A 230,686-nucleotide genomic window follows, 5' to 3' on the forward strand; every position below is an offset into this window, starting at 1 on the left:
TTACGCAACAGTGAAGGTGAATTTGTTCGACGCGCTTATTCAATGGTGAATGCGCCAGAACATGCAAAAGGTCATCAACATCTGGAGTTTTTGATTGTTAAGGATCAAAACGGCCAGCTCTCTCCTCAACTCCATCAACTGAAGGTGGGTGATGATGTCTTTGTCGGCAAAGACCCTAGTGGATTTATGACATTGGATGAGATCCCAGAGATCGCAGACGATCTATGGATGCTATCGACAGGAACCGCGGTTGGTCCGTTTATCTCGATGCTCGAAAGCATGCAGATACAACAGCAGAAAGACGCAGGGTTAGGGCCAGAAAAGGGTAAATCGTTCAAAAACCTTGTGCTGATTCACGCAGTACGAACAGAGCAAGACCTGACTTATCGAGATCGTATCACTCAGCTTGTTCAACATTTTCAGGGGAAACTACAGTATGTGCCAATTATTTCTAGAGAATCAGTCACCGGAACATTGCGCGGACGAATCCCAAGCTTGTTACGTGGAGGCGACCTTGAGCGAGCCTCGTCTATCACTATCAACCAAAGACATAGTTTCTTCTATCTTTGCGGTAATCCCCAAATGGTTCGAGACACGAGCGAAGCACTGATCTCATTGGGATTACAAAAACACTTACGTAAAAAACCAGGTCAATTTAGTAGCGAAAACTACTGGTAATAAAGTTAACAAATATTGAGGGGCGATCGTGCACTTGATACGTCCATTACATAAAGTATGAAAGTCTGAGAGGTTTTATATGAGTCATTTACGCATTCCTTCACATTGGAAGATTCAACGTTCAACACCATTCTTCACTAAAGACAACGTGCCTGCCGCGTTAATCAGCCACCACAACACCGCAGAGGGTGTATTCGGTCAATTATGTGTTATGGAAGGTACGGTTACCTACCACGGTTTTGCAAACGCAGATGCGACAGAACCAGAAGTCACCGTGATCATCAATGCCGGACAATTTGCGACAAGCCCTCCGCAATATTGGCACCGTATTGAACTTAGTGACGATGCTCAGTTTAATATCAACTTCTGGTCAGAAAAAGAGACCAAGAAAATGTTTAATACCCGAAAATAAGATCAATTCAATCTGAATGAACTTATGAGCTAGCTACTTCGTAATATGGTTTTCAATGTTAAAAAAGCGAAGGTGAAATCTAATTAACCATAATAATTACAATGGCTAATGGTGATAGACAAGACAAAAAAACTCTAGCACACTGAATAAAGTTATTAATTTGAACCCGGTTTTAGATAATAAAATTTTGGGTCTTCACATTTTAGGTAAGAGAGGAAGCTATGCTCAACATTGCTTTTTTTAGCTCAAAGTCATACGACGAAAAATCATTCGAACTTGCGAAAGGTAAACTCGATGCTGAGTTTCATTTTCACGATTTTCGACTCACTACAACAACCGCAAAAATGGCGCACGACAACGAAGTTGTTTGTGCTTTTGTAAACGATGACCTGTCACGAGACGTGCTTAAAATTCTAGCGCAAGGTGGCACCAAACTGATTGCGATGCGTTGTGCAGGTTTTGATAAAGTCGATCTAGACGCAGCCAAAGAATTTGGTCTACAAGTGGTTCGCGTTCCTGCTTATTCACCAGAATCAGTAGCAGAACATACGGTCGGCATGATGATGTGTTTAAACCGCAAGCTGCACAAAGCGTATCAGCGTACTCGTGATGCAAACTTCTCTCTTGAGGGCTTGGTAGGCTTCAACTTCCACGGTAAAACTGTAGGTGTGATAGGCTCTGGAAAAATTGGCCTAGCGACCATGCGTATTCTGAAAGGTTTAGGCATGAACATCCTATGCTACGACCCATATCCGAATCCGTTGGCTGTCGAACTTGGGGCTAAATATGTTGAACTAGACGAGCTTTACCAAGAGTCTGATGTTATTTCTCTGCACTGCCCAATGAGCAAAGAAAACTACCATTTATTGGATGCGACTGCATTTGATAAAATGAAAGATGGCGTGATGATAGTCAACACAAGTCGTGGTGAATTGTTAGATTCAACAGCTGCAATCGAAGCGCTTAAACAGAGCAAGATTGGCGCGCTTGGCCTCGATGTTTACGACAACGAAAAAGAGTTGTTCTTCCAAGACAAATCGAACGATGTCATTGTGGATGATGTATTCCGCCGCCTGTCCGCTTGCCACAACGTACTGTTCACAGGTCACCAAGCTTTCTTGACTAAAGATGCGTTGTTCAACATTGCCAACACAACGCTCACCAGTGTTGATGCCTTCTTTACTGGTAACACCAGCGGTAATGAATTGGTCGAGTAATAGACTGGTTTAGTAACAGGCTGCTTTAATAAAATATTGTTTTAAAAATAGATTGTTTTCTAAAATATAAAGCCACGCTAGGTCTTAATGAATAGCGTGGCTTTTTAGCTTAGTCCATTATCGAAAACAGAACTAGACACAAAAGTGACAATCTTCAATATCCAAACCATACACGCCTTTTCGGATCGCGATATGCTCTTCCCCAGCTTGGATGCCCATCTCGTAACCTGCATCAAGTGTCACTTGATCCATGGTCAAACGCTTCACCGCGAAGGCTTCTGGCGGCGCAATCACTTTAATGGTCGCATCTTTGGGAGGGTTACGAATGAACTCCAAAGACTGGTTGTAGTTTTCGGCGCGCACAGCCATCGACTCAGCAATATTTGGGAATTTCTTTAACAGCTTTTTCAGCATCCACTGATACCTCTGCGGTTTCATTCGGTAGCTAAGAGGATGAGAAAGAATCACCGTAATGTCTCGTGCGCCGCGACGGTATGCTTCGCGAACCGGAATCGAATCCGCTACACCACCATCGGTATAACAACCACCCGAGAAACACGGTGTTTCGCGGTAAGCTATAGGTAAAGCTGTTGTTGCTTCAACCACATTAGAAAGGTTTTCTGGCTTGATATGATAGTAGTCTGCACTACCCGTATCGACATTTGTGACAGCTGCTATGAGTGGGAGGCTTGAAAACAGCTCACCACAATCGAGTGGATAACGTTGATTGGATTCGTTCCATAACCACTTCACGTCTACTAAGTTGCCACCTTTGGCAAAGCGCGCGGGGTTAAAAAACGTCTTATCGGTTGCCATCGTTGTAATAACATCATAACTACGCTTCGGTGCTTGAGATAAGTAACCCACCAAATTAGACACACCCGCAGATACGCCAATGGCAAAATCATAAGGACGGAAGTCGTCTTGCATAAAAGCATCCAACACTCCGGCAGCGAAAATACCTCTCATTGCTCCACCTTCAACGATTAATGCGCTTTTACTCATCTCAAACCCAACTACTTTATAAATTGATAGGGACAGAATAATCCGCTCAGGCTTAGAAATATAATGGGATAAATTGATAACTTCGATAGGCAAAAGCTATCAATTAAAATAGAAAAAAGCTGCTAGGTGTTCACCCAACAGCTTTTAAAGTTTAAGCATCTAAATCGAATTAGATTAAACCGTTACGAATTAAACTCGCTTACGTCGATTTCAAGCAGTTTACCAATACCTTCACCATATGCAGGGTCAGCTTTGTAACAGTGTCTTAAGTGACGTAGTTGAATCTCTTTTGGTACACCGCCTAAGTTACGAGCGGTATTATCAAACAGTATCGCTTGCTTCTCTGGTGTCATCAGACGGAATAGGTCACCGGGTTGCGAGAAGTAATCTTCATCTTCACGGTGATCCCAATGCGCTGCTGCGCCATCAAGATTCAATGCTGGTTCTGCAAAATCGGGTTGCTCTGCCCATTGGCCTTCATTGTTTGGTTCATAACCTAATGTGCTACCAAAGTTACCATCAACACGCATCGCACCATCACGGTGATAACTGTGTACAGGACAGCGAGGTGCGTTTACTGGGATATGCTGATGATTAACACCTAGACGGTACCGCTGTGCATCACCGTAAGCAAATAGGCGACCTTGAAGCATCTTATCTGGTGAGAAACTGATACCCGGAACTACGTTTGCTGGGTTGAACGCCGACTGCTCAACTTCTGCGAAGAAGTTTTGTGGATTACGGTTTAGCTCAAATTCGCCCACTTCAATTAATGGGTAATCAGCGTGAGGCCAAATCTTAGTTAAGTCGAATGGGTTGTAAGGAACCGTTGCCGCATCAGCTTCTGGCATAATTTGAACTTTCAACGTCCATTTCGGGAAATCTTGATTATCGATGCTGTCTAGCAAATCGCGTTGGTGGCTTTCACGATCATCACCGATCACTTGTGCCGCTTCTGCGTCAGACAAGTTCTTAATACCTTGCTGAGATTTGAAGTGGAATTTAACCCAGAAACGTTCGTTGTCAGCATTGATGAAGCTGAACGTGTGACTGCCGAAACCATGCATGTGGCGGTAAGTCGCAGGGATACCGCGATCACTCATCACGATAGTAATTTGGTGAAGTGCTTCAGGTAAAGAAGTCCAGAAATCCCAGTTGTTCTTCGCGCTGCGCATGTTAGTGCGAGGGTCACGTTTAACGGCGTGGTTTAAGTCTGGGAACTTAAGAGGATCACGAAGGAAGAATACTGGCGTGTTGTTACCCACCATATCCCAGTTACCTTCTTCAGTATAAAACTTCAACGCGAAACCGCGAATATCACGCTCCGCGTCCGCTGCGCCACGTTCGCCCGCTACCGTTGTAAATCGTGCAAACAGATCCGTCTTTTTACCAATTTCAGAGAATAGTTTAGCTTTGGTGTATTGAGTAATATCGTGAGTCACAGTGAAAGTGCCGTAAGCCCCTGAACCTTTCGCGTGCATACGACGCTCTGGAATCACCTCACGATCAAAATGCGCCATTTTTTCTAAAAACCAAACATCTTGAAGAAGTTGAGGACCGCGTTTACCCGCAGTTTGAACATTCTGGTTATGAGCAACAGGGCAACCCGCAGCTGTAGTTAATTTTTTACTCATCATCTATTCCTTATTACCTTTTAGATGCACCATCTTTGTTGCATCTTTACTTCTGAATGGTGGCTATTCATCACACAAAACCACGCAGTAATTAAGGATATAGAATACGCCTGGGCTAAAGTAAAATATAATCGTTTGTATTTATCGTTATCATGGATAAAACCTATCAAATTAATGATCTAAATCATAATCATTCAATATTGACAATAATATTTACAATATAATAATCATGAACTTACAAAACACAGCAAACCAAAGCTAGGCGCAGCCTACCTCGTAGAAGCCCACTATTTTTGAGATATTTTGTGACCTAACCGTAAAGTCGCTGCGATATTTCTTGCCGTTCTTGTTAAGTTAAGCTCCGCCTCTTGTAATACTTTTTCTAAAGTTTGTGGCGATCTTACAGTTCCAAACAAGCTGCTCATTTCGCCGTAAAGCGCTTCTACTTCGGTGCCTAAAGATCCGGCAATTCCTATGGTTGGAATGCCCTGTAAGCTCGCACGTTTGGCAATGCCATAAGGTGTTTTTCCTTGCAGAGTTTGATTGTCCATCTGCCCTTCACCGGTAATCACAAGGTCGGCACCTTTCAACACATCATCGGCTTGCAAAACGTCCAGTACCATCTCGATACCGGGTTTAATTTGCATGTTGAATAGCAAACCAAGTCCCATCGGCGAGCCACCAGCCGCACCATAACCCATACGCTTTTGAACGGATTCACCGCCGTCTACACAACCTTGCGTTTCTGCGACTTGAGCAAAATTCGCAAGCGCCTTATCAAGCATTAAGACTTGTTCAGGTGTCGCTCCTTTTTGCGGACCAAATACATGGCTGGCACCTTTATCGCCACACAATGGATTATCAACATCGCATGCCACAATCAACTCGACATCTGCATAGCGCGAATCCAAACCTGTAAGATCTATTGATGCTAATTCTGCAAGTGCAGCACCACCTCGGCCAAGCTCTTGCTCTGCACTATCGAGCAATTTAACCCCCAACGCTTGAACAATACCTGCCCCGCCATCGTTGGTCGCACTGCCGCCTAATCCAAGAATAATGGTTTGAGCGCCCTGCTCTATTGCTTCTACTATCAGTTGCCCAGTACCAAAAGACGAAGCAATCAACGGATCACGTTGCTCTGGTGTCAATAAATCCAAACCAGATGCGGCAGCAATTTCAATCAATGCCGTTTTGTTGGGGTTGCGATCGGATGGTTCAAGCATCGCCCATTCAGCATTAACCAATGCGCCCAATGGCCCTTCCACTTGATGTGTTCGCTTTTGCCCTGCTAAACCTTGTAGCAATACATCTACTGTACCTTCACCACCATCAGCCAAAGGCAAGGTCACGTAGTCAGCGTCAGGGAAGATTTCACGAAAACCCTTTTCAATACACGCCGCCACCGATACCGCAGATAGAGATTCTTTAAACGAGTCTGGTGCAATAACAATTTTCATACTGAGAGATCCAAAAGATTAGTAATTTTGATGAGTGCCCGATCCAAAAATGCCCCTATTGAAGATCAGCAAGCTAATCACTTAATAGGGGCAGTATATAAAGCTATGCAATATTAGTTAGTAACGGCTGTCTTTACTTGTGATTTCTCTTTACTTTTTAGCCACACAAACAGAGCACCTAACACAGCAATTGGTATCAGTGGATCAATCCACGTACCGCCTTTACCAAATACCAGGTTGAGAACCATGATGATGCTTGCACCAATCGCCCATGCGATAGTTGAAGACACAGACCAGATCTTGATTTGGTCTGCAAGTTCAGTAATACCTAACGTACGGTTAATGATATGAAAGTATGAATCGTTCAAGTGAGAGAAGCCTACAGGACCTACTGCACAAGCAAGGGCCACGAACACAGGATCCAAACCTAACGTTTCAACAAGAGGTAATGTCATTGTCGCCGCAACCATCATGGACGCCGTTGCTGAACCTTGGATTAAGCGAAGCATAGATGCAATTGCTAATGGTACTAATAATGGTGGAATGCCACTGCTCGCGATCGCTTCTGCAACTTGAGGCCCAGCACCTGATGCTTTAAGTACAGCCCCCATTGCACCACCACAACCAGTCACTACTAATATTAGACCTGTAGTCGATAGCGCATCATCCATAGAGCTAACCATGTCTTTACGTTCGATGTGGCGAGTAAGACCGTATAGCGCCATAAGAACACCGATACCTACAGCCACCACTGGGTTACCAATCAACGAAATAACGTTGTGCATTGCAGTATCACCTTGACCAACAAGCGTATTGATTAGAATGAATGCGATTGGCAACAAAATTGGACCGAATGATAAAAAGTTACTTGGTAGCTCTCTGTCATCTGTTTCTTTTACTTTTTCAAGGTTTGCCCAATCAGCTTGGTTCGTAATCCATGTTTCACCGTTTGGTACGCGGTAGTACTCGTTACCTACTCGGCGAATATAAATCATAGAAAGAAGCATCATAGGGATAGAAACCATCAAACCCCACAACATGTACTCACCTAGATCTACACCTAGAATTCCAGCCACAGCAACTGGGCCCGGTGTTGGTGGCACAAGTGCGTGAGTGATAAGCAAGCCAAGTGCTAGAGTCACACCAAGGCCAACCGCTGACTTACCCGTATCTCGTGAGATTGCGCGAACAAGGGAATGCAAAATGATGTACGCAGAGTCACAAAAAACCGGGATAGCCACTAATACGCCAGTGAAACCTAGTGCTAAATCTTCACGGCCTTTACCACAAAGCTTAACAAAGGTTTTTGCCATACGAACCGCAGCCCCAGAACGCTCGAAACACGCGCCCATGATCACGCCAAACGCGATAATCAGGCCAATGCCGCCTAAAACACCACCGAAGCCTGCTTTAATTGCGTTGATCAATTCGGTTGGTGCCATTCCTGCAAACAGACCCATGATGATACTTGCAATAATCATAGCAAGTGCGACTGGGATTCTCGTTTTAATAATCATACCCATCATGGCTAAAATGCCAATTACGATGCCTATCAGTGCTCCATCCATTTTATATTCCTTTTGTCTCTTTCTTCATTTTTATGAAAATTGTAGGGTGGTGCATATAGGTGATATCGGGATCACCTATTGCACTTTATCGTTATGTGTTGGCTTACCTGTAAGCCGTGTTATCTAAATCAGTTTTTACTTTTATGGTTCGTTACATATAAACGCCATTCACACCACGCTATAAATAACTTTTTACCCAGCCAAGCCCCTCTTCTGTCGTGCCTCTTGGGTTATATTCACAACCAATCCAACCTTGGTAACCTGAATCATCCAAAACACTAAATAAGTGTGGGTAGCTCAATTCGCCTTCCGATGGTTCATGCCTTTCTGGTACAGAAGCAATTTGGATATGGCCGGTATAAGCAGCAACTTCACGAATCAAAGTACTTAAATCACCATCCATAATTTGCGCGTGATAAAGGTCGAGTTGCAACTTCACATTTGGCCTATCGACCAACTTAATCAGTTCGACAGCATCACGTTGGTGAGCAACGAAGTAATTAGGAACATCACGGCTATTCAGCGGTTCAATCATCAATTCAATGTTTTGCTCAGCAAACTGGTCTGCCGCAAAACGAATGTTCGATATGAACGTCTCTACGTGTTGCTCTTTAGTAAAACGTTCATCCAGTAGACCAGACATAGCGTGTACTTTTTTACAGCCTAAAGCTTTGGCATACATAAGCGCGTTGTCGACACTGGCTTTGAATTCATCTTCACGACCAGGAATAGCGGCAAAGCCACGCTCGCCTGCATCCCAATCACCTGGAGGCATATTAAAGAGCGCTTGTTCAAAACCAAATTTCTGCATTTTTTCTGAAAGCTCTTCGGCCTCAAATGCATAAGGGAATAGGTATTCAACTGCTTTGAAGCCCGCTTGGTGTGCCTTCTCAAAACGCTCTAGAAATGGCACTTCTGTGAACAGCATTGTTAAGTTTGCAGCGAACTTAGCCATTATTTTCCTCTCCCTTTTAAATCCATCACTTCTTCGTCTGTTAGGTAACGGATGTCTTTATCTTTCAATAAGAACGCCAATTTAGCGGTCTCTTCCAGTTCTTCGGCGTTATCCACCGCATCTACAAAATCGGTACCAGTGACTACTGGGCCGTGGTTTGCTAACAAAAATGCTCGATAATCACCTGCTCGTTTTGCCAACTCTTCAGCAATTTTGGGGTCGCCGGGCCGTAGGTAAGAAATCACTGGTAACTCACCAATTCGCATCACGAAATACGGTGTGAAAGCCTTAATCGCGTTGTTACCATCCAACCCTTCAAGGCAAGACAGTGCAGTTAGATATGTAGAGTGCAGGTGCACAATCGCATTGCACTCTTCATTATTTCTATAAATCGCTAAGTGGAACGCGGCTTCTTTCGAAGGCTTCTTACCTGAAATGTGGTTACCATCAATATCAACAACCGACAATTCCTCAGCGATAAGGCGACCAAATGAAGAGCCTGTTGGTGTTGCTAGAAAATGTCCATTTGGCAATTTGATAGATAGGTTACCTGCGCCACCTGTAGCATAACCTCGCTCGAACATTGAACGAGCGAGCGTGACCATTTGCTCTCTTAACTGCTGCTCGTTCATCAAAACTTTACTCATTTGAATCTCGCTTATGAAAAGAATGATTGAGCTTTAGCGAAGAAGTTTTCATCACCAAAGTTGCCAGATTTAAGTGCCAATGAAAGATCACCTTCAACCGACCTCACCCAAGGCACACCTGGTGCGATTTGAGGGCCAATATGAAAACCTTTCACAGCCAAGCTTTGGGTCACTACACCAGAGGTTTCACCACCAGCGACAATGAAGTTCTTCACTCCGTTCTGCTGCAACTTAATCGCTAGCTGGCTAAAGAACTGTTCAACCGCATAACTAGAGGCATGCGCGCCATACTCTTCTTGAATAGCTTTTAGTGCCGTTGCTTCAGCCGTCGCGTATACCAACGGTGCAAATTCACTTTGAATATGAGTCATCACCCAATCGAATACTTCATTGGCGTATTGATCATTGGTTAAGCAAGCCTTGACATCGATAGCAAAGTGAGGAGCAAGCTGTTTGTATAGCGCAACTTGTTGGTTAGTCATCACTGAACAAGAACCAGAGAATACAACCGTTGGTGCTTTGACTGGGCTACCTGCATGTTTTGCATCACTTTGGTCAGCAAGATGTTTCGTCCAATTTTTAGCAATACCAGCAGCTAGGCCTGAGCCACCTGTGATTAGTTTCAGAGATTTAGCCGCTTGACCTAACGTCACCAAGTGCTCTGCATTAAATGCGTCTACCACGGCGTAGCGACTACCTTGAGCTTTGAGTTCGTTAAGACGAGCGGTAACAGCATCAGAGCCCTGTTCAATCGTTTGAAAGTTAACTAAACCGGAAACACCTGCTGACTGTGCGTCCATCATTCGAACCACACTTGAATCCGTCATTGGTGTAACAGGGTGATAACGCATACCTGAATCACAGAGCAACTCACCAAAAACAAACAAGTGACCGTTGTAAACCGTACGACCATTTACTGGCAATGCAGGGCAAACCATCGTAAATGATTCCCCAAGTTCCGCTAAAAGCGCATCAGTGACAGGCCCAATATTGCCCTCAGCCGTGCTGTCGAAAGTGGAGCAATATTTGAAGTAAAACTGTTGGCAGCCTTGTGCTTGTAGCCATTTAAGCCCGGCAACGGAGTCGGTAATAGCTTCATCAACGGGGCAAGAACGTGATTTAAGGCTGATCACGACCGCATCCGCTGCAACCTCAAAATCACCAGTAGGAATGCCATTTAATTGGATAGTGCGCATACCGTTTTCAACAAGGAAACCCGCGATATCTGTCGCACCAGTAAAGTCGTCTGCAATAACGCCTAATAACATGATTACTTCTCCACTTTTGGTGTATTCACACCCGGTAGATCAATACCTTGGAATACCTTAATAACGGCGCTGTCATCTTCTTGTCCAAAGCCAGCATTGCTTGCGCTCACAAACATATTCAGTGCTGCACTGGATAGCGGAAGTGGGAATTTAAGATCCTGAGCCGTATCGGATACTAGATTGAGGTCTTTAACAAAGATATCGACCATAGATTTTGGAGAGTAGTCGCCATCCACTACGTGCTTCATACGGTTCTCAAACATCCAAGAATTGCCCGCAGCATTGGTCACTACGTCGTACATAAGATCTAGAGGGATGTTTGCGCGTGCCGCTAATGCCATCGCTTCCGCGCCTGCAGCAATGTGAACACCTGCAAGTAACTGGTGAATAATCTTCACAGTCGCGCCAAGTCCAACCGCTTCGCCAATGTTGTAGACTTTTGCTGCAGTTGCATCGAGTACAGGAGCCAGAGCTTCAAATGTACTTACTGCGCCTGAAGCCATAATGGTCATTTCACCGGCTTCTGCTTTTACTGCACCACCTGAAACGGGAGCATCAAGCATCACAAGACCGTACTCAGATAACTGAGCTTCGATTTGTTTTGCGTCTTCCGCGGAAATCGTCGCCGATACCATAATCGGTGTATTAGGTCTTAGTGCCGCCGCAAGACCAGTCTTAAACAGTACCGTGTTAACTTGAGCAGCATTCACAACTAATATCAAAACAGAATCAAGTTTGTCTGCAAACTCAACCGCACTTGTCGAGACCACTTTTGCACCATATTCACCCAAGGTTTCAAGCGCTTGCGGATTCAAATCGAAACCATATACATCAAGCCCTGCTCGCACACATGACTTCGCTGCGCCCATGCCCATAGAACCTAAACCGATAACACCAACAGATTGAACTTCATTCATAGCAAGATGCCTTTCACGTAATTGTTAAACTCTAAATTTGTTAATTATTGTTTATGTTTGTGATTATATGTGAAGCAATCGAATGCGACTTAGTGATAAGTCACACTTTTAACAAAAGTTAACACTTATGAGTAATTTAACCCTTTCGAGGCATTTGATAATGGTAATTTCGGCGACTATCACAGTTCTAATTACTATTTAACAACAGATATTCACAGATATTCACAAAACAGAGAAAGATTGATAGGATGATGAAAAATAAGAACATAGAAGAAGAATCATGATTCCAGCGGAACGTCAGAGAACCATTTTGTCACTATTATCACACCAAGAAGTGATCAGTATTTCTGAGCTTGTAGAGCACCTAGAGGTCTCTCATATGACCATTCGTCGGGATATCGTAAAGCTAGAGACATCAGGGAAAGTGATTTCAGTTTCGGGCGGTGTTCAGCTGACTAAAGCACTTCACAGCGAATTGTCACACGACATAAAGGTAGAACAGCAAGCAAGCGAAAAAGCTCAAATAGGTCAACTAGCGGCTCAATTGGTTCCTAAGTATTCGACTATCTACTTAGACGCTGGAACAACCTCTTTGGAGATCGCCCACCAACTTGCAGGGCGAGGTGATCTGCTTATCATCACCAATGACTTCGCAATTGCCGCGTACCTAATGAACAACACACAATCTGAGATTTACCATACTGGTGGCAAGATTGACCGTGAAAATCAATCGAGTATTGGGGGTAAAGTGGCTGAGTTTTTGGCAGGGATGAATATTGATATTGCGTTTATCTCTTCTTCATCTTGGAATCTAAAAGGGCTCTCGACACCTTGTGAAAATAAGGTGTTAGTCAAACAAGCCATTGTTCAAGCAGCTAATTCAAACTATCTGATTTCAGACTCAACCAAATACGGGCGCATCGCTACCTTCCACGCCTTAGATTTAAGCGCGCTTGATGGCGTGATCACCGATATTGATCTTTCGAGTAGTGTGATTGATGAACTTCAAGACAAAGGTATTAAGGTCATTAATTCGTAACGGATCCTCATCAATTTTCAGGCTCACCAACCAAACATTCAGAGCCTGAATAACCCAATTCCAAGAACATTTATTTATCCACTCGATAAAAATAATTTTTACAGTTAAGCGTGTTTATTCATTAATAATATTGTCGTTGGTCGGCATAATAGTCATGAGTCCATTCAACGAGTTAGGTTATGTTTTTCAAGCGCCTTTTGGCATTGGTTTTACCCGTTACTTTTGTATTTTCCGCGCACACCGAAACGTTTAGTGAGCGAATGGAACGCATCGAACAAGAAAATGCACTTGCGAAAACCATGACCGAAGCCCAGGTCAAATTGATACAAAAAGTTGTTCAAAGCGAAACCCTTACTGATTTCATCAATCGCTTGAGGCTCGAAGCACTTTCCTAACGCGTACAATAAAAAACATCACCACACACGCGATATAAAGCTTGCCTACCCATAGGCCGATATTGATCAGCTGAGTTTCTTACTTAATTAGACGCTGATACTCAGTATCAGAGAGGTAAGGATCGTCAAAGGGGACAACGTTAATCCCCCACACAAACCAAACAAACCAAACGACACTTCCTGCGAGTAGCCATAAGGCTGGTATTAAAAGTTGCTCGAACACACTTAGCAGTGTGTTCTTGTTAAGCGATATTTAAGCTTTTTTCATTTCACGACCTTTTGATCACAACACAGGGGGGCTCTAAAGCAGAAAAAGTATTAAAGCCTTTTATTCCACTTCCCTTGATGGTCTCGGTCGCAATTTTCTTGTGTATCGTAACTGATGTGCTTATCGATATTCTTCAGTTGAATCCCAACTTGATTGAACGCTTGTTGGATTGCCGCAGAGACACTCTGTTGACCTTCGCCATTTAAGAAGTTCGTTCTATCCTGGTTGGTATCGAATACACAGACAATTTTTAAACTTTGTGGGAATGAAGAGAAGTTGACCGAGTGAGTCACCCACAAAAAACCATCGAAGCCTTTCAGTGTATCTTCACAAACATCATTTAACACATCTCTGATTTGATTCTCGATCTTCTTGTCTGATTTACGCATGCGGCAAAGGTCCTATTTAACACCTTAAAAAATAAGGTTTTTCTGTCAATGTTGTCTTAACCGACATTGGACACTGTGGCCGTTTCAAATGCAAAGTATTTATTAGGAGAGTCGGCTAGAAGATATAGAGGAAACGCCTCCTGCTTGATCACTGACAAGGCTATCAAGCATGAGGCGAACATAGAATTGACTAAAACACTAACTCGCCGCGAGATCCCAATCGGTTAATAGCTTCATGATTACGCGCGAGTCTTGATGGGTCGCCATTGGCGCAGCAAGTTGTGTGTCACCTCGCTCAACTGCTTGGCGAATATTACGAACTTGATAGTGGAAACCGTCGCCTTGGGCTGCAACTTTCACTTCACGTGTCGACGTTTCATAGATCTCTACCGTAAACGAGTTTTCTTCGGTCGGTAACCATGGGTTAGTATCAAGAGTGATGCAGCCTTTGCTGCCTAGAATCGTGAAGCCATGCTTTAAGCCGTGGTCTTCTGCGGTATGGATTTGTGCGGTAAAGCGGTCATTAAAATGCATCATCGCCGACGATTCACAAATATTGCCATCTTGGCCTCGTCGACCGATTGCTGAGATCTGTACATCATCGAACACGCTCTCGCCAAATTGCTGCTGCGCAACAGAGTGAATCAGCGACATTGGGTAACAACCCAAGTTGTACAGTGCACCCTTGCTCGCAGGGTTAACGAACTGATCAATCGCCGCAACGTAGGAACCTTGAATAGAGCGCACTTCGCCAATCTCACCTGTCGCTAGCTCTTGATGAAGCTTGGCGATCAGTGGATGGTTTAGGTACATCAGACCTTCAGCGAAGAATACGCCCGCTTCTTTCACTGCTTGCAAAGCTTGCTCGGTTTTTTCCATATCAACCGACAGAGACTTTTCACACAAGATAGCTTTGCCTTTTTGAGCCGCTTTAATCACGTATTCGTGATGAACGTGGTTTGGAAGAGCAATGTAGATAATGCCGACCGACTCGTCTTCAATCAAGGCTTCGTAGCTGTTGAAGGTTCGTGTTGGCTGGTACTGTGCAGCAAACTCATTGAGTGTTTTCTCTGTGCGTCCAGCGACGGCATACAATTCACTTTGAGCATCACCTTTAATCGCATCGGCCATTACACCTGAGATAAAACTGGTTCCTAGGATTCCCCATTTCATGTCTTAGATCTCCTGCTCTTGTGTTTTGATAGGTCCACGTTGTGTTTCAAATGCTTGCACCAATTCCGTAATATCACGCTCAATAAACGCTTGGGTATGAGGCATCACAAAGTGCTGATTAATAGCCTCGCGGTTTGCGTATTGCTCAAGCAAAATCACACGATCGCTTTGGCTTTGATCATAGGTCGCAATTGCTTGTAGGCAGCCAGGTTCGCTTTGCATGTCTAGGCAAAACTGCTCGATAGCTTCAACCGCAGCCTCACGTTCAATGTTGGTTTTGATCTTAAGTTCGGCAGTCACAAAGATGGTTTCGTTTGTTTGAGGCATTTCACGCTCTTATTTAAGTTAATTATCGGTTTGCCATTAATATAATTAACCCCTAATAATTGATAAACTCACCTTTTGTTTATTATTTATCAACTGAGAGTGTTTAATGGATAAGTTAACTAGCATGAAGGTCTTCGTTTACGTAGTGGAGCAAGGCAGCTTTCGCAGCGCCGCCAACCACTTCAACCTGTCGGCAACCATGATCAGTAAACATGTCCACCACCTTGAAACGAGCCTTAACTCTCAGCTGATTCATCGCACCACGCGTAAGCAATCTTTAACCGATTCAGGTCAGCTTTATTATCGAGAATGTAAACGAATTCTTGAAGACCTCAGCAATGCTGAAAACCTGATTCAAACCTTGGAAAACCAGCCTCAAGGCACGGTAAAAATAAACTGCCCGGTCACCTATGGAAACAAGGTACTTGCCCCGATAGTGGCTAAGTTCCTCGCAAATCACCCAACGATCAACGTCGAACTCGTGTTGAACAATGACCTTGTCGACCCTTATTCATCCGATATTGATTTGATTGTGCGAATCGGCGATCTATCTGACTCTAGTTTAGTCGCTAGATACTTAGGGGATTATGAGATGTGTTACTGCGCGGCTCCTGAGTACCTTAACCAACATGCAGAAATCCGTGTGTTGGAAGACCTTGCACAACACCCATCGCTTGGATTCAGCTATAGCAGTCGTCGTGATGTGAGTGGTCGAGATACACAAGCGCGGGGTGCGCAAAGCAGTGAATCGCAACTCCTAGCTCCTCAGAACCACCAAGCAACGCATAGCGCGGTGAATAAAGGGCAAGTACGTTTGATGTCGAACAATGGGGATGTGTTGCGATATGCTGCCCTTCAAGGCGTAGGCGTATTGTTACAGCCGACTATCTTAGTTGCCGAAGAAATTGAGCGTGGAATGCTATTGGAGATCTTGCCCGGCATGGCACCGTTACCCAAACCTATTCACTTACTCTACAAGACCAAGCAACTGTCGTTGAAGAACAGAACCTTTGTCGAGTTCTTGTTAGCCGAGCTTTCTAAATAACTAGAGTGATCTGAGTAACTAAGGTGGGCTGCGTTACTAATGGCTTTAAAGCAACGATGAACGCTAAACCATTTGCCAATGACTCATCAAGTGCTTACCAAGCTCAGAAGGAGTAGTGTTATGGACGACCATCTCATCACATTGGTTGAACACCATGAAGTGTTTAAGCTCATCGCATAAGGCGTGAATTAATAATTCATGGTTTTTGATTCGATCTTCAACAACCAAGTTACGAATATTGAGTAAGCCACTCTTCCTATCAACTTTGCAATCCATTCGTGCCACCAGCTCACCCTGCCACAGAATAGGCAAACTAAAGTAACCAAACTGACGCTTGGCCTCTGGCACATAGCACTCAAGGAGGTAGTCAAAGTTGAACAATGATTGCATTCGTTTACGTTGAATCAACAAATTATCAAATGGCGACAGTATCTTTAGTTTGGTTCTAGAAAGGGGTTGATTCAACAGGTCAAAGGCATCCGGCAGAGCATAGTAATCAGAACCTTGAACATCCACTTTCAGCACCTGATTATTTTCAAACATCTGTTGGAGTGTTTTCTGAATAAGAGGCTTTGTGTTCTTGAGTAGGTAGCTCATTTCCGACGCTATTCCAACTCCGTTAGCCTCTAAATAACGAGTTATCAGATGCTCGATGTACTCTTGTTCAGTCGGTTCAGAGGTATCAATTCCGCTCGGTAAAACTCGCTCGGTTAAGTCATACACTTTATGAAAGTTCACTCGGCTTGGCACCATTAAATCGCCTTGCATGAACAAGGTTTCCAATGCTTGCTTGGCCGGTTTACCGCCCCACCCACCGGGGTTTGGCCTATCCCCTTCAAAGTCTTTCGCCATCAACGGCCCTTCGCTCTCAATACGTTTGAGAACATGCGCCATCAGGGCATCGTCTTTTTTATACCAATGCTTAAGCTTACCGCTTGCGAATCCACTCTTGCGATGTAGGCTGAATCGGAAGTCACGCATGGGTAAATACGCGGCGGCGTGCGACCAATACTCAAACACCTCTCGACGCTCTAACAGCTTGTCGAGATGATCAAGCTGATAGTCTTGATTACGATTCCACAGCGTATGATGGTGAGCTCGCTGAATCACAGAGATGGTATCAATTTGCACATACCCAAGGTTTTCAATCGCAGACAGCGTATTCGCCAAGGAGCCGCCATTACGTTGCTTTTTAGGCGGCAGCTTCTTAGGTGGCAATTTCTGCGAAAGCAGTACCATTTTTTGCGCCTGAGCGAGTGACAGTGATTCCATGAGATTCAGACTCTAATTGATATCAATGATCGGCTTATGATTCAGCAATAAGTTCTTGAAGAATTTGCTTGTACGTTTCTACCGTCTGAGCACCTGTTACCGCACTTTTACGATTGAATACCACTGTTGGCACCGCTGAAATACCCATGCGTTGCCATTCAAACTCTTGAGCTTGGATTTTCTTCAAGTTATCGGTATTCTTTAGACGCTTCAATGCCTTATTAGAATCCAAGCCAACCGCTTCAAGTTCTTGAGCAATAACCTCAAGATCAGACAGATCTTTTTCTTCTGTAAAATGTGCATGAAAGAAACGTAGCTTTAACTCAGTCTGCTTGCCATACGCTAGCGCAAAGTCGAGAAGTACATGCAGATGACGTGAATTCACCATTCTCATACTTTCATAGAAGTTAAAGTCGAACCCAACCGCTTTACCACGATCCACGATCTGCTCACGTGAACGCTGACTCTCTTCTGCGCTAGAACCGTATTTTCTCATGATATGGTCTCGCATGTTTTCACCCTCTTGCGGCATATCAGGGTTCAGCTCAAACGGCTGCCATTCAAGTTCAATTTGACCTGCCAAGCTAAGCTCAGCAATGGCTTGTTCTAAGTTTTTGTAACCGACCACGCACCATGGGCACATTACGTCAGAAATAATATCGAGTTGAAGTTTATTGCTCATCGTCATTCCAAATGTCGTTAGTAAAGTGTATCCAATTCAAAGTGAATACCCATCTTTCTGATTAGACTACAACAAGATGAACAATCGTTCAAATATCAATATCTTCCCTCCAAAATAACTTCAACTTCTGCCAATTAACCTTTGACTTAAAGTTAACTTTAAGTTGTAGAGTTATGCAAAACAGAGACTATGAGACAACGATATGAAGAGAAAAACACCACCCTACCTTACCGGACGTTTCTTTGATGGCATCAGCTCAGGGCTGTTTATGTTAGCGCTGCCTTGGTTAATGCTAGCGACACCTAACATGGGGACTTTTGTCGCACTGACCGCCCTGCTTTGTACCGTCACAACTTTTCTAGTAACCCCGTATTTTTCTGCGTTGATCGACCGCCATTCTCGTAAACACATTCTGATCATCGCGCAGATAATTCAAGCTTCAACCGCATTTATTGTCGCAGCTATATACTGGCTCGGATTTGGCTCGATTATGGTGTTAGGTGCGGCTCAGCTGATCTTTTGGGTCTCAAGTAGCCTTGCATGGCACACCAACAACGCCTTTACACAAGAAAATTACGATCACCACGAATACGCCAAAATCTCTAGCCACCAAGAAATTATTCTGCAGTCGACAACATTAGGTGCTGGGGCTTTGGGCGTTGTGCTACTAGAACAATGGAGCATCAATGAGTTTGCGATTTTTGCAGGTATTGCTTCGACCATTTCAGCTATCAGCTACCTAATGACACCGTACAGAAGACGAATCAAGGACAGCGTCAACGCACCTTTCAAGCAGCAGCTAACCGAGATTAAAGAAGTATTTTCTCAGTCGCCACAATTCTACGGATTCCTGATTGTTTCTTGTCTCTCATATCCGATGATGACTTTTTTAAGTCGATTGGTTCCTATCTGGTTTTCAGAGCTCAATGTGACCGGAGATTGGCTCGCGCTTTACAACATCTCACTCGGCATGGGTGCATTGATCATTGGCGTGTCTTTACCATTAATTCTAAAGTCCGCTTCCCACAAAACAATCATCCAATTAGCCATGGTGATTATCGCCGTCTCTTTACTGCTCATGAGCCAAGTAGAAAACCCAGCGTATATCATTGTGCTGACATTCATCTTCGGGGCATTCAACGCGCTCAATAGAATCGCACGTACCAATTGGATGCACCACGCGGTGGCAATGAAACAGCGAGGAAGAGTGGATGGAGGGCTAGCCCTATTTGCCACACTCACACAAAGCCTAAGCTATGTGTTGATTGCGGTATTGGCGCAAGCAGATGCCATTGTGTACGGTTTTATCATTGCAGGGATTGTGGTTCTAGCTGCTACATTTTGGATGAGTAAACTTGGTAAACAAATCAAACCTGAATGTACGTTGGCGAATCAATGTTAAGACGAATTATAAAGCTCAGGCTCACCAACAAAAAAGCCAACTCATCTTCACGAGTTGGCTTTGATAAAAATCGGATTGAGCTTAACCGCGTTACGCTAGCAACTTCTCAAGTACTTGGAATACACCGGCATCGACGTTACTTGGCGCGCTAAAACGTGCGATCTCTTTTAACTTGGGATGCGCGTTTTCCATCGCGTAAGAGTGGTAGCTCTCTTTAAGCATTTCCAAGTCATTCAGGTAATCACCAAAACTCATGGTCTGCTCGTAAGTGAAACCTAATGTGTTTTGTAGATGCTTAATCGCCGCACCTTTTGACGCTTCAGCGTTCATCACATCCAACCAAATTTTTGCACTCACAACCACTTGGTAGTTCTCACCGAATTTGGCATCAATAGTTGGGTTCACTTTCTCTTGTGAACCGTCGAAGTGACAGATAGCCACCTTGATGAAATCGTCTTCTACCGCCAGTAAGTCTTCTACTTGCTCTCGGCGATGGTAGTACTTAGAGATCTCCGCCAGAGCACGCTCATCTTTGGTTTCGATGTACGCTGATTTCTTACCACATAGCACTACATGCGCGCCTTCAATCGCACGCGCTTCTTTAATGATTTCTTTGATGGCATCAGTATCAAGTAAGCAGCTGTAAAGCTCTTGGCCCTTGTGCATCACTAATGTGCCGTTTTCAGCAACGAACATCATGCGATCTTTTAGCGGGGAAAAAGTTTCCATCAAGCTGTAGTACTGGCGGCCCGATGCCGCAGCAAAAATGATGTCTTGAGCTTCTAGTCGCTCATAAAGATTGAAGAATTCTGGGTCTAACTTTCCGTGTTCATTAAGCAGAGTGCCGTCCATATCAGCAGCGATAAATTTGATGTTCTGTTGTGGCATTTCAGGGCTTACCTATAAGTAAAGATTAAAGTGTAAATTATGATTTTTCGTTATCTTGTGTAACGGTTCTGCGTTCGATTATATCGCTAGAATAGCCAGTGAATGCAATGCTTTTCGGTAGGCTTGTCTGTTTGAGTCTGACTTTGAATCAAGCTGACCAAATTCACCTCTTACAATAAGTCCTTCGATAAAAGTCATAACCGATTCACTGCGTAATTCGAGTATTGCAGTGTCGACTTCTTTATTACCTCTTAACACATCACGAATGCTATTTTTGAGCCAAACCTTGTGCTGTCGCGAGAGCATCGCAATGTCATCTTCAGACTCTTTAAATTCAGCCAGCGCGTGCATGAACATACAGCCTTTAAAGTCAGGTTGTTCAAACCATGCAAGGTGCCAATCTAACAGCGCATCGAGTTGGTTTTGTAATCCAGAAGTTGATGATAGTGCCGCTTCTAAACTCGACTCGAAACGCTGATGACGCCTTTCTAACACGGCTTCAATCAGCTTGGTTTTCGATCCAAAGTGGCGGTACATGGATGTTTTGGAAACCGCTGCCTCATCTCTAATCATATCCACCCCAACAGCGGTATAACCAAACTGATTAAACAACGATTCTGCTACATCCAGAATCAGATCTTTTTTACTCATCGTTCATCAACCTCGACTCGCTCTGAAATCGTAGAGCTCAATTTCTCGTTGCAAGAAGTGTACAGATCTGTATCATCCAAATCAAACAGTACAGATCTGTACACTTTCAATAAAAAACAGAAAACGAAGAGGAAACGATTATGATCAACAAACTATCTGGTGGTGGAGCCCTTCCTCCGAAAGCAAGCATAAGCCAGCTTGTTAAAGGTTTTATTGGCGGTACGCTCGGTATCTTAATCTTGTGCTTATTAGCAGAAAGCTCTGGGTTCCCGTGGTTAATGGCTCCATTTGGTGCGACGTGCGTACTGCTGTTTGCGGTGCCAACATCGCCGTTAGCTCAACCTAGAAACGTCATTGCGGGTCACTTTATTTCGGCTGCTGTGGGCTTAATCGCGTTATATGGCTTTGGGGATTCTTATTTGACCATGGCAATCGCTGTCGGCTCATCCATCATGCTAATGCAATACTTTCGTGCGGTTCACCCACCCGCTGGCGCTAATCCGATTGTGATAGCTTTAGCGGGTACCACGCATGTGGATTGGACGTTCTTATTCACTCCCGTATTAGTAGGCAGCATCGCTTTGATTGGTATCAGTGCGCTATTGAATAACAGCGATTCACAACAAAAGTGGCCGTTATACTGGTTTGGTTCATCCAAGTCTTAGTCCATTGAATTTCAATGATAAATATGGATTTTGACATCCAATTTAAAAGCAAATTGAAAGATCACATTGACCCTTATATAAAATGGGCTTACTATTAATCGTCTTTTAACGATTATAGAAAGCGAAACATCAATATGAACGAAACTTGCCCTACAACTGGTGGCTGTGCTCTACCAATCGGACATGGTGATGCCGAAGCTGAAACGCAAATGGCGGCTCTGGCCAAAGCGCTTGCTCACCCGGCAAGAGTTCGTATATTGAGTATCCTTTCAACGCTAGAAAAATCGGGGGGCTGCTTGAACAGCGACTTGGTTAGCGAATTAGGTTTGGCGCAATCAACAGTATCAGAGCACCTAAGAATCTTGAAAAGCTCTGGTTTCATCACTGCTGAATCGATACCACCGAAAATGTGCTACCGCATTAATCGAGATAAGATTCAGCAATTTGAGACGCTAATCGATACCATATTAAAATAGATTCATCGCGCTTAGTTTGTCGAATACAGAACAAACTAAGCGTATTTTTTTGTTTTTTAATATCGCTTTTCGACGATTAACGATATCAACTAAAGAGAAAATATCATGAAACCAAAGTTAGGTTTTCTAGATCGCTACTTAACACTGTGGATCTTTATTGCGATGGGGCTTGGTGTTCTGCTTGGCACCTTGTTCCCACAGATCGAACAGTGGAATGAATCGATGTCGGTTGGTACTACCAACATTCCACTTGCGATTGGCCTTATCTTAATGATGTACCCACCTTTGGCTAAGGTTAACTACAGCCTATTGGGCACTGTGGTAAAAGATAAGAAAGCCATTAAACTGTCTCTGATCATGAACTGGTTGGTTGGCCCTATCCTAATGTTTGTATTGGCGCTGACGTTCTTGGGTGATCACCCAGGTTACATGGTCGGTGTGATCCTGATTGGTCTTGCTCGTTGTGTGGCAATGGTTCTGGTTTGGAACGACATCGGCGGCGGTAACAAAGAGTACGGTGCGGCATTGGTTGCTCTAAACAGTGCATTCCAAGTGGTGAGCTACAGCTTTATGGCATGGCTATTCATCAGCATTCTTCCACCAGTATTTGGTTACGAAGGCATGATGGTTGATATCTCGATGATCGATATTGCACACAGTGTTCTTATCTACCTAGGTATCCCATTCCTAGCGGGCTTCCTAAGCCGTAAGATCCTTGTGTCGATGAAAGGCGAGCAGTGGTACAACGATGTGTTCATTCCACGCATCTCACCAATCACACTGATTGCGCTACTGGCGACGATCGTTCTGATGTTCAGCCTAAAAGGCGAGATGATTGTTGAACTGCCAATGGACGTATTGTTGATTGCTGTTCCACTGACTATCTACTTCACAGCGATGTTCTTCATCAGCTTCTTCATTGGTAAGAAGATGGGCATTGAGTACGACAAGAACGCATCAATTGCCTTCACAGCGACAGGCAACAACTTTGAGTTAGCCATTGCCGTAGCAATCTCTGTATTCGGTATCAACTCAGACCAAGCGTTTGCAGGCGTTATCGGTCCACTGATTGAAGTACCAGTACTGATTTACCTAGTGAACGTTGCGCTTAAGATGAAAGACAAGTACTACAACGGTCAAACCGTTAAAGCTAGCATCTAGCATCTAGCATCTAGCACTAACAAAAAACTGCATCACATAAAACAGAAAGGCTCACACGTTAAACGGTGAGCCTTTTCTTTATTCAGTTTCGTCCAGTTTACGTTTCGTCCAATAAGCCTTTCAGGGCCTGTTCAAGCCAAAGTAATGCAGGACCTTTCGAGCGTGTTTTAGACAAAACAAGATCAACGGGTGGCGACCATGTTTTGTGATCGAATGAGACATTAATCTCTACTAAACGTTGCTTATCCAACTCCTCTTCGACAAGGTGTTTGGGTAAATAAGCCCAACCAATATCACTGCCGAGCACCACCTCTTTGATAACAATAAAGCTGTTTGACCACCATACCTTTCCGGCAATCAGCGGAAACTGATCCATCACCTTACCTTTGTCTCCCCTCAACATTAACTGACGATGCGGAAGTAAGTCAGAGAGTTTCGCAACACCTGTTTTTGCGAGCGCATGACTTGGGTGACACACAGCAATAAACGGTAAGTGACCGATAAAACATGGCTCAGATCCGACGTCAAAAGCCAAGTTGGTAAACATTAATCCAATGTCAGCCCTCTCTTCGATAATCAACGGATTAACCTCTGTTGTGGTACACGCCACCAGTTCAACTTCAGTCGCAGGGAACTGTTTACTAAACTCACTTAGGATTTTAGATAGGTTCGGGACCAATAATGAATCATCTAATGCAATTTTAATGAGTCCTTCTTCACCGCTCCCCATCGCATTAACCGTCACATTCAGGTCTTCAACCTGAAGCACGATTGCTTTGACCTGTTTAAATAACTGCTCGCCCGCTTTGGTTAGTGAGGGCTTTCGAGTCGAACGATCAAAAAGCTTAACATTAAAATCTATTTCAAGATTACTGATGCCTTGGCTCACCGCCGATTGCACTTTTCCAAGTTGGCGAGCACTTGCAGAAAATGACCCTAATTCAACGGCATACACAAACATTTTTAGCTGTTCAATGTTGTACATTCGGTATCTCCCAACACTTACTATCACCATATTTGATGATAACTATCTTTATATTATCACTTAAATAGATATTATCTAAACAAGTCATTAGCTCATAGAGGCTAGAAAATATAAAGAGAGTAAAAGATGTCACATAAAGAACGCATGTTACACATGGTGCTATTTGAATTAGCAGCTTTGATTTTGATGGCAGGGCTTGCAACTTACATAACTGGGGATGGCGCGGGGAAAATGGCAGGATTGGCACTCGCTATGTCTTTAATCGCAATGGCTTGGAACTATGTTTACAACTACGGCTACGACAAGGTATTCGGAGCAGACCGCAGTAAACGAACCAAGAAAACACGCGTACTACATGGACTAGGTTTCGAACTTGGCTTGATGACAGTAACTCTACCTGTCTTGATGTGGGTCCTGCAGCTCAATTTCTTAACTGTACTGATCATGGACATTGGCCTAGTGGTTTTCTTCGTGTTGTATGCAATTGGCTTTAACTGGGTGTATGACTCGGTTCGGGATTACTTTGTCGCTCAAGGAAAAGTCCGTGCACTAAGTTAATCAACCATTCGATCGCTCATGCTTAGTTCTTGAATGCTCAAGTGATTAACTGCTTAATGCTTAATGCTTAATGCTTAATGCTTAATGCTTAATGCTTAGAAAAGAAAACCAAAAAAACGAACTACCAAACCACATCGGGTTTGGTAGTTTATTCATTTAGACAATATCACCTTGTTTGTTAACGCTTTTCTAACATATTGAGAACGCTACAAAGTCCACAAAATTTCAGTTTAATAATCCACCATCCACGAAGTACCGTCACAAATCCCAACAGAAGGCTCCTCGTACCAGTTGTGCATTCACTTACATACAGGTAGTTTTAGCGACCACGGAACATATCAATTCAAGCAATGACGTTCATGCGAGCTTCTTTTTCGAACAAAAGTGTTCGGATTAACATTTCAAGTGACTTTAATTAACAAATTTATGCTCAAACGCTCACTTTTAATGTTCGTTTGTTTTCGAGTTCGCAAATATATGCACAATGCACGTGCTAGATAAGCAAAAACTAACAAGGACTCGAACATGACAACAAACAAACACCCTTCTTTATTCGGGCAATGCCTAGCCGAATTTATCGGTACAGGCTTGCTCATATTCTTTGGCGTTGGCTGTGTGGCGGCACTGGTATTAACTGGTGCAACATTCGGACAATGGGAAGTCAGCATTATTTGGGGCTTCGGCGTAGCAATCGCCATTTACTGTACAGCTGGCGTTTCTGGCGCTCATATCAACCCTGCAGTGACTATTGCCTTAGCAATGTTCCACGGTTTTGATAAAGCGAAAGTTGTGCCTTACATCATTTCTCAGCTACTTGGTGCATTCTGCTCTGCGGCATTGGTTTACAGCCTGTACAGTAACCTATTCACCGACTACGAAATTGCACATAACTTCGTACGTAGCAGCCAAGATGCACTATCAACAGCCGGTATTTTCTCAACATACCCACATGCTTCACTTTCTTTCTTTGGCGCTTTTGCTGTGGAATTTGTGATTACTGCTGTTTTGATGTTCGCTATTTTAGCGTTAGGCGATGAGAACAACGGCGCATCACGCGGCGCAATGAACCCTCTACTAATTGGTGTACTGATCGCGGTTATCGGTGGTTCTTTAGGTCCACTAACTGGTTTTGCAATGAACCCTGCTCGTGACTTTGGACCAAAACTGTTCGCTTACTTTGCAGGCTGGGATTTCGCACTAACAGGTGCTCGTGATATCCCTTACTTCATCGTACCAATCCTTGCTCCAATTGCTGGTGCCTGTTTTGGTGGTTGGTTATACCCACGAGTTATCGGTGCTTACCTGCCAATTGAAGGCCAAGGCTGCACCATTCCAAACCAATGTGATACAGAAGAAGCTGAACAAGCTCAAGCTTAATCCCTAAGCGCCCCTACATTTACTAAAATATAAATAACAAGACAAAAAGGATTTTTACCATGACCGAGCAAAAATACATTGTTGCCCTAGACCAAGGCACCACAAGTTCTCGCGCTGTAATCCTCGATCACGATGCAAACATCGTTAGCTCTTCTCAAAGAGAATTCACTCAGATTTACCCGAAAGCGGGTTGGGTTGAACACGATCCAATGGAAATCTGGGCAACTCAAAGCTCTACATTGGTTGAAGCACTTGCTAAAGCCGGCATCCGCAGCGATGAGCTAGCGGGTATTGGTATCACTAACCAACGTGAAACCACCATTGTTTGGAACAAAGAAACAGGCAAACCGGTTTATAACGCAATCGTATGGCAGTGTCGCCGTACAGCAGACATCTGTGAAGACCTAAAAGCGCGTGGCTTAGAAGACTACGTACGTGACAATACTGGCTTAGTCCTTGACCCGTATTTCTCAGGTACAAAAGTAAAATGGATTCTAGACAACGTTGAAGGCGCTCGCGAAGACGCTGAAGCTGGCAAACTACTGTTTGGTACGGTTGATACTTGGTTGGTTTGGAAGATGACTCAAGGACGTGTTCACGTTACGGATTACACCAATGCGTCACGTACTATGTTATTTAACATCAACGACCTATGCTGGGATAACAAACTGCTAGACGAAATGGGTATTCCAGCGTCAATGATGCCTGAAGTAAAACGTTCTTCAGAAGTTTACGGCCAAACGAACCTTGGTGGTAAAGGTGGTACTCGTATTCCAATCGCAGGTATTGCAGGCGACCAACAAGCCGCTCTTTACGGTCAAATGTGTGTAGAAGCAGGCCAAGCTAAGAACACTTACGGCACAGGTTGTTTCCTTCTAATGAACACCGGCCAAGAGAAAGTCACATCTAAGAACGGCCTGTTAACAACACTAGCATGTGGCCCTAACGGCGAACCAGCTTACGCACTTGAAGGTGCGGTATTTATGGGCGGCGCATCAATCCAATGGCTACGTGATGAAATGAAGCTACTGGCTGGCGCAGAAGATTCTGAGTACTTTGCAACGAAAGTAGACTCGTCAAATGGTGTGTATGTTGTTCCTGCCTTTACTGGTCTTGGCGCGCCATACTGGGACGCTTATGCTCGTGGTACGATTGTTGGCCTGACTCGTGGTGTGAACTCGAACCACATCATTCGTGCAACGCTGGAAGGCATTGCTTACCAAACTCGCGACGTATTAGACGCAATGCAAGCTGACTCTGGTATTAAGCTAGCCAACCTACGTGTTGATGGGGGCGCAGTAGCAAACAACTTCCTAATGCAATTCCAATCAGACGTATTGGATACTGAAGTTCACCGTCCTGAAGTAACAGAAGTAACGGCATTGGGTGCTGCTTACCTTGCGGGCCTAGCGGTTGGTTTCTGGGGCAGTATTGATGAGCTTCAAGATAAAGCCGTACTAAACCGTACGTTTATGCCACATCACGATGAAGAAAAACGCAACCGCCGTTACAAAGGTTGGAAACGCGCAATCAAGTGTGCGCAAGTTTGGTCTGAGCTTCACAATGAAGACGAAGGTCAAGACTAGTCCAAATGCCCAGACTAAAACTAAGATACGAATAAACGTACCCAACTAAACCGGTTATTCGATTCTCAGTAAACGAAACCAAAAAGAGCACAATCTTGTGCTCTTTTTTGCGTTTCAGTGGTTATTTCTACATTTTGAGCTTCGTTTTTGCGGTTTAGACATGATTCCTTACCATCATTACTTCTCTCTGAGTATCAATTCGAGCACAATAGCGCGAGGTGATATTTAGAATTAAGTGCGCTAAAACACAGCAGCGTGCAGGGAGTGGTAAGTAAAGTGAAGCAAATACCAAGACACCAGCAGATAGTCGACCTGGTTAAAACACAAGGGTATGTGAGTACCGAAGAGTTGGTAGAGAAGTTTGATGTAAGTCCTCAAACCATCAGACGTGACCTAAATGAGCTCGCTGACAGCAACAAAATTCGTCGCTATCATGGCGGTGCAACCATTCCTTTAAGCTCAGAAAACACCTCTTACAACACGCGTAAAGCACTTAACTTTAACGAAAAAGACGTAATTGCGGATGAATTGGTTAAGCACATTCCAGATGGCGCAACTCTATTCGTCGATATCGGAACTACACCAGAATCCGTTGCCCGAGCACTTAACAAAAACCACAAACAGTTACGAGTCGTGACCAACAACATCAATGTAGCAAGTATCCTTCTGCCGAACCCTGAGATTAAGGTTATCTTGGCGGGCGGCGAAGTACGAAACCGCGATGGTGGTATTGTCGGTGAAGCGACACTCGATTTTGTAAAGCAGTTCCGTCTCGACTTCGGTATCTTGGGCATCAGCGGCATCGACTTTGATGGTTCACTGCTTGACTTTGATTATCATGAAGTTCGCGTAAAACAAGCGATTATCGATAATAGCCGCAGTATTTTCTTAGCGGTCGATCACAGTAAATTTGGCCGTAACGCGATGGTTAAGCTTGGTAACATATCTCAAGCGCACATGGTATTTACCAACAAGCAACCACCAGAAGAGATTCTCAACATCCTTAAAGATTCTGCAATACCATTAGAAGTGATCGATACCGCTCGTCCTATGAGCGTATAAATCAAAAAATAACTCAGTGACGCCACTTTCTTAAATGAATCACGATTCTTTATAGAAAAGTTAATAAAGTAAAACTTGCTCGTTGTCACTGTCGCTTCTATGCTCGAATTAGACTTATTTGAACCTCTGCTTTCATAAGCAGAGGTTTTTTTATGCACAAATCACATAAAACGCTCATAAACGAAAATAATAAATGACCGCAAACGAAAGTTAATATAGGATTCAATTATGTTCTAAAATGCTCGTTCGCTCAGAAAGAGGTCAAAATCATGAGTGCTCAACAAAATAATTCAAAAAATAGTACATCTTCCACTTTAGACTTGATCGTGATCGGCGGCGGCATCAATGGTGCGGGCATCGCGGCAGATGCGGCAGGTCGAGGTCTTAACGTTGGTTTATACGAGGCGAATGATTTTGCTTCTGCTACGTCATCGGCGAGCTCAAAGCTAATTCACGGTGGCTTGCGTTACCTTGAACATTACGAGTTTCGTTTGGTTTCGGAAGCACTTGCTGAGCGTGAAGTTCTGCTAAGAAAAGCACCTCACGTTGCACAACCAATGCGCTTCCGTTTACCTCATCGACCATTTTTGCGCCCAGCTTGGATGATTCGCTGTGGCCTATTCCTTTACGATAACTTGGGTAAACGCACCACGCTTCCAGGAAGTAAGACAGTCAACTTAGCAAAATCAGGTCTATTGAAACCAGAAATGAAGACGGGCTTCGAATACTCAGATTGTTGGGTTGATGATGCGCGTATGGTATTGCTCAACGTTCTAGCGGCTAAAGAGAATAACGCAGAAGTGCGTAACTATTGCCGAGTTGAAAAAGCGCATCGTGAAGGTGGAATCTGGCATGTAACGATCCACGACGTAATGACGGATCAACGTTTCGAGCGCAAAGCGAAAGCGCTAGTGAACGCTGCCGGCCCTTGGGTTAAGCAATTCTTTGATGACGGGCTAAAACAGGCTTCTCCTCGAAATATTCGTTTGATTAAAGGCTCGCACATTGTCGTGCCACGCATTCATGACGAACCACAAGCCTACATTCTGCAGAACAAAGATAATCGCATTGTGTTTATGATCCCTTACCTAGATAAGTTCTCGATCATTGGCACTACCGATCTTGAGTACAAAGGCGACCCACGTAAAGTAGAGATTAACGATGAAGAAGTGGATTACCTAATTGATATTGTTAACCAGCACTTCGTACAACAGTTAGCGCGTGAAGATGTAGTTTGGACTTACAGTGGCGTAAGACCGCTTTGTGATGATGAATCGGATTCACCACAAGCGATCACTCGTGACTACACACTGGAATTAGATGCCGAGCTAGACCAAGCGCCACTACTTTCGATCTTCGGCGGCAAACTAACCACCTACCGTAAGCTAGGTGAAGCGGCGCTTAAGAAACTCAACCCTTACCTAACCAACATGGGCGCTCCGTGGACGGCTAACGATACCCTGCCAGGTGGTAACTTCAGCTGCAGCAGAGAACAGCTCGCTAAGATGATCCACACCAAGTACCCTTGGATATCAGAAGCACTGTTACTACGTTATGTGACTCAATTTGGTACTTACACTTGGAAGCTGCTGGAAGGTGCAACGAGCGAAGCTGATCTTGGTATCCAATTCTCAAGCGAAGCACACGGCGTTTATCAAGCTGAGATAGATTACTTGATCAATGAAGAGATGGCACTAACAGACGAAGACATTTTATGGCGCAGAACCAAGCTTGGTCTGTACTTAAGTGAAACAGAGCAGCATGCAGTTTCTAGCTACTTAAAAGAGAATCTTGAAAGCACTGTGGTGAACTTTTCTCAAGTCGGTTAGTTCTTCTAGCAAAACCATCTGCTCCTGAATATAAATAATGACAAAGCTTAGCGCTCCCCACGCTAAGCTTTTTTATTGTCTACTATTCCGATCTAAGAGCTCGATCAGATAAACCTCTCGATTGATCGTCTCCTTCACACTGACTGAGGCTTTGTTCATTCCCCTATTTTCAATAAAAACTAAATAGTGTTTTATTAATCTGCTGGATTATCAACTTTACAAAAGGTTGTTATTCTTTATCTCAACGAAACAACACATTCAAAAACGCTCGCGATGTCAGCGCTTTAATAAGGAATCTATTCCATGCAAAAAGTTATCCTGATCACTGGCTCTACTGATGGTATCGGCTTCGAAACTGCAAAAGTACTCGTTCAACAAGGCCACCACGTTTTATTGCATGGACGTAACCCAAGCAAACTCAAAAACGTTGAGCAACAGCTTGTGACGCTCTCGACTGAAGCGAAAATTCAAAGCTACGTAGCAGACTTATCGGTTCTGGCGGAGGTCGATACGTTGGCCGACGAAGTGATTGCTGAGCACGATAAGATTGATGTACTGATTAACAACGCTGGCGTGTTCAACACTCCGAACCCAATAACTAAAGACGGGTTAGATGTTCGTTTTGCAGTGAATACGGTTTCGCCTTATCACCTAACCAAACGTCTATTGCCATTGCTCGGTTCATCTAGCCGAGTGGTGAACCTATCTTCAGCGGCACAAGCGGCAGTAAGTATTGAAGCTCTCGAAGGGAAAAAAACGCTTTCTGATGGTGATGCTTACGCACAAAGCAAACTGGCGATCACCATGTGGACTCGTAAAATGGCAAAAGAATTAGGTTCAACAGGGCCGATGGTTGTTGCAGTAAACCCGGCTTCCTTACTAGGCAGCAAGATGGTGAAAGATGCGTACGGCATTGCAGGCGGCGACCTAAGCATTGGCTCTGATATTCTAGTTCGCGCCTCATTGTCTGACGAGTTCGCACAAGCTGGCGGTCAATACTTCGATAACGACAACAATACCTTTGCTAACCCACACCCAGATGCAATTTATGGTGATAAATCACAGCAAGTTGTCGCTAAAATTGATGAGATCATCGCGGCTACGCTTTCTTAATGACAGCTACGCTCAATTGATTTTCTGATTCTAAGCAAAAAGCCCTGTTTTTCTAATGCATTAGTTTAGAAACACAGGGCTTTTTCTCTAAATCTATCTGACTCTACTTTTGTTCCCAATATGGCGGGTTACCATAATACTCAGAGAAATAATCAATGAAGGCTCTCACCTTTGGTGCAATCAACCTTGAACTTGGGTACACCGCCCAAATCGCAGGTTCTGACGTTAAAGAGTAGTCTTCCAATATTTTAATCAATTGACCGTTTTTCAGTTGCTCATACGCACACCAATTTGATGTCACCGTGATACCCAACCCACCAATAGCAGCATCACGCAGCGCTTCTCCATTATCAGCCCTGAGCGATCCAGATGCCTTAATCGTTTTAGGCCCGTTTTCGGTATTGAAGGTCCAGTTTTCTAAGCCAATCAAACTAATACACTGGTGGTCATTAAGATCTTGAGGCTTGGCAGGATTGCCGTATTTGATTAGATAATCTGGCGATGCGCACACAACACGTTTGTCTCTTGCGAGCTTTCGAGCAATGAGTGTCGAATCTTTCAGTTCAGAGATGCGAATCGCGATATCGAAACCACCTTCCACAAGATCGACCATGGAGTCTGACAGTCTCAAATCGACTTTTAGACCAGGGTAACGATCGAGAAATCCAGGCAATGCAGGAACAAGATGCAAACGCCCAAAAGACGCAGAGGCCGTAACGCGCAATGTTCCGATTGGTGAATCACAGCCCACACCGACTGCCGACTTGGCAGCATCAACACTCGATAACACCTCTTCAGCGTGAGGTAAAAACGCTTCACCTTCTTCTGTTAAAGACACCTTACGAGTCGTTCGGTGTACCAGGCGAACACCTAAATTATCTTCAAGTTTACTGATGTGCGAACTAGCAACCGCAGGAGACAAACCAAGCTCCTGGCCAGCCATACTGATGTTATGTGTGGAAGCTAAACGAACAAATAACTTAAGGTGTTCAATATTCATACGATTACCAATAAAATCTTAAAAATCCTTTGTTAATAGACCACATTACTTGCCAAAAACATAGCAATGTAATACTTATGAACGTTTCATTTTGGCCATATTATTGAACTAAAAAAACTCCCGAAGGAGTTTAACAATTTTAAAACGATGTTATCTCGATCAACTAAGCTACTAAGCTACTAAGCTACTAAGCTACTAAGCGAGCATGCAGCGCGTCTTTAAGTACAGAACGATCATGTTTTAGCTGGTGCATCGAACCGTCATCAATGGGTGAATCTTTCAGCTCAAGCTTACGAATCTCTTTATCAAGGTTGTCGTATGTCTTCATATCTTCAGCAAATCCATCGTCAGTTTTAACAAGCTCAGCAATTTTATCTTTCATTTCAGGAAATTCGTGAACAAGAGAATGATTTTCACCTAGCATAGAAACCTCTTAAGTTGAGTAAAGTGATTGGTATTAAAAACATTTCATTATTAACCTTAGCAAGTGGTTTAAATAACAAATGAGATCCAGTACACAGCATAGAATATAGACAATTCTGATTCAAAAATGTACAGCACCCATCCACAAAACAGATGGATTAGTTTTGAATAAAAGAAAACCTCACGTAATCGTAAGGCTTTAAAGAGGTCTTTCTAATAAGTGGATAGCTAAAGAGGTGTTTCCAAAAAGGAGCTAGCTACTACACCCTCTCGTATCTATTTTATTCATGTGATCATGTGATGATGTGTCAGAGCCCGTCGATTGGCATCCTGCCACGAATAACAGCGTCACAGATAAGATAAGCCATTTCATAATAAATCCTCTTTTGTTCATGACTGAAGCATAGTGCTTATTAGCTTAGATACCTCAGCCATTAACTAAAGTCTTACGCATAAATAAAGCCTTGGTTAATGAACAAAGTATCTTCTCATTAATTAACGACCTGCTTTTGTACAAAAAACTTTCACTCATCCGAATAAAAATCACACAAAAACGACAATAAAGGCTGCATTGAGGTCGAAACGAGGGTCTAAAAACTAGTTTCCAAGCGCTAAACGGACCGCTGCGTCTGCATGGACTGACGTGGTATCGAGCAAAGGAACATCAGTGTGTTGTTGCTGAATCAGCAGGGCGATTTCAGTACACCCTAGAATAACGGCCTCAGCACCTTGCTGGCTTAGCTTCTCTATAATTTGACGGTATACATCACGAGACTCTTCTTTTACTTCGCCTCGACACAACTCTTGGTAAATGATGTTGTGCACTTGTTCTCGGTCGCTTTCATCAGGAATCACAACACCGATACCGAATTTATTGACTAGGCGAGCTTTATAGAAATCTTGCTCCATTGTGAAAGCCGTACCTAATAACCCTACTTTTTTAACACCTTGTTCAAGCAGTATTTGCGCGGTGGTATCAGCGATATGAAGGATAGGAATAGTAATCTTTTTTTCTATCTCAGGTACGACCTTATGCATGGTATTGGTACAAATAAGGATAAAGTCCGCTCCGCCTTTCTCAACCGATAAAGCCGCGTCCGACAAGATGTTAGCCGTCTCTGACCAACGTCCTTGGTGTTGTAGCCTTTCGATTTCATCAAAGTTCACGCTGTACATGCAAATTTTTGCAGAGTTAAGGCCACCAAGATTGGCTTTAACACCTTCATTAATGGATTTATAGTAACTCATTGTCGACTCCCAACTCATTCCGCCGAGCAAACCGATCGTTTTCATATTCCTGTCCCTTTAGATTCCGACTAACCCGATTAAATCGTTATGCGTTGCAAATTTATAGTACGTTCTTGCTTAAAGCGAGCCCATAACACCTTACTCCTTTCAAACCATTCTTTCCAAACCATTGCTTTCAAACCGTTTATTCCAAAAACCTCCGTTCATAAAAAAGGCTCGAATTAAGAACCCGAGCCTTTGTTGCTTTTGACCAACCAAAGTTTTGGCGTTAGTACACCTCACACCAATCTGACTTCATATCGATCAGTGTCCAGTCATCTCTTGAGCTCGCTTCGTCTAATGCTTTGTCGAGTTGCCCAACATGAGACTCTCGGTCGTACTTCCACTCACGTTCGCCATCAGTGTGATGAACAATCATAGCCATTGAGTTTGGTTGGCTGGTTGCCCATTGCATCATCGCTTGATCTCCGTCTGAGTTCCCGACAGCTAGAATAGGCTTTTTACCTATAATATGCTGAATATTCGATACTTTTCCAGCTTTGTCATCGATGGTCAAAATGGAAGAGTCTTTAGTGACCGTCGGTTTACCATCGTTATAGTTGTAATTGTATTTAAGCGCGCTGCCGATAATCTGTTCAGAAGGAATGTTGTAAGCCTGAGGAGCCCATGCTCTCATAAAATCAACGCCTCCTCCCGATACAATGTAAGTTTTAAAGTCATGCTCTTGTAGGTAAATCAGCATCTCTTTCATTGGCTGGTAAGTCAGGTCTGTGTAAGCTTTATTGAAACGTGCATCTTTTGCTACCGCTAACCACTGCTCAACATCTTCTTGGTATTGCTCAACTGTCATGCCAGAATGTGTCGCTAAAATGATTTTGAGTAACCCTTCTTCACCACTGCCAAGAACGCTCTCAATATCCCCTTCTAGTACAAACTTAAACGGTACTTCCGTTTTCCATTCAGGATGCTCAGAAGCCAACTCTTTTACACGATCTAGTGCAAAGGCTAATTGGAAGTAGTAAGGCTGTTCTGACCAAAGCGTACCATCGTTATCGAACACAGCGATTCGATCTTCAATCGCCACAAACGCCTCGGACTCTGTTTGGGTGGCTTGCCCAACAAAATCTACGATAGCGGATTTGCTTTCACCATCCTTCCAAGAAGGCAGCAACAAAGGATCACAATCTTTAGCAAAAGATGAAAAGGAAAAGCTCGATAAAATCACAACTGACAAAAGGGATATTTTCTTCATAGCAACTACCATGTTGTTGAATTGATTATAGGGTTCACTTTCATTCATCCTAGTTTGTCTATCGCGATTTTCCACTTATGGATACTATAACCGATGTTTATGTTGCGATTTGAACAGCAGAAGTAATGCTTCAGCATTAAAATTTTCAGCTCACACAAGATTGCTTTGTGGTTTACCCCAACGACAAATCTCGTTATGGTGATTTGTCATATCATCATAAAACAAGGACTGCCTGAAAATTATGAACAGCACGATTGAGACCATTTTGGGGCACCGCTCCATTCGCCAGTACACGGGCCAACCAATAGAAAAGCAACAACTCGACATGATTGTTCAAGCAGGCCTTGCTGCATCGTCGTCGAGCTTACTACAGGCTGTTTCCATCATTAGAGTCACAGACAACGAGAAGCGCAAGCTGCTAGCGGAATACGCAGGTAACCAAGCTTACGTAGAAAATGCAGCCGAGTTTTTGGTGTTCTGTATCGACTATCAACGTCACGCTAAAATTAACCCTGAAGTGAAAACCGACTTTACTGAGCTGACTCTGATTGGTGCGGTCGACTCTGGCATCATGGCGCAAAACTGCATGTTGGCTGCAGAGTCTCTAGGTTTGGGTGGTGTATATATCGGTGGACTGCGTAACAGCGCACAACAAGTCGATGAACTGTTAGAACTACCACAACACACCGCCGTGTTGTTCGGGATGTGTTTAGGTCACCCGGCACAGCAACCAGAGATTAAGCCTCGCCTTCCTGCTCACGTAGTAATGCACGAAAACCAATACCAACCGCTAAGCCTAGACGAAATTGCCAGCTACGATGATTCGATGCAGAGCTACTACGCAAGCCGTTCAAGTAACCAAAAGCAGAGCAGTTGGTCACAACAGATCACACAAAAGTTATCTGGTGAGTCTCGACCACACATCCTTCCTTACTTGAACAGTAAAGGACTGACCAAGCGATAAACTGCTCACACTCGATATTCAGAAAGCACAATAAAAAATGTCAGCGCAATATACGCTGACATTTTTTTGTTTATACGGTACTGGTTTTGCTACAGATATTTCTCAATCGGTAGCAATTGTAGAAAACCGGATTGCATTCTTTCCCACTTACCTGTCTCAGGTTCGCTGTCCCAACTTTGCTCACCGGAATACCAATACACATCACCGTCTTCCAGTTCTAGGCGCCAGCTATTATCTTCATTCATTGCTTGTTCAATGGTTTCTGCTAGTTTTTCGGCAATGACTTTATTTTCGATGATTAAAACCGATTCCGTGTTGAGATACGTAGAGCGCAAATTGAAGTTAAATGATCCAATGCTCGCAATACTACGGTCAAATACTACCGATTTAGCATGTAAGCCATAGGCCGTCTCCGGAGCACATTTAGACACATCTTGGGTAGATGCTTCACAAAGATTAGATTCTGGTTTTAGCTCAAACAGGTCGATACCATGATCTAACATGTCGTAGCGGCGACCCGCATAAGCAGAATGATTAGTCACCAGATCATTAGACGCCATAGAATTGGTAAGCGCCTTTATTTCAACGTTGTTGCTACTCAGAGATTGCCACTCATCAAGTTGTCCATCATCAAACACTAGGTAGGCAGACTCTAGCAAGATTTCGTGTTCAGACTTACGTGCTAGATCCGCAAGTAACACAGCCGTTGCTTTAGGTAAATTAGTATCATCTGAGTCGATAGGGACTGGGGGATCGTAAACAAAACGGGCATTGACCCAAGTCATTTGACTCAAGACACTTTTTAACAATTCAGTGCTCGATTTACCGTCTTCTGGCAATTTAGGGTAGTTCAGATAATGCGGAGCAGCGATGTCGTTCATCAATGAAATATCAGGCTGTTCTTCACCACCTAACATATCAACAGGGTAAGACCAACGGCTATTCCAATACTCAATAAAACTCGCTTGGATAGTGGTTACCACAGAGCCCATGACCATCACGTCGCGATCTCGAAAATTGATTTCGTCAGAGAGGTCAAAATATTCATCGCCGATATTACGCCCACCAACGACAGACAAAGTGCTATCTACAGTAAACGACTTGTTATGCATGCGACGGTTTAACCGAGAAAAGTCCCCCAAAAAACTCAACCATTTGCTGAAGCCACGACGTGTTGGCGTTGGATTAAAGATGCGAATCTCAATGTTAGGATGCGCATCCAATGCCGATAACAAACCTTCACGTTCATTGAGGTTAATATCATCAAGCATCACTCGAACTTTAACACCACGGTCAGCAGCGGTTAACAAACGACTGGCTAGGTAGCTACCCGATTCATCAGAATTCCAAATGTAGTATTGAATATCGATGGTATGTTCAGCCGATTCAACCAGTGCCAATCGCTGAGCTAGCGCATCCCAGCCAGATTCTTGTAAGCTAACGGCCGTCGTTCCTTGCTCAACAGACTCAGGTTGATAATCCGCAGCTAAGACCGACAAGACACTGGATGAGGGGAAGGTTTGCGGTTCTGTTGGATGATCAATGCCTTCAGGGAGAGAAGAGCACCCACCTAGAATAGCAATTAAAATTAGGGTTAAACTAATGCGTTGGAGCACGGGCATGTATTGAACTTCCTTTCAACGATGGCTTTCAGGGTGCGCAGCCATTCCTATTTACCTATTGATTATTGCTGCTATTACCTGAAATTTATAGGTAATTATCAAGGATAAATTGAAAGCCCAGCAATTAAAGCAACAAATCACTTCAAATGAGTCAGCCCTAAACAGTATAAGCCTAGTGGTTTTTCGACCATTTCGACGGTAATTTCAGTTCTGTCTTGATTACAGTTCAGTGCTAAAGCGTAGCCATGCAAATAGTCCACTAGCAAATGAAGCGCATTTTCAGTTTGCTCTGAGGTCAGATTTAAAGGGTGTACTACTGCTTCAAAACGTTCGCTAAACACTTCTACAGGACCAAGAGATTTCATTGTCAATAAGGTTTCTAACAACCCTCGATACTCATTCAACACCGGAAACATTGTTCACGCTACATAACGTTTATCGTCCCTACACAAGCCTCCCCTAAAGTAGTACCCTTTATCATATTTCATCCTTAATGGTATCTGGATCTCATGAAGCTTTTAGTCGATCGAACAGGCGAACAATTTTTAGAAATTCTAAATGAATCTGGAGATACACTAACGGTTCAATTCATTAGCAACGAAGGTAATCGAAAGGGTAAGCCGTTCCAAGATAACTTAAGTGGATTATTCCTCACGGGGTGGAAGCCGCGCACCACTTCAACCGCCATCGGATTAGAACGCTTTAAGCAAGGCAAGCTTGAAGATCCCAAAGTGAGTTTCGCATTGCACCAACTCTATCCACTGGGTCGAGACGTAAAATTACCTTCCGGTGATATCGCTACAGTCGCAAGTTACGCCAATACTCATAGCGATGGTTACTATATGTTTGTGCGCCTCAACGATGAGTTAACACGACTCAAGATTACGCCCGATTGGGAACTGCAACCTTCCGCTCAAAGATTGGCTCTGCCATATTACCCAGCCCCAAGAACCAAGGAAGAGCTCGACAACATTGATGACTTTGATGCGTGGGCGGGCGGTTTTTAAACACTCTTTACCTACGCCTGGTAGCACATAACCCCCAGGTTATTATCAATTTATTTTTGAAAATAATTCAAATGTGACGCTGTTTATCGTTTCAAATATTCCTACTATTATTTATCCATCGATACAGACTGTAGCTCAATGAACAAAGAGTGGCGCTGTAAACACAGACAACTCACCATTTCGGTGAAAAGTAATATAGGTACGAACATGACTCAACTAACTATCGTCGCAAACATCGTCGCTAACGAAGACAAAATCGAATTGGTTAAAGCCGAGCTATTAAAACTGATTGATATAACTCGTACGGAAGAAGGTTGCATCAACTACGACCTTCACCAAGACAATGAAAACCCAGCGCATTTCACTTTCTATGAAAACTGGACGTCTCGTGAACTGTGGCAACAGCACATGGGTAATGCCCATCTTGCTGAGTACATGGCAGCAACGGAAGGTTGTGTTGCGTCATTCACGCTCAATGAAATGACTAAAATCGCTTAAATACTGATTCCAAGTTATCTGCTACTGGATAACACGCTTACAATCAATTGATTTTGATTTAAAAGCCCCGCTGCACGTCAGCGGGGCTTTTTCATTTAAGCGTATATCGTCGTCAATCAGCCTTAGTTAGAGCTTTAACCTTGGCTGTATAAAATCAATAAACGCCGAGATACGCTTAGAGACGGATGACGACTTATAGTAAACCGCATTCACTCGCTCTCGATCTGTGTTGGCAAGTTTGTCTTGCTCCAAAATAGGGACTAGGCGCCCTGCTGCTATATCGTCCTGCACCATAAAACCCGATAAACAAGCAATCCCATTTCCAGCTAATGCCAGTTGACGCACGATTTCACCATTACTGGCTGTTACAGTAGGCGGGATATAACTTTGGTTTGGCAAAGGCCAGTGATTAAGCACTTTGTTTCCTGCAAATCCCACAACTTGATGCGAACTCAAATCTTCAGGTTTGGTGGGCAACCCACGCTTAGCGAGATAATCAGGCGACGCTACAATATGAAGCAAACTTTTCCCTAACGGGCGGGCGTGCAGTGTTGAATCGGACAACTTACCGATTCGAATCGCAACATCAGTTCTCTTTTCCAGAAGATCAACGAAGCCCTCGTTGGAAGTGAGTTCCAATTCAATATCTGGGTAAGCCTCTTTAAATGACTGCACCAAAGGCACTAGCTGATGGAATACGAATGGACTGGCGGCATCAACTCTTAAACGACCTTTTGGCAACTCACCGCGCGACACAATTTCTTCTTCTGCGCTCTGGATCACCTGTAACCCCAACCTTACTGAATCAACAAACTGCCGCCCTTCCTCTGTCAATTCCACTCGTCTCGTTGTTCGGTTGAATATTGAGACGCCGAGTTGCGACTCAACCTTACTCACCGAACGAGACACCTTGGCAACCTGTACATCCAACGCCTCTGCCGCCGCAGAAAAGCCACCAGCATCGACGACGGTGAGTACCATTTCTAAATCATCTGAACGGGTTAGCATGATGCTTCTTCACTACTTTCATGTTGTTTAATGTCCTCTCGTTTGTGCTCATCACAGCTCAAATCATCTGTGTCTTTTCGATCTTATTAACTTAATCCAATGATCGGCTAACTCTCTAATTATTGCAAATAACACAAAGGTTATTTGTTAATGATGACATTTTTAACAAATATATTTTACTAGATAATCCCCGCCATCAGACGAAGCGCTCTTATCGCAGTAGCAAGCTGCCCCATGTTATCGCGCTCAATAATCAACACAGAACAGTAAGAGAGATGATTATGCCACTAGCACTATTTGCATTGACGCTCAGCGCCTTTGCCATCGGAACCACAGAATTTGTCATCGTGGGTTTGATCCCCACGATGGCGAGCGACTTGAATGTATCTCTGCCATCAGCAGGCCTATTAGTCAGTTTATACGCACTTGGTGTTGCCATTGGCGCGCCAGTATTAACGGCGTTGACCGGAAAATGGAACCGTAAGCTGGTACTGCTAGGCGTGATGGCCTTGTTTGTCGTCGGCAACTTACTGGCATGGCAAGCACCAGGCTACAACACATTGATCGCTGCTCGTATTTTGACAGGCCTTGCCCATGGTGTGTTCTTCTCGATTGGATCAACCATCGCGACCGGTTTAGTTTCAAAAGATAAAGCAGCCAGTGCCATTGCGATCATGTTTACGGGTTTAACTGTTGCATTGGTAACCGGTGTACCACTGGGCACCTACATCGGCCAAACTTTTGGTTGGCAAGCGACCTTCTTGATCGTTGCTATTCTTGGCCTGGTAGCCCTTATTGGAAGCGCCTTCTTAGTTCCAAACAACCTTAAACAACCGCCAACCGCTAAGATTTCAACGCAATTAAAGGTTCTAACTCAGCCTAGATTACTGTTGGTTTACGCCATCACAGCACTCGGTTACGGCGGTACATTCACAGCCTTTACCTTTCTCGCTCCAATACTAGAAAACGTATCAGGGTTTGATTCAAGTTCTATCAGTTTAATCATGCTCGTTTACGGTGTATCAGTCGCGGTTGGTAACATCTGGGGCGGTAAGATGGCCGACAAAATGGGCCCAATAAAAGCACTGACCGTTATATTCTCTGGCTTAGCGTCAGTACTGGTAATCTTCAACTTTACCGCGGTAAACCCTTATGCATCGGTCGCAACCATACTTGTGTGGGGTGCATTTGCTTTCGGTAACGTTCCGGGACTGCAGGTTTATGTAGTGAAACTGGCTGAGAAATACACACCTGACGCAGTCGATGTGGCATCAGGGCTCAACATTGCAGCTTTCAACGTAGGTATTGCATTAGGCTCATGGGGAGGTGGTTTGATTGTCGCAAAATCTGGATTAATGAACACACCTTGGATTGGGGCTATGATTGTCTTAATCGCGCTAGTGTTGACCCGAATTAGTGGTGCTCTAGACAATAAAAAACCAGCATTCCAAGCGACGAACCAATAACTCTAACCAAATAGCAACGATGAAATCTTACATCGTTGCTATTTTCTATCTTGTCTTATCGCAAATAAGAATCGAACAACATAAATAACACATCCTCGATTTAATTAAATTAAGAGATTATTAATTATAATTTGAGTAATAATTTATTATGAATCTTTTTTTGAATTTAAATACCCTTCCATATCGCCCTTCTAATATTGATTCAAATCAATTAATTGCTCAATAAGCATCCATTATTATAAAAAGTGGATTGTTTGTGGATTACTTCACCCAATTGGGTGATGATAAACCTATCATTTAATGACTAATATCAACCTTAGATAAACTCAAATGAAGCACCAAAATATATTCGAGTTATCGCTTGCAATAGGTTAAATGGATTGAGTTATGCAGATATCAGAATTGAAGATTCCACTAGAAAATGGACTTAATAAATCCCCGTCTGAATTCGAAGAAGCGATAAGAAATGGATTAACTACACTTGGAATTGAGCATGTCACATTAGTTATCTCATCAAAACCAGACTTCCCAGCCTTCAAATATATTGATGGTTTGTCAGATGGAGTCTCGCTGACAGAGGTAATCACAGACAATCTAGATGATTATCTCATGTTGATTTCAAAGAGCCGTAAAGGAAAAATTCATCACAAGATAGATGACATAATGGACAATAGAATATTGGGTCATGACAAGCTCCCTGTCGCCCAAGATTATCTGAATTTCTATAGTATTTCTGAAAATCTACTTTACGAACATGGAATATCAATAATGTTTCATAGTGTCGATGAACTCCGGATTGATGAATTACGCCAGTTAAAATCAATATGTGACATTGCCATCGCTTGGGCAAATTCATGGGTCGCCCACCGTACTATGGTCTCACATTGGCGTAAATATTCTGAGCCAAAAACGGCCAACACGAGCCCGTCTTTGACTAAGTCAGAACTTGATGTGCTTGATCTACTGACTAAAGGATTGAACGGTACTGAGATCGCACAAACCCGTGATGTATCAAAAGAAACGGTTCGCAGTCAGATCAAGAGTATCCTGCACAAAACACAATGTAAAAACCAAAACCAACTGATCTCTCGATTTGGACAAGGGCAGTGGCTCATCAGCCCACCAATACGCTCTGCTTACACCTAATTCGCTTCTGCCGCCAAGGAAGGCTCAAAGTATGCAAAATAATCGACCAGCACCTTACACATGCTTGATCACTCGCAGCAACACCTTGTCGCGAGTGATCAGAGATTTATTGAAACTTTCTTTCCCACTCAATCAATTTCAAGTTATCGAATCTTATTCTGAACTTGACCCTGAGTATAAAGGCGTTGTGCTTTTAGACAGAAGTACGATACCGATGCCAGACAAGTGTGGTGTTTCAATTATCAATAGAAAAGATAAGTGGATCGCCATCAATATTAAATGCAGCGCTTGTTACGATTACCTAAAATTTGGCTTTTTTGGCCAAATAGAAGTGAATCATTTTGAATTTATTCCAAAAGCCATTAAATCTGTTCAAGAGGGAGAGCTTTGGTTCCCTAGACATATTATGGAAAGCTTTATTATTGACCTTTGTATCAGTAGCGTTTCTAAGAAATCCTATTCCATCACAGAAAAAGTAACATCAAAGTTTTTTTTAACAAAGAAAGAGCAAAGAGTCTTTGAATTAATGATTCAAGGTTTTTCAAACATACAAATAGCAAACGACACAAATGTCAGTATAAACACAGTAAAAACACACGCTTACAATGTGATGTCCAAGTTGAATGTACATTCTCGACATGAACTATTTGCTAAAGCTCATGAATTAACCGTTTAAAATTAGCACTCTTTTCATACTTATTTATTCAATATATCACCCCTCGTTGCGAGGTGTATTTTTTAAATCCTAATTACTATGTATTTGTTGTCGGGAATAACAAGAGTAATGAGGGAATAATTATGAAAAAATTAATATTAGCGGTAGCAGTAGCCGGTGTGATGTTCAGTGTAAATAGTTTCGCTGTTGGTGGTGGTCCAGGTGGAACCAAGTTAGAAGCTAATGTGGTTCAATTTGGAGAAGCAACCAATGCTCTTCTGACCAATGCAACGAACACTGATGGCGCACACATTCGCATGGAAGGCACGATTCCACAACGTTGTGTGCTCAACTTGAAATCAGCACAAGCCGGAGAGTTTGTTAATGGTGATATCCACCTAACGAACATGCTGGCAGATAGCAAAAATTTGGTCTCAGGGCTAACAGCCAGTAAACCAATTGCAAGTCTTCGTGCCTGGTGTAACTACGGGAAATCAATGGAAGTCGATATGACTGCCACACCTTTCAAAATGACTCGTTTCGGCATGGCCATTGGTAAAGAACGTATCGATTACACATTACAAGCAAATCAAACCGACATTTTCGATACAAGCAATGCAAGTGATGGTTTGTTTGGTCATACGACAGGTAACTTCCAAGTTAAATGGAGTGGTGAACACCAAAAAGCAAGAATTGCAGAAGTTCCTCTTAGTATCACAACAGAGGGTGCAGCTTTAGCAAGAGCCGGTAATTATCGCTCTACAGTGTATGTGAAACTCCAAGCGAAAACTTGTCACCACATGTGTGGATTTTAGCTCATAAATTAGAGCCCACAAACGTGGGCTCATTTTACCAAGGAAGGGTTTTATGAAAAACATTACTTTATTTATCAGTCTGCTACTCTTCCACGCCGTCGCTTTCAGCTACGAAATTACCCCTATGTATCAAGAAATGAACGAATTTGGAGGAAAGGCTCTCTCAAGCTATACGATCAATAACCCTCAAGACCGTTCACTCCCAATTGAAGTTGTAGTGTATGACGTAAGTTACGATGAAACCGGAGAGGTACTAACACTTAATGAAGACAGTTTTCTCATTTTGCCTCCTCAAATAATGGTAGACCCACAAAGTTCTCAAAAGATTCGGGTGCGCTATATCCCTAGCGATACTCTCACAATGACCAAACTGTACCGCATTGAATTCAACGAACTAGAAGTCGAAGGGCCTGAAGATAGTGACAGTAAAATAAGAACACTGCTTAGTTTTTCGACCTTAGCTTTTGTATCTCCGAACTCAATAAAGCCCACTATGAAGTCCTCGATTAAAGATAGAAACATAGTGGTAGAAAACACAAGCCAAGTTCTAGTGAACTTGCTTCATTCCGTATTCGAACTTCAAACTAACGGCGAGAAAAAAGACCTACCGTGGAGCCAGATTGACACTAAGACAAGTGGTTACTTAATGCCTGGTGCCACCGCTTATTATCCTATTCCAAACCAATTCAAAAAAGTCACTGGTATTGCCATAAAACAAAATAATTAACACTGAACCACCTGCTTCTACACGAGCTTTATTGGGAGGTAACATGAGCCGATATTACACAGTTCTTCTGTGCGTCTCTCTATGCTTGCTAGCCCAACCTCACGCCTATTCCGCGGATTGGTTATTTCCATTCCCAATCAACTATTTAGGCTCAACAGTGGGCGATATTGATGCGTTCTCTGATGGTAAAACGATCTCCAAGGTTCATACCATTCAACTGAATACACTGATTGGTTCAGCGCTTACAAGTGAAGTATCAGGTAAATTATCTTCGTACAAAGATACCTTTATTTCAGTGGAAACATTGAAAGAGTGGGGTGTGTTGCTCTCCTTTTCATCCTCTGACATGTCTATCTCATTATCTTTCGTTCAAGATGCACGAAAAGAGCAAGCGCTAAGTTTCAGCGCACCTTACTCTCCTCCTATTTATTCCACATCAGCCTTTTTCACCAACATCAATAACTTTAACTTTGGCCTATCTGATACACGAGGAGTTGAGACTCAAAATGAAGAACAAAAGTGGAATATAGAGTGGATCTCCACAGGAAACTTTGCTGGTGCGCGGGGAGTTAACTATAAACTGTCAGGCTATTTTGATGATGGCACCAGTGAGGAACAAACTTTTTATCGTGGCGATATATCGGCCTTTATCGACCGTGCAGAAGCCCCTTATCGAGTCACTTTTGGCGACCAAGTTAACAGTACTTCAGGCCACCTACCTAGCCAACAATTTGGCGGAATCGGGTTTGAACGTAATTACTCAGCATTACAACCGAATCGCAGTATTCAGGTAGGAGGGACTCAAGCCTTAGTGCTTGAAGAGTCTGCCGACATCGAACTGTACATTAATGGTTCCTACGTGACAGAGTTTCGACTTCCACCTGGACGTTATATGCTCGATAACTTGCCACTGTCTTCAGGTAGTAATGACGTTCGTTTAGATATTGAATATCAATCGGGAAGACGAGACTCCATTCTCTACAGCGTATTCTACAACTCTAAACTGCTCAAAGAGGGAATATCCGACTTTGGCGTGTATTTGGGTGCTCCTTCAGAAATAAAAGACAGTCACTATAGGTACGATACCGAAAGCTTAATCACCAGTGCCTATTATGACTATGGCTTAACCGAATACTTAACGCTTGGGTTGAATGGCTTTTATCATAAAGATGGATTCATACTAGGGGGGATCTCCACTTTTGGCACCCCCATCGGTAATATTGGCTTTCGACTATCAGGCAGCCAGTCGAGTGAATATGATGAAACCGGTTATATCGCAAGCATCGATTATGCCGCCTCGCTCTGGGATCAAAACAATTACAGCGCCCCCAACTTACGTATCGCGCTTGAATCTTACGATACCTATTCCTATCAACCTTGGACGGAAGAAGGAACGACAGGCCATTCAGCAGCAGTCAGCTATACCTTAGGCATTACCGATGATGTTTACTTATCGCTCTCATATAACCTTGATAAGCAGAGTGGTTACGATACGGAATGGAGTGCAGAAGCCTCAACGTCTTGGTCTTACTCCAATGTAGTGGTCGGTTTAGGTGTTACTCATGAAGAAGACCCAAATGAGGGCATTTCGAACACAGAGGGTATTGTATCTGTTGATTGGACATGGAGTTCTGATGACGGGCAATACACCGCAGATGCCGGATACGCCAGCGATACTGAGATCTTACGAGCAAGCTTTAGTAAGCCAAGTAAAAATCAAGTTGGCCAATATGGCTATTCTCTATCTGCTGATGTCGAATCGAATCAAGGACAGTATCAATTACGTGGTGACTACATAGGCAACCGGGTTCGATATGATGGAGACATCAATTATTACAACTCGAACAGTACCGAAGACACCGTGGTCACCTCGTTTAGACCCAGTACAGCATTCACAATTAGTGACAGCAATCTCTCTTGGTCACGCCCAATATATGGTGCGGCGGCTGTGGTGCAAGTTCATGAAAGTTTAGAGTCGGACGCCCTAATAAACAGCGATGAAGACGCGTACGCAGAAGCGATTTCTCAGCAAGGTTACCCCAATGCTATCAGCCTCTCTACAGCCCACATCACTCAGAGCTTTACTGTAGATGCGCCAAACGCACCTGTTGGTTATGACATCGGCAATTATCTGTACAACATCACCCCAGGCGCTTATACCAGTCATCTCATCACCGTTGGGTCCAATAAATCTAAAACCATAATAGGCAAATTACTATTAGCTAACGGTCAACCGCTTGCGTTAACTCAAGGCTATTTAACCGATCTCGATGACACATCTTATCCATTCTTCACCAACAAAGGCGGAAGATTCGTTATTGAAGGAATAGGCAGCGGTGATTATCGAATCGAAACGATCAACTCCAACGCAACGGGGATCATCAGCATCCCTGAATCAGACGATAACCTGTTGAGACTTTCTGATATTCAACTAGAACAAGGAGCAAACAATGTTCAAAGTAACTCCAATGAAAAAAACTAATTGGCTGCTCACATTATGCATTCTCTGGCTGCCTTCACCATTACTAGCACAGAGTTGCAACGGAGTATGGAGCTTAACCCAACTTAACAATGGTCCGATTGAGTTTGATAAATCGGGATTTGCGAAAATTCAATACGAGCTCAAAAAGCTACGCTCTCAAAGAGGCGAATGTTCATTAAGGTCGGTTCGACTAAAAATTCTCAATACGTTGGACAAAAATGGACCTTATTTCGTCAACCAAAGCCAAACAATGCTTACTTATGATCCCAAAGAGCGAGAGTACTTGCTATACGCAAAATACAATTCTCCGGTCCGTTTTTACTTGGTCGATCCGAGAGCAAAAATTAACTACGCTGCAAAATACACTGTTCCTTTTATTGCCAAGCTCAAGTATGAAGACAACCCTGTATCAACACTAACAAGTACCGCAACTTACAAGATAAAGTCTTTCGTTACTTTTGATTGGTCTGGCCATGGAAGCAACATTCACCGCTCAGCAACAGGATACAGTTGGCAACTCGGTGAACTTCATAGTGGTAAGCGTTATCAAGCAGATTTTATGATCCGTTCTAATTCTCTAACAGAGCTTTGGGTTAAATCTCGACACGGCAAACTGATCAATACCCAGAACCCGGATTGGACGATTACCTATCAACTGACCGTGAATGGGATAGAAGTGTCCAGATTGCACCGCATGACTCCCATAAAAAACTATAGTCGCGGCCAGCACACCATTCCTTTTTTACTCTCGATCACTGACAACACCAACCTGTCACGAGCGGGAAGTTACCGCGATGAATTATATATCCAAGTAAAAGCAATAGATCCTATTTTCTGAAGTAGCGCTGTGACATTTTAACAAAGGTACACCAATATGAATGCTATCAATTTAGCAATGAAACAAAGACATTGGGTCATGGCCTGCTTCGCTTTGGTCATCCTTTGTATTCATATTGGTGAAATCCGTAGAACCATCCATTTTGTTGAGAAAGATCAAACTCACCGAAGCGATCTCATTCAAACGCTGGTTCAAAGTAATGTCGTGCGAACACTGAATATTTTAGGTACTTCTTTAAACTCAGAAGCAACAAATGCCAACAGACCCAATGTGGGTGGCGTTTATTATCAGCCTACGCGACCTTTCTCAAATTCTGACATTCAAGGCATCGCAGAACGATTCAATATCAGTACATCGTCACCTCAATTTCTTGCCATGAAAAACGGAAAAACGACACTTTGGGGGTTTAATTTCAATCATCCAAAACCTCATATCAATTTAATAGCAGGGCTCGTGTCGCAGCGGACATCCCTATACCACGAGGCTAATGTCGATCTGCAACATTACTTCCCAGAAATCAATGGCACGGCCAACACGCTTCTTTTTATAAGAGACAATCAACATCAATACTTTATGCCTTCTGGAGAAAAGATAAATCTAGACTTATCGAACACGCACGCCTTACAACCTCCAGAAGACACCGCTGTCTATGTAAACAAAGTGGAACTACTGGACGTCATATTTTTCCAATTAAACAATGACAATTCTCGATACTTTCATCTTGTTGAAGTTCCGTTACCACAACTTCGTGCGACCCTTTTTATCTTTGATAATATGACCAGTTCTGTGGCTGAAATAAAGGGAGTGATTCAAAGCTTTGTTGAGGTAATCGCATTGTTAGGGATAGGCTATGTGTTACTGATCGCTTTTTCTCATTATCAATATCGAACCTCAATTGCTTTGGAATCAGATGCATTAACAGGGTTGAAGAACCGCTCTTACTTAGAAAGTGCAAACTCACGCATTCGCGATGCTGGAACGAGCAAAAACAACCGATGTATCGGAGTTATTGCCATTGATCTCGACCATTTTAAACTGATCAACGACAACTACGGACACCATACCGGCGACAACGTGTTAGTTCGGATAAGCGAGATATTATTAGAAAATGTAAGAAACAACGATGAGTGCTATCGTATCGGTGGAGACGAATTCATCGTCATTCTCAAAACAGAAAGTCAGTCCGATATCATCAAGTTAGCAGATAGAATTCGAGATAAAATCGCCTACGACCCACAGCTCAGAAGTATGATTAAAGGAGGAGTATCAGCTTCGCTTGGACTTGTGGATTTATCGACTGGGCAATCGATTGAAGAGGCCATTATTTCCGCTGACGAGATGTTGTATCAAGCGAAAAACCAAGGGCGCAATTTGGTTCAAAGCTCCCTTATCTGAAAGAAAACGAATTTTCCTGTTCGCTGCAACCGCAACCGCAATTGTGAACAGGAAAAGAATAGCCAATCAACCAACGAAGAAAGCTGGGCTTACAAAAAGAACATTAGTTTACTACAACTCAGAGATCGAAAGCCGCTCAAAAATGCAGTGGCGTCAATTAATCATTATCAATCGATTTTAGTACTTTACATGGGTTACCTACGGCAACCACATTCGCTGGGATGTTTTTAGTTACCACACTGCCCGCACCAATCACGCTGCTCTTGCCAATGGTTACTCCTGGGCAAACAATCACACCACCGCCAAGCCAAACATTATCACCAACGTTAATCGGAGTGCCGAACTCCACGCCCTCTTCAACGCGGCCTTTCACATCGAGTGGGTGACCTGCGGTAAGAATTTGAACGTTCGGACCAAGCAGCACATTGTCACCAATGGTCACTTCAGCCACATCCAAAATCACGCAGTTAAAGTTAGCGTAGAAGTTCTTGCCCAACTTGATGTTCGAGCCGTAATCACAACGGAACGGCGGCTCTAAGTGCGCGTTCTCACAGCCCGGAATGAGCTCTTGAGTTGCCTCTTCCCATTCGAGTGTGTCTGGAATACTGTTATTGAGTTTTTGAAGCACCTTACGACATTCGATACGAGCAGCATAAAGCTCTTTATCCCAAGCCTGATAAGGTTCGCCTGCTAGCATTTTTTGTTTTTCTGTTTTCACGTTACTTACCTGTTCTCGTATCACTTAGCTATTTTCATATTACTCAACTCGTTTTACATTACTTAACTAATGGTGGTCAATTCATCGACCAAAAAACGCAATATCGCACATCTAAATAACAGTGAATAAGGAGTGTTTTTGCCTGATTTAAGAGATGCGCAGCTCGTCACTTTTTGTAGGTGAAATATGAAATTCGAACCGTGCTAATTTAGCTTCGCTATAGAATCACGCAACACCAAACTACCGGTGGTATTGATGGTGGTCGCTTGCTCTGTTTCACCGACAATTTGCAGGATCGCCTTTAGGGTCATTTGCTCTAATGGCACGCTGACAGAGGTTAAGCTTGGCGTTAGAAACGCACCGACTTTACTGTTATCAAATCCTACAATAGAGATGTCTTGAGGTAATGAATAACCTAGCTCCGTTAATGCCTTAATCGCACCAATCGCCATGTCATCGTTTTCCGACAAGATAGCAGTGGATATGGTTTTACTTTTTACCAGAGCCTGAGCCGCGTGATAACCGCTCTCCATCGTCCAATCACCTTGAACCACTTTGGACTTATCCAATGTAATACCATGTTTAGTTAACACATCTTGATAGGCTTGGTAGCGTAGCTCATCGGTCGAAGAACCGGCTTTACCACGAATCACGGCAATATCGGTATGCCCCTGTTCGATGATGTGTTCAACCATCAAACGAGCGCTCTGATAATGGTCTGTGGTAATGGCATTATTGGGCTTCGACGGCATTTCTCGGTTGAGCACCAAAATCGGCGTGTCAGTGCTTTCGATGATCTGAGCAATCTCGCTTTCCGTTAAACATTGCGGATAAATGATGATGCCCGCGCACTTCATGTCGAGCAGGAAATTGATCGCCTTTCTTTCGTCTTCAGCGCAGTGTTTACCATCGGTGATCACCAGTTGGTGGTTCGACTTTTCACTATAAGAAGCCGCGTGATACATCAAGGAAGAGAAGTAAGGACCGTTGAACAGCTCATTAGTGATCACAAAACCGATGAAGTTGGTCTTCTTAGTCGCCAATTGTTGAGCTAATAGGTTTGGTCGATAACCCGTTTCTTGAATCGCATCAAATACCTTTTTCACCACATCTGGACGCACGATGTTCTTGCCATTTAAGACACGAGAAACGGTCGACTTAGATACGCCTGCGCGGTTCGCGACATCAAGCATGGTTACCATTCGCTTCTTTTCCTTTATAAAAAATTAGCCGACATAAGCCGACTAATTCATTGCAAAATGACAGCTCACAGTTCTCATAACTGCGCTGGGAAATGCATTCTAAATAGTGGCACCGTTAGATGCAATCACGCCTTTATACCACTCAAATGACTTTTTGCGCTTGCGTTCTAGTGAGCCAGATTGATCATTATGCTTATCTACGTAAATGAATCCGTAGCGTTTTTTCATCTCACCGGTGGTGAACGACACCAAATCGATACAGCCCCAAGGGGTATACCCCATCAAGTCAACACCATCAATCGCAACGGCTTTTTTCATCTCTTTGATGTGATCGCCAAGGTAAGCAATGCGATAGTCGTCATTAATGCTGCCATCTTCTTCAATGGTATCAACAGCGCCAAAACCGTTTTCAACGATGAACAGTGGCACTTCATAGCGCTCATAAAGAGATGCTAAGCAGTAACGCAGGCCTGTTGGGTCAATCGGCCAGCCCCAATCGCTCGACTTAATAAACGGGTTCTCTACTGAGTTTTCATGTCCACCGTCCATCGCTTCTTCTGTTGATTGGTGAGACGACGAATCCAAGGTATTCGACATGTAGTAACTAAAGCCTAAGTAATCGGCTTTACCCTCTTTTAGGATCTGCTCATCTTCAGGCTGCATTTCGATATTTAAGCCTTTGATAGCCCAATCACGTTTTGCGTAGCTTGGGTAGTGACCACGAACCATGACATCAGAGAAGAAGTAACGATCACGCATCGCTTGCTGCGCCACCATGATGTCTTCAGGCTTTGAAGAACGAGGGTAGAAAGGCACCATCGCACACATTGCACCGATCTGAAGATCTGGATTTATCTCGTGGCCTTTCTTAACTACCAATGCGCTTGCAACAAACTGGTGGTGAACCGCTTGGTACATCGCTTCTTGCGGCTTTTCGCATTGTGGGAACTTCACGCCAGAGCACAACCAACCGAAGATGTCTGCTGAGGTGTTCATCTGGTTATTGATCTCGTTAAAGGTCATCCAGTACTTCACTTTGTGCTGATAACGCTCCATCACCGTGGTGGAGTACTTAACAAAGAAATCGATCACTTTACGATTCATCCAACCGCCATATTCTTTGGCTAGGTGGTAAGGCATTTCAAAGTGACTCAGCGTCACAACTGGCTGAATATCGTATTTAAGAAGCTCATCAAACAAATCATCGTAGAACGCTAAACCCGCTTCACACGGCTCGGCTTCATCACCATTCGGGAAAATGCGCGTCCACGCGATACTAGTGCGGAAACACTTAAAGCCCATCTCAGCAAATAACTTAATGTCTTCTTTGTAACGATGGTAGAAATCAACCGCCACTTGGTTTGGGTAGTTTTCACCGTCGATCACACCATCGGTGATTCGACGTTGAACACCATGAGCGCCTGTCGTTAACACATCAACCACACTCACACCTTTACCATTCGCATCCCAGCCGCCTTCTAACTGATGCGCTGCTACTGCACCGCCCCATAAAAAATCGTTCGGAAATTCGTTGTTCATACCATCACTCACTACAAGTTATTCGTCAGAAAATAGATAGGTTTAAGGTAACAAACTTAAAAGCTGCAACTCTGAAACCGATTTCAAGATTCAATAAAGATACACACTGAAACCGGTTTCAACAATAATTAATGGATCTTTTTTTGATCGAACTAAAGACTAATCAAAAGTCAGCGTTACAATCAATGCTGCTCAAAATACTGGTCATGCTGTGATTTGCCAAATTGGTCTTGAGTTCCTGGGTAGAACTGAACGAGCGTCTGATCCGCTAGTGTGAGGTGAATCCAACCCTCCTTAACTCTCAGCCAATTGGTGCCGCTGGTCTCATAGACGACAGGAAAATTGCCCCAGCCTGACTCTGATACCTGCAGCTCTTTAAAGCGGTTAATCGGGGTTAGCTTATTGCTGTCGAAATTTGCGTCGGCATAGACTGATAATGGCTCGATGGCATCGATTAGCTTAAACGTATAACAGCTCACAGAGGCTGAAGTGCGATCAAACCACTGGTAAGGTTGCGCACCGATTAAATCGTAGACCGTACAATCATTGAATTGAATCGCCCACTCTTGGTGAGCTTTAAAGCCAAGGTAACCAATGGGTTGTGACGAGTCAGGCTTCGCACCTGGCTTCTTCTCATACACCAGAGCTGAGGTAACACATCCCATAAGCCCAAGACTAAAAAGGAAAGTCAAAGTACGCTTCATCATTGTAATACCTCAGTTCCGTTAGTGAATTAAACGCTATTCAAGCGCCTTCTATTAAACGGTAAGCTCCAAGCGATTACCATCCGGATCGAGTACACAGCTCTCATAATAGCCATCACCTGTTCTTCTTGGGCCATCTAAGCGCTCATAGCCATCTTCGACCAAACTTTGAGTCAGTGCATCGACCGCTTGTTCAGACCCTAGTGAAATCGCCATATGAATGAAGCCTGTGAACTGATCATAGATGTCGTCTTTCGATTCAGGGACAGAATCCATTTCCATAATCTCTAAACGACTTCCAGTTTCAAATGAGAGGAAGTAGGAAGAAAACCCTTTAGTTGGGTTGTGATATTTTGAGTTCGATGTCGCGCCGAAATAATCTTCATAAAATAGCTTCAGAACTTCAAGTTGTTTGGTCCAAATTGCGATGTGTTCAATCTTCATTTTGTTTGCCTAAGTTTGATGTCTAACGCTAGATTACTCATCAAATAAGGAACTATAAACAGAACGAAATTCATCGAAATTGTTCCTGATTAACGGACTCGATTTTATGTCCATAACCGCACAGTATTGGTATCTATGTTTGTGTAATAGTTATCTTTCCTCCATAGTCGGGTTTTACACATTCTGAGATATAAGCCGTGAACTTTCTAAAATTAATAACTCTCGCTGCGATATGGGGCGGTTCGTTTCTGTTCATGAGAATTGCCGCTAACCCATTGGGCCCAGCAGTGTTAATTGAAGCAAGAGTACTGTTTGCAGCAATCACGCTAATGTTGGTGTCTTTGTATTTAAGAAAAAAGCTGACGTTCAACACTCATGCTAAACACTTCTTTATTCTTGGGCTGTTTAATACCGCAGTTCCCTTTTTACTGTTCGCTTATGCCGCGCAAACACTTAACGCTTCGACCCTAGCCATCTTGAATTCTACCGCGCCAATATGGGCGGCAATCATTGGTGCGATATGGACTAAAACAGCACTCGAGGCGAGAGTTCTAGTAGGACTTGGGATTGGGGTAGCGGGAGTAGGAGTACTCGTTGGTTGGGATGCGATAAACATTGGCCATGAGGCTGTACTTCCGATTTTTGCTGCGGTGATGGCCGCGTTTAGCTACGGAATAGCTTCAAACTATACCAAACAAGCACCTAAAGTTGAGGCATTCAATAATGCTCATGGCAGCATGTGGGCTGCGGTATTGATCGTGTTGCCGTTCATCTTTTTCATTCCGATGAGAGAGGCTCCGGATCTAACTATTACCACATCGGTTATCTTACTGGGCGCGGTGTGTACTGGACTTGCTTACCTGCTTTACTTCAATCTAGTTTCTGAACTCGGCGCACCTTCAGCCCTGTCCGTTACCTTCATCATTCCGGTATTTGGTATTCTCTGGGGTAACTTATTCTTAGGTGAAGCAATTGGTATCAATACGATTACTGGTTCAATTCTGGTAATCACTGGCACCATGTTAGTGACAGGTATGACACCTTCTAAGATGATAGAGAGCGCAAAACAAAAACGTGCTGCGAGAGCTGCTCGCTAATTAGTGACCAATGAACCCATAACACCTCAACAATGCATGCTTGAACCGCTATAAAAGCTAATCGACAACAGATAATTTATCCACGGCTAATCAGCCATGTATTGTTGAATCTTGTTCCTCAACCACTGATGAGCAAGGTTCGACTCCGTTCTTTTATGCCAAATCATATATTGCTGCATCGGCAACACCTCAAACGGTTGCTCAAGTACTTGAAGTTGGAATCGCTCTGCAAATTGGTTAGCGAAGTCACGAGAAGTACTACCAACACAATCAGAGCCAGAAACTAACACACACATCATCATCAATGAATCACACTCAGAACTCACTTTTCTCGGTTTGATAGCCTGCTTAGTAAAGTAATCTGCAGTGTACAGACGAGAGCGACGCATCCTAAAAGTCACATGCTTTTCATCGTAATATTGAGCTTCAGTGACTGAACCATCAATTCTTGGATGCCCCTGGCGAGCGATCAACACCAACCTATCCTCAATGACTTGCTGATTCATGTACCCATTAACTTGTGGGTAGTGGATATCGATCGCTAAATCTGCTTGCTGCATACTTAAACTCTGAAGCAAATCTTCTTCGTTATTCGGTACCATATTGAACTCAATAGAGATATTTCCAAGAGTATTATCTTTTTCTACAAGAGGTTGAAGCTTGGTTAAACCTATCTCATTAACCAGAATTCGAAACACATGATGTTGTTGATTATCGAACTGTTGCAATGAACTTACAGCGCTTGAGATTCCGTCTAACGCAGGTTCGATTCTAAGTGCTAATTGCGTTGCAGCATTCGTGGGACTGATCCCTCGCCCCTCTCTGATGAAAAGATCGGTGCCTAACTGAGACTGCAATCGCTTGAGTGCGCCACTCACACCCGGCTGTGTCATACCCAGAGACTCAGATGCCAAAGTTATCGACTTCAACCGATACACTTCTAAAAACACATTCAGCAAGTTTAAATCTAACTTTTCAACGTCACTCACAAACGAACTCCTTATTAACAAACCTTTCTATCTGGCTACTGGCTACTGGCTACTGGCTAGAAAATCACACTCTAAATTCTGTTTATCACTAAAGCTTAGCTTATACATAACAGTTCGTGATGTATTAACTAAAGTTTACTTTATTTTTTGCTATGTTTGACGGCCATATAATCCTCTCAACGAAACAATTCCCCGAATTGAAGAGGCTCTAATGACAACTTCACGCACTTTCAAAAATGCTTCACTGTTCCTTGCAATCTCTCTAGCGTTTCCTGCTATTGCTGCAAATCATGACCATGCACACTTTAGTGACATTGGCGACCAAGGTGGCAAAGACGCGACTAAAATGACAACACAAGCCAACCAAGAATTTGCGAAAACGCTCAACTTCTCAGACACCCGAGCGTTCGACAATAACAACAGAGGTCTAATCGCAAGCTTCGACCAAGAAACAGGCGACATCATCCGTAACAGTTTCAACTTTATCGAACCAAGTGTCACAAACGCAGACAAAGCACCTGATTCAGTTAATCCATCATTATGGCGCCAAGCAGTACTAAACCAAGCAGCTGAAGGTTTGTATGAAGTTGTTCCAGGTAAGGTTTACCAAGTACGAGGTGCAGACTTAGCGTCTATTTCTTTCATCCGCAGTGACAATGGTTGGATCGCCTATGACGTTCTTCTCACCAAAGAAGCAGCCGCTAAATCACTCAAATTCTTCAAGAGCAATGTGCCTGATGGCGGTGAACTGCCTGTTGTCGCAATGATCTACTCACACTCACACGCTGATCACTTTGGTGGCGCAAGAGCGATTAAAGACGCTTACCCAGATGTGAAAGTGTACGGTTCGAAAAATATTACCAAAGAAATCGTAGACGAGAACGTATTGGCAGGTAATGCGATGTCTCGACGTACTGCTTATCAATACGGTGCTACGTTGAACCGACATGAACACGGTATTGTTGATGCGGCATTATCGAAAGGCCTATCAACAGGTAGCATTACTTACGTACTGCCAGACTACGAGCTGAACCATAACGAAGAAATTGAAACGCTAGTTATTGACGGCTTAGAAATGCAATTCATGGATGCATCAGGCACCGAAGCGGCATCAGAAATGGTCACTTACATCCCAAGCATGAAAGCTCTTTGGACAGGCGAACTGACCTACCAAGGCATGCATAACCTGTACACGCTGCGCGGTGCAAAAGTACGTGATGGTTTGAAGTGGTCTAAGAAAATCAACGAGATGCTAGTGACATGGGGCGAAGAAACAGAGGTGCTGTTTGCTTCTCATTCAGCGCCAGTTTGGGGAGAGCAAGAGATCTCTGATTACCTAAAAATGCAGCGTGACGCGTACGGCTTTACTCATAACCAAACACTGCGCCTAGCGAATAATGGGGTGGTTTTACAAGACATCGGTGACGAGATCTACAAAGTGATGCCAGACAGTATTCAACAATCTTGGCACACCAATGGTTACCATGGCACTTACTCACACAACGCTCGCGCTGTGTATAACATGTATCTTGGCTACTTTGATATGAACCCAGCCAACCTAAACCCGCTGCCGATAGAACCAGAATCGGTGAAGTTTGTTGAGTACATGGGCGGTAGCGACGCTGTGATTGAAAAAGCACAGCAAGATTTCCAAGAAGGTGAATACCGCTTCGTTGCAACAGCACTGAATAAGGTGATTCAAGCTGAACCGGAGAACAAAGTTGCACGTGGCTTATTGGCCGATACTTACGAGCAATTGGGTTATCAATCAGAAGGTGCAGGTTGGAGAAACATCTACCTAACGGGCGCTCAAGAGCTTCGTATTGGCACACAGCCGGGCGCACCAAAAACAGCATCACCGGATGTATTGGCTAACATGACCATTGAGAACTTGTTGGATTACTTAGCGGTAAAAGTGGATTCATTGAAGGCTCAAAACACGCCATTTACGATGAACATTCAGTTACCTGATGTGAAAGAGTTCTACTACGTTGAAATGTCTAACGGTAACCTGAACAACATTCAAGTATCAGACCTACAAGATGCAGATACTACACTGATCATCAACAAATCAGATGTGTCTGACATCGTACTGAAGAGAACGACACTCAATAAGCTGATGGAAGCAAGGCAAGCAGGTGTGAAAGGCGACAAGTCGTCTCTTAACAAACTATTGTCTTCTCTCACTGAAGCTGATACCTCTTTTGAGATTGTGCCTCGCCCGAACAAAGGTGAAGAAGTCGATGCTGAGCTATACCAAGATTCAGCTGTACACGCTCATTAAGGTCTAAATAACAGCATTATAATAACGTCAACGAAGCCAATATAGGCTATCACAAGGCTAATACCGACCAAGCCTCAGCTAATTCATTTAGTTGAGGCTTTCTTATCAAAGAATAAAGCAGTGCTTCATTTCCTATACTTTCCAATCAACTATCATAAAGTAGCAGCACCCAGGCGGTCTCTTTATGGACCTCTGTATTGTCATATTTCTCACTTACAACACAATTCATACCCTTTCTTAGTCCCAGCATGTGAACCAATAGAAATTTTGTGCGGTCAAACTTTGTTATAAAAGTTGCACGGACAACGTTTCAAAGGAAGAAAGATGCAAAAAAAAATCATGATCACAGGCGCGACAGATGGTATAGGTTTAGAGACAGCAAGAATGTTGGCTCAGCAAGGACACCATATCCTGATTCATGGACGCAACCCTGCGAAACTGAATAAGGTAAAAACCAGTTTATCCAGGCTCTCTAAAAACGCAGTCATCGAAAGTTATATTGCTGATCTATCTTCCCTGGCAGATGTAAAGGAACTCGCACAGCAGATCAACTCAGCGCACAAACAACTTGATGTACTGATTAACAACGCTGGCGTTTATAAGGTAGATAAGATCACAACTCAGGATAATCTAGACGTTCGATTCGTCGTTAACACGATTGCCCCCTACCTACTCACACAATTACTACTTCCACTTTTTGATTCCTCTGGTCGCATCGTCAACTTATCTTCAGCAGCACAGGCCCCTGTAGATCTTGATCTGATGACCAGCTCAAACGCAGGAGAGTTAGATGGCCCTATTTATGCGCAAAGCAAGTTAGCCCTCACAATGTGGTCTATCAGCCTCGCTCACAAAATCGGAGCTAACGGACCATCGATTATTCCTGTCAATCCAGCTTCATTCCTTGGCAGTAAATTAGTCAAAGATGCCTACGGGTTGGAAGGAAATGACCTAGGTATTGGTGCTGACATTTTATCTAGAGCGGCATTGTCTGATGAGTTTTCCAACGCTTCTGGGAAGTATTTTGATAATGACTCAGGGCTATTTAAAGACCCTCACTCTGATGCTTTAGACACAGACAAAAACCACAAACTGGTGACCACCATAGACCAGTTGATTGCAGAACACCTCTACTCTCGCTAGCCAGATACAAGGAGTGTTCCATATTTAGGAGCGCTCCAAAACCCCAAACTCACCGATATCTTGACGAGAGAACTTCATCTATTGTTTAGGTAAAATTGAAATGGTTCCTCTCCCAACAAATTGGCATAGCGTTAACGAAATAACGGCATTACGCATGCTTGATGAAAGCTTGGCTTAATTGCTGAAAGAGTGAGTCTACGTTGGGGAGGGTCGTCAAATGCGCGGACAACGGAGTATGAACCTGCGCATCCACCACAGTTGGATTCCCGCAAATTTGATTATAAAAATTCACGGGCTCAACGATGTTCTCTAGGTCTACATCTAACAAGATACAAGCTTGAGAAAGTACGATTTGGCCACCCCCTTGTTTAAGCAATACACGTTGCGCAGTACCCACTATTTTTTGTTTATTGATATTGAGGTTGTAGTCACCATCACAATAAGAGCCAGGGGTTGCGTGTACATCCACACCAATGCCCAGCTCTTTAAAAAACTGGGTTAAGACATCGCATAAATGTCGATACGCTGTTTGGATGTTGTAGGCTTCATCACGAGGCCAATGGTAAATGTGCGACAGATTAATGATCCCCGGCAGTTGGGGAACGGGAGCTCCACCCGTTTTTCGAGAAGTGAGTTGCCAGCCTTGTTCCGCGAGTTGCTTTCTAGACTCTATCGTCACTGGCCACTTTTTACCTGCGGGTAAAACGAGCGTTGGCGTTTTTGCTTGCCACAGCATTAAGGCTTGTCCAATCTCACCCGCCTGTATTTGCTGCAATAATTCAGCTTCTTTTTCAAACGCACGATCAACATCAATGTGCGGGTAACGTACGAGTTTATTCGTTAACTTCAATGCACTTTTCCTCTACAGATTGTGGTGACTTAGTATTTAGCGTTCTGGGATGGTTGATGAGATAAACATACCTTTGAAACCCAATGCAGCATAGCACCAATTACCCCTCCAGCCCTTTTTCCTTTAATTATTGAGATGCATTGATTTAGCTAAACTACTTCCACTTTGATGGCTTCTGTCTGACAAGGTTGTCTGATATGGTGGCGGCAGAACTTCAGCAACTGTTTTAGATAGTATTAAATATGAAAACACTAACCATACTTGATGGCGGCATGGGCCGAGAACTCAAAGAAATTGGCGCGCCATTCTCTCAACCGCTTTGGAGCGCTCAAGCTCTGATTGAAGCCCCTGATCTTGTTAGCCAAGCGCATCAAAATTTTGTCGATGCTGGCGCTGAAATCCTGATCACCAATAGTTACGCGTGTGTACCTTTTCATTTGGGTGAATCACTCTTCGAGCAACGAGGTTTTGAACTAGCAGCGCTATCTGGCGAACTGGCGAAGGCGGTTGCTGATAATGCTCCTCACACAGTGAAAGTTGCGGGCGCGATTCCACCGCCGTTTGGCAGCTACCGACCAGATTTGTTCAAGGTAGAAGAAGCAGCACCAATCATTCAAACGCTTTACGATGCTCAAGATCCAAACATCGACCTTTGGATAGTGGAAACGATTTGTAGCCTGCAAGAATTCGACTCAATTCACGCGGTACTCAAGCACTCACATAAGCCGTGTTACTACGCATTCAGTTTGGAAGATACCAAGGGCGATTTTGCGAACATTCGCTCTGGAGAGAGCGTAGCGGATGCCATTAAACTTGCCTGCCAATCAAACGCGAAAGGCATTATGTTTAACTGTTCAGTGCCTGAAGTGATGGATCAAGCGATCATTGATGCAAAGAAAGTGATTGATGAGCTAGGTAGTGGTTTAGAAATTGGTGTCTACGCCAATAACTTTGCACCTATCAGCAGCGAACATAAAGCAAACGACATGCTTCAAGAAATGCGTGAACTGGATGGTCAAGGTTATCTAACTTACGCCAAACGTTGGCACGCACTGGGCGCGAATATCGTCGGTGGCTGTTGTGGCATCGGTCCAAAACACATTCAAGTTTTGGCGGATTGGAAACGTTCCATACAGAGCTAATAATAACATCACGACAACAATCTAGATAAATAGAGAACAGGTTGAGAAATCTGTTCTCTATTTGTATGTGGCGTCTCTGAGTACACTGATACAAAACAACGATTTGGAGCAACTGATGAACGACACGCAACGAAAAATTAAATGGGGCATCGCAGGGCTAGGCAACATCGCCAATCGATTCGCAACCTCTGTAACAGAGCACTGTCTGCGTGGTGAACTTTATGCGGTTGCCGCGAGAGACCATAAACGCGCAGCCACGTTCGCGAATAAATTTGGTTGCGCTAAGGCTTATGACTCTTATGAGGAGATGGCGAATGATCCAGCAGTAGAAGCGGTTTACATCACCACCGTTCACCCATACCACCAGCCACTTGCCGAGTTATTTCTAAAGAACAATAAGCACGTATTGGTCGAGAAGCCAGCTTTCACTAACCTTGCTGATTGGCTTGAGATGAAAGCTCTCGCGAAACAAAATGGCGTGATGCTGCTAGAAGCGATGAAGACCGTGGTGTTTCCCGCGTATCGTGAGCTCCAATCATTCTTGGTCGACAACAACATTCAGATAGACTCAATCGAAGCCAGCTTTGGTAACCATCACGACTATGACCCAGAGTTATTTATCTTCAACCCAGAGTTATCAGGTGGAGCAACGCTCGATGTTGGGGTCTACGGGCTTTGGTTCTTCTACGACCTGTGTCGAACTCTGAGTGTTAACCCTTCAAAACCTCAAGTAGAGGTGTCATGCCTGTATGAGGGGGCGAATGTTGATACCGATGCGTGCTTTACCTTCTCTGGTGGTATGAACGGTAAGATATCGGCATCAACGGTGCAAAACCTTCCCCGATCAGCACACTTGACTGGGCCCGACACTAAGATCACCATTCACGAAAAATGGTGGAATCCGGCCTTTATTGAGATTGAACATCAAGGGCAGAAGTCGACCATCAACAAACGAGTGACGGGCAATGGATTCGAGTTTGAAATTGACCATTTTTCAGAGTTAGTCCTTCAAGGCAAAACTGAGTCCGATATCCTAAACCCAGAGATAACCTTTCAAGTGCTCGATACGATGGAAAAAGCACTCATTGACTCTGGCTATAAACATTTAACTCAACCTCGTCGTTAGGAAAAGCAAATTGGGCAACCTTAAGCGCAAGCTTGAACTGTATGAAAAGATATTTCAGGCTTTTGGGCCAGGAGTATCACACTGTCAGATCAACCAACTGGCCACGCTGCTGCATGTAAGTGAACGTCACGTTCAAACCTTACTCAAAGTAATGACAGCACAAGGTTGGATTGAGTGGCAAGCAAGCTCAGGCCGAAGCAAGAAAGCACAACTGATGTGTCTGGTTGAGCCCATTGAGGCGTGTTACCAATACGCACAAACCCAAGCCGATACGGGCAACATAGAACAAGTGTTTAGCACCTTAAGCTTCAACGGCCGCAATGCAGGCGCAGAACTGCAAGCCTTTCTAAACAGCGCTAATCAATCTGCGCAGAACGTCGCGTACATTCCCTTTCACCGAGAACTCGAAGCACTTCATCCTCAACGAGTGCTTAGACGCACCGAACGTTTCTTAGTGATGCAAGTTTGCCAGCGCCTAACCACCGTTCAACACGGCAAACTCAGCGGCGATTTGGCGTATCATTGGCAACCTAATCAAGACGCTACGCAATGGCACTTTCAAATTCGCAATGGCGTTCAGTTCCATAACGGCAGAACACTCGAACCTCAAGACATAGCACGCAATCTTAACTCGCTAATTCAAAGCAAAATATGGCGTCGCTGCTATCAGCATATTGATGAGGTTTCTGCTTCGGCTGGTAATGTGGTTGTCGTGAAGTTGAATCAACCGGATTGGCATTTACCGCGCTTACTTGCCAGAGTTGAAGCCTCCGTATTTGATCACTCATCACCGACTGATAGGCTGATTGGATCTGGCGCGTTCTCACTAGACATATTCTCAAGCAAGATGTTGAGATTAAGCCGTAATAGCACGTATTCACACAGCACTCCGATTCTCAATCGAGTCGAGTTGTGGGTCTATCCGGAATGGGCACAGAGCAAAGCTTGCGCTCAAAATCAGGTGTGCGTAAAACTGCCCGAAAAGACGGTCACTGTGTGTGGCGATGACCATTCTTCCCAACCGGATTTCGGCTCAACCTTCTTCAAGATTCAAAGCCCGATGTTGTCGAAAACCGTTCGTGAATTCACTGTTGAAGACACCTCTGAATGCCAAACCCTTTTCGAGCAATTGTCAGTATCCGGCGACAGCAAAACCAACGTGAAATATGGACACTACCTAACTAACTACCTAACTACCAAAGATGTCGCGCTATGCAGCATTATTGATGAGAACGACACCTTCACTTCGTGGTTAAGCTTTTTCACTCGCTTTCCCTTTGAGGACTTAGCACTGCCTACTGAGATGATAGACAGAATCGAACAAGGCTTAACCTCAATAACAAACCAGCCCAACTTTGAGTTAGCGATGAATGCACTGTTGGAACTCAAGCATTGGTTGAATGACTCTGGGGTTGTGGTTGAGCTCAAGCAAGAGGCGTTCAACTTAGAGGTTTCTGAAAAGATACAAGGCGCGCAAGTAAATGGATTCGGTTGGTGCGAACTCGACCAATTGTGGATTAGCCACTTCTGAGTAAGACCTGAAAGAAATCATTGGGCACAAAGACTTATCTTTAACATTCAGCTGCCAATAGCGTCATTATCAGGTGCTAAAGTAATATAGACATGAGGCTAGGCTAAATTAGTCTCAACCAAGGTAAGCTTGAGAACAGTAAAAACAAAATAAGCTCAAGCTAAATAAACCAGTGAGAAGGTAAACCATGACTCGACACTTAAAAGGCCCATTATTGTTTCTTTGCGCGCTCTCTTTTAACAGCATGGCGAGTACCCAATGCGATGCGCTTATAGGCTGTGAAAAGAAATTCTGTGAGATCGAATATCAAATAAAGAAGGCTGAGCAGTACGACAATCAGTACAAAGTGGAGCGATTAACCACAGCGTTGAAAGCGGCGAAAGAGAACTGCACCAATGAAGGTTTGAAGGATGATCTGCGTGAGAAGATTGAATCCAATGAACAAGATTTAGCTGAATACCAAGCCGACTTAGAAGAAGCAAAACAAGACGATAGAGCGGATAAGATTCGAAAATATGAGGGTAAGATCGAAAAAGAACTGCGTAAAACCGATAAATTGAAGCAAGAACTGACTGAGATCCCTTAATCGAAGCTAGATACAGAAATGGTCTCACTGCTTTACTGCTTAGTTAGACCATTTAGAAAATACCGCTTTATGGCAACCTCAAGAACCAATCTAGCCAACGCCAGTCGTTATTATCCCACCAGCGCCAATTCAGACTCTTTATAGATACGGTTGGCCACGTTGTATGCCGCAGGCAAAGTTAGGGTCTCTTTGCATCTGCGCTTAAACTGCTCGACTTCAATCGTTTGTTCTTCTAGTAAATAAAACAACTCACTCAAGTAGTTAGCTTCAAACACAGCTTGACCAAGTGGCGTGCATTCATATCGGCTCGACTCTTGGTAACCAATCACCGTCAGCACAGATTCTGGCAACTCCCAGAACTTAGCTATGGTGTAAGTCAGGCGAATAGAGTAGCTGTTCATCAGGCGCTTCAACGCTAACGAGTTAGGCGGAACAGAAGGATCTACATGCTTGAAGGCTTCAACCATCATTTGGAAAATGATCATCTTGCCTAAGTTGCGAATCAACCCAACAAAGTACGCCGCCGCTTGATCTTCTTGGGATGAAGAATCTTTCATCAACTCCTTAGAAAAAGACGCGGTTTGAACGCTGTGATTCCAAATTTTCTCACCGAAATGACGCCAGTAAATATTGTTGCCCGGCGTGAAGTTCTTCATGTAGCTATTCACAACCCCTTCAACAAGTCCTTGAGAACCCATATTTAGGAATGCTGTTTTTAGGTCGGTTACCTGTTTTTCACTGCGTTTGTAGAAAGCACTGTTAGCCAGTTTAATTACATCGGCAGCCATACTCGGCTCTCGCTCAATTACTTTCAACAGAGCATCTACATCAAATTCGTCACTCTGTAATTCTGCCATTAATGTGGTCACAGAGGCTGGCATCACTGGCAATTCATTAAGCAAGGCTTTTGGAGAGCGAATCAAACGTTCGATCTGACAAGCAACAAAGTCACTAAACGGATCTGACTCCGTTCGCAGGCGAGACTCTCCAAATAAATAGTCAAGAAACTCAGCATCGTGCAAGCTTATTGCTTTATCAACAATGAGTGATGATTCATGAGCCGATGAGGACGGAACAAAAATAGAAGAATGAGATGGTGCAGTGCTTTGCTCAAGAACGGAATCAGAAGAAACGCTTTGTTGAGAGACACTCTTTGATGAATCATTTTGCTTACTTTGATTAGAAACAAAAGGGGAAAATAGTGCCTGCAATACCCTTTTAAACATCAATACGGCTCCTAGATGGATATAAAACAGATCGGGATATATAACAGCAGTGATTATTGCACAGATAACTCATAAACCACACAGTGATAAATCAATCACTTATTTTTTAGCTGTATAAGATCAGATACTCACAAGCCTTAAAACCAGACCCACCTCTATTTCACCTTCTCCCAAACGAAAAGAACGAGCAGGTAACATGTACTCGTTCTTGCCTATATTTGAACCGTGAATCTCTATAACGTTAGCGTTGAGCCACTTCCAGAACAATCTTGCCGACGTGCTTTTTTTTCAAGAATTCCTCTTGTGCTGTATGAATATCAACAAGGGAATACGACTCCGCAACTATCGCGCTAATCTGTTGTTGTTCAATTCGATTAACTAAGTTTTGAAACACTTCAGGCTCCAGCACAGTACAACCGAAGAAGCTTAAATCTTTCAAATACAAAGTTCGTACATCGAGCTCGACCATAGCGCCACCAATTGCGCCAGATACGGCATAACGGCCACGGGGTTTCAGTACTTCAAGGAACTGAGGCCACTTGTCACCGGCAACCAAGTCGATAACCACATTGACGCTGTTTGCGCCTAACGCTTTAACCAGATCAGCATCACGAGCAACCACTTCATCAGCACCCAATTCAAGTAACTGTTGGTTTTTACTTGGGCTAGTAATGGCAATAACATAAGCGCCACGAGCTTTGGCTAGTTGAATAGCAGCCGAGCCCACACCACCCGATGCGCCAGAAATAAGCACGCGATCACCTTCGGTTACGTTGGCACGGGTTAGCATATTTTCTGCGGTCGAGTAAGAGCACGGGAAAGACGCTAGCTCAACATCCGACATGGTGCTGTTCACCGCATAAGCGTGTTTCGCCGCCACTTTGGTGTATTCAGCAAAACCACCATCGCATTCCGAACCGAAATACCATGGTTGTGGTAAATCTCGTCCGTACACTTCAGTCAGACAAGGTTCAATCAGAACACGTTCACCAATACGATCAGCAGAGACTTCATTGCCGACCGCCACGATGAAACCACATACATCAGCACCTTGGATGCGAGGGAACTGCAACGCTTCACCCGACCAACTTGCGTCGTCTGAGTCATCACTTTTAGAGTACCAGCCGATTCGTGTGTTGATATCCGTGTTGTTTACGCCCGCGGCCATCACTTTGATCAGCACTTCATTAGGTTCAATTTCAGGAACAGCGATATCTTCACGGTAACCAAGCATTTCTGCTCCGCCGTGTCCTAACATCTCTACGCCTTTCATTGTTTTTGGTAATTCGAATTTCATCGTGTTTCCTTGAGTAATTTTGTCACCATATTCTGTGCTGATGTAACGGCTTTTTCGCCTAATACTGGCCACGCGCTTGATACACCTTCATGAAGTAGAAAAAGCTCTGAAGCCAGATCATCTCGTTGACTCTGCTTACCCAGAAGTGCTTTTACTTCTCGTTTATGTTCAGTAACAGCTTGGTTAATTATCTCGTTGTCAGGAAAAGCCGCCATCGCATTCATCGACATACAACCGCGCGGCGCATACTCTTCCATCCACTGTTGTAACTTGTTGAAGATATCAAGCATCGACTCAAGGCCACCAGCAGGTACATTTTCTAATAGCAAATTTAGGTAACGGTGATGACGGTGCTCTAAGGCGCCCACTATCATCGCTTCTTTCGATGGAAAATGTTTATAGAGCGTACGCAGGCTGACATTACACGCCGTTTTCAGCTGAGCCACACTCGGCTCAGCAAACCCTTGTTGGCTAAACGCCACTTCAAGACTTGCTGCAATCTGTTCTCTTAACAAGCTAACCTCTTATACCTAACCAAAGGTAGAATGATTGTTCTACACACATAGTAGAGCGATCATTCTACCCATGTCAATGAGATCTTTTTGTCGTCCTATAAAACGAAAAACCCCGGATCCAATTAGTAGATGCGGGATTTCAATTATCAAAACCATTAGATTAATGCTTAGTGAAATTAGGATTCAATCAGTGTTAAAGAATCCAAAATCCCTTTTCCACTGTGGATCCCGCCTTCGTTTTCACTGGCTGGTTTGCTGCGAATCAAATAACCTGCGTAACCATCTAGCTCTGTTACTGGTTCACCTTGGTAGTAAACGGTAAATAGACCGACTTCGCTGACTAAATCTGTTACGAGTGTTTGTTGAGTATCACGCACTGCAATGGTAGGTACCTCTCGCTCATGTGGGTACAAGCGCTGCATGAGTGTCCACGCGTCGTACTCTTCTGGCTTAAGTCGACTAAGTTGCTCGCTGATATCGTCACCGAACACACAATGGCCGCCACCCTCACCTTGGTTTTTCAGCACCCATTCTTGCTTATCAGCTTGTGTGTAAAACCATTCAATCGACTCGCTGGTGATTGGTTTCATATCTGCTAAAACACTTTTCACCAATTTAGCTTCTTCTAGCGTTAACCCCCAACGAGCGTATTCTGATACAGGCATCATGGTTAGGAGCATCTGCATGGTTTTACTGGTTGCTAGCTGTTGGCTGAAGGTAGCATTCACAGCGACATGGTGTTGTTCGATGAACAAACGCGTCTGACTTAGCGTGTCGCAACAAACGGATTCATTAAGCTCAGGCGCCCAGTAGTCTGAATACTGATAACCCGCTCTTAGGTACACAACATCGACTGCACCAACATCTTGCAAAAGCAGACGTTGGTTATCGCCCGTTGAAAGCTGAGAGCTCAATTGATCGAAGGTACGGCGAACCGTGCGAACACCCTGTTTTTGTAACTCAACTTCAAGTAGGTGTTGGTCATAAACATTGTCTTCGTTCTTCTGTACCACCATCAAGAAAATCGGTTTGCCTTGTTCATTGAAGTCCGCTTTAACTTGCTTTGCAGCACTAGCGATACCATAAGCCAACTGGGTTAAGCCTTGGTTTTCAGCCGGTGTTGCTGACGGTTCTTCCAACCAATGGTTATAAACGTTTGGCCATTGGTTTTGCATGAATGAGTGAAATTCTGTTGCACGTTGACCAAACGGAGCCATCCCTGCAGCAATACCATTAAACTCAATCACTTTTGCACCGTGTTGGCGATCGTCCATAAAATCAGTACGCATCAACAACAGTGGCTGACGGGCAGGATTCAAGCGCTCATCCACACTGCCATGGGCTTGTTGATGCAACTCCATCAAGTGACCAAAGAACGGATCGGCTTGAGCCATATCGCTCAATGATGACTGTAAAAAATCATGATCTTCCGACACGTTACTGATCAACTTAGTGATAAGCGGAGTGACTCGGCGCAAGTGATCATAAACCTCACGCTCCATTGTCATTGGCGCAATACTGAAAGGACAATGCCTCGCGGTATTGTCAGACTGACGAAAAGCGACACCGTGCATGATTGCCCACTCACACGCGTCTTCAATAATTTGTTGCGGAATCAATGACGTTAGCATTGGATTCATTTTGGTTTCTCACTATTAACTCAGATTAAGCACTCTACTAAGACGATGCCCATTCTAGAAAGACGAATAAAAACGAAAAATATTTCATTTCTTTGAGTGTTCGAGTTAATGATTCACATCTGGGTATCTTGGGTCTTATTGACTATCAGGTCTCGAAGCCATTTGTGACTTGGTTCAGAGTCAAAGTAACGGTGCCAAAGCAGAAACAAGCCACCGGGAACTAACTCAATAGGAATCGGCTTCATCACCAACTCACCACTCTCAATATAGTCACGAACCGAGTTGTACGGATAACACATCAGTAAATCGCTTTGTTTACACAGTTTTACTGCGCTGGTGATGTCCGACACGTTGGCGGCTTTATTGATTTGGAGCTGTTTGGCTTGCAAAATTTCAAGTAGCAGCCAGTCGCCAACACCACCGGTCACTAACTGAATATGACGATATTTAAGGAAGGCTTGCAGGTTCCACTCTTCTTGAAGCACTGGATGATCATTTCGCATCAAACATACAGAGTAATCTTGCAGCAATTCGACATGGTTTAGCTCGGCAGGGATATTTTGAATATGGGTACTCGCCCTTTCATCGAGCTCAAAAATCCCAATCCCAAAATCGACCTCACGCTTTAATAAGCGCTTAAAGGTTTCGCTACTCCAAGTCGTGCTGTTTACCGTAATATTCGGCGCATCTGACAGCGCGTTAGGCATGAATTTAGGGTAAATTGCGGTATAAGCAGTTTCGACAAGATCGATATTAAAAGTCCGTTCACTGTCTTTTGGCTCGAAAATATCCGGTACAGTTAGCTGCTCAACTTGCAAAAGAATTTGATGAATCTTAGGCGCAAGAGAAGTCGCTTTCGGGGTTGGAAACAGACCTTTTGACTCGCGTTCAAAAAGAGGATCATCAAACAAAGCTCTGAGCTTGGTGAGCTGTTTACTTACCGCAGACTGACTTAAAAAGAGTCGCTCTGCCGTTTTACTCACACTGCGCTCTTCAATCAGAACATGTAAGCAAAGCAGCAAATTCATATCGCATTTAAGTAAGCTTTTAACATCTACCATGATATTCCCTAAATTCAGGTTAATGATGATTATTTGTCACTTTAAATCATATCATTGTCTTGGTAAATTTAGTGTATGTGAGTTAACACGCTCAAATAATAATAGAATTAAGGATTACTCATGGATTTTCTAGCACTACCAAAGATTGATTTGCACTGCCACCTAGACGGAAGTGTTCGCCCAGATACGATTATTGACCTAGCAAAACAGTACAATATCGAACTACCTGAAGATCGCGACGCGGTTGTTCAATCTCTAACGGTGCCAGAAGATTGCAAAAACCTAGATGAGTATCTAGCTTGTTTCAGCCTACCATTGCAAGTAATGCAGACTGAAGAAGCAATTGAACGTATCTCTTTTGAGCTTTACGAAGACGCTGCACTAGAAAACGTTAAGTACCTAGAAGTTCGTTTTGCACCGATTCTGCACGTAAACAAAGGTCTATCTCTCGATGCAATCATCGCTAGTGCAGTTAAAGGCATGAAGCGTGCTGAAGAGAAATACGACATCAAGGGCAACTACATCATGTCTGTACTTCGTATGTTCCCTAAAGACTCTATCAAAGACGTAATCGACGCAGGCCACCCTTACCTAGGTAAAGGTGTAGTGGCGTTTGATATCGCTGGCGGTGAAAAGCCAGGCTTCTGTGCTGAATTCCCAGAATACACGCAATACGCTCTTGATAAAGGGTACCGTATTACCGTGCACGCTGGTGAGCAATGGCATGGTCAAAACGTTTACGATGCAGTGACAATGCTTGATGCTGAGCGTATCGGCCACGGTGTTCACATCCAAGGAAACGAAGACGCATACAACATCGTTAAAGAGAAGCAGGTTGCGCTTGAAACTTGCCCAACAAGTAACGTTCAAACCAAATGTATTCACAAATTTAGCGACCACCCAATTGCTGAATTCAAGAAAGACGGCATCGTTGTCACTATCAACACAGATAACCGCACTGTGTCGAACACCACTATGACCAACGAAGTGAAGCGTGTGTGTGAAACTTTCGGTCTAACAAAAGAAGACTACGCAGAGATCTACAAATACTCTGTGGAGAGCGCTTTTGCTTCAGACGAAGTGAAACAACACCTAATGGGTTTCGTTAAGCAAATCTAATTTAACAAAGCGCGCCTTTTGCTGAATAGCTGGGCTCACTTAGCATTAGTGCTTAAAGGCACAAAACAGGAAGAGAAAGGCTTAGGCTTTTCTCTTTTTTTATGTCTGTATCTCCGTATTCTAATACCCATGTTGACTAGTGAGATGCAAACAATGAAAACAGAACTCCAAAAAATGCTATCCGGTGAAATTTTTGATGGCGCAGACCATGAGATAGACCACATGCGCACTCACGCGAGCAAGGCTCTGTCAGACTTCAATCAATGTTCAGACGATACTCAGCAGCCAAGCCTTCAAGCTAATCTATTTGGGAAAGTAGGCAGCAGCGTTGTCCGACCTCCTTTTCATTGCGAGTTTGGTAAAACCATTGAGATCGGTGACAACACCTTTATCAACATGAATGTTGTCATGCTTGACGGCGCCAATATCAGAATTGGTAACAATGTATTGGTGGGGCCAAGTGCTCAATTTTACACAGCCTCTCACTCATTGGATCACCTCAGTCGCCGTAAGTGGGAAACGTTTTGTCTACCTATTACAGTCGAAGATGATGTCTGGATTGGCGGAAACTCGGTGATTAACCAAGGCGTGACGATTGGTGCTCGCTCTGTTATCGCAGCGAACTCTGTGGTCAATAGTGATGTGCCACCAGACTGCTTATACGGAGGCACGCCAGCCAAGTTGATTCGACATTTGAATACTGAGCAAAGACGATAGCTAACTGCTCTCGGAGCAAACAAAGCCACAGCGAACGCTGTGGCTTTTCTTCTATATGATTGTTTAATGATGATAATGCCCTTCCCCCCTATCAAAATTCGTAATTTAGCTACACTTAGATAGAAATAAACTCATGATAATTTTTTCGAACAGATGTAGCTCCAACGTCACCATGATTGGGAAAGCCAATGACAAAACACCAAGCTTTGTTGCTCTCCACAGCGACCTTCTGCTCTATTTTCATATGTAACTCTAGCTACGCTGGCTATGCGATCGTATTACCAGGCCAGCATGAACAAGGGATTAACCTGCAAGGCTCTGCTGTATCAGCAGACAACGTGGTTGATTGGGAGATCGATAATAGTGACTTAGTGTTTGGCGCTTTCGGCAATAAACGTGATAACGAAAAAGTTAAAACTATCGGCTATATGTACAACCAAAAGTTAGAGCTGAATTCAGGAGAGTTGGAAAACGAAATTAGAAACACGGCAGAGAAAAACGGGATAGATTACGAAGATTTTTTTCTACACTTTGCAGAAGACACCATTCTAGCTGAACTCGATACTACACACGGTGACAATACGCTATTAAACCGTAAGCCTATGATCATTGGCTATACCGAAAACGAAAAGCATGCGGGTTATGCACTTTATCAGCAGCCGCCTTGGAATGCAGATGTATTTGAACATTTCGACAAAGGGGGCGCACTCTACATTTACCATTCGGAGAAATTCGATAGCTTAACATTCGAATTTTCGCGCTTTGCGCAAGGCGGAGAATTCCATATTGAATACCCCATATCGATGAATGATCTAGGCCAATCTACGGCATGGGCTCACTTAGAAATAACTAATGATCACACACACAATATGACTCAAAGCCAAGCGGTAAGCTGGCGAGTGCCCTCTGATTGGGTCAGAGCAACAACTCATGATAGCAGCGGCCAGAGTTACGGTGGTGGGCAATATTTTGGTTCTACATTGGTGAGAGATGGCGGCCGTTTATACGTTGTCAGAATCCGTTGGCAAGGCAACTCAAGTGATATCCGACCTCGCTTGAATCGAGTTCAATTGAAAGACAGCTTCCAAAAAATCGCTGCCAAAGACCTTCTATCTCAGATCACAAATACGAATTCAAGATCTCACAACGAAACAAAGCAATGGCGAAAGGTTCGTGGTTTTGACCAATCGGCGGATCTCAATCAAGACAACTATTTATCCCCTTATGAATATGAAAACAGGAACAACAAATCAGCCACGGCTCGCTTTCGTTGGGAATCTCGCGTGATCCCATTCGGGCGAATGTGGAACCAAAACTCATCATGGGCGCTGACCAATTTGGCCAATCCAAACCTGTTAATGATTCTACAAAATTACTATTCCAAAACCTGGGAGGAACAAGGGCTGGCTGGGGCCTACAACGACGATACCAATAAACTCATTGGCCGCAATCAATTTGAGGTTTATTCCGGAGGAACCGTCTGTGAGCTTGGGTTTATCGTAGGATCTGTCGAGGCTGACAATGTCTACAAAGAGCAATTCTCTGCTTTTCTGAATGGTCTGCAGATTAACCAAGATAGACCCTCAATAGGTCTCAACATTGGAACAGCAAACCTTTATGGTCGAAATGGACAGGCACACTTGATTAAAGCTGGAGACCTATACTTTCGGGAGCAATACTTATTCCCCTCTACCGGTTTTAGCGGCTTTAACGGGTTGTCTAAGTTTTGGGATAACTCAGCACTTGCCTATGCTGGCTCTAACGTTATATTTCAGGCCACCACTCGCTTTGGACGAGTTCAGTTCCTAGGTAACAATCAGGACAATTGGCAACAAGATCAATATTCTAACCTCGTAATCTATTACCTCAACGCTCAACCGACACATAGCTATTTTAATCAATGGAGTGGCAGTTATGTGTATGGAAGTGGTAACACAACTAAAGATAATTATTGGAAAAGTGGTGTACCAAAAAATATCGCCTACCAACCAACGGAGTTACTTAAGATAGAACTCGGCAATCCAACTAACCAGATTCCTACTCATTTGAAACCGATTCCTTTGATGATATCGACCTTAAACCCTACCCCCAACGACTACACCATAATTGGCGATTCAACTAACAACCACATCATGCACCCAGCGCTGCCAAACGGTATGGTTCGACTGTTACCAACCTATACCTATTTCGCTTATCGAACAGATGAAAACGCAGTGGAAGGCGGCCCACAAGAAATGGTGGTCGCACGTGAGTTTGAGCATGGTCGCGTACTCTTCCGCACCGATTTCTACGGCAAAAATCCAGACTTCTATTCAGCGCCTAAACTCAATATTCCATTAAAAAAACCCATGAGGCCGGTCGATACAAATGGCAACATTGGAGACTATGTGAAAGAAGTGACGCTGAGTGGTTATCAAGGCTTACTTCTGCTCTACTGACCTTTATGAGCATTCAACCTTGGATGTCTTAACTGTTCAAAAAATACATTCACACAGACAAGTAATGGGACCCCTACTAACATTCCCATAGAGCCCCATAGCCAACCCCAAAATACAAGCCATACAAATAAAATCAGCGGATTGAGACTAAACCTTTTCCCCAGTAATGTAGGAGTAACCAATTGGCTTTCTATCAAATTAATCGCCAGGAAGATCGCAGCGACCGTCAATGCGTAGCTAAACGACTCAAACTGTATAAAAGAGACTAAAGCAAAGCACGTAACTGAAACCATCGGGCCAAGATAGGGGATAAAATTCATTAAGCCTGCAAAAGCGCCCCAAAGGAAAGGGTCTTGCAATCCCATCATATAAAAAGCAAAGCCAACAGTGAGTCCTAAGCAAACATTAATGATGGTGATGGCGCCTATGTAACGAGACAAATCCTTTTGAACAACTTTAACCAATTCAACAGCCCTACGCTTATCTGAAAAGCATTCAAAAAGAGATAAGCTTTGAGAATAAATTTTTCGACCGTAATTCATCATGAAATACGCCATAAGAAACGCAACCAACAACTGAGTAACAATGGTTGGTGTTGTCGTAAGCACTGATTCTATAATGGAAAAAGCCGTGTTATTGGTAAGCCCATCATTGGTAACAGTACTACTCATGGAGAACCCGGTGGCGTCAGTTAAGCGACTGTTTTGAGTAACCTCACTCACTTCATTAGATACATTCTCAACCAACATTGGTAATTTTGACCACCATTGCTGAGCGGGCTCACTCAACATATTCAAACTAATCACAACAAAGCCAATAAAACCAATAAGTACAGCCATTACGTTAATGACTCGAGGGATACCGAAGCGAGTAAGGTAGTTAACTAGAGGGCTACATAGCAAAGAAATAAAAGCACCAAAGATGATTGGCAACAAAAATGGCTTGGCGATATGTAATGTAAAAATAGACATCATGAGAACAGCAAGGAGCATAAAACTAGTTTGCAACACACTTCGTTGTCTAAGAATACTGTATTTTTTTGATGTCATTTTATTCCTATGAGTAGGAGGTCTTGTTTTTGAGGCTTCGTCAATTTGAATCAGGCACTCGATACCGTCAGCCAACACTAACTTGAATTAAAAATGATGGTTACTTAAGTAAATTAAGTATTAGCGATAGCTGTTTATAACCAAAAACAGACGATTTAAAACGATGAGTTCGATTCAAAATTACAACACCAAGGCCTGTGATGCCAAGAGCATACAAGGGGTGCTTGTGAACAAACTCTTTTCCTTTGTGACGAATAAGTCCCATACAAAGTGCAACTTGACGAGCTCTACTTCTCCCCTCAAGTCTTTTCATTTGAATCTGTCTTTGTCGATTCTTGAGTGCTGACATGTAACCCCTCCTTCAATTGCTCTTTCGTACATTCAAAACCTATAAATTGCTTTAAGTAACTAGAACGAAGTACCAAGCATATTAGAATCAAACCGAGTGTGAATATAAACGCGCCGTAACCCGCTAACAGATTCAAAGTGAAGTAGTAGATCACTACTCCAGCACCGACGGCGATACTAAAAAGAAACAGCGGTAACAACGCAACAAAGAGGAGCTGAAACACAAGACGCTTTTTAAATGCATCAACACTATTGCGAAACTCCAATAAGAAAAGCTCTAAGGTCGATTGAGACCATTGCTGGGTATGTGTCTGTAATATAGCTAAGTCTTTCCACAATCCATTTAACTCAGAAGCAGAACGTTTAAGATCATCCACCTTACGATCGCTCGATTTATCATTGGCAGAGTTTACTGGATCATTTTGACTATTTACCTGCATAACGGTGCTCTCTCAATTGCGATGTTGATATATGGCTATTTGATTAACTTCGAGACAGCCCAACCAGCGAGAAACGCACAGCCAACACTCAATAATGGACGCTCTTTAATGATGTTTTCCGCTTTCTCAGACGTGTTCTTCACACTTTCAGAGCTGGCCTCGAGAGTTTCATGGACCGCCTCTTTCACATTTTCGATAACTTCTACTGCGGCCTCTTCAGCTTTTTCATAAGTTTCTTCAATTTGTTGTTTGGCTTCTGAATTTTTAGCGTTTGACTTTGGCATAAGTTTTCTCCTTATTTGATTATCATAAGCCAGAGAATAATATTAATACTATTAATCTCTAGCTACTTTAATAATCAATGCTAGCATCGTGCCAACTTTCACAAGTACCAGAATAATTGAAGATAAGCTCCCATATCATTAATAAATGGCATTAATCAATGTAATAATTTCACTAGAAAACATCTATTAATGTATTTTTTACAAAAGCAAAGTAAAACCTTAGACGAAACAAGCTGAATATAGGGTTATTAATTGGCATAAAAAATGCAATAAACCAAATACAGCTTAGAACCAAATGAGGATTCATGAGAAACCAAAGTATATTATCTATTGTTAACCTGATAAAAAGTGGAAATATTATTTACGAAAAAGCGATATCCAACATAAGAAGTGAAAAGATGGCAAAAAATCTTTTTGATATCTACACGGTAAAGAAATGTGCAGAGTTAAAGTTACAATCTTTAACTTACTACTCAAAAATACATCAAGAACAGATACCCGCTAGTTATACGATAAATGCCAGAGAGCGCTGTATTGAAGCGGAAGATACAAAAGGTAAAAACAATCAAGAGCTCTATTTAAAGCACCTAGAAGGTGTCGAGACAAAGATCATTTCCGACATTGAATCACTGCTAGAAACTAACCCTGATTTAGAAGGGAGAAGAAGATTAAAAGTGGTAAAAAATGAAATGGAATCATGTCGAGACCAAATACACAACATGCGTCATAATTAGTTATTAGCGAATGATGGTTGGAAATCAGAATCAAAGAAAAGGCTTATTTTAATTATTATAAATCAACTGAAATTATAAATACTACTGAGATAAAAAGGAGTAATGATATGTTGTTTAAAAAGGACAATGATCCCCTTGAGGTAATTCACTATAAAGGCATAGAAAAAATACTATGTACATTGAAAGATCACTACTTCTCATGTGTTGACCTAATTGAACAGAAAGCACATGGGAACATTGCAAGAGCTGCAAATCGATTTATAAAAGTTGAACGTTCATTAATAAACGAAGTAAACACCAAGTTCTGCATTAACAATGAAGTTAATGACAATGACATATTGAGTCAGCCCCCTGCGTTAATTGTTAGTTATAACGATATGTACCAGAGTAATTTAAGCCTAATTTCTTACCTCAAAAACACTATTAGAAAGTTTAACAATCAACATATGTCTGCTTTTTTCTCCTATTGGGTTGCGGCGTTGCAAGTTGAAAATGATGAGATAGCAAAGCATTTGTAACAGATATAACCCATCTAAAATAGATACGATTAATTAACTTGAGAAGAGAATCAAAGCCTACAACACAATCATTAAACAGTGGGAATAATCTAGGTTTAATTCTGATCTAATTCTGACATCACTCAAAATAAAAAGCGTCGAGGCATATTGCCTTGACGCTTTTTTACGAGAGGGACCGCTATGTTATTCTAGGAAGCGTCATCGACAGCCCCAGTCATCATTCTAGACAGACTTTTACCGCCTTTGGGATCAAAATCAAGTGTTCTAATCGGAAACGGTATTGTCATTCCAGCCTCTGATAATGACTCTTTAACCGCTATAATACCGTCGTGCTTTGCGTCCATATAACCAAAACCTCCTGGGTACTCAATCCAAAACCAAACCAATAAGTTAACGCTACTATCAGAAAAGCTTGAAGCGTAAACCGTCGTATCTTCTTTCCGACTAACATAAGACTTTTGGTTTATCGCTTTGGTTATCACCTCAGCGGCTCTTTTGGGACAGTCTGAGTAGGAAATCCCCACAGGGATCTCGACCCTTCTTCGTCCTTTTCGACTGTAGTTCGTCAAAATATTTCGGAAAACCATCTTATTGGGAATCATGACGTGTTGACCAGAGAACGTTTCAACCAGCGTATTTCGTAAGTTTATTTTGACTATGGTACCCATGACATCGTTGGAACCAACAACATCGCCAATTTTAAAAGGTTTACGAATACTCATTGTAATACCTGAAATGAGGTTCTCAGTCATATCTTGAAAAGCAAAACCGATAGCTAAACCTAGAATACCGGCACCGGCAAGCAACGATGTAACCGTACCTTGGAGCCCAACAAAATCTAACGCGACAAAAAATCCAATAGTAACAATGGTAACCTTAACAATAGAAGCCAGTAAGTTAATGACTTCTTGAGAGTCGACAACTCTATTGCTCAATCTTTTAAACAACTTGCCGCTTATGTTGGCAACAAAGATAAAAATAAGAAACGTAACAAAAGCAACAATCAGGTTAGGGATAAGTTTAATTGCTTCAACTAACCAATGCTCTAACTTACCCTCTATCAGATGCTGAAACTTCTCTAAGTTAAAAGAGAGATTCATTTCCATGGTGTCTCCTTCTTATTCAATATGTGGATTATTCAATACATTCATGGAATACAAACCGTTAAGGCTTGCTTATCAATACTTATCTCCAGTGAATCAGCCGAATACGTCTCTCCATCAATCACGTATGAAATAGGTCGGTCAGAATCAATTTTAACGAGCTGTGCCGAAGCATAAGTAAAGTAACTAGCCTGTTCTTTCGCTCCGAGACTCGATAACAACAGATCAGATAGAGCGATAGCTCGTTTACTAAGTGAATTTGTGTTTTCCAAATAGGTAATATGCAGCTTCCCATCATCCGGCCTAGGAGGCTGTCCCCCTTGAGCAAGCACAGTACTAAAAGGGGAAGAGTTCGCCACGACCAAACTTTGTAGTTTCATACTTTGTGATGGTTGGTCATCGATTGAAATTTGAAAATGTTGATTATCGTCGGTGATTACTGCATTGAAGAACCCAGTCAAATACGCGAATTGCCCTTTTTCATTTTTTTGTTCTCGATGTGCGTAATCGATCATCTGTTCTTCAAACCCAATACCAAGAAGCAGTAATATTGGTTGTTGATTACAGAACGCCAGATCGATTCTTTTTGAGTTGCCAGATAAAATAGCCTCACACGCTTTTTCAACAGGCGATATTTTCGAGGTCAATCCATAAAGCATATGACATAGAGCGTTCGCGGTACCCAAAGGTATAATCCCGAGTTGTGTATCAGTCTTCCTAACTTGCCTTGCGACTTCACTAACCGTCCCATCGCCACCTGCAACGATAATATGCGCAGTATTCCGGTCTTTGGCCTGCTTAGCTAATATTTCTGCTGATACTTCTTGGCTAGTAAGAAAAATATCTAAACTGTACTTTCTCGTAAGTTCACGAATAACCTGTTGTTCATTCGCCAACCATTTACCACCACCTGCAACAGGGTTGGCAATAAGGCAAGCTTTATGGCCAAGAGTGAGCAAACCTTTATCACTGATTGCTTGAAGTGTTTTCAGTTGTAGATGGTTCAATTGGGCTGTACTTCGCACGTCGTTAATACTTTTCAAGACCTGCTCTACAGTAAGTGACGGATTTTTTGCTAAAAGATAGGCAGCTACGACAAAGACAGAACGTCCTCGACCGAGAGCACAATGCACAACAACCGATCTAGATTGATTGATTTGGGTATCGATCCAATTTATAGCATGTTTAAGCTTATGCATTTTAGGGACTTTATGATCAAGAACCGGGGTGTTTAAATAGCGAAATTGATCACCGGTCATTGCACTTTCTAAACCAGAAAACTCAGCTGTAACATCTACAATACAATGGATGTTTTGAGATTCTAAGAACGATAAATCTGAAGGGAACAAACGACGAGATACATATAAACCTTTTCCAACCTTCTGTATTGGTTCAACTTTATCTCTTTTAATTGCCCATGCATTGTACAGTCGAACACCTAAGAAGAATGGAATGAAGATCCATCTAATCCACCACACTATTTTCCCATCGCTAGTCTTCCTAAATATTGACGGCATATCGAAGATGTAGGCAACACTAACGATGAACATCGACAAACTACACCAGGCAAAAACACCACGGATTATTAGCTGTGGTATAAGAGCAGCAGCAAAAAAACAAGCTATAGCAAGAAGCATATAATATTTAATAATAAACATGTTACGCCTTAATTTATCCGTGAATTTAAATATATTTATCCGTAAATTTATCTATCTCTAAATTAAATAAAAGAAGGGCTCAAGAATGAGCCCTTAGCTTGATAACAAAGCAGTTTTATACTTATTTAAAGAATTTGATTACTTCGTGATTCAAGCAACCTCTTTTTCATATTTACGAGCTAATGTTTCTTTTTGTTCAGTATCTAAGACTCGACCTGCGGTTTGAAAAAAACGCTGCTCTTCTTCTTCTAAATGATGTTCAACCTTATCTTTTAATGTTTTCATTAAAACAAGCCAAGCTGGTGAAGACATCTCTGTATCATCGAGTTGAGCGAGTATTTTGTCGATTCCATGATGTTCAGCGATTCCATGTCTAGTCATGTCAATGGATTGATCACTCTCGATCAAAGGTGCATAAAAATGGCGCTCTTCTGCAATCGCATGCTTGGTTAACTCATTCTTAAGGTTAACATAGAGTTCTTGCCTAGCTTGTGTGTCTCCCGAAGTTTGGAGTAACGCATCCATCAAAAGTCGTTGCTTTTCATGACTGTCTTTGAGCACATCAAATATATTTTTCATGTCTAATTCCTACTTCATTGGTTTACTTTTATGAGGATTTTGGCATCTCATTGCACTCTAGATGACAGTTCTAGCAATCTTCATCTTTCGCATCTAAATGCTCTTTAATATTTTCACAGCTATCTTCTATTGCGTTTTGAGTATCCTCTACAGCCTCATCTACATTTTCCCCGGCTTGTTCCATCGGACCTTCATCACTACATGCCGCAAGTGCAAATGTAATACCCACAATAGTTAAAAAACGGTAAGCGTTCGATTTGATGTTCATATAAACTCCTAATGTTTGTTTTTATTCAGCAACATAATTACCACTGAAACCAGTAGTGATATTGCAAATATATAAAATATGATCTTTGCTACTGTCGCAGCAGCCCCAGCGATACCACTAAATCCCAATAGGGCGGCAATAATTGCGACAATAAAAAATATTAGCGACCAGCGAATCATCGTTATTCCCCAATTTTTAATAAATTACCAATTGTAGAGAGGTTAAATAATATTTAATTTATCCACCACTTTCTCTACATTCGGGGTATTATTTGCTATAGATAAAGCTAAGTCGTGTTCACTGCTTGATGAAACTGAACCTTTCAAGATAACCACACTGTTTTCGGTTTTAACTTGAATATCGCTACCACTAACATTGGTATTCATTAATAAACGAGTGATTACCAGTGTCTTTATGTGAGCATCAGTCAAAGCTTGTACGGCTGCGGGTGTTTTTTCTTTGTCTTCATCAATCACTGTAAGTTCGTTTTTTACAGACTTAACGTCATCTAGGCTTAGCACTAACTCTTCTGCCAAATCTTTCTCTGTTTCATTTTTAACCGAGCCAGTTAAAGTAACCACTCGATTTTTAACGTAGGTGTTGATGTCAAATGAGTTTAAATTAGTATTCAGTAATAAAGTCGTTTCTGCTTTTCCATCAATCCACGCATCGAAAGTTTCTTTTTCCCACATGCTATTAGCAAAAACAGTTGATGAAGAAGTTGCAATCAAAGTAGCTAATAATATTTTACTTGCAGTATTTCTCATTAATTATCTCCTCTAGTTAACTGACACTTGTACAATAGCAACCAGCATGCCAACTTTTTAACTGACTGAAAATAAAGGATTTACACTTTAATTTTGAAAATTTACCATTGGTAAAATAATCGGAGGTGTATTAATTACACGAGTATTTTGTAAAAATTATCATCAATGGAGATCCTAGAATAATTAATATCAATACTATTAATTAGCCACTTCTACTATCAGTAATATTGTAACTACATTTAAAAGGTGGCGTATAGTAAATGATAGATTCGTATTTGAAGGACATCATGTTATTATCAAGGTCGTTTTCTGTCGTACAAAAAGAGAGTTAAATCATGTCATTACCGACACTGTTTATAGAGTTAAAAGATGAATTATTGCGGTCTAAAATAAACTCTCTAGATGAATTATCAAGCTTTGAAATAATTCAAAGTACTATGGATGTTCATTGGATTGACAAGCTACAACAACTGCAACCAGATACTGCTATTGTTGAAGTCTCTCGATTTACTAACGATGATTTTAAGTCCTTATCGAGTGCAACAGGATTGGACGAAATGGACTTGATTATTATCAGTACAGGTACGCCAAACAAAAATTTAGACATGATGATGAACCATGGCGCAATCTTCCATTATAGAAAGCCCGTCGACATGCAAATATTGGAAGATACCCTTGCAGACTTCAGTCAATACTTCCTCCAGAAGCAGGAAGAAGGGCGTAAAGTGTCCACCAGCGATTTAGACCAGTTCGGTATGTTAGTCGGTTCTTCTAAGCCCATGCATAAGCTGTATCGAACTTTAAGAAGAGTCGCGAAGACTGACACCAATGTTTTGATTGTCGGCGAAAGTGGGGCAGGTAAAGAATTAGTCGCACAAACGATTCACCTTGCCAGTGATCGTAAAAACCAACCTTTTATTGCGATCAACTGCGGTGCTATCAGCCCTGAGTTAGTTGATAGTGAATTATTTGGTCATGAAAAAGGCGCTTTTACAGGGGCGAATCGCACACACCAAGGGGTGTTTAGGCAAGCAGAAGGTGGCACATTGTTTCTCGACGAAATCACCGAAATGCCACTTGAACACCAGGTCAAATTACTACGAGTTTTAGAAACAGGTGAATATCGCCCTGTAGGCAGTAATGCAACGAGTATCGCTAATACTCGAGTCATTGCAGCGACAAACCGAGATCCACAAGTCGCTATTGAAGAACAGTTTTTGAGAGAGGATCTCTATTTCAGGTTGGCTCACTTCCCCATACATGTCCCTCCATTGCGTGAAAGAGGCGACGACATCGTCGGCTTAGCAAAACATTTTATTGCTCATCGCAACGCAAATGAAACCACTGCGAAGACCATTTTCACATCAGCGCTTCAAAAAATATCAGCCCATGCATGGCCAGGGAATGTCAGGGAATTAAAACACTGTATTGAAAGAGCTTTTATATTGGCAGATGAGACGATTAAAGATGAACACCTAATTTTTGATACTCCTCCTTTAGAAACAGGGACTACCGTTGAGGATATGGTTCCGGCGGGTGTTTCTCTCGAGAAGATTGAGAAAGCGGCGATTATCAATACGCTCGAAGAAAATGAAGGCAACAAAAAGGAAACAGCACAAGACTTGGGAATCAGCATCAAAACGCTTTATAACAAGCTCGATAAGTATCAAGAGTAGTAATACTCATATCTGATGTTGCTATGTGAAAGGTGAAAGGTGAAATAGCCGATAACCGAATACTTAATAAATCACCGATTAATTCAAGAAAGTACAGTATCAACACGAAAATCAAGTAACGTTTACCGCATCTGTGTGATCAAAATAGATACAGGCGATCGCTAATTTGCAGTTGATGTTTTGCTTTTCCATGAAAATTTAACAGTGGAGGGTGAGCCCTCCACTGTTAAATTTTATGCTGCATTCACCGATGTCTCGGTTCTTTTATCTTGGTCAAAGAATTCTTCATGCAACGCGCAAATCGCTTGTTGATACTTGTCATCACTCACAACAAATTGCACATTTACGTTTCTCATAGACGAATGTAATGCAATAGGCGTAACACTATGGTTCATCAAAGCCAATACACCATTAGCGAGCGTTTTATTGGTATCAATTTGAGAACCGATCGCTGAGATTATAGCGACCATTCGACCTGAAATAGATGCCTGAGGGTAACGTTTCTCAGCCTTATAAGACACCTTGTTTAAACTCTCGGTGCTACCACCTAGATAATAGGTAATAGAATTGGCGTTCATCTCTTTACCAATAAGGTTCACTCTAGCATCTGCGATAATCTCCATTAACTCATAACTAACATTGTCCGCCTTACCGACCATTCCCTGGTCAAAAACATGTAACGCATATACCTTCTGTTTTCCGGCAATGATCTCAATGTGATTCGTGTCTGGTCGGTAATCAGAAGAAATCAGTGTTCCCTCATGTTCTGGCTCGAAGGTGTTTTTGATTTGCAGTTCTATGCCACTTTCTCGTAACCCAGCAGCCGCATTAGAGTGAATAGCTTCCATACCAAGGTTAGCCAGTTGATCGGCAACATCATAATTAGTTGCCCCAATCGGTTTAACCGAACCTACACCAACGACTTTTGGGTCAGCCGAACTAAAGTGATACTCCTTATGGATGATCGCCAATGATGCCTCAGTAATAGTAGCGATACGACTAAACGTCATCTCACTGTAACCACGATCATAAGTATGCATCAAACCTTCTTTGCAATACGCATAACCAGTTACTATGGGAAGCTCCTCAGTAACATCAATGTCAGAGAAAGCCTCTCTAATCGTATCGTCCAAACTTTGAGGGGTTTTGTTGTCCCAACCAGAAAGGTCAACAAAGGTCGAATTTATACCAATGTTTTTTAATTTAAGAGCCGTGTTGTATGCACTATGTGACTCTCCAATTGAAGAAAGAAACTCTCTAATCTGTGGTAAATAATGTCTCAGTGAAAACTGTCCGTATTGGCACGTTTCAAGAATGTTAGTAATACAGTTTTTGGCTTCTGAAATACGAGACCGGATGAACTTATCTGCTCTCATACGATTCATTGGATCCGCAAAAATATGCTCATTGGTCAATAGCATGCGGCGTTCAATATAAGATAGAGCATCCTTCCACGAATCGTCACGCATCGCTATCAATTGATAGACACCAGGCTTACCTGTTTTTTTACATTCCAACAATGCATCCGTCATACCGCTGTAAGCGGACACAACAAAGATTCGGTTATAAGGATTTTGAGGGCGGAGAATAATATTGTCGAGCACAGCATCAAATGCTGTCATTGATGTACCGCCGATTTTTTCTACGGTAAATGTCATAAAAGACCTTTTGTTCTTGAAGAGATTAAAGACTAAATAATAGGGAGCGGGGTGAGATATCACCCCTGAATATATGGGTTAATCAACGAGTGGATAAACGCCGTTTTCATCGTGTACTTCAGCGCCAGTAATTGGTGGGTTAAACACACAAGCCATTGTCATTTCTTTGTTTTTATATGCGCGTAAATAATGCTCATCATTCTTATCTAGGATGTACAACGTACCGGGTTTGATTGGGTAAGTTTTACCACCAACGACTTCAATCTCCCCTTCACCACTCATACAAAACACAGACTCCAAGTGGTTTTGGTAATGGATATGTGTTTCTGTCGCTTCGTAAATTGTTGTGATATGAAAAGAAAATCCCATATTGTCATCTTTCAATAACATGCGAGTGCTTTCCCAGTTATCCGATACAATACGTCTTTCACTATTACGACATTCATCAAGTGTTCTAACAATCATTTTACTCTCCCTATTACGATGCTTTCTTGAAATGCTTGGTTGCTACCACTTCAACTGAGTCTTCGAAAATAGTTAAACCTTGCATCAATTCCGATTCTGAAATGGTTAATGGACAAAAGAACTTCAAGATTTCATCGTTTGGACCTGCGGTCTCAATTACCATGCCCTTGTCAAAACACACTTTTGCAATCTCATCAGCTGTGTTCCCATCTTTACATTCAATGCCAATCATCATTCCGCGTCCCTTGCGTTGAACAAATAGCTCAGGGAAACGCTTGAGATTGCGTTGAATGACATCATCGACCATGCTTGAGCTACGTTGAATATGATTTTCAAAATCATCATTTGACCAATACATTTCTAACGCTTTAGCAGCAGTAATGAACGCATGGTTGTTACCACGGAAGGTGCCGTTGTGTTCTCCCGGCTCCCACTTGTCTAGTTCAGGCTTTAATAAAACCACAGCCATCGGTAAGCCATAACCACTTATCGACTTAGATAGCGTAACGATATCTGGTTTTATACCTGAAGGTTCAAAGCTAAAAAACGTTCCTGTTCGACCACAACCGGCTTGAATATCATCCACAATAAATAGGATATCGTGGGCTTTACAGATTTTGCTTAACTTCTGTAGCCACTCATTTGAAGCGACATTTAACCCACCTTCACCCTGAACCGTTTCCAATAAAACGGCAGCAGGTTTATCCATACCAGCGGAATTATCGGTTAACATCGTTTCAAATAATTTTAAACCATCGATTCCAGCGTAACCTTCAAATGGCAAACGCGTAACGTTGTTGAGATTTGAGCCCGCACCTTGCCTGTGGTGTTGGTTGCCTGTAGCAGCCAATGCACCCGCCGTACAACCATGAAAACCATTGGTAAATGCAACAATACTGCTTCGACTTTTTACTTTTTTCGCCAACTTAATCGCTGCCTCAACCGCATTTGTTCCTGTCGGGCCGGTAAATTGAACTTTGTAATCTAATGCTCGAGGTTCCAAAATAAAGCGACTAAGAGCTTCTAGGAATTCAGCTTTGGCTTCTGAATGCATATCCAAGCCATGTGTAATTCCATCCATTTCAATATACTCAAGTAAAGCTTGCTTAAGTATTGGATTGTTATGACCGTAATTGAGAGATCCTGCTCCAGCAAGAAAATCGAGGTAACGATCACCTTGTTTTGTTTCAAGCCAGCAGCCTTTTGATTTAGCAAAAGTGACTGGAAAACTATTCGAGTATGAACGTACGTTAGATTCCTGCTTTTTAAAAATATCCATGATAAGGCCGTTATTTGATTCCTATAAGTTAATGATTATTTAAGGGGTATTCGATACAAATACTCAGTATCGTGCAGCCCTTTAAAATGAACATTTTCATCTAAGAAAGTGGTCACTTTTCCAGTGCTACTATTTTTTGCGTCTAGCTTTTTAAAGAGTGCCCAAGACGCTTGATTTGACTTAGTAATGGTTGTTTCAATAGCTTCTATACTCTTCAGCCACTCTCGACGAAGTAAGCTGTTCAACATCTTGTAAGCTAAAGAGTGACCTCTAAATCGAGGGGCAACTGCAACTTGCCAAATAAAGAGAACATTAGGCTCACTCGGTTTTTGATAACTCGAGATAAAGCCCGCAAGCTCACCTTTGTTCTCAACCAAAATACAAGTTTTACTAAAGTGAGTGGATTGCAAAAAATTGCAATATGACGAGTTGGTGTCTAGTGGTGGACATTCTGAAATCAGTCGATAAATGTCGTTGCCATCTGAAGCTTTGGGCTCGCGAAAACTCCATTCTTCACTCGTTTTTTCTATCACTTCTGGACACAACACCCAAGGCGCTGATGTAATCATACCGAGAAATTCCTTTGAACTCTAATTAAATTCCTTTTTATTATGAGCATTTACCCCCTACTAAGATCAACACCTTAACTTTAAAAAACAAAAATTAGTGATCTGTGTCACATTTAATAGCGGTCAGCATGAATTAAATAATACTTTGAGTTCTAATGTATTTGATCGGTGGAGATCTTAAGAAAATGTCTTTAACCGAATAAGCGTCAAAAGAAGGTTAGAGTCATTAGTAAATTATGTGCTCAGATTGCCAATCAAGCGGCATAAATCACCAACACTCTCAGTGTTGAACATTCTATCGAGTAGATAACAACGCTTCGAATGGCAGTGACTCGCTATCCACTATTAAAATATCGGCCTCAAAAACAAAAAAACCTAGCGAGAGCTCGCTAGGTTTCTTATCTAACATATCGATGAATAATGAACTCAGAGGAAACGAGTCCAGAAATATCAGCTTGGAAAAGGTTTACTTCAAGGGATCATTGTCAGGCAATGCTTTATGTATCCATAGCGCCAGACGCTTTTTAATGTTTGCCCCATCAAGCTTACTTTCTGGTAACGGCGTGATCTGATTTACTTCAACAAGAAACAAGTACACCGCTTTGACCTTTATTGGTTGAGATGAATGTGGCAAATCAAAACCTTGCAATTTAGCCATTTTAAAACCGACCTCAACTGCTTTTTTCACTAGTTTATCTTCATTAATGATCTTCGCGGTTTTCGACATATTATCTCCATCACCTTTCCGAATAAGCATTGAGTATACCAAACAGAATGGTAGACAAGATTACCGTGCTCTCAAATCGAAAAACTCTTTCTGATAAATAGAAAAATTTGATCCACTGGATAGGAGCTTACTCGAATTTATTTTACATTGAATACTGATAAGCAAATGGGCTCTTAATCATACGTTCAATAAATGAGATCCTTAGTCAAGAAACTGAAAATGGTGCAACATTTGGCTTACCATTCTAAAGAATACGAAATATTATGGTTGGTATTTAAATGATAATTCTTCATAGACAGACCAATAAACCACTGTTATTTAACTAGTTTTATACTAAGCTGACTGAGATCATATTTACAGTCACCTGTAACGAAAACTTATTTACAAAACACTCATTAAGAAAATAGAATAAACCCACTAATTTTATAATGGTGTTAAAAATGCGTTACCTTTGGGCTTCATTCTGTCACAAAAATCCAATCCTCGGACGAATTGTTCACATCACGATTATGTTAGTAGCGTTAGCTTCTCTCGTTACCCCGTTAATGTCGACTGACGCTACAACTATCTTAGTGTCGCTGTGTGTCGCTTTGGTATGTATTGTGCTTTTTGTTTTCTTCGCACTCAGCGACAAAATGCGTTCAGGTATGCATTAATCACGGCCTTAAGTGTCAGCAGTACGGACAATGAATCAAATGTAAAAACGCCCAAAGTTGTTCGCTTTGGGCGTTTTCAGTCATTGGGCTTTATTTATAGCCAATCCAGCTTACACTAATCGTAATCATAGATTGATCATTCAAGCTTATGAAAAATATCAATAACCACGTAGAATTTTCAACTGACGAATTTGACTGATCGAAGAGTTCAGACTTGTTCTCAGTTTGTCCTACATCACTTGTGATGGCTTGTTGAATATTATGGGTATTCAGAAACAGAAAAGATCAATCTGGCATCACTACGATACCCATACTTTCAAGCAGTTGCTCTTGCTGCCACGCAACAATTTTAACGCCTGTTGTATCGACTTTTCTTGGGTCTAACCCTTCTAATTCAGCATGGCATAAATTGGCACCTTGCATACTGAATTGCCCCCATACGTCTTCCGAGAACACACCACGGCTGAGATCAGACTCTTTCAATGACGCGCCACCAAGGTAAGTACCTATCCAACGGTTCTCAAATAACTCACACTTCTCTAAACAAGCTTGTTCAAAATTCGCGTATGACAGGTTACAACCTGTAATATAAGCAGAACAAAAATACATTCGGTTGCTGACTTGGTTAGCAAAATTAGTGCGAGTGAAGTTCGCCCCTTTCAAATCGCAATCACGTAGCTCAATACCATAGCAATTCGCGTTACTAAAATTCGCCATCGCCAACTGGCAATTCTGGAAGCTTGCATCTCGTAAGTCGGCAATATCAAAGTGGCATCCCTCAATATCGCCTTGCTCAATAAATTTACAGTTAATGAACGTTGCATCACGTAAGTTCGAACGCCTGAAATCACAACGGATAAACGTGCAGGCTGTAAATGTAAGCTCTGATAAATCTTGCTGAGCAAAACTGTGCTGATGATAAGTGCTGTTATTGGTGTCCATTTAGCCCCCTAAAGAAATTAAGCTAAGACTACCATTGCGATCTCAAGAAAACACCAAATTAAAAACCAACAAAAACAGTAACCTAAAACACCCTGATTTAGCCATTTTAAGGCACCAAACAAGCCCTTTAAGGTTGTTATTTTCGATTTATAGGATGTGCTTATCTTGAAAAAAGTTTTGTCGCTTAGAAGTGCCAATAAGAGAAAATGTTACTTTGACGGAACGAGTCAATTATTGACCGCGTCCTAACGCACTAGACTGGACGGTTGGTATGTTGCTCGTTACACTATTCCTCATTCTCAGCATAAAGAGTAAGAACAATGAAAGACATGCGACAAGCTATGCTCGATGCAGGGTTTAGCCTTATTAATGAACACGGGTTTGCTGGTGTTGGCCTGATGAAAATCATCAACCAAGCGGAAGGCACGAAGGGTTCTTTTTACCATTACTTCAAATCCAAAGAACACTTTGGTGAGATCCTTCTTACTAACTACTTTGATGAGCATCTCGCTAAGCTAGATGACTTTTTAAGTGATGAGTCGCTTTCTCGTCGTGATCGCGTTAAAGCCTATTTCGAATTTTGGTGCGCGTCGAAGTTGACTGAAGACTTCAATATTCAGTGCCTTGTGGTAAAACTAGCCGGAGAGGTAGCAGGAACAGCTAATTCGTTACAATCAACCATGGCAGAGGGTTCAGAAAAGATAATCCTACGTATGGCTAAGCTATTCGAAGAAGGCAATGAAGCGGGTGATTTCAATATCGTAGATCCTGAATCACTATCTCGCACGCTTTATGGCTTATGGCTGGGCTCTACGCTAATGGCAGCGATGCAGCGCAACCGTTCGATTCTGAACAATGCCATGGAAGAAACATTGCTTGCGATGAGTTCAAAAAATTAACCCGCTCCTACACACTAAAAGGCTCGCTTTATATAGCGAGCCTTTTTGTTTTTCAGGCTTGTTCTTTTTCTACCTAGGCTTCAGCTTATCACGTGATCGATTCGATTATCCCATCCGTGGCGCTAAGTTATTGGCTTTAAGCAAAGCATTGAGTACTGGGTCGATATGTTGAAAGAATTTGAGCCACCCTTTACACAGGTAATTTAGCCCAGCCTCACCATCACGACTGTTGATAATTCGGTTCTTAGGGCACTCGCCATGACAAGCAAATTTGAACTCACAAGTTTGGCACTGTTTGGGCAACGACTTTTGCTTCGCGAATCCAAAATTTTGCTGAGCAGGCGAAAACGCTAGCGTCGATAGCGGCTTCTCATGAATATTACCTAACTGAAACTCAGGAAAGACGTAATGATCGCACGAATACACATCGCCATTAGGTTCAACTGCTAACCCTTTTCCACAGATCTCACTCAAGGTACACATGGTGCTTTCTCTGCCCATCCATACTCCGACAAAATTTTCAAAGTACGGCACTAATATTTGTCCAAAATCGCGTTCGAACCACTCATCAAAAACCGTCGACAGAAACTCTCCCCATTGCACTGAATCGACACTCCAAGGTTCAACCTCGCCTGATACGGGAATGATCGCTTGTTGGTTGCTCAACCATTTATTGTTGGTATGAGCCTCACGCTTATCGACCACAGGAATAAACTGCAATTGCTTTGACCCCACTTCGTCACGTAGAAAACGATAGACCTCTAACGGGTATTTACCCGTTACATCGTTCACACAGGTTAAAGTCGCAAACTCAACGTTATGTTTTTTTAAATAACCGATTCCAAGGATGGTTTGAGAAAAAGTGCCCTTGCCTGCACGGTTGGCTCGGTAGTGATTGTGTAAGTACTCTGGGCCGTCAATGCTCACACCAATGATAAAGTCATTCTTTTTGAAGAACTCACACCAAGCATCATTCAGTAACGTGCCGTTGGTTTGAAGGTCATTGCTAATCTTGCTGTAGCTAGGACAATATTTTTTCTGCAGCTCGACGACTTTTTGAAAGTACTCAATCCCCAACAAGGTAGGCTCTCCAGCGTGCCAAGAAAAGATAATTTCAGGCGTATTCTGCCCTTCTATGTACTGCTTGATATAACGATCTAACAGAACTTCATCCATCGTATATTGAGAGCCTTTTGGGTATTCAAGCAGCTGTTGTTTTTCTAAATAATAACAGTAGGTGCAACTGATATTACACACCGCCCCAATCGGTTTTGCTAACGCCTGAAGTTTGCTGTGTGCTTTACCATTGAACTGCGGAACTGAACTCAAGTTTGATAGCGATAATGTCGTCATGAAGAGTGCCTCGATGTAAAAGTTATTGTATTAGCTAAAACAATTCGTAATTCCTTTACACGGTGTTCATCGACCAACCAAGCTTGATGGCATTAGGTTGGCCGAGTGGTTTTTTTCCTCTATTTCACGTTTTCAAACGGGTTCCACGTTTCGTCAACTGGGACGATATTTTGCGCTTTTTCGTATTCTTGATATTCAGCGACCATTTCAAGGAACAGATCTGGCATTTCATTTATCAAGTCATGTTGCTCTGCAGGATCTTTCTTGGTGTTGTATAGGTGCCACTCACTGTCACCACCCATGCCCGTAGAAATTCGGATGATCTTGTAATCACCTTTAAGCAAAATCCCGCTACCAAACAATTCAAATGGAATCGCATTGTTGGCACTGTGCACATCTGCCGTTTCCCCTTTGAAGTAAGGCAACAAGCTCACACCACTCATCGGCGCCACTTCTCGACCTTGATATTCGGTTCCTGGATGATCGACCTCTGCAATCTCAAGAATCGTGGCTGCAATGTCCTTCACTTGGGATAAGTCGTCTGTCTGAGTTCCCGGTTGCAACGCATCTTCAGCGGCTAAAAGCGCTTTGGCTGGCTTAACGATAAATGGCACACGGATACCGCCCTCTGCTGTGTAAGCTTTGTACCAAGATAGGCCACCGGTTGAAGCGCTTGCCCACTCAGGACCAAGTGACACACTGGAGTTCGCCTTACCTAAGTTTTCAGTCGAATTATCGAAATGATGAGCAGTCCACGTTCGGATCAAATCACTGATATTTTCACCGGTAATATCCGCCGCTTCTGGGCCATTATCCGCTAGGTACATGATGTAAGTATTATCGTATTCCCCGATTTCTTTCAGGTAATCGACTATCTGACCGACTTGTTGGTCCTGCATTTCCATCATGCCCATCGCGACAGCCATTTTCTTGCCGTACCACTTTTGTTCTTTCTCAGAGAGCGAGTCCCATGGGCGGCTTAATGCGTTACGATCTGAAATATCGGCGTCTTTTGGAATCACTCCCATCTCTTTCATGCGTTGGAAACGATCTTCTCGAACCGAGTCCCAACCATGCTCGACGTAGTAATCGACTTTATCTTGATAGGCAGACTCAGGCGCTTGCAATGGCAGGTGAATACCGGTGAATGGGACGTAAGCGAAGAAAGGCTTACCGTCGTCTTTTTTGCTGTCGATCATCTTGATGATCTCGTTGGTGTAAACTTGGTCTGAATACTCGCCTTTGTACTTGTCCTCAACCACTTCACCGTTACGGTAAGTTGGCTCAACTTCGACGCCGGGAATATCCCCCTTTTGCAGCGCATCCGCTGTCGCGGCATTTTTGGCCGGGAACATCATATCTCGATTAAAGTGATTCGAGCCGCCCGCTAAGATACCGTAACTCTCTTCAAAACCTCGATCGTCAGGTAAGAAACCATCGTCGTGCCCCAAGTGCCATTTCCCAGAGAGGTAAGTGTTATAACCACTCTCTTTAAGCAGCGTTGCGACCGTAACCCCTTTCTTGGTGAGGTAACCTTCATAACCCGGCTTGCCAATCGCACCCGGATAGACAGCATAGTCGAAGGTGCCTAGCCCAACCTCGTGGCTATTTGCTCCGGTTAACATCATAGAGCGCGTTACCGATGAGGTTGGTGACGCGTGAAAGTTAGTAAACTTAACCCCCTCTTCAGCCAGCGCCATTAGGTTTGGTGTATTGGCTTCTGAGCCATAAGGCTGAGTATCGGCAAAGCCCACATCATCGCCAACAATGACAACAATATTCGGTTTTTCTGATTCTGCGGCCAGAGCAGCACTGCTTGCCGCGGCCATTGCAGTGAAGACTAACGATTTCTTGAATGTCTGCATAAGACGTTCTCCAATTTCTGTGATTAACTTTTTCAGTAATTAACTTTTCTGCGAATAACTTTTTCTGAGGCTAACCTTTCTGTGATTAACCTGAGTTAGGATTTGAATTAGTGCGCGGCTTGCGACATCCAATGTAATAAGTCGAGCGCGGGGTCATACTCTTGAGCTGCTGCCATGCCAATCCAGGTGACAGCCTCCGCTTGGCTGGCTTGAACGCCACTTCCAGAGATATACATCAACCCAAGCTGTGTTTGAGCTTCAGGGCTACCGTTATTGGCTGCGGTGACGAACCACTCCGCGGCTTTTTCATCATTCTGTTCTACGCCATCTCCGCTCAGATATAAGTAAGCGACAGAGAGCTGGGCATCCAATTGCCCTTGGTAAGCTTCATCCAACAGTTGCACGACATCTTGATGCTGCTGTACTTGATCATTTATGGCTTCATTCTCAAAGCTCTCGCTTCCAAAACTTGCCTTGGCAAAAAACAGAACAACCAAAACACCCGCCAAAATCACGGTAGTTAAACGTTTTTCCTCCTCGGGAATAAAGGTCACGACGTCCCTGTTGAATGAATTAGGTGAAAAGTAGGAATGGCGCGATGATGCACAAGCTTGATAGCAATACGTTTTCAATTTTCATAATTGGCTCTCGAGTAATGATTGTTGAGTGAATCATCGACTGAATTAAATGGTCATAACATTCAGTCGATTAAGACAGAGACTTAAATCGCTTTCTCTATGATGGTTTCAATCGTCTGTTTCGAGATTGGGTAGAACTGAAAACAGATGTCTTTTTCAATCGCTTCTGCAATGTTGCTCTTCTCTTGCTCATCAAAGTCCCAGCTGCTGAAACGCTTCATCGCACCCACACTGGTTTGGAAGTTATTTAAGAAATCCAACACTCTCTGGTAAACCATCTCATCGGTTCCCGTAGTGTCGACAGAGAAAGCTTGAGCTAACTTCGCCGCATTCGGCATGTAGAACTCTGGCAGTGCTTCAATCACAACCGGCATTAATACCGTGTTGGCATCGCCATGTGGAATGTGGCTAATCGCACCAAAGGCATGAGCACAGTTGTGAATCGGAATCCCGCCCAAAGACGAATAAAATGCAGAGATCGCCATAGTGCTCGCTTGAAGAAGGTTGCCGCGCGCGGTTAGGTTTTCTGGTTCTTTCAATGCCAAGGGTAAGTTTTCAACAATCAATTTTGCAGCCTGAATACCGTAAGCGTCGGTGAATGCATTACTCATTGGCGAGACAATCGCTTCAACAGCGTGTGTTAGTGCATCCATGGCGGTAGAACGAGTCAGATGATCAGGCAGCTTAGTGGTCACCGTTGGATCAAGGATCGCGATATCAGCTTCCAATCCAGACGCGACTAGACTTGCCTTAATGTTTTCATGTTCATTGTAAAAAACAGCAATCGGAGAGGCTTCTGCGCCCGTGCCAGCCGTTGTCGGAACCGCAATGTGTGGCACTCGAATATCTTCATTGTTTGGCCACACATCCATATGACCGCCGCCCGCAATCACCGTACGGATATCATCTATCTGTTTATGAAATGCGTATTTCACACCTTTAGAAGCATCAATCACACTGCCACCACCAACAGACAAGATCGCATCAGCATTGACGCTGTTTGCAAACTCAATGGCAGCGTTGATGTTGTCGCAAGTCGCGTCTGGCGCGATATCGGTGTACACACCAACAAGTTGAACTGCTTGTTCATTACCTGGCTGGTTCACCTTTTCGTTTACAAACAACGCCGAGAACTGCTCAACAAAACCAAGAGACTCCAAGCCTTTATCAGAAAAGAGCACGACTCTTTGCGCACCTAAGCGACCAAAAAGAGAAGGGATATTTTCAATGCCATTCTCTTGAGCATGAACAATGGTTTTAAGTTGAAAGTTAAAATTATTGGTTGTCATGGTATTTACCTCATTTCTAGTTGATGACTAAACAATAACCAATACAAACCGGTCGGTCTAGAGTGTTAATGTCAAAGATATGTCAATTAAGATCTTTATGGATCATTGCCCCAAAACGAAAAAAGCCCGCAAATGCGGGCTGTAGTAATAAGTTAGTGATCATTAAATAAGTGTCATTGACTCACCATGAGCAACTTATTAGCTATTAACTATTAACTATTAACTATTAACTATTAACGAAGATGAGCTGGCACCTTGCTTTTGTCTCTAGTGTGGTAGTAGTACAGGTAAACTAAAGAGTAGACAGTCACAAATCCATCGAGCGCAAACACACCGCTCCAACCGTAAAACCACTCATAATCGTTGATACATACGTTGTATAAGAATATGCCCACAAACATCGACTTCTCAAATGCACTGTAAATCATGGTCGAAGTACGCAGCGATTTGTACTTCGCCGAGACCATCAACAATATGCCGATACAACCGACCATAACGCCCCAGTGCTGATATGTACCCATCAAATACGTGCTACTTTCCAACATCGTATCGTTGTACGAGAACAACGTCTGCATGCTCCAGTCCGGTGCCAGAAAGGTGGAAAAAGCAGTGGCAGTCAAGAATCCCGTGATCATCAAATACGACTTTATGGTTCTTTCAAAAAAACGTTCCAACATAAATAGCCTCTTATATAAATTTTTAATAATGAATAACGTAATATCAGGTATAACTTACTTGCCTAGCATGCTCATCACAGCTGCTTTTAATTCGTTGTCTTCTCTTGAAAACAGATGCTTAACTCGATGATCTAAGCCCGTTTCCAAAACTGTTTTTGCATGAGAGAAAGTCAGAAAACCTTCTTTACCGTGATAATTACCCTGCCCTGATTCACCAATGCCACCAAACGGCGCATCATCAACGGCTAAATGGAAAACGCAGTCATTGATACACATTCCGCCGGAATGAACTTGGTGCTTAACCTGAGCCTGTAAACTCAAATCAAAGCTCATCAGGTAGAGTGCTAACGGCCTTGGTTTGCTATTGATGACTTGGAGCGCCTCTTCGATATTGCGATACGTAATCAAGGGTAATAGTGGGCCGAAAATCTCTTCGTTCATCACCTTGGATGACAGGCTTGGTTCAACAATCAGGTGCGTCACCAAGCGGTGGTTATCTAAGTCCATCGCTTCGTCATGGCAAGCGACGGTTCGCGTTCCAGCTTGTCGTTCTTCATTCAACAAACCCACTATCCGGTCGCATTGACGAGGATTGATTAGGGACGTCAAACTCTCGGAATACACCCCTTCATCGAACAGCAATTGGTACTGTTTTTTATACTCTTGAATGAAAGATTCAACTTTCCCTTCAGGTAGCAATACATAGTCAGGAGCCACACACACCTGCCCGTTATTGAGGCTCTTACCATAAATGATTCGCTCAACCGCGATATCAATTGGCATGTCTTCTGCAACGATAACCGGTGACTTACCGCCTAGCTCTAGCGTGACTGGAGTTAGCGTGTCAGCCGCTGACCTCACCACTTGGCGACCCACTTGGGTTGACCCCGTAAACAGAAGATGATCAAACGGCAATGCCGAAAATGCGGCTGCGATTTCTACCTCACCTTCAACCAAGCACACCTCATCAGCATCAAAAACTTCCGCCAATAGTGCTCTTAATACTTGATTTGTTTCTGGGGTAAATTCGCTCATTTTTATCATTGCGCGATTGCCTGCCGCCAGAGCCGATATAAGCGGGCCAACCGACAGCATAATTGGAAAATTCCACGGGGCAATGATCCCTACCACGCCTTTAGGTTGATAAACTACTTCAATACGAGAAGTTGAAAGCAAAGGGCCCGAATGACGAATCGAAGATGTCGACCAATGAGGCAAACACTCAATGCTGTAATTAATATTCCCGATGCAAGGCAATATGTCAGCCACCAATGTGTCTTGTCGACTGCGGTGACCATAGTCCTCACTTACCGCGACACACAAACGGTCTGTGTAATCGATGAGAGCAGATTTCAGCGCAAGCAACTGTTCTATTCTCACCGGCACAGTGGGCATCGGATCATCTGCAAAAGCGTCCTGCATATTCTTCAACGTCTCTGTCATTTGTGTAGCCGTCAATTCATGTTTCATACATCACCTCGTGGTTAATATAAGCACACAATAATCCAAAACAAACCGGTCGGTCCACAAGTTTATTGTCAGAGAATCGTCAATATGTTTTTGAATACCAGAAAAGAGGCATTCAAAAGCTGGGAATAGATCAGGGGCGTTTAAATAAAAATACGTAACTAATAACTGAGGGATAATTAGAAGATTTTGAATGGCGGGATCAAAAATGGCCGCTGAATGCGACCATTTGATAATTATTTAAGTTTTTGTTTTAAATATACAATTTAAAACTAACGTTAGCTCTTAGCTACGTTTGCAATGCCTTCAAGTTGAAGTACTGGAGCAGCATCGATATCTTCTGCGTTCATCATAGATGAGACTCGCTGCATCGAAGAAAGCAGTAAACTTTGCTCCCACGGCTCAAGGTTTTGGAATTTTTTCACGAAGTTATCTTGTAGCGGCGGTGGTGCATTGCTCAACAACTCTTGACCCTTTTCAGTCAGGTTTGCGTGTACTTTGCGTCGATCAGATTCACTACGTACTCGTTGTACATAGCCGTTCAATTCTAAGCGATCGATGATTGTAGTCGTGGTTGCTTGACTCACATTAGTTTGATTAGACAACTCTTTGATCGTCACATTACCCATCTCTTGGATTGCTCTCATTAAGATTAATTGAGGGCCAGTCAAACCATACTCTTTACTCAGCTTTTTCGAGTGTAAATCGATAGCGCGAATAATTTGGCGAATAGCGACCAGGATTTCGTCATGTTTGTCCAAGATGCAGACCTTTGTACTAATATACTGTGAGTGGATTTACAGTATCGAAGCAATGAAATGTCCTGAACTCTTGAGTCAGGTGCGTTCGAATTACACTGTAAATTGATAAATTACTTCATTAATTTTCCGCATTGTACTGATGTTCATACTATTCTCAATCTTTTCTATGCATCTGAATCTGCGCAGACCAACACTTTTGCTCAATAAGAGCCGATTTTTATTTATATAACAAAGAAAAAAGTAACCAAAATCACAAACATTGGTAGAGAAAAAGATTTTATAATCAAATAGGTAGAGAGATTACCATTGTCTCACTACCTATTTTATCTCTTAGAGAACAAATTATCTCAACTCAAACCATTAAGCGGCATTATTAAGTTGAAAATTACCTGTAAGAGCGCTGTAAAACTCACTGTTGTCCAAGATCCCGACCAACAGATCGTCTTCGACAAGCAAAATGGGATGATTGCTGATCTGTTTCAGCTTAATGGCATCACGCATACCGATCTCTGGGCTTGCCACCACAACACTCGACGCGTTGATTGCGGTCAAGTCATCAGACTCACTCCACTTAACAAGAGCCAAAGCGGATTCACCTTTTACAGATAAAATACCTTCATTCAGTTCAATCCATAGATCTTTTGCATCACAGATCTTCCAACTGTCATTCTCTTGTGTCAATGATCCAAGAGGCTGCATTAATGAACGACCTTTAAGTACGTTCAATGGGTTGGTGTGGGCAACGAAGTCTTTTACGTATTCGGTTTTTGGCGTTAATACGATCTCTTCTGGTTTACCGTGTTGGATCAGTTGACCCGATTCCATGATCGCAATGTTGTTACCAATTTTTAACGCTTCATCAAGGTCATGGCTCACGAATAAAATCGTTTTATTAAGCTTGCTTTGCAATGTAAGCAGTTCATCTTGAAGCTGTGCTCGAATCAGTGGATCAAGCGCGGAGAAAGGTTCATCCATCAACAGAATGTCTGTGTCCATCGCAAACGCTCGCGCCAAACCAACACGTTGCTGCATGCCGCCAGAAAGCTCATGAGGGAATTTGGTTTCCCATTCAGCTAAACCAACCATCTCTAACTGTTCACGCGCCTTTTCACGACGAACATCTTTGGCTACGCCTTGCATTTCAAGACCAAATGCCACGTTATCTAACACGGTTAACCAAGGCATCAGTGCAAACTTTTGAAATACCATTGATACGCGGTGAGTACGTAAGTGACGAAGAGTCGCTTCGTCACATTGCTCGCCTAAGTCCACCAGTTTATCGCCATCTTTGATTGCTAAAGAACCTCGGCTAATTTCATTCAAACCGTTTACAGCGCGAAGCAGTGAAGATTTACCCGAGCCCGACAAACCCATCAATACACATATCTCGCCCTCTTTAACCGTCAACGACACATTATCCACACCAACAACTTGACCAGTCTCATCGATAATCTCTTGGCGAGTTTTACCTTGGTCTAGAAGTTCAAGTGCTTGATTGGCTTTATTACCGAACACGACATCAAGGTTTTTGATGGTAATCGCGTCCACTGCAGTCTGCTCTTGAGAATTCGCTTTATGTTCTTGAGACATAGCGTTATTTACTAAAGACATGATTAAGCTTCCTTCTGGTTTGGTGTCTTACACAAGCGATCAAGAATAATAGCGACCAGTACAATCGCCAGTCCGGCTTCAAAGCCTTGTGAAATGTTCACTGTGTTTAGCGCTCGAACCACAGGTTTACCCAGGCCGTCAGCACCAACAAGAGCCGCAACCACTACCATAGAAAGCGATAACATAATGCACTGCGTTACGCCTGCCATGATGCTTGGAAGCGCGGCTGGAAGTTCTACTTTTAACAACAACTTCATGCGGCTTGCACCAAAGGCTTTACCCGCTTCAATCAACTCTTCAGGGACTTTAGTCACCCCCAAATAGGTCAAACGAATCGGCGCGGCTATCGCGAAAATAATGGTCGAGATTAAGCCTGGAACGATACCTAAGCCAAATAGAACCAAAGTCGGAATCAGATAAACGAAGGTTGGAACGGTCTGCATTAAATCTAAGATCGGGCGCAACAGCGTGTATAGCCAAGGACGGTGAGCCGCCATAATGCCAACCGGTACGCCAATTAATACGGAAATCGTTGTCGCCGCAAAGACGAGAACAAAGGTTTCCAGCATTTCTTGCCAATAGCCAAGGTTGAGGATCGTCAGAAGCGCGGCGACGACGAAGATCACCAAAGACAGTTTGCGATGTAGATACCATGCAAGGGCTGCCGTAATAACAATAGGTAATGCAGGAGGCATCCACTTAAATACATCGACTAAAAACAGAATAACGGTTTCTAAAAAGATAGAGACAGCGTCAAAAAAGCCTGCTGCGTTGATTGTTAACCAGTCAACGCCAGCTTCCATCCATTGTCCGACAGGGATTTTGTTTTCCGTAATAAAATTCACAATATTGCCTTTCATTATTGGTGAGCCGAAGCTCACCTTTATTATTTATGTAGCTGTTGAGATAGGTAGAACTAAGCTTTTACTTGCTTTAGGTATTCAGTAACGGCTTGAGTTGCTGATTCACCTTTATGTGTTTTTACGTTGTCTAACCAAGCTTCAACTTGTTGTGGATTGTTGATTAACCATTGTTGAGCGGCTTGTTCTGGCTTAGCTTTCTGGTTAAGAATCTCTTCCATCAACTGGTTTTCCATCTCTAGAGTGAACTCTAGGTTTTGCAGAAGCTGCCCCACATTTGAACACTCTGACAAATAGTTTGAACGAACGTTGGTGTAGACATTCGCACCACCATAGTTCGGGCCAAAGAAGTCGTCACCACCAGCAAGGTATTCCATTTCAACATTACTGTTCATTGGGTGAGGAGCCCAACCAAGGTAAACAATCCATTGGCTGCGACGTGCCGCACGCGATACTTGAGATACCATGCCAGCTTCACTTGATTCCACTAGGCTGAAGTCTTTCAAGCCAAACGCGTCAGAATCAATCATTGATTGGATTAAGCGGTTACCATCGTTACCCGGCTCGATACCGTAGATACGATCTTTAAATTTGTCGGCATGTTTTGCTAGGTCTGCAAAGCTTTTTACACCTGCGTCGTATACGTACTTAGGTACAGCTAATGTGTATTTTGCACCTTCAAGGTTGGCACGAACTGTCTCTACAGTGCCCGCTTCACGATACTTAGCAATATCGCCTTCCATGGTTGGCATCCAGTTACCTAGGAACACGTCAATGTCACCATTCGCCATTGAAGAGTAAGTCACCGGTACAGAAAGTAGGTCGGTTTTGGTTTTGTAACCAAGGCCTTTTAATAGTTCAGAAGTAACGGCGGTTGTTGCAGTAATGTCTGTCCAGCCCACATCAGCAAAGCGAACGTTTTCACATTGTTGTGGCTCTACTGAAGCGTTAGCGTAAGCACTGAACGCGAATGAACTGATGGCTAATGTTACTAATGCCGTTTTTGTAGCGGTCTGTTTATGTTGAGTCGTCATAATGATTCCTTTTTATCTTTCCTTGTTCTGCCCTAACTCATACTAATCAGGGCAATTTTGCTGACTTTTAACTAATTTTTGTTGTTACTATTTTTATTATTACTGATTTTTCTATTTTCTATTCAATAACAGAGACTTACACTTCTCTTACTGGTTTATCTGTTCTTTGTTTGTCTTCCCACTCAGGAGCAATCCACACTGGAACATCCTGCTCTTTAAGCATCGGCTTACCAAGAATCAAATCGGAAGCGCGCTCGGCAACCATAATGGTTGGGGCGTTCAAGTTTCCATTTGGAATAGTTGGGAAAACAGACGAGTCGACAACACGCAGATTATCAATACCGCGAACACGGCACTCCTCATCAAGCACTGCCATTGGATCGTTATCAGCCCCCATTTTGCAGCCACATGAAGGGTGATACGCGCTTTCAACGTTCTGCTTAACCCATTCATCAATCGCTTCATCGGAAGTAATATTTAGACCAGGCTGAATCTCTTCGCCTCGGTAAACGTCCATCGCAGGTTGAGACAAAATCTCACGCGTCAGACGAATACAATCGCGCCAATCTTGGCGGTCTTGCTCGGTCGAGATGTAGTTGAAAATGATCTCTGGCTTGGCATGCGGATCAGCCGAAGTGATCGCAACCGTACCGCGACTTTCAGGCTTGTTAGGCCCAACGTGAACTTGGAAACCGTGACCATCAAAAGCCGCTTGACCGTCATAACGCATAGCTGCTGGTAGGAAATGGTATTGAATATTCGGCCACTTCAATCCTTTGCGTGAACGAATAAACGCACATGATTCAAAGTGGTTAGTAGCACCCAAACCTTTACGAGTCAGAATCCATTCCGCGCCAATCATGCCTTTGCTAACTAAACCAAGCTTACTGTTAAGCGTGATGGGTTCGTTACAGTGGTATTGGAAGTACACTTCTAGGTGGTCTTGTAGGTTTTCACCGACGCCACTGAGTTCGTGTTTCAGCTCTACACCAGCCTTTTCAAGCACGGCTTTCGGGCCGATACCAGAAAGTTGCAGCAGTTGAACAGAACCGATAGAACCGGCAGAAGAGATCACTTCTTTGTTCGCGACCGCGACTTGAGTATTGCCTGACTTTTCAAACTCGACACCGACTGCTTTCAGACCTGATTGGCCAGTTGAGTCTTGTGCTTCAAGTAAGAAACGGCGCGCCACGATGCCCTTCTTCAAGGTCAGGTTTGAACGCTTCAATGCTCGACGTAGATAAGCGTTAGAGGTTGAGGCTCTCACTCCCTTGTCTACCGTCATATGCATGGTGCCGAAGCCTTCTTGCTGGTAGCCGTTATAGTCTTGTGTTTCCGGGTAACCAGCGTCTTTACCTGCATCAATGAATGCTTGGTAAAGCGGGTTCAGATCCATATCGTTACCGTTACAAGTGCCTACTGGGCCATTGTCGCCACGGTATTGATCGCCACCTTTGTTCCATGATTCAGCACGGCGAAAATAAGGCAAACACGCTTGATAATTCCAACCGGCAGCACCCTCTTCTTCCCACTGGTCGAAGTCACAAGCATGACCACGCACGTAAACCATGCCATTGATTGATGAGCTACCACCTAACACTTTGCCGCGTGGGCAGTGCAGTTCACGTCCATCAAGGCCTGGCTCTTGTTGAGTCTCAAACTGCCATGCATATTTTTCAGTATTCATCGGGTAGGAAAGCGCCGTTGGCATTTGGATAAAAATGCTCTTATCCGTACCACCCGCTTCCAGTAATAAAACGCTATGTTCACCGCTTTCCGTTAGCCTATCCGCTAACACACAGCCGGCCGAACCCGCGCCGACGATAATATAATCGTAGCGTTGTTCCATATTTTAAGTTCCCTGAGATGAGTCAGTGAGGCTAGCTCTTTTAAGCTAGCCTGTTGAATTAAGTTTTACGCGTTAGGCATAAGGGCTGGCGTAATCGCCTAGCTCAATAAGAATGCTCTTCGTTTGCGTATAGTGGAGTAGAGTTTCTGGGCCATTTTCACGACCAACACCCGAAAGCTTGTAGCCACCAACAGGCATTTCTGCAGGTGAGTCACCCCACGTATTAACCCAACAAATACCTGCCTGCATTTGATGAATAACACGGTGAGCACGAGAAAGGTTTTGCGTGAACACGCCAGCAGCCAGGCCGTACTTAGTATCGTTAGCACGACGAATCACATCGTCTTCATCAGTGAACTTCAACACCGACATTACAGGGCCAAAGATCTCTTGTTGGACGTGTGGCATGTTGTCTTCGCAGTCCACAAACACGGTTGGGACAACAAAGTTGCCGTTCGCTAGCCCGTTGTCAGTCACTTGATAACCGCCAGTCAGCAATGTTGCGCCAGACTGTTTTGCTAGCTCAATCGCTTCAAGAACTTTTGAAAGGTGCTCTTTAGAAATCAACGCACCAATTTGAGTCTCCATGTCCATTGGATCACCAATGATCAGTTTTTCAGTGCGTGTCTTAAGTTGGTCGATAAAATCGTTGTAGATGTTTTCGTGTACATAAACACGAGTACCATTGGTACACACTTCACCTTGGGTGTAAAAGTTTGCGACCATAGAAGCGGAAACCGCATCACCCAATTTCGCATCATCAAACACGATCATTGGCGATTTGCCACCAAGTTCCATGGTCACCGATTTAAGCGTCTTAGCGCTATCCGCCATCACAGCCTTACCAGTGCCGGTTTCACCTGTGAAAGACACTTTAGAGATGTCTGGATGAGCCGTTAGCATTTGGCCGACACGGTAGTCACCCTGAACCACGTTAAATACACCATCTGGAAGGCCTGCTTCGGTAAATATCTCAGCAAGCTTAAGTGCCGTTAGCGGGGTTTCTTCGGAAGGTTTGAAAATCATCGCATTACCCGCAGCCAATGCCGGAGCCGATTTCCACATCGCGATTTGAATTGGGTAGTTCCACGCGCCAATACCGGCACAGATGCCAAGCGGTTCACGACGAGTGTAGAAAAATTGAGATTCACTAAGGGGTTGTTGATCGCCTTGAAGTGTAGGAGCGAGGCCTGCGAAGTATTCAATCACATCGGCACCAGACGCTACATCTACTTCAATCGCTTCTTGCAGTGGCTTACCCGTGTCAACAACCTCAAGGTTTGCAAGGTCATCATTTCGAGCTCTAAGTATCGCTACCGCTTTCAAAAGAATACGACTGCGTTCCATGGCCGTCATTGCTGACCATACCGCAAATCCACGTTTCGCAGATTCAATAGCGCTATCCACGTCCGCTGAAGAGGCTTGGCCTAACGTTGCGATAGGTTCGCCGTTTGCCGGGTTGATACTATCAAAGGTTTCACCAGACGTAGCTTTAACCGCTGCGCCATCGATGTATAACGAGTTCATTTCCATTTGAGATTCTGACTTAATTATTGTTATTAGACTCTGCTGGTCTATGTGTGAGTATTTATCGTTCAAGTACTATGATTGCAATGCGACGACCACGTTCTATGCGGTGTTACACGAGTAAAACGTCAGTTGTTTATCAAGATAATCATTGATGATGGCACGAGCCTTTTGAGCATCGATACCTTCAGGGTTTAACGTGCCTCTCAGCCATAACCCATCAATCAGAGAAGCAATCCCGTGAGCAACGAGATCCGCCTGTTCATGACTCAAAATACCTTTCAACTCAAGACGCAGATGTGAAATCAAACGTTTTTCATTTACACGCTGTAGTCTCTTCAATTGTTGGTCATGCATTGAATAGGACCAAAATGCCAACCATGCCTTCGCGACTTTATTTTCGGCTTGGTAACCTTCGAAGTTACCATCGATGATCGCGTTTATTCTCTGTTGGTGAGCATCAACAGGAAGCGCTTTTAGTGAAGTCGTGATGGTGTTGGATAATTGGCGAAGGATTTCACGCATCGTCTCTTCGAGCAGACCGTGTTTCCCACCAAAATAGTGATTAATGATACCTGTAGACACGCCCGCTTCTTTGCTGATCAACGCAATACTCGCGGCGTGTAAACCCACTCGGTCAATCACCGTCATGGTGGCTTGAACAAGCTGTGGTTTACGTATGTCAGGCATCCCAACCTTCGGCATTTCTCAGTCCTTTTATTTTATATTGAACGTTCAGTTAAATATAAAATGACAGAAATTTAGTTAGGGTTCAAATGATTATTTAAAACAAACCCGTAACAACACAGCATTCAAAACGATTAAATACCCATTAAAACATATACTTAAATATCATTTAGACCACTAATGAAATTAATTAAAGATTTGAGGTGTGATGGTTATTGGTCGAAAGTTTTTAGCGAAAAAGAGTAAAAATCAATCAGGTTAACGATATTTAGAACCTCGAGTAAAAACCTTAAAGTAGTGTTTGATGCAGGAAGGATATAAAGTGAAAAAGTGCATAAAAAAAGGTTGATAATGACCAAACCATTATCAACCTTTACGGAGCTTTGAATCTAAAGCGATGAATCTACCTAGGCTCACTCAATACGTGTAATGAACCCATACTTGTCAGAATCGGCCTTTGTCATCCAGTGTTCACCCGAAGCAGGGGCAGAATCTAAAGTGAAGATGTAGAAGTCGATCCCTTTGTCTCCCATGACCTTTTTAAAGTAGGTCGCTTGCTTGCGATGGCTTTCGTTGGTGTATGGGAATTCTTTAGCTGTTTTATCACCCTCAGCCCAGCTATGAACGCCCACTTGCTTATTTAGCTCAATGGCTTTGGTGGTATCTGCTCGTTGTAAAACTCGTGGGTTACCCGCCGCGAACAGATCCGTGCCGCCAGAGAACACCGAACCCGTTGGAGTAACGATTGTGGTCATATTGTTGCTATTGATCATGCGACCGGTGTACATGTTGATATCATCATCAGCACTGCCACCAATATGGTTATTAAATTTCAAGATCATTTCACTGCCTGGGTATAGCTTAACGATATCGAAAAGCTGCGAATAAGTTGTAACCCCAAGAGTAGAAGTAATTCGCTCGACAGCGCCAGTGTTCTGGAGTACATCACGGTAAAATGCGTTAAAGGCAAATGAAGTAATGATAGTGACTTTGTTACCATTTTTAGTTTTGCTCAGAATCGTAGAGCCAAGACTCGTCACGTATTGCGACATCTCATTGTGATACTCAAGCTCAACCGCTTTTTTACTGGTCGCGCTCGTTTGAATTAACGTAGTTTCATTAGAAACAGAGCGCAGCGCAGTACCGCAGTCAAAGGAGTCATAAAAATTACCCTCACTGTAAATCGCACAGTCATCGACTCCTGCATCAGGAAGATACAGATCAACGCTCTGACCTAGGCGACTTGCTAGCCTTACCACTTTTTGCTTATCACTGATGTCTTCAGCAAACTGAATATTTTCATACAGCACACCATCGTAGGTGAGTTTCATGGATTCTTGGAGATCTTGCCTCTCTTGATATAACTCACCCAATTTAGCCGATGAAAATACATAATCGGCCTTAGGTTTCATTTGCACTTTGTTTGCCGCTTTACCCGAGTTAGAGCTTGAATTACAGCCCGCTAAGAGAATCAAAGGTAATGCTAGTAAAATCTTTTGATAGTGGTTCATGCCGTTTTCCCAAAATATTTGATAGGGAAATTCTATTATTTAGCCCCCGAACTATCTGTCTTGAGAATGTAAGAGTATGTATGTTCTTTTTGAACATTGTTTTTTATTTTCCTATTAATTTCATATCAGCATTGAACTAGCTTAAAAAGTGTTTAATCATTCATCTCAGGTATTTTTCGCGAAGCAATTAGACTCAATATGCAATAGCGATTAATTACTAAACAAGGTTCACTCACGTAATCTCGTATAAGCTAAACACACGATAAGGCTGGGAATGGAATGACAAAACCTAAAATGATCATCGTGGAAGACGATTTGAAACTTCAGAAAATGTTGCAAGACTACTTTGTCGCGCAAGATTTTGATGTATTGGTTCTGGACGATGGCAGTAATGCCGCGCAAACCATTCTTGCCGAACAACCTGACATCGTATTGCTGGATTTAATGCTTCCTGTAACCGATGGGCTGACAATCTGCCGACAGACGCGTACGCACTATAAAGGTAAAATCTTGATGCTCACCGCTAGCGATGACGACTTTGATCATGTCGCTGGTTTAGAGACAGGGGCTGATGACTATGTCACCAAGCCAATCAAACCAAGAGTTTTGCTGGCAAGGGTCCGTTCACTATTACGCCGTCAAGAAACGGTGGCTCATTCAATTGATGACTCTGATAACCTTCAATTTGATCAACTCGTACTGAAAAATACATACAAGAAGTGTGAACTTGCAGGTGCTGTTTTGTCACTCACAGACAGCGAGTTTGATCTACTTTGGTTGTTGGCAAGCAACCCAGATACGCCGTTATCACGGGACTATTTAACCCAAACACTGCGCGGGATTGAGTATGACGGGATCGATAGGACAATTGATAACAAGGTTGTGCGTCTAAGAAAGATACTCGGTGACGATCACACACCAGCAGAGAAAATTCAGACCATTCGCGGGAAAGGTTACTTATTTGTTTCGACCGCCTGGCATTAACCTCGCTCAATACGAGCGTAATGAAAGAGAGCGATTATGCGACGTATCTATTTGGAGTCCCTGCTTGGGCTGTTAGTTTGCTTTATGACCGGCCTTGTTGCCTACGAAATTTCTGTCTACCAGCTCAATACCGACTACGAATATGTAATGGAAGATTACGAAGCGACGGCCCACCAACAACTGATAGAAAACATCGCTAAAAATCAAGGTCTTGAAGCAGCTCAACAAGCGATAAATCAGTTTGTCGAAACCACACGAAATAAACTGGTCATGTTCAGTCCAAAAGATGAAATACCAACCCCCGTTTCAGAGTTCTTCAGTACTAACCCGAATACCTTTATCTTTCACGATGATGAACGAGATCTATGGTTTCGCCTCACAGGCAGTGATAATACCTACCATTACTTACCTGATAATGAAGCGTTCGTTCGGCAAAAAATCGAGCTTGAAGATGATCTCATTTGGTTGTTTTTCCTAGCAAGCTTTATCTTATACGGCTTATGCCACCTAGTTATTATTTTCCGACGGGTCAAAAAACTTGAATACGCCACCCTACGCTTTGCGGAAGGGGATCTCTCTTCACGAGCAGAGACTTCAAGCGGCATAGCCATTGGCTCACTCAATAAATCCTTCAACCTAATGGCTGACCGTATTCATCGCTTAATTGAGAGTAACCGCTCACTTACTAATGCCGTTGCTCACGAGCTACGCACGCCAATATTTCGTATACAGTGGCAAGCTGAAATGCTCAAAGACACGCCGCTCAATGAATCGCAACAACACACCGTTGAAAGTATCGTCGAAGACACAGAAGAGATGGAAAAGATGGTCGACGAACTGTTGTGCTACGCCAAACTTGATAGCATTGGCCTCGAAAACCTACAACAGCCATTAGAGATAAGAGACTTTCTTGAACATGCGATGACACGCTGGAACAAAGATACAGAACTCAACATCAGCTTATCACTGCCAGAACAACCTAGCTCGATACTAGCAGATGAAACGCTGCTTAACCGAGCCTTAGATAACCTAGTACGTAACGCAATGAAGTTTGCGCGTTCACAGGTGTCGATTGAGGCTAGCGTGCATCAAGATCAACTACAGATTGCGGTACATGACGATGGTGATGGCGTGGCACAAGAACACCAAGCTCGCCTGTTTGAACCTTTTTACGTTGGCGACAAAGCGCGTAACAAAGCCAAGAGCGGCCATGGTTTGGGGCTTTCTATCGTCGATAAGATCTGTGCTCAACATAACGCAACCGTGGAGGTTGGCCAGAGCCAAACTTTAAAGGGAGCCGTATTCACCATTACCATTCAGATATGTAATAATTCGGCTATGTAACGATTCAGCTGACAAACCCATACAGTAACTACAAAACACCTCTGGAATAATGTTCAACATCGGTCGGGAGATGCTGTCTCCCAATGAACTTATTGAGTCTAGATAATCATGACACTGTCGTTTATGGCTTGTCATTACAGCACTGCTAAGTAGTAGCAAAGTAAACCGTTACTCGTTAACTCGCACTTTGTTAGCAGTTGAAGCCATGGGCTTACTATCTAAATTCCCAATCATTCTTAAGGTATTTTTATGAAAAAGTTATTGTGTGTTTTAGGCGTTATCTCTCTAGCAGGTTGTTCAGGTATTAGTCACAACGATGAAGTTTACACTGCACACGCTGAAAGCTTCAATATTGTGGGTTTCCAAGTTCCTGGTAACACTCAAGATCGTGCAATGGAATTAGTGCCAGAAGGTGCAACGGTTGAAACAATTCGCTCAACAAACTCTGATACAAGCTCTGTTATGGGTATCATCAACCGTATTATCGGCATCGACTACGTTCAAGTGGGCGGTAAAAAGCAATAATTCCCAAAAAAAACAGCAACTTGCTAAAGCTTGCGTACCTTTAAACGCTAGCTTTAGAAAGCTGAAACAATCTAAGCCAGTGACTATCCGTCGCTGGCTTTTTCATACCACTTATTTTGTGCTCTGTGCTAGATAAAGCTCCACTTGGCTAACTCTCTTGTAACTAACAATTCAGAAAATAAGACCAAAAGTCGTCAATTCCTTATCAAAATTTCCTTTAAATTCGGCTTAATAGTCTTTCGTTCAAACTGAACTCCCCAAATCGTTGATCCTTCTATCAACCCATCGCACGTAAATTGCGGCACAGTTCAATTTTCGCAAAAAACTTAATTCTCTTGAAAAATTAACACTTAATAAAAGTGTCATGATTTTATAAATAAAACCTGTGAGTGCGTTCAAAAATAAACAGAAACGATAACTATCTGTAAATACGAGAAATATAAGTTTCATGAATAAAAGAGATCATTGCCATGCTACTAATTAATCAGATCGAATGATGTAAATTATTTGTGATAATTTTGTTACGTTTTCATGGATTTTACATGGAAAGAGAAAATAACAATGAAAATAAGAAAGCGTTTAGTTGCCGTTGCTATAGCCAGTGCTATGTCTTTGTCAGTGCATGCAAATGAATCGGTTCAGATTGATCAACCGATCAACTTTACTAACTTTTCGGGGTTGAACACCCAGTTAGGTGTAAGTAATGCATCTAGCTTCAAGATGGTTAAAGAAGTGAACCTGAAAAAGCGTGGCATCTACAAAGTTAAGATCCAGCAAAACATATGGGGAACGCCAGTATGGGGGCACTATCTAAATGCTACCCAAAGTGTTCAAGGTGGTGCGCTGAAATCCGTTCAAGGACGCTACCTTAAAACAACAACCCTAGAGCGTTCTTTTGTTAAACCCTCCATCAACAGCGCTCAAGCGATTGAACTGGCGAGTAAAGATCTTAAGACTCAAGGCTTAACCAGCAAATCTCTAGACAATGTCCAACACGATCTGTTTATTTATCAGGGCAAATCGACACAAAGCATAGGCACACAAGGTGCGGACAAAACACGCCTTGTATACGTTGTCTCTTACCTTGTCGAAGGCAGTGAGCACCCGACTCGACCATTCACCATGCTAGACGCGCACACCGGCGAAGTCATCGACCGCTGGGAAGGTATTGCACACGCTCAGATCGGCACAGGCCCAGGTGGTAACGAAAAAACAGGCATGTACGAGTACGGTACCGACTACCACTACCTTGATGTCCAAGAAAATGGCACAGAGTGTGTTATGGAGTCGGAAAATGTTGTCACTGTTAACCTAAATGGCGCGACAGACGGCGACACCGTTTACAGCTATGAATGTCCTCGTAACGAATACAAGTCTGTGAACGGCGCATTCTCGCCACTGAACGACGCACACTACTTCGGTAACATTGTGTTCGACATGTATAAAAACTGGTTCGACACCGCACCACTCTCTTTCAAACTCATGATGCGTGTTCACTACGGTGAAAACTACGAGAATGCATTTTGGGACGGCAAGGCAATGACCTTTGGCGATGGTGAAAGCTTCTTCTACCCGCTTGTTAGCCTAGATGTATCCGCCCACGAAGTGAGCCACGGTTTCACTGAGCAAAACTCAGGTTTGATCTACGCAAACCAATCGGGCGGCATGAACGAGGCTTTCTCTGACATGGCTGGTGAAGCGGCTGAATACTACATGAAGGGCACCAACGACTGGATGGTCGGCCGCAATATCTTCAAAGGCGAAGGCGCTCTGCGTTACATGGACGATCCATCACGCGATGGCTCTTCAATCAACAACGCATCTGAATACTACGATGGCTTGAACGTGCACTACAGCTCAGGTGTGTTCAACAAAGCGTTCTACCACCTTGCAACCACGCAAGGCTGGGATACTAAAAAAGCGTTCGAACTGTTCGTGTTAGCCAACCAAATCTACTGGTCTGAAAACAGTGATTTCTGGCAGGGCGCTTGTGGCGTGAAGAACTCAGCAACCGATCTTGGCTACAGTGCCGATGACGTGGTTTCTGCGTTCAACTTAGTGGGCGTATCCCCTTGTGGCGAGCCACCACTTCCGCCAGAACCTGAATATCGACGTCTTGAAAATGGTGTTGAAGCGGCAGTTGCTGGTGAAACAGGCTCAAAAACTTACTTCGATATCGAAGTACCAGAAGGCCAAGACAAGCTAACGATTGATCTTGCTGTGTCTACGGGTGACCCAGATATGTATGTCGGCCTAGATTACGCACCAAGCCCGCAAGACAACATCTGTAAGAGTGAAAGCGTGACTGACGAAGTGTGTGTGATTGAGAACCCAACCTCAGGTCGCTACACAGTAAACATTCTAGGCTACTCAGATTACGCAGGTGCAAACCTAAAAGCATCGTACGAATCAGGCAACGCTAACGTACCGCCAGTTTCTTCCTTCGAACACACCATTGTAGGTAAAGAAGTAGAGCTGCGCAGCACAAGTTCGGACAGCGATGGTCAGATCGTCTCTTACCAATGGAATCTAGGCGATGGCAACACGCAAACAGGTGAAGTGACTCGTTATACCTATGCTGAAGCTGGCGACTACGTGGTTACCCTAACAGTGACTGACGATGCAGGTGTTGCGACATCAACAAGCAAGTCGATCACGATTGAAGGTGATTCAGCGGAAGGCTTCCCACTAAAACTGAAGTTTGGTAACAAAAATCCGAACGGCAAGGCTCGCGTTAAGCTGGCGTGGGATTACGACACCAACGACTACTTCGTGATTAAGCGTAACGGCAAGAATGTTGGTGCGACAGACTTCAACTCATACGTAGACAAGTTCCGTCACAACGGCACAGTAGATGTGGAGTACCAAGTGTGTACCTCAAGCGATATCTGTTCAGAAACCAAGCACTACCGTTTCATTAAAGCACAGTAATCGATAGCAAATTCAGGGCTCCGCAAGGGGCCCTTTTCTCTATTGTCTGTTTAGCGCATGAAACATCTACACAAAAACATCCACGCATTACACAAAAATCACACCCATCAAGATAACAATACTCACCATAAAAAGGACGACAAATGGCTATTCAAAAAAGCATGCTAGCTTTAGCTGTACTCGGAGGCTCTCTAGCCTTAATCAACAGTACTTCGGCTTACGCATCCCTAGGAATCACACCACCAGCGAACGAAGAAGTTTGGATCACCACCGATGCTGACGCACAGCATATAATGACTCAACATGGCGCAACAGTTTACCCAAGCGTGACGGGAAACAAGCATTCCATCGTCGCGAAAATCAACCAGAAAGAGCTCGCTAAACTATCCAGCCACATGCACGAAGAAACCCACCGTTGTGGTGGCTACATGGTACACGAAGACAAAGCAAGCGCACTCAAAGCCGCAGCGATGCCACTAACAATGAGCACCTTCGAAAAGCCGGTAATCAGCCATCAAGACACAGTGAACGACCTACTCGCTCAGATCGAGCCGAACAACATGGTCACGACCATTGAAAATCTAACCAACTTCACCAACCGTTTTTATACTACTTCTACTGGTGTTGCTGCTTCAGATTGGCTTTTAGAGCGTTGGGAAACAGAAATTAAGGATGTGCCGTATGCGTCTGCACGCCAGATCACGCATGCCGAATACCCACAGAAATCCGTTGAAGTGACACTGCTTGGTGCTAAATATCCTGAAGAGATCGTCGTGGTTGGTGGACACCTTGATTCGACCGTTGGATCTTGGACAAGCGAAGGCACCATCTCACCGGGAGCCGATGATGATGCGTCTGGTATTGCAACGGTAACAGAGTCGCTTCGCCTGATGATCGCCAGTGGCATTCAGCCAGACAAAACCATTAAGTTCTATGGTTATGCTGCAGAAGAAGTAGGGCTACGTGGTTCACAAGATGTCGCCAATGCATTAAGAGACGAACAAGCAAACGTTGTGTCGGTGTTGCAATTAGACATGACCAACTACAACGGTTCGGCGCACGATATCACCTTCATCACAGACTATACCGACAGTAACTTAACCACCTACTTAAGCGAGCTGATCGACACCTATGCCAGCAACATCAGTTACGGTTTCGATGATTGTGGCTATGCCTGTTCTGACCACGCCTCTTGGCACAATGTTGGCTACCCAGCCGCCATGCCATTCGAGAGCATGTTCAATGATTACAACCCAAACATTCATACTCAGCACGACACGCTTGAGAACTCCGATCCAACAGCGACACATGCGACCAAGTTCGCCAAACTGGCCATTGCTTACCTTGTCGAAACCAGCCTTGATTCGCCCGTTGCAGGCTCTAAAGAGCTGCAAAATGACGTGCCTGTTGAAGGGCTTACTGCAGGATATGGTGAAGAGCAGTTCTTCACATTTACAACGGAAAGTGCAGGTCAGTTAACGGTGACATTAACAGGCTCTCGTAGTGGTGATGCGGATTTATATGTGAAACACAATGGTACAGTATCGAAAACAAGCTACGATTGCCGCCCATACCAGAACAGTAGCAACGAGCAGTGTGTATTGAACAAGCCAGCGGGTGAATTCAACATCATGGTGCGCGGCTACCGTAACTTTAACGATGTCACCATCGTCGCTAACTTTGTTCCTGATTAGCTTTAAGTTTAGTTGCTTGCTAACCACTAACCCGAGCAAACACGGCTAAAACCAAAAATCCGCAAGTTCGATCCTAAATAGAATGGAGCTGGCGGATTTTTTATCATCTACGCTCTTCACTTGCTATGAACAGCCCTGTTCGAACAAACAAGCCATTAGTTTAATTCACAGTTAAGACGTTTTTTTGATCACCTTGCCACAAATGTATTCACCAATCGGCATTGCAGAGGTCGCTGCTGGCGATGGCGCATTACACACATGCAGGCTTCTTGGGCTTTCGGCAAACAGGAAATCATGAACCAAGGTACCATCTTTGAGCACCGCTTGAGCGCGTATGCCTGCTGGGTAAGGTTTGAAATCTGACACCGTAATGCTCGGGCAATATTTGTTGACCAATTTTAGATAGCCCGGCTTCCACCACGAGTTCTTAAGCTCGACCAAACCGGTTTTCAGATTATTCGCAGTCACTTTCCAAAAGCCCGCAAATCTCAACATCTGCCAAGTGTCCTTAAAACTAAAGTTCAGCTTGCCATAGCCTTCTCTCTTCCAACCTTGAACTGCATTTGGCCCTACTGTTACGGAACCATCAATCATACGTGTTAAGTGCACCCCCAAGAAAGGCAGTTCTGGGTCAGGGATCGGATAGATAAGGTGATTCACCACCTGGTTGTGTTTCGCGTCCAACTGATAATACTCACCACGATAAGGCACGATTTGAAAGTCGGTTTCAATGCCAAGCATGCTAGTCATTCTGTCGGCCATCAAACCAGAACAAGTGATCAAGAATCGGCTGTTCAGTTGTAGAGTTTGACCATCTACTTTGCACGTTAACTGTACTTCATCTTCCAGTTCATCCGCCATGATCACTTCTGTGCCTAGGCTGAGCTTGCCACCCGCCTCAACAAACTCTTGAGCCATTACTTCGGTCACTTTTTTGTAGTCGACGATACTGGTGGTTTTGACATAAATCGCGCCCAAGCCCGTGATGTTAGGCTCGGCAAGTTTCAGTTGCGCTTGGTCCAACAAATCGACATCAATGTCGTTATCATAACAACGTTGATAGAGCGCATTCATGCGCTCGACTTCCTGCTCATTGGTTGCGACCAACAACTTACCGCAGTTTTCGACAGGGATATCGTGTTGGCTGCAAAAGGCGATAGTTCGCTCGACGCCACGCCTACAGAAATCCGCCTTTAAACTGCCTGGAGCGTAGTAAACGCCAGCGTGAATCACACCACTGTTATGGCCAGTTTGGTGCTGCGCGAAGCCACGCTCCTTTTCGACTAAAAGGATACTTTGATCAGGGTGAGCTTGCTGTAATTGCCATGCCGTCGACACACCAACAATGCCACCACCAACGATAATATAGTCGTATGTTGAGTTCATAATATTCCTACATTCAATCCTTTAATTATAGGGAAGACGCGACAGTGTTAGATCCGGTTTGAGGTAACTTTTTTTCCTCACTTTCTGATTCCTTTTTCACTTGATTTGCATCGTATTTACGACCGCTGTAGATGAAGATACCAACAAAAATGGCAACACATACCAAACGGATCACGACTGAAACATCAGGCCATACTAGAGCTACACCTATCGCAACCAACACTACTCGAGTAATAATATTAACTTCGCTCTCTAAATAACCTTCAATCGCCGCGATAAACGCGTAAGTACCAATAACAGCAAAGCCACCCGTGACTAACACGGAGGCCACATCCCAACTTACCAAGTTAGTGTAGGCAATCAACAATGGTACTAAATACAAGCCTTTGGCGATCTTCCATGCCATTAAGCCCGTTCTCATCGGGGGTGTTTTAGCAATGGTTGCAGCCGCAAATGCAGTTAAACAAACAGGCGGAGTCACGTTGCTGTCTTGCGATAACCAGAAAATAATTAAGTGAGCCGAAAGCAGTGCAAGGCTGATAGCTTCTAAGCCAAGGCTCTGTTCAAGCAGAGTTTCCACAAAATCAGCAGGAACTAACGCAATCATCTCTTTCGCCGTTTCCAACGCCATCGGTGCGTTCAATAGATCAAGCTTATCTGGCGCAGCCAACATAAAGATGGCTTTAGCTTGCTCAGGAAGCTGCCCTGACACCAACAAGTCGAGCAGTTGACTTTCAGCAATCAATTTATACAAGGCAGGAGCAGACAATGTTCCCAACACAATATAAGCCGCCGTTACTGGTAACCCCATACCCAGAATCAAAGACGCCAGTGCGATCAACGCAATCATCACCAGTAACTCGCCATTCGCCCAGCTGTTGATCATCAAAGAGAAGGTGTTACCAATTCCCGTAGTGCTAATGACATTAACAACTAGACCAATACCAACTAGTAACACAGCCGTTGTCGCCATGTTTTTTGCGCCTTGAGACAAAGCTTCAATGATCGCTTTCGGTCCCATTTTGTGATTTTTAGAGAACCATGATGCCACCACCACAGAAAGAATCGAAATACCCGCAGCGTAAGTCGGCGTAAAGCCTTGAACGAGCAAAGTCACTAACACGGCCAATGGGATCAGGTTGTGCCAGCCCGATAGCAATACCTTTAACAAAGGTTCACAGCCAGAGGTCACCTTTTGTACACCACTACGCTTCGCTTCAATACGCACGAAAAAGGCCACTGACAAAAAGTAGATAAGCGCAGGAACAAAGGAAACCGCAATAATATCGACATAAGGGATCTGCGTGTAAGAGGCCATGATGAACGCGCCCGCCCCCATCACAGGTGGCATCAACTGCCCGCCAGTGGATGCAGCCGCTTCAACACCTGCCGCGAAACGCGAAGGGAAACCTGCCTTTTGCATCAAGGGAATACTGATCACGCCCGTCGATACTGTGTTTGCTACGCTCGACCCGGAGACAGAGCCCATCAAGCCGGAGCCAATAACGGCAATGAAACCAGGGCCACCAATCACTTTGCCCGCCGCGGCACGGGATACATCAATAATGTAGTCGCCGACACCAGATCGAACTAAAAATGCGCCAAATAAGATGAACATGAACACGAAGGTCCAACTGATTCTTGAGATCGAACCAAACATCCCTTCTGATGAGTAAAAGCTTCGATAAAGTAACGTCTCAAGGCTTAAACCCGGAAAATGAAAAATACCGCTGGTCCATTGTCCCCAAAGCACTACATAACTTAAGCACACTAAGATAAGCACTGGAATGAACCAGCCCATAGTGCGTCTAATCAGCTCAATGACGATGGCAATCGCCAAGATAGAGAAAAACCAATCACTGGCGATAAATTTTACGCCTCGGTCATACAACGCATCTTCGGCAAAGGGAATGTAGATAAGGCAAGCTAAAGCAGCCAAGGCAATCCCAATATCGATAGCTAATGCTATTTTGCTTTTTTTAAGCGAGACATGGGCGGGATACCAAAGTGCGCAAATGATTGCGAAACCAGCGAAATGCGTCGCCGAAATCCAAAGCTCTGGCAAGGTAGATAAGGTATTAAACCAAATATGTAGGAGGGAGAGTATCACTCCCATTGTCGTTATTGCTTTGCCTACCCAAGGGAAATCTGTTCGGGTAGGCAATTCGAATTTTTTCAGTTCCTGCTGCAGCGAATCGCTCATAGAAAACTCCTGCTCTCCACAGCCAAACGCGCAGAGAAAATCCATAAAGTAAGGTGGTGCGTTTTCACTTCAAATAATCGAACGAGCCGGAGACGGTCAAATCAAACAAAGTAGCCGAAACAGATGAAAACGCACCAAGCAATTAATTAACGCGAATATTCCGTTCACGCCAAATAGCGAGTTAAAGATAAATGGCTAATCGAAGACAAAGGGTTAGTCGACGATCAACTCAGAAGGGATTTCTATACCCACTTCTTTATAGTAACGAGCAGCACCTGGGTGAAGCGGAACAGGAAGGCCTGCGATCCCTTTCTCAAGTGCCATTGCTTTGGTTGCTTTGTGGATACCTTGTAGGAAAGGTAGGTTTTCATAGATAGCTTTGGTCAGTTGATACACATCTTCTTCAGAAATGTCTTCACGAACCGCTAGGAAGTTAGGTTGGGCAATCGTAGTAATTGGTTTATCGACACCTGGATAAGTGTTTGCTGGGATCTCATACTTGGTCCAAATATTGTAATCACCATTCGCTTGTTTGATTTGTGCATCGGTAAACGACAAGATTTGAATATCTTCACCCAGTGCTGCAAAGGCTTGCGTCACCGCACCAACAGGAACACCAGCAGGCGTGTTCATACCATCAATTGTGCCATTTTGTAATGCGCTCGCACTGCCACCGTAACCCATAAAGGCGAGTTTAAATTGTTCTGGGTCCACGGATAGGCCTTGCATGATTTGACGACCTGAGTTTTCAGTCCCAGAGTTCTTCTTACCGATAGAGAATTTCTTACCGTTTAGGTTCTCTAGATCGCTTACTGTACCTGTTTTTGCTAGATCTGAACGCACAATAAAGTGTTCTACGTTTTGCCATAACATGGAAACTGAACGCAGTTGAGTTTGTCTGCCAGATTTCTCATATGGCCCCAAACCCTGCCAAGCCCAAGCACCATACAAACCTTGTAGAATGGCGAACTGAGCTTCGTTCTCATTCAACAACTTTACGTTCTCACCCGAGCCCGCAGAGCTGATAGCCGCTAAAGAAAAGTGCTGCTTAGGCGCAAGCTTAACTTTACTCAATGTCGCTAAGGCCACACCTACCGGATAGTAAGTACCACCCGTTGAGGCCGTCGCTAAAATATAGCTGCGATCTTCTTCAGCTGACGCATTACTGATAAGGCCAAGAGAAGCCATTGCTATCGCTAAAGTTTTAACTAGCTTGTTGTATTTCATTGTTACTCTCCATGTAGGGTTATTCACGTTATATTTTTGTTAACAACAATCACTAGATAGCAAGCACAATGCCAATTTTTAAACTACTGTTTTTATTATGATTTATTTTAAAAGCCACCTAAAGTAAGCCATTTTCTGCTTATTTCACTACTAATGAGTAAGCTATTTTTTGCTTATCCAAAGCCGCAGTTAACATCCCCTTAAAGGTGGCCAGGTCACATCATGTTATATTTATGTGATCAATGTTTGTAAAGTGATAAATATACGATGAGCCATTTATTGCTCATCAATATCCAATAAACACGACTGTCAAACCGATCATTGAGAATCGACGTAGTCACTTCGATTCAACCCATAACGCACCATCTTTTGGTTCAATGTTCGACGAGGTAAATCCAAGTCTTGCATAACATCATTGATGCGTCCCTGATAACGCACTAGCGCATCATGAATCACTTTCCGTTCAAAGCTCTGCACTTGAACCGCCAACGGGATGCCTGCCGTTGTGGACTCTGTGACAGAATTAGGACGACACGCCAAAATATCACCAACGGTCAGGCTTTCATCCAGCGCAAAACGAATCGCAACATTACGCAGTTCACGCACATTGCCCGGCCATGCATACGACAACAAGGCATAGCGATCGGCTTCACTGGCCGCTCGGGTTTCGCTGTTCGCTTCTTGAGTGAAGTGTTCAAAAAGGATAAGAGCATCGTCTTCTCGTTCACTAAGGGGAGGTAAATGCAGTTGAGCAACGTTCAAACGATAGAAAAGATCTTGGCGAAAGTCAGGATGATTTAAAAGGTCGCATTTCGAAGCTGAAACTATTCTTAAATCAACATGTTGCTGTTGATTACCACCGACACGTTCAACAACATTGTCTTGTAAAGTACGTAGCACTTTTACTTGCATCGACAACGGCATACTTTCTATTTCGTCAAGAAAGACCGTACCTTTGTCGGCAAATTCAAGCTTACCAATGCGTCGTTTAGCAGCACCAGTAAATGCCCCGGCTTCATGACCAAACAGCTCGCTTTCAAATAGATTCTCTGGAATCGCACCACAGTTTAGTGGTACAAAAGGATGAGGTTTACGCTGACTAAATTTATGTAAACAAGAGGCAACGAGCTCTTTCCCACAGCCAGTTTCACCATAAATGATCACGTTGGTATCAATTGAAGCGACCTTTTGTATTTGTTCTCGTAATGCACACATCACTCTGCTGCGGCCAATCAGAACTTGTTCAATGCCCTTCAGGTTATCCAAATAGCTTTGACGATTTATCCTATCTTGACCACTTTGATGTTTATCTACCGCTTCCGATACCGTTTGAGACAAACGCTCTGGATCGAACGGCTTTTCTATAAAATCATACGCGCCTTGCTGTAATGCCTTAACGGCCATATCGACATCACCATGTCCGGTGATCAAGATAACAGGTACTTCTGGCACCAAATCTTTAAAGCGACTTAACAGTTCAACACCATCAATATCAGGTAAGCGCACATCGCTAATGATGGTCTGAAAATCACCTTCCACGACCGCATCTAACGCGTCTTGTCCAACCTCAAATGCGGTGACATCGAAGCCTGCCAACTGCAACCATTGGCTGGTTGCTTGACGCACAATTGCATCATCTTCAATCAAAGCAATACGTTGCATGATCTCTTCCCATCGCTTACACCTAAATAATATCGACCACGGTATGTAAAAAAGCCGCAGACTAAAAGGAGCTAGCTCCCACTTTGAATAACACTCCTTTAACAGTTTTATAATGTTTGCTAGCTTCAATTTGTTCCAGATTCAACCTTCCATGTGGTAATAAAACGCAGCTTTTCAACTCAATAATTTAAAAAGGATTTAATCAAGAATGGTTAACAAAAATCGATATTGGTTGTTCCTGTTTGCCTGTTTATTGATTGGTTTAGTTCAGGTAACTACCAAAAGTGGCATAAGCCAATGGAAGCTAGAACAAGCTCAGCGTTACGCAGAACAGCGCTTCCTTGGATACATTGCCGAAGCAAGACGCACGCTCAAACGTTTTTACTATTTGCCTTATCTCGTGACTAACGATGAAACCAGCGTGCGTTTTATCGATGGTGACATTCGCCTCCAAAAACACATTAAAAAACAGCTGATTCAGTTAGACAAAGCGGCTAACACCAAAGGATGGTATCTACTCTCTGCAAACGGTGATTTGCTTGTTTCTAGCGTAGAAAGGAACAAACTCAGTAAAAAAAGCGCCAGCACTATTGTCGCTAAGATCCACCAGCAAGGCGGTGCGATCTCCCTAGTAACCAAAAATAAAGGCGTCACACCCGATTATTTTATTGCTGCACCCGTTTATCGAGCATCCGATGTGGTAGGCATTGTTGCAGTACAAATTGATTTATCATTACTGATCGACCAATGGTTTGCCGATGGTGAAGCCATCTTGTTTCAAAACCCTCGCGATCAGTTTTTTCTATCGAGTGATCACCGATTGAATGCAGATTGGTTCAATGAAAATTTCACTTCACAACCGCTCGCTACAAAGCGTGAGCTATATGACCAAACCCACATTCGCGTATGGCGACTGAAAGATAAAGATTACCTTATTCAATCCATAAAGTTAGACGACCTGAATTGGCGCTTAACCTACCTAACGCCGTTAACCAGCCTAAACCAAACCACAAGTTGGATAAGTTGGAGCGTCGCAGTAGGTTGTCTGTTCATTCTGTTATTGCTGGTTATTCTTTATCAAAGACGTCAGAAAAAGCTCAGCAATTTACGAATACAAAAACTCATCGAAGAGTCGGAAAAGCGTCTGTCTGGGATGATCAATAAAACGCACGTTGGGCTAGTGCTGATCGACAAACATGGTCATATCCATGATATTAATCTCATGGCCAAGAACTACTTCTCACTATCCGATTCAATGATCAGTAACATCAAAGCTTGGCAGTTATTTGAGGCAGGCAATCCAAATTCAACCACCTTGCAATTGCTTCAGAACCTAGAGCAACACCAAGAACTGGCCGAAATAACCAGCGTCGAAACTATGGCAAGGCGCAGCGATGGTAGCTACTTTCCGGTACTGTTCTCTATAAGTGCCTTTCCTTGGCATGCGACCACTTATTATCTGTGTACCGTGATCGATATTAGTAAGCGTAAAAAAGCAGAAATTGCAGTGCAAAATGCTAATAAAACGCTTCAACTACGTGTAGAAGAGCGAACACAAGACCTGAAAGACGCACAACAAGAACTGGTTGAATCAAGCAAACTTGCCGCACTAGGGCGGATGTCGAGTGCGATCACTCATGAACTTAACCAGCCACTGACAGGACTAAAAACTCTGCTTTCAAGTAATCAATTACTGATGGAACGAGGCGAGACCAAGATGTTGAAAGCGAACATGGATCTCGTGATGAGTCTTATCGACCGAATGGCAAACATGACCAGCCAATTGAAGTCATTCGCCTTTAAAAGACTTGAAAAACCATACCCAGTGTCACTGACAGACGCACTGCAAGAAACCCTACGCATTCACCAAGCCGATCTCGAAAACGTCGATATTCGAGTACGAATCGCCTCCAATATTTCTATGGTGATGGGTGAAGAAGCCAGGCTAAGCCAAGTTCTTGGAAACCTGATTCGAAACGCAATAGACGCCACTCAAAATCAAACACCCGCGACCATTGTTATCAGCGCACATACCGATCAACAACGCGTGATCATCAAAGTGCAAGATAATGGTTGCGGCGTATCAGAAGACCAACTCGAAACCATTTTCGAACCCTTCCATACCAAAAAAAAGATGGGCGAAGGCTTAGGACTCGGGCTGGCTATAACAGCAAACAATGTTCGGGATATGCAAGGTACCTTGATAGCGAAGAACAACCCAGACCAAGGCGTGACATTCACGTTAACGCTACAGAATAGTGATAGTGAGTAGTTACTAATATGACTCAAAAATTACGATAATTGACTCGTATATATTTTAGCTTATTAAGAGAGTACATCTTGGTAGGTATTCGTGTCTGACGCATGAACCGGTTGAGCAAACAGTGACTAAAGTATCAACGAAACAATCAAGCAAGAACCTAGACATCAACCGCACTCTGTTCAAAGGGCAAGACGTTGAAACCGCAGCCAGCTGGCTGCATAGCACCAGACAAATCATTGCTGTCGGTATAGGTGGCGGTTCGACAATCGCCTCTCAAGAGCCGTAACACCGACTGTTTCGATTAATCTAACCAACCGAGGCTAAGATAAACTCGACTCGTACCTCAACAGATAGCTTAGGCACTTCCACCAGCTGATAACCAAACTGATTATAGGCTGTCACCATCTTTTCATAGGTGGCGATCGCTTCATCAAAATCTTGCTTGCGCTCTTGGTCATTGATGAAAATCGAATCCCATGGCGGGAAGATAAATACCTTGCTGTTGTATTCCAGTTCATTACAGTTATTCATCAAAGACTCTGAAATAGGCAACGTTTCTAACAAGCTGTAACCGTATGAATCTACGATGCTTCTATCAAAGAAAACGAGTTGCTCACTTTCCTCAAACGCTTGGTAATTCGCTAACTCCTCTCGCACCATTTCGTCACGAAAAGCCACTTTATCTAACCACGGCAAGGCTCTACCTTGTTGCTCGACTTGTTGCTGAATCACTTTACGTCCAACTTCTGGTGCGCAGCGATAGCCCAGACTTTTCAAAGCATCGATGACTGAGGTTTTTCCAGATCCCGGCCCTCCGGTAAATACGATTAGATTGTTCAAATAAACCTCTTCAAAATGGAAAGTTAACGAATCGAACCTAAACGAAACCCAAGTTAACGAATTAAGGATAGAATGAACTTAAATTCTGGTGCACGACAATCTTTCACTAGCTCGTATAAGCTCATTTCCAATCCTGTGATTTGGATACCAGCATCGGTTAGTCGACGGATTGCCAGCCCCTTGTTGAGTGCGGTTCGCGAGCTAATACAATCACTAACCACTTGAACCTTGAACCCAAGTTCCAACAAACCCACTGCGGTTTGATAGACACAAATGTGAGCTTCAATACCACAAACCAACCACGTATCCACATCTTTGGCTTGCACTGCCTCAACAAACTTGGGCTCGTTACACGTGTTGAACGTAAATTTTTGTATCGGCTTAGCATCACTCAATAGGTCATTAAGTTCGTCGACCGTAGCACCTAACTTCTCAGAATTCTGCTCCAAGAAAACAATTGGCAGCCCCAAAACCTGCACGCCCTTAATCAACTTTCTACAGTTAGAAATTAGCGTATCGCTCTCATCGACGAGGTACGCTAACTTGCCTTGAACATCCACAACAACCAAGCCTGTCTTTTCTTTGATTAGCATTACTTTTTCCTTGTTATGGATGAATCAAACGCTTGGGTTTATCAAAAAAAATCACCTACAGCGCTAGCGAGCCATTAAAAAATATTTTTATTTCAATAGTTTAGTATAAAAAGCCAATCAAGGAAAAATTAAAAACATCGTTTTATTTAGCAAATTTAACCATTTGTCAATATATGAATTTTATTTATATACAATATAACCGCGCAAAATCTCGTTAACTATTGAAAACTCTAGAGCCGCATATAATCGCACGATGAATGAGAAGATAGGTTTCATTTCTGAGGGTTTTACAGATCAAAAATCAGCGATACCGTGACTTCCATCACAGGATAAGTAAACAAGGTATTATCATGAAAAAATCAGCATTAGCACTCGGTTTAATTGGTTTAGTTTCACTTCCAACTTTAGCAGCAGGCACTGATGGAGGTGCCTATCTCGGTGGTGGGCTTAGTGTCTATCAAGGCTCAGACACAGACGGTGCGCCAAGCCTAGATTCAGACGGAATGGGCTACAACCTATACGGCGGTTATCAATTCAACCGTATCGTTGGCGTGGAACTTGGCTACAACGATTATGCAGACTACAAGAACAGCACAGACAAACTTTCACCAACGTCTATTTCTGTATCAGCTAACCTCGGTTATACGTTCGACAACACCATTCGTCCATTTGTACTTGCAGGTTTAAGCTCGGTCGACCTTCATGCAAATAGCGCAGCAAACTATGATGACGACAGTGGCACTGGCTTCCACTTTGGTGTCGGTGTTGAATACACACCAATTGAGCACTTAACACTTCGCCTGATTTCTCAAGCGGATGCGGTAAATGTGGAAGACAACTATTCCTTCGGAAGTAACGGCTCATTCAAAAGTGATGATCACACACTTGCGTTCAATAGTGTTAGCTTCGGTGGTTCATACAACTTCTGATGTGCTCCCAGTGATTACATAGTAAGTAAATAACCAAAATTCACTTTGCTGCTCTGCCCTGTAATAAGACAGCACAGTAAAGTGAATTTTTGTTTCTATGTAACGATTCAACTTACAAAGCCATACAGTAATGAGTAAAAAACTCAGGGATAATTGTCAACAACGGTCTAGAGGCCACAAACTAAAAACGATTAACAATCGATAGTGACTGACAATCACATTTGAAGACATGACAGAGTGAGTAACAAAGATGAACAAGATAGCGAAATCAGCATTAGCACTAGGTTTAATTGGCGCAGTTTCTCTTCCAGCTTTAGCAGCAGGAACTGACGGCGGTGCTTACATTGGTGGCGGACTTAGTATCTACCAAGATTCTGATACAGATGGTCAAGGTAATTTAGATTCAAATGGCATGGGCTACAACCTATACGGCGGTTACCAATTCAATCGCATCATTGGTGTTGAGCTTGGCTACAACGATTACGCAGACTACAAAAAGGGGGCAGCAAAACTGTCGCCAACATCTATTTCAGCATCTGCAAACATCGGTTACACGTTCGACAATACTATCCGTCCATTCGTATTGGCTGGTTTAAGTTCTGTTGACCTAAATGCAAACCAGAGTGCTGGTTATGATGACGACAGTGGTACTGGTTTCCACTTTGGTGTCGGTGTTGAATACACGCCAATCGAACACCTAACACTTCGCCTAATTTCACAAGCAGATGCGGTGAGTGTTGAGAACGACTACGGCTTTAAGAAAGAAGACAAAACACTTGCCTTCAACAGCATTAGCTTCGGTGGTTCATACAACTTCTAATGTGATTGAATTACATAGAATAAGCTAAATATACTAATTCACTTTGCTGTTCCACCTTGTCATGAAGGTCACTCAGTAAAGTGAATTTTTTGTTTCTACACGCCCTATCGCGTCATTTCACTTTAGCCGGTTTATCGCTCTCCATCACTTCCTGAGCTTTATGCATTGATATTAGAGCTTTCTTGGTAGCGAGACTAAAATAAAGGGACAAGAGACGCAGGAAAACAAGACAATGAATCTACCGCGCTTAAATATGTCGATAAACAAACTCCCTTTCGTTTTGGCATTGTATTATTTACTTGTCATCAACCTGCCGATCTCGCGCGAGTTATTCAATATTCTTAGTGCCTCAAAAGCGGAAAGTATTGGGTTCATAATCTCAATTCCCTTCTTCTTTCTCGCTGCATTCAACTTTATCTTTCAAGTTTTTAACTGGCCGATATTCGCCAAGGCCTTTTTCATCTTGTTACTGCTTACTTCCTCTCTGGTCAGCTACAGCATGTTCAGCTATGGCATTTTTGTTGACTATGGAATGATAGAAAACGTTTTTGAAACCAACAGTGGAGAAGCCGCCAGTTATTTAAGCCTATATTCTATTTTCTGGTTTGTTTTGATGGGTGGTATACCATCACTAGTACTTTTATTGACGAACCTTGAAAGAGAGTCTTGGAAAGATTTTGCTATTTGGAAATCGATAGGATTATTGAGTTCGTTAATCGTCATTGCCATTATTGCAGGGCTATTTTACAAAGATTACGTATCGATTGGCCGAAATAATTCTCATCTCAAGAAGATGATCATTCCAACGGAGTACGTGGCATCAACCGTTAAGTACATCAATAATACTTATATCAAAGAGCCAATCCCGTACCAAGAAATAGGCTTAGACGCACAGCTAAAACCAGAAACTAAACAAGCAGAAAAACCAACCTTATTGGTGTTTGTTCTTGGTGAAACAGCACGTGTATACAACTATCAATATTATGGCTATGAGAAAGAAACCAATGCTCATACCAAGCCCTACAATCCGATATTTTTCTCTGATGTTCAGTCGTGTGGAACGGCCACTGCAGTTTCTGTTCCGTGTATGTTTTCTAACATGAATCGCAGCAACTATGATCGCGACAAAGCCTACAACCAAGACAACGTAGTCGACATCATGAACCGCGCAGGGATTCACTCTATTTGGAGAGAACATGATGGTGGAGACAAAGCCGTTGCGCACCGAATCAAAGAGATGACTCTCGTCGCCAAAGACAGCGACCCGCTATGTAACAACGATGTGTGTTACGACACAGCGATGTTAGAGAGCTTTGAGCAAGATACCCAAGATCTTAAGCAAGATAGTATCATTTTCTATCATATTTCCGGTTCTCACGGCCCAACTTACTATGAGCGTTATCCTGAAGAACATAGGAAATTTATGCCAGATTGTCCACGTTCTGACATCGAAAACTGTACCAAAGAGCAAGTCGTCAACAGCTACGACAACACTATTTTGTACACAGATTTCTTTCTCTCACAGGCTATTAAGAAGCTAGAAAAACTCACCGATAAGTACAATGTCGCGCTGATGTACATTTCCGATCATGGAGAGTCATTGGGAGAAAATGGCGTCTACTTACACGGCATGCCTTATTCATTAGCACCGAAAGAACAAACCCATGTTCCGATGATTCTATGGATGTCTGATGACTTTGCTACAGAGAAAGGGCTCAGTGACACTTGCTTGCGTAAAGAAGGAAAGGAACAGAGCTTTTCTCACGACAATTTGTTCGATTCATTGCTTGGCCTGATGGATGTACAAACCAAAGAGTATAGAGAGGAACAAGATATCTTCGCACCGTGTCGTTAGCGCTTTTGCTCATGTAAACCATCGGAAAACTCGAGTTGCCTGAGCAAGCTCTCCTCAACTCTCTCTCAAAAGAAAAGACCTCGGTCTTTTCTTTTTTTTCGTCGCTAACATGGGACCAGAGTGCTAATTTATAACGACGAAACAATGAGCTACATTTATTAGGGAACGGTACTTATAAATCCGAGAACTCATAAGAGTAACTTCTCTAACCAAACGTTCTACCAGCACTTGTTATCTCGGCTCTCGTTCTCTAAGAAAATAGAGCTAATATAGGCACTTAAATCGTGCTCTAATATCGATGGTTTCGTCATATCATTAAGGACAGCGAATGGACGCTTTCATAATTTCAAGCTGGCAATTTTCAGAAGGTGTGGCACATGAGCACACCACCAGCCCAGCCCAATTCGAGCAATCAACTTGGTATCATTGCCAAAGAGATGCTGACGGTTTGAGAGAATGGCTCCACAGTAATACGGTTCCAAACGCCATCATCGATTCACTACTTACCGATGACACTCGTCCTCGATTTGAACAATTTGGGCACGACTGCTTTTTAATGATTCTGCGAGGCATTAATCTAAACGAAGGTGCCAACCCTGACGACATGCTTAGCCTACGTATCTTATGGTACAAAGGCACTTTAATATCGACACGCAAGGTCCCTTCAAAAGCGGTTAGCAACCTAATATCTGATCTCAAACAAAGCCAAGGCCCGACATCGTTACCTGATGTATTACTAGGCATGATCCGAGGAATCAACCATTACATATCAAGCTTCTTGACTCCCGTTGAACAACTGATTGATGAGCTAGAGTCTGAATCTCATCACGATATTAAGTCCATCAATGCTCTGCATTCTAGGCTACTCAGACTAAGACGCTATTTGAAGCCACAGAAATACGTTTTCGAGGATTTAATGAATGACTTACCAGCCCCGCTGAGTAAGCACAACAGTCATATCAAAAACAGTCTTGATACCATTTTGAGGATTAACGAATCCGTTGAGTTCTATATCGACCAGATTAATGTGTTTTTGGCGAGTAAAAGTCAGCAACAAGCTGAAAAAATGAATAGAAATACATACCTATTTTCTATCATTGCGGGTATTTTCCTCCCTGCCGGATTTTTCACCGGTTTATTGGGCGTCAATATTGCTGGAATCCCAGGAACAGACAACCCTGTGGCATTCCCGCTGTTTTGTATTGGACTGTTGATGGTCGTTGCGATTGAAGTCGTTATTTTGAAAAAATTAAGGTTTATTTAATGGTTGAGTTTTTGCAATCCAATATGTGGCTTAAACAAGTGGGTTTAGGTTTACTTCTTATCACTGTGTATTGGGTGATAAAACGCTTGGGGAAAAATTGGATAGAAACATTAGCGGAAAATAAGCGCGTCGAATTGAAGCGAAAGCAGTTCGTGATTAAGTGTTTCAATATCTTACTGTTTCTGCTCTTCATCGCTGTATTTACGATTGTTCTTAACTTGGGTTTTGGTGATATTTCGCTGTTCTTGTCATCCATATTTGCGGTGCTGGGTGTCGCTTTATTCGCGCAATGGTCGATTCTAAGTAACCTCACAGCCAGCGTACTAATATTTTTCGTCTTCCCTTATCGCATTGGCGACAGAGTAAGAGTCGCAGAGAAAGACGAAGATATCAGTGGCGTGATCATCGATATCACCATGTTCCACGTTATTCTTCGACACAGTTCGGGCAACATCATCACCTACCCTAATAACCTGATCCTACAAAAAGGCGTGATAAAGGTACTAGTTGAGCCTGAGTTAAAGAGTGAAACTGTCGATACAAAACTCATCAAAGCTGAAAATTCAAAATCGTAAGATTTATAGACTCAACGAACCGACCCGTAAGGTATTAACAGTGCTTAGTTCAAAACCGATTGCAGAGTTTAGTGACAAGTGACTTGCTAATAAAAAACATTAGAGAGAAGCTTCAATAAGGTAAAAAGTCTGGCACCCGATACTTACGCTAAACGGTGGCTTAACCATTGATGTTTATGGTGGAGTGAGATCGGAGTAACCACTCTTTATCTATAACGAGCACTCTGTCTATAACGTACACCTCTGTCTTTTGTGTCCCATTAGCTGCAAGTTTTATTGAGTTTAGATTTGCGACTAAATATACTGGAGACACCATCATACGGAGGATAAAAATGAATCATAAAAACAAACATATAGTTTTAATTCATGGTCTATATATGCCTGCGTTGATCATGCAATATCTGGATAGGAACTTCAAAAAACGTGGCTTTACAACGCACAAGTTCGCCTACAACTCTCTGCGTTTTCCTTCTGCTGCAAAGCGCCTTAATCGCTTTATAAATGCGCGGTTTGATGAGCATGATGAAGTCTACTTCTTTGGCCATTCACTCGGTGGCTTACTGATTCGCCACTACTTTAAATTCTACCAACCCAACTTTGCAGACACCTGCATTATTACCGCAGGTACACCTCACAATGGGGCAACCATCGCTAAAACACTGTCTAATCATGGCCTCGGGTTTATATTTGGTTCGAGCAAAATGATCTTAAGTGATGGCTTAGGTGACTATGATATCGACGTGCCGATAGGTGTGATCACTGGCACCTACGACGCTGGTGTAGGAAGAATTGTGTTAGGCAAGAATCCAGGCGATGGCACGGTCACACTCGAAGATGCGAACCTAAGAGGCGCTACAGACACCTGTGCTCTCAAGCTCAACCACACAGCGCTCGTATATTCGAAAGAAGTGGTCACTCTCTCTGCCCAGTTCATAGAGCACCGAGCTTTCAAAGCTGCCTGATTAGCTGTTTTTCGCTTTCTTGGGTTCTAGGTTTTTATAGCTAAAAGCCAAAAACTAAATACACTCCCTTCTAAAACAAAAATACCACTCTACAGATAGAGTGGTATTAAAAGATTCATTACTAGAAATAAGCAGCCAGCTACAAAAGATTCACTCGTGTTGGCAAAAACACTTCACCCAACATGCATCTAACCGAACCACCACCAATGTCTTCAATCGTTTTTACATTGAATGGCAGCAGTTTTCCGTGTGTCGAAAGCTGGGCTAACTGCGCTGGAGAGAATGCATCATAAGCAGATTGAGACATTGCAATCACCTTATCGCCATTCACCGTTTCGAGTTGCAAAATATTGCCACAGAATCGGTTCATCTGGTCAATTGAAATAGAGACAACCTGCTTGTCTTTAGCAAGAGATTTCACCACAAAACGACGCTCAAATTCAGGAATCACTTCATCACAGATCACGCAGAAGTTATCACCAATCGCCATCATCACATTGGTGTGGTAAATCGGCTGACCAGACGGTAATGCCGTTTGGAAGGAAACTACGCGCGAATAACCAATACGCTTCGCATAATCTTCTAATACTTCACGATCGCAACGCTGAGAAAGCGCTGCATAGATCGTCTTATTAATATGATCGATCACCATCACACCAGTGCTCTCTAGATAGGAACCTTGGTCAATATACGACTCTAGAGACTCATTGTGATTAACAATGCGGCCAGAGGCTTCTAACGCTTCAATAAGAGCATGTGGCTTAACTTCATGCTGGCGGTTCTCACACGCCATAGGAAAGGTGAATAAACTACCGTCACTGCAAGTGCTAAACCAGTTATTGGGAAAAACCGCATCAGGGGTTTCTACACCCAATTCAGGGTAATCAAACTCTACAACTTGCACACCTTCTTTACGCAACGAAACCACCATAGCCTTAAATTCGGCCATCGTTTCTAGCTTCACCTCGGCTTCAGTCAGATTCACTCTGTTCTGAAACTCATTATCACGCGCAGTTTCTTCGTTAAAACGAAACTCTTTTGGTGGCACCATAACAACGCAATTGGCGTTTTGAACACTACTAATGTGAAGTGACTTTTTGTGTAGGTTTAACATCTCAACCGTCCCTATCTTTTATCTACCTCAGAATTGTAAACAACTTGTTACGACAAGATTCACTGAAAACAATAATGATTTGAATATTTATCCCAAACAATTACTGCAAAAATCAGTTTATTCCGCAATTTTTACTGCAAGATAACAGCACATCAGAAAGAACCAACTGTTTGCATATTAGTTAGAGAAACTGATGAATAAATATCCCAACGTCATTCTCTAGCTTGGCTCGAGTTTAGGTTACAATTTAATTCATTTAACGTTAGGATTATCACCGTTGCATAACAATCAATTACGTTTGAAATAAGCCTAACTTTTCCAGTCCGTATCAATCTAAAATAAGCGTCGTGAAAGACACTCTTTGAACCTTTCCTGCGTCACTTAAAAAGAACTAACAACGAAAATCTATCTAATGAGGTCATACTGATAAGAACTCATTAGCACTTATAAAATTTCAAACCAAATTTATAAAAACAAGCTTCACGACGATGCAGTTGCTAATAGATGCATTAGTTATAAAGGGAAATCTATGTACAAGAAATTTGAAGGCTTTACCGAAGCCTTTCCAAAGGGAGAGCCGATACAACCTCCCACAGGAATACTGGCGTTTTGTCGCCACTACACTCGAGGCTTTGAAAAACCATTAATCGTGCTCGGATTAATGAGTATGACCATCGCGATCATCGAAGTTGCACTGTTTGGTTATATGGGGCAACTGGTGGACTGGCTATCAACAAGCAACCCAGACACCTTTTTGGCCGACAATAGATCGACTCTGATGGGTCTTGGTGTTTTGCTGTTGATTGTGATGCCAATATTAATCAGTGTTTACTCGCTATTGCTTCACCAAACTTTACTGGGCAACTACCCAATGTCGATTCGTTGGCTAGCACACCGCTACCTTCTAAAGCAAAGCTTGTCATTTTATCAAGATGATTTTGCCGGGCGTGTTGCGACAAAAGTGATGCAAACATCGCTCGCGGTGCGTGAAACCGTGACTAAAATGGTCGATGTGTTCGTCTATGTGACGGTTTACTTTACGGCGATGTTATTCATGCTCGCGGAGTCAGACTGGCGCTTAATGGCTCCAATGCTAATTTGGCTATTCATTTACGTCGGTATCCAACTGCACTTTGTCCCTAAGTTAAAAGATGTTTCTTCCGAACAAGCCGATGCTCGTTCACTGATGACAGGTCGTATCGTCGATAGCTACACCAACATCGCGACGGTGAAACTGTTCTCGCATAGTAAAAGAGAAACCGAATACGCCGAAGAAGGCATGGAAGGCTTCCTTGATACTGTGCATCGTCAGATGCGCTTAGTTACCGGCTTTAACATCTGCGTTGAATTCGCTAACTACCTATTGGTGTTCAGCATTGCTGGTATCTCTATCTACCTATGGCTAGATAACGCAATCACGGTCGGTGCGATTGCCATTGCTGTCAGCTTGGCTTTACGTATTAACGGGATGTCTAAGTGGATCATGTGGGAGATCGGTGGTCTGTTTGAAAACCTAGGTACTGTGATTGATGGTATTAAAACGCTATCTAAACCTATCGCTATCGAAGATAAAAAAGACGCTGAACCACTTAAAGTTCCACAAGGCGGCATCCACTTCGATAACGTGAGCTTTAACTACGGTGAGAATAAGGGGGTGATCAACAACCTAAACCTCAACATCAAACCAGGCGAAAAAGTCGGTTTGGTTGGCCGTTCAGGTGCGGGTAAGTCAACTCTAGTTAACTTACTGCTACGTTTCCACGATGTAGAAAGCGGCCGCATCCTAATTGATGACCAAGAGATCTCGAGCGTTACCCAGGATTCGCTACGTAGTAACATCGGTATGGTGACTCAAGATACTTCATTGCTTCACCGCTCAATCAAAGACAACATTCTTTACGGTCGACCTGAAGCATCGGATGAAGAAGTGTATGCAGCCACGAAGCAAGCGCACGCGCATGAGTTCATAGAAACGCTCACCGACCCATTTGGTAACGTTGGTTACGATGCACAAGTAGGTGAGCGTGGTGTTAAGCTTTCTGGTGGTCAGCGTCAACGTGTCGCTATCTCTCGCGTCCTACTAAAGAATGCTCCACTGCTTGTTCTAGATGAAGCAACTTCAGCACTCGATTCAGAGGTGGAAGCCGCCATTCAGGAAAGTTTGATTGAGCTAATGGAAGGCAAAACGGTCATCGCGATTGCACACCGTTTATCAACGATTGCAGCAATGGATCGTTTGATCGTACTCGATGCAGGTAATATCGTAGAAGAAGGCACGCACCAACAGTTGATTCAACAAAATGGCATCTATGCTCAATTGTGGAATCATCAAACGGGTGGCTTCATCGCAGATGATCTTGAGCAAGCGACCAACGTTTAATTTATGTGCTACTTTAAAAGTGCGGCGTGTTTCACACCAATTTGTCAATTACTGGTAAATTACACATAGCAGAATGTTATGTCGTAATTATATAATGACATTAACGGGACAAGACGCTTCGCTTGCGCGTTCTGGAATAAGGCTAGACTTCGGGGGGAGGCTAGCCTTTTTTATACCTGTTCAGCTTCGGCCCTTTCTCATCTATTCTGTCTGCACGATAAACTTCGTCGATCCTTTTGTTTTTTTCTTGGCGTTTTTTTCTTAAAATGCGCGCAATACGCAATATTCTTTCGAGAGATCAACCATGAACAAAAGTGTCTTAACTAACGTAATAGCGTTATTGCTACTTGCTAGCGGCTATGCGACGACCAACCAATACTTACTTTATGCAGGCCTATTTGCCTTTTCTGGTGCCATCACCAACTGGCTTGCAATTCACATGTTGTTCGAGAAAGTGCCCGGTTTATACGGTTCTGGCGTTATTCCAGCGCGCTTTGAAGAGTTCAAGGCGGCCATTAAACAACTGATGATGGAACAATTTTTTACCGAAAGTAACATCGACCGCTTCCTAAGCAGTGAGATGACCGGAAAGTCGCTGAATCTAGAACCCGTGATTAAGAAGATCGACTTTAACCCTGCATTCGATTCACTGGTTCATGTTATCGAGAACTCACAGTTTGGTGGCATGTTGGCGATGGTTGGCGGCACAGAAGCCCTGCAGCCGATGAAAGCGCCATTTGTAGAGAAGATGCAAGAGTCAGTAATTGAAATCAGCAAGAGTGACTCTGTAAAAAATGCCATCAAGGATGAACTTGAATCGCCCGCAATGATGGATGAAATCAAAGAGAACATTGAAGCGATCATCGACCAGCGTTTGAATGAACTAACACCAAAACTCGTGAAAGAGATGGTTCAAACCATGATCAAGAAGCACCTTGGCTGGCTAGTGGTTTGGGGCGGTGTATTCGGTGGTGTGATTGGCTTAATCTCTGCGGCCATCACGCTATAAACTGTCTATCAGTGCTAACTCGATCGTTTAGCCGATATATCCGCACTCAATAAAAAATGGAAGCTCAATAGCTTCCATTTTTATATCTGAATAACATTCGCTACAGCAACGAGAAACTGCCGAGAATTAACTAGAAAGCCCCTACTTTAAGGTTGATAATAGCTCCGGATTCACTCCAAAACCCTTTTTATGTTCTTCAATCACCACTTCACTGCGTGTCTGAATCACTCCAGGTAATGTCCCCAATTTAGTAGCCATAAACGCCTGGTACGCTTTCATGTCTTTTACCCGCACCTTGATCATGGTGTCAAAATCACCAGACAACGAATAGCACTCTTCAACTTCAGGCATCAATTCAACGGCCTGAGCAAATTTATCAAAAATCGAAAAGCTGGTTTGATCGAGTCGAATATGGATAAAAACTTGGACATCCAGCCCCAACTTTTCAGAACATAACTCAGCGTGATAACCCGTTATGTACCCCTCTTTTTCCAATCGCTTGAGTCTATCAGAGCAAGGGGAAGTGGTTAGATTGACCTGCTTTGCCAGCTCGACCACGGGCAAGCGCCCTTTCATATGCAGAATTCTTAGTATCTCTTTATCGATACGGTCGAGTTGATGCTGAGACATAATATTCCTTAAACATTCTAAATTCGGCTCAGTATATTCTATAGTGAGGGCTATCAGACAAAACCCCGCTCACACATTTAAAAAACTAAATACACTTGCGTTATTCACATTAAATATAAATCAACAAACACCAATAACAAGCCTTATAAATCAGTCGTTGACCATTAACAAATTATTATAGAAATGACCTTAAGAACAAATAAGTTGAGCTAGAAACGAAAGAAAGGATATAGGTCAAAGTGAATAATATGACTATCAAAGAGAAAGGATGACTCTATTATGAAAACACAAGAACTCGCATACAAGCCATACGGTATTGGCCCATGGACACACGTTACCGTTTCTAAAGATGTTGCTCAAGCACTCGCAAATGAGTACTCAAACTATGGGTGGGAAGTGAAGATTGATGGCTGTGCCATTGAAACAAAGCTGACACTCAAAGCCGCATAGAAACGCAAAAACCTCCTATACGGAGGTTTTTTGATCTAAGTTAGTAAGCACTTACTATATTTAAGCCAAACCAACTTGGGGAACAGAACTTGCCGTTTCGCAACGACAGTTGCACGTTCGACAGAAGTGCTGAGTTTCCATATCGTAATACAGGTTTCCACTAAATAGCTTTGACGTCCATTGCATCATACGGCCAGAAGCTGTCTCGGGCTCTGATTCACAACGTTTCATTATAGACTTATGTAGTGTTGTTTTTTTACATCCTTTGCAATAGAGATCAGGCATACCTTTGTCCTATAGGTCTTTAGTGGTTACTGACAATTGACATATCATGTCCAATTCGGTTCCACAATTCACCGAGCTAATAACAAAAGTGAGCGCCAAGTTCAAAAAATAGCCATTTTTCTCTTCTATTTTTTGACATCAAACGTCGTAAAGATATTTCCTCTTTCATTTATCACCCACTAAAACCTAGTTTCAATTTACATTGTAAACCTCAAAACTACGTTGCACTTTAGTCGAATTAACACTTAATTTTATAAATTACAGCTCAGCAATATCCTCTGGCTTAGTACTCCATTTCAGCACAAGTACAATGATAGAAAGTACGAATAAAAACATATCGGACAGAGTCAATGTTCATTCAGATCTGGCATAAGCCGTGTGAGGCGATGGATCTGACCGCTCGCATAGGGTTTTAGTGTTTGGACATATAGACCAGAAAGAGGTCGAAAGCATTAGGGAAATAGGCAAAAAAATAGAGCCACCGAAGTGACTCTATTATTTTTAGCTCATGTTCTTTGCTAATTCACATCTGTTTTACAATGTAAATTAGTCTAGTTCTACCAGATTCTTCTCGAACTCAGCGTGTTGCTTCTTCACTTCGTCTTCTGGCTCACCCGTAATTAGGCTCACGATAACGATAGAAAGAGTCGATAGGATGATTCCTGGTACGATTTCGTACACATCGAACCAACCGCCCGTGAACTGTTTCCAAAGTACGATAGTCACACCACCAACCACGATACCCGCTAGAGCGCCGTTACGGTTCATGCGAGACCAGTACAGGCTCAATACGATAGCTGGGCCAAATGCTGCACCAAAACCAGCCCATGCGTAAGACACAAGGCCAAGTACTGAACTGTCTGGCGTCATCGCTAGCACAAGTGCAATAAGAGAGATCAGGATAACCGCGAAACGGCCTACACGAACAATCTCTTCTGACGTAGCATCTTTCTTCAGAACTTGCTTGTACAGATCTTCTGCCATTGCAGATGAAGAAACAAGAAGTTGTGAATCAGCAGTACTCATGATTGCCGCTAATATTGCAGCCAGTAGGATACCTGCGATTACTGGGTGGAACATCGCATTTACAAGAAGCATGAAGATCTTCTCGCCATCGTCTAGCTTAGGTGCGCCAGAGTTAGTCACATAGATCAGACCAACAAGACCCACAAGCATTGCACCAACCATAGACAGCGCAGTCCAGATAACCGCAATGCGACGCGCTGTTGTTAGATCTTTATTGCTACGTGTTGCTTTGAAACGAGCAAGGATGTGTGGCTGACCGAAGTAACCTAGACCCCATGCCGCTAGCGAGATGATCGCGATTGCAGAAAGAGGCTCGCCCTTCGCATCATTCCATAACGTGAGTAGCTCTGGGTTGATGTTGTGTAGGTCGCTAGATAACTGACCAAGGCCGCCATTCATTGCTGCGATGGGTACAATCAATAGTGCAGCAGACATTAGCAAGCCTTGAACTAGGTCAGTCCAAGATACCGCTAGGAAGCCACCAAACAGGGTGTACGAAACCACACATACCGTGCCGATAATTACCGCTGTTGTGTAATCTAGGCCGAATACCGTTTCAAATAATTTACCACCTGCTACCAAGCCTGAACTTGTGTAGAAAAGGAAGAATAAAAGGATAAAGAAAGCAGAGATTGTTTGAATCAGCTTAGAGTTATCGTTGAAGCGGCGAGATAAAAACTCAGGCAACGTCAGCGACTCTGTTGTAATACTGTAAGTGCGTAGACGTTTAGCACTGATTAACCAGTTTGCCCAAGTACCCACAAGTAGGCCACCAGCAAGCCAAAACGCTTCAAAACCAGCAGCATAAGCGTAACCAGGCAAGCCAAGTAGCAACCAACCACTCATGTCTGATGCACCCGCAGAAAGTGCAGCAGGCCATGGGCCTAACGAACGACCACCTAGGAAGTAGTCAGTTGAGTTAGATGTACGTTTGTAAGCAATAACACCGATCGCTAGCATCATAATTAGATACGCAATGAACGTCGTCGTTATTGCAAAACTGTTTTCTATCATTTGATAGTCCTCATTTTGTAGAAAGCCTTCCATGCCTAATTCAATGCAAGACACTCACCGTAAAGGCGAGCGAGTGCATTGAGTTAGGTATTGAGGCTCCAAAGCACTCATGGAGAAAACCAAAAGTCCTTAGAGCCAATTTTACTGAAGGTTAGTGAGCTTCGCTTCCAAGTTCGAGCAAGGTCGCGTTACCGCCCACAGCTGTTATATTTATAGTTCGCGTACGCTCGGTAATGAAGCGCAGCGATAGGTGTGGATCGTTAGCAACATTCATTGCATTCAGATCCGTTTCAGCGACTAAACCGACGATGGCACCGTCACGCTTAGCAAGCTGTAAATTAATAGCTTGTGCCGTTTGTGAGTTACCGACATAACCCACACTTCGTACATCGCAAGACAACAACTGTTGAGAAGCGTCATACGAGGCAACCTGCACCAAGTTAGTTGGCAAATTAGCCGACTTAGCTGCATCGGCAACTAAGGTATTAAACTGCACATCATCACTACACAATTGAACGCTGTTACCTGCTAATAGTGCAGCAGTAATCAGAGCCATTGCCGTTTGTAGTGCTGGCAGTTTGTCTTGGCAATCATCAACAATTACCAAAGCCACACCACGACCTGCAGCATACAACTCATTGGTTTCGCCCGTTGGGCCTGCCATAAGGTGATGCTCCGCAAGTAGTGCTGACGCTTGTTCTAGATGATAAGTCGCCACTGCAGCCAAAGGCGCAGATTGACTTTCAATCTCTGATTTCAATGCAAGTACCTGAGCACTCTTATAATCAAAATCGGTCAGATTCCATTGTTCCCACGCAAACAATGCATCAGAAAAACCTGTCACTTGATGAACCATGATACTGCTCCTTATGCCTTGTCTTGTGATTGCGAAAAATGAACATCAGTAAAGCGATATAGGTAGTGAGGACCACCTGCTTTAGGGCCTGTACCTGACAAACCTTGACCGCCAAATGGTTGAACACCAACAACAGCACCTACTTGGTCACGGTTTATGTAGCAGTTACCCACGCGCACGTGTTTTTCGATCCAACGGTAAGTTGTCTCGTTACGGCTGTGAATACCCATAGTTAAGCCAAAACCGGTTTGGTTAATTTGGTCTACCACTTGCGCTAACTCACTCGCCTTGAAGCGAACGATGTGCAGTACAGGGCCAAACTGTTCTTCTTTCAAGCAACTGATGTCATCGATTTCAAACGCACTTGGTGGAACAAAGTCACCATGTTCACAATCAGAACCCAATGTAAGTTGAGCGACTTTTTTCTGTGTTTGGGTCATATTTTTCAAGTGAGCTAACAGCTTTTGCTTCGCTGTTTGATCGATAACCGGACCAACATCCGTTTTATGAAGGTATGGAATACCAACACTCAGTTCGTCCATTGCACCGTGAATCAATCCAACCACGCGGTCTGCGATGTCTTCCTGAATGTAAAGCACACGCAATGCCGAACAACGCTGACCTGCTGAAGCAAATGCCGAACGAATCACATCACGAACCACCTGTTCAGGCAGTGCGGTACTGTCGACGATCATCGCGTTCTGGCCGCCAGTTTCTGCGATAAATGGAACAGGTTTAGCGTTACGGCTTGCCAATGACACATTGATACGTTGTGCAGTTGGGGTTGAACCCGTAAAAGCAACACCCGCAATTGCATCATGGCTAGTTAGCGCGCTGCCAATCTCAGCACCACGACCTGGAAGTAACTGAATGGTGCCGGCAGGGAAACCCGCTTCGTTCATCAGTTCAACGGCGCGAGCTGCAATCAAGCTTGTTTGCTCAGCAGGTTTCGCCACAACAGTGTTACCCGCGACTAGTGCCGCTGTAATTTGGCCAAGGAAGATAGCGAGAGGAAAGTTCCAAGGGCTGATACAAACGAACACACCACGACCTTGTCGTGAAGCGATTCGTGTTTGGCCGTCAAAACCTTTTAGTTCGAAACCTTGTAGGTTGTCAGCTTGTTTTGCGTAGTAACGACAGAAGTCGACTGCTTCACGTACTTCATCAACGCTATCGTGAATCGTCTTACCCGCTTCTTGATGACAAATCGCCACCAACTCAGCAAGGTTGTCTTCCATCAGGTCAGCCAGCTTCTCAAGCGCAGCCGCTTTGGTTTCAACCGAAGTTGCGTTCCAATCAGCGAATACTGCGTCTGCGCCGGTGATCGCTGCGGAAACATGATCAAGGTTAGCGAAAGCCACCTGACCCACATTAATACGACGATCGTAAGGTGAGGTTACTTGCTCGACGTTCTGATCAGCCTTGATCATGCTTTCGGCTAGAGACTCACCATTGATCACAGGGCCAGCAGTCCATTGATTGTTAAGGAATGTTTTAACCTGTGCTTCAAACTGATGAGCTTCACTTTCGATATCAATGTTCACACCGTAAGAGTTCTTACGCTCAGGGAATACCGCTGGAGGCAGAGGAATCTTAGTGTTGTTCAGCGTATCAAACGCCAGAAGCATATCGACCGGGTGTTGTGTTAGCTCTGCCACAGGGCAGCGAGCATCAACCAAACGGTGTACAAACGAGCTGTTTGCGCCGTTCTCTAGCAAGCGACGTACTAGGTATGGCAGCAGATCTTTGTGGCTGCCAACCGGTGCGTAGATACGTACCGACTGTTGGTAAGCTTCCATCGCATGGTTATAAAGAGAATCACCCATGCCGTGTAAGCGTTGGAATTCAAAATCTTTATGTTCAGTCATCACTGCAATTGCAGAAACCGTATGAGCATTGTGGCTCGCAAACTGCGGGAAGATATTGCCACGAACACTTGGGCTCAGTAGGTAACGTGCACATGCAAGGTAAGCTACATCTGTCGCTTCTTTGCGTGTGTAAACTGGGTAATCAGTAAAGCCAGCTTGCTGTGACCATTTGATTTCGCTGTCCCAGTACGCGCCTTTCACTAAGCGAAGCGGGATTAAATCACCCTGCTCTTTCGCCAAGCGGTTTAGCCATACTAGAACCGGTAGTGCGCGCTTTGAGTAAGCTTGAATAACCAGACCAAATTTACCCCAACCTTTTACAAGATCGGTACGGTACAGTTTTTCGAATAATTTTAGAGAAAGCTCTAGGCGATCCGCTTCTTCAGCATCAATCGTAATCGCAACATCAAGCTCTACTGCTCGGCGCAATAACTGCTCTAGCGTGTCGCAAAGTTCTGTCAGTACGCGGTCTTCGTTCGCTACTTCATAACGTGGGTGAAGTGCGGAAAGCTTGATAGAAACAGACGGTGCTGGGCTCGATTTTGAAGAGACGTATGTGTCTCTACCTACGGCTTCAATCGCCATTAGGTAATCTTTGAAGTATTTGTTTGCGTCTGCAGTAGTCAGTGCTGCTTCACCTAGCATGTCGTATGAGTAGGTAAAACCTTTGTCACGCATAGACTTACCGTTCTTTTGCGCTTCAGCAATGCTGCGGCCAAGAACGAATTGGTGACCCATCACCTTCATTGCTTGGTGCATCGCTTTACGAATTACCGGCTCAGAAAGCTTATTCACTAAACGGTTAACCGCTTGACCAGCACTCTGCTCTTTAGATGAAAGTCCAACCACCTTACCCGTTAGCATTAGGCCCCAAGTGGATGCGTTAACAAACACTGAATCAGAATTCTTAAGGTGAGACTTCCAATCCGCAACGCTTAGTTTGTCGCGAATCAGCGCATCAGCAGTAGCTGAATCAGGAATACGCATTAAGGCTTCCGCCAGACACATCAGCAAGATGCCCTCTTGAGTATCTAAGCTGTATTCAAGCAACAGTGCATCGATCATCTGGATAGAAGTCTTATCCGCACGGATAGCTTCGATCAATGAGGTCGTTTTCTCTGTAATTTGCTGCTTTTCAGACTCAGAAGGGGTAGCTAGCGGCAGAAGTTGCTCTAGCCATTGGGTTTCATCCACCATATATAATGGTGAGATAAGCGACCATAGATCAGTAAGCGACTGCTCATTGAATTCTGGCTTTAACACATCAGTAGCTGTAAACATGCGTTTTCCTTAATCTCACACCCGGAATTAGCCCGGGATCTCTACAATGGCTGCAGTGTATGTAGAGTATATAAGGATTACTTGTCAAAAACTCCGAGTTTTTTGCTAAAAACTCGCTTTATTAACAAAACAAACACAACGTCACATATGAAACTTTAAAATAATATGCCGTTTTGTTTCACTATTTAACAGAAATTTTCTTTTTGTATTGAGATGGTGACATGCCTTGAAGGCGTGAAAAGGTATGAGTAAAGGAAGATTGACCGGAGAAACCAGCCAGTTCAGCGACCTGACCAAGGCTAAGGTTACCTTGTTCGATTAAACGACGAGATCGGTCTATACGCTTACCTAACACATACTGATGTGGGGTGATTCCCATTTGATCTTTGAATAGCATGTGGAACTGGCTTTCACCCAGGAACACACTGCCTGCAAGTTGGGCCACAGAGATCTTGTTCGCAAGGTGTTGCTCGATGTAACGATCCAATGCTTCAAGATCAAAACGCGAGTCTTTAATCGGAGTTTCGAATGCGGATATATGCCTTTGCATCAACGCGATCACCGTGTCATTACATGCTCGACTCAGTAACAAATCATCAGGGCTCGACTGCATTTCTTGCACCAACATATGGATAAGCTTTTGAATTTGCGCGTCTAATTGAAAGTATACGTTCGATGACTCTAGCTGGTTAATCTTCTCTAACATTAGAGGGTCATCATCGGTTGGCACAGGCATATTGAGTACGAGAATATCCGACTGACCAACCACGCCACCGAAAGCATGATCAGAGCTCGCCGTTACCACACAACCTTGACCGGGACCAACCAAATTCCCTTTACCTCTGACTTCAAACTCCGCCTGACCTTTTAAGCCAATCACCACCTGCGAATAATGATGCTCGTGGCAATCCATATGCGATGGCAAAGTGATGATCTCAGCCGGGCGAGGGCCCGTAAGACCTAGCGGGGACAGGTCTAGGTTTGGAAAGGGTAAAGGTTTTGGCATAACATCAAAATACTCAGGTCGACATAGTAAGAATAATACTCTGAAATCTGCATAAGATGAATTTGTAAATGATCATGAGAGTCATTTCCTCGCCTTAAACAAAAGATCATTGTCGGAGATCGTCTTGATCATGCCTCCGGAAAGATGATCAAGAGTGTACAAACTACGGTCATTGTAAAACCAATCGTTCCGGCGGCTTCAGTACTTAAAAGCGAGCAAGTGCAACAAGGTGCAATGTATACCTAAAATAGATGTATTTTCACCACATATAGAAATAATTTTCTTATATAGCTCAAATAATTTAGCTTTAACTTGTAAAAAGTGTATCCGAAGTAGCGAAACTCGGCTTTTGAGTAGATTGGGTGACGATAAAACGGTATAAAGACGGGTACTGTGTTAATTGCTAATAACTAGTGACTCACAACTAGGAAGTAGACACTTTATTAACGAGCCAATTTCAATCTATAAGTTGCAGGGACCTATGACTAACTTTCGAATTTCAGCGCTTTTACTTGCGCTATCCCCACTTTGGGTATCTGCATCGGTATCCGCTGAAGAACTGAATCAAGTCGATCCCGTTTCAGCTATCGATGCAAAGCTAACAGAGAAAAACTCAGATATTGAGCGTATTTCAGCAACCCAGGTATCAGCGACTGAAAACCTAAAACAACTACAGAACCAAAACAGTAAGTTGTTGCGCGAAGGTGAAGAACTCAAGGCAAAACGTAACAGAGCCAAGTCTGTACTCGACAAACAGTACAGTCGCTTACTGGAAGATCCAGAAACTGATTTGGTCTCTTTTCAGAAAAGCTACCAAGATGCTTGGGCGGCCGTTAAAGAGAACCAATCGTCTCAGTTAGACAACCAACAAGCGATAAACGAGAGTGAAATTCACCTTTCTCAAATCAAGCAAAAGCAAGCTCGCCTGAACAATGAGCTGGCTAACTTAAGAGAATCAAAAGTTGAAGCTCGCGTAAAACGTATTGCAACAGAACTCCGTGAAAGTGCCGTTCTTGAGACCAGCTACACCACGACATGTGCATCAACAATGACACTGGGAGAGTGTACTGCTCAAGGCAAGTACTTGACCAATCAAAAAGCCGTGCAAACGTTCAAAAGCCAATTACTTGAGCAGCTCACAGAAAGCGCGCTAGCGAAGCAAAACTTACAAGGTGTTCAGCTGAATATCCATGTTCAAGACAGCCAAGCAATCAAGAGTGGTTTCTCTGGTAACAACGCTTACTTCGTGCAAATGCAGGCTCAGCTTCAAGCAAAACCGGAAGCGGTAGCAGCGTGTAATTTATTGAACGTTTCAACACGCTACTGTTTAAAGGGCAGTGATGTTGCCGTGGCTAAAAAGAGTGATAAACAGTGGGCAAACGTGATGGTACGTTCTGATCAGTACAATGATTCAGTGACGATCAACGGCATTAAGTACGGCAGCACACCGATTGAGGTTGCACTCCCAAGCGGTCGTCACCAAGTGACTATTTCAAAACAAGGTTACGAGTCTTACAACCGCACAGTTACCATCAACGGTAGCGACACTATTTGGGTTAAGCTTCTTCCTAGCAAGGAAAGCTAAGTCCAGTATGAATAGCTCAGCGCTCTAATTAAGATAGCCGTGCCTATTTCACAAAGCTGAATGAATACTCGCCATTTTGTTGATAGTTATAAAAAGTAGCTGCAGACGAAATGGCGTGTTCGTTTAGATTATTCGATTAACCTAATTTACGATTGAAGTAGCCCAACATGCGCCAAGGTTTTCCCACTCTATTATTTGCACTTGCCCCTTGCTTAATGACACCTGCTGTTTTCGCTGAAATAACACCACCAGCAATCACAACATCTGTCACCGACATTGAAAGCTCACTCTTCGAAAAGTATACCACTTTAACGGCTGTCGAGAAGAAGCTGACGGACAAACAAAACCAAGTCGATAACCAAGCAAAGCAAACGGCAAATCTAGCCAAGTTATCCACTCAAGCTGAGCAAAAACTCGCAGCAGCGAAAGCTAGTCTAGAACAAGATTACACCCGCATGATTGACGAGCCTGACTTCGACATCTCGCCGGCTCAAAACAGTTTCCAAAACGCTTGGAAAACTGTAAAAGAGAGCAAGCTTGCTATTTCAGACTCAGAACAGAAGCAACAAGGCTTGGTGATGGAACTAGAAGCCATCCAAGCAGAAAAAGCGGCTGCTGAAGCTTCAATCGCAAACCTCAATCAAGATAAACTCAGAGCAAGAGCTGAACGACTAAGAAACGAGATCACTCAAACCAAAGAGCAAACGGTCAGCTTTACCAACCGTTGTAGCAGTGACATGACACTCGCGCAATGTGCAGACCAAACGGTGACCTTGGCACTTCAAAAAGCCGTTAAGCAATTCCAGCATAGCTTGGTAGACAACGCGACTGAATCAAAAACAGTGAAAGAGCACCTATCGTCTGCTTCGCTAAACATTCACGTTCTACAACACAAAGTGAAATCTTCTGGTTTCTCTGAAGATAGCCGTTACCGAGCAGTGATTGCAGCGAACTTAGAGACTCGCCCAGACAAAAACACACCTTGTCGCTTGCTTGGTATCCAGTCATCAAACTGTTTCACACAGAGCGATCAACAAGCCAATGACCAGCAAAAAGAAGTCGCTTGGGTTAACTTAATGGTTCGTTCAAACCAATATAATGACAAGGTATCGATTAACGGCGTGGACTATGGCAGCACACCGGTTGAAGTAATGCTACCAACAGGCCAACACATGGTCACAATTGAGAAAGAAGGCTACCTCTCTTTCCATCAAGAACTGAAAATCGCCCGTGATCACAACCTACGAGCGGTATTACAAGCCAAACAAAACTCGCTGAATGTCGGTACCAAATTTGCCGACCCAATGGGAAATGACACTCCAAGTCCAGAAATGATTGTGGTGGGTTCAGGCCGTTATTTATTGGGTGAAAACAACGCTAAACAAGTGACGATCAAACAGCCATTTGCATTAGCAGCGACACCAACTCGCGTTCAAGATTTTAAAGCGTTTGTTGAAAGCACTGGCTACCAGACAGACGCAGAACTGATGAACACCTGCGATACCTTCGTTAATGCCGAGATCACAACGGTTTCAGACAATGACTGGCTGAACCCTGGCTTTAAGCAAGCTGATAACTCACCGGTAGTTTGTGTTAGTCAAAGTGATGCCAAAGCGTATACTCGCTGGTTATCTAAAAATACAGGCTATGCCTACCGTTTACCAACACCACAAGAATGGGAAGCCGCAGCAAGAGCAGGCCAAGATACTAACTTCTGGTGGGGCAATGAATTCCTTTCGGGTAGAGCCAATACCGGTTGGGCTGGCACACCGTGGTCAAACATCAGCACCTCTCCAGTTAAGTCATTCTTACCAACACCTACAGGCTTCTACGATATGGTTGGCAACGTTTGGGAATGGACAACCGTTCAGAAAGGCTTGGCTAAAGGTGGTGCGTGGAGTTTTTCACCAGAAGAAGCAAAAGTGTTTAACGAACTGTACGTGCCAACGTCAACGGCAGCAAACTACTTAGGTTTCAGAGTATTGCGCGAACTGTAGCACTCAATAACCAACTCAATAGTTTCTAATATTTACGCTAGGCTCTCAAATATCGCATTGAGTTGTATTTATGGGGGAATTCCCCCCTTATGCACAAGCATTCCTAGGAGTAAATTTATCGATAGAGTAGTAAGTCACTCTAGGTATCTAGCTGATACCTTAGGTTAATTTACATGACCCTCGTGAATTAATCTGAAATCTTCTACATGTCGACAAGACATATCTTGTCTTTAGCCAGCCCTTCTTCAGGCTGGCTTTTTTTCGGCTATTAACCAGTCACTTCGATCACCAATCACTCTTGATATATACAGTAAACCAACAATTCGTTTAACTATGATTCAAGCTCTATTTATCTCTCAGGATTCAGCCTCTAATTGCCATTGCAGCGCTATAAGAAACTGATATCATTAACATACTTCTGCTTACGAGATAAAACCTTGCCAGAGTCACTCAATGCCATACATCGTTCTTTATTTGAACAACTCCCAGGCTGCTGGGGCTGCAAAGATACTGAGTCGGTTTTCGTTTACGCGAACCTCGCCTACAACCAATTGATTGGCTTAAAACCCAACGAGAGTTGCACTGGCTTGACCGATTTCGATATGCCGAGTCAAACCACTGAGTGTGCGCAAGATTTCAGGGCTCAAGATAAGCATGTGATGGAAACACGCACTACCCTGAAGATTCTTGATATTCACCCCTACCCAGACGGACGCTGGCACGCGCATATTTTTACCAAAACCCCTTGGCTTGATGCAAACAACAACGTACAAGGCACGATCTTCTACGGTCAAGAACTAACTGACACCGCAATTTTAGAGGTTGGTCATTGGGTTTGCCAGGCGACAGGTGCCAAAGATGGTCAGACATCCATTGCAGGTTCAACGCCACGCACATCTAAACTCAAAAAACGACTGACTTCGCGAGAATCAGAAGTGCTATTTTTGCTGCTGTTCGGCAAGAAACCGCAATACATTGCATTAACGTTAAATATTTCAATTAAGACTGTCGAAGGCCATGTCGCCAGATTGAAGCAAAAATTTGATGCGAGCAGCAAAAGCCAATTGATTGAGTATGCATTGGACTCGGGGTTGGGCTCAGTGATCCCCGAAACCCTGCTCAAAAAGCAGATTTCCGTGGTTCTGCACAGCGAATGAGCGAGAGTCAGACAAAAAAATACCGTTGTTTGATGTGTTTAGTCACCAAATCAACGGTATTTTTAAAGCAGTTAATCCGTTAGCAAATCTATAAAACAGATTATGGCGCTAGGCGGTCAATGTCCCAGCTGTTGTCTTGACGTGAAAACAAGAAACGGTCGTGTAAACGGTGTTCGCCACCTTGCCAAAACTCAATACTATCAACGCGTACTCGGAAACCACCCCAAAATGAAGGCACTGGAATCTCTCCTTTCTCGAACTTCTGCTTAAGCTCTAAATACTTACCTTCCAGTATTCCGCGAGCTGAGATTCGGCTACTTTGCTTACTTGCAATGGCAGCCAATTGGCTTTCTTTCGGGCGAGATGTGAAATATTTCATGTTCTCCAACGCGGTCAGCTTTTCAGCTGTACCTGTGACATGAACCTGTCGCTCTAGAGGATGCCAAGGGAAATGCAAACTAATTTTGCTATTGTGCTCAAGTTGGTGTGCTTTACGGCTACCTAGATTGGTATAGAAAACGAAGCCATCTTTATCAACATTTTTCAGCAACACAATTCGTTGGAATGGCTGACCATTTTCGTCAACTGTCGCTACTGTCATTGCAGTAGGATCCGTCAACTTAGCTTCAATGGCTTGTTCTAGCCATTGATTGAATTGGTCAATTGGGTCTGCGGCCAAGTCTTTGCGTCTCAATCCACCCTGAGCGTATTCACGACGAATGTCTGTCAGTTCCATTTGGTTGCTCCTTTTGATTTTTTTGTGATTTTGCGCCGTAATCCTTTGAAACACAAGTCTAAGCCTTGGTTTTGTCTTACAGAAGGTGCTCTGTGTTAACGAGATCTCGGTACGCTAACCGTCATATTGATAGTCTATATGTAAACTGATTGTAACCTGAGTTTATAGTGACTAAAAAATCGCCCAACCTAATCACACCTTTTGTTTTATTCTCACTAATATTGGGAGCTGCAGGGCTGACTGCAACTCACTTTCTTGCCGTACAATTCCAAGAGAAAATCGTTACTCAGCAACTCAACGAAGCAGCCAACAAAGCGAATCTGCAAATCGACTCCGAGCTGGATAAGTTCAAACAGATCCCCGATTTACTCAGTCATGACCCACGCCTGATCTCTTATTTCACCTCATCACCACAAACCGACAAGATAACCGTAACACAGCTTAATAAATTGTTGTTTGAATGGTCGAACCAAAGCCAGGCTGACACCATTTATATTCATGACCGAAGCGGCACAGTGGTCGCTTCCAGTAATTATCAACAACCCCGCACATTTGTTGGAGAAAACTTCTCGTTTCGCCCTTACTTTGCCTCTGCAATAAAGGGCAACAACACACAATACGTGGCGCTCGGTGCTCGCTCGAATGTACGAGGCTATTTCTTATCCTCGCCACTGTACACCGATAAAGAAATAGTCGGCGTTATCACAGTAAAAGTAAGCTTAGAGAATCTCGAAAACATCCTAACCAGCGATGATTTTGAGATCGTAGTACTCGATTCCAACCAAGTGGTCTTTCTGTCGAACCAAACTTCGTGGTTGTATCATTCACTGTTGCCATTAAGTGAACAACAACAAACAGAGATAGCGACTCAGCGGCAATACGGCCAAAGTGAAATTTCGATCATCGAAGACTTTCGATCGGCAAAGCTTCAACAAAAAGCTAACGACACAATCCAACCTAACGATCTTCAACCAAATCAGATTCAAAAAGAACTCGTCTCCAATCAGCTGTTTCAACTTGGTGCTTTCAACCTATATCCTGCCCCTATTAGCAATAATCAGTATCAAGTCGTTGCGCTAAAAGAGACAAAAGCCGAGCTGCTTAAAGTGCTACAGATCGACGTCATCTTTATTATCATCTATAGCTTGGTGATGCTGATTGCTTGGTCGTGGCGTCAAACCTACATTGCGAAGGTCGCGTTAACTCGACTCAATGAGAACCTAGAACAGACCGTTGATAAACGAACTCATTATTTAAAGCAATCTAACCAACAGCTCCAACAAACCATCTTTCAATACCAAGAGTCACAACTGAAATTAAAGCAGACCGAACAAGAGTTAACTCAGACGGCTAAGTTAGCGGTATTGGGCGAATTGTCGGCTAGCATTAATCACGAAATCAACCAACCACTTGCAGCGCTGAGAACTTACAGCGAGAACAGCTTGAAGCTGCTTGAAATGAAACGAACAGATTTAGTCAAAAGCAACCTAGATAAAATGATTGCTTTAAATACATCAATTACTGAGATCATCGCGCGCCTCAAGGTCTTCACCCGCAAAGTCACCAAGCAAGAGCATCACGTGGCAAACTTGCATCAAGCGGTCAATAACGCCACCAGTATTCTCAGTGCGCTGATGATTAAGCAAGGCATTACACTGAGGTTAAGTACAATGCCGGATGACATAAATCTAGCCATTCACCCAACTGAGCTAGAACAAGTGTTGGTTAACCTGATTCACAACGCGACTCAAGCACTTCAGCAGCAGGCTATGGAACAGTCAACTCCAAGACTAAAAACCTCGGGGCAAAGCATCTTAGAAGAGCAAAGCTCCAAGCTAGAAGCTTTAGACATACAAACGATCCCACAAATTGGAGTGGAATGGCAGCGCAAGAATGACACCTGCCAGCTGATCATATGGGACAACGGCATAGGTATCTCTAAAGATAAGCTTGAACAGCTCTTCGACCCATTTTTCACCACCAAACCAGAAGGCTTAGGGCTTGGTCTATCGATCTCGAAGCGAATCATTGAAGCGTATCACGGCACGATTAACGCAGCACAGTTAGAGCCGTCAGGCATGGTATTCTCGTTAAATATTCCACTCTATAAGAATCAGGGTTAGTTCCCTTGTTTTGTTTACTCACGATTATGCCAATTTCACACCATTGTTAAGGACTCGGCTTTTGCACTCTATGCCCAAACTCTATTTTGTCGATGACGAACCCGCGATTAGGGACTCTGTAGAACAAGCCATGCTCATAGAAGGCATCACTATCGTCTGTTTCCCCAATGCCATTGAGGCATTGAGGCAGATCGACGTCGCGCAAGCAGGAATCGTGATAACAGATATTCACATGCCAGTAATGGATGGCATTCAATTCACCCACAAGCTTTTGAGCCATAACCCCAACTTTCAAATCATCGTGCTCACAGGACATGGTGACGTCCAAACAGCGGTATCTGCGATGAAATCCGGCGCTTATGACTTTCTAGAGAAACCTTTTGTGGTCGACGATCTGCTGACAGCAGTAAAAAAAGCAGCAGATAAACTCGCATTAGTTGAAGAGAACAACCTATTAAGAAAAGAATTGGCAATGCAAAATCAAGTAGGGCCAAAACTGATCGGTCAATCACCAGCGATGCAGGCCTTACGCCGTGAGTTAATCACTCTGAACTGTAAAGAAACCCCACTACTGCTGTTTGTTGGAGACATAGGAACAGGAAAAAGAGTTACAGCGCAATACACCCATGATTTACACAGTCATCACACAGCAGAGCTTTGTCCAATCGCCGCCTTCAATTTACCACGCAGCGATGAAGCGACATTTCAGCAGTTTGTTTTACAACTGTTCCACAAATATCAAGGTGGAACGATCTATATTCATGAAACACAAGCACTAACTCAAGAACAGTGGCTGTGGTTGGCACGTCTAAAACCCATTCTACTTCGTGAAAACTCATGCAAGACCAATGCAACTTGTATCATTATCGCAACCACAATAGTTCCTACTACAATTACCAATGAACTACGTCGATTTAATTTACTACCTTTGGCGCAAAGAACAGAAGACATTGGCTCTTTGTTCAAACATTTTGCTCGCGGTGCGGCAAGTCGATATCAGTTACCACCGCCTGTTATTACTGAAAAAGAGATTCAACGGTTAATTGCCACTCATTGGAGTGAAAACATTCGACAACTTCGTCAACATGCCGAGCTCAGAGTACTAACGCAAATCAAGCAGCCACCGCTCGACAGTAATGAAGATGATGAGCAAGTTGGTGAGAATAAGCTTGATGTCAGCATAGAAGAACAACAGCAGTCACTAAGTCAGCGGACTGATAGCTTTGAACAAATCATCTTGATCGAAGCACTACATCGCCACCAAGGACGATTAAAAGAGGTACAGCAAGAGCTGCAAGTATCGAGAAAGACACTGTATGACAAGCTAAGAAAGCACCAACTTGATAAAACGGATTTCAAAAATCGATAAGAATTAAAAAATATATAAATTCAAAGATTTAAAGGAGCAAAATCTTAACATTTATCAAAAGTAAGAATACACTCAATAGGCTTGCACTTTTATTTAGCGAACAAGGACTGTTATGAGTCAGAAGAATTTCAGCAAATTGAACGAAACCGAACTTGAGTACGTCGATGATAAGACAGCGGCGCTGCTCCTCAATACGCCAACCAGTGCGCGTATTATGCTATGGGTGATCGTTCTGTTTTTTATTACTGCTATTGGGTGGTCTGCATGGGCCGAAATCGACAAAGTCACCGTTGGCCAAGGCAAAGTCATCCCCTCCTCCCAGATTCAAGTGGTGCAAAACCTTGAGGGCGGCTTGGTAAAAGAGATATTAGTTCGAGAAGGTCAACAAGTTCAAAAAGGTCAACAGTTGCTCTTGATCGATGATACTCGATTTCGTTCTGACTTCCGAGAACGCGAACAACAAGTCGCCAACTTAACCGCCAACGTTTTAATGCTTTCCGCTTCCTTTAACAGTGTCGTGATCAATGAAGAGTTCTCGGTCGAGAACTGGAAAAAAAGTGTCCTTCTAGACTACGGTAAACTTGCCTTCCCACCCGCACTTTACGAGCTTCAGCCTAAATTGGTCAATCGCCAAAAAGCAGAATACCGCCAAGATTTGAACAACCTAAAAAACCAACTTTCCGTTTTTGATCAACAAGTTGAACAGAAACAACAAGATTTAATTGAGATAAAAGCACGTGTCGATAACTTGAGACAGAGTTATAAGTTTGCTCGCCAAGAACTAGACATCACCAAACCACTTGCAGATGAAGGGGTAGTACCAAGAATTGAGCTACTCAAGCTTCAAAGACAAGTGAATGATACTCGTCGAGAATTGACCTCTAGCGAGCTCAAAATCCCTCTCCTACGCTCAGCGATTAAAGAAGCGATGCTAAGCCGTATCGATGCCGCATTGAGCTTCCGCTCAGAACAACAGGAAAAGCTCAACCAAGCGCAAGACAAACTCTCAGCAATGACAGAATCTTCGGTTGGGCTTGAAGACAGAGTAAATCGGACAGTGGTGGTTTCTCCTGTAACTGGCACCGTTAAAACGCTTGGTATTAATACCGTGGGCGGTGTTATCCAACCGGGTATGGACATCGTAGAGATTGTACCGACTGAAGATTCTCTATTAGTCGAGGCCAAAATCGCCCCACAAGACATCGCATTCCTACGCCCTGAGCTGCCCGCCATTGTTAAATTTAGCGCTTATGACTTCACTAAATATGGTGGTCTAGAGGGCGTGTTAGAACACATCAGTGCCGATACTACCCAAGATGAAGAGGGCAATAGCTATTACATCGTGCGTGTACGTACCGAGAAATACAGCTTTGGCCACAATGAAGAGCTACCTATTATTCCGGGTATGACGGCTTCAGTCGATATCATAACCGGCAAGAGAACTGTGCTTGAGTACATGTTGAAACCGATCCTCAGCGCTCAAAATAACGCACTAAAAGAGTAAGGACGCTTGATGGTTTACAACGTCTTTAAACACTCGGAAAACAGACAAGAGCAGAGGCTATGAAGTCTCAATTTTCGCTCTTGTTGTTAGTCCTTACCTCTTTTACCTCTGGGGCGCTGAACAAGAGCGACCAACGATGGATAGATGCCGTCTCTGAAACCTATGGGGAAAGAGCCGGAAAGCGAGTCGCAACATGGCGTTCAAATATGACGTCATACGATGGATTGAGTGAAAAAGAGAAACTCGAGTCTGTTAACCAGTTCTTTAACCAAATGTACTTTGTCGACGACAGCATACTTTGGGGAAAGAACGACTATTGGGCGACACCACTGGAATTTTTGGGAAGCAACGCCGGTGACTGCGAAGATTTCACTATCGCAAAGTACTTCTCTTTACTTGAACTGGGCGTCTCAGATAAAAAATTACGATTAGTGTATGTAAAAGCACTTGAGCTAAACCAATTCCATATGGTGTTGGCATACTACTCAACACCCAGTGCCGAACCACTAATTTTAGACAACTTAAACCCTGAAATAAAACGCGGCTCCAAACGCAGAGACCTGCGACCGATATACAGTTTCAACGGTAAAAACCTTTGGTTGATCAAGTCGGCAGCAGGCAGCGGAAAGCTAGCAGGGAAATCTTCACGATTGAGCTTATGGAACGACTTACGTTCTCGTGAGCGCTCTCTTAAATTAAACAAACCCATTATCAATTACGATGAGTAGGTACAATGACTTTATATAAACAGCTTGTGGTCGGGATGGTTGCAGTGTTCATATTGCTGATGACGTCAGTTTTTATGATCGAATTCAACACCACCCGTGGATACTTAGAAGAGCAGCAACGCTCTGAGGTAAGTAATACCATTAATACTGTTGGACTGGCTCTCGCCCCTTACCTAGAAGAAAAGGACAAGGTGGCTGTAGAGTCTGTTATCAACGCCCTGTTTGATGGCAGCTCTTACTCTGTCGTACGATTGATTTTTCTCGACAGCGGTGACGACATTCTTCGCTCATACCCAGTAAAACCAACAGGCGTACCAGAGTGGTTTACCAACCTTAACCTGTTTGAACCGGTTCATGACCGTCGCGTAATTACCAGTGGTTGGATGCAACTGGCAGAAGTCGAGATTGTAAGCCATCCAGGCCCAGCCTACGATCAACTTTGGCAAGCATTTACGCGCTTAGTGACCATATTTGGAGCCATCTTCTTGCTGGGTTTGGTCTCTATCTCTTGGATCCTTAAACGAGCACTGCGTCCTCTTTCATTGATCATTACCAAAATGGATCAAATCGCCAAGAATCAGTTTGGTGAACCATTGGTTCGTCCGAAAACAAAAGATTTGATCTTAGTGGTTGATGGAATTAACCACATGTCGACACAAGTTGAACAGGCCTTTAAGAACCAAGCGAAAGAAGCGCAGAAGCTACGTGAACGCGCTTATATCGACCCTGTATCTCAACTAGGTAACCGCGCTTACTACATGTCTCAGTTAACTCAGTGGTTAGAAGAGTCAAGTTTAGGTGGTTTAGCGGTACTAAAAGCCGAGTTTATTAGTGAAGAGTACGATGAAAAAGGTTATCAAGAAGGCGATGCATTGGTACACCAACTTGCCGATCTGCTGCAAGCTTCGATTTCATCGCCAGATATAACTATAGCTCGAATTTCTAGTGACGAATTTGGCTTTATTATGCCAAACATCGACGAGAGCGAACTTAAACTCGTCGCGAGCAGTATCGTAAACTGCATTCAAAACCTAGGTTCAGATCCAACCGGTATGGCGAATCCACACATTGCACTTGGTGTTACCTACAGTAACAAGAGAAAAACCAGTACCGAAATTATGTCGCTGGTGGATAACGCATTATCAAATGCGAAAGCAAACCGCGAGCTAGCTTACGGCTACGTAACAGCTGATGACCACGGTGCAGTGATGGGCAAACAACAATGGCGCATGCTGGTTGAAGAAGCGATCATCAACGACCTAATGACTTTCCGTCTGCAAGCGGCGAATAACGCTTTTGGCAAAACGTATCACCAAGAGGTGTTCTCTGCGATTGAGAAAGAGGGTGTTCGTTACGGGGCTAACCAGTATCTATACGCACTAGAACAACTTGAAATGAGCCACATTCTCGACCAATACGTTATCGAGAAGATGATTGAGAAACTGAATGCAAAAGAGGTGACCAGCCCAATTGCTATCAACATCTCACCGAGCAGTATTTCTCAACCAAGCTTTATCCGTTGGATTGGAAATACTCTGGATCAAAACGCTTCTATCGCACACTTGCTTCACTTTGAGATTCCAGAAAGTTGCTTCATCAATGTTCCACACTACACGGCGCTATTGTGTAACACCATTCGTAACGCAGATGCGGTGTTTGGTGTCGATAACTACGGCCGTAATTTCCAATCGCTCGATTACATCAACGAATACCGTCCAAGCTATGTGAAGCTCGATTACTTGTTCACACATAACCTTGATGACGAAAAACAGAAATTCACCTTAACATCAATCTCTAGAACCGCTCACAACCTAGGCGTGACAACTATTGCGTCTCGAATCGAAACTCAGACTCAATTAGACATTTTGTCTGATAACTACGTAGAAGTGTTCCAAGGCTTCATTGTTGATAAATAGTTGTAAGGGTTATATCACATGCAAGATCCACTATTGAACTCATTGATCTACGTTAGCCGGTATTACGGGTTAGCTAACTCGCCCGAAGCGTTGATCAATGGGCTACCACTATCTGATGGGAAGCTAACCCCTTTCCTATTCCCTCGTTCAGCTGAACGAGCAGGATTAGTGGCGAAAGAAAATCGTTGCGACTTAGAAAGTATTCCTCACCTCATTCTACCTGCTATTTTACTTCTCAAGCAGGGCGAGGCATGCGTTCTGAATAGTATTGATTCAGAAAAACAAGAAGCAGAGATCATCACAGCAGAGAGTGGAATGGTGCCGATCATCATTCCACTAGACGAGCTGAAAGAGCAATTCATCGGTCGTTACTTCCTAGTAAAAAAACAGTTCCGTTATGATGAGCGCTCACCAGAAGTCCTAAAAACACGTAAGGGTCACTGGTTTTGGAGTACGATCTGGGAATCTAAAAACATCTATCGAGATGTGTTGATTGCCTCTATTCTGATCAATATATTCGCGATTGCTGCGCCAATGTTTACTCGTTTGGTATACGACAAAGTAGTACCTAACCTCGCATTTGAAACCCTATGGGTATTGGCGAGTGGTATTTTTGTCGTCTTCCTTTTCGACCTGCTTTTAAAATTAATGCGAAGTTACTTTATTGATGTCGCGGGTAAGAAATCCGATATCCTTATTTCCTCTAAGCTTTTCAGCAAAGTGTTAGGGATTCGCATGGAAGCCAAGCCCGCTTCAGTTGGCGCTTTCGCAAAAAACCTGCAAGAGTTCGAGTCTATTCGTGAGTTCTTTACCTCTGCAACTATTGGTTCATTAATCGATTTACCATTCGCGTTGATGTTCCTTGCTTTAATTTGGTTAATGGCAGGGAACCTCGTGTTTGTTCCTGTTGCTGGTGTAGTAGTCCTGATTATCTACGCACTGTTAATCCAAGGACCACTGCGTCGTACGATTGAAGAAGGGTCACGTCTTGCTTCTCAAAAATACGCGAACTTAATTGAAAGTTTGGCTGGGTTAGAGACGGTTAAACTGTTCAGCGCGCAAAGCCAATTTCAGTTCCGCTGGGAAGAAGCCGTTGCTCATATGGCAAACTGGAACATTAAAAGTCGACGTATCACCGACAGCATCCAAAACACTGCTGGCTTCGTTCAACAAAGTACCAACGTTGGGATGATCATTTTCGGGGTGTATCTCATTGCGGAAGGTGAACTCACTATGGGTGGTTTAATTGCCGCAACCATGTTGAGCGGCCGTGCCATTGGCCCTCTTGTTCAGTTGTCGCTGCTTTCGACCCGCTATAACCAAGCGAAATCATCAATGACTTTGATTGAACAAGTGATGTCGATGCCAGACGAGCAAGAAGAAGGTAAACGCTACATCCACCGTCCTATTATCCAAGGCCATATTGCGCTAGATAAAGTAACGTTTCATTATCCTGATTCTCCAGTTGCTTCTATCAGAGATCTCACCCTAAACATTTCTCCGGGTGAGAAAGTTGCCATTATTGGTCGTATTGGCTCGGGTAAGACAACGCTGGAACGCCTGATTATGGGCCTGTATAAGCCCACAGAAGGCCATGTACGCATTGATGACACCGATATGGAACAACTGCACCATGTCGACGTACGACGCAACATAGGCTGTGTTCCTCAAGACAGTAACCTATTCTATGGTTCAGTGAGAGACAACATTACATTAGGCCGCCCTCTAGTCGACGATCGTGATGTGATGGATGCAGCCAACCGTGCCGGTGTTACCGCCTTTACTCAGCAAGATCCTGCAGGTTTAGAACGTCAAGTCGGTGAAGGCGGTGCTTTGCTCTCTGGTGGCCAGCGTCAATCGATCGCCATTGCCAGAGCATTCCTAGGTCGCCCGCCAGTACTTTTATTAGATGAGCCAACCAGCGCCATGGATAATCGCTCAGAGATGCACATCAAGCATCAGCTGAGTCAATTGCAACCAAGTGAGACCCTAATCCTTATTACGCACAAGACTTCGATGTTGGATATTGTAGACAGAGTAATTGTGATGGAAAAAGGCAGCATTATCGCCGACGGTCCAAAAGCACAAGTTCTATCAGACCTCAAGCAAGGCAAAGTAAGGGCTGCTAGCTAATTGGAAAAATGAAACGAATTTAAACGCGAGTAGAAATAGAAAGGGGAGCATTAGCTCCCCTTTCTTATATTTGCCGCACACCTAATTAGCCACTCAACAAAACCAACCAATCAACTAATTAACTAATTAACGCCAAATCTCTTGGTTACAGAGCGAGGTCTTCTTGTTCCATTTTAAACGAACACTGGATCTCATATTGGTTAAATGAGAACACGCTGCCGCCGTGGGTTCGCTTGGTTGTGACTGTCTCATCACCAAACTGAATCGTAACTCGGGTATATACCTTTTCATGAGCCTCAACAGTGCATTCAGCAAGGTTGGTTTCAAACTCGGCTTCGAGTGTGTCCAAGTGTGATTTGGTATTCTCAATCGCGAGGTTATTCTTTTCTCGTTGCTGCTCTATTTCTAGTGCTTCAGCCTCAGTTCTCTCGGCTTTTGAGCGTTTCTTAAATTCAAGCTCTTGACGAATCACTTCCATGGTTTGCTCTTGAGCGTGCTTATAAGTTTCCTTTAGTTCAACAATCTTTTGTCTATATCCATCGTAACGTGCAAATCCATGGACCTTGGTCGCGGTGTCTCCCTCAACGCCTAAGAACACACATTCCACTTTGCCGCCAACTTTAGCTTCGCCCCCACTGAGCGTTCCGTGTTTCTTCAAAGAATCCATGACAATAAGGTTGTTGCCACAGCGAATGTCGTTACTCATACTGTGTACGCCAAGTCGGATGTCATTCGCACTTTGCAGCTCTGCATTCTGCGCATAGCTTGCTGTTATAGATCCTTTCGTAAATACCTTACAACTTTTTGGCTCACCCTCTTTTGTAGTGTGGCCGATAATGCCTTTAGCGACTTTAATGTCACCTTGAGCCTGAACTTCGGCCGACTCGATAAAACCACCAACTGTAATACTCCCCGTCGCCTTAACTATCATTCCCGGTTCTATGTTTCCAGAGACAAACACATTGCCTTTAAATTTAACGTGGCCGGTGGATACATCGACGTTGCTAACACACAAGGCGTCATCCACTTCAATGGTTCGATCTTTAATGATGGGTAATCCGGGGTATGAAGCGAGGAGTAAATTGGGATCATCAGGGGAAATATAAGTGCCTTTTCCGGGCTTAATCAAACTGTCTTGTCCGGGAAGAGGCGGGATAACTCGACCTTGGACCGTAAAACCAGCGATACCTTTGGTGGCAGGAGTGCGCTTCATTAAGTGATCATTTTGACCAACAGTAATGGTTTGCCCTAAGTCTCGCATATCAATTTTGCCTTCGTCTTTACTACGTGGCTTCAATACTTGTCGCGTGATATCTTCAACTAACGCGGCAAACTTAGCGTCTTTACCCTTTACCGGTTGTGTACCTTTAGCAACCGGCTGAATAAACTTTTCACCCGGTTTCAGCTTGCTACTCATCATCAATACTTTTCTGAGCGCTAACTTATTAATCCCTTTTGTTATGTGTGCCAGAGCTAAGCAGTGAATGATGTCACTACCAAGCAGTGGTTTACCATTATACGGCCCAGTAACCACAAGACTCGCGAGCATCTCATCATCAGACAGTTCGACAGCAACACTTGCATCACGCACCTCAGCAATCAACATACCGTCGTACGCTTCACCTTTTCCTTCTTTAGCAAGAGTCACAAAGCGCAACACCTCTTCTTCAAAAAGAAAATAGTTAGACGCGCCTAACGTTTCCAAAACTGATGGTAGTGGCTTGTTGTCGAAGCTTGCGTCGACCACAACTCCCGATGGTAGACGAGCAACTACTTGTTGCTTGTCTTCTGACAATGTAACGATGTTATCCCACATTCGAATTGAGTATCCCTAATGACTCAGTTGATATTCAGTCTATATAATTCGTTCAGACCTTAGAATCTCCGCATTTGAATAATCAGCGTCACATCACTTACTTTCGATCTTGCAAAGCTGACTCATAAATAAGACTTACCCATTTTATCTTCAAATTCGTATTTACAAAGGTTGAGTGGGATGTCTTTCGCCATTTAAAGTTAAACGCAATGAATAGTGAATCAGCTAAATTCAAACTAGTTTAGCCAAAGTATGATTTAGTGATAGCAGGAGAAAATTGAAAATCAATGATATGAATGAGTCTGGGGATAATGGGAAAGGTTGGTAATCAATATTGAAGTTCAGTTTACAGTGTAAATTCGTCATTCTAATTTACACTGTAAATCCAATTCAAAAACCAGCTACGCTATTTACACTGTAAATTGGATAATAGGACACCGACATCTTGTCTAAATTGAAGCTCTGCTCGCTTACGTCCAACAAGGCTAAATTGTTCAACACATGTCCCCCACTCTTTCTGTTGGACCACTTTCGCGATAACTAAGTCAGAGACAACGAAACTAGCATTGCCCACAAGCTCTGAATTAGTTGTCTGAATTTGACAAGCATTACTCAGCAAAACCAGCTTCAACACACTAAAACCAATGCTGTCGTAGCTATTGCCACCGTCGACATAGTTCTTGAGAAGTTGGATTTCGAACTCAGAAATCGGATTAGAAATATTGGGGAGTAACGCTCGCACCATTTCAGTTTCAAGCGAGACCAAAGAGCCGGACACCAAAAAACAGAAGCTACTTTCGAAGTGATGTTTTAGCTTACTGATCCAGTGTTGAGCTATCTTGTTAAGTGGCTTAACCATTAACACAGAGTGACATCCACTTGCCTGATCTCGCTGGTGGCCAATATGGACAGGTAAAAATTCATTATCTCGCCAAAAAGAAATCAACTCACTAGTCGCACCAAAGCTCGTCGCCAGATAATCGGTTTGTTCCATTTGCTCAGACAACTTAGCCAGCATCCAACTGCCGATGCCCAAACCTTGATGTCGGGATGAAACAGCAATTCTCATCACTCGAACGCAACGATTCGTTGCCGCTTGTGCACAGCCAAGTTGATTTGCCAACAAAACTGGAGCGAGATGACCTTGTGGTCTTCGTTTCCCAGTTTGGATTTGAAGAATTAATTCATCACCCAAACCGCCCTCTTCCGTCACTAACACACAGCCTAAACAGTTATCTTTCTGCCAAGCCGCGTATAAGTGAATAGATGGGTTGTTAAGGAACTGCATTAAGTCATTTGGAGACGTCTGATAATGAGCATCGACCAACAGTGCGAAACATTGTTGAAGTTTTTCAGGGTAAGCAAGACCATCTTCTTTGGACAACTCAACCAAGTTAAGATGATTTATTCCATTTTCTGCAAAACTAGTTAGCTCGTTAAAAGCTGAGTCATTAGTTGATAAGTCACTATTCAATAGGAAGCAATCAAACAGCCAACGTTCTAACGGGTCATTGTTATTCCAACGAATAGGTTGTTCAAGTTTGTAGCCTTTCCAGCCTGGGCGATACTCAGAAAGCCAAGCTTCAAACTTAAGTCCAAAACCTCTCCCACTTCCCTCATATCCATGAACAGTGGTCGAAAAAACCATACGGTGATAAATATCGACAATAGATTTAAGCATCGGAACAGGAATAGCCGCAGCCTCATCCACCAAAAGTAAGTCACAATCTGGATTAGATTTAAGTAACTCGTCTGGCGCTACAAACCTTAGGCTTCCACCTTGATAGCAAATATAGGCCGCATTAATAGCTTCGCAAGAATCGAGTCGTTGGCTTGCGTGAGAAAAAACTGGCTCAATCGCTTTCATCGAAGGCGCGGTAACAATAATGTTTAGACCAGGACGCTCAAGCAAAAGTTGCGCTGCCGCGATACCCAATGTTGAGCTTTTTCCACGACCTCTATCGGCAGTAAGAATTAAGGGACGCTTACGGTGTCCAAAGACTACTTTTTTAACTAAATCTACAGCCGTGTTTTGCTGTTCAAATCGGTCTACTTCTTTTTCGGTTTTTCTCTTTTCTGGAAGTGAGTTACCCGCTTGAATCACATCTACGGATTCATTGCTCTGCGAAACTGAAAATAATCGGTCAAAATGCATTTTCAACCAACGTTTGCCTAAATCTGAATCCAACCCAGTTTCAGATTTACCAACACTTGGCGGCATCACCAATAATAAACCGCCCCCCATTAACGACCCCAATGCAGCACTGAAACCATTCGCGTCAAACTGTTCTCTAAAATCACAAACAAGAACTTGGCATTCGCGACCAAGTAGCTTCTGACCTTTTTTTACTGGAGCATGAGTCACGTCGTTAAGCGGAACGCCACCAAGCTGAAAAGTAGTTTGAGATTTGGCGTTTTCAAGAAAGGCGGAAATAGCCATGTTTTGCCAATTGAAGTCACCATCAAAAACAACGCCGTAACGGTGATCATTATGTTGAGCAATATCGGCAAGAGTATGGAGAAAAGTATTGGTTGGGTTTGTCATAGTTAGCGTCCAGATTCGTCTGAACACAGTTTATCACAGCCAAATAAAAAGCCGCATAAAGCGGCTCTAGAGTAGTGATGGAAAGCAGTCGACTTAATCGAGTTTAGCTTGAACGAACGCTAGAATCTCTTCCATTGTTGCATCATCCACTTTCTTAAGGTTTAGTGCTAAGTTCAACCCCTTACGGCTGTATGATGCACGACCTTTAATAAGCTCAACTTTTGGAGATGCTTTCTTCGCAGGAGCCGGCGCCAATTCAAGAATCCAACCTTCCAAAGTTTCTGTCACGTCTTTCGTTAAACGAGTGACCCCTTGAGCTTCGCTACGCTGCCATACAAAGCCTTCTGAAGCATCACACTTCGCCAGTAATGCTTGCTGCTGTTCGCTAGTCAAACCACCAAATTGTTTGTGTAGTTTAACAATTGTAGGACGACCAAGGTCGCTCACATTTGGGTAAGCTTGTAGCAATTCAAGCGGTAAAGCAGCCGCTTTCAACGCACCACTCACCAAAGCCTCGCTGCACTGGAACATTTTCGCTAGTGCTTTCTGGTCTTCAGCTTCACCTTTATCCAGCTTAGCTTGCATCTCTTTACCTTTCTCATACAGAGAAAGTGGTTTATGAGCATTAGCAACGTCTGATAAGAACTTAGCGTGTTCGCCATTAATGTTTTCAGCAACATAAATTAGGAATTCTTTGTCGGCCAAAATACATGACATACGACGACGGCTACCGTCAAGAACTTCAATCTTACCGTCTTTGTTCTTACGACCAACCGCTGGATATTGCTGACCACGTTCTTTTAACGTTGTAAGAACGTCAGAAAGCGCATGTTCATTTAAGAAAGATTGCTCACGTGCATTCTCTTCAAAAACAACCGTTCGAGTCGCAACTTCAGCTGCTGGAATTCGAACTAATTCAAATGAAACCAAATCTTCGCCTGCAACAGAAAGCTCGATGACTTGAGCCTGTTCTTTAGCAGCAGTTTGCGCTTCTTGCGGCGTTGCTACGCGACGTTTGTTTGCTTTACCAAATAGCTTCGCATTTAAGTCAGATGTTTTAATTGCCATTGTTGTTATCCCTGATTAAGTGAAGGCCAGTTGCTATGTAATACACGCTCTAATTCTAGAGCACTTTTTTGCACGGCGTCTTGAGCGACAGCTAGCGTTTTCTTACCGCCCTCAAAATCGCTCACCGTAAGATCGAAAACCGTACTGTAGGTATCTGCACAGGTTTCAAATGCACGGCTTCTTGGAATGGTTGCCATCATTACTTGGTCATTCAACAGGTAATTCATTTCAGTTAAAACAGAGACCTGCTTCTTGTTGTCATCTTCAAACATGGTTGGCATTAGACGAACAAACTCAAGCCCTTTCCAATCTTCCGGGAACATCTCGTACACGGTTGGTAAGTGCTGAAAGAAGTTAACGGTTGAAGCCCAGTCCAAACGCTTTGCAGCACATGGAATCAAAAGTGCGTTTGATGCGTACATGGCATTCCAAACTAGAGGATCTACGTGCGGACCGGTATCAATCATGATCACATCAAAATCATCGGCGATTTTGTCGATCAGTTTCTCTTTTAGAAGGCGAACGATATCAAGTGACTGGTCTTGCGACAGGCTTTGCCACGCTTCAGCATTAAACATCGCATCTTCTGGGAACGCAGAAATGGTCTTTAGGTTTGGATATTGAGTTGGCAATAGTACATTCTTGCGCAGAAATTCTAGGTCAACATCTTGGCCTTCAGGCACATTGTCCAACATGATGTCGACTGCAGAATAGATACTGTCGTGTTCTGCACCACTAATTTGTGGGTTTAAGAACAGGCGCAAAGAACCTTGTGGGTCTAAGTCGATTAGACAAATACGGTAACGCTTATCTAAATTCAGAGACAAACACGCCGCTAAATGAACCGCTGTCATTGATTTACCCGTACCACCCTTTTGGTTTTGTACGTTGATAATCCACGGTTTATTGTCAACATGCTGCTTGCGTTGATGGAACTTTGGCACCTCAGCCGCGTCCATCAGCATATGAGCTTCGGTCAATGAAATCGAGTAATGATTGGCGTTGTTCTTGGTAAATTGATGACCGTCCGCTTCAAGCTTAGTAATAGCCTCATCCAATTTTCGACGAGTTAAGCCAGAACGAGTCTCCATCATAGCTTTAGACATTGGAGGGAAATGTTCATCACTTCGCTCTTCCAAAATAATCTCAATTCGGTCAGCCTGAACTTGTTGAGTTTGTTCGGCTAGCTGATAGAGCTTATCAATCGTTTGTTCTCTTTTCATTGCCAGTTTCCGTAATGATTAACCAAGTACAAATTGTACAGCGATTAACAACAAACACAACAAAAACGTGAACATACATTTATGAGTAAAATCACATAAAATAGACTGAGTTTTTACAATTTGATGAAACTTAGTCTTAGATGAACACAAAAACATCCATTTTTGTCACCGATAACAGTGTTATTTCTACCTTACATTTTAAATGTTACAGCATCACTTATTTACAATGTAAATGGAATTTCAGAGAAAAAACTTCGGAACGATTGAAATACAGCCGTAGATTACGGTTTGTGTGATTTGCATTAGAAATTGACAGATTTTCAACCAACAAAGAGTAAAACCTAAAAAAGAGCTTGGTTAATAGAAAACAAAGCGAAGATGAGACATCACTAAACAAAAGAGAATTGAGCCTCAACCGGAAGAATGATCATGGTATATATAACACGTCAGAAAATTGATAAGTCCATATTATGAAGCATGATCAAGGTGTAAACTCATCAATATTGATCCGTATGAATGTCCGTTCGAAATGATCAACCTCCGGAAAAATGATCAAGTAAATATCGTTCCGGAAGCATATAAATTTATAGCTAACTTACGGACAAATGCTTTTGCAATGGGGATTCAAGCTCTATAAGGCCTGATTGGTTAGAAATTCAATCGACACAGAATGAAAATGCAGAAACATGACAATTTCATGATCATGCTTCCTGATTTATTATGATGCGAGCTAAAAGTGCCCAACCACTGACGGTGTGAACAATCTCGACCAATTTTTAAACATAAGAGGGGAGCAACGATATAAAAGCCCCATTACTTGATCATTGTTCCGATGAATTGGCTGTCAAAAATATCCACATTGGCGACTTAGAAGTGATGAAGAGGTGCTTGAAGAATTGTGGACTGTGGATAAGCTGTACAAGCACAATGATCATGCTTTCGAATCAATAATGATCATGCTTACAATCACTTAATGATCATAGTTCTGAAGTTCTGTGATCATGCTTTCTTAAGTTTAATGATCATAGTTTCGTGCTCTTTATGATCATGCTTTCCAAGTGGTTTTTTTTTAATTCTTTAAATTCAAACACTTAAATTAGAATTTGCACACAGATCATTAGATCACTTAATCATTTAAGATCATATTAATCAAAAAGATCAGTTATTTAAAAACCAATAAATTCTCTTTCTTTATGATCATTCTTTCTTTATCATTTTGGAACTATAGTGAAATTACGGTTAGTGTGATACGGATCAAAAATGAAACCAGAAGAGAAATTGTTAATTAAGGCACGAAGCCACAAAGATGGTCATTTATTTGAGGTATCTGAAACAGCCGTTGAATGGATAGAACAATATCAACACTTCAAAGGTGTCACTAAAAGCATAGTTGAGCTTCTTAACCTAATTTCACTACGCGGGTTTAGTAGCAAAGACGGATATGTTTCTACCACTGAGATTATCGAATCAACCGATGGTCAAGTAACTCGAGCTGCTTTGCAACAAAGGCTTAGAGCCGCTGTAAATATCGGTCTTTTCAAGCAACTTCCAGTTCGCTTTGAAGAAGGTCTTGCAGGTAAAACTATGTTGCATCGCTTTGTTAATCCAAACCAATTAATATCGGTATTAGGTGCTACTAGCTTAGTAACGGAAAGCGTTAAGCAAAATGAAAAACAAAAACGTTCTAAAGCGCTGGCGCAAACCAAAGTAAACAAACGTTTATTGAATGAACACGGACTCAATACCCCGCCAACGATGAAAGACGAAGCGGATCAATTCATTGTTTCGCCAACCAATTGGGCAGGGATTATTGATCAAGCGTTAGCGCCACCAAGAACGCGCAAGAGCTACCAAAAATCGATGGTTTCGATCTCTGGCACTCGAGCTGTGATCGAGACACGATCTTCTAAAAATATTATGACGGTTGATGATCTGATGACGTTATTTGCGTTATTCACACTTACTGTTCAGTATCATGATCATCACCAAGATGACTACCATCTAGACGCAAAACATACCCCGAACAAAACACCGCTCTACATTACGGATATTTTGTCATTACGAGGCAAGAAGGACAGTGGTCCAGCTCGTGACTCTATCCGCGATAGTATTGATCGTATCGAGTTTACCGATTTCCAACTTCATGAACTTACTGGCCGCTGGCTTAGTGAGAACATGCCAGAAGGCTTTAAGAGTGATCGTTTCCGATTCCTAGCGAGAACCATTACCGCGTCGGAAGAAGCGCCTACAGAAGGCTCTGACGGCGAAATTCGCATTAAACCGAACCTATATATCCTAGTCTGGGAACCTTCGTTCTATGAAGAGCTTCTAACCCGTGATTATTTCTTCCTATTCCCGCCAGAAATCCTGAAGCAGCATACCTTGGTTTTCCAAATGTATTCTTACTTCAGAAGCCGCATGGCACGTCGGCATACGGACTGTATGTTGTTGAGCGAACTCAATCAGAAACTAGCTCGTAACATCGATTGGCGTCGCTTCTCGATGGATCTGGTACGTGAACTCAGAAAGTTAGGTGAAGTCGGGGATCAAGAAGACACCTTCTTAGTGAACTTGTGGGGTTACCACTTGACGATCACCTCGCTGATCGAAAAAGGAAAAACGACCGATTACCAAGTGGATATCAAGTGTAACGTGGAAGAGGTATTACGTTACTCAAGAGCACGAACCACTAACGCCGGTAAGCGCAATATGGCACCAACGTTACCGAATCCACTTCGTAATGAGATGGTATCTAAGCAGAAGTTAGAAGAGCTGTCTGAGATTATTGATGGTGAGTTTGAACCTATCCAACGTAAAGCACCGTCACCAAGAGGTAAATTGGGACGTCGAGTTAAACAGCGTAAACACTCTGTTGAGATAAATGCCGACGAGATCATGATAACTCTCTCTAAATATACCTCTGCAGAGGCCCTGGAGCGCAGTATAACGGCTTTATCAGCAATGACAGGGCACTCACATGCCTCAATCAAAGAAGAGTGCTCTGAGCTTATTGAGAAGCTTGATTGGCTGAGAGTAGGAGATGAGGTCATCCCATACGAAACGTTGAGTCGATTGATTGAGTTGTATAACGACCGTGATAGCACCAGCAACCGACACTTGTCGATTGAACGTTTGATCTCAGGTTTGGCTGTGCGTCGCAAAGTATGTAAACAAGTTCACGAAGGCCATTTGGACGAGAATGTATTCCTAGCGCTCGATGAAATGGCGATCGGCCATTAGCCATTATCCGTTTCCCGCAAGCAGTAAGCCCGTATTGATGGTCGATGAATGGATAGGTTGAACACATTGGGTGTTGATTAAAATCGCACCTAATGCTGACAAATTGATGACAATGTAACGCATCCAGTTGATTATTATTTATCCCGAATAGACAACCTTTGTCCTTTCTTATGATTAATAGATTGGCTCATATTTTGTTACATCATACTGAATAGATTTTCGCGAGTTCCTGAGGGACTCGCTTTTTTTTGCCTGAAATTCAGCTAATCATTAAAATTCAATAGCTTAAAGAATTAGATGCCGAAGCATGATCAAGGTTAGATCATTCTTTCTGCGGATCTAACTCTGATGAGATTCTGATTTGATGTTTGATCGTGAAGGGCTTGATCAGTGGAGGTGACTTTGAATACTACCTTGATCATCGTTCTGGTGCTGATTTGCCATAAAACGCACATGCGATTCGATCAGTTTTTCTGACTCTTCTTTCCAGCGCGGTTCTTGTTGTTGGTTAGTAAATTCCAAAGCCAGTACACATAAATGCTGGAGCCGCTGCGTACACCACTCTTGCAAGTCAGGCTCTGATTTTGGGTCGCATGACACGGCCTGCAGCTTGCTATAGGCAAACATCAGGTATTGATAGGCCTTTTCTTGATTGTGCGAACCACCAGCCTCGTTTGAGAGCGATAATGCGCTTGGTGCTGCAAACTTTGTTGATGTCGTCAGCGTTACGTCTTTATGTCGATAAAACGTAAAGATTCTCAGGCATCCGTCTAGCCAACATGCGATGCCTTTGCTCTGCTCGTTCGTGATCAATGGCCCCCAGAGTGCATCTGGAGGCGTTAAGATCAAAGGTTCTAACCGGTCCACTTGATCATGCTTTCGGTTTTTGTACCAATCTCCGATCCGCTCTAACCAAGTGTCTAGTTCATTCATGCAATTTTATCCCATTGTTTTACAAAGTGATTATTGGCAACTTGTTTGATTTCATGCTGTATTTCGCTGCTCTGATCTCGAATACGATCAGCGTCTATTGAATAGTTTGGCTCATTTTTGACGAGTTCGCCAAATGGTAGATTGGGATCGGGAACTGCAGAGATCAACAACTAGTGTAAGGGTGTTGTGGATTGGTCAAGATCGACTGAGTTGATCCCCATTCGACGATCTGCCCTTTGTGATGACGTAGTACATCGGCAAATTGTTCTTCGATGGTTAATACAGGGTATTCCAGAGTTCATTGCACTCTGGAATACCATCGCAATCTCACTCCAACGCAATGTATTCAAGCGGTTATCCGACAAGCTCAATAGGTCTTGCCCTTTAAACAGTATCTTTCCCCCTGACATGAAAGCCGGCGGCTTTGCAGGCGGTTAATGGCAAATGCGATAGTGCTTTTGCAACAACTTGATTCTCCGGCTAAGCCGAAAATTTCGCCTTGGCCTATGCTAAAGCTAACGGATTTGACCGCATTGAAATCACCGTCATCGGTGATGTAGTCGACACATCGATTTTTTACTTCAAGAAGAGGTGTATCTGAATTTTCCATAGACATGATTGATACTTAGTTATGATATTGATAACCATTATCATTAATATGTATTGGATTTAGTGGAAGCGACGAGCACGAAAAGGATGAAGTGCCTCGAAATTTATCTTGGGTTATTTCACGAATTTCCAGCAGAAGAGAAGCATTGAAAGAGGGGAAAATGAGAGTTGGATCAAACCACATTTCTTATGGGGAATCTTTTAAATGTAATTGCAGAAAATGGCTTTGGCAAAGTTTAAATGAGGCATTTATTAATTAGCTTTGTGAAGCGTCGGAATCATCACATTTCAGTACAGAACTTCTTAACAATCGAAATAGCATTTGCTACAGATTACCTGTCCATTACATGGTGCTTTTCGGAGGAAAACATGTCCATTAATTCTATCAACCATGATGAAATGACAAATATTGCAAATAAGTGGGATGCTGAAGAAGAAGTATCTTTCAAACCAGAGAAGAAAATGAAATCTGCTGAAGCTCGTCGCCGTATCGAGGCTCTAAGAGAAATTAGAGAAAGCGGTTTGAGTCTGGAAGAGGCGAGGGAGTTAGGTCTGATTCACTAATCATTCCCATTGCATTTAAGAGGGTGGTGCAATGCCACCCTTTGATTTATAAGTGTTTTTATGATTTTTCTATGTCCAACCCCTAATATGGATGATTTTATTCCTGCCTTTGAAACCTGCCTCGTCTTTTTAATATGCCTTCTTTCTAACTAAATATACGCTCAAGACATACTCTTGAACTAAGTGGTTTGACAGCAATATTCAACGCCACTAATTTTAAAGTTAACGCAAAAATATGCGATGTCGTTGGTAAGGAGAAAGCTATGTCTAATTCTGTGGCTCACGCGAAAGAGGTGCTGTTTTATGAACCTGAAGATCCAAACGGATACCTTTCAAACTTTGCAGCTTGTCCTATCGAGGTTGGTGACCAAATTTGGGCTACCAGCGAACATTATTACCAAGCGATGAAGTTCTCCTCTCAAGCGTTACGCAATATCATTCTCGAAGCCAGAACGCCCGCAGAAGCCTTTTCCTTAAGTCGTGATTATGAAGACCAAGTACGTGAGGATTGGTACGATATTCGTGTTGAAGTGATGGAGTTCATCGTGGCCGAGAAGTTCAGACAGAATCCGCAGTTTGCTTTGTTTCTTACTAATACGGGTGATTCAGTGATTAAAGAACATTCTCACAAAGATAGTTTTTGGGGGGATGGGGGCGATGGAACTGGCGAGAACCGTTTGGGCGAGATATTGATGGCGGTGCGACAACAGCTGCGTACTCAGCCATCACATTTGACCGATTACTGTATCTGACCGCTTAGCATTAACCTATTCTGGATTTTAACTAAACGGCTTGTCGTCACCAAAACTGAATTTTAAAGGCCGCTCAGCGAACAGGGCGGCCTTTTTCTTGGGAAGTTGACTCAGTGTGAGTAAAAGTACAAAAACGCGTTACCGCGTCATACTGGCGTTGCAAAGATAAATAAGTGCCACAGGGCTAGTGAGGTCCTATAACTTGATATAAAACTAATATAACCAACTGAAGCTATAGATAGCTTTGTACGATGTCTTCGAGCTGGCCATCGTCTTTCATTTGATCGAGACGCTGGTTAATGAACGTTTGCAGTTTAGGATCCATCTCAGGGTCAAATGCCAAATGGATAGGGTAGTTATTGATCACGGAACCAAATTCTTGCATCTGATAGTCATCGATACTTAACTTTTGCTGATTTAGGTTGTATTTAATTCTCGATTCCATTTCAACAAACACGGTATCGCCTGGCGCACGATTTAGTACACGAAACGCTGCTGTATAATCTTTTACTCGAATTTCGTTGAGCTTACCTTGCTGGATATAAGGTTCTAGGTTCGGATACTCGAAACCTACAAGCAACACAACGGCTTTTCCGTTTAGATCGTCAATAGTATTAAACTCAAATGGCTCCTTGCCGCTGCTGAGTAATACATGTTTTACATTGTAAATTGGCTCTTCAGACAGATTAACCGACTGGATGTTTCCCCAACTAGGGCTGCCGTAGGTTACCCAGTTTGGGTTTTCTCTAGCATCGAGCTTGTCGATCATTCGATTGAAAGGGTAAGTGTGGTAGTTGATCTCGTATTGGCTGTCGTCGAATACCGCTTCAACAATATCTGAAACCATTCCTCTGTGAGATGACCCGTCAGATTCGATTTGAAAAGGTTGCGCTTGGCTCGCAATAATGTAGTAGTGAAGAGGTTCGCTTGCAAAAGCATAACTGCTTGAAAACAAACTGACTATGGATGCAACGATAAGATGTTTTTTCATAACCTTCCCTAGTTATTTGATGAATGACTACTATTATACTAGTTGAGTAATTGTAGTTTGCTAGGATAACAATAATGGTAAATTTTGTATGGTGAAAAAAGGAAAACGCTATATTGGACTCTCTCGACAATTGATCGGGTCAATCATTGCAATCAGCACCCTATTTACAGTCATAGTGACAGGTCTGGGTTTGTATGTGGAGTACCAAAATCGAGTTTCTTTTATCAGCTCTCAGATCGAACAGGTTAAAGCAGGATACCTTTCTGGCTTAACTGCTAGCTTGTGGGTGGAAGATCGCGACCAATTACTTGTACAAGCTGAAGGCATTTCCCGTCTCCCCTCTGTGAGCTACTTGTTGATTGAGAGCCCCGATGAAAAAATCGTAGAATTAGGGCAACAGACCTCTGGTCAGTCTTATTCCCAATCTTGGGAAATGGTGCACCAAATGGGCGGCATTGACTTCCCATTGGCGACGCTCACTGTGCAGTCTGATTTAAGCATGATCCTCAATGATTTCGAGGAGAGAGTTCTCTTATTGCTTGCCTTCGAAGCGGTTAAAATTTTCTTGCTGTCTGTGGTGTGTTTAACCATTGTTTATCGCCTGGTCGTGAAACGACTAATGACTATGTCTTCTCAGATCAATGAACAGCAGGTTGAAGACAATAAGCCACGTTTTCTTACCCCTACAGAATCTGCCTATCAAGATGAGATCTCGACACTAGAGTCTAGCTACAACCAATCTATTGAACGAATTCGTCAGCAATATCAAGAATTGGAAAAAGCTAAAAACACCGCTGAAATCGCTAACCGCAACAAGAGTGAATTCCTTGCCAACATGAGTCACGAGATCCGCACCCCAATGAATGGGATTATTGGGTTGTCATCATTGCTCTCTGAAATGGACATGTCGAAAGAGCAAAAAGAGTATGTCGATATGCTCAACACCTCTTCGCTTACTCTCCTTGATCTAATCAACGACATTCTCGATTATTCGAAAATTGAAGCGGGTCGATTAGAACTGCAACAAGAACCGATGAAAATGATGGGTATCGCTGCTGATGTTGAATCGACCTTCAGAGTCAAAGCAGAGCAAAAAGGACTGAGGTTCCAGTTGGCGATAGATCCCAAGATTCCAACCATGGTCATTGGTGACGGTACTCAATTAAGACAAGTGCTCAATAATTTAGTGGGTAACGCGATCAAATTCACCGAACATGGCTATGTCACGCTATCCATCCATTTAGAGCAAGTGATAGAACCTGAGCAAAAACTAAGGATGAGATTTGAGGTTACTGATAGTGGCATCGGTATTGCGGAAGACAAACAAAAATCAGTCTTCGATAAATTCCAACAAGCCGACGGCAGTACTACCCGTATTTACGGAGGCACAGGGCTAGGTCTAACGATATGCGATAAGATTGTGACCTTGATGGGCAGTAAACTTGAGCTGACCAGTGTCGAAGGCAAGGGGAGTACATTTTACTTTACGGCTGACTTTGATCCGTGCCTGGATGTTGATGAAAGTAATATTGATTTCAATAAGGTCTCGGTGTTATTGGTGGATGACAGCCAACTGAACATGCGTATCACGTCGACACAACTGCAGTCGTTCGGCGTTACCTCAGAGTGTTGTGAGACAGCAGGTCAAGCAATAGAGCTGGTTTCAGAGTCTGTGGTGAAGTCATTGCCTTATGATCTGGTGCTGATTGATAAAGTGATGCCAAACGTTGATGGTTTTCAGCTTGCCAGAAGCTTGATCGAGCGCTTCGGTAAAGCGTGCCCTAAATTGGTCATGATATCGGCTGACCCACGAAAACAAGATGAAGTGCGTGCCAAACAAGTGGGCTTTGTTGCCTACATTGCTCGCCCTTATCAAGATAACCAGCTTAAATGGACGCTGAGTGAAGTCCTCGCAAGAGCGGCCGATACTGAAATATTTACTTACTCAAACAGAGGTGAGGTTGCGTTCAAGGACAATGAGCCTGTTCCATCGACTAAACCTGAAGTTGTTGTTAAAGAAGATCTACAGCCAGAAGCGGCCAAAGCCTTGTTTAGCGGTAAAGTATTGGTCGTTGAAGATTCTAGAGTGAATCAACAAGTGGCCAAGATGATGCTCAAAAAGCTAGGGTTCGAGGTTGATATTGCAGACAACGGTGAAATTGGGGTAGAGAAATTTAAGGCTAATGAGTATGAGATGATCTTTATGGATTGCCAGATGCCAGTTCTCGATGGCTTCGAAGCGACTAAGCAGATCCGAGTACTCGAAGAAGATTCTTCAAAGCATATTCCAATCGTTGCGCTGACGGCCAACGTTGTGCAGAGAGACAAGCATTTATGTTTTGATGTCGGTATGGATGAGTTTTTACCCAAGCCGGTAAATCAAGGCAAACTGAGAGAAATTGTCGAAGGGTTCTTATCTAAAGATAGTGAATCGACGAGTAAAAATGAGCAGAAGATTGTTTAGGTTAAATGCCTTTGAAGACTGAGTATTGGGTTAAAAGGTAATAAAAAAGGTGGTCGAATAGACCACCTTTTTTGATTCAGAGTGTTTGAAACTAGTCTCTGTCGATGGCGAACGGCGACCATGCTTGGCGAGTCGGCATCACTTCAACGCGGTTGATGTTGATGTGATCAGGCAGCGTTGCTATATAGAACATCTGCTCTGCGATGTCTTCTGCCGAAAGTGGTGTGGTGCCTTGGTAAAGGTTGTCTGATGCCATTTGGTTACCCTTAGTTCTCACTAGAGTAAATTCTGTTTCTGCGATGCCAGGGGATAGGTCAGTCACGCGCACGCCAGTACCTTGAAGGTCACAGCGTAGGTTGTAACTAAACTGTTTTACAAATGCTTTACTTGCGCCATACACATGGCTTCCTGGATACGGCCATTGCCCAGCAATTGAGCCTACGTTGATGATTGAGCTACCCGCACCGCTTTCAATTAACTTCGGAAGTAGAGCATGCGTGACATTGACTAATCCAGTGACATTCGTGTCGATCATAGTGTGCCAATCTTTTAAATCCACATCAGGTGCGCCTTCCGGTGCCAAGGCTAAGCCTGCATTGTTAACCAGCGCTGTAATCGATGAAAACTCAGCGGGTAGCGAATCAACTGCTTTTTTTACGGCGTCTGCGTCTCGAACGTCGAGTTGAATCACATGTACAGGCACCGTCAATTCTTCCTTTAAGTCGAGCAACCTTTCAATACGACGACCCGACAATACGAGCGACCAATTGTCTTCTGCAAAGCGTTTTGCTGCTGCTTTACCAAATCCGGATGTCGCCCCTGTAATGAACGCTATCTTATCCATAAGTAAATCCTTCTAATTTGAAATTAACATAAGTAGTGCCATGCCGATAAGGATCGGCGCGGTCGTTGTTTTTGCAGGCAAGTTAGGTACTGAGATATACAGTTTCTGCCCTAATAAATTGCCAATCACAGCCGTCGGAAGTAACCATAAGCCTGTGGTAAACGTGTTTTGGTTGAATGCACCGATCCAAATAAATCCGCTTAATGAAACAGCAGAACTCAACAAGAAAAATACAATGGCGGTTGCTCTCTGCTCTTTGGCTTCAATAGTGATATTCATTAAATACGTCACTAACGGAGGCCCGCCAGAAGAGGCCGCGGTCATACTGAAACCGGATATAGCTCCTGCCCAAAATGCGTGCCGATGGTGTAACCATGTCAGGCGAAAATCCAAAATAATCAGTGCACCAGCCACTAAAGACATCATCGCGATAAAGGTCTTCAAGCCTGATTCCGATATCGCGCTAATGAAATACAGCGAGAAAGGCACCGCAACCAACATGCCTATACACAGCGGCGCAATAAGCCGGATATTGATGGTGGTTTTACTTCGCTTGAGTAGAGGAAAGGTACTTAAAAAATCCAACAGGATAGCGATGGTTACCGCTTGTAATGGTGGAACTATAAAGCTGAGAGATAGTGCTGCAATGATCGCAAACCCAAATCCTGAATAGCCTCGAACCACACCTGCAAACAGAATCAATATCATCGCCAATCCTATTTCCACTCTTGCTCACCTCTTTGCTTTTGATATTTTGCTGCTGTGTTAATTAGCGCCCGATGAGACTTGTCTCGTCTGCCTTTCAATCTATTCACACCTAAGAATTTTGAATAGAGCCAGATCGACGATTGGATTGGGTCAGGCTGTTGGTTGGATCGGGGACGAGGTTTGAGCTGATTCACTGGCCCAAGATTTTGTTGAAACTGACACTATGAGTTGGGCCCTGTTTGGGACGAAGATTATTCCATCCGATAGCGCAGCCTTTTCAATCTCGTATTTCGCACTTTGATAGACGAGAAAGACTGAAGGAGAAGGTTGTGAATCTAGTTTTGTTTATGGAGACGATGAAATGGAAGTATCAACAGAACAGCTTGTAAACCAAGATATTATCGACCTCGACAAGAGCGTATTTCATTCTTGGTCGATTCAAGAAGCGGCAGAACCTATCGCTATCGCTGGTGGGCAAGGATGCAAAATGTGGGACTACGAAGGTAAGGAGTACCTTGATTTTAGTAGCCAACTGGTTAACACCAACATTGGTCATCAGCATCCACAAGTGATTAAAGCCATTAAAGATCAGGCTGATTCATTGGTGACCGTTGCCCCTGCGACAGCAAACCTCACTCGTGGTTTGGCCGCTAAACGTATTTTGTCTAAAGCACCAAGCAAGTTTAAGAAGGTGTTCTTTACCAACGCAGGCGCAGATGCCAACGAAAATGCAATTCGTATGGCAAGACAGTTCACAGGACGCGATAAAGTGCTTTCTGCTTATCGCTCTTACCACGGAAATACCGGTACAGCGATTGCGGCGACGGGCGATTTTCGCCGTATTCCAAATGAGTATAGCCGTGGGCACGTTCACTTCTTCAATCCATTTCTCTATCGAAGCGAATTCAACGCGGCGACTGAGGCAGAAGAGAGTGAGCGTGCCCTACAGCATTTAGAGCGAGTGATTGAATGCGAAGGACCAACAGCGATTGCGGCGATTATTCTAGAGACGATTCCGGGAACGGCGGGCTTCCTAATTCCACCGAAAGGCTACCTTATTGGCGTGCGTGAGCTTGCAACTAAATACGGTATTCAATTGATCTTTGATGAAGTCATGGTCGGTTTTGGTCGAACGGGTAAGTGGTTTGCGTTTGAGCACTTTAATGTCGTGCCGGATCTTATTACTTTCGCTAAAGGGGTTAACTCTGGTTATGTTCCGGCTGGTGGTGTGGTGGTCAGCGAACCGATCGTTGAGTACTTTAAGTCGAACTTCTTTATGGGTGGCTTAACGTATTCTGGTCACCCTCTAGCGATGGCTTCGATCGTTGCAACGCTCGATGTGATGGAGCAAGAGGGCATTGTTACGCATGCTGATAATGTCGGGAATAGCGTTCTTGGGCCGCTTCTGCTTAGTCTTCAAGAGCTGCATCCTATGATTGGTGATGTGCGCGGTAAAGGGATGTTCTGGGCGGTTGAATTGGTCGAAGATCGAGAAAGTAAAACGCCATTGAGCAATGAGAAAATGGGTCAATTGAAAGCGGAGCTAACGAAACGAGGCCTGCTAACCTTTATTGTTAATAATCGTATTCATGTAGCCCCTCCTTTGGTTATTCAACCAAGCGAGATAAAGAAAGGCGTTAAGATCATTGACGACGTTTTGTGTGAGCTTGCATCTTAATTTTTCAATCGGATAACTAGTAACGAAACCAAGGCACTTTGATAAGGACTCCCCATTCTTGTTTAAGTGTCTGGCTTTTAGATTGTTATGTCGATCCTAAAAAGAGCATCAATTGATGCTCTTTTTTACGTCATTCTCTTTTTAATTCATGCTCATGGAGAGTGTCGGTAAACAGCCCTAAGTGATGCTAAATCTTCATTACTTCAGACAGCTCTTTGATGCCGGGAGCGATCAGATCTTTATCGATGGCGTGAAACCCTAATCGAAAATAAGAGTTGGGATCATATTCTGACAATGATTCATAACCCGATACCGTTTCGGTATTAGTCATAAAGTGTGAATACCCGGTTTCAATCAGTATCCCTTTCTGTGCGGCTCGTGAAGCCAGTCGCTGGCTATTAATGTGGCTCGGTGTTTGTAGCCATAATGAGTTGGCTTGCTCGCTTTGTGCGAGTCGTTTGCAATCAGGTAAATACTTTAAGACGGCATCATTGAGCAGCTTCCAACGCTGACGCGTGTTTTCTCTGAAGCGCCTCACAAAGCTGTCGTAATAGCCTTGTTCAATAAAATGCGCGACTTCCATTTGAATACGGCTTGGTGCGTGTCGATACATTAACCGGCGCAAGATTCTTAAGTCATAAATCAGCTCTTCGGGTGCCACGATGTAGCCTAATCTCAAGCCGGGTGCCAATAGTTTGGAAAAGCTGCTGACGTAAATGACTCGGCCATCTTTATCATTGGCTTTAAGTGCCGGTTTTGGATTCCACTCAACGTTGCACTCGGCATCGTAGTCATCTTCGATAATGATGGCATCATTGGCCTTTGCCATCTCAAGCAACTGAGTTCGACGTTCGTCACTCATGGTAACCCCAGTTGGCGCTTGATGGCTCGGAGTGACGTAGAAGTGGTCACACAGCGATGAGTGCTCATTGAGCTTTAACCCTTGCTCATCTACTTGATGAGGGTGTAACTGCGCACCTGAGAGATTAAAAATATGGTTTGCTTCTTTATAGCCGGGGTTTTCGACGCCGACTCGGCTTTGAGCATTCATCAGTAAAGTCGAAAGCAGATAGAGCGCATTCTGCGAGCCCATTGTAATTAGGATTTCATCACTTTGAGCGTGGATGCCTCGTTGTGGTAGCACCCGTGTGCGTATTTGTTCCACCAGCATATCGACGTCTTTATCAACTTTGTCACACAGCCAGCGGTGGTCATGAGGATCTGAGGTCACTTTTCTTGTCGCTTCTCGCCATTGAGCCAATGGAAAGTCATTGATTGAAGGCTGGCCAAAAATAAATGGGTATTGATAGCAACTCCAGTGCGACGGTTTGACTATTCGTGGGTATTGACTTAATTGCAGCTTCACTCGTTTGCTCCAATCCGGTGCATTGTTGCTGTCTGTTGATTCAAAATGATCCAAGCTAGAGTCAATTTCATCGCTCGGATTTTGATACTTTTCTGATAAATAATAACCACTGCGAGGTTTACTTATCAGGTAGCCATCGTCGAGCAAACTGTCGTACACCAAGGACACAGTATTGCGTGAAACACCTAATTGGCTAGAGAGCTTACGACAAGATGGGAGCGCTTGTTCAGCCGGAAAAATACCATTCAATATCGCCGTCACCAAATAGCTACGTACTTGTTCTTGCAGGCTTCTTTTGGAATCAAACTCGATGAAACAATTGTGATTTATCGCCATGAGATACAGTCCTTATTCTCAGTGAACCTCAGTCCAATTTGTATAAAAGAGCAAGAAATGAGCCAGAGTTCATATCAATTCTCAACGGTGATTTTTTACTCTGTCTCGAACCCGAAATTTGATCTGTCTTTTATATGAAAATGGCTCTGTCCCAACCTGAAAATTAAATTGGCTCTACGTCTTAGATGCATTCCGTTCATAAAGTAAAGGCAGGCAAATAATCTCGATAAGGAAAGCACATGAGACAGGGAATGACGATGAAGGCATGGGTTTCAACGGCGGCAGCAACCGTTGTGCTGGGTTGCTTTGGTGTTGCACAAGCATCAGAACTTTCAGCCATTGAAAAGCAAGGCTTTATGAAAGTGGCGACAGAAGATAACTACTCACCATTCAACTACATTGACCGAGGCAAGCCTGCGGGGATCAATAAAGATTTGCTTGATGAGCTGCGTGAATATTCAAAGTTCGATATTGAACAAGAGATCTTACCCTGGACAGGGTTGCTCGCCTCAGTATCTGCGGGTCAATACGATGTGGCGCTAACGGGCGCTATCGTGACAGACGCTCGATTGAAGGTGTTTGATTTTACGCCGCCTATTGCCTCAGCACAGCATTATTTCTTAACCAGAGCGGATGCTGACGACATCAATACGGTGTCGGATCTAGACGGCAAAACGGTGGGATTACAAGCGGGTAGTGCTTTGTTAGAGCGACTGCCAGAGCTCGAAGAAATGCTCGAAGCACAAGGTAAATCTTTAGGTAAGGTCGTTCAGTACCAATCGTACCCAGAAGCGTATTCAGATTTAGCTATTGGTCGAATCGACTACGTCATCAACAGTGTGGTCTCGGTTAACGAGGTAGTGAAATCTAAGTCTAACGTCTTTAAAAAAGGTGAGGCGGTATCTGGCCCTGGTTTCGTAAGCTGGCCTGTTCCAAAAGAGAGCCCTGAGCTATTGGCTTACCTCACTGAGTTTTTCATTCACCTAGAGCAAACAGGAAAAATGGCAGAGTTGCAGAAGAAGTGGTTCGGTGAATCGTTCGAGCATCTTCCTTCGGAAGCCATCACTTCAGTAGAGCAGTATCACAAGCTAACAGCGGTCCAGTAGATCAGTAAGCACGCGCTGGCACAAACAGTTAACCGCTGTTTGTGCCGATGACAAAAGGGCTAGAGCGATTTTACCCATTTGTCATTCGCGCAAAAGCCTATTGCAAGAAGTCGCTTTTTAAAGAGGTCGTTTATGGATTATTACGCTTGGGAACAGTTGCTACAGGGCGCGTGGGCTACAGCATGGATATCGGCAGTCTCGATTGTATTGGGTGTGGTGATTGGGCTAGCGATTGCCTTAATTCGAATGATGAAAATCCCATTTGTCGATCAAATGCTGGGCATCTATGTCAGTTGGGCAAGAGCAACACCTCTGGTGACTCTGGCTCTGTTTATCTTTCTTTCGTTTCCCTCATTTGGCATCAATTTAGACAAACACGTTTCTGCCATTTTAGCGCTTACACTCAACACCTCGGCATTTAATGCGGAAATTTGGCGCAATGCCTTTCTCAACTTTTCAAAAGGGCAAATGGAAGCAGCCGAGGCTATTGGTATGAGGCGGCTGACTTATTTTCGCCGAATCATGTTCCCACAAATGGTGATCATGAGCCTACCTGCATTGGTCAATGAAATGTCGTTCTTAATCAAAGGCAGCCCTGCCATCGCGGTGATTGGTATTGTTGATTTAACCCGTGTCACCAACCGAATTGCAGCGGTTACCTATGAGCCACTTGGGCCAATTCTGTGTGCGGGTGCCATATACATGTTGATTATTGGCGTGTTGGTGAAATTGCAAGCTGTGGCTGAAAACCGAGCTACTTATCTACAGCAATAAGTGCATACATCTGTTAACAGCAGCAGTAGTCGCAGTTTAGCCGTTATGATTACTTGGTCAGAAACACGATTTATCTGCGTATTGAAGTGCTATCTCGTGGGTAAATATAAGGAGTAAATATGGAAGAATGGAATATTATCTGGCAACAAAAAGAGCTGTTTGCTTCTGGTTTTGTGACCACGTTTTATCTTTTTGTCTCGTCTTCAATCTTGAGTTTCGTCATAGGTATTGGTTTGTTGTACTGTCTCGAAAACTCGAGACTCGGTGTTAAGTACACCATCAACAGTTTGATCGGCATTATGCGTACCTTACCGTTTCTGATCTTAGCCTACCTGCTCTATTACGGTTTACCTCAGGTTGGTATTCGATTGGACGCAGTGACAGCGGGAATCATAGCGCTCAGTCTCTATCATGGTACGTATTTCTGTGAGATTTTCCGCGGTGTGCGTAAAGGGTTAGAGCCTGGTTACATCGAAGCAGCGCACGCTTATGGCTTTTCTAAGCTGAAAACCTTCACCCGAGTCATCACGCCCAACGTGTTATTTAAGTCGGTTCCTCTGATCACTAACCAACTCATTATCTGCTTAAAAGACACTGCATTTCTCAGCATTATTACGGTCGCTGAAATTACTGCGGCGGCTAACAGTATTCAATCCACATATTTTATCCCATTGAATGCGTTCATCATTGCTATCGCGCTCTACTGGGCTGTGAGTATTGCACTTGAAACCATCACCAAACGAATCCAAACCAAAGTTGAACTTAGAGGGCTTAGCCATGCTTAAACAATCAGAGATTATTGAAACAGAAGCACCGATTAACCCCTCTTTGGGAGTGAGTTTGGAAGTGATTGAGTGTGAGCCACTATTGGAAGAACGAGAGACGATCATCAGCGTTGAAAACTTGTCGAAGCAGTTTGATGGAATCGAAGTACTGCGAGACATCAACCTGACTATAAAAAAAGGCGATGTGGTGAGTATTCTCGGCTCGTCAGGTTCGGGTAAGTCAACACTATTGCGCTGCATGAATTGGCTAGAGCAGCCAGAGCGCGGCACGATTTTTATGGGTGATGAACGCATTGGGATCAACTCTGAAACGGGTAAACCACTCAAATACAAAGAGTTAGCGAAACTCAGAGAGCGCCTTGGCATGGTATTTCAAAGCTTCAACTTATGGCCGCATCTCACCGTGTTGCAAAACGTGATGGAAGCGCTGGTTCATGTTAAGAAGATAGCGAAATCTGACGCAGAGGAGATGGCTCGTAAGCAACTTGATAAGGTTGGCATGTCTCACAAGCTAGAGAGTTATCCAAGTATGTTATCGGGTGGACAAAAGCAACGTGTCGCGATTGCTAGGGCGCTCGCGATGGAGCCAGATGTATTGTTGTTTGATGAGCCAACTTCGGCGCTCGACCCTGAATTGGTCGAAGAGGTGTTACTGGTAATGAAGAAGCTATCGCAAGAGGGTTACACCATGGTAGTGGTGACTCATGAGATGGAATTCGCGCGTCAGGTGTCGGATCAAGTAGTATTCCTTGAGAAGGGGATATTGATTGAGAAATCCAACCCAGAGAAGTTCTTCACTAACCCAGATTCACCAAGGGTTAGACAGTTCCTCAAGCTTGATTCATGAACTAGATGATTCACATCACCTTAATGTTTGACCGCTAAATCCTAAACTCCGACTGAATCAGTCGGAGTTTTTGTATGTGTGGGGTTCTTCTCTCAAGCAGGCACAGCATTACCCAATGCTATCAATATGGAGCACCACAGAATCGGGTCGCCAATATTCCAGCTCGCAGTCCATTAACTCGCCATCTTGTTTGTAGTTCACTCGGCAGATCTTAAGAACAGGCTGGCCCTCAGCCAAATTCAATGCCTTGGCGACATGGGCAGGGGCAGAGGTAGGGACCACGTCAAAGCGAGAGCGTTGGGTCTCGTAGCCGTATTTTTCTCGGTAGATACCTGTCAGCGACATAGTGAGGTTTTCTGACAACACCTTTTCAAACAGTGCCGCTTTCAAGACGTTTTCAACGAACAGCACCGCTCGGCCATCAATAAAGCGTAGTCGCTCAATCACGTGTATCGGCGTTATCTGTTCTATCTCTAATGCTTTGGCGTAATCGCCCGCGGCCATCTCTGTGCGGGTGCTCAGCAGCCTTGTTTCTGCAATACGATGTTGTTCGCGAATCATTTGGTGAAAATGAGAACGAGACAATGGGTTGTAGCGAATTCGTTCGGGTGATACATACCAGCCACGGCGCTCTTCTCGGTATATCAGACCTTCGGTTTCTAATGACACCAATGCATCTTTGAGCGTGATTCGTGTGGTGGAAAACAGCTCGCTGAGCTCTCTTTCCGATGGCAGTTTTTGCCCCTCGGTGAAGATGCCTGATTGAATCTGCTCTCTGATGCTCGCCTTAATTCTGCCTAGCTGTGTCCCTGATTGCCCTGTTGCCAATGTTCTCATTACTGATCTAGTCCATAGGTTCGTGTGCTCAATAAGGTAAACCACGGAGTTAACAGGAATGTGACAGTAAACAAAGGCTTACTGTCATATGAGTGAAATATAACTGCCACAGAAATGCATCTGAACTGTCAAATAAGTTGCGCGAAAGCGTCACACTCCGGCGATAGCATACAAAACGAACTTACTGACCTAGTCCAGAGGGATAGAGACAATGAAAACTTTGCTTAGCCGTTCAACTGTATCGCCAGCTAAATTAATAGGTGCAACATTAATAACGGCAACACTTTCAATGCCAGCGATGGCGAAGGATGCTGATCTTGAGTCACTGGTAAAAGCCGCTCAAAAAGAAGGTGCGGTTTACAGTGTGGGTATGCCAGACAGTTGGGCAAACTGGAAAGGCACATGGGCAGACCTGAAAGCAAACTACGGTTTGAAGCATCAGGATACGGACATGAGCTCGGCACAAGAGATCTCGAAATTTGAAGCAGAGAAAAGAAACGCAACCGCAGATATCGGTGATGTTGGTTTCGCATTTGCACGTGTCGCTGTGAAAAAAGACGTAACACAGCCATACAAACCAACCACTTGGAATGACATTCCAGATTGGGCAAAGGATAAAGATGGTCACTGGGCTCTGGCTTACACCGGTACTATTTCGTTCATTTCAAACAACAACCTTGTTGAAGATGCACCAAAATCTTGGAGTGACTTACTAGAAGGTGACTACAAAGTAACAGTGGGCGATGTTGGCGTAGCAGCGCAAGCAAACAACGCGATTCTAGCGGCTGCATTTGCTAACGGCGGTGACGAGTCAAACCTAAAACCAGCGATTAAATTCTTTGGTGAGCTAGCGAAGCAAGGTCGCCTATCTTACACAGATCCAAGCATCGCAAACCTTGAAAAAGGCGAAGTGGAAGTTGCGATCATGTGGGATTTCAACGCATTGAACTACCGCGACACGATCGACCGTGAGCGCTTTACGGTAAACATTCCACAAGATGGCTCAGTGATTTCTGGTTACACCACCATCATCAATAAATACGCGAAAAACCCGAACGCGGCGAAGTTGGCTCGTGAATACATCTTTAGTGACCAAGGCCAAATTAACCTAGCAGAAGGTTACGCACGTCCAATCCGTAGCAGCGTTACGCTACCTCAATCAGTACAAGACAAGCTGATCTCGAACGAGCAATACAGCAACGTTCACCCAGTATCTGACTTCTCAGCATGGGAAAAGTCAGCACGTCGTTTGCCACGTCAATGGCAAGAAAGCGTATTGATTCACCAGCAATAACCCCGCTTAACACGCCACCTGTAATGGGTGGCTTATAGTAACAAGCAATAGAGAATAGACCATGAGCAATAAGGTTATCCTTGTTGTTCTAGATGGACTGAACTATCAGGTAGCCCGTGATTGCATGGGCTACCTGAACGGCCTTCTAGAACTTAATGACTCGAAAAACAGTAATCACAGCGTTTCCCAAAATCAACAGGGCACTTCGCAAATCATGAGCACACAAAAAAATAAGCTGCGCGCCACGCTTTATCCTGTGCAATGTGAACTGCCATCTATGTCACGCCCACTGTATGAGTGCATTTTAACGGGAGTTCGCCCTGTTGAGAGTGGTATCGTTAACAATCAAATCGTGCGCTTGTCGAATCATGAGTCGATCTTTAGCTTGGCTAAATCGCAGGGTAAAGTGACGGCTGCTGCTGCCTATCACTGGGTGAGCGAGTTGTATAACCGCGCGCCGTTTGACGCTGTGCGTGACCGTTTTACCAACGATGAAACCATGAACATCCAACACGGTTGTTTTTATCACTGGGACCACTACCCAGATGAAGCCTTGTTCTTGGATGCAGAGCACCTGCGTATCGCTCATCAGCCTGATTTTTTATTGATTCACCCAATGAACATTGACGACATAGGGCACAAGCACGGGCTGGATTCTCGCCAATACCGCAACAGTGCACGTGGCGCGGATATTTACCTATCAAACTATCTTGAGAAATGGGTAGACGATGGCTATCAAGTGATCATCACCAGTGACCACGGCATGAACAATGACTTGTCTCACGGTGGCATTCTGCCTGAAGAGCGTGAAGTACCATTCTTCGTAATCGGCGATAAGTTCACACATCAAGAATGTTTAGTGAAACAGACTGACATCTGCGGCAGCGTGTGTCAGTTACTCAGCCTTGAACACGATAAATCTTACACTCAGGAATTGTTGGCCCTATGAGCAGTTCTGTAATCACGCAGAGCGATGGCTCTGCGCTTAAACCTCAAACCAAATCTTGGTTCAAACGCTTCAAGCCCGCTTTGTGGCTTGCGCCTTTCGCGCTGTTCTTCTATTTGTTCCAACTGGCACCTATGGTTTGGGTGCTGATCAATAGCTTCTTTTACGACGACGAACTCTCTCTCGAAAACTATTCTGAAATATTCGATTCTGCTTTCATGATGCAGGCCTTCGGCAACAGTTTATGGTTGTCGATTTGGTCGAGTATTGTTGGCTTAGCGATTGCGACTCTGCTCGTTTCTTCATTGCGCCGCGTTGATTCTAAAATCCGTGATGCGGTGATTGCGTTTACCAACATGAGCAGCAACTTCTCTGGTGTGCCTCTGTCGTTCGCCTTCATCATCATCTTGGGTACCAATGGCGCGATCACCTTATTGCTCAAGCAGTACGGATTGCTGGGGGACTTCGACTTGTACGGCAAGTGGGGCTTGCTGGCGATTTACATCTATTTCCAAATCCCATTGGCGGCGCTGTTGCTGTATCCAGCGTTCGATGCCTTGAGTGACGACTGGCAAGCTGCCTCGGCACTGCTTGGTGCGAGAACTTGGCAATACTGGACCAAAATAGCGTTGCCTGTGTTATCACCGGCCTTGTTCGGCACCTTCATCATCTTGATTGCTAACGCGATTGGCGCGTATGCGAGTGTGTATGCGCTAACCTCGGGCAACTACAACGTGATTACGATTCGTATCGCGAGTTTGGTATCGGGCGACTTGTTCTTAGAGCCAAACCTAGCAGCCGCAATTTCCGTGATTCTGATGGCGATGCTGGCCTTTATCACTGTGATTAACCAATGGCTGATCAGCAAAAGCTACGCAGGGAAGAGAAAGTAATGAACACCGTAAATACTCGCTTTCATAAAACGGTTGTCTATTCGATTGTCGGCATCATGATGATCCCGATCTTAGCGACCTTTATCTACTCGATCTCTTCGCGTTGGGGCGCGACGATCCTGCCTGACGGTTTTACTCTGGATTGGTACATCAATTTGCTGACGGATCCTCGCTTCTTACAAGCATTTGGCCGTTCACTGTTTATCTGTGTGGCGGCGCTGTCATTGAGTGTGGTGTTGGTTCTACCTGCGATTTTCGTGGTGTTTTACTACTTCCCGAAACTCGATAAGGTGATGAATATCCTGATCTTATTGCCATTCGCTGTGCCGCCTGTTGTGTCGTCGGTGGGTTTGCTTCAACTGTACGCTGATAGCGAAATCTCACTGATAGGTACACCATGGATTCTGATTGGTACCTACTTCACCATCGCGCTGCCATTTATGTACCGCGCGATTGCCAACAGCTTTGAAGCGATTAACTTGCATGACTTGATGGACGCTGCTCACCTGCTCGGTGCAAGTACCACCAAGGCGTTCTTGTTGATTATTCTGCCAAACCTTAAGAAAGGCTTAATGGCGTCACTGTTCTTGTCGTTCTCGTTCCTATTGGGCGAGTTCGTGTTTGCCAACATCTTGGTAGGAACACGCTACGAGACACTGCAAATCTACCTATATAACATGCGTCAAACCAGTGGCCACTTCACGTCAGCCCTTGTGATGACGTACTTCCTGTTTATTTTCTTACTGACTTGGTTGGCAAGTCGTTTCAGCCAGGGAACAAAATAATGAGCTATGTAAATGCGAAAAACCTCACCAAGAGCTTTGGTGACAATACAGTGTTTGAAGATATTGAATTCTCAATCGAGAAGGGCGAATTCATCACGCTGCTTGGCCCAAGTGGCTGTGGAAAATCAACTCTGCTGCGCAGCCTGGCAGGCTTGAATCCTGTTGATGGCGGTGAAATCTGGGTTAACGGTGAAGAGATTACTCACCAAGTGCCGCAACAGCGTGGCATCGGCATGGTGTTTCAATCTTATGCGTTGTTCCCGAACATGACGGTTGAAGGCAACATTGCGTTTGGCCTTAAAATGAAAAAGCTTGCTGCTGTTGAGATTAAGCGCGAAGTCGCGAAAGTGATTGGGCTGGTGGACTTAACGGGCAAAGAGAAGTTCTACCCGCATCAGTTATCGGGCGGTCAGCGTCAGCGTGTGGCTTTGGCAAGAGCTTTGGTGGTTAAGCCGCGTATTCTGTTGCTCGATGAACCACTTTCAGCGCTGGATGCGAAGATCCGTAAACACCTACGCCAACAGATCCGAGATATTCAAAAAGAGATGAACTTGACCACGATCTTCGTGACCCATGATCAAGAAGAAGCGATGATCATGTCTGACCGTATCTTCTTGATGAACAAAGGCGAGATCGTGCAAGCCGGCACACCCGAAGAGATCTACACTCAGCCAGCCAATGAATTCGTTGCTGGGTTCATGGGCCACTACAATGTGGTGCAAGCGAACAAAGCCAAGCAGCTGTTCAACATTGAAACCGAATGGAAGGTGGCGATTCGACCTGAATCTATCTACGTTAAAGAGCAGGGTCGACAATATGACGAACATATCTCTGCGCCGCAAACAGGCACCATTCGCAACCACCAACTCTTGGGGAACGTGATTCGCTACCAAGTGGACGTTGATGAGTGTGAACTGACGGTCGACCTACTTAACCGTTCTTCTGAACGACTGTTGGCAAACGGTAGCCAACTTGAACTCCTGTTTAACCTTAACGAAATTCAACCTGTGAGAGCCTAAGATGTTCAAACCTTTGTATGTATTTGATATGGATGAAACGCTGATCAACGCCGATGCAGCGATGCTCTGGAATGAGTTCTTGGTTGAAAAGGGCATTGCCACAGCGCCGAACTTTATCGAAGAAGATAAGCGCTTAATGGGCTTGTATTCGGAAGGTAAGCTGAACATGGAAGATTACCTCACGTTTTCCATGCAGCCTTTAGCTGATATGCCAACAGAGCAAGTGACTGCCTTGGTGGAAGAGTGTGTTGAACAGCATATTTTGCCTAAGCAGTTCAAGCAGTCGAAACCTTTGATTGAGCAGCTTGAGAATGATGACATCGACATGTTGATCATCTCGGCTAGCGTCACTTTCCTAGTAGAAGCGGTCGGTCGCAAGATTGGTATCGAGAACGCACTCGGTATCGATTTGGTCGAAAACCAAGGCCGTTTCACGTCTCAGATCTCTGGTGTACCAAGCTACCGTGAAGGCAAAGTAACGCGTTTGAAAGAGTGGTTAGACAATCAAGAAACCAACTACTCAGATATCCACTTTTATACGGATTCAATCAACGACTTACCTTTGTGTGAACACGCTGATTTTTCTTATCTGGTAAACCCATGCCCGCGTTTGAAAGCGTTAGCTGATCAACCGAATTGGTCGATTCTCAACTGGGATTAACGCGAATCTTATATTCGAATTGGGTTCGTTCTAGAACTCATCAAGCCGCTGACTACAGCGGCTTTTTGTTTCGTATTATTCTATTTCTAGTTTGTAACCTATCCCGTAAATGGATTTGATGAAGTCACATTTTTCATTTATCGAGACCATTTTTTTGCGTAAGTTTTTAATATGGCTATCGATAGTGCGATCGCTGACCACTCTTCTATCGTCGTAGATTTTATCAATCAATTGATCGCGACTATAAATGCGGCCAACATTTTGATAGAGAAGGTGCAAAAGCCGAAACTCAGCTGGCGTTAAACTTAGCTTAATACCACATAGGACGGCAGTCATACTCAATTCATCAATATCAATTTCGTTCGTGGCTGACGTGGCTTGGGGCTTGCTGGAACGGCGCAAAATATTTTTCACCCTCACGACTACTTCTCTCGGGCTGTACGGCTTACATATATAATCATCTGCACCCAATTCAAGCCCAACGAGTCGATCGATCTCTTCGACCTTGGCTGTCGCCATAACCACAGGGATGTCACTGAACGTTCTCAGCTCTCGATAAATATCCAACCCGTCTCGATTGGGTAGCATTAGGTCGAGAATAATGAGTTTAGGCGATGCTTGTTTTACCCAGTCAATGACAAGATTACCATCGATAATATGATGACTTTCAAGGCCAGAGTGCTCTAAGTACTCACACAGTACACTTGCTAATGCAGGCTCATCTTCGACGACTAAGATCACGATTTTATTTCCTTTGGTAACGCTATGATGATTCGTAGTCCACCCAATTCTGAGTGGTCGGCAGTAATGTGTCCTTGGTGCGCTTCAACGATATTTTTACAGATAGATAAGCCAAGCCCAGAACCGCCACTTGAGCGACTGCGCGATTTATCAACGCGGTAAAGCCTCTCAAACAAACGCGGAAGTGATGCATCAGGTACACCTGGATCACTGTCTTCAACGTTGATAATAATACTATCACTAATGTCGGTAACATCTATCGATACATGCCCATTATCGCTAGTGTATCGTGCGCTATTTTCCAACAGATTCACAAACAGTTGTGTCAGTAATCTCTCATCACACGAGGTAAACAGTGGGGCTGAATGGTCATAGTGCTTTGTTAATGTGATTCTTTTCTGTTCTAAACGGATCGAGTTTTGAACGATCACAGAATCAATCAGTTTATGTATATCAACGTTGTTTTTAACATTGAGGTTAAATCCGATGTCATACAGGGAGAGTTGATGAAGATCCTCAACGAGTTGACCCAGTGTGATGATTTGTTGATGTAACGAGTCGATATATTTTGGCTCAGGAGATCGGATACCGTCTTGTAGCGCTTCTAGTTCACTTCTTAGTACGGTGATAGGCGTTCTAAGTTCATGTGAAATATCCGATAACCACTGTTCTCTAAGTGTTTTTTGTTTTCTTAGTGTTTCGACTACACCGTTGAATATTCCGATGAGATCGGACAATTCATCATTGCCGCTTTTTTCAATGTAGAAATCGAGATCGCCATTTTCGATAGATTTGGCACCTTTCGACAAAGCACGCAATGGTTTCAAAAATCGCCTAACAAGAAATAAAGCGATAAGGAATGAAAGCAACACGGTAATCGAAGCGATAGTGCTTACATGCGTCGTTTGTTGTTTGAAAAAGCTTTCTGCCAAAGGCCCTGATATTTCATCCATCTGGACGATGGAGATATACCCAATCACTTGATCATCCCGTGTTATTTCGACTAGTGCTTGATGCTGACCATCTTCAAGGTGATGTAGGTTTTCAGGAGGTCCAATTATAGCTCGCCCGTTTTGATCTAAAATGTTGAGTCGTTGCCAAATAGGTTGAAGATCTGGCGCTTCCGGCTCTCTTAATGGTGGTGGCGATGGGTGTCTGTCACGAGCATGTGGTCGTGAGGGGCCACCAATGCTGCTGGCGATTAAATGTGGTTCACGTTCTAGCCGCCTCCACTTTTCGGAAGGTGAGTAATATTGCTTTAAGTTATTGGCGAGTTCTTGAGCTAGGGCAATCTCATTATTATTTGTGAAATCTTGGAGCCCTCTTTGAAAACTGGAGTTAATAAAATAGGTCAGTACAAAGAGCATGGTCACGCATACCATTAGTATTGAAACAAACAGTTTAGTGAAAATTGATATGCGCACGTTCTCTCCAGAAGTTAAAGTGAATTAGGACAGTAAAATGAATTAAGACAAAAGTGAGTTAAACCAATATTAGTCACCAATCGTGTGGGAAATGTGGACATTGATTTCTTTATTCATCTTAGGCCATGTATAAGCATCTTTTTGTTAGAAACGAATAGCGAGCTGACAGGGTGCTATACCCCATCAGCTCGCATTGAATTATCACTATTTTTGGATAACCCTCTAACAATTATTGACGTCTTGGTGGTGGCGGCGGAACTTCCTCTTCCGATAGACCACCGCTTCCATCTGCGTCTAGTTTGTCAAAGTCATCGGCGAGTGGACCTCTGAGCTCTTCTAATTGTAACTCGCCATCACCGTTTGCATCCATTTCTTCAAAACTTGGCATTTCTCTTGGACCTTCACGGCTTTCAGCACACGCTTGAAGCGCGAATGTCGATGTCAGTAAAAGTAATGCTGTCGTGATTTTTTTCATAATTTAATTCCTATTCGTAACCAAATATAAGTGTATTTCTTTGACGCAAATAGGTTAGCGATCAAATTAGCAGAGAAAATGGATAAATCTAGGAGATGAAAGTTAGCGTTTAACTTTAATAGGGCATCAGTTCATCAGCCCATCAAGTCAGGTTGTTTAAACCTCCATTGTTTCTACATAGTTTCCACATTTTCTATTTTTATCCTAGTCCATTATTGAACTCATGAATTTAATGCCTTTAGCAATAAAGGCAGAAAGCTATCGTTGGTATTGAAATGGATTATTTTTTAGGAGCCGTAGAATGAAGGCAATGGTAAAAAAATCAGTCGTTGTCTCTTCTACGTTGTTGGTTGCTTCTTATAGTAACGCTGCTCTTTATAGGGTGGTTTTGGAGGAATCACCAGTAGAAACGGAATCGGTGTATGGGGTTGCAGTTGAACCAGAGCTTGGTACAACGGATTGCTTTAGTACCAGTTGTGGTGACACCGATTACGCATTCGCAGGGGAAGCTCAAAATGCAGAACCAGGTTTTTCCTTTAAAGAGGAGGTCCCTTTTGGTATCGATAACACGTTCTACTATTTGGATTATGACGATATCTATAGCTACTGCACAAGTGAACTTGGCTACGCGACTTGTGAAGCTTGGAGTTCTTTGTTGTGGTATGGCGATGAGGATGCAGGCATTGGAGGCTTGAGAAATGAGCGTGATGCATATTACGAGCTGAGCTATCAGACGAATTCCACGGCTTTCTATGACTCTTATTCGTTAAGTGATATCCCTGATGTTGGCAGTAATCCACCTGATGTGAGCAGTTATAGTTATTCCTTTGTTGATGGAACAGAGGAGAAGGTGATCACTAAAGTTGACGAGAATGGTTTTGTTCTTGGTAACACCAGCAGTGGTTATTACAGCTATAACAACCAATATATTCAGTTGTATAGGCAGCGTGGTTACTACGATACAGGCACTGAATTTACGGTTCTCCAACCTGAAGCCGATACCAGCATTACGATCAGCGATGCTGACGGCGAAGCGAATATAATCTCCCAAATGGGAAGAACGATGGCTTTTGATTCTTTCAGTTATGGAGGGGAAAGCTATGTGGTCGGAAGCGCGTCCGTTGCGACTTTTTATTACAGTGATGAGTATAAAGATTATGACTCTCCGTACACATCCGACAGTGATGCAGAGGATCTAGATAATTGTATCGATGAAGATATTGAGCCTTCTTTATATCCAGAGTGTCAGAACTTTGCTTTTGCTAATCGAGCTTTTGTCTGGAATATAACCGATGCGAATGGCCCCAATGATGATGGAAACCGTTTCTCAGTATCTGATTGGGAAACCAGTTCGACCTATTACTCTTACAACGATGATGAAGCTTCAGCACAGGCGAGTGTGAGGGCTGCAACGATTTCATCTAGAGGGACATATAGCTCTTATCCTGTTTTAGTTGGTTACAATACAGAGCTAGATGATTCTGATAACTTTCTTATGCAGGCTGCTGTGTTTAGGCCAAGCAGTACGTCAAATTTCAGCGTTTCGGAAAATTCTTGGACGACGACATTTATCGCTAATGCGACGGTAGAAGTGAGTGATTCATACATTCACAGTAATTCTGTCGCAACAGATATTAATGAAAACATGATGGTTATTGGTTATGCAAAACGAGATGGTGATTATCCGTCGGATCGTGTGTCTGACAATCGTATGTTTGTCGCTGATGCGAATGACACAACGCCAACAGCTACATTCTTCGCAAGTTTAGGTGAAGACATTTTCTTTGATAGTGCAGAAGGAAAAGCAAGTGAGATCAATAATTACAATGAAATTGTTGGCTATGTTGACGCAGAAACTCACTCTGAAGTAGACGGCCATGAAAGGAGGCATCGCGGCTTCATTTTCCCTTACAACGACATTGGTACCGATGCTGATAGACGTGCAAGATATAATGATCAAGCTTGGTGGTTAGACGACCTAACTAACGGTGGTGACTACAGTGATGCCAACAACCACTTTAGAATATTGGACGCAACCGACATTAATGATGCGGGTGTTATCTCAGGGACGGCAATACAATGTTTTGCGAGTGAAAGTAGCTCCTCTTCTATGGCTTATGATTCAACCGCGCACTTTGCATATTGTAATGATGGAGTAGGTGACGAGAGGGTGGTGGCTGTGAAACTTATCCCGATATCTGGAGCAACAAGTGAAGACATTGCTGAAAGAAGTGATGATAGCGCTGAAGATGTTGAACGTAGTGGTGCCGGTACCGGGTTATTGGTGCTTATCAGTTTGATGTCCGTGCTTTCTATGCGTTCAAGAGTATCTCGTCTGTAACTTTTTAAATTGATGAAGTTCAAAAGTCGCCTTCTTTTTCCGATAACATCGAAGGCGGCACTAAGTCGATGTTACCCCTTTCGCTTAAAAGTCCACATGTAACAATTCAATAACATTTCTTGCTCGCCTGTAAATCAAACCACCCTCTTTCAATCCCTTGATAGCACTCATTTTCTTGTTGTGAGGTTTTGTGTGTAACAAATATTTTACAACTTGACGAGTTTTCAGCGTTACTGCCCATTTCCTTCCATCCATTCCAATCTTTCCGCTTGTGGGCCAAATTTAATCAAGGACAAAAATCACTTAACACAAAACCAGTAGGTACAAGGAGAAAGTTCATGGTGGAGTCATACAACCCGCTTGGCACAGATGGATTCGAGTTTGTTGAATACACGGCCGTTGACCACAAGGGAATAGAGCAACTTAAAGCGCTGTTTGTGTCACTTGGTTTTGCTGAGATCGCCAAGCACCGTTCAAAAGAGGCTTGGCTGTATCGACAAGGTGACATCAACTTTATCGTCAATGAACAGCCTCACAGCCAAGCGGAAGCGTTCGCTAAAGTTCACGGCCCATCGGTGTGTGGCATGGCGTTTCGTGTCAACGAAGCAACAGCTGCAATGGAGCAAGCGTTTAAGGGTGGCGGTGAAGAGTACAAGACAGAAATAGGGCCGATGGAGCTTAGCATTCCTGCCATTTACGGCATCGGTGAAAGCCTGCTCTATTTTGTGGATCGCTATGGCAAGCAGAGCATCTACGACGTTGATTTCCGATTCTATGATGACGCGCAAGAGCGCATGGCGAAAGCCGACGTAGGCCTTTATGAGATCGATCACCTCACGCACAACGTGAAACAAGGCAATATGGATCTGTGGTCTGGTTTTTATGAGCGTATCGGTAATTTTCGTGAGATTCGCTACTTCGACATTGAAGGTAAGCTGACAGGCCTTGTGAGCCGTGCCATGACCTCACCATGTGGCAAGATCCGTATTCCAATCAATGAGTCTTCAGATGACAAATCACAAATTGAAGAGTTCATTCGTGAATACAACGGCGAAGGTATCCAACACATCGCGCTTGCTACGGATGACATCTACAAAACGGTGAAAACCCTGCGTGATCGCGGCATGGACTTTATGCCAACCCCAGATACCTACTATGAGAAAGTTGACGATCGTGTAAAAGGCCACCGGGAAGATACCGATCTGTTGCGTGACCTACGCGTTCTGATTGATGGTGCGCCGACCAAAGACGGCATCTTGCTGCAAATTTTCACACAGACGGTAATCGGGCCTGTGTTCTTTGAAATCATTCAGCGTAAAGGTAATGAAGGCTTTGGCGAAGGTAACTTCAAAGCGCTGTTTGAATCGATTGAAGAGGACCAGATTCGTCGAGGAGTATTAGACGATGCATAAATGGATCTCGTTTCCTCATCGGGAGGGTGTGTGCTCTAAACAAGCGCACGCCGATTTTCCCGAAGAGGCAATCTATGAGCGAGAGGCGGGCCGAAGTGGGTTCTTCGGCCCAGCGGCTCACTTTCATCACCAACATGCCCCAACAGGTTGGTCGGAGTGGGAGGGTGATCTGCGCCCTCGCGCTTTTGATTTCACGCTGGTGGAAAAAGCCAGCCAGATAACGCCTTGGGCTGTGCCTCATCTTTTGCACAATGCGGACTGCAAAATTCGTGTGTGGCGCATGGACGAGAAGATGGATTTCTTGGTGCGTAATTCCGACGGTGATGAGCTGCTGTTCATTCATCAAGGCAGCGCCGATCTCTATTGTGACTATGGTCATCTAGAGGTGAGTGAAGGGGATTACGTGATGATCCCGCGCTCGACCAACTGGCGTTTAGAGCCAAGCGAGCCGATGTTTATCTTGATGATTGAGAACACAGACGCGGCTTACTCCTTGCCAGAGAAAGGCATGGTCGGTAATCACGCGGTGTTTGATCCTGCTGTGCTCGACATCCCTTCTATCAATGATCAGTTCCGCGTTCAGTACTCAGAAAATCAAACTCAGGTTCAGGTAAAACGCCACGACAAAGTCAGCGTTATTACTTATCCGTTCAATCCATTGGATGCAATTGGTTGGCATGGCGACCTAGCTGTGGTGAAAGTAAATTGGCGCGATATCAGACCGCTGATGTCACATCGCTACCACTTGCCACCCTCTGCGCATACAACGTTTGTTGGCGCAGGCTTTGTGGTGTGCACCTTTGTGCCACGCCCGATTGAGAGCGATCCTGGGGCGTTAAAAGTGCCGTTCTACCACAACAACGATGATTACGACGAAGTGCTGTTCTATCACGCAGGTGACTTCTTCAGTCGCGATAACATTGAGGCGGGCATGGTGACCTTCCATCCGGCTGGGTTTACGCATGGGCCTCACCCTAAAGCCTTTAAGGCAGGGCAAGCGCACAAGAAGAAGTTTACCGATGAAGTGGCGGTGATGATCGATACTCGCCACGCGCTGCAGTTCTCTGATGAACTCGATAGCGTTGAGAACAAAGAATATGTCTACAGTTGGCAAGAGAAGTAAGGGGCAACAAGGATGAAATTAGCAACCAAGAAAAATGGTACTCGCGATGGTCTGTTGATGGTCGTGAGTAGAGATCTTAAACAGTGTGTGCCAGCGACGGAGATTTTTCACGCGATGTATTTGGCGCCAACCATGCAGGTAGCTTTGGATAACTGGGACAGTGTTGCGCCTCAGTTAGAAGAATTATACACCTCGCTTAATACTGGGCATGTGATAGGCAGTGAAGTCTTTGCGCCTCAATATTGTGAATCGCCTCTGCCACGCGCTTATCAATGGGCAGATGGCAGCGCGTATGTAAACCACGTTGAGCTGGTGCGTAAGGCTCGTGGTGCTGAAATGCCAGAAAGCTTTTGGGTCGACCCGCTTATGTATCAAGGCGGCTCAGATACCTTTATTGGTCCGCGTGACAATATTGAGTTTGCCAGTGACGAATGGGGTATCGATTTCGAGGGTGAAGTCGCGGTTGTTACTGGAGATGTGCCAATGAGCGCTAGTGCCAAACAAGCGCATGATTCAATTCGTCTATTGATGTTAGTGAATGATGTGTCGCTGCGCGGTTTGATTCCTGCTGAGCTCGCCAAGGGCTTTGGTTTCTTCCAGTCTAAGCCCTCTTCAGCGTTTTCTCCAGTTGCGGTAACACCTGATGAGCTTGGCGAACAATGGAAAGGCAGCAAGGTGCATTTACCGCTGATATCGACCTACAACAACCAGCCTTTTGGTTGTCCGAATGCAGGCGTGGATATGACCTTCAACTTTGCCGAGCTCGTGGTACATGCCGCGAAGACTCGCCCATTGTCGGCAGGCACAATCATAGGCTCGGGCACGGTTTCTAATAAGCAAGGGACTGACCACGGCACCTCAATTGCCGAAGGCGGTGTGGGTTATTCATGTATTGCCGAAGTGCGAATGATTGAGACGATTCGTGATGGTAAACCGTCGACTAAATTCATGTCGTTTGGCGATTCGATCAAGCTTGAGATGTTTGATGCAGCGGGTGACTCCATTTTTGGTGCGATTGACCAAAAAGTGAGCCAGTATCGAGCGGTATAATCCACGTAATAGGATTTCTGTATGAGCGAGAGCATCGTGAACAAGAACATTATACTTTACGGTTACTGGCGCTCGTCCGCAGCCTATCGAGTGCGTATTGGATTAAACCTGAAGCAACTCAACTACGAGTCTAAATCGGTGCACTTGGTGCGTAATGGCGGCGAGCAGCATGACCCACAATATCGTGAGCTCAACGCCAGTGAATTAGTGCCCGTGCTGGTGGATGGTGAAGTTCAACTCAATCAGTCACTGGCTATTCTTCAATATCTCGATGAACACTATTTGTGTGAGAGCAGCCCTGACTCCTCGCTCATTCCAGAGCAAACACCGCTGCGTTATCAAGCGTTGGCTATGGCTCAGGATATTGCGATAGAAATTCACCCTCTGAACAACCTGCGCGTGTTGCAGTATTTGGAGCGAGAATTGTCTTGCGAGCAAGAGGCAAAAATAGACTGGCTTCATTATTGGATGAGCCAAGGTTTCTGTGCTTTAGAAGAGAAGCTTTCTAAGCATCGTCAAACACACGGTGATTCGGTGTATAGCATCACCGATTCACCATGCATTGTCGATATCTGCTTGGTGCCACAGGTGTATAACGCGCTGCGCTTTGGCGTTGATATGTCACCGTATCCGTTGATTAACTCGATTGTCGAAGCGTGTAACCAGTTACCCGCTTTTATTGAGGCGATACCAGAGAACCAAGCGGATGCGAATGTACTTACGTAAACGTATAGCAACACTTTACGGCTAATTTCGACTGCAATACGATAGACCACAAACATCTAAGGTGTGTCTGACGTAGTGCTAACAATGTTTATTTTATTTGTAATACAATTAGATATCTTTAAATTAACGAATAAAATGGCTATGAAATCAGTTCTATGTTTTGGCGATTCCAACACTTGGGGATGTTCCCCAGACTTACCGCGTAGATATAACCGTGCAGAGCGCTGGACGATGTTACTTCAATCAAAACTCCCTAATTATGTCGTGATTGAAGAGGGTTTAAACAGCAGAACAACCGTTTTAGATGACCCTTATGAAGCAGGAAAAAAAGGGCTAGATTACCTTTTACCGTGCATAGAAAGCCATCACCCCGATCTTGTTATACTGATGCTTGGAACCAATGACCTCAAATCTCGTTTCAATTTGACTGCCAGTGATATATCTAAAGGGGCTGCAAGACTCGTTCAACTGATACAAAACTATCAACACGGTTTTATGACTAAGCCTGCTGAAGTCTTGCTAGTGTCACCTACTCATGTCCTTGAAGTGAATCCATTAAAAGAGGGTTTTACGAACGCTGAAGCTAAATCAAAGCAGCTAGGACACTATTTTAAACTTCGCTCCCAAGAACTGGGTTGTCATTTCTTTGATGCTGCAACCGAAATCCAACCTTGCCCAAAAGAAGGTATACATTGGCAAGCATCTCAGCATGAAAAGTTTGCTGAGATACTAGCAAAGCGAATCCCCACCATCTTGGAAACCGCTGTTTAGTTATAGCTGTAGGCTTTTCCGAGGTTAGAAAGCCTTATGTTGGTATTTCTAGTCATCCTTTTGCTTTGATATTTTTCGTCCTGGCAAACTATGGTGAGGGTTAGATTGAACGCCGCGGGACAAAAGCTTGTTAAGAAGCCAATAGAACTAAGGTGATGCGAATAATCTCTGCTTCTACAAAGTATTCGAATCACCTAAAAGTAACGATCAACTTTACTCATCCGCTACGCCTTCCACTACCTGTACTTAAATAAGATTCTTGGTATTAAGACGGAACAACCAATTTGTCTACAATGTAGCAATCTATATTGGTAGTGGCAGCAAGGCGTATGAGTTTTGCGTCACGATATTCAATGTCATTATCCCATGCTAATGCAGCTTCTCTACTTGGGAACTGAATGATTACTTTCATTTGTAAACATTGCCCCGACAGTGTTTGACCTTCACTTGTTGCGACCAAAATCTCACCACCATGCTTTGCAACCGTGTTAGCAGTGACATGATTTAACCCAGGGTTGTATTGCGCATAAAGTTCTTCATCCGCAATATCATAATTAACTACATAATAAGCCGTCATTATTATCTCCAATCAACCCGCTATTTGAGTGACAAAGTTCATGTACTGGTTCATATCACCTACCACGGCTTTCTCCATTAATGCCCCAGTCACTTTCGAATAAGGTTGATTAAAGTGGATATCCCAAACATCCGATTCTTTTCTCCAGTGTTCATACACGGCTAACGTGTCGTCATTGCCATTAATGGTAAACAAATCAAACAACAAATTACCTGCCTCGGTGCGAGTGTGTTGAATATGCTCCTCGAACTGGGCGATTAGCGCTTCACGATGTTCCATTTTTAGTTTGAAAATGAAGAAAATATTAAATTTCTCATCCTCTTTATCTGCTTGCTTTAAGGCCACATGCGCAGGGGTTGTTTCACTAAGGTTCAAAACCATCGCAGGCTCAACCAAAGCAGTTTCTGTCAGTTTGATGAGTTTTTGAGTGTGTGCCTGCTGTAAGTGTGAATCCAAAGCCTCCTGATTAACCCAACGGTCGTAGGCAAAAAATAGATTCGAATCTTGGTTATCAACATAGATTCGCATCTCCACATTGCCAGTTTCTTGGCTACTCGCCAGTTGGTGCTCCAATAGCTGTTGTTGAAATTCGTCTTCGTATTCTGGCTTTACTGTGAACTTTACAATTTGGTTAATCATTACTCTACACCTTGCTAGATTTTTTAATTTTAACTTCAATGACTTATGGGAACTAAACCGTTACGATAACTTTACCTACGGTTCGGCCAGTTTCGACAGCAGTGTGCGCCAGAGCTAAATCTTTAAACTCGAAAATTTGAGATACGTGTGGTTTGATCGAGTTGTTGGCGAGCATTTCAGAAATTTTTGAAGCGTCTTCACCGTTAGATTGAACAAGAAGCGGAGTAATCTTTAAATTTGATTCAAACGCAGTTTTTTGCATGTTATCTGAAGGCTCTCGAATAGTAATTGAAACGAGTTGACCACCAGAACGCAGCACTTGTAGCGACTTTTCAGCGTTTTCTGGACTCACCGTGTCGAACGCTAAATCAATATCATGAAGTACTTTTTCAAAGTCTTGCTCACGGTAATCGATGTGCTCATCTGCACCAAGTGACATCACAAAATCCTTATTTCGAACCGAACTTGTCGAATAAACATAAGCGCCCATCTGTTTGGCTATTTGAACGGCAAAGTGGCCCACGCCGCCAGATCCCGCATGAATTAGAACTTTATCACCTTGGTTTACCCGACCGTTTAATGCCTGATAGGCTGTCATGGCAGCAAGTGTGGTTGCTGCTGCATCGATAAAATTAACGCCCTCAGGTATTAATGCGATATGTGATTCTGGAGAGGCAACATACTCCGCATACGCTTTACCATTTCCTGGAAAATTCACCATACCAAAGACGTTATCACCCACTTTGAAATTGGTGACGTTTGCACCAGCTTCAATCACTGTGCCTGCAATGTCCCACCCCAAAATGATAGGACGCTCTTCGCCATACAAATCAAGTAACGCTTCTTCTGCATACTTCACTTTGGTATCCGCAGGATTAATGCTGATGGCTCGAGTTTCTACTAGTACTTCATTGGCGCTAATTGTTGGCTTTTCTACGTCGTGCAACTGTAGGTTTTCAATGCCGCCTGCTTGATGAGTAATAATTGCTTTCATTGGTTTGTCTCCGTTGGTGAATTCGTAAATGATTATATATATGCCATTATTTGGTATCATCTAGCAGATTAAGGAAATACTATCCTTAAATTCGGGATTAATAGAGAGGCGGATGAAGTGAACTTTGATCTAAAAACCTTAGCGTTATTCTTACGAGTTGTAGAAATAGGAAAAATTGGACGTGCTGGCGAAGACTTTGGGCTTTCAACGACTAATGCCAGCCAAAGAGTCCAACAATTAGAAGCGGAGCTGGGCGTAAAACTGTTCCATCGCTCAACAAGAACCATCACATTGACTCATGATGGTGAAATGTTTCTACCTCATGCCAGACGCATTGTTGACGATGTTGAAGAGGTGGCAAATGTCTTCAAAGGTAGCGAAAGCAATGTTCAAGGGCGATTAAAAGTGGCTGTATCAGCTTCATATGGTCGACATTACATTGTTCCCTTTATCCCTGAGTTACTCGAGCTGTATCCTAATCTTGAATTGGAAATTGACTTTAACGATAAAACCGAGGATTTAATTGAGCATGGCTACGACTTAGCCTTCCGTATTGGTAACTTGTCTTCAAGTAACCTGTTAGCGAGGCGACTGGCTGACAATCCAATTATGCTAGTTGCTTCACCAGACTATATTGAAAAATATGGTGCGCCTGAAAGCCCAGAAGATTTACTCAAGCATCGATGTTTGCCCTTGGGTCATGCTGTCGATTGGGCGTTTATGAGTGCTGACGGGAAAGTACACAAGGTATCTGTAGCAAATCCGATCTCCTTAAACTTAGGGGATGCGGTCAGTGATCTTGTTGAGTCTGGTATGGGGATTGGTATGGCTTCTTACTGGCATGCAGGGCCTTCGTTAAAATCTGGTCGAGTGATTCAAATCCTTCCGGATTATAAGCTTGTGAACGACACAAAAATTTGGGCGGTACGGCCACCTGGCAGAGTTTTACCCGTTAGAGTTAAAGTATTCTTAGACTTTATTGAGAAAAAAATCGTAGATACCAATAAAGTGAGATACGGGGATTTACTGATGTAGTTTGGCTCTTACCTAGAGCACACTAAGACTATTTCTGAGACTCATTAGAATGTAAATGAGCCGGTCAGAATTCGCCCAGAACTAGATATAAGCGAGGCACCTAAATTCCTAATACTGGTTAGCGCTTAGTCGTTAAACCAAGCAACAAGATGATCGATTAAAGCTCTGATTCTTGCGGTTAAATGTCGGTTCTCGGGATATACGGCGTATAACCCCATTGGCTCTACTTCCATCTCTTCGAAAAGCAACGTTAGCTCACCTGATTTGACATGGTTTTCGACGGCGTAATACGGCCCAATTCCGATACCTAAACCACCACGCGACATATTGGTAATTGCCCTTGGTGAGTCTGCATTGAAAGTCCCAGACACTGGGCAAGAGACGATTTGGCCATTGAGGTTAAAATGCCAGTTTTTCGAATCAGTAGAGCTACGAAAAAGCAGGCAGTTATGATCGACAAGTTCTTCAGGATGAGTAGGTAAGCCATTGAGACTTAGATAGTCTGGGGAAGCAAAAAATACCACTCGCATATCTTTCAGCTTTCGTGCCATTAAATTTGAATCTTGCAGCTTACCAAATCTTATTGCAATATCGACGCCCTCTTCCACGACCGCAATATGGTTGTCTGACAGGCGAAGATCGACTTTTACTTCGGGATGCTGCTTTTGGTAGCTTAGCAGTGGCTCTATCAACTCTTTGCTTCCAAAGCCTGTGGATGCTGTTAACCGGATAGTCCCTGAAAGTTCTTTTTGACGGTCTTGTACCAAGTCTTCGAGCTCATCAAACTGCTCTAGTATCGGTTGACAACGCTTATAGTAAGCTCGTCCCGTTTCGGTTAATGTCACGCTGCGTGTAGTTCGATAAAAAAGTTGAGCATCCAATCTCGCTTCAAGTTGACGAACATACTTACTTGCTAGCTTCGTACTCAGGTCTGATTGCTTTGCTCCTTGAGTAAAGGATTTTTGACGTGCCACATTAACAAAAACCCGCATCGCTTCAATAGTGTCCATAAACTCCCTTTCTCTGCTGACCTCAGAATTATGATTATCTACAAAATGTACATTATCATTGTATATATTGGTAGATTATAACCTATTAAACACCTTATATACTCCTAGCATACACAATCAAACCAGTCCGTTTAGGAGGCTACAATGTCACATGGTATTCGAATCTACAGTTTTCCATTATCAGGCCATGCACACCGTGTGGAACTTTTTGTAAGCATTGCCAATATTAAACACGAAATTGTTTATGTTGATCTTCCATCAGGAGAGCACAAAAAAGAACCGTTCCTAACATTAAACCCTTTGGGACAGGTACCGGTCATTGAAGACAATGACATTGTCATCAGCGATTCAAATGCCATCCTCGTTTACTTGGCGCGCCGATATGCTCCAGACTTTCTTCCTTCGGATCCTATGCTAGAAGCTGAAGTGCAAAAGTTCTTAACACTGGCCGCTGGTGAAATAGCTTTTGGTCCAGCTGCTGCCCGTCTAATTACTGTTTTTGACGCGCCATTCGATGCTCAGTTTTGTCAAATTGTTGCTGAAAAGGCACTTACCAAACTCGATACTTTATTGGCTAACAAAGACTTCTTGGTTGGTGGTCGACCAACCATTGCGGATATTGCCGTCTACTCATATGTGGCTCATGCACCCGAAGGTAATGTGTCGCTAGACAAGTACCCGAATGTACTCCGTCTGCTAAGCAACATTGAGAATCTTGATGGCTTCAAAGCGATGCCTCGCACAGCTGTAGGGCTCTATGCCTAACACGGCTATTTCGCGTGAGAAGCGTTAAGAGGCACGCTCATAAATAGACGATTACACGATCTGAAAAGTGACATCTCTCCCTTTTATAAGGGAGAGCTAATATGCTGGTACGAGTAGGGACGTGATAGATCATCGTTCATTTCTATCGACAGGCTGTTTGCCCGCACATGCTGGACAGCACCGTCAGTTTTTTAATTAATCACCATCCATGACTAGCACGGATTCAGCTATAAACATGGCTTTTTTCGGTAGAAAGCCTCGATGGTTTTAAAGCTCTGAAGCAAGCAAATTAACAACGAAAAAATAAGGGATACTATGTCTTTTTTATCTTATCATCCGGGGGAATTAGCAGCCCAAGACAAAGCGGGAACAAGAGGCGCAGCCGCTGAACTCGCTGCCGGTAAGCGCAGTGTCCTTAGCTTTTCTTCTAGTCATGATGCATTTTTGGCAGCTCAATCATTTGCCGCTTTAGCAAGTGTTGATATAAAGAGTCAGTCTGTGTGGGTAACCCCTTTGTTCGGCAAAGCTGGTGATTTAACGGCTACCTCAGAACACGAAATTTTAATCTCCGCAAGTTGCATCCCAAACTCTGAAATACTTAAATTTATTGAGCCTGGCACGCCTCTTTCATTATTAGGAATTGATTTAAATAGAAGAATAAGACATCGCATTAGCGGCACTTCGCTAACTTCAATGAATCAAGAGAGCCGTGGATTGAATTTACAAGTTGAGGAATATAGCCCCAACTGCCCTAAATACATTAATCGTAGACAAATCATCCATGCATCAAATGAAGCGTCTGCCTTAAACAAAGATGCAAAGGCAGTAATCCGCACTCAGTTAACTCCTGATGATCAAGCGTTTGTTCGGACAATCGATACTTTGTGGATCGGCAGTTACGCACCTAATGTCGGTGCTGATTGCAATCATAGAGGCGGGCAACCAGGTTTTATACGAGTAATATCACCATCTATCATAGAGTGGCCTGAGTATCGTGGTAATGGCATGTTTTTTACCTCGGGTAATTTGGAATCTTGTGATAGAGCTGGAGTTACTTTAGTAAATTTTGAATCAGGTAGCATGATTCAAATGACAGGCCGAGCAACTGTAGATTGGGCACACGATGGGAGTTATGAAGGTGCTTCAAGGAAAATAGTCTTTCACATAACAAGTCTTATCCGAACAGACAATGTTACCAGCCATCGTTGGCAACGCTTAGATTACTCTCCTTATAACCCTGTGGTAGCGGGTGCAGAAATCTTAGATTCTGAAACTGAATATCCGCAAGTGGCAACGTTGGCGAAAATTGTGGACGAAAGCGAGCATGTTAAGACTTTCCGCTTTGTGATACCGCGTCGTATTGCTTTTCTGCCTGGTCAATATGCTACTTTTGAATTTTCCAATATTCCCGATGGTGAACCGCTTGAGGTACGTACTTGGACTCTATCGGAAACTCCTAACAGTATTAATGGCGACAATACATTAGATATTACGGTGAAGCGTGTCCCAAATGGGTTGCTAACGAACTGGTTACACGACCATGCGGAGCTCGGCATGCAAGTTAAATTGCTGGGTGTTCAAGGCGAAATGACTGCAATTCGATTGGACATAGAAACGCAAAAACCGGTCGTTCCTAAACATTTGCTGTTACTGAGTGCTGGCATTGGTATTACGCCTAATCTGGCGATGGTTCGTGGTATCGGCGCATTTTCACTACAAGACCAAACCAATATTACTATGATCCACATAGAAAGAGATGAAAAGCACCTCATTAGCCAATCAGAATTATTACGCCGAGCAATGAATTACCCTAGTTTCAATTACATAAATATCATTAGTAGTCGTCAGGGGCGGTTGACAGAAGATGCACTGGAAAAGGTGGTGCCGAATGCGGCTAGCCAGCAAGCCTATATATGTGGGCCGACTCAATTTATGAGGGATATGACTGAGTACCTAGTTTCAATAGGCGTCCCAGCAGCACAAATTTATACTGAAAGTTTTGAGTTTTGAATTTAGCTGTTCGAGGTTTGAGGCACAGATGGTTGGACAACCGATTGGAACAGCTCAAACCTTGATTGATAATGACAGGCTCGTGCTGATTAGCCCACTTAGATAAATCGAATACGAAGATCAAAAAAACTCCGCGGCGTTAAATTCCACGGAGGACTTTTTATTTCTAAATCATGTTCTTCTAGGTCTCAGCGCTACAGCGAAACAGCACGCTTTATCTCTTCTAGAACCTCGGCGTTAGCGATTGCTCCGAGGTTTTCTACATCTTTGCCATTCACGACCTGCTTCACTGCCAACTCCACCAATTTACCAGAGCGTGTTTTTGGCACGTCGCTGATCGCAAAAATCTGGCTTGGTACATGCCTCGGTGAGCAAGAGGATTTGAGTTTACTTTTGATGGCTGTCAGTAAGTTATCATCTAAGCTCACACCTTGCTGCAGTTGAACGAACAGCCATATTTGCTCATTGCGGTCGATGTCTTTGCCGACTGCTATCGAATCAACAATGCCCTCAATGGTATTCACTTGCTGGTAGATCTCGGCAGTACCAATTCGCACGCCACCAGGGTTGAGAGTGGTGTCGCCTCGCCCGTAGAACAGGTAGCCACCATGCATGCTCTGTGCGACTTCATCACCGTGATGCCACACATTATCAAACCTGTCCCAGTAAGTGCTGTGGTAGCGCCCCCCTGTGTCATTCCAAAAACCAACAGGGAAGTTGGGTAGGGAGTTTGTACACACGAGTTCGCCACGTTCGTGATTGACCTTGTCACCAGAAGAGTTGAACACCTTGATATCGATTCCAAGCCCTGCCTGTTGGCACTCACCGCGATACACAGGCGAGATCGGGTTACCCAATACAAAGCAGCCACAAATATCCGTGCCGCCAGAAATTGAGGCTAAATGCAGGTCTTGTTTGATGTGTTTGTAAACGTAATCAAACTGCTCTGGGTAAAGCACTGATCCCGTCGAGCACAGTGTTCTCAAATGAGGAAGCGAGTGACTGTCTATTGGCGAGAGTTCGGCTTTCTCAATCGCCTCTAAATACTTGGCTGAGGTGCCAAACAACGATACATTCGCGCGCTGTGCCAAGTCCCAAAGTACATTGGTTTGCGGATAAACCGGGTTACCATCAAAGATCACCAAACAAGCCCCGCTGGCGAGCGCAGAGACGTGCCAGTTCCACATCATCCAACCACAAGTGGTGTAGTAGAACATGCGATCGTGTGGCTTAACATCGCAGTGAAGTTGATGCTCTTTTAGGTGATTGATGGTGGTGCCACCGACAGAATGCACAATACACTTGGGTTTGCCCGTTGTGCCAGAAGAGTAGAGTACAAACAGTGGTTCATTAAAGTTCACACGAGTAAATCGAAGAGGCTTTGGTTGATAGTGACTAATGATGTTTATCCAACTTTGGATTGACACTCCATGTTTAACTTTGTTCTTCTCCAAATTGCTCTTCTCTAAATCATCACTTGGCTTTAAATAACCGATCTGACACACCTGCTTTAGCTCGGTTAAGTGTTCGATGATTTCATGGTTCTTGTCCGTCATATCGAACGTTTTGCCATTGAAGGTGTAGCCATCACAGGTGAATAGCACCTTAGGTTTCACTTGGCCAAATCGTTCAATCACACTCTCTACGCCAAAGTCGGGAGAGGTCGATGTCCAAATCGCCCCTAAGCTGGTGGTCGCCAACATCGCTATCACGGTTTGCGGTAGATAAGGCGTATAAGCAGCAACCACATCACCTTGTTGAACTCTGTTATCAACAAGCCATTGTTGAACGCTAGAGATGCCTTCACTTAGGGTTTGCCATGTATAACTCTGTTGTTCGCCACGCTCATTCTCAAACCAAATAGCACGTTCATCCGGTATCTCATGCGCCAAGCGCAGCAAATTTTCGGCGTAGTTTACTTGCGCATTCGGAAACCAAACTGCATCGCGATTCGATTTAGGCTGCAGCCAGCGGCTCTCTCCTTGAGTTTTGATGAGCTCTCTTTGTGCGTTATCAATACTGTTCTGCGAGCCCACCATTCCACAAAACTGCCAAACGTTCTGCCAAAACGACTCGGGATGTTCCACGGACCATTGATGGAAATCCGTGTAGTTTTGTAATTCCCGTCCGAGTACGCCCTGCTGAGCAAGGCTATCCATGAATTGGGTTAAGTTGGCGTCTGCGATGCGCTGCTCGCTAGGTTGCCAAACTGGCTTATTGCTTTCGTGCATTCCTTTGCCTTTAACAAAAAGTTAACGTTTTCAGTCTGGTATTTAGGTTTTACAAAGTCAAAAGATCAGCAAAATAAGGGGTTGTCGGAATTGTGTAAATAAAATGTTACACGATCGCCTATTTCGAAAAGTCGCGCAAATTGGCGGATATAACGAGTGGAGATAGGCTTAAAGTGAGACATTCGAAAGGAGGTGTGTAATGACTCAATATCATTCTAAGCCCGTGAGCCAAGAGGGATGGGTTGAGTGGAGCCTCGAAGAAGACGCTATTTGGCACGACTTGGTAAAAAGGCAACTGGACGTCATTAATGACTGTGCATGCGATGCTTATTTGCATGGCTTGACCCTGCTGGATCTGCCATTAGACAGAGTTCCCCAGCTTCCAGAAATAAATAAAGTTCTAATTAAAACAACAGGTTGGCAGGCTCAGCCTGTGCCTGCGTTGATCGATTTCGACCGTTTCTTTGATTTGCTCGCCAATAAGAAATTCCCAGTCGCGACATTTCTGAGAACGCGAGACGAGTTCGATTACTTACAAGAGCCCGATTTCTTCCATGAAATTTTCGGACACTGTGCCATGCTCACCAATATCGATTTTGCGACATTCACTGAGCATTACGGAAAACTAGGCCAAGCAGCAACACCTAAACAGCGCGCCTATCTTGCCCGTTTGTATTGGTTTACGGTCGAGTTCGGTTTAGTAAAAGAAGGCGATAGGCTGAAAATCTATGGCGGCGGCATTCTTTCGTCTCCGGCGGAAACCATGTATGCGCTGGGAGCGGATTTGGCCGTTCGTGAGCGGTTTGATCTGCAAACCGTATTAAGAACACCTTATCGTATCGATATTATACAACCGAAATATTATGTGATTGATAAGCTGTCTGAACTCTTCAAAATCAGCCAGGAAAACCTATTGCAGCAAGCTGATCTAGCGATAGATGAGGGATTATTACCACCACTTTTTGAACCTAAGGAACCAACACATGTTGAATGAACAAAAATGCGAAGCCTGCAGTATCGACGCGATTGCCCTAAGTAAAGACGAACAAAAGTCTTTACTGTTGGAGTTGTCTGATTGGCAGATCATCGAAAGAGACGGTACCCCACAGCTTGAGAAGGTGTTCAAGTTTAAGAACTACAAACAAGCATGGGCATTCAGCAATAAAGTGTCGGAGTTGGCAGAAGAAGAATTCCATCACCCTTCGATCTTATTGGAGTGGGGCAAAGTCACTGTTACTTGGTGGAGCCACTCAATCAAAGGCCTGCACAAGAATGATTTCATCTGCGCCTCACGCTGTGATGTGCTTGCTGTGAGTGAATAGTATTTTGGGTTAGGGGTTACTCTTGCAACCTTATGTGGTGTTATTACCTCATTATTCGGCTCATAAGGTGAGCTGAATAATCACCTCATGGTATGAGTTGAATAAGCGATACTTTCGTATCATAGGGCGTAACTTCTCCCAAACTAGGTTGACCTGCATCAGTGACTTGCCGCTTTCTCGTCCTACAACCCCCACTATTGCTCATAGTATTGGTTTTATGAGGCTGCTCTATGATATATTTCTCGGCCAAGTGTATTACAGACGAAGGCTAATAATGTCTATCAACCTTTCACTCCTTCCACCCAGCGAGAAAAATAAAATCGAACTGGATAAGCAGGCATCGTTTCTTGTATGGAAACTGAAGCAAGCGAAATGTGGCCCTGAAGCCATTGTTGAAGAAGCAATGAAGCTAGGTGATCCAGAAGAAAAGGCTTGGTTTGAACAGTCTGTAGAAAAATACAAACGGGTAATGGGTGTCGCATAAACGCAGACAAACCTTACCCAGCAAAGCTGTAGAATTGAAATGACACAGTAATTTGCTAGAATTTGCTCCGTTAACTGAATCAGAGAGAAGATCCCGATGGGAAGAAGTTTTGAAGTGCGCAAGGCCTCAATGGCGAAAACTGCAGGCGCAAAAATTAAAGTTTATTCTAAATACGGTAAAGAGATTTACGTACTGGCTAAGAACGGTAGCTCTGACCCAGACATGAACCTACCTCTTAAGCACCTGATTGCTAAAGCGAAAAAAGACCAAGTACCAGCTCACGTTATCGAAAAAGCGATCGACAAAGCTAACGGCGGCGGCGGTGAAGACTTCCAACCAGCTCGTTACGAAGGTTTTGGCCCAGGTGGCACAAGCGTAATCGTTGACTGTCTAACAGACAATGGCAACCGTACTTTCCAAGACGTTCGCCAATGTTTCGTTAAGACTGGCGCGAAAATCGGTGTTGAAGGTACGGTTTCTCACATGTTCGCTCACCAAGCTGTATTCCAGTTTAAAGGCGAAGATGACGAGATCATTCTAGAAACGCTAATGATGGAAGACGTAGACGTGACTGACGTTGAGCTAGAAGACGGTGTTATCACTGTATTCGCTCCAACGACAGAGTTCTTCAAAACGAAGACTGCACTAAACACTGCGTTCCCAGAGCTAACTCTAGACGTTGAGGAAATCACTTTCGTTCCTCAAACGACTACGCCAGTTGCTGAAGAAGATTCTGAGAAGTTCCAGAAGTTCTTAGACATGCTTGACGACTGTGATGACGTTCAGCAGGTTTACCACAACGCTGAGCTGTAATCTTTACAGTAACAACAGTTATTAAAAAACCGAGCCTAGTGCTCGGTTTTTTTATGCCGTTTATTCAGAGATAGAAGAACTTAAAAGTGTGACTCTGGATGTTGGCTGTTTTCTTTGTTTTTGCTTGCAGGCCGAGATTGATCGTTGTTTTCATTTCCCGTATTTGTTCGAAACTACCGGACGAATTTCCCTTGATCATCGTTCCATATTGGCGACATGATCGACCTAGTTGAGTAACCCATTTAGTTCATCATTTCCGGTGAAGTTGAAGTTTCAGGTAATGGGGTCGGCATCGTTTTAGCTTTTGGCTTGCAAATCCATGCTGCGAATTTTCGAATCAATGGCAGTACGGTTAGGTTGAGCGTGAATGCGCAAGGCCAAGCAATAAAGAAGCTTTGCAGCCAAATCGACGGCCATTCGTGGCTGAATCCCATTTTATAACCTGAGATAACTCCAGACATAATCGTTGCCATGGTCAGGGAAGACAAAAGGGCGGTGACCCAAAATTGTTTATTGTTCATGGTATGTTTCTCCCGTGATTTTCTGTTGTTGATGAGATAAGGTTACATATATCCATTAATGAGAAAAATAGGCACATATAGAAGTATGAATTCCATATTTGGAAACATTGATGATCTGTTCTTATTCTGCGCAGTGGTTGAAGAGGGGTCTTTGCTTTCAGCATCGAAACGTCTGCAATTGCCTGTGTCGACCATGTCGCGTCGGTTAACCGCCTTGGAAGAGCGCTTGAGCATCCGCCTTCTGGAAAAGAAAGGACGAGAGCTGGTGGCCACCAAAGACGGTGAGGCGGCCTTTGCAGCGCTGAGCAGTGGTATGGAATCTTTGCATCAAGGGTTTAGTAGCCTGCTTGAAGAGCGCGATGCGATTCAAGGCAAGATAAAGCTCGCGGTGCCTCATAACTTCTATAGTGGTTTTCTTCGGCCAACGGTTGAGCAATACCTCACTCAGTATCCGAACGTGCAGCTCAATCTCATTTTGAGTCAGCAGCAAGTAGTGCCTGAAACCGATCGTGACTTGTTGATCACGTTTAAAATTTCCGACATGGACGGCATGATTGCTCGACCACTGTTTAAGGCCAAGCATGGCTTTTTTGCGAGCCAAGAATATTTAGATTCTCGTGAAGAGATTAAAAATCCAGACGATCTCGAGCATCAAGAGTGGATTAATGTCGATGATGTGTTTGATATACCGCTCTACAAATCCGATCGCTTAGAGCAGATGGTGACGATTAAACCCAAGTTCATCGTTAATGATATTTATGCCGTTGCGGCCGCAGCGCAAAAGGGGTTGGGTATCGCCTCACTGCCTTTTCGCCATGTTTCTCCAAAAATGAATCTGATTCAAGTGCTGCCTGAGTATCATCGGGGTGATCGCCAAGCGTATTTAGTGTACAAAGAAAGAAAATATCAGCCGAAGGCTTTGACTTTGCTTATCGACACGTTGATTGAGAGCGTTCAGTCATTCCATCACGATGAGCTGAGTTAAATAAAAAGGAGTAAGAAATGAAAGTAAGTTTTATCGGGCTAGGCGTAATGGGGTTCCCAATGGCAGGCCACCTAGTCAAAGCCGGTTTTGAAGTGACGGTATTTAACCGCACTCACAGCAAAGCATTAGACTGGGCTAATAAACACCAAGGTAAAGCTGCTGAGAGCGTGGCTGAATGTGTAGCCGAAGCTGACGTAGTATTGGTTTGTGTCGGCAACGACGACGATGTGCGCAGCATGACGACCAGTGAAACAGGCGCTCTGGCCGCAATGAAGCCAAACGCGATTCTTGTTGATCACACCACAACGTCTGCGGTTCTGTCTGAAGAGCTTGAAGTGGCAGCGAAGAAAGCGGGTGTTCGCTTTATGGATGCACCAGTGTCTGGTGGCCAAGCGGGCGCAGAAAACGGCGTATTAACCATCATGTGTGGTGGCGAACAAGAGCTATTCAACGACCTTCAACCTGTATTTGAAGCTTACGGTAAGTCGTCAGTTCTAATGGGCAAAGTCGGCCAAGGCCAACGCGCGAAAATGGTCAATCAGATTTGCATTGCAGGTGTATTGAACGGCCTATCTGAGGGCTTGGTACTTGCAGAGAAATCAGGTTTGGATATCCCAACATTGGTTGATTGCCTTAAAAACGGCGCAGCTGGTTCATGGCAGATGGAAAACCGAGCAACCACAATGGCGCAAGACAAGTTCGATTTCGGTTTCGCCATTGATTGGATGATCAAAGACTTAGGTTTCTGCCTAGATGAAGCAGAGCGTCAAGGTATCCAATTGCCATTGACGGAAAAGACCAACAACGCATACAAGGCATTGTCTGCTGAAGGACAAGGCCGCATGGATACGTCAGTATTGATGAAAGCTGTCGTTGAAGAGACGAAGAAGTAGAAGAAACAAAGAAATTGTCCCAGCGAATAAGCAGTAAAGCTTCGTTTAGATAATTAAAAATAGCCGCTGATTAGCGGCTATTTTTGTTTGTGTGAACTTAGGAATGCAGTGAAAGCGTTGGTTCTGAAACTCACCATCGAACAAAACCTTGTCACAAATCTCATATCTTAAGGTGAGCTCGGAGCATTTCCGAGAATGTAAAAACTTTTCCCCCTACAAAGTCATGTCTAATTTTACTCATCCCCCTAAAAATTGTTCCCGACGCCTTCTGATGGATGGAGTCCATCGCTAGAGATTGGTTTGGCCTGTATTGTTCGTTAATAATTACCGCATAAACCAAAACACAGATTTACTCTCTACCTAATTAAGGCTTCAAATCATGACAAAACCATCAAAACTCTTTACCAGTATCGCTTCTGCTTTGGCATTGACCGCTAGTGTTTCAGTATGGGCTGATGAGCAAGATTTTAGTTCGATGCAAATGCAAGGCGTCGAAAAAGTGGATATTCAAGTTGATATAGAAGGTGCTGCGCAACGCTTATCGCAAGCGGTTCAGTTTCAAACTATCTCTAACCAAGATCGCAGTGATTTTGATGAGCAGGCTTTTCGTGACTATCATCAATTTCTTGAAGAATCGTACCCATTAGTGCACAAAACACTCAAGCGAGAAGAAGTCGGTGACCCGCGCCCTTTCAGCTTGATTTACACGTGGGAAGGTAAAGATCCATCACTTGCTCCCGCTATTTTTATGGCGCACCAAGATGTAGTACCAATTGCAGAAGAGTCTCGTGATGAGTGGAAAGAAGAGCCGTTTTCAGGCGCGATTAAGGACGGTTATATCTGGGGTCGTGGCTCATTAGATGACAAAAACCAACTTCAGGCGCTGTTAGAAGCTACTGAGATGAAGCTAAAAGAAGGTTTCCAGCCTGAACGTACCATTTTGTTTGTATTCGGCCACGACGAAGAAGTGGGTGGGCCAGAAGGTGCCAAGCACGCGGCTGATATCATTGAGCAACGTTATGAGAAAATTGCGTTTGTTATGGATGAATCTGCTCCTCTTGTCCCAGGTATATTTCCTGGCATCCGTGAAAACACGGCATTAATCGGCATTGCTCAAAAAGGGTTCGTTAGTCTAGAGATTGCTATCAATGGTGTTGGTGGTCACTCATCACAACCGGGAGAAGAATCGAATATTGTCGCGTTAGCAAAAGCAGTTGAGAAAGTTGAAGCAGCGCAATTCCCTTACAAAATTCATGATGCGGTGAGATACCAATATCGATACATGGGGCCGGAACTCCCAGAAGCGCAGCAACCACTGTACAAAGCCGTAGCCTATGGCGAAAACGACACGGTGACGGACTTAGAGAAAAAATTTATTGATGTGATGTCTAAAAATGAGGTTACTCGCGCCATGCTTCATACTACAACGGCGGTTACTATGTTTAATGCTGGTATTAAAGACAACGTATTACCGCCAGCAGCTACTGCAGTTGTAAACTTTAGACCGATGCCGGGTGACACTCCTGAGGTGATTATCGAACATGTGAAGAAAGCGATCGGCGATGAAAGAATGACCATTCGTGATATCTCAGCATCAACGCCTGCAACCAATGTTGCGGATCCTAGTGGTCCCGGTTATGCCATGTTAGAGAAAACGATTCGCCAAACTTGGGGTAATGATCTGATTGTTTCACCGTTCTTTGTTATTGGTGGTTCAGACTCTAAACACTTCCAAGCGCGAGATTTTGCCCCTGATGTATATACAATGACGGCGATACAATTAGAAAGCGTAAAAGAATTCGAAGGCTTCCACGGCGTGAACGAACGTATCTTAGTTGAAGAATACGGTCGCTCTATTGGGTTCTTCTACCAACTAATGGATAACCTCGAAAGTTTGTAATTTAAATATTATTGACTCATATAAAACGAGACGATGGCTAAGATTTTCTTAGCCATTTTTTCATTAGCCCTTGTTCTAATAAGAAAATATTGACATGAAAAATACATTATTAATGGTTATGGCTTGCTGTTTTAGTTTGTTCACACAAGCTGCTGAAACGATATCTTGGGAGTCATTAAGACCTGTGCAGAATCAGTATCAGGTTCTTTCTCCTGGGAATAAGGCGCTACTTTCTGAGATTTACGCCTACGAGGCTGTTCAAAAAACTCGTCAGTTAAGTCCAATGGAAAAAGATGGATACAATCAACGTGTGGTATTGGCTGAACAATTTGGCTTAAACGTACGTGAGCTGCTTGTACAAAGAACACAACAAACGAACGATATTGTTCCCGACCTTAGTATTAACGATATGAAATTAGCCGGATTTTTAGTACCGCTCGAAATGGAAGGTTTAATAGGAAAGCAGTTTATATTGGTGCCTACCGCAGGGGCTTGCATTCACACACCTCCCCCACCTGTAAACCAAACGATTTTAGTCGAATTTCCAGAAGGCCATGAATTACAAAGTTTATACACACCAGTATGGGTGACAGGGAATATTAAAACAGGGGCGGTTGATACGTCGGTTGCACTTTCTGATGGCAATCAAGATATTCAAACTGGATACGTCATTGATGCGTCGGATATTGAGCTTTACCACTAAATCTGTTCAACGAATTTAGAATATAAAATGGTGACTAACGGGGGAATCGTTAGGTTCAATCGGCTCACTATGTACCGTCTAACTCACTTATCTTCATGCTCCCCACTTCGATCTTTGATGGGGGCAATCCATCGGAGGCGATGAGGTGTTATTCCGTTTTCCTTATACCGTATCTGTATTAACAAAGGCGACTGGCTCGCAGCTTTTGCATGCAGTCCGCCCTACAGCACTTATATACCAATAGGAAAACCAATATGAAAAGCTTAATCGCTATATCCATAGTAACGGCTCTGTCGGCAGGCTCAGCGTGTGCTAATGAGATCGTTAATGAATCATCCACAAATGTAGATGTTTACAACACTCATGACTTTTTTTTGAAAAAAGGCAATCGAGTTAAACTTCAGTTTCCTATCGAGCAATCCAAGTTTGCTTGGCAGAACCTAAGTCGTTTCTACCCTACCGCTCAAATAGAACGGGATGGGCCTGTCTATCAATTCCCATATCAAATTGACCAAAATATTGGCGAAATATCAGCGACTGTACACGGTGAAAGCAAGACTCTAAACGAACATCTCAATTCCTATCCTGTCGATGCTTTTCTTGTTGTTAAGAACGGAGAGGTTGTCTTTGAGCGTTACAACACGATGCGAAAAACAGACAAGCATAATTGGTTTTCAAACTCGAAAATTACAGTAGGTATCGAGCTGGCTAAATTGGTCAACGAGGGGCAAGTTAACCCAGGAGACCCTATTTCTAAATACATTCCTGAATTAAAGGGATCTGACTGGGACATGGTATCCGTTTCTGATACTGCAAATATGGCGACAGGCTTGAACGCAACAGAGCATGATGAGCCAGAGGCAGACTCACGTATAAACCCAGAACAACCTTGGTTTAAATGGGCGGTTTCCATTGGCGTGTTTGAAGGTCAAGGCAACCAAAGCCCACTTGAAGTACTTGCTGAAATGAAGCGAAGAGCACCGGGCGGAAAAACATTCGAATACAATTCAATTAATACGTTTGTTCTAGCTCGGCTTATTGAGAACGTTCGTAACTTACCCATGAATGAGATTGTCAGCCGTGATATGTGGCAGAAGATGGGGGCTAATAATGACGCTTATACTGTCGTTTCTCCACAAGGGGGATACCCTTTAATGTTTTTCTCAATGAATACCACAATTGAAGATATGACTAAATTCGGCATGTTACTTACTCCGTCCGCCATAAAGTTGGGTAATGGTGGAGTTAGCAAAGAAGTCATTACGTTAATTCAAGACTCTGGTAACTCAGAAGCTTACGGTGGTGGTTATGTTGGCAAGATGATGGAAAACTCTTTCTACAACGACACAAACATCAAGAATGGTTATCAATTTGATGCAATCTTTGAGGATGGCGACTTATTCAAGGCAGGTGTTGGCGGTCAAGGTGTGTATATTTCACCAGAAAAAGACTTAGTTATATCTTTCTTTTCAACCAGTAACGGTAAAAACCAAGAAGAAACTTATGCTCGTGAGATTGCGAAATATTTTAGCCGCTAATTATGCACGGTGATTACCACCTAATGTGACCAATCATTGATAGATTTGAACATTGAATAAGTTTTATCTTTTTTGTAACGCCAGTCGCCTGACTGGCGTTTTTTGTTTGCTGAGTTTGGTTATTGATTCCTTGCGAGCGGGTGATTAAGCATCACGAATTATCTACAGCACTATCCATTATCGCTGTAGTAACACTGTTATGCGTTTTAGGCTCGTGGTTAAACACCGATGTCAGAGCCTAAATAAGTTTACGTCATCATATAGATACGACTTGTTTGAGCTTCTTCCCGTTACTCATTGCATTCAGACGATACATTCGCTCCTCTTACCCTATACTCATTGGCAATACACGTAGGGTTAGGATGCAGTGTAAGTTCAAGAGAGGCTTCGTTTGAATTCACTTATCTTGATGGGTTTAGGTATGCACTAGCAAACGTAAACAGTTAGATATCAATCAATAGAAGCATCGAATTCGCTCGCTGGAATAAGGTTTTGAGTGTTGAATCAATACGGGATGTAGATGTACTTGATAGAGATAGAGATAGAGATAGAGAGTCAGTTCAAGGTAAGGCCGAACTGAATAGTAAATCGTGGCTATTTTAATAGAGAAAAGTGAGAGGATGTAAGAGAAACAAAATTTAAAAAAGGCGAATCTCTCGATTCGCCTTTTAACGTATGATGGTTTTTGATCGTTTTAGAAGAATACTTTGTATTGGAACCAAACCACGGTGTCGTCAATGTCTAGTTTTTGATTGGTTGATTCCATGCTTCCATAAGTATTTTCAACCTTGACTTGTCCCCAGCGTGTTTTGTCTGCCGAAAAAGGAGTTGCTGCCAGTAGGGTGGTTTTAACAGTACTCGTTTCAATATCACCATCCATGTACGTAAATTCTGGGTAGGCTGCAAAATAAGTACCATCGGCGCCTGGCTTCCAAACTGCATAAGCAGCAGCCATACCACCTACGATACTATTGTCTGTAACACCAAAGGCATTTGTTGTGCTATCTGAATATTCACCGCCCATTACTGCTGCACGGCCAAAAAAGGTCAGAGAGTCGATTGGAGTTCTGAAAATAGCGACACCACCTACTGCAGCAGTAGTAAAGCTTGCATTATCAATGATATCTAATGATGCGGCTACGCGAGGTGTAATAGCATTATTTATGTTGAACACATGGAAATATTGAGCTCGGCTGTCTTTATATTTACCTTCATTATCCATCGAACCTTCCAATGTGAACATAGACATCTGTCCGTTGTCATAAGCGTATGATAGTGCACCTGATAGTTTTAGGTCACCTTTGTTATTGGTTGCAACATACATATTAGAGCTGGCACGAGTCATATCGGATGGATCGACTTTTTGAGTATCATCGCCAGCAAATGCAGAAATAGAAATGGTAGCAAGTAAAGCAGTAGACAAAGCGGTCATTTTTAGAGTGTTCATGGTACGTTCCTGAGTTATTTAAGTTAAGTTGCCGAAGCAATGACGCAACTTTACATAAGGTTTTTAGACTCATTAACTCTCTAGCGATGGGCTCGAACCATCGCTGCCATCCAAGCAGCGTCAGGAAAGGGGGTGAGCTCGGTTTCTCGTGGTGAAAAATATATCTATTCGCCTGTTTAAAGTGTATTTGGGAAGATATTTTGAATTGAAATTAGAGCGTGATGATAGAAATGTGTTATTTGATAAGAGAAACAGACGCTGTATTGGTTAATGTAGACTCTGGTGGTAAGATTTATTATCGAATATGAAGACTCGCAGGGCATGATATGAATTTTAGTCTTGAGCAACTAAATACTTTCGTTGCGGTATATGAACAGCAGGCTTTTAGTAAAGCTGCGATAAAATTAAATAAGCACCGAACAACGGTTGCACAAGTCATCACGAGTTTAGAAGACCAGTTAGCGATTACTCTATTCGATAGGTTGAGCCGCAGTGTTGAACCCACTGAAGATGCAGTTCTCCTTTATCATTACGCAAAGCAAATTCTAGAGCAGGCTAAAACTCTTGATAGATTTGCATTAAGTCTTTCATTTGGCGGGCTAGAATCGGTGACGATAGCCTATGCGAGCTTCTTACCTCATCACGTTGTTTCTAAAATTCGTCGACAGCTTTATGAAGACTTCCCATCTATGCGCGTTAATTTTTTGGTCAGAACGAAACCAGAAATAAAAGCAGGGATTGAAGACGGAAGCATCCATTTTGGGATTGTGAACATATACGAAAGCAAAGTGATTAATAGTATTGATTTTACTTTTTTGGGGAATATGCCTTTTGTTCCATTTGCTCATGCAGGAAGTGAATTATCGGCTAAGCCCTCAAACGAAACGCTCTCAAAGATGAAATCTTTACGCCAGTTTGTACTCAAATCTATGGTCGATGATAAAATGACGGAGAAGGTTGTTGTTTCTTCAAAACATGAATATGTTGATCAATTAGCGGTCATTGTTAAGCTTGTCCAAGATGATTTTGGCTGGGCTCTTTTACCAAAGTCGATAATTGAATCTGAATATATGACTGAGAATTTGGTAGAGATAAAATGTGACGAGATCAAACAAGAAATAATGGTTCCCATATCCCTTTGGTGTCCACATTCAAAACAGATTGCTCAGGTAAAAAAATCGATCATCAAGGTCGCTGATTATTATATAAATAAATCAGCGTACTAAAAAACGGACACTGTATTGGGATGAGTTCATCAGGCTATAGAAGTATTGAGCTTGATGAGCTATCTATTATGAACTCGTTTAGGGCACTTTGAGTCATAAAGCGCCAAGAGTTAAATATTGGACTATCCAAGTTCTGGACATAAATGAGCCAGTAAATTTCCTAAGTTAGCAATTGACCAATCACTTTTTGTATGGGGGAAAAAACGGGGTTTTGGAAAGCTAGTATGATGAATAAAATCGCGTCACACCAGTAAAAAGGTTTGGTCTAAGAGGATTGAGTAAACCTAATTTAAATTAATGAAAATATTATTGAATTTGTCTAAGTCAACAATCTCATTATCTTCAATCCATAAAAAGAAATTACTCTGCCACCTCTGAGTTTTCTTTGCTGAATCGGAAAAAACTTTAGATTTTAACTCTCCACGGCTTGAAGTCCACGGCGGAAAAACTCTGAAAGCCATTTTCCCTTTAGCTTTGTTTGAGGTTACAACTCCCTTATTAACCAAAACAGTTAACGGGAAGATATAAATACCTCTCTTCGATATGTCGCAATCACTAACCTCAACAAAAAGATAATCTAAATCATGTTCTTCGTAAGGCATCGTTCTTCTCGGATCGGTACTATTTTCATCAGGTCTCTTCCATATAGATAGAAAATTACCTGGTCTATCTGGTGTAACATTTCCCTTTCTATAAAGTATTTTTTTTCCATCTATTGAGAACTCAAGAGCTTCATACTTACTATTCTGAGGATATCGATCTAACACGACGGGACTGGTTAACTCGCATCCTTTAGATATGAAGTTATGACGTATAAACACACTTACCTGATTAAGATACTTATACTGAGACAAAATGCTCCCCCTTCAAAAAATTCGATCTAACATAGTACACGTTAATGAGCCGTTATCTAATGAAGAAAGCCACTCAAGTATTCAAAAGTTCGAAAAGCAACCAGTAAGACAGAGCTTTAGTCTACTTATGCAATTAAGCTCCTATCGCGCTGTAATTCTTCACGTGTTGGCAACTCATCCAGAAATTTAGGTAATTTTTTGTTGAAGCCTGTTTTTTCAAAGCCAAAGAGAGAAAAATAGTAGATAGCTCTTACTAGAGTTTCCGAACAAAAATCAATGGCACAAAAATCCAATCTCTCATCGACTGATGAGCCATGAACGATTTTTGAACGAGCTTTGTAGAGTTTTTCTGCTTTGTCTTCAATCAAATCACTAAGTCCATTGTGAGTGATGTTTAAATGAGTAACTCTTCGTTTGAAGACCTCTGTAAGTTTATCTTCGTGAAAATTGACCAGTGCTTCCATTGAGCTGACGAGCTTTTGTATTTGCTGATAGAAGTTAGGTTCTCTGGTAGCATCCCCATACCATAATAAAGCTCGCTCTAAACGCTCGACGACCCTTTGACTTGAAAAATTAGGTGTTAATAGTAATTCAGGTATCTGAAATACGGTGTCTATATAGTTTGTTTCACAAGCTCTACTCTCATGAAAAGCTAGCCAAAATTGTTCTGAATCGGACTGGAAAGAGTGAAAATTACGAGTTGTCGTTTTACCCATGTTATTTCTATCTTTTCCTACTCTGTAAAAATCAAACAGGTGATTATTTCTATCATTGGACGCCAGTAGCGGGATGGCTTGGGGTGATAATCTAGTGGCTAAAAGCTTCAATGCGTTATATGTAGCATCTCTAGCTCTTTCCGCTAGTTGTCGTGATAGTTTCTTACTGCATTGTGTTGGTACAGAGACTTCTAGATAATAGTTATAGTTAAATGTTCTCGTATCTTTAAAATGGGTTAGCTCCTTTTCCGTCAGAGCAATCTCGTATGCAGGCACTAATCGAATATTTTTGCTTATTTGTAACTCATTGCTCAGGTTAAACATCGTTACTGGGAACTGATAAACAGAGCGCATAAACTCTTTTTTAAAGGCCCACACTCGACGACTTATAATGTTTTTTAACGTTTGAAATTTAACATCGAATTGCTCTCCTTCATGTATCATGCATTGAGCAAAACCATCCAAATCAGAATTAGCATACTCGTATACTATCTCTTCAATAATAGGGTTTAGTTCATAGGATAAACAATTGAGGTTTCTCTTATGTATAAGCGTCGCTAATTCTCGGATTAGAGATAGGGAGCACGATGAATGGTGCAACTGATAAATGCAAGGTTCCTTACTTTCCCATTTTTCTCTCATTTCTTCCTTTAGGTCATTAGGAGCATCAATCCATGTCAATACTGCATTGCCCATTTTAACCTTTTGGTAGTAAGCCTCAGGATCATCTAACCAGACTTTATGTGTACGAGCTAGTTCTTTTAACAGCTTTGAAAATACCTCACGCTCACTTGCTGATAGTTGCATCAATACCCACCTTAATTTATTAGTTGCGGTCATTTAGATAAAATACTGACATTATGAAAAGTAAGTCAAATGATACTTAGGTGTAGTTGTGTGCTCATTCGGTCGAAACACGGAATGGGGCAGAACTGAGTCAGCTCTGTCCAAGGCCTGAAATGGGCAATATCAGATTATGTTTTGATCCATCCATTTTATTCTTTCGCTACTCTTTCTTTTTTGAATTTTCCACTCACGCCCCAGCTCAACCATTCACTCCTCGTAATGACCAATCGTCGCATTGATAAAACTGCATGACAAATTCTAGTTAACCTTTCAACGTCAACATTTGAAAGGGATTAGAAATCATGACTACTTCACACTCATTTAATTCAAGCTCTACCACTTCTCTGCTTAAGCGTTCATTACTGATTGCTCTTGTTTCGTTTGTACCGTCATTAGCTTTGGCTAACCCAAGTTCAGACGTGCTTGATATCTACAACCAAGCCGCGCAAGGCAATGAAGACTTGGTTGAAGTGGCTTACGAACGCCTTAACGACACGCTGAAACAAGACGGGGCGACACCACTGACCTTGGTTTACCTAGGCAGCACAGAAACCCTGATGGGGCGTGATGCGTTTTTACCATGGAACAAGATGAAGTATGTGGAGAAGGGCTTATCAACCATTGATAAATCACTGGTGCTGCTTAAAGACGAAGACCAACCGATTCATGAGCAACCTCTTGTTCAAGGGTTGCCGGATTCTTACTTAACTCGCGCCATGGCTGCGGTGACTTACACCTCTCTGCCAGACATGTTTAACCACTTTGACCGTGGTTATGACCTGTTCCTCTCGTTACTCGCGGAAGATGATTTCCAGCAACAACATTTCGCAGCGACATCCTGGATTTACCGTTACGGCATTACCGCATCGCTTCGTGCTGAAGACTTCAAACAAGCACAAGTGTGGCTTGAAAAAATGGAAACTGCTGATGCTGGCAATATCGAAACTATGACTGCGAAGGCGCTCATTGCAAATGCTAAATAACGGTTTACTAAATCTCATTAACGAGCTGGTCTTCAGAGGACAATGAAATGATCGAATTTAACAGTATCGGCAAAGCGTATGTGACTGGTGGTCAAAGCGTAGATGCACTCAAGGGCGTTGATGGTCAGATCCAACGCGGTGAAATGGTGGCGCTATGTGGGCCGTCGGGTTCAGGAAAAAGCACACTTTTGAATATTCTTGGTTTATTGGATATGGATTATCGAGGGCAGATTAATATTGATGGCCAACCGTATCCGACAGAGCAAATCGCCGCTGCACGTTTTCGTCGTCAGTCGCTGGGTTTTGTGTTTCAGCGATTCAATCTGGTTCCTGTGATGACTGCGCTTGAGAATGTCGCTTACCCATTGATGTTGAACCAATGCTCTAAGCAAGAACAGCAGAGCAGAGCGCAAGACATGTTAGAGCGTGTTGGGCTAGGGGATTACGTTAATCATCGTCCAGACAGCTTGTCTGGAGGTCAGCAACAACGTGTCGCGATTGCCAGAGCACTGATCCACAACCCAAGCTTAGTGATTGCCGATGAGCCGACCGCGAGCTTAGATAGCCACACTGCGAACCTTGTGATCGACATTATGAAAGAGCTTGGTCACGAAATGAGTACGACTTTTATCGTCGCAACGCACGACCCAAGAATGGCGCAGCGTTGTGACCGAGTGATTGAACTTATCGACGGACAATTGGCTCCACAAGCCACAGCAACGGAGACGATCTCATGGGCAAGTTAACACAAAGAATGAGCACGTTTTTACTTCCAACTTCGGTGCGTTTGGCGTGGCTTAATCTATTAAGAAATGGTCGACGTAGTTTGTTGTCGGTGTTGATCATCGCCATTGCGGTATTTGCACTGACCAGTGCTGGTGGTTATGGGCTTTACACCTATGAGTCACTGAGAGAATCGACTGCGCGTGATACTGGCCACCTTACTTTGAGTACGCCAGGTTATTTTGAACAAGATGAAGACATGCCGCTGAGCAATGGTCTGGATAACGTACAAACGCTAACCAAGAGCATTATCGGTGATAGTGACGTGCGTGGTGTGCAGCCGCGAGTCTATTTCAGTGGTTTGGTGTCTAACGGCAGTAAGTCGACCATCTTTATGGGAACGGGTGTCAATGAGCGTGAGTTCGACATGAAAGGCCCTTTCCTTGATGTGCGCAGCGGGCAAACCCTGTCGGATGTGAAATCCCCAAGATACGATAGCCAAGAGCCACAAGTGATGCTGGGTACTGACTTGGCTCGTAATCTTAAAGTTGCGGTAGGAGATTGGGTGACTCTGCTCGCTACAACAAGTGACGGTGCTTTGAACGCTTTTGATTTTAAGGTGCAGGGCATCTACTCGACAGGCGTGCCAGAGTTGGATAAGCGTCAGCTGTATGTTCATATCACTGCCGCTCAAGAGCTTTTGGCCTCAGACAAAGTCAGTACCTTATCGGTGTTCCTATTTGAAACAAGCAAGACCTCGACCGTTCAACAACGTATCCAAACTGCTTTAGATCGAAATAGCGCTAGCCAAAGCGAACAAGGATCAGAGATCGAGATCACTCCATGGCAAGATCGCGCGTTTTTCTATACCAAGGTTAAAGATCTTTACGACCGGATCTTCGGCATCATGGGTGCTGTGATGGCGTTGGTAGTGTTTGTGTCGTTGTTTAACACCATGACCATGTCGGTGACCGAACGCACTCGTGAAATTGGCACCTTGTCAGCACTCGGCAGTTACCCTTCTGAAATCGTGGCGGGTTTCTTAAAAGAGGCGGGACTACTGGCGGTGATTGGTAGCATGATTGGCGCGCTAGTGAGTGGCTTAGTGTCGGTGTTATTGCTGGTGGTTGATATACAAATGCCACCACCTCCGGGTCGAACCGAAGGTTATCCACTCAACATTTACTTCTCATTGGAACTGGTTGGTTACGCCACTTTAGGTGTGCTGACGATATGTTTGCTGGCTGCTTATTTCTCTGCTCGCAAAGGCGTGAATAAGCCAATCACGGAGGCACTCGTTTATGTGTAAATTAACTCGTTCATTCAATATCTTGGCTTTCGCGTTGGGCTCTGTTTTGGCTCTGGTTCTAGCATCGACACCAAGCTGGGCTGTCGATTCACAACAAGTCACTGAGATGATTGCCAAAGCGGATAGCTATCGCTTGAACAGCGAACAGGCGTCTAAGGTAGTGTCTTTGGTGGCGCTATATCAAGACGAGCAATTGGATAAAACGCGAGAATACAATGTCTACACAAGGCCAAATCGAGAGTCATTAGTCGTCTTTAAATCAGCTGTTGAGGCAGGTCAAAAGATGCTGATGATTGAAGATAATTATTGGTTACTGATGCCGAAATCGCGCCGCCCAATTCGTATCACACCAATGCAAAAGCTATTAGGTGAAGCGTCGGTTGGCGATATCTCGACGCTGACTTGGAGCGAAGATTACCAAGGCGAGTGGGTTGCCGATCAGCAGGTTGAGATGCCCAATGGTGAACAGCTCGATACCCATCACCTAAAGCTCGCGGCGAAAACTAAGGGTGCCAGCTATCAATCGATTGATCTGTGGTTAACGGCAGACCGAGCGTTTCCAGTTAAAGCGGATCTGTATCTGCGTTCAGGAAAGCTGGCAAAACAAGCTTGGTTTACTGAGGGCGTGCGTGATGGTTTACCCACAGTGGTGTCGATGACCTTGCTCGATAAGATTCAACCAAGCAAGAAAACCGTGATTGAGTACCGCGAAGTGATTGAACAAAGCTTGGAAGACAAATATTACAACCCTGCTTATTTATCGCGTAACAGTGTTTCTGGTCTGTAGGTGGACGTCATGAAAGCGCCCAATCGCCGATTCCACATAAAGTCTTCAATCACTACTTTGCTTGCTTTGTCTTGTGCGAGTAACACGATTCAAGCAGACGATCTGAGCTTGGCCTGGGATTGGCAACTGAGCGCTGAGTCGGTTGAATCGCGAGAATCGCCATTCAGCCCTTTAGCATCAGATAATCGTCAGTCACTCAATGGTTTGCTGGATCTAGAGATTGGCTATGGCAATTGGC

General features: G+C 43.5%; 207 protein-coding genes and 2 pseudogenes (2 of these 209 cut by a window edge). 106 read left to right on the forward strand and 103 right to left on the reverse strand.

Annotation, left to right across the window (positions count from 1 at the left end):
- The 3 genes from OCW38_RS20865 to OCW38_RS20875 all read left to right on the forward strand — a co-directional run.
- Positions 1 to 678, forward strand: the 3' portion of a protein-coding gene (locus OCW38_RS20865; RefSeq protein ID WP_010431711.1) for a ferredoxin--NADP reductase. 132 nt of this gene lie to the left of the window's left edge; only the last 678 of its 810 coding nucleotides appear in the window; its start codon lies beyond the left edge, outside the window; the stop codon is at positions 676 to 678.
- Positions 679 to 757: 79 nt separating this feature from the next.
- Entirely contained in the window at positions 758 to 1,090 is a 333-nt protein-coding gene (locus tag OCW38_RS20870) for a DUF1971 domain-containing protein (protein ID WP_010431713.1), read from the forward strand.
- Positions 1,091 to 1,311: 221 nt separating this feature from the next.
- Positions 1,312 to 2,307, forward strand: coding sequence for a 2-hydroxyacid dehydrogenase (locus tag OCW38_RS20875; RefSeq protein WP_010431715.1), 996 nt, complete (start codon positions 1,312 to 1,314; stop codon positions 2,305 to 2,307).
- Between the two features lie 132 nt (positions 2,308 to 2,439).
- Here the strand turns inward: OCW38_RS20875 and OCW38_RS20880 are convergent, their stop codons facing one another.
- The 8 genes from OCW38_RS20880 to ltnD form a co-directional block, all read right to left on the reverse strand.
- Positions 2,440 to 3,312 (reverse strand): patatin-like phospholipase family protein, encoded by an 873-nt coding sequence (locus tag OCW38_RS20880; protein WP_010431719.1) that lies wholly within the window; start codon positions 3,310 to 3,312, stop codon positions 2,440 to 2,442.
- A 182-nt stretch (positions 3,313 to 3,494) separates the two neighbouring features.
- Positions 3,495 to 4,946, reverse strand: a complete 1,452-nt coding sequence (locus tag OCW38_RS20885; protein ID WP_010431722.1) for a catalase — start codon at positions 4,944 to 4,946, stop codon at positions 3,495 to 3,497.
- A gap of 287 nt (positions 4,947 to 5,233) precedes the next feature.
- Positions 5,234 to 6,406, reverse strand: a complete 1,173-nt coding sequence (locus tag OCW38_RS20890; protein WP_016767375.1) for a glycerate kinase — start codon at positions 6,404 to 6,406, stop codon at positions 5,234 to 5,236.
- 113 nt (positions 6,407 to 6,519) lie between these two features.
- Entirely contained in the window at positions 6,520 to 7,974 is a 1,455-nt protein-coding gene (locus tag OCW38_RS20895; RefSeq protein WP_010431730.1) for a GntP family permease, read from the reverse strand.
- Between the two features lie 178 nt (positions 7,975 to 8,152).
- Positions 8,153 to 8,929, reverse strand: coding sequence for a 2-oxo-tetronate isomerase (gene otnI, locus OCW38_RS20900; RefSeq protein ID WP_016767374.1), 777 nt, complete (start codon positions 8,927 to 8,929; stop codon positions 8,153 to 8,155).
- A complete protein-coding gene (gene otnC / locus OCW38_RS20905; RefSeq protein WP_016767373.1) occupies positions 8,929 to 9,576 on the reverse strand; it encodes a 3-oxo-tetronate 4-phosphate decarboxylase in 648 nt (215 codons plus the stop codon). Before otnC ends, otnI begins: the two co-directional genes overlap by 1 nt.
- Positions 9,577 to 9,587: 11 nt before the next feature.
- A complete protein-coding gene (gene otnK / locus OCW38_RS20910) occupies positions 9,588 to 10,844 on the reverse strand; it encodes a 3-oxo-tetronate kinase (RefSeq protein ID WP_016767372.1) in 1,257 nt (418 codons plus the stop codon).
- 2 nt (positions 10,845 to 10,846) lie between these two features.
- Positions 10,847 to 11,761, reverse strand: coding sequence for an L-threonate dehydrogenase (ltnD, locus tag OCW38_RS20915; RefSeq protein ID WP_010431740.1), 915 nt, complete (start codon positions 11,759 to 11,761; stop codon positions 10,847 to 10,849).
- A 280-nt stretch (positions 11,762 to 12,041) separates the two neighbouring features.
- On the opposite strand from ltnD, the gene OCW38_RS20920 reads away from it, so the two are divergent.
- Positions 12,042 to 12,800, forward strand: a complete 759-nt coding sequence (locus tag OCW38_RS20920; protein ID WP_016767371.1) for a DeoR/GlpR family DNA-binding transcription regulator — start codon at positions 12,042 to 12,044, stop codon at positions 12,798 to 12,800.
- A gap of 179 nt (positions 12,801 to 12,979) precedes the next feature.
- On the forward strand, positions 12,980 to 13,195 hold the full coding sequence (locus OCW38_RS20925) for a hypothetical protein (protein ID WP_016767370.1): 216 nt from the start codon (positions 12,980 to 12,982) through the stop codon (positions 13,193 to 13,195).
- Between the two features lie 318 nt (positions 13,196 to 13,513).
- On the opposite strand, the gene OCW38_RS20930 is transcribed toward OCW38_RS20925, so the two are convergent.
- From OCW38_RS20930 to OCW38_RS20940, 3 genes are all read right to left on the reverse strand, one after another.
- Positions 13,514 to 13,852, reverse strand: coding sequence for a hypothetical protein (locus OCW38_RS20930; protein WP_010431750.1), 339 nt, complete (start codon positions 13,850 to 13,852; stop codon positions 13,514 to 13,516).
- 198 nt (positions 13,853 to 14,050) lie between these two features.
- The gene (locus tag OCW38_RS20935; protein ID WP_016767369.1) at positions 14,051 to 15,025 is read right to left on the reverse strand and encodes a Gfo/Idh/MocA family protein; all 975 of its coding nucleotides are present in this window, start codon (positions 15,023 to 15,025) and stop codon (positions 14,051 to 14,053) included.
- Between the two features lie 3 nt (positions 15,026 to 15,028).
- Positions 15,029 to 15,352, reverse strand: a complete 324-nt coding sequence (locus OCW38_RS20940) for a putative quinol monooxygenase (protein WP_010431757.1) — start codon at positions 15,350 to 15,352, stop codon at positions 15,029 to 15,031.
- Positions 15,353 to 15,458: 106 nt separating this feature from the next.
- Here OCW38_RS20940 and OCW38_RS20945 point away from each other — a divergent pair, with 106 nt between their 5' ends.
- The gene (locus OCW38_RS20945) at positions 15,459 to 16,397 is read left to right on the forward strand and encodes a LysR substrate-binding domain-containing protein (protein ID WP_016767368.1); all 939 of its coding nucleotides are present in this window, start codon (positions 15,459 to 15,461) and stop codon (positions 16,395 to 16,397) included.
- 63 nt (positions 16,398 to 16,460) lie between these two features.
- On the opposite strand, the gene OCW38_RS20950 is transcribed toward OCW38_RS20945, so the two are convergent.
- Together OCW38_RS20950 and OCW38_RS20955 are read right to left on the reverse strand one after the other, a co-directional pair.
- Entirely contained in the window at positions 16,461 to 17,669 is a 1,209-nt protein-coding gene (locus OCW38_RS20950; protein ID WP_016767367.1) for a winged helix-turn-helix domain-containing protein, read from the reverse strand.
- Positions 17,670 to 17,703: 34 nt separating this feature from the next.
- Positions 17,704 to 18,351: a DsbA family oxidoreductase gene (locus OCW38_RS20955; protein WP_010431765.1), complete on the reverse strand. Its 648-nt coding sequence runs from the start codon at positions 18,349 to 18,351 to the stop codon at positions 17,704 to 17,706.
- Positions 18,352 to 18,553: 202 nt separating this feature from the next.
- On the opposite strand from OCW38_RS20955, the gene OCW38_RS20960 reads away from it, so the two are divergent.
- Complete coding sequence (locus OCW38_RS20960; protein ID WP_010431768.1) at positions 18,554 to 19,753, forward strand: MFS transporter; 1,200 nt, start codon at positions 18,554 to 18,556, stop codon at positions 19,751 to 19,753.
- A 90-nt stretch (positions 19,754 to 19,843) separates the two neighbouring features.
- Here OCW38_RS20960 and OCW38_RS20965 read toward each other — a convergent pair whose 3' ends face one another.
- Positions 19,844 to 20,641: a Cof-type HAD-IIB family hydrolase gene (locus tag OCW38_RS20965; RefSeq protein ID WP_010431776.1), complete on the reverse strand. Its 798-nt coding sequence runs from the start codon at positions 20,639 to 20,641 to the stop codon at positions 19,844 to 19,846.
- A 78-nt stretch (positions 20,642 to 20,719) separates the two neighbouring features.
- A complete protein-coding gene (locus OCW38_RS20970) occupies positions 20,720 to 21,292 on the reverse strand; it encodes a TetR/AcrR family transcriptional regulator (RefSeq protein ID WP_016767366.1) in 573 nt (190 codons plus the stop codon).
- A 140-nt stretch (positions 21,293 to 21,432) separates the two neighbouring features.
- Here OCW38_RS20970 and OCW38_RS20975 point away from each other — a divergent pair, with 140 nt between their 5' ends.
- From OCW38_RS20975 to arsB, 3 genes are all read left to right on the forward strand, one after another.
- Positions 21,433 to 21,957 carry an HPP family protein gene (locus OCW38_RS20975; RefSeq protein ID WP_016767365.1) on the forward strand — a complete coding sequence of 175 codons (525 nt, stop codon included), beginning with the start codon at positions 21,433 to 21,435 and terminating at the stop codon, positions 21,955 to 21,957.
- A gap of 134 nt (positions 21,958 to 22,091) precedes the next feature.
- On the forward strand, positions 22,092 to 22,433 hold the full coding sequence (locus OCW38_RS20980; protein ID WP_016767364.1) for an ArsR/SmtB family transcription factor: 342 nt from the start codon (positions 22,092 to 22,094) through the stop codon (positions 22,431 to 22,433).
- A 105-nt stretch (positions 22,434 to 22,538) separates the two neighbouring features.
- Complete coding sequence (gene arsB, locus OCW38_RS20985; RefSeq protein WP_016767363.1) at positions 22,539 to 23,594, forward strand: ACR3 family arsenite efflux transporter; 1,056 nt, start codon at positions 22,539 to 22,541, stop codon at positions 23,592 to 23,594.
- Positions 23,595 to 23,691: 97 nt separating this feature from the next.
- Here arsB and OCW38_RS20990 read toward each other — a convergent pair whose 3' ends face one another.
- Entirely contained in the window at positions 23,692 to 24,579 is an 888-nt protein-coding gene (locus OCW38_RS20990; protein ID WP_010431782.1) for a LysR family transcriptional regulator, read from the reverse strand.
- A 126-nt stretch (positions 24,580 to 24,705) separates the two neighbouring features.
- Here OCW38_RS20990 and OCW38_RS20995 point away from each other — a divergent pair, with 126 nt between their 5' ends.
- From OCW38_RS20995 to OCW38_RS21020, 6 genes are all read left to right on the forward strand, one after another.
- Positions 24,706 to 25,137, forward strand: coding sequence for a PACE efflux transporter (locus tag OCW38_RS20995; protein ID WP_010431783.1), 432 nt, complete (start codon positions 24,706 to 24,708; stop codon positions 25,135 to 25,137).
- 525 nt (positions 25,138 to 25,662) lie between these two features.
- Positions 25,663 to 26,514, forward strand: coding sequence for an MIP/aquaporin family protein (locus OCW38_RS21000; RefSeq protein ID WP_010431784.1), 852 nt, complete (start codon positions 25,663 to 25,665; stop codon positions 26,512 to 26,514).
- A 59-nt stretch (positions 26,515 to 26,573) separates the two neighbouring features.
- Complete coding sequence (glpK, locus tag OCW38_RS21005) at positions 26,574 to 28,100, forward strand: glycerol kinase GlpK (RefSeq protein WP_016767362.1); 1,527 nt, start codon at positions 26,574 to 26,576, stop codon at positions 28,098 to 28,100.
- A 276-nt stretch (positions 28,101 to 28,376) separates the two neighbouring features.
- Positions 28,377 to 29,162: a DeoR/GlpR family transcriptional regulator gene (locus OCW38_RS21010; protein WP_010431787.1), complete on the forward strand. Its 786-nt coding sequence runs from the start codon at positions 28,377 to 28,379 to the stop codon at positions 29,160 to 29,162.
- A 269-nt stretch (positions 29,163 to 29,431) separates the two neighbouring features.
- Entirely contained in the window at positions 29,432 to 30,991 is a 1,560-nt protein-coding gene (glpD, locus tag OCW38_RS21015) for a glycerol-3-phosphate dehydrogenase (RefSeq protein WP_016786363.1), read from the forward strand.
- Between the two features lie 303 nt (positions 30,992 to 31,294).
- Positions 31,295 to 32,104 carry an SDR family NAD(P)-dependent oxidoreductase gene (locus OCW38_RS21020; RefSeq protein ID WP_010431792.1) on the forward strand — a complete coding sequence of 270 codons (810 nt, stop codon included), beginning with the start codon at positions 31,295 to 31,297 and terminating at the stop codon, positions 32,102 to 32,104.
- A 103-nt stretch (positions 32,105 to 32,207) separates the two neighbouring features.
- On the opposite strand, the gene OCW38_RS21025 is transcribed toward OCW38_RS21020, so the two are convergent.
- From OCW38_RS21025 to OCW38_RS21040, 4 genes are all read right to left on the reverse strand, one after another.
- On the reverse strand, positions 32,208 to 33,104 hold the full coding sequence (locus OCW38_RS21025) for a LysR family transcriptional regulator (protein WP_010431794.1): 897 nt from the start codon (positions 33,102 to 33,104) through the stop codon (positions 32,208 to 32,210).
- A gap of 187 nt (positions 33,105 to 33,291) precedes the next feature.
- Entirely contained in the window at positions 33,292 to 33,528 is a 237-nt protein-coding gene (locus OCW38_RS21030) for a YdcH family protein (RefSeq protein ID WP_010431796.1), read from the reverse strand.
- Between the two features lie 596 nt (positions 33,529 to 34,124).
- Entirely contained in the window at positions 34,125 to 34,820 is a 696-nt protein-coding gene (locus OCW38_RS21035; RefSeq protein ID WP_016767360.1) for an aspartate/glutamate racemase family protein, read from the reverse strand.
- Between the two features lie 223 nt (positions 34,821 to 35,043).
- Positions 35,044 to 36,027, reverse strand: coding sequence for an HAD family hydrolase (locus OCW38_RS21040; protein WP_032545022.1), 984 nt, complete (start codon positions 36,025 to 36,027; stop codon positions 35,044 to 35,046).
- Between the two features lie 241 nt (positions 36,028 to 36,268).
- Between OCW38_RS21040 and nfsA the strand changes: the two genes are divergently transcribed.
- Positions 36,269 to 36,991 (forward strand): oxygen-insensitive NADPH nitroreductase, encoded by a 723-nt coding sequence (nfsA, locus tag OCW38_RS21045; protein WP_016767359.1) that lies wholly within the window; start codon positions 36,269 to 36,271, stop codon positions 36,989 to 36,991.
- A gap of 89 nt (positions 36,992 to 37,080) precedes the next feature.
- Here nfsA and OCW38_RS21050 read toward each other — a convergent pair whose 3' ends face one another.
- Both OCW38_RS21050 and OCW38_RS21055 read right to left on the reverse strand, forming a co-directional pair.
- Entirely contained in the window at positions 37,081 to 38,613 is a 1,533-nt protein-coding gene (locus tag OCW38_RS21050; protein WP_016767358.1) for a phospholipase D family protein, read from the reverse strand.
- 137 nt (positions 38,614 to 38,750) lie between these two features.
- Entirely contained in the window at positions 38,751 to 39,029 is a 279-nt protein-coding gene (locus tag OCW38_RS21055; RefSeq protein WP_010431815.1) for a hypothetical protein, read from the reverse strand.
- Between the two features lie 93 nt (positions 39,030 to 39,122).
- Here OCW38_RS21055 and OCW38_RS21060 point away from each other — a divergent pair, with 93 nt between their 5' ends.
- Together OCW38_RS21060 and OCW38_RS21065 are read left to right on the forward strand one after the other, a co-directional pair.
- Positions 39,123 to 39,620 carry a hypothetical protein gene (locus tag OCW38_RS21060; RefSeq protein ID WP_016767357.1) on the forward strand — a complete coding sequence of 166 codons (498 nt, stop codon included), beginning with the start codon at positions 39,123 to 39,125 and terminating at the stop codon, positions 39,618 to 39,620.
- 207 nt (positions 39,621 to 39,827) lie between these two features.
- A complete protein-coding gene (locus OCW38_RS21065) occupies positions 39,828 to 40,118 on the forward strand; it encodes a putative quinol monooxygenase (RefSeq protein WP_016767356.1) in 291 nt (96 codons plus the stop codon).
- A gap of 126 nt (positions 40,119 to 40,244) precedes the next feature.
- Here the strand turns inward: OCW38_RS21065 and OCW38_RS21070 are convergent, their stop codons facing one another.
- On the reverse strand, positions 40,245 to 41,126 hold the full coding sequence (locus OCW38_RS21070; RefSeq protein WP_010431824.1) for a LysR family transcriptional regulator: 882 nt from the start codon (positions 41,124 to 41,126) through the stop codon (positions 40,245 to 40,247).
- Between the two features lie 281 nt (positions 41,127 to 41,407).
- Between OCW38_RS21070 and OCW38_RS21075 the strand changes: the two genes are divergently transcribed.
- The 8 genes from OCW38_RS21075 to OCW38_RS21110 all read left to right on the forward strand — a co-directional run bounded on the left by OCW38_RS21075 (position 41,408) and on the right by OCW38_RS21110 (position 50,650).
- The gene (locus tag OCW38_RS21075; RefSeq protein WP_010431827.1) at positions 41,408 to 42,592 is read left to right on the forward strand and encodes an MFS transporter; all 1,185 of its coding nucleotides are present in this window, start codon (positions 41,408 to 41,410) and stop codon (positions 42,590 to 42,592) included.
- Positions 42,593 to 42,979: 387 nt separating this feature from the next.
- Positions 42,980 to 43,738 carry a helix-turn-helix transcriptional regulator gene (locus OCW38_RS21080; RefSeq protein ID WP_016767355.1) on the forward strand — a complete coding sequence of 253 codons (759 nt, stop codon included), beginning with the start codon at positions 42,980 to 42,982 and terminating at the stop codon, positions 43,736 to 43,738.
- 31 nt (positions 43,739 to 43,769) lie between these two features.
- On the forward strand, positions 43,770 to 44,414 hold the full coding sequence (locus tag OCW38_RS21085; protein WP_010431833.1) for a response regulator transcription factor: 645 nt from the start codon (positions 43,770 to 43,772) through the stop codon (positions 44,412 to 44,414).
- Positions 44,415 to 44,536: 122 nt separating this feature from the next.
- The gene (locus OCW38_RS21090; RefSeq protein WP_261896025.1) at positions 44,537 to 45,208 is read left to right on the forward strand and encodes a hypothetical protein; all 672 of its coding nucleotides are present in this window, start codon (positions 44,537 to 44,539) and stop codon (positions 45,206 to 45,208) included.
- A gap of 52 nt (positions 45,209 to 45,260) precedes the next feature.
- A complete protein-coding gene (locus OCW38_RS21095; RefSeq protein ID WP_016767354.1) occupies positions 45,261 to 45,935 on the forward strand; it encodes a fimbria/pilus periplasmic chaperone in 675 nt (224 codons plus the stop codon).
- Between the two features lie 43 nt (positions 45,936 to 45,978).
- On the forward strand, positions 45,979 to 48,417 hold the full coding sequence (locus tag OCW38_RS21100; protein WP_016767353.1) for a fimbria/pilus outer membrane usher protein: 2,439 nt from the start codon (positions 45,979 to 45,981) through the stop codon (positions 48,415 to 48,417).
- Positions 48,386 to 49,255 (forward strand): hypothetical protein, encoded by an 870-nt coding sequence (locus OCW38_RS21105; RefSeq protein ID WP_016795402.1) that lies wholly within the window; start codon positions 48,386 to 48,388, stop codon positions 49,253 to 49,255. Before OCW38_RS21100 ends, OCW38_RS21105 begins: the two co-directional genes overlap by 32 nt.
- Positions 49,256 to 49,291: 36 nt before the next feature.
- Positions 49,292 to 50,650 carry a diguanylate cyclase gene (locus OCW38_RS21110; protein ID WP_102277715.1) on the forward strand — a complete coding sequence of 453 codons (1,359 nt, stop codon included), beginning with the start codon at positions 49,292 to 49,294 and terminating at the stop codon, positions 50,648 to 50,650.
- Between the two features lie 157 nt (positions 50,651 to 50,807).
- On the opposite strand, the gene OCW38_RS21115 is transcribed toward OCW38_RS21110, so the two are convergent.
- The 5 genes from OCW38_RS21115 to OCW38_RS21135 all read right to left on the reverse strand — a co-directional run bounded on the left by OCW38_RS21115 (position 50,808) and on the right by OCW38_RS21135 (position 55,257).
- Positions 50,808 to 51,368 carry a sugar O-acetyltransferase gene (locus OCW38_RS21115; RefSeq protein WP_065612759.1) on the reverse strand — a complete coding sequence of 187 codons (561 nt, stop codon included), beginning with the start codon at positions 51,366 to 51,368 and terminating at the stop codon, positions 50,808 to 50,810.
- Between the two features lie 203 nt (positions 51,369 to 51,571).
- The gene (locus tag OCW38_RS21120) at positions 51,572 to 52,570 is read right to left on the reverse strand and encodes a LacI family DNA-binding transcriptional regulator (protein ID WP_065612758.1); all 999 of its coding nucleotides are present in this window, start codon (positions 52,568 to 52,570) and stop codon (positions 51,572 to 51,574) included.
- A gap of 99 nt (positions 52,571 to 52,669) precedes the next feature.
- The gene (locus OCW38_RS21125; RefSeq protein WP_065612757.1) at positions 52,670 to 54,109 is read right to left on the reverse strand and encodes a 6-phospho-beta-glucosidase; all 1,440 of its coding nucleotides are present in this window, start codon (positions 54,107 to 54,109) and stop codon (positions 52,670 to 52,672) included.
- Between the two features lie 182 nt (positions 54,110 to 54,291).
- The gene (locus OCW38_RS21130) at positions 54,292 to 54,816 is read right to left on the reverse strand and encodes a hypothetical protein (RefSeq protein ID WP_016784369.1); all 525 of its coding nucleotides are present in this window, start codon (positions 54,814 to 54,816) and stop codon (positions 54,292 to 54,294) included.
- A 51-nt stretch (positions 54,817 to 54,867) separates the two neighbouring features.
- Positions 54,868 to 55,257 (reverse strand): VOC family protein, encoded by a 390-nt coding sequence (locus OCW38_RS21135; RefSeq protein WP_010431863.1) that lies wholly within the window; start codon positions 55,255 to 55,257, stop codon positions 54,868 to 54,870.
- 254 nt (positions 55,258 to 55,511) lie between these two features.
- Between OCW38_RS21135 and OCW38_RS21140 the strand changes: the two genes are divergently transcribed.
- Positions 55,512 to 56,354: a DMT family transporter gene (locus tag OCW38_RS21140; RefSeq protein WP_016767346.1), complete on the forward strand. Its 843-nt coding sequence runs from the start codon at positions 55,512 to 55,514 to the stop codon at positions 56,352 to 56,354.
- A gap of 86 nt (positions 56,355 to 56,440) precedes the next feature.
- Here OCW38_RS21140 and OCW38_RS21145 read toward each other — a convergent pair whose 3' ends face one another.
- Positions 56,441 to 57,343 carry a LysR family transcriptional regulator gene (locus OCW38_RS21145; RefSeq protein WP_010431866.1) on the reverse strand — a complete coding sequence of 301 codons (903 nt, stop codon included), beginning with the start codon at positions 57,341 to 57,343 and terminating at the stop codon, positions 56,441 to 56,443.
- Positions 57,344 to 57,554: 211 nt separating this feature from the next.
- Here OCW38_RS21145 and OCW38_RS21150 point away from each other — a divergent pair, with 211 nt between their 5' ends.
- Both OCW38_RS21150 and OCW38_RS21155 read left to right on the forward strand, forming a co-directional pair.
- Positions 57,555 to 59,627: an alkyl/aryl-sulfatase gene (locus OCW38_RS21150; protein ID WP_016767345.1), complete on the forward strand. Its 2,073-nt coding sequence runs from the start codon at positions 57,555 to 57,557 to the stop codon at positions 59,625 to 59,627.
- A gap of 324 nt (positions 59,628 to 59,951) precedes the next feature.
- Positions 59,952 to 60,770, forward strand: a complete 819-nt coding sequence (locus tag OCW38_RS21155; RefSeq protein WP_010431869.1) for an SDR family NAD(P)-dependent oxidoreductase — start codon at positions 59,952 to 59,954, stop codon at positions 60,768 to 60,770.
- 148 nt (positions 60,771 to 60,918) lie between these two features.
- On the opposite strand, the gene OCW38_RS21160 is transcribed toward OCW38_RS21155, so the two are convergent.
- Complete coding sequence (locus tag OCW38_RS21160) at positions 60,919 to 61,620, reverse strand: lipoate--protein ligase family protein (protein ID WP_016767344.1); 702 nt, start codon at positions 61,618 to 61,620, stop codon at positions 60,919 to 60,921.
- Between the two features lie 242 nt (positions 61,621 to 61,862).
- On the opposite strand from OCW38_RS21160, the gene OCW38_RS21165 reads away from it, so the two are divergent.
- From OCW38_RS21165 to OCW38_RS21180, 4 genes are all read left to right on the forward strand, one after another.
- A complete protein-coding gene (locus OCW38_RS21165) occupies positions 61,863 to 62,762 on the forward strand; it encodes a homocysteine S-methyltransferase family protein (protein WP_016787425.1) in 900 nt (299 codons plus the stop codon).
- A gap of 115 nt (positions 62,763 to 62,877) precedes the next feature.
- Entirely contained in the window at positions 62,878 to 63,888 is a 1,011-nt protein-coding gene (locus tag OCW38_RS21170) for a Gfo/Idh/MocA family protein (RefSeq protein WP_261896034.1), read from the forward strand.
- Between the two features lie 10 nt (positions 63,889 to 63,898).
- On the forward strand, positions 63,899 to 65,419 hold the full coding sequence (locus OCW38_RS21175) for an SgrR family transcriptional regulator (RefSeq protein WP_146492919.1): 1,521 nt from the start codon (positions 63,899 to 63,901) through the stop codon (positions 65,417 to 65,419).
- Between the two features lie 187 nt (positions 65,420 to 65,606).
- A complete protein-coding gene (locus OCW38_RS21180; protein WP_016784374.1) occupies positions 65,607 to 66,005 on the forward strand; it encodes a DUF1090 domain-containing protein in 399 nt (132 codons plus the stop codon).
- A 110-nt stretch (positions 66,006 to 66,115) separates the two neighbouring features.
- Here the strand turns inward: OCW38_RS21180 and OCW38_RS21185 are convergent, their stop codons facing one another.
- From OCW38_RS21185 to OCW38_RS21205, 5 genes are all read right to left on the reverse strand, one after another.
- On the reverse strand, positions 66,116 to 67,231 hold the full coding sequence (locus OCW38_RS21185) for an HDOD domain-containing protein (RefSeq protein WP_016787429.1): 1,116 nt from the start codon (positions 67,229 to 67,231) through the stop codon (positions 66,116 to 66,118).
- 241 nt (positions 67,232 to 67,472) lie between these two features.
- Positions 67,473 to 68,528, reverse strand: coding sequence for an alcohol dehydrogenase family protein (locus tag OCW38_RS21190; protein ID WP_016767338.1), 1,056 nt, complete (start codon positions 68,526 to 68,528; stop codon positions 67,473 to 67,475).
- Complete coding sequence (locus tag OCW38_RS21195) at positions 68,525 to 69,043, reverse strand: TetR/AcrR family transcriptional regulator (protein WP_261896039.1); 519 nt, start codon at positions 69,041 to 69,043, stop codon at positions 68,525 to 68,527. The genes OCW38_RS21190 and OCW38_RS21195 overlap by 4 nt, the downstream gene beginning before the upstream one ends.
- Before the next feature lie 176 nt (positions 69,044 to 69,219).
- Positions 69,220 to 70,674: a glutathione synthase gene (locus OCW38_RS21200; RefSeq protein ID WP_016787435.1), complete on the reverse strand. Its 1,455-nt coding sequence runs from the start codon at positions 70,672 to 70,674 to the stop codon at positions 69,220 to 69,222.
- Positions 70,675 to 70,796: 122 nt separating this feature from the next.
- Positions 70,797 to 71,744, reverse strand: a complete 948-nt coding sequence (locus OCW38_RS21205) for a LysR substrate-binding domain-containing protein (protein ID WP_010431921.1) — start codon at positions 71,742 to 71,744, stop codon at positions 70,797 to 70,799.
- A 120-nt stretch (positions 71,745 to 71,864) separates the two neighbouring features.
- Here OCW38_RS21205 and add point away from each other — a divergent pair, with 120 nt between their 5' ends.
- The 3 genes from add to OCW38_RS21220 all read left to right on the forward strand — a co-directional run bounded on the left by add (position 71,865) and on the right by OCW38_RS21220 (position 76,018).
- Positions 71,865 to 72,863, forward strand: a complete 999-nt coding sequence (add, locus tag OCW38_RS21210; protein ID WP_010431924.1) for an adenosine deaminase — start codon at positions 71,865 to 71,867, stop codon at positions 72,861 to 72,863.
- Positions 72,864 to 73,016: 153 nt separating this feature from the next.
- A complete protein-coding gene (locus OCW38_RS21215) occupies positions 73,017 to 73,580 on the forward strand; it encodes a sugar O-acetyltransferase (RefSeq protein WP_010431927.1) in 564 nt (187 codons plus the stop codon).
- Positions 73,581 to 73,768: 188 nt separating this feature from the next.
- Positions 73,769 to 76,018, forward strand: coding sequence for a hypothetical protein (locus tag OCW38_RS21220; protein WP_010431929.1), 2,250 nt, complete (start codon positions 73,769 to 73,771; stop codon positions 76,016 to 76,018).
- On the opposite strand, the gene OCW38_RS21225 is transcribed toward OCW38_RS21220, so the two are convergent.
- From OCW38_RS21225 to OCW38_RS21240, 4 genes are all read right to left on the reverse strand, one after another.
- A complete protein-coding gene (locus OCW38_RS21225) occupies positions 76,012 to 77,067 on the reverse strand; it encodes an AI-2E family transporter (protein ID WP_010431932.1) in 1,056 nt (351 codons plus the stop codon). The genes OCW38_RS21220 and OCW38_RS21225 overlap by 7 nt on opposite strands.
- A gap of 100 nt (positions 77,068 to 77,167) precedes the next feature.
- The gene (locus tag OCW38_RS21230; protein WP_010431934.1) at positions 77,168 to 77,380 is read right to left on the reverse strand and encodes a hypothetical protein; all 213 of its coding nucleotides are present in this window, start codon (positions 77,378 to 77,380) and stop codon (positions 77,168 to 77,170) included.
- Positions 77,367 to 77,855, reverse strand: coding sequence for a hypothetical protein (locus tag OCW38_RS21235; protein WP_010431936.1), 489 nt, complete (start codon positions 77,853 to 77,855; stop codon positions 77,367 to 77,369). The genes OCW38_RS21230 and OCW38_RS21235 overlap by 14 nt, the downstream gene beginning before the upstream one ends.
- 35 nt (positions 77,856 to 77,890) lie before the next feature.
- Positions 77,891 to 78,139 carry a hypothetical protein gene (locus OCW38_RS21240; RefSeq protein WP_010431939.1) on the reverse strand — a complete coding sequence of 83 codons (249 nt, stop codon included), beginning with the start codon at positions 78,137 to 78,139 and terminating at the stop codon, positions 77,891 to 77,893.
- A 305-nt stretch (positions 78,140 to 78,444) separates the two neighbouring features.
- Here OCW38_RS21240 and OCW38_RS21245 point away from each other — a divergent pair, with 305 nt between their 5' ends.
- Positions 78,445 to 78,873 carry a DUF2383 domain-containing protein gene (locus tag OCW38_RS21245; RefSeq protein WP_016789962.1) on the forward strand — a complete coding sequence of 143 codons (429 nt, stop codon included), beginning with the start codon at positions 78,445 to 78,447 and terminating at the stop codon, positions 78,871 to 78,873.
- Between the two features lie 107 nt (positions 78,874 to 78,980).
- Positions 78,981 to 79,391: a hypothetical protein gene (locus OCW38_RS21250; protein WP_010431943.1), complete on the forward strand. Its 411-nt coding sequence runs from the start codon at positions 78,981 to 78,983 to the stop codon at positions 79,389 to 79,391.
- Positions 79,392 to 79,579: 188 nt separating this feature from the next.
- Here OCW38_RS21250 and OCW38_RS21255 read toward each other — a convergent pair whose 3' ends face one another.
- From OCW38_RS21255 to OCW38_RS21280, 6 genes are all read right to left on the reverse strand, one after another.
- Positions 79,580 to 80,497, reverse strand: a complete 918-nt coding sequence (locus tag OCW38_RS21255) for a mechanosensitive ion channel family protein (protein WP_010431946.1) — start codon at positions 80,495 to 80,497, stop codon at positions 79,580 to 79,582.
- A gap of 41 nt (positions 80,498 to 80,538) precedes the next feature.
- Positions 80,539 to 82,152, reverse strand: coding sequence for a diacylglycerol kinase family protein (locus tag OCW38_RS21260; RefSeq protein WP_010431949.1), 1,614 nt, complete (start codon positions 82,150 to 82,152; stop codon positions 80,539 to 80,541).
- A 150-nt stretch (positions 82,153 to 82,302) separates the two neighbouring features.
- Positions 82,303 to 82,731, reverse strand: a complete 429-nt coding sequence (locus tag OCW38_RS21265) for a hemerythrin domain-containing protein (protein ID WP_016767331.1) — start codon at positions 82,729 to 82,731, stop codon at positions 82,303 to 82,305.
- 70 nt (positions 82,732 to 82,801) lie between these two features.
- Positions 82,802 to 82,999, reverse strand: a complete 198-nt coding sequence (locus OCW38_RS21270; protein WP_010431955.1) for a hypothetical protein — start codon at positions 82,997 to 82,999, stop codon at positions 82,802 to 82,804.
- A gap of 8 nt (positions 83,000 to 83,007) precedes the next feature.
- Positions 83,008 to 83,178: a DUF1328 domain-containing protein gene (locus OCW38_RS21275; protein WP_010431958.1), complete on the reverse strand. Its 171-nt coding sequence runs from the start codon at positions 83,176 to 83,178 to the stop codon at positions 83,008 to 83,010.
- Positions 83,179 to 83,220: 42 nt separating this feature from the next.
- On the reverse strand, positions 83,221 to 83,766 hold the full coding sequence (locus tag OCW38_RS21280; RefSeq protein ID WP_010431961.1) for a BON domain-containing protein: 546 nt from the start codon (positions 83,764 to 83,766) through the stop codon (positions 83,221 to 83,223).
- Positions 83,767 to 84,101: 335 nt separating this feature from the next.
- On the opposite strand from OCW38_RS21280, the gene OCW38_RS21285 reads away from it, so the two are divergent.
- Positions 84,102 to 85,442, forward strand: coding sequence for a sigma-54 interaction domain-containing protein (locus OCW38_RS21285; protein ID WP_010431963.1), 1,341 nt, complete (start codon positions 84,102 to 84,104; stop codon positions 85,440 to 85,442).
- A 233-nt stretch (positions 85,443 to 85,675) separates the two neighbouring features.
- Here the strand turns inward: OCW38_RS21285 and OCW38_RS21290 are convergent, their stop codons facing one another.
- The 5 genes from OCW38_RS21290 to OCW38_RS21310 all read right to left on the reverse strand — a co-directional run bounded on the left by OCW38_RS21290 (position 85,676) and on the right by OCW38_RS21310 (position 90,140).
- Positions 85,676 to 87,100: an aspartate kinase gene (locus OCW38_RS21290; RefSeq protein ID WP_010431966.1), complete on the reverse strand. Its 1,425-nt coding sequence runs from the start codon at positions 87,098 to 87,100 to the stop codon at positions 85,676 to 85,678.
- A gap of 78 nt (positions 87,101 to 87,178) precedes the next feature.
- Entirely contained in the window at positions 87,179 to 87,565 is a 387-nt protein-coding gene (locus OCW38_RS21295) for an ectoine synthase (RefSeq protein ID WP_010431969.1), read from the reverse strand.
- A 13-nt stretch (positions 87,566 to 87,578) separates the two neighbouring features.
- Positions 87,579 to 88,844, reverse strand: a complete 1,266-nt coding sequence (gene ectB / locus OCW38_RS21300) for a diaminobutyrate--2-oxoglutarate transaminase (RefSeq protein WP_065099296.1) — start codon at positions 88,842 to 88,844, stop codon at positions 87,579 to 87,581.
- A gap of 35 nt (positions 88,845 to 88,879) precedes the next feature.
- A complete protein-coding gene (ectA, locus tag OCW38_RS21305; protein ID WP_010431975.1) occupies positions 88,880 to 89,413 on the reverse strand; it encodes a diaminobutyrate acetyltransferase in 534 nt (177 codons plus the stop codon).
- Between the two features lie 466 nt (positions 89,414 to 89,879).
- Positions 89,880 to 90,140, reverse strand: a complete 261-nt coding sequence (locus tag OCW38_RS21310) for a DUF5062 family protein (RefSeq protein ID WP_010431978.1) — start codon at positions 90,138 to 90,140, stop codon at positions 89,880 to 89,882.
- A 440-nt stretch (positions 90,141 to 90,580) separates the two neighbouring features.
- Between OCW38_RS21310 and OCW38_RS21315 the strand changes: the two genes are divergently transcribed.
- A complete protein-coding gene (locus tag OCW38_RS21315; protein WP_010431981.1) occupies positions 90,581 to 90,796 on the forward strand; it encodes a hypothetical protein in 216 nt (71 codons plus the stop codon).
- Positions 90,797 to 91,081: 285 nt separating this feature from the next.
- On the opposite strand, the gene OCW38_RS21320 is transcribed toward OCW38_RS21315, so the two are convergent.
- Positions 91,082 to 91,738, reverse strand: coding sequence for a Qnr family pentapeptide repeat protein (locus OCW38_RS21320; protein ID WP_010431985.1), 657 nt, complete (start codon positions 91,736 to 91,738; stop codon positions 91,082 to 91,084).
- 320 nt (positions 91,739 to 92,058) lie between these two features.
- Here OCW38_RS21320 and OCW38_RS21325 point away from each other — a divergent pair, with 320 nt between their 5' ends.
- On the forward strand, positions 92,059 to 92,637 hold the full coding sequence (locus tag OCW38_RS21325; protein WP_010431988.1) for a TetR/AcrR family transcriptional regulator: 579 nt from the start codon (positions 92,059 to 92,061) through the stop codon (positions 92,635 to 92,637).
- A gap of 105 nt (positions 92,638 to 92,742) precedes the next feature.
- Here OCW38_RS21325 and OCW38_RS21330 read toward each other — a convergent pair whose 3' ends face one another.
- The 14 genes from OCW38_RS21330 to OCW38_RS21395 form a co-directional block, all read right to left on the reverse strand.
- Complete coding sequence (locus OCW38_RS21330) at positions 92,743 to 93,990, reverse strand: anaerobic sulfatase maturase (protein WP_261896050.1); 1,248 nt, start codon at positions 93,988 to 93,990, stop codon at positions 92,743 to 92,745.
- A gap of 119 nt (positions 93,991 to 94,109) precedes the next feature.
- Complete coding sequence (locus OCW38_RS21335; protein ID WP_065612753.1) at positions 94,110 to 95,855, reverse strand: arylsulfatase; 1,746 nt, start codon at positions 95,853 to 95,855, stop codon at positions 94,110 to 94,112.
- 107 nt (positions 95,856 to 95,962) lie between these two features.
- Positions 95,963 to 96,400: a tetratricopeptide repeat protein gene (locus OCW38_RS21340; protein ID WP_065099347.1), complete on the reverse strand. Its 438-nt coding sequence runs from the start codon at positions 96,398 to 96,400 to the stop codon at positions 95,963 to 95,965.
- Between the two features lie 176 nt (positions 96,401 to 96,576).
- Positions 96,577 to 97,782: an iron-containing alcohol dehydrogenase gene (locus tag OCW38_RS21345; protein ID WP_016798644.1), complete on the reverse strand. Its 1,206-nt coding sequence runs from the start codon at positions 97,780 to 97,782 to the stop codon at positions 96,577 to 96,579.
- Between the two features lie 233 nt (positions 97,783 to 98,015).
- Positions 98,016 to 98,459 carry a hypothetical protein gene (locus tag OCW38_RS21350; protein WP_065099299.1) on the reverse strand — a complete coding sequence of 148 codons (444 nt, stop codon included), beginning with the start codon at positions 98,457 to 98,459 and terminating at the stop codon, positions 98,016 to 98,018.
- 54 nt (positions 98,460 to 98,513) lie between these two features.
- Positions 98,514 to 99,929: a coniferyl aldehyde dehydrogenase gene (locus tag OCW38_RS21355; RefSeq protein ID WP_016792211.1), complete on the reverse strand. Its 1,416-nt coding sequence runs from the start codon at positions 99,927 to 99,929 to the stop codon at positions 98,514 to 98,516.
- A 275-nt stretch (positions 99,930 to 100,204) separates the two neighbouring features.
- Complete coding sequence (locus tag OCW38_RS21360) at positions 100,205 to 100,687, reverse strand: MarR family winged helix-turn-helix transcriptional regulator (RefSeq protein WP_010432019.1); 483 nt, start codon at positions 100,685 to 100,687, stop codon at positions 100,205 to 100,207.
- Positions 100,688 to 101,047: 360 nt separating this feature from the next.
- Entirely contained in the window at positions 101,048 to 102,298 is a 1,251-nt protein-coding gene (gene choV, locus OCW38_RS21365) for a choline ABC transporter ATP-binding protein (RefSeq protein ID WP_016768997.1), read from the reverse strand.
- A 2-nt stretch (positions 102,299 to 102,300) separates the two neighbouring features.
- Entirely contained in the window at positions 102,301 to 103,143 is an 843-nt protein-coding gene (gene choW, locus OCW38_RS21370) for a choline ABC transporter permease subunit (RefSeq protein ID WP_261896054.1), read from the reverse strand.
- A gap of 71 nt (positions 103,144 to 103,214) precedes the next feature.
- Positions 103,215 to 104,192: a choline ABC transporter substrate-binding protein gene (locus OCW38_RS21375; RefSeq protein WP_016768995.1), complete on the reverse strand. Its 978-nt coding sequence runs from the start codon at positions 104,190 to 104,192 to the stop codon at positions 103,215 to 103,217.
- Positions 104,193 to 104,328: 136 nt separating this feature from the next.
- On the reverse strand, positions 104,329 to 106,041 hold the full coding sequence (gene betA, locus OCW38_RS21380) for a choline dehydrogenase (protein ID WP_010432031.1): 1,713 nt from the start codon (positions 106,039 to 106,041) through the stop codon (positions 104,329 to 104,331).
- Between the two features lie 72 nt (positions 106,042 to 106,113).
- Entirely contained in the window at positions 106,114 to 107,574 is a 1,461-nt protein-coding gene (betB, locus tag OCW38_RS21385) for a betaine-aldehyde dehydrogenase (protein WP_016768994.1), read from the reverse strand.
- Positions 107,575 to 107,670: 96 nt separating this feature from the next.
- A complete protein-coding gene (betI, locus tag OCW38_RS21390; RefSeq protein ID WP_010432037.1) occupies positions 107,671 to 108,273 on the reverse strand; it encodes a transcriptional regulator BetI in 603 nt (200 codons plus the stop codon).
- Positions 108,274 to 108,668: 395 nt separating this feature from the next.
- Positions 108,669 to 109,766 carry a hypothetical protein gene (locus tag OCW38_RS21395; protein WP_010432039.1) on the reverse strand — a complete coding sequence of 366 codons (1,098 nt, stop codon included), beginning with the start codon at positions 109,764 to 109,766 and terminating at the stop codon, positions 108,669 to 108,671.
- A 279-nt stretch (positions 109,767 to 110,045) separates the two neighbouring features.
- On the opposite strand from OCW38_RS21395, the gene OCW38_RS21400 reads away from it, so the two are divergent.
- The 5 genes from OCW38_RS21400 (at position 110,046) to OCW38_RS21420 (ending at position 117,244) form a co-directional block, all read left to right on the forward strand.
- The gene (locus tag OCW38_RS21400; protein ID WP_010432042.1) at positions 110,046 to 110,750 is read left to right on the forward strand and encodes a response regulator; all 705 of its coding nucleotides are present in this window, start codon (positions 110,046 to 110,048) and stop codon (positions 110,748 to 110,750) included.
- Between the two features lie 36 nt (positions 110,751 to 110,786).
- Positions 110,787 to 112,094, forward strand: a complete 1,308-nt coding sequence (locus tag OCW38_RS21405; RefSeq protein ID WP_010432046.1) for a sensor histidine kinase — start codon at positions 110,787 to 110,789, stop codon at positions 112,092 to 112,094.
- Between the two features lie 249 nt (positions 112,095 to 112,343).
- On the forward strand, positions 112,344 to 112,619 hold the full coding sequence (locus OCW38_RS21410; protein ID WP_010432049.1) for a hypothetical protein: 276 nt from the start codon (positions 112,344 to 112,346) through the stop codon (positions 112,617 to 112,619).
- Between the two features lie 561 nt (positions 112,620 to 113,180).
- Positions 113,181 to 115,550, forward strand: a complete 2,370-nt coding sequence (locus OCW38_RS21415; protein ID WP_016767108.1) for a M4 family metallopeptidase — start codon at positions 113,181 to 113,183, stop codon at positions 115,548 to 115,550.
- 143 nt (positions 115,551 to 115,693) lie between these two features.
- Positions 115,694 to 117,244 (forward strand): M28 family metallopeptidase, encoded by a 1,551-nt coding sequence (locus OCW38_RS21420; RefSeq protein WP_010432056.1) that lies wholly within the window; start codon positions 115,694 to 115,696, stop codon positions 117,242 to 117,244.
- Between the two features lie 171 nt (positions 117,245 to 117,415).
- Here OCW38_RS21420 and lhgO read toward each other — a convergent pair whose 3' ends face one another.
- From lhgO to OCW38_RS21440, 4 genes are all read right to left on the reverse strand, one after another.
- On the reverse strand, positions 117,416 to 118,630 hold the full coding sequence (gene lhgO, locus OCW38_RS21425; protein WP_010432057.1) for an L-2-hydroxyglutarate oxidase: 1,215 nt from the start codon (positions 118,628 to 118,630) through the stop codon (positions 117,416 to 117,418).
- Positions 118,631 to 118,655: 25 nt separating this feature from the next.
- The gene (locus OCW38_RS21430; RefSeq protein WP_016767107.1) at positions 118,656 to 120,833 is read right to left on the reverse strand and encodes a TRAP transporter permease; all 2,178 of its coding nucleotides are present in this window, start codon (positions 120,831 to 120,833) and stop codon (positions 118,656 to 118,658) included.
- Between the two features lie 213 nt (positions 120,834 to 121,046).
- Positions 121,047 to 122,060, reverse strand: coding sequence for a TAXI family TRAP transporter solute-binding subunit (locus tag OCW38_RS21435; RefSeq protein ID WP_010432072.1), 1,014 nt, complete (start codon positions 122,058 to 122,060; stop codon positions 121,047 to 121,049).
- A gap of 318 nt (positions 122,061 to 122,378) precedes the next feature.
- Positions 122,379 to 123,722: a sigma-54-dependent transcriptional regulator gene (locus OCW38_RS21440; protein ID WP_010432074.1), complete on the reverse strand. Its 1,344-nt coding sequence runs from the start codon at positions 123,720 to 123,722 to the stop codon at positions 122,379 to 122,381.
- A gap of 208 nt (positions 123,723 to 123,930) precedes the next feature.
- Between OCW38_RS21440 and OCW38_RS21445 the strand changes: the two genes are divergently transcribed.
- A complete protein-coding gene (locus OCW38_RS21445; RefSeq protein ID WP_261896072.1) occupies positions 123,931 to 125,994 on the forward strand; it encodes an ATP-binding protein in 2,064 nt (687 codons plus the stop codon).
- Positions 125,995 to 126,106: 112 nt separating this feature from the next.
- On the forward strand, positions 126,107 to 126,271 hold the full coding sequence (locus tag OCW38_RS21450; RefSeq protein ID WP_010432080.1) for a hypothetical protein: 165 nt from the start codon (positions 126,107 to 126,109) through the stop codon (positions 126,269 to 126,271).
- Between the two features lie 20 nt (positions 126,272 to 126,291).
- On the opposite strand, the gene OCW38_RS21455 is transcribed toward OCW38_RS21450, so the two are convergent.
- Both OCW38_RS21455 and OCW38_RS21460 read right to left on the reverse strand, forming a co-directional pair.
- Positions 126,292 to 126,825: an AAA family ATPase gene (locus OCW38_RS21455; protein ID WP_016767105.1), complete on the reverse strand. Its 534-nt coding sequence runs from the start codon at positions 126,823 to 126,825 to the stop codon at positions 126,292 to 126,294.
- 53 nt (positions 126,826 to 126,878) lie between these two features.
- Positions 126,879 to 127,418, reverse strand: coding sequence for an isochorismatase family protein (locus OCW38_RS21460; RefSeq protein ID WP_261896076.1), 540 nt, complete (start codon positions 127,416 to 127,418; stop codon positions 126,879 to 126,881).
- Between the two features lie 350 nt (positions 127,419 to 127,768).
- On the opposite strand from OCW38_RS21460, the gene OCW38_RS21465 reads away from it, so the two are divergent.
- The 6 genes from OCW38_RS21465 (at position 127,769) to OCW38_RS21490 (ending at position 133,823) form a co-directional block, all read left to right on the forward strand.
- Complete coding sequence (locus OCW38_RS21465) at positions 127,769 to 128,347, forward strand: porin family protein (protein ID WP_010432088.1); 579 nt, start codon at positions 127,769 to 127,771, stop codon at positions 128,345 to 128,347.
- 250 nt (positions 128,348 to 128,597) lie between these two features.
- Positions 128,598 to 129,167, forward strand: coding sequence for a porin family protein (locus OCW38_RS21470; protein WP_016767103.1), 570 nt, complete (start codon positions 128,598 to 128,600; stop codon positions 129,165 to 129,167).
- Between the two features lie 232 nt (positions 129,168 to 129,399).
- Positions 129,400 to 131,022, forward strand: a complete 1,623-nt coding sequence (locus OCW38_RS21475; protein WP_016767102.1) for a phosphoethanolamine transferase — start codon at positions 129,400 to 129,402, stop codon at positions 131,020 to 131,022.
- A gap of 328 nt (positions 131,023 to 131,350) precedes the next feature.
- On the forward strand, positions 131,351 to 132,286 hold the full coding sequence (locus OCW38_RS21480; RefSeq protein WP_016767101.1) for a CorA family divalent cation transporter: 936 nt from the start codon (positions 131,351 to 131,353) through the stop codon (positions 132,284 to 132,286).
- Entirely contained in the window at positions 132,286 to 132,861 is a 576-nt protein-coding gene (locus OCW38_RS21485) for a mechanosensitive ion channel family protein (RefSeq protein ID WP_010432101.1), read from the forward strand. The genes OCW38_RS21480 and OCW38_RS21485 overlap by 1 nt, the downstream gene beginning before the upstream one ends.
- A gap of 332 nt (positions 132,862 to 133,193) precedes the next feature.
- Complete coding sequence (locus tag OCW38_RS21490; RefSeq protein WP_261896081.1) at positions 133,194 to 133,823, forward strand: esterase/lipase family protein; 630 nt, start codon at positions 133,194 to 133,196, stop codon at positions 133,821 to 133,823.
- A gap of 139 nt (positions 133,824 to 133,962) precedes the next feature.
- Here the strand turns inward: OCW38_RS21490 and OCW38_RS21495 are convergent, their stop codons facing one another.
- Positions 133,963 to 134,937, reverse strand: a complete 975-nt coding sequence (locus OCW38_RS21495; protein WP_010432107.1) for an arginine deiminase-related protein — start codon at positions 134,935 to 134,937, stop codon at positions 133,963 to 133,965.
- A 529-nt stretch (positions 134,938 to 135,466) separates the two neighbouring features.
- Here OCW38_RS21495 and OCW38_RS21500 point away from each other — a divergent pair.
- Positions 135,467 to 137,317, forward strand: a complete 1,851-nt coding sequence (locus OCW38_RS21500; RefSeq protein ID WP_016767100.1) for an ABC transporter ATP-binding protein — start codon at positions 135,467 to 135,469, stop codon at positions 137,315 to 137,317.
- A gap of 304 nt (positions 137,318 to 137,621) precedes the next feature.
- Positions 137,622 to 138,326 carry a DUF445 family protein gene (locus tag OCW38_RS21505; protein WP_016767099.1) on the forward strand — a complete coding sequence of 235 codons (705 nt, stop codon included), beginning with the start codon at positions 137,622 to 137,624 and terminating at the stop codon, positions 138,324 to 138,326.
- Positions 138,327 to 138,467: 141 nt separating this feature from the next.
- Here OCW38_RS21505 and OCW38_RS21510 read toward each other — a convergent pair whose 3' ends face one another.
- Positions 138,468 to 138,956 carry an Lrp/AsnC family transcriptional regulator gene (locus OCW38_RS21510; RefSeq protein WP_010432115.1) on the reverse strand — a complete coding sequence of 163 codons (489 nt, stop codon included), beginning with the start codon at positions 138,954 to 138,956 and terminating at the stop codon, positions 138,468 to 138,470.
- A gap of 279 nt (positions 138,957 to 139,235) precedes the next feature.
- On the opposite strand from OCW38_RS21510, the gene OCW38_RS21515 reads away from it, so the two are divergent.
- On the forward strand, positions 139,236 to 139,406 hold the full coding sequence (locus tag OCW38_RS21515) for a hypothetical protein (protein WP_010432118.1): 171 nt from the start codon (positions 139,236 to 139,238) through the stop codon (positions 139,404 to 139,406).
- Between the two features lie 60 nt (positions 139,407 to 139,466).
- On the opposite strand, the gene OCW38_RS21520 is transcribed toward OCW38_RS21515, so the two are convergent.
- The 5 genes from OCW38_RS21520 to OCW38_RS21540 all read right to left on the reverse strand — a co-directional run bounded on the left by OCW38_RS21520 (position 139,467) and on the right by OCW38_RS21540 (position 146,742).
- Positions 139,467 to 139,691: a hypothetical protein gene (locus OCW38_RS21520; protein WP_065099303.1), complete on the reverse strand. Its 225-nt coding sequence runs from the start codon at positions 139,689 to 139,691 to the stop codon at positions 139,467 to 139,469.
- Between the two features lie 546 nt (positions 139,692 to 140,237).
- The gene (gene putP / locus OCW38_RS21525) at positions 140,238 to 141,764 is read right to left on the reverse strand and encodes a sodium/proline symporter PutP (protein ID WP_016767920.1); all 1,527 of its coding nucleotides are present in this window, start codon (positions 141,762 to 141,764) and stop codon (positions 140,238 to 140,240) included.
- Positions 141,765 to 141,882: 118 nt separating this feature from the next.
- Positions 141,883 to 142,587: a 1-pyrroline-5-carboxylate dehydrogenase gene (locus OCW38_RS21530; protein ID WP_016767921.1), complete on the reverse strand. Its 705-nt coding sequence runs from the start codon at positions 142,585 to 142,587 to the stop codon at positions 141,883 to 141,885.
- Between the two features lie 11 nt (positions 142,588 to 142,598).
- Complete coding sequence (gene putA / locus OCW38_RS21535) at positions 142,599 to 145,736, reverse strand: bifunctional proline dehydrogenase/L-glutamate gamma-semialdehyde dehydrogenase PutA (protein WP_016767922.1); 3,138 nt, start codon at positions 145,734 to 145,736, stop codon at positions 142,599 to 142,601.
- A 181-nt stretch (positions 145,737 to 145,917) separates the two neighbouring features.
- Complete coding sequence (locus OCW38_RS21540; protein WP_016767923.1) at positions 145,918 to 146,742, reverse strand: AraC family transcriptional regulator; 825 nt, start codon at positions 146,740 to 146,742, stop codon at positions 145,918 to 145,920.
- 481 nt (positions 146,743 to 147,223) lie between these two features.
- Here OCW38_RS21540 and OCW38_RS21545 point away from each other — a divergent pair, with 481 nt between their 5' ends.
- From OCW38_RS21545 to OCW38_RS21555, 3 genes are all read left to right on the forward strand, one after another.
- Positions 147,224 to 148,327, forward strand: a complete 1,104-nt coding sequence (locus OCW38_RS21545; protein ID WP_016767925.1) for a PEGA domain-containing protein — start codon at positions 147,224 to 147,226, stop codon at positions 148,325 to 148,327.
- Between the two features lie 167 nt (positions 148,328 to 148,494).
- A complete protein-coding gene (locus OCW38_RS21550; RefSeq protein ID WP_016767926.1) occupies positions 148,495 to 150,324 on the forward strand; it encodes an SUMF1/EgtB/PvdO family nonheme iron enzyme in 1,830 nt (609 codons plus the stop codon).
- Between the two features lie 437 nt (positions 150,325 to 150,761).
- Positions 150,762 to 151,481 carry a helix-turn-helix transcriptional regulator gene (locus OCW38_RS21555; protein WP_010432139.1) on the forward strand — a complete coding sequence of 240 codons (720 nt, stop codon included), beginning with the start codon at positions 150,762 to 150,764 and terminating at the stop codon, positions 151,479 to 151,481.
- Between the two features lie 100 nt (positions 151,482 to 151,581).
- Here OCW38_RS21555 and pdxH read toward each other — a convergent pair whose 3' ends face one another.
- On the reverse strand, positions 151,582 to 152,217 hold the full coding sequence (pdxH, locus tag OCW38_RS21560) for a pyridoxamine 5'-phosphate oxidase (RefSeq protein ID WP_016767927.1): 636 nt from the start codon (positions 152,215 to 152,217) through the stop codon (positions 151,582 to 151,584).
- A 167-nt stretch (positions 152,218 to 152,384) separates the two neighbouring features.
- Here pdxH and OCW38_RS21565 point away from each other — a divergent pair, with 167 nt between their 5' ends.
- From OCW38_RS21565 to OCW38_RS21590, 6 genes are all read left to right on the forward strand, one after another.
- Positions 152,385 to 154,340, forward strand: a complete 1,956-nt coding sequence (locus OCW38_RS21565; RefSeq protein ID WP_016767928.1) for a sensor histidine kinase — start codon at positions 152,385 to 152,387, stop codon at positions 154,338 to 154,340.
- 70 nt (positions 154,341 to 154,410) lie between these two features.
- Entirely contained in the window at positions 154,411 to 155,709 is a 1,299-nt protein-coding gene (locus OCW38_RS21570; RefSeq protein WP_010432165.1) for a sigma-54-dependent transcriptional regulator, read from the forward strand.
- A gap of 112 nt (positions 155,710 to 155,821) precedes the next feature.
- Positions 155,822 to 157,213, forward strand: coding sequence for an HlyD family type I secretion periplasmic adaptor subunit (locus OCW38_RS21575; protein ID WP_261896089.1), 1,392 nt, complete (start codon positions 155,822 to 155,824; stop codon positions 157,211 to 157,213).
- Between the two features lie 59 nt (positions 157,214 to 157,272).
- Positions 157,273 to 157,941 carry a transglutaminase-like cysteine peptidase gene (locus OCW38_RS21580; RefSeq protein ID WP_010432171.1) on the forward strand — a complete coding sequence of 223 codons (669 nt, stop codon included), beginning with the start codon at positions 157,273 to 157,275 and terminating at the stop codon, positions 157,939 to 157,941.
- A gap of 5 nt (positions 157,942 to 157,946) precedes the next feature.
- Positions 157,947 to 159,857, forward strand: a complete 1,911-nt coding sequence (locus tag OCW38_RS21585) for a bifunctional diguanylate cyclase/phosphodiesterase (RefSeq protein WP_010432174.1) — start codon at positions 157,947 to 157,949, stop codon at positions 159,855 to 159,857.
- An 18-nt stretch (positions 159,858 to 159,875) separates the two neighbouring features.
- On the forward strand, positions 159,876 to 161,990 hold the full coding sequence (locus tag OCW38_RS21590; RefSeq protein ID WP_010432180.1) for a type I secretion system permease/ATPase: 2,115 nt from the start codon (positions 159,876 to 159,878) through the stop codon (positions 161,988 to 161,990).
- Between the two features lie 145 nt (positions 161,991 to 162,135).
- Here OCW38_RS21590 and OCW38_RS21595 read toward each other — a convergent pair whose 3' ends face one another.
- The 4 genes from OCW38_RS21595 to OCW38_RS21610 all read right to left on the reverse strand — a co-directional run bounded on the left by OCW38_RS21595 (position 162,136) and on the right by OCW38_RS21610 (position 168,642).
- Positions 162,136 to 163,806, reverse strand: coding sequence for a DUF342 domain-containing protein (locus OCW38_RS21595; RefSeq protein ID WP_010432183.1), 1,671 nt, complete (start codon positions 163,804 to 163,806; stop codon positions 162,136 to 162,138).
- A gap of 406 nt (positions 163,807 to 164,212) precedes the next feature.
- Complete coding sequence (locus OCW38_RS21600; protein ID WP_261896092.1) at positions 164,213 to 166,351, reverse strand: GNAT family N-acetyltransferase; 2,139 nt, start codon at positions 166,349 to 166,351, stop codon at positions 164,213 to 164,215.
- Between the two features lie 93 nt (positions 166,352 to 166,444).
- Positions 166,445 to 167,419, reverse strand: a complete 975-nt coding sequence (locus OCW38_RS21605; RefSeq protein ID WP_016767931.1) for a ParB/RepB/Spo0J family partition protein — start codon at positions 167,417 to 167,419, stop codon at positions 166,445 to 166,447.
- 5 nt (positions 167,420 to 167,424) lie between these two features.
- Positions 167,425 to 168,642 carry a ParA family protein gene (locus tag OCW38_RS21610; protein WP_010432190.1) on the reverse strand — a complete coding sequence of 406 codons (1,218 nt, stop codon included), beginning with the start codon at positions 168,640 to 168,642 and terminating at the stop codon, positions 167,425 to 167,427.
- Between the two features lie 1,260 nt (positions 168,643 to 169,902).
- Here OCW38_RS21610 and OCW38_RS21615 point away from each other — a divergent pair.
- Positions 169,903 to 171,882 (forward strand): replication initiator protein RctB domain-containing protein, encoded by a 1,980-nt coding sequence (locus OCW38_RS21615; protein WP_010432193.1) that lies wholly within the window; start codon positions 169,903 to 169,905, stop codon positions 171,880 to 171,882.
- 387 nt (positions 171,883 to 172,269) lie between these two features.
- On the opposite strand, the gene OCW38_RS21620 is transcribed toward OCW38_RS21615, so the two are convergent.
- The 3 genes and pseudogenes from OCW38_RS21620 to OCW38_RS23075 all read right to left on the reverse strand — a co-directional run.
- Positions 172,270 to 172,815, reverse strand: coding sequence for a transcriptional regulator (locus OCW38_RS21620; RefSeq protein WP_261896095.1), 546 nt, complete (start codon positions 172,813 to 172,815; stop codon positions 172,270 to 172,272).
- Positions 172,812 to 173,056: pseudogene (locus OCW38_RS23070) on the reverse strand (ABC transporter ATP-binding protein); the annotation flags it as partial. The gene OCW38_RS21620 and the pseudogene OCW38_RS23070, both read right to left, overlap by 4 nt.
- Positions 173,048 to 173,431: pseudogene (locus tag OCW38_RS23075) on the reverse strand (ATP-binding cassette domain-containing protein); the annotation flags it as partial. The pseudogenes OCW38_RS23070 and OCW38_RS23075, both read right to left, overlap by 9 nt.
- Positions 173,432 to 173,793: 362 nt before the next feature.
- Between OCW38_RS23075 and OCW38_RS21630 the strand changes: the two are divergent.
- The gene (locus OCW38_RS21630) at positions 173,794 to 173,988 is read left to right on the forward strand and encodes a PA3496 family putative envelope integrity protein (protein ID WP_004736928.1); all 195 of its coding nucleotides are present in this window, start codon (positions 173,794 to 173,796) and stop codon (positions 173,986 to 173,988) included.
- A gap of 263 nt (positions 173,989 to 174,251) precedes the next feature.
- A complete protein-coding gene (locus OCW38_RS21635) occupies positions 174,252 to 174,740 on the forward strand; it encodes an NADAR family protein (RefSeq protein ID WP_010432208.1) in 489 nt (162 codons plus the stop codon).
- A gap of 232 nt (positions 174,741 to 174,972) precedes the next feature.
- On the opposite strand, the gene OCW38_RS21640 is transcribed toward OCW38_RS21635, so the two are convergent.
- A complete protein-coding gene (locus tag OCW38_RS21640) occupies positions 174,973 to 175,731 on the reverse strand; it encodes a substrate-binding periplasmic protein (protein WP_010432210.1) in 759 nt (252 codons plus the stop codon).
- Between the two features lie 88 nt (positions 175,732 to 175,819).
- Here OCW38_RS21640 and OCW38_RS21645 point away from each other — a divergent pair, with 88 nt between their 5' ends.
- Positions 175,820 to 178,195, forward strand: coding sequence for a response regulator (locus OCW38_RS21645; RefSeq protein ID WP_010432213.1), 2,376 nt, complete (start codon positions 175,820 to 175,822; stop codon positions 178,193 to 178,195).
- A gap of 91 nt (positions 178,196 to 178,286) precedes the next feature.
- Here OCW38_RS21645 and OCW38_RS21650 read toward each other — a convergent pair whose 3' ends face one another.
- Positions 178,287 to 179,039, reverse strand: coding sequence for an SDR family NAD(P)-dependent oxidoreductase (locus OCW38_RS21650; RefSeq protein ID WP_010432215.1), 753 nt, complete (start codon positions 179,037 to 179,039; stop codon positions 178,287 to 178,289).
- A 12-nt stretch (positions 179,040 to 179,051) separates the two neighbouring features.
- Positions 179,052 to 179,747, reverse strand: a complete 696-nt coding sequence (locus OCW38_RS21655; RefSeq protein WP_010432216.1) for a sulfite exporter TauE/SafE family protein — start codon at positions 179,745 to 179,747, stop codon at positions 179,052 to 179,054.
- Between the two features lie 361 nt (positions 179,748 to 180,108).
- On the opposite strand from OCW38_RS21655, the gene OCW38_RS21660 reads away from it, so the two are divergent.
- Positions 180,109 to 181,425, forward strand: a complete 1,317-nt coding sequence (locus OCW38_RS21660) for an aspartate aminotransferase family protein (protein ID WP_010432218.1) — start codon at positions 180,109 to 180,111, stop codon at positions 181,423 to 181,425.
- A 187-nt stretch (positions 181,426 to 181,612) separates the two neighbouring features.
- Here the strand turns inward: OCW38_RS21660 and pdxR are convergent, their stop codons facing one another.
- Positions 181,613 to 183,127 carry a MocR-like pyridoxine biosynthesis transcription factor PdxR gene (gene pdxR / locus OCW38_RS21665; RefSeq protein WP_016767933.1) on the reverse strand — a complete coding sequence of 505 codons (1,515 nt, stop codon included), beginning with the start codon at positions 183,125 to 183,127 and terminating at the stop codon, positions 181,613 to 181,615.
- 239 nt (positions 183,128 to 183,366) lie between these two features.
- Between pdxR and OCW38_RS21670 the strand changes: the two genes are divergently transcribed.
- The 4 genes from OCW38_RS21670 (at position 183,367) to OCW38_RS21685 (ending at position 186,639) form a co-directional block, all read left to right on the forward strand.
- Positions 183,367 to 184,233: a transporter substrate-binding domain-containing protein gene (locus OCW38_RS21670; RefSeq protein WP_032544965.1), complete on the forward strand. Its 867-nt coding sequence runs from the start codon at positions 183,367 to 183,369 to the stop codon at positions 184,231 to 184,233.
- A gap of 132 nt (positions 184,234 to 184,365) precedes the next feature.
- Complete coding sequence (locus tag OCW38_RS21675) at positions 184,366 to 185,007, forward strand: amino acid ABC transporter permease (protein WP_010432242.1); 642 nt, start codon at positions 184,366 to 184,368, stop codon at positions 185,005 to 185,007.
- Between the two features lie 119 nt (positions 185,008 to 185,126).
- Positions 185,127 to 185,792 (forward strand): amino acid ABC transporter permease, encoded by a 666-nt coding sequence (locus OCW38_RS21680; RefSeq protein ID WP_016787468.1) that lies wholly within the window; start codon positions 185,127 to 185,129, stop codon positions 185,790 to 185,792.
- Positions 185,785 to 186,639 (forward strand): amino acid ABC transporter ATP-binding protein, encoded by an 855-nt coding sequence (locus OCW38_RS21685; protein WP_010432249.1) that lies wholly within the window; start codon positions 185,785 to 185,787, stop codon positions 186,637 to 186,639. The genes OCW38_RS21680 and OCW38_RS21685 overlap by 8 nt, the downstream gene beginning before the upstream one ends.
- Before the next feature lie 108 nt (positions 186,640 to 186,747).
- On the opposite strand, the gene OCW38_RS21690 is transcribed toward OCW38_RS21685, so the two are convergent.
- Positions 186,748 to 187,476: a UTRA domain-containing protein gene (locus OCW38_RS21690; protein WP_010432250.1), complete on the reverse strand. Its 729-nt coding sequence runs from the start codon at positions 187,474 to 187,476 to the stop codon at positions 186,748 to 186,750.
- Between the two features lie 211 nt (positions 187,477 to 187,687).
- Here OCW38_RS21690 and OCW38_RS21695 point away from each other — a divergent pair, with 211 nt between their 5' ends.
- From OCW38_RS21695 to OCW38_RS21720, 6 genes are all read left to right on the forward strand, one after another.
- Positions 187,688 to 188,770 (forward strand): ABC transporter substrate-binding protein, encoded by a 1,083-nt coding sequence (locus tag OCW38_RS21695; protein WP_010432253.1) that lies wholly within the window; start codon positions 187,688 to 187,690, stop codon positions 188,768 to 188,770.
- Between the two features lie 61 nt (positions 188,771 to 188,831).
- Positions 188,832 to 189,719: an alkaline phosphatase family protein gene (locus tag OCW38_RS21700; protein WP_016767939.1), complete on the forward strand. Its 888-nt coding sequence runs from the start codon at positions 188,832 to 188,834 to the stop codon at positions 189,717 to 189,719.
- Positions 189,716 to 190,609 carry an ABC transporter permease gene (locus OCW38_RS21705; protein ID WP_016767940.1) on the forward strand — a complete coding sequence of 298 codons (894 nt, stop codon included), beginning with the start codon at positions 189,716 to 189,718 and terminating at the stop codon, positions 190,607 to 190,609. Before OCW38_RS21700 ends, OCW38_RS21705 begins: the two co-directional genes overlap by 4 nt.
- Positions 190,609 to 191,394 carry an ABC transporter permease gene (locus OCW38_RS21710; protein WP_004732591.1) on the forward strand — a complete coding sequence of 262 codons (786 nt, stop codon included), beginning with the start codon at positions 190,609 to 190,611 and terminating at the stop codon, positions 191,392 to 191,394. The genes OCW38_RS21705 and OCW38_RS21710 overlap by 1 nt, the downstream gene beginning before the upstream one ends.
- Complete coding sequence (locus tag OCW38_RS21715) at positions 191,394 to 192,413, forward strand: ABC transporter ATP-binding protein (RefSeq protein WP_016767941.1); 1,020 nt, start codon at positions 191,394 to 191,396, stop codon at positions 192,411 to 192,413. The genes OCW38_RS21710 and OCW38_RS21715 overlap by 1 nt, the downstream gene beginning before the upstream one ends.
- Before the next feature lies 1 nt (position 192,414).
- A complete protein-coding gene (locus OCW38_RS21720) occupies positions 192,415 to 193,074 on the forward strand; it encodes an HAD family hydrolase (RefSeq protein WP_016767942.1) in 660 nt (219 codons plus the stop codon).
- Positions 193,075 to 193,149: 75 nt separating this feature from the next.
- Here OCW38_RS21720 and OCW38_RS21725 read toward each other — a convergent pair whose 3' ends face one another.
- The 3 genes from OCW38_RS21725 to OCW38_RS21735 form a co-directional block, all read right to left on the reverse strand.
- Entirely contained in the window at positions 193,150 to 193,815 is a 666-nt protein-coding gene (locus tag OCW38_RS21725; protein ID WP_016767943.1) for a response regulator, read from the reverse strand.
- Positions 193,812 to 195,182, reverse strand: coding sequence for an ATP-binding protein (locus OCW38_RS21730; RefSeq protein WP_016767944.1), 1,371 nt, complete (start codon positions 195,180 to 195,182; stop codon positions 193,812 to 193,814). Before OCW38_RS21730 ends, OCW38_RS21725 begins: the two co-directional genes overlap by 4 nt.
- Before the next feature lie 286 nt (positions 195,183 to 195,468).
- Complete coding sequence (locus tag OCW38_RS21735) at positions 195,469 to 195,714, reverse strand: hypothetical protein (protein ID WP_010432281.1); 246 nt, start codon at positions 195,712 to 195,714, stop codon at positions 195,469 to 195,471.
- Between the two features lie 301 nt (positions 195,715 to 196,015).
- On the opposite strand from OCW38_RS21735, the gene OCW38_RS21740 reads away from it, so the two are divergent.
- The 6 genes from OCW38_RS21740 (at position 196,016) to OCW38_RS21765 (ending at position 203,137) form a co-directional block, all read left to right on the forward strand.
- Positions 196,016 to 198,055, forward strand: a complete 2,040-nt coding sequence (locus OCW38_RS21740; RefSeq protein WP_065612745.1) for a DUF3466 family protein — start codon at positions 196,016 to 196,018, stop codon at positions 198,053 to 198,055.
- 338 nt (positions 198,056 to 198,393) lie between these two features.
- A complete protein-coding gene (hppD, locus tag OCW38_RS21745) occupies positions 198,394 to 199,467 on the forward strand; it encodes a 4-hydroxyphenylpyruvate dioxygenase (protein ID WP_016785453.1) in 1,074 nt (357 codons plus the stop codon).
- Positions 199,460 to 200,590: a homogentisate 1,2-dioxygenase gene (locus OCW38_RS21750; RefSeq protein ID WP_010432292.1), complete on the forward strand. Its 1,131-nt coding sequence runs from the start codon at positions 199,460 to 199,462 to the stop codon at positions 200,588 to 200,590. Before hppD ends, OCW38_RS21750 begins: the two co-directional genes overlap by 8 nt.
- A 12-nt stretch (positions 200,591 to 200,602) precedes the next feature.
- The gene (locus OCW38_RS21755; RefSeq protein ID WP_016767949.1) at positions 200,603 to 201,640 is read left to right on the forward strand and encodes a fumarylacetoacetate hydrolase family protein; all 1,038 of its coding nucleotides are present in this window, start codon (positions 200,603 to 200,605) and stop codon (positions 201,638 to 201,640) included.
- A gap of 21 nt (positions 201,641 to 201,661) precedes the next feature.
- Entirely contained in the window at positions 201,662 to 202,366 is a 705-nt protein-coding gene (gene maiA / locus OCW38_RS21760; protein WP_010432297.1) for a maleylacetoacetate isomerase, read from the forward strand.
- An 84-nt stretch (positions 202,367 to 202,450) separates the two neighbouring features.
- Entirely contained in the window at positions 202,451 to 203,137 is a 687-nt protein-coding gene (locus tag OCW38_RS21765) for an SGNH/GDSL hydrolase family protein (RefSeq protein ID WP_016767950.1), read from the forward strand.
- A 265-nt stretch (positions 203,138 to 203,402) separates the two neighbouring features.
- Here the strand turns inward: OCW38_RS21765 and OCW38_RS21770 are convergent, their stop codons facing one another.
- From OCW38_RS21770 to OCW38_RS21780, 3 genes are read right to left on the reverse strand one after another with little or no spacing between them, the layout of a single operon-like run.
- On the reverse strand, positions 203,403 to 203,714 hold the full coding sequence (locus tag OCW38_RS21770; RefSeq protein WP_010432301.1) for a DUF1330 domain-containing protein: 312 nt from the start codon (positions 203,712 to 203,714) through the stop codon (positions 203,403 to 203,405).
- A 12-nt stretch (positions 203,715 to 203,726) separates the two neighbouring features.
- On the reverse strand, positions 203,727 to 204,353 hold the full coding sequence (locus OCW38_RS21775; protein WP_016790514.1) for a putative quinol monooxygenase: 627 nt from the start codon (positions 204,351 to 204,353) through the stop codon (positions 203,727 to 203,729).
- 52 nt (positions 204,354 to 204,405) lie between these two features.
- A complete protein-coding gene (locus tag OCW38_RS21780; RefSeq protein WP_065612744.1) occupies positions 204,406 to 205,347 on the reverse strand; it encodes an NADP-dependent oxidoreductase in 942 nt (313 codons plus the stop codon).
- A 117-nt stretch (positions 205,348 to 205,464) separates the two neighbouring features.
- Here OCW38_RS21780 and OCW38_RS21785 point away from each other — a divergent pair, with 117 nt between their 5' ends.
- Complete coding sequence (locus tag OCW38_RS21785) at positions 205,465 to 206,382, forward strand: LysR family transcriptional regulator (RefSeq protein WP_016767953.1); 918 nt, start codon at positions 205,465 to 205,467, stop codon at positions 206,380 to 206,382.
- Between the two features lie 125 nt (positions 206,383 to 206,507).
- On the opposite strand, the gene OCW38_RS21790 is transcribed toward OCW38_RS21785, so the two are convergent.
- Positions 206,508 to 207,392 (reverse strand): LysR family transcriptional regulator, encoded by an 885-nt coding sequence (locus tag OCW38_RS21790; RefSeq protein WP_010432310.1) that lies wholly within the window; start codon positions 207,390 to 207,392, stop codon positions 206,508 to 206,510.
- A gap of 144 nt (positions 207,393 to 207,536) precedes the next feature.
- On the opposite strand from OCW38_RS21790, the gene OCW38_RS21795 reads away from it, so the two are divergent.
- Positions 207,537 to 208,157, forward strand: coding sequence for a glutathione S-transferase family protein (locus tag OCW38_RS21795; RefSeq protein WP_010432311.1), 621 nt, complete (start codon positions 207,537 to 207,539; stop codon positions 208,155 to 208,157).
- A 315-nt stretch (positions 208,158 to 208,472) separates the two neighbouring features.
- A complete protein-coding gene (locus OCW38_RS21800) occupies positions 208,473 to 210,167 on the forward strand; it encodes an FAD-binding oxidoreductase (protein WP_016767954.1) in 1,695 nt (564 codons plus the stop codon).
- A 194-nt stretch (positions 210,168 to 210,361) separates the two neighbouring features.
- Here OCW38_RS21800 and OCW38_RS21805 read toward each other — a convergent pair whose 3' ends face one another.
- A complete protein-coding gene (locus OCW38_RS21805; RefSeq protein ID WP_065612743.1) occupies positions 210,362 to 212,398 on the reverse strand; it encodes an acetoacetate--CoA ligase in 2,037 nt (678 codons plus the stop codon).
- Positions 212,399 to 212,597: 199 nt separating this feature from the next.
- Between OCW38_RS21805 and phhA the strand changes: the two genes are divergently transcribed.
- The 4 genes from phhA to OCW38_RS21825 all read left to right on the forward strand — a co-directional run bounded on the left by phhA (position 212,598) and on the right by OCW38_RS21825 (position 215,017).
- Positions 212,598 to 213,392: a phenylalanine 4-monooxygenase gene (gene phhA / locus OCW38_RS21810; RefSeq protein WP_016767956.1), complete on the forward strand. Its 795-nt coding sequence runs from the start codon at positions 212,598 to 212,600 to the stop codon at positions 213,390 to 213,392.
- Positions 213,382 to 213,720, forward strand: a complete 339-nt coding sequence (locus tag OCW38_RS21815) for a 4a-hydroxytetrahydrobiopterin dehydratase (RefSeq protein ID WP_010432321.1) — start codon at positions 213,382 to 213,384, stop codon at positions 213,718 to 213,720. The genes phhA and OCW38_RS21815 overlap by 11 nt, the downstream gene beginning before the upstream one ends.
- Before the next feature lie 274 nt (positions 213,721 to 213,994).
- Positions 213,995 to 214,204, forward strand: coding sequence for a DUF3283 family protein (locus OCW38_RS21820; protein WP_010432323.1), 210 nt, complete (start codon positions 213,995 to 213,997; stop codon positions 214,202 to 214,204).
- Between the two features lie 96 nt (positions 214,205 to 214,300).
- Positions 214,301 to 215,017 carry a YebC/PmpR family DNA-binding transcriptional regulator gene (locus OCW38_RS21825; RefSeq protein ID WP_010432326.1) on the forward strand — a complete coding sequence of 239 codons (717 nt, stop codon included), beginning with the start codon at positions 214,301 to 214,303 and terminating at the stop codon, positions 215,015 to 215,017.
- A gap of 242 nt (positions 215,018 to 215,259) precedes the next feature.
- On the opposite strand, the gene OCW38_RS21830 is transcribed toward OCW38_RS21825, so the two are convergent.
- Positions 215,260 to 215,538 carry a DUF2798 domain-containing protein gene (locus OCW38_RS21830; protein WP_010432329.1) on the reverse strand — a complete coding sequence of 93 codons (279 nt, stop codon included), beginning with the start codon at positions 215,536 to 215,538 and terminating at the stop codon, positions 215,260 to 215,262.
- An 85-nt stretch (positions 215,539 to 215,623) separates the two neighbouring features.
- On the opposite strand from OCW38_RS21830, the gene OCW38_RS21835 reads away from it, so the two are divergent.
- The 5 genes from OCW38_RS21835 to OCW38_RS21855 all read left to right on the forward strand — a co-directional run bounded on the left by OCW38_RS21835 (position 215,624) and on the right by OCW38_RS21855 (position 221,557).
- The gene (locus tag OCW38_RS21835) at positions 215,624 to 216,523 is read left to right on the forward strand and encodes a LysR family transcriptional regulator (RefSeq protein ID WP_010432331.1); all 900 of its coding nucleotides are present in this window, start codon (positions 215,624 to 215,626) and stop codon (positions 216,521 to 216,523) included.
- 17 nt (positions 216,524 to 216,540) lie between these two features.
- Positions 216,541 to 217,416, forward strand: coding sequence for an NAD(P)-dependent oxidoreductase (locus tag OCW38_RS21840; RefSeq protein ID WP_010432333.1), 876 nt, complete (start codon positions 216,541 to 216,543; stop codon positions 217,414 to 217,416).
- A gap of 379 nt (positions 217,417 to 217,795) precedes the next feature.
- Positions 217,796 to 219,316 (forward strand): M20 family peptidase, encoded by a 1,521-nt coding sequence (locus tag OCW38_RS21845; RefSeq protein ID WP_010432334.1) that lies wholly within the window; start codon positions 217,796 to 217,798, stop codon positions 219,314 to 219,316.
- A gap of 94 nt (positions 219,317 to 219,410) precedes the next feature.
- Positions 219,411 to 220,019, forward strand: coding sequence for a DUF3299 domain-containing protein (locus OCW38_RS21850; RefSeq protein WP_016767959.1), 609 nt, complete (start codon positions 219,411 to 219,413; stop codon positions 220,017 to 220,019).
- Between the two features lie 254 nt (positions 220,020 to 220,273).
- A complete protein-coding gene (locus tag OCW38_RS21855) occupies positions 220,274 to 221,557 on the forward strand; it encodes a serine hydrolase domain-containing protein (protein WP_010432338.1) in 1,284 nt (427 codons plus the stop codon).
- 694 nt (positions 221,558 to 222,251) lie between these two features.
- On the opposite strand, the gene OCW38_RS21860 is transcribed toward OCW38_RS21855, so the two are convergent.
- Positions 222,252 to 223,004: a hypothetical protein gene (locus OCW38_RS21860; protein WP_010432340.1), complete on the reverse strand. Its 753-nt coding sequence runs from the start codon at positions 223,002 to 223,004 to the stop codon at positions 222,252 to 222,254.
- Positions 223,005 to 223,330: 326 nt separating this feature from the next.
- Between OCW38_RS21860 and OCW38_RS21865 the strand changes: the two genes are divergently transcribed.
- Complete coding sequence (locus tag OCW38_RS21865) at positions 223,331 to 224,230, forward strand: LysR family transcriptional regulator (RefSeq protein ID WP_010432342.1); 900 nt, start codon at positions 223,331 to 223,333, stop codon at positions 224,228 to 224,230.
- Between the two features lie 284 nt (positions 224,231 to 224,514).
- Here the strand turns inward: OCW38_RS21865 and OCW38_RS21870 are convergent, their stop codons facing one another.
- Positions 224,515 to 224,997: a MepB family protein gene (locus OCW38_RS21870; RefSeq protein WP_010432344.1), complete on the reverse strand. Its 483-nt coding sequence runs from the start codon at positions 224,995 to 224,997 to the stop codon at positions 224,515 to 224,517.
- Between the two features lie 212 nt (positions 224,998 to 225,209).
- Complete coding sequence (locus OCW38_RS21875) at positions 225,210 to 226,607, reverse strand: HEPN domain-containing protein (protein ID WP_261896114.1); 1,398 nt, start codon at positions 226,605 to 226,607, stop codon at positions 225,210 to 225,212.
- A gap of 341 nt (positions 226,608 to 226,948) precedes the next feature.
- Here OCW38_RS21875 and OCW38_RS21880 point away from each other — a divergent pair, with 341 nt between their 5' ends.
- The 5 genes in view from OCW38_RS21880 to OCW38_RS21900 are tightly spaced (at most 47 nt apart) and all read left to right on the forward strand, a layout consistent with a single transcriptional unit that may run on beyond the window.
- Positions 226,949 to 227,629 carry a hypothetical protein gene (locus OCW38_RS21880; protein ID WP_261896116.1) on the forward strand — a complete coding sequence of 227 codons (681 nt, stop codon included), beginning with the start codon at positions 226,949 to 226,951 and terminating at the stop codon, positions 227,627 to 227,629.
- A 47-nt stretch (positions 227,630 to 227,676) separates the two neighbouring features.
- Positions 227,677 to 228,375 (forward strand): ABC transporter ATP-binding protein, encoded by a 699-nt coding sequence (locus OCW38_RS21885; protein ID WP_065099307.1) that lies wholly within the window; start codon positions 227,677 to 227,679, stop codon positions 228,373 to 228,375.
- Positions 228,363 to 229,661: an ABC transporter permease gene (locus OCW38_RS21890; protein ID WP_016785465.1), complete on the forward strand. Its 1,299-nt coding sequence runs from the start codon at positions 228,363 to 228,365 to the stop codon at positions 229,659 to 229,661. The genes OCW38_RS21885 and OCW38_RS21890 overlap by 13 nt, the downstream gene beginning before the upstream one ends.
- A complete protein-coding gene (locus OCW38_RS21895) occupies positions 229,654 to 230,448 on the forward strand; it encodes an outer membrane lipoprotein-sorting protein (protein ID WP_010432356.1) in 795 nt (264 codons plus the stop codon). Before OCW38_RS21890 ends, OCW38_RS21895 begins: the two co-directional genes overlap by 8 nt.
- A gap of 9 nt (positions 230,449 to 230,457) precedes the next feature.
- Positions 230,458 to 230,686 carry the 5' end (the start) of a hypothetical protein gene (locus OCW38_RS21900; RefSeq protein ID WP_016800463.1) on the forward strand. Its footprint extends 1,064 nt past the window's final position, so the window shows 229 of its 1,293 coding nt (coding positions 1-229); the start codon lies at positions 230,458 to 230,460; its stop codon lies off the right edge, out of view.

The organism is Vibrio cyclitrophicus (assembly GCF_024347435.1).
GTDB classification, from domain to species: Bacteria; Pseudomonadota; Gammaproteobacteria; order Enterobacterales; family Vibrionaceae; genus Vibrio; species Vibrio cyclitrophicus.

What these genes read in the sequence shown, in the direction of transcription:
- OCW38_RS20870 (WP_010431713.1), top strand. Translation starts at nt 758, where the DNA reads ATGAGTCATTTACGCATTCCTTCACATTGGAAGATTCAACGTTCAACA.
- OCW38_RS20875 (WP_010431715.1), top strand. Translation starts at nt 1,312, where the DNA reads ATGCTCAACATTGCTTTTTTTAGCTCAAAGTCATACGACGAAAAATCA.
- OCW38_RS20880 (WP_010431719.1), bottom strand. Translation starts at nt 3,312, where the DNA reads ATGAGTAAAAGCGCATTAATCGTTGAAGGTGGAGCAATGAGAGGTATT.
- OCW38_RS20885 (WP_010431722.1), bottom strand. Translation starts at nt 4,946, where the DNA reads ATGAGTAAAAAATTAACTACAGCTGCGGGTTGCCCTGTTGCTCATAAC.
- OCW38_RS20890 (WP_016767375.1), bottom strand. Translation starts at nt 6,406, where the DNA reads ATGAAAATTGTTATTGCACCAGACTCGTTTAAAGAATCTCTATCTGCG.
- OCW38_RS20895 (WP_010431730.1), bottom strand. Translation starts at nt 7,974, where the DNA reads ATGGATGGAGCACTGATAGGCATCGTAATTGGCATTTTAGCCATGATG.
- otnI (WP_016767374.1), bottom strand. Translation starts at nt 8,929, where the DNA reads ATGGCTAAGTTCGCTGCAAACTTAACAATGCTGTTCACAGAAGTGCCA.
- otnC (WP_016767373.1), bottom strand. Translation starts at nt 9,576, where the DNA reads ATGAGTAAAGTTTTGATGAACGAGCAGCAGTTAAGAGAGCAAATGGTC.
- otnK (WP_016767372.1), bottom strand. Translation starts at nt 10,844, where the DNA reads ATGTTATTAGGCGTTATTGCAGACGACTTTACTGGTGCGACAGATATC.
- ltnD (WP_010431740.1), bottom strand. Translation starts at nt 11,761, where the DNA reads ATGAATGAAGTTCAATCTGTTGGTGTTATCGGTTTAGGTTCTATGGGC.
- OCW38_RS20920 (WP_016767371.1), top strand. Translation starts at nt 12,042, where the DNA reads ATGATTCCAGCGGAACGTCAGAGAACCATTTTGTCACTATTATCACAC.
- OCW38_RS20925 (WP_016767370.1), top strand. Translation starts at nt 12,980, where the DNA reads ATGTTTTTCAAGCGCCTTTTGGCATTGGTTTTACCCGTTACTTTTGTA.
- OCW38_RS20930 (WP_010431750.1), bottom strand. Translation starts at nt 13,852, where the DNA reads ATGCGTAAATCAGACAAGAAGATCGAGAATCAAATCAGAGATGTGTTA.
- OCW38_RS20935 (WP_016767369.1), bottom strand. Translation starts at nt 15,025, where the DNA reads ATGAAATGGGGAATCCTAGGAACCAGTTTTATCTCAGGTGTAATGGCC.
- OCW38_RS20940 (WP_010431757.1), bottom strand. Translation starts at nt 15,352, where the DNA reads ATGCCTCAAACAAACGAAACCATCTTTGTGACTGCCGAACTTAAGATC.
- OCW38_RS20945 (WP_016767368.1), top strand. Translation starts at nt 15,459, where the DNA reads ATGGATAAGTTAACTAGCATGAAGGTCTTCGTTTACGTAGTGGAGCAA.
- OCW38_RS20950 (WP_016767367.1), bottom strand. Translation starts at nt 17,669, where the DNA reads ATGGAATCACTGTCACTCGCTCAGGCGCAAAAAATGGTACTGCTTTCG.
- OCW38_RS20955 (WP_010431765.1), bottom strand. Translation starts at nt 18,351, where the DNA reads ATGAGCAATAAACTTCAACTCGATATTATTTCTGACGTAATGTGCCCA.
- OCW38_RS20960 (WP_010431768.1), top strand. Translation starts at nt 18,554, where the DNA reads ATGAAGAGAAAAACACCACCCTACCTTACCGGACGTTTCTTTGATGGC.
- OCW38_RS20965 (WP_010431776.1), bottom strand. Translation starts at nt 20,641, where the DNA reads ATGCCACAACAGAACATCAAATTTATCGCTGCTGATATGGACGGCACT.
- OCW38_RS20970 (WP_016767366.1), bottom strand. Translation starts at nt 21,292, where the DNA reads ATGAGTAAAAAAGATCTGATTCTGGATGTAGCAGAATCGTTGTTTAAT.
- OCW38_RS20975 (WP_016767365.1), top strand. Translation starts at nt 21,433, where the DNA reads ATGATCAACAAACTATCTGGTGGTGGAGCCCTTCCTCCGAAAGCAAGC.
- OCW38_RS20980 (WP_016767364.1), top strand. Translation starts at nt 22,092, where the DNA reads ATGAACGAAACTTGCCCTACAACTGGTGGCTGTGCTCTACCAATCGGA.
- arsB (WP_016767363.1), top strand. Translation starts at nt 22,539, where the DNA reads ATGAAACCAAAGTTAGGTTTTCTAGATCGCTACTTAACACTGTGGATC.
- OCW38_RS20990 (WP_010431782.1), bottom strand. Translation starts at nt 24,579, where the DNA reads ATGTACAACATTGAACAGCTAAAAATGTTTGTGTATGCCGTTGAATTA.
- OCW38_RS20995 (WP_010431783.1), top strand. Translation starts at nt 24,706, where the DNA reads ATGTCACATAAAGAACGCATGTTACACATGGTGCTATTTGAATTAGCA.
- OCW38_RS21000 (WP_010431784.1), top strand. Translation starts at nt 25,663, where the DNA reads ATGACAACAAACAAACACCCTTCTTTATTCGGGCAATGCCTAGCCGAA.
- glpK (WP_016767362.1), top strand. Translation starts at nt 26,574, where the DNA reads ATGACCGAGCAAAAATACATTGTTGCCCTAGACCAAGGCACCACAAGT.
- glpD (WP_016786363.1), top strand. Translation starts at nt 29,432, where the DNA reads ATGAGTGCTCAACAAAATAATTCAAAAAATAGTACATCTTCCACTTTA.
- OCW38_RS21020 (WP_010431792.1), top strand. Translation starts at nt 31,295, where the DNA reads ATGCAAAAAGTTATCCTGATCACTGGCTCTACTGATGGTATCGGCTTC.
- OCW38_RS21025 (WP_010431794.1), bottom strand. Translation starts at nt 33,104, where the DNA reads ATGAATATTGAACACCTTAAGTTATTTGTTCGTTTAGCTTCCACACAT.
- OCW38_RS21030 (WP_010431796.1), bottom strand. Translation starts at nt 33,528, where the DNA reads ATGCTAGGTGAAAATCATTCTCTTGTTCACGAATTTCCTGAAATGAAA.
- OCW38_RS21035 (WP_016767360.1), bottom strand. Translation starts at nt 34,820, where the DNA reads ATGAAAACGATCGGTTTGCTCGGCGGAATGAGTTGGGAGTCGACAATG.
- OCW38_RS21040 (WP_032545022.1), bottom strand. Translation starts at nt 36,027, where the DNA reads ATGAAGAAAATATCCCTTTTGTCAGTTGTGATTTTATCGAGCTTTTCC.
- nfsA (WP_016767359.1), top strand. Translation starts at nt 36,269, where the DNA reads ATGAACAGCACGATTGAGACCATTTTGGGGCACCGCTCCATTCGCCAG.
- OCW38_RS21050 (WP_016767358.1), bottom strand. Translation starts at nt 38,613, where the DNA reads ATGCCCGTGCTCCAACGCATTAGTTTAACCCTAATTTTAATTGCTATT.
- OCW38_RS21055 (WP_010431815.1), bottom strand. Translation starts at nt 39,029, where the DNA reads ATGTTTCCGGTGTTGAATGAGTATCGAGGGTTGTTAGAAACCTTATTG.
- OCW38_RS21060 (WP_016767357.1), top strand. Translation starts at nt 39,123, where the DNA reads ATGAAGCTTTTAGTCGATCGAACAGGCGAACAATTTTTAGAAATTCTA.
- OCW38_RS21065 (WP_016767356.1), top strand. Translation starts at nt 39,828, where the DNA reads ATGACTCAACTAACTATCGTCGCAAACATCGTCGCTAACGAAGACAAA.
- OCW38_RS21070 (WP_010431824.1), bottom strand. Translation starts at nt 41,126, where the DNA reads ATGCTAACCCGTTCAGATGATTTAGAAATGGTACTCACCGTCGTCGAT.
- OCW38_RS21075 (WP_010431827.1), top strand. Translation starts at nt 41,408, where the DNA reads ATGCCACTAGCACTATTTGCATTGACGCTCAGCGCCTTTGCCATCGGA.
- OCW38_RS21080 (WP_016767355.1), top strand. Translation starts at nt 42,980, where the DNA reads ATGCAGATATCAGAATTGAAGATTCCACTAGAAAATGGACTTAATAAA.
- OCW38_RS21085 (WP_010431833.1), top strand. Translation starts at nt 43,770, where the DNA reads ATGCAAAATAATCGACCAGCACCTTACACATGCTTGATCACTCGCAGC.
- OCW38_RS21090 (WP_261896025.1), top strand. Translation starts at nt 44,537, where the DNA reads ATGAAAAAATTAATATTAGCGGTAGCAGTAGCCGGTGTGATGTTCAGT.
- OCW38_RS21095 (WP_016767354.1), top strand. Translation starts at nt 45,261, where the DNA reads ATGAAAAACATTACTTTATTTATCAGTCTGCTACTCTTCCACGCCGTC.
- OCW38_RS21100 (WP_016767353.1), top strand. Translation starts at nt 45,979, where the DNA reads ATGAGCCGATATTACACAGTTCTTCTGTGCGTCTCTCTATGCTTGCTA.
- OCW38_RS21105 (WP_016795402.1), top strand. Translation starts at nt 48,386, where the DNA reads ATGTTCAAAGTAACTCCAATGAAAAAAACTAATTGGCTGCTCACATTA.
- OCW38_RS21110 (WP_102277715.1), top strand. Translation starts at nt 49,292, where the DNA reads ATGAATGCTATCAATTTAGCAATGAAACAAAGACATTGGGTCATGGCC.
- OCW38_RS21120 (WP_065612758.1), bottom strand. Translation starts at nt 52,570, where the DNA reads ATGGTAACCATGCTTGATGTCGCGAACCGCGCAGGCGTATCTAAGTCG.
- OCW38_RS21125 (WP_065612757.1), bottom strand. Translation starts at nt 54,109, where the DNA reads ATGAACAACGAATTTCCGAACGATTTTTTATGGGGCGGTGCAGTAGCA.
- OCW38_RS21130 (WP_016784369.1), bottom strand. Translation starts at nt 54,816, where the DNA reads ATGATGAAGCGTACTTTGACTTTCCTTTTTAGTCTTGGGCTTATGGGA.
- OCW38_RS21135 (WP_010431863.1), bottom strand. Translation starts at nt 55,257, where the DNA reads ATGAAGATTGAACACATCGCAATTTGGACCAAACAACTTGAAGTTCTG.
- OCW38_RS21140 (WP_016767346.1), top strand. Translation starts at nt 55,512, where the DNA reads ATGAGAATTGCCGCTAACCCATTGGGCCCAGCAGTGTTAATTGAAGCA.
- OCW38_RS21150 (WP_016767345.1), top strand. Translation starts at nt 57,555, where the DNA reads ATGACAACTTCACGCACTTTCAAAAATGCTTCACTGTTCCTTGCAATC.
- OCW38_RS21155 (WP_010431869.1), top strand. Translation starts at nt 59,952, where the DNA reads ATGCAAAAAAAAATCATGATCACAGGCGCGACAGATGGTATAGGTTTA.
- OCW38_RS21165 (WP_016787425.1), top strand. Translation starts at nt 61,863, where the DNA reads ATGAAAACACTAACCATACTTGATGGCGGCATGGGCCGAGAACTCAAA.
- OCW38_RS21170 (WP_261896034.1), top strand. Translation starts at nt 62,878, where the DNA reads ATGAACGACACGCAACGAAAAATTAAATGGGGCATCGCAGGGCTAGGC.
- OCW38_RS21180 (WP_016784374.1), top strand. Translation starts at nt 65,607, where the DNA reads ATGACTCGACACTTAAAAGGCCCATTATTGTTTCTTTGCGCGCTCTCT.
- OCW38_RS21185 (WP_016787429.1), bottom strand. Translation starts at nt 67,231, where the DNA reads ATGTTTAAAAGGGTATTGCAGGCACTATTTTCCCCTTTTGTTTCTAAT.
- OCW38_RS21190 (WP_016767338.1), bottom strand. Translation starts at nt 68,528, where the DNA reads ATGAAATTCGAATTACCAAAAACAATGAAAGGCGTAGAGATGTTAGGA.
- OCW38_RS21200 (WP_016787435.1), bottom strand. Translation starts at nt 70,674, where the DNA reads ATGCTAACGTCATTGATTCCGCAACAAATTATTGAAGACGCGTGTGAG.
- OCW38_RS21205 (WP_010431921.1), bottom strand. Translation starts at nt 71,744, where the DNA reads ATGGTAGATGTTAAAAGCTTACTTAAATGCGATATGAATTTGCTGCTT.
- add (WP_010431924.1), top strand. Translation starts at nt 71,865, where the DNA reads ATGGATTTTCTAGCACTACCAAAGATTGATTTGCACTGCCACCTAGAC.
- OCW38_RS21215 (WP_010431927.1), top strand. Translation starts at nt 73,017, where the DNA reads ATGAAAACAGAACTCCAAAAAATGCTATCCGGTGAAATTTTTGATGGC.
- OCW38_RS21220 (WP_010431929.1), top strand. Translation starts at nt 73,769, where the DNA reads ATGACAAAACACCAAGCTTTGTTGCTCTCCACAGCGACCTTCTGCTCT.
- OCW38_RS21225 (WP_010431932.1), bottom strand. Translation starts at nt 77,067, where the DNA reads ATGACATCAAAAAAATACAGTATTCTTAGACAACGAAGTGTGTTGCAA.
- OCW38_RS21230 (WP_010431934.1), bottom strand. Translation starts at nt 77,380, where the DNA reads ATGAAAAGACTTGAGGGGAGAAGTAGAGCTCGTCAAGTTGCACTTTGT.
- OCW38_RS21235 (WP_010431936.1), bottom strand. Translation starts at nt 77,855, where the DNA reads ATGCAGGTAAATAGTCAAAATGATCCAGTAAACTCTGCCAATGATAAA.
- OCW38_RS21240 (WP_010431939.1), bottom strand. Translation starts at nt 78,139, where the DNA reads ATGCCAAAGTCAAACGCTAAAAATTCAGAAGCCAAACAACAAATTGAA.
- OCW38_RS21245 (WP_016789962.1), top strand. Translation starts at nt 78,445, where the DNA reads ATGAGAAACCAAAGTATATTATCTATTGTTAACCTGATAAAAAGTGGA.
- OCW38_RS21250 (WP_010431943.1), top strand. Translation starts at nt 78,981, where the DNA reads ATGTTGTTTAAAAAGGACAATGATCCCCTTGAGGTAATTCACTATAAA.
- OCW38_RS21255 (WP_010431946.1), bottom strand. Translation starts at nt 80,497, where the DNA reads ATGGAAATGAATCTCTCTTTTAACTTAGAGAAGTTTCAGCATCTGATA.
- OCW38_RS21260 (WP_010431949.1), bottom strand. Translation starts at nt 82,152, where the DNA reads ATGTTTATTATTAAATATTATATGCTTCTTGCTATAGCTTGTTTTTTT.
- OCW38_RS21265 (WP_016767331.1), bottom strand. Translation starts at nt 82,731, where the DNA reads ATGAAAAATATATTTGATGTGCTCAAAGACAGTCATGAAAAGCAACGA.
- OCW38_RS21270 (WP_010431955.1), bottom strand. Translation starts at nt 82,999, where the DNA reads ATGAACATCAAATCGAACGCTTACCGTTTTTTAACTATTGTGGGTATT.
- OCW38_RS21275 (WP_010431958.1), bottom strand. Translation starts at nt 83,178, where the DNA reads ATGATTCGCTGGTCGCTAATATTTTTTATTGTCGCAATTATTGCCGCC.
- OCW38_RS21280 (WP_010431961.1), bottom strand. Translation starts at nt 83,766, where the DNA reads ATGAGAAATACTGCAAGTAAAATATTATTAGCTACTTTGATTGCAACT.
- OCW38_RS21285 (WP_010431963.1), top strand. Translation starts at nt 84,102, where the DNA reads ATGTCATTACCGACACTGTTTATAGAGTTAAAAGATGAATTATTGCGG.
- OCW38_RS21290 (WP_010431966.1), bottom strand. Translation starts at nt 87,100, where the DNA reads ATGACATTTACCGTAGAAAAAATCGGCGGTACATCAATGACAGCATTT.
- OCW38_RS21295 (WP_010431969.1), bottom strand. Translation starts at nt 87,565, where the DNA reads ATGATTGTTAGAACACTTGATGAATGTCGTAATAGTGAAAGACGTATT.
- ectB (WP_065099296.1), bottom strand. Translation starts at nt 88,844, where the DNA reads ATGGATATTTTTAAAAAGCAGGAATCTAACGTACGTTCATACTCGAAT.
- ectA (WP_010431975.1), bottom strand. Translation starts at nt 89,413, where the DNA reads ATGATTACATCAGCGCCTTGGGTGTTGTGTCCAGAAGTGATAGAAAAA.
- OCW38_RS21310 (WP_010431978.1), bottom strand. Translation starts at nt 90,140, where the DNA reads ATGTCGAAAACCGCGAAGATCATTAATGAAGATAAACTAGTGAAAAAA.
- OCW38_RS21315 (WP_010431981.1), top strand. Translation starts at nt 90,581, where the DNA reads ATGCGTTACCTTTGGGCTTCATTCTGTCACAAAAATCCAATCCTCGGA.
- OCW38_RS21320 (WP_010431985.1), bottom strand. Translation starts at nt 91,738, where the DNA reads ATGGACACCAATAACAGCACTTATCATCAGCACAGTTTTGCTCAGCAA.
- OCW38_RS21325 (WP_010431988.1), top strand. Translation starts at nt 92,059, where the DNA reads ATGAAAGACATGCGACAAGCTATGCTCGATGCAGGGTTTAGCCTTATT.
- OCW38_RS21330 (WP_261896050.1), bottom strand. Translation starts at nt 93,990, where the DNA reads ATGACGACATTATCGCTATCAAACTTGAGTTCAGTTCCGCAGTTCAAT.
- OCW38_RS21335 (WP_065612753.1), bottom strand. Translation starts at nt 95,855, where the DNA reads ATGCAGACATTCAAGAAATCGTTAGTCTTCACTGCAATGGCCGCGGCA.
- OCW38_RS21345 (WP_016798644.1), bottom strand. Translation starts at nt 97,782, where the DNA reads ATGACAACCAATAATTTTAACTTTCAACTTAAAACCATTGTTCATGCT.
- OCW38_RS21350 (WP_065099299.1), bottom strand. Translation starts at nt 98,459, where the DNA reads ATGTTGGAACGTTTTTTTGAAAGAACCATAAAGTCGTATTTGATGATC.
- OCW38_RS21355 (WP_016792211.1), bottom strand. Translation starts at nt 99,929, where the DNA reads ATGAAACATGAATTGACGGCTACACAAATGACAGAGACGTTGAAGAAT.
- choV (WP_016768997.1), bottom strand. Translation starts at nt 102,298, where the DNA reads ATGTCTTTAGTAAATAACGCTATGTCTCAAGAACATAAAGCGAATTCT.
- OCW38_RS21375 (WP_016768995.1), bottom strand. Translation starts at nt 104,192, where the DNA reads ATGACGACTCAACATAAACAGACCGCTACAAAAACGGCATTAGTAACA.
- betA (WP_010432031.1), bottom strand. Translation starts at nt 106,041, where the DNA reads ATGGAACAACGCTACGATTATATTATCGTCGGCGCGGGTTCGGCCGGC.
- betB (WP_016768994.1), bottom strand. Translation starts at nt 107,574, where the DNA reads ATGGAAATGAACTCGTTATACATCGATGGCGCAGCGGTTAAAGCTACG.
- betI (WP_010432037.1), bottom strand. Translation starts at nt 108,273, where the DNA reads ATGCCGAAGGTTGGGATGCCTGACATACGTAAACCACAGCTTGTTCAA.
- OCW38_RS21395 (WP_010432039.1), bottom strand. Translation starts at nt 109,766, where the DNA reads ATGAACCACTATCAAAAGATTTTACTAGCATTACCTTTGATTCTCTTA.
- OCW38_RS21400 (WP_010432042.1), top strand. Translation starts at nt 110,046, where the DNA reads ATGACAAAACCTAAAATGATCATCGTGGAAGACGATTTGAAACTTCAG.
- OCW38_RS21405 (WP_010432046.1), top strand. Translation starts at nt 110,787, where the DNA reads ATGCGACGTATCTATTTGGAGTCCCTGCTTGGGCTGTTAGTTTGCTTT.
- OCW38_RS21410 (WP_010432049.1), top strand. Translation starts at nt 112,344, where the DNA reads ATGAAAAAGTTATTGTGTGTTTTAGGCGTTATCTCTCTAGCAGGTTGT.
- OCW38_RS21415 (WP_016767108.1), top strand. Translation starts at nt 113,181, where the DNA reads ATGAAAATAAGAAAGCGTTTAGTTGCCGTTGCTATAGCCAGTGCTATG.
- OCW38_RS21420 (WP_010432056.1), top strand. Translation starts at nt 115,694, where the DNA reads ATGGCTATTCAAAAAAGCATGCTAGCTTTAGCTGTACTCGGAGGCTCT.
- lhgO (WP_010432057.1), bottom strand. Translation starts at nt 118,630, where the DNA reads ATGAACTCAACATACGACTATATTATCGTTGGTGGTGGCATTGTTGGT.
- OCW38_RS21430 (WP_016767107.1), bottom strand. Translation starts at nt 120,833, where the DNA reads ATGAGCGATTCGCTGCAGCAGGAACTGAAAAAATTCGAATTGCCTACC.
- OCW38_RS21435 (WP_010432072.1), bottom strand. Translation starts at nt 122,060, where the DNA reads ATGAAATACAACAAGCTAGTTAAAACTTTAGCGATAGCAATGGCTTCT.
- OCW38_RS21440 (WP_010432074.1), bottom strand. Translation starts at nt 123,722, where the DNA reads ATGCAACGTATTGCTTTGATTGAAGATGATGCAATTGTGCGTCAAGCA.
- OCW38_RS21445 (WP_261896072.1), top strand. Translation starts at nt 123,931, where the DNA reads ATGGTTAACAAAAATCGATATTGGTTGTTCCTGTTTGCCTGTTTATTG.
- OCW38_RS21460 (WP_261896076.1), bottom strand. Translation starts at nt 127,418, where the DNA reads ATGCTAATCAAAGAAAAGACAGGCTTGGTTGTTGTGGATGTTCAAGGC.
- OCW38_RS21465 (WP_010432088.1), top strand. Translation starts at nt 127,769, where the DNA reads ATGAAAAAATCAGCATTAGCACTCGGTTTAATTGGTTTAGTTTCACTT.
- OCW38_RS21470 (WP_016767103.1), top strand. Translation starts at nt 128,598, where the DNA reads ATGAACAAGATAGCGAAATCAGCATTAGCACTAGGTTTAATTGGCGCA.
- OCW38_RS21475 (WP_016767102.1), top strand. Translation starts at nt 129,400, where the DNA reads ATGAATCTACCGCGCTTAAATATGTCGATAAACAAACTCCCTTTCGTT.
- OCW38_RS21480 (WP_016767101.1), top strand. Translation starts at nt 131,351, where the DNA reads ATGGACGCTTTCATAATTTCAAGCTGGCAATTTTCAGAAGGTGTGGCA.
- OCW38_RS21485 (WP_010432101.1), top strand. Translation starts at nt 132,286, where the DNA reads ATGGTTGAGTTTTTGCAATCCAATATGTGGCTTAAACAAGTGGGTTTA.
- OCW38_RS21490 (WP_261896081.1), top strand. Translation starts at nt 133,194, where the DNA reads ATGAATCATAAAAACAAACATATAGTTTTAATTCATGGTCTATATATG.
- OCW38_RS21495 (WP_010432107.1), bottom strand. Translation starts at nt 134,937, where the DNA reads ATGTTAAACCTACACAAAAAGTCACTTCACATTAGTAGTGTTCAAAAC.
- OCW38_RS21500 (WP_016767100.1), top strand. Translation starts at nt 135,467, where the DNA reads ATGTACAAGAAATTTGAAGGCTTTACCGAAGCCTTTCCAAAGGGAGAG.
- OCW38_RS21505 (WP_016767099.1), top strand. Translation starts at nt 137,622, where the DNA reads ATGAACAAAAGTGTCTTAACTAACGTAATAGCGTTATTGCTACTTGCT.
- OCW38_RS21510 (WP_010432115.1), bottom strand. Translation starts at nt 138,956, where the DNA reads ATGTCTCAGCATCAACTCGACCGTATCGATAAAGAGATACTAAGAATT.
- OCW38_RS21515 (WP_010432118.1), top strand. Translation starts at nt 139,236, where the DNA reads ATGAAAACACAAGAACTCGCATACAAGCCATACGGTATTGGCCCATGG.
- OCW38_RS21520 (WP_065099303.1), bottom strand. Translation starts at nt 139,691, where the DNA reads ATGCCTGATCTCTATTGCAAAGGATGTAAAAAAACAACACTACATAAG.
- putP (WP_016767920.1), bottom strand. Translation starts at nt 141,764, where the DNA reads ATGGAAGGCTTTCTACAAAATGAGGACTATCAAATGATAGAAAACAGT.
- OCW38_RS21530 (WP_016767921.1), bottom strand. Translation starts at nt 142,587, where the DNA reads ATGGTTCATCAAGTGACAGGTTTTTCTGATGCATTGTTTGCGTGGGAA.
- putA (WP_016767922.1), bottom strand. Translation starts at nt 145,736, where the DNA reads ATGTTTACAGCTACTGATGTGTTAAAGCCAGAATTCAATGAGCAGTCG.
- OCW38_RS21540 (WP_016767923.1), bottom strand. Translation starts at nt 146,742, where the DNA reads ATGCCAAAACCTTTACCCTTTCCAAACCTAGACCTGTCCCCGCTAGGT.
- OCW38_RS21545 (WP_016767925.1), top strand. Translation starts at nt 147,224, where the DNA reads ATGACTAACTTTCGAATTTCAGCGCTTTTACTTGCGCTATCCCCACTT.
- OCW38_RS21550 (WP_016767926.1), top strand. Translation starts at nt 148,495, where the DNA reads ATGCGCCAAGGTTTTCCCACTCTATTATTTGCACTTGCCCCTTGCTTA.
- pdxH (WP_016767927.1), bottom strand. Translation starts at nt 152,217, where the DNA reads ATGGAACTGACAGACATTCGTCGTGAATACGCTCAGGGTGGATTGAGA.
- OCW38_RS21570 (WP_010432165.1), top strand. Translation starts at nt 154,411, where the DNA reads ATGCCCAAACTCTATTTTGTCGATGACGAACCCGCGATTAGGGACTCT.
- OCW38_RS21575 (WP_261896089.1), top strand. Translation starts at nt 155,822, where the DNA reads ATGAGTCAGAAGAATTTCAGCAAATTGAACGAAACCGAACTTGAGTAC.
- OCW38_RS21580 (WP_010432171.1), top strand. Translation starts at nt 157,273, where the DNA reads ATGAAGTCTCAATTTTCGCTCTTGTTGTTAGTCCTTACCTCTTTTACC.
- OCW38_RS21585 (WP_010432174.1), top strand. Translation starts at nt 157,947, where the DNA reads ATGACTTTATATAAACAGCTTGTGGTCGGGATGGTTGCAGTGTTCATA.
- OCW38_RS21590 (WP_010432180.1), top strand. Translation starts at nt 159,876, where the DNA reads ATGCAAGATCCACTATTGAACTCATTGATCTACGTTAGCCGGTATTAC.
- OCW38_RS21595 (WP_010432183.1), bottom strand. Translation starts at nt 163,806, where the DNA reads ATGTGGGATAACATCGTTACATTGTCAGAAGACAAGCAACAAGTAGTT.
- OCW38_RS21600 (WP_261896092.1), bottom strand. Translation starts at nt 166,351, where the DNA reads ATGACAAACCCAACCAATACTTTTCTCCATACTCTTGCCGATATTGCT.
- OCW38_RS21605 (WP_016767931.1), bottom strand. Translation starts at nt 167,419, where the DNA reads ATGGCAATTAAAACATCTGACTTAAATGCGAAGCTATTTGGTAAAGCA.
- OCW38_RS21610 (WP_010432190.1), bottom strand. Translation starts at nt 168,642, where the DNA reads ATGAAAAGAGAACAAACGATTGATAAGCTCTATCAGCTAGCCGAACAA.
- OCW38_RS21615 (WP_010432193.1), top strand. Translation starts at nt 169,903, where the DNA reads ATGAAACCAGAAGAGAAATTGTTAATTAAGGCACGAAGCCACAAAGAT.
- OCW38_RS21620 (WP_261896095.1), bottom strand. Translation starts at nt 172,815, where the DNA reads ATGAATGAACTAGACACTTGGTTAGAGCGGATCGGAGATTGGTACAAA.
- OCW38_RS21630 (WP_004736928.1), top strand. Translation starts at nt 173,794, where the DNA reads ATGTCCATTAATTCTATCAACCATGATGAAATGACAAATATTGCAAAT.
- OCW38_RS21635 (WP_010432208.1), top strand. Translation starts at nt 174,252, where the DNA reads ATGTCTAATTCTGTGGCTCACGCGAAAGAGGTGCTGTTTTATGAACCT.
- OCW38_RS21640 (WP_010432210.1), bottom strand. Translation starts at nt 175,731, where the DNA reads ATGAAAAAACATCTTATCGTTGCATCCATAGTCAGTTTGTTTTCAAGC.
- OCW38_RS21645 (WP_010432213.1), top strand. Translation starts at nt 175,820, where the DNA reads ATGGTGAAAAAAGGAAAACGCTATATTGGACTCTCTCGACAATTGATC.
- OCW38_RS21650 (WP_010432215.1), bottom strand. Translation starts at nt 179,039, where the DNA reads ATGGATAAGATAGCGTTCATTACAGGGGCGACATCCGGATTTGGTAAA.
- OCW38_RS21655 (WP_010432216.1), bottom strand. Translation starts at nt 179,747, where the DNA reads ATGATATTGATTCTGTTTGCAGGTGTGGTTCGAGGCTATTCAGGATTT.
- OCW38_RS21660 (WP_010432218.1), top strand. Translation starts at nt 180,109, where the DNA reads ATGGAAGTATCAACAGAACAGCTTGTAAACCAAGATATTATCGACCTC.
- pdxR (WP_016767933.1), bottom strand. Translation starts at nt 183,127, where the DNA reads ATGGCGATAAATCACAATTGTTTCATCGAGTTTGATTCCAAAAGAAGC.
- OCW38_RS21670 (WP_032544965.1), top strand. Translation starts at nt 183,367, where the DNA reads ATGAGACAGGGAATGACGATGAAGGCATGGGTTTCAACGGCGGCAGCA.
- OCW38_RS21675 (WP_010432242.1), top strand. Translation starts at nt 184,366, where the DNA reads ATGGATTATTACGCTTGGGAACAGTTGCTACAGGGCGCGTGGGCTACA.
- OCW38_RS21680 (WP_016787468.1), top strand. Translation starts at nt 185,127, where the DNA reads ATGGAAGAATGGAATATTATCTGGCAACAAAAAGAGCTGTTTGCTTCT.
- OCW38_RS21685 (WP_010432249.1), top strand. Translation starts at nt 185,785, where the DNA reads ATGCTTAAACAATCAGAGATTATTGAAACAGAAGCACCGATTAACCCC.
- OCW38_RS21690 (WP_010432250.1), bottom strand. Translation starts at nt 187,476, where the DNA reads ATGAGAACATTGGCAACAGGGCAATCAGGGACACAGCTAGGCAGAATT.
- OCW38_RS21695 (WP_010432253.1), top strand. Translation starts at nt 187,688, where the DNA reads ATGAAAACTTTGCTTAGCCGTTCAACTGTATCGCCAGCTAAATTAATA.
- OCW38_RS21700 (WP_016767939.1), top strand. Translation starts at nt 188,832, where the DNA reads ATGAGCAATAAGGTTATCCTTGTTGTTCTAGATGGACTGAACTATCAG.
- OCW38_RS21705 (WP_016767940.1), top strand. Translation starts at nt 189,716, where the DNA reads ATGAGCAGTTCTGTAATCACGCAGAGCGATGGCTCTGCGCTTAAACCT.
- OCW38_RS21710 (WP_004732591.1), top strand. Translation starts at nt 190,609, where the DNA reads ATGAACACCGTAAATACTCGCTTTCATAAAACGGTTGTCTATTCGATT.
- OCW38_RS21715 (WP_016767941.1), top strand. Translation starts at nt 191,394, where the DNA reads ATGAGCTATGTAAATGCGAAAAACCTCACCAAGAGCTTTGGTGACAAT.
- OCW38_RS21720 (WP_016767942.1), top strand. Translation starts at nt 192,415, where the DNA reads ATGTTCAAACCTTTGTATGTATTTGATATGGATGAAACGCTGATCAAC.
- OCW38_RS21730 (WP_016767944.1), bottom strand. Translation starts at nt 195,182, where the DNA reads ATGCTCTTTGTACTGACCTATTTTATTAACTCCAGTTTTCAAAGAGGG.
- OCW38_RS21735 (WP_010432281.1), bottom strand. Translation starts at nt 195,714, where the DNA reads ATGAAAAAAATCACGACAGCATTACTTTTACTGACATCGACATTCGCG.
- OCW38_RS21740 (WP_065612745.1), top strand. Translation starts at nt 196,016, where the DNA reads ATGAAGGCAATGGTAAAAAAATCAGTCGTTGTCTCTTCTACGTTGTTG.
- hppD (WP_016785453.1), top strand. Translation starts at nt 198,394, where the DNA reads ATGGTGGAGTCATACAACCCGCTTGGCACAGATGGATTCGAGTTTGTT.
- OCW38_RS21750 (WP_010432292.1), top strand. Translation starts at nt 199,460, where the DNA reads ATGCATAAATGGATCTCGTTTCCTCATCGGGAGGGTGTGTGCTCTAAA.
- OCW38_RS21755 (WP_016767949.1), top strand. Translation starts at nt 200,603, where the DNA reads ATGAAATTAGCAACCAAGAAAAATGGTACTCGCGATGGTCTGTTGATG.
- maiA (WP_010432297.1), top strand. Translation starts at nt 201,662, where the DNA reads ATGAGCGAGAGCATCGTGAACAAGAACATTATACTTTACGGTTACTGG.
- OCW38_RS21765 (WP_016767950.1), top strand. Translation starts at nt 202,451, where the DNA reads ATGTTTATTTTATTTGTAATACAATTAGATATCTTTAAATTAACGAAT.
- OCW38_RS21770 (WP_010432301.1), bottom strand. Translation starts at nt 203,714, where the DNA reads ATGACGGCTTATTATGTAGTTAATTATGATATTGCGGATGAAGAACTT.
- OCW38_RS21775 (WP_016790514.1), bottom strand. Translation starts at nt 204,353, where the DNA reads ATGATTAACCAAATTGTAAAGTTCACAGTAAAGCCAGAATACGAAGAC.
- OCW38_RS21780 (WP_065612744.1), bottom strand. Translation starts at nt 205,347, where the DNA reads ATGAAAGCAATTATTACTCATCAAGCAGGCGGCATTGAAAACCTACAG.
- OCW38_RS21790 (WP_010432310.1), bottom strand. Translation starts at nt 207,392, where the DNA reads ATGGACACTATTGAAGCGATGCGGGTTTTTGTTAATGTGGCACGTCAA.
- OCW38_RS21795 (WP_010432311.1), top strand. Translation starts at nt 207,537, where the DNA reads ATGTCACATGGTATTCGAATCTACAGTTTTCCATTATCAGGCCATGCA.
- OCW38_RS21800 (WP_016767954.1), top strand. Translation starts at nt 208,473, where the DNA reads ATGTCTTTTTTATCTTATCATCCGGGGGAATTAGCAGCCCAAGACAAA.
- OCW38_RS21805 (WP_065612743.1), bottom strand. Translation starts at nt 212,398, where the DNA reads ATGCACGAAAGCAATAAGCCAGTTTGGCAACCTAGCGAGCAGCGCATC.
- phhA (WP_016767956.1), top strand. Translation starts at nt 212,598, where the DNA reads ATGACTCAATATCATTCTAAGCCCGTGAGCCAAGAGGGATGGGTTGAG.
- OCW38_RS21815 (WP_010432321.1), top strand. Translation starts at nt 213,382, where the DNA reads ATGTTGAATGAACAAAAATGCGAAGCCTGCAGTATCGACGCGATTGCC.
- OCW38_RS21820 (WP_010432323.1), top strand. Translation starts at nt 213,995, where the DNA reads ATGTCTATCAACCTTTCACTCCTTCCACCCAGCGAGAAAAATAAAATC.
- OCW38_RS21825 (WP_010432326.1), top strand. Translation starts at nt 214,301, where the DNA reads ATGGGAAGAAGTTTTGAAGTGCGCAAGGCCTCAATGGCGAAAACTGCA.
- OCW38_RS21830 (WP_010432329.1), bottom strand. Translation starts at nt 215,538, where the DNA reads ATGAACAATAAACAATTTTGGGTCACCGCCCTTTTGTCTTCCCTGACC.
- OCW38_RS21835 (WP_010432331.1), top strand. Translation starts at nt 215,624, where the DNA reads ATGAATTCCATATTTGGAAACATTGATGATCTGTTCTTATTCTGCGCA.
- OCW38_RS21840 (WP_010432333.1), top strand. Translation starts at nt 216,541, where the DNA reads ATGAAAGTAAGTTTTATCGGGCTAGGCGTAATGGGGTTCCCAATGGCA.
- OCW38_RS21845 (WP_010432334.1), top strand. Translation starts at nt 217,796, where the DNA reads ATGACAAAACCATCAAAACTCTTTACCAGTATCGCTTCTGCTTTGGCA.
- OCW38_RS21850 (WP_016767959.1), top strand. Translation starts at nt 219,411, where the DNA reads ATGAAAAATACATTATTAATGGTTATGGCTTGCTGTTTTAGTTTGTTC.
- OCW38_RS21855 (WP_010432338.1), top strand. Translation starts at nt 220,274, where the DNA reads ATGAAAAGCTTAATCGCTATATCCATAGTAACGGCTCTGTCGGCAGGC.
- OCW38_RS21860 (WP_010432340.1), bottom strand. Translation starts at nt 223,004, where the DNA reads ATGAACACTCTAAAAATGACCGCTTTGTCTACTGCTTTACTTGCTACC.
- OCW38_RS21865 (WP_010432342.1), top strand. Translation starts at nt 223,331, where the DNA reads ATGAATTTTAGTCTTGAGCAACTAAATACTTTCGTTGCGGTATATGAA.
- OCW38_RS21875 (WP_261896114.1), bottom strand. Translation starts at nt 226,607, where the DNA reads ATGCAACTATCAGCAAGTGAGCGTGAGGTATTTTCAAAGCTGTTAAAA.
- OCW38_RS21880 (WP_261896116.1), top strand. Translation starts at nt 226,949, where the DNA reads ATGACTACTTCACACTCATTTAATTCAAGCTCTACCACTTCTCTGCTT.
- OCW38_RS21885 (WP_065099307.1), top strand. Translation starts at nt 227,677, where the DNA reads ATGATCGAATTTAACAGTATCGGCAAAGCGTATGTGACTGGTGGTCAA.
- OCW38_RS21890 (WP_016785465.1), top strand. Translation starts at nt 228,363, where the DNA reads ATGGGCAAGTTAACACAAAGAATGAGCACGTTTTTACTTCCAACTTCG.
- OCW38_RS21895 (WP_010432356.1), top strand. Translation starts at nt 229,654, where the DNA reads ATGTGTAAATTAACTCGTTCATTCAATATCTTGGCTTTCGCGTTGGGC.